The 167,148-nt window shown below is 51.7% G+C and carries 150 protein-coding genes, 1 tRNA gene, 2 other RNA genes and 2 pseudogenes (1 of these 155 cut by a window edge); 68 read left to right on the top strand and 87 right to left on the bottom strand.

Features of this window, described 5'->3' with window-relative positions:
- Position 1: 1 nt before the first annotated feature.
- The 3 genes from BEB42_RS11170 (at position 2) to BEB42_RS11160 (ending at position 389) form a co-directional block, all read left to right on the top strand.
- Positions 2-77: transfer RNA gene (locus BEB42_RS11170), tRNA-Lys, on the top strand.
- A 30-nt stretch (positions 78-107) separates the two neighbouring features.
- Positions 108-233, top strand: a non-coding RNA gene (locus tag BEB42_RS11165) — RtT sRNA.
- A 30-nt stretch (positions 234-263) separates the two neighbouring features.
- Positions 264-389: non-coding RNA, RtT sRNA (locus BEB42_RS11160), on the top strand.
- Between the two features lie 110 nt (positions 390-499).
- Here the strand turns inward: BEB42_RS11160 and xapR are convergent.
- The 4 genes from xapR to xapA are packed head-to-tail and all read right to left on the bottom strand — an operon-like array spanning position 500 to position 3,786.
- Positions 500-1,384: a DNA-binding transcriptional regulator XapR gene (gene xapR, locus BEB42_RS11155; protein WP_000442947.1), complete on the bottom strand. Its 885-nt coding sequence runs from the start codon at positions 1,382-1,384 to the stop codon at positions 500-502.
- 40 nt (positions 1,385-1,424) lie between these two features.
- Entirely contained in the window at positions 1,425-1,583 is a 159-nt protein-coding gene (locus BEB42_RS11150) for a DUF1427 family protein (RefSeq protein ID WP_000651752.1), read from the bottom strand.
- 52 nt (positions 1,584-1,635) lie between these two features.
- Positions 1,636-2,892 (bottom strand): xanthosine/proton symporter XapB, encoded by a 1,257-nt coding sequence (xapB, locus tag BEB42_RS11145; protein WP_000020390.1) that lies wholly within the window; start codon positions 2,890-2,892, stop codon positions 1,636-1,638.
- 60 nt (positions 2,893-2,952) lie between these two features.
- On the bottom strand, positions 2,953-3,786 hold the full coding sequence (gene xapA / locus BEB42_RS11140) for a xanthosine phosphorylase (RefSeq protein ID WP_021555600.1): 834 nt from the start codon (positions 3,784-3,786) through the stop codon (positions 2,953-2,955).
- A gap of 248 nt (positions 3,787-4,034) precedes the next feature.
- Between xapA and BEB42_RS11135 the strand changes: the two genes are divergently transcribed.
- Positions 4,035-4,799 carry a nucleoside-specific channel-forming Tsx family protein gene (locus tag BEB42_RS11135; RefSeq protein ID WP_000716371.1) on the top strand — a complete coding sequence of 255 codons (765 nt, stop codon included), beginning with the start codon at positions 4,035-4,037 and terminating at the stop codon, positions 4,797-4,799.
- Positions 4,800-4,837: 38 nt separating this feature from the next.
- Here the strand turns inward: BEB42_RS11135 and BEB42_RS11130 are convergent, their stop codons facing one another.
- Complete coding sequence (locus BEB42_RS11130) at positions 4,838-5,764, bottom strand: LysR family transcriptional regulator (RefSeq protein ID WP_001109794.1); 927 nt, start codon at positions 5,762-5,764, stop codon at positions 4,838-4,840.
- An 89-nt stretch (positions 5,765-5,853) separates the two neighbouring features.
- Between BEB42_RS11130 and BEB42_RS11125 the strand changes: the two genes are divergently transcribed.
- Complete coding sequence (locus BEB42_RS11125; RefSeq protein ID WP_000765612.1) at positions 5,854-6,852, top strand: bile acid:sodium symporter family protein; 999 nt, start codon at positions 5,854-5,856, stop codon at positions 6,850-6,852.
- Here the strand turns inward: BEB42_RS11125 and BEB42_RS11120 are convergent.
- From BEB42_RS11120 to zipA, 3 genes are all read right to left on the bottom strand, one after another.
- A complete protein-coding gene (locus tag BEB42_RS11120) occupies positions 6,849-7,067 on the bottom strand; it encodes a DUF3820 family protein (RefSeq protein WP_000410201.1) in 219 nt (72 codons plus the stop codon). The two genes, BEB42_RS11125 and BEB42_RS11120, sit on opposite strands and share 4 nt — an antisense overlap.
- 1 nt (position 7,068) lies before the next feature.
- Positions 7,069-9,084 carry an NAD-dependent DNA ligase LigA gene (gene ligA, locus BEB42_RS11115; RefSeq protein WP_000443690.1) on the bottom strand — a complete coding sequence of 672 codons (2,016 nt, stop codon included), beginning with the start codon at positions 9,082-9,084 and terminating at the stop codon, positions 7,069-7,071.
- Positions 9,085-9,154: 70 nt separating this feature from the next.
- Entirely contained in the window at positions 9,155-10,153 is a 999-nt protein-coding gene (gene zipA, locus BEB42_RS11110; protein ID WP_001353054.1) for a cell division protein ZipA, read from the bottom strand.
- Between the two features lie 229 nt (positions 10,154-10,382).
- Between zipA and cysZ the strand changes: the two genes are divergently transcribed.
- The 5 genes from cysZ to crr all read left to right on the top strand — a co-directional run bounded on the left by cysZ (position 10,383) and on the right by crr (position 15,263).
- Positions 10,383-11,144, top strand: a complete 762-nt coding sequence (gene cysZ, locus BEB42_RS11105; RefSeq protein ID WP_000254839.1) for a sulfate transporter CysZ — start codon at positions 10,383-10,385, stop codon at positions 11,142-11,144.
- 184 nt (positions 11,145-11,328) lie between these two features.
- Positions 11,329-12,300 carry a cysteine synthase A gene (gene cysK / locus BEB42_RS11100; protein WP_000034402.1) on the top strand — a complete coding sequence of 324 codons (972 nt, stop codon included), beginning with the start codon at positions 11,329-11,331 and terminating at the stop codon, positions 12,298-12,300.
- A gap of 383 nt (positions 12,301-12,683) precedes the next feature.
- Positions 12,684-12,941, top strand: a complete 258-nt coding sequence (gene ptsH / locus BEB42_RS11095) for a phosphocarrier protein Hpr (protein WP_000487600.1) — start codon at positions 12,684-12,686, stop codon at positions 12,939-12,941.
- Between the two features lie 44 nt (positions 12,942-12,985).
- On the top strand, positions 12,986-14,713 hold the full coding sequence (gene ptsI / locus BEB42_RS11090; RefSeq protein WP_000623136.1) for a phosphoenolpyruvate-protein phosphotransferase PtsI: 1,728 nt from the start codon (positions 12,986-12,988) through the stop codon (positions 14,711-14,713).
- A gap of 40 nt (positions 14,714-14,753) precedes the next feature.
- Positions 14,754-15,263: a PTS glucose transporter subunit IIA gene (crr, locus tag BEB42_RS11085; protein WP_000522247.1), complete on the top strand. Its 510-nt coding sequence runs from the start codon at positions 14,754-14,756 to the stop codon at positions 15,261-15,263.
- A gap of 42 nt (positions 15,264-15,305) precedes the next feature.
- On the opposite strand, the gene pdxK is transcribed toward crr, so the two are convergent.
- A complete protein-coding gene (gene pdxK / locus BEB42_RS11080; RefSeq protein ID WP_000096641.1) occupies positions 15,306-16,157 on the bottom strand; it encodes a pyridoxine/pyridoxal/pyridoxamine kinase in 852 nt (283 codons plus the stop codon).
- Between the two features lie 104 nt (positions 16,158-16,261).
- Here pdxK and BEB42_RS11075 point away from each other — a divergent pair, with 104 nt between their 5' ends.
- Positions 16,262-16,630: a YfeK family protein gene (locus tag BEB42_RS11075; protein ID WP_000719945.1), complete on the top strand. Its 369-nt coding sequence runs from the start codon at positions 16,262-16,264 to the stop codon at positions 16,628-16,630.
- A 2-nt stretch (positions 16,631-16,632) separates the two neighbouring features.
- On the opposite strand, the gene cysM is transcribed toward BEB42_RS11075, so the two are convergent.
- The 7 genes from cysM to murR all read right to left on the bottom strand — a co-directional run bounded on the left by cysM (position 16,633) and on the right by murR (position 23,570).
- A complete protein-coding gene (gene cysM / locus BEB42_RS11070; protein WP_000105475.1) occupies positions 16,633-17,544 on the bottom strand; it encodes a cysteine synthase B in 912 nt (303 codons plus the stop codon).
- Positions 17,545-17,677: 133 nt separating this feature from the next.
- The gene (cysA, locus tag BEB42_RS11065; RefSeq protein WP_000021028.1) at positions 17,678-18,775 is read right to left on the bottom strand and encodes a sulfate/thiosulfate ABC transporter ATP-binding protein CysA; all 1,098 of its coding nucleotides are present in this window, start codon (positions 18,773-18,775) and stop codon (positions 17,678-17,680) included.
- The gene (gene cysW / locus BEB42_RS11060; RefSeq protein WP_000852696.1) at positions 18,765-19,640 is read right to left on the bottom strand and encodes a sulfate/thiosulfate ABC transporter permease CysW; all 876 of its coding nucleotides are present in this window, start codon (positions 19,638-19,640) and stop codon (positions 18,765-18,767) included. Before cysW ends, cysA begins: the two co-directional genes overlap by 11 nt.
- Positions 19,640-20,473, bottom strand: a complete 834-nt coding sequence (gene cysT / locus BEB42_RS11055; protein WP_000458406.1) for a sulfate/thiosulfate ABC transporter permease CysT — start codon at positions 20,471-20,473, stop codon at positions 19,640-19,642. Before cysT ends, cysW begins: the two co-directional genes overlap by 1 nt.
- Complete coding sequence (gene cysP, locus BEB42_RS11050; protein ID WP_000290253.1) at positions 20,473-21,489, bottom strand: thiosulfate/sulfate ABC transporter substrate-binding protein CysP; 1,017 nt, start codon at positions 21,487-21,489, stop codon at positions 20,473-20,475. Before cysP ends, cysT begins: the two co-directional genes overlap by 1 nt.
- Before the next feature lie 303 nt (positions 21,490-21,792).
- Positions 21,793-22,584, bottom strand: a complete 792-nt coding sequence (gene ucpA / locus BEB42_RS11040; protein WP_000517449.1) for an SDR family oxidoreductase UcpA — start codon at positions 22,582-22,584, stop codon at positions 21,793-21,795.
- Positions 22,585-22,712: 128 nt separating this feature from the next.
- Positions 22,713-23,570, bottom strand: a complete 858-nt coding sequence (gene murR, locus BEB42_RS11035) for an HTH-type transcriptional regulator MurR (protein ID WP_000966432.1) — start codon at positions 23,568-23,570, stop codon at positions 22,713-22,715.
- 163 nt (positions 23,571-23,733) lie between these two features.
- Here murR and murQ point away from each other — a divergent pair, with 163 nt between their 5' ends.
- The 3 genes from murQ to pbp4b are packed head-to-tail and all read left to right on the top strand — an operon-like array spanning position 23,734 to position 27,362.
- Positions 23,734-24,630, top strand: a complete 897-nt coding sequence (murQ, locus tag BEB42_RS11030; RefSeq protein ID WP_001175600.1) for an N-acetylmuramic acid 6-phosphate etherase — start codon at positions 23,734-23,736, stop codon at positions 24,628-24,630.
- 3 nt (positions 24,631-24,633) lie between these two features.
- A complete protein-coding gene (gene murP, locus BEB42_RS11025; RefSeq protein WP_001040487.1) occupies positions 24,634-26,058 on the top strand; it encodes a PTS N-acetylmuramic acid transporter subunit IIBC in 1,425 nt (474 codons plus the stop codon).
- 2 nt (positions 26,059-26,060) lie between these two features.
- Positions 26,061-27,362 carry a penicillin binding protein PBP4B gene (gene pbp4b / locus BEB42_RS11020; protein ID WP_001353052.1) on the top strand — a complete coding sequence of 434 codons (1,302 nt, stop codon included), beginning with the start codon at positions 26,061-26,063 and terminating at the stop codon, positions 27,360-27,362.
- A 57-nt stretch (positions 27,363-27,419) separates the two neighbouring features.
- On the opposite strand, the gene yfeX is transcribed toward pbp4b, so the two are convergent.
- The 4 genes from yfeX to BEB42_RS11000 all read right to left on the bottom strand — a co-directional run bounded on the left by yfeX (position 27,420) and on the right by BEB42_RS11000 (position 29,912).
- Entirely contained in the window at positions 27,420-28,319 is a 900-nt protein-coding gene (gene yfeX / locus BEB42_RS11015; protein ID WP_001353051.1) for a porphyrinogen peroxidase, read from the bottom strand.
- 95 nt (positions 28,320-28,414) lie between these two features.
- Positions 28,415-28,990, bottom strand: a complete 576-nt coding sequence (locus tag BEB42_RS11010) for an RpoE-regulated lipoprotein (protein WP_000838954.1) — start codon at positions 28,988-28,990, stop codon at positions 28,415-28,417.
- A gap of 60 nt (positions 28,991-29,050) precedes the next feature.
- Positions 29,051-29,500 (bottom strand): DUF2919 domain-containing protein, encoded by a 450-nt coding sequence (locus tag BEB42_RS11005; protein WP_001353050.1) that lies wholly within the window; start codon positions 29,498-29,500, stop codon positions 29,051-29,053.
- On the bottom strand, positions 29,487-29,912 hold the full coding sequence (locus tag BEB42_RS11000; RefSeq protein ID WP_000406000.1) for a GNAT family acetyltransferase: 426 nt from the start codon (positions 29,910-29,912) through the stop codon (positions 29,487-29,489). The genes BEB42_RS11005 and BEB42_RS11000 overlap by 14 nt, the downstream gene beginning before the upstream one ends.
- Positions 29,913-30,125: 213 nt before the next feature.
- On the opposite strand from BEB42_RS11000, the gene amiA reads away from it, so the two are divergent.
- From amiA to BEB42_RS10980, 4 genes are all read left to right on the top strand, one after another.
- Complete coding sequence (amiA, locus tag BEB42_RS10995; protein WP_105267370.1) at positions 30,126-30,995, top strand: N-acetylmuramoyl-L-alanine amidase AmiA; 870 nt, start codon at positions 30,126-30,128, stop codon at positions 30,993-30,995.
- Between the two features lie 3 nt (positions 30,996-30,998).
- A complete protein-coding gene (gene hemF / locus BEB42_RS10990; protein WP_000803899.1) occupies positions 30,999-31,898 on the top strand; it encodes an oxygen-dependent coproporphyrinogen oxidase in 900 nt (299 codons plus the stop codon).
- Between the two features lie 138 nt (positions 31,899-32,036).
- The gene (locus BEB42_RS10985) at positions 32,037-33,290 is read left to right on the top strand and encodes a DUF1963 domain-containing protein (RefSeq protein ID WP_000149700.1); all 1,254 of its coding nucleotides are present in this window, start codon (positions 32,037-32,039) and stop codon (positions 33,288-33,290) included.
- 59 nt (positions 33,291-33,349) lie between these two features.
- Positions 33,350-34,015, top strand: coding sequence for a hypothetical protein (locus BEB42_RS10980; protein WP_000587629.1), 666 nt, complete (start codon positions 33,350-33,352; stop codon positions 34,013-34,015).
- A gap of 34 nt (positions 34,016-34,049) precedes the next feature.
- Here the strand turns inward: BEB42_RS10980 and BEB42_RS10975 are convergent, their stop codons facing one another.
- The 8 genes from BEB42_RS10975 to eutB form a co-directional block, all read right to left on the bottom strand.
- Positions 34,050-34,850 (bottom strand): T6SS immunity protein Tli3 family protein, encoded by an 801-nt coding sequence (locus tag BEB42_RS10975; RefSeq protein WP_000750241.1) that lies wholly within the window; start codon positions 34,848-34,850, stop codon positions 34,050-34,052.
- Positions 34,847-35,284 carry a tetratricopeptide repeat protein gene (locus BEB42_RS10970; protein ID WP_000647634.1) on the bottom strand — a complete coding sequence of 146 codons (438 nt, stop codon included), beginning with the start codon at positions 35,282-35,284 and terminating at the stop codon, positions 34,847-34,849. Before BEB42_RS10970 ends, BEB42_RS10975 begins: the two co-directional genes overlap by 4 nt.
- 27 nt (positions 35,285-35,311) lie before the next feature.
- The gene (locus BEB42_RS10965; protein ID WP_000354678.1) at positions 35,312-35,644 is read right to left on the bottom strand and encodes a tetratricopeptide repeat protein; all 333 of its coding nucleotides are present in this window, start codon (positions 35,642-35,644) and stop codon (positions 35,312-35,314) included.
- A 107-nt stretch (positions 35,645-35,751) separates the two neighbouring features.
- Positions 35,752-36,804 carry an HTH-type transcriptional regulator EutR gene (gene eutR, locus BEB42_RS10960; RefSeq protein WP_000753719.1) on the bottom strand — a complete coding sequence of 351 codons (1,053 nt, stop codon included), beginning with the start codon at positions 36,802-36,804 and terminating at the stop codon, positions 35,752-35,754.
- A gap of 45 nt (positions 36,805-36,849) precedes the next feature.
- Positions 36,850-37,350 carry an ethanolamine utilization microcompartment protein EutK gene (eutK, locus tag BEB42_RS10955; protein ID WP_001295463.1) on the bottom strand — a complete coding sequence of 167 codons (501 nt, stop codon included), beginning with the start codon at positions 37,348-37,350 and terminating at the stop codon, positions 36,850-36,852.
- A 12-nt stretch (positions 37,351-37,362) separates the two neighbouring features.
- Entirely contained in the window at positions 37,363-38,022 is a 660-nt protein-coding gene (eutL, locus tag BEB42_RS10950; protein WP_001111034.1) for an ethanolamine utilization microcompartment protein EutL, read from the bottom strand.
- A 9-nt stretch (positions 38,023-38,031) separates the two neighbouring features.
- Complete coding sequence (gene eutC / locus BEB42_RS10945) at positions 38,032-38,919, bottom strand: ethanolamine ammonia-lyase subunit beta (protein ID WP_000372324.1); 888 nt, start codon at positions 38,917-38,919, stop codon at positions 38,032-38,034.
- 20 nt (positions 38,920-38,939) lie between these two features.
- Positions 38,940-40,301 (bottom strand): ethanolamine ammonia-lyase subunit alpha, encoded by a 1,362-nt coding sequence (eutB, locus tag BEB42_RS10940; protein WP_000769976.1) that lies wholly within the window; start codon positions 40,299-40,301, stop codon positions 38,940-38,942.
- 188 nt (positions 40,302-40,489) lie between these two features.
- On the opposite strand from eutB, the gene BEB42_RS10935 reads away from it, so the two are divergent.
- On the top strand, positions 40,490-41,695 hold the full coding sequence (locus BEB42_RS10935; RefSeq protein ID WP_105267369.1) for a tyrosine-type recombinase/integrase: 1,206 nt from the start codon (positions 40,490-40,492) through the stop codon (positions 41,693-41,695).
- A 767-nt stretch (positions 41,696-42,462) separates the two neighbouring features.
- Here BEB42_RS10935 and BEB42_RS10930 read toward each other — a convergent pair.
- Positions 42,463-42,942, bottom strand: coding sequence for a type II toxin-antitoxin system YafO family toxin (locus BEB42_RS10930; protein ID WP_000505910.1), 480 nt, complete (start codon positions 42,940-42,942; stop codon positions 42,463-42,465).
- Positions 42,943-43,373: 431 nt separating this feature from the next.
- Here BEB42_RS10930 and BEB42_RS10925 point away from each other — a divergent pair, with 431 nt between their 5' ends.
- The 13 genes and pseudogenes from BEB42_RS10925 to BEB42_RS10860 all read left to right on the top strand — a co-directional run bounded on the left by BEB42_RS10925 (position 43,374) and on the right by BEB42_RS10860 (position 52,111).
- Positions 43,374-43,601, top strand: a complete 228-nt coding sequence (locus BEB42_RS10925) for an HTH domain-containing protein (RefSeq protein ID WP_000167687.1) — start codon at positions 43,374-43,376, stop codon at positions 43,599-43,601.
- Positions 43,602-43,791: 190 nt separating this feature from the next.
- Positions 43,792-44,510 (top strand): annotated as a pseudogene (locus tag BEB42_RS10920) (hypothetical protein); the annotation flags it as partial.
- Between the two features lie 484 nt (positions 44,511-44,994).
- A complete protein-coding gene (locus BEB42_RS10915) occupies positions 44,995-45,186 on the top strand; it encodes a helix-turn-helix domain-containing protein (RefSeq protein WP_000999975.1) in 192 nt (63 codons plus the stop codon).
- 85 nt (positions 45,187-45,271) lie between these two features.
- On the top strand, positions 45,272-45,583 hold the full coding sequence (locus tag BEB42_RS10910) for a hypothetical protein (RefSeq protein ID WP_053265439.1): 312 nt from the start codon (positions 45,272-45,274) through the stop codon (positions 45,581-45,583).
- Between the two features lie 18 nt (positions 45,584-45,601).
- Positions 45,602-46,045, top strand: coding sequence for a hypothetical protein (locus BEB42_RS10905; protein ID WP_105267368.1), 444 nt, complete (start codon positions 45,602-45,604; stop codon positions 46,043-46,045).
- 4 nt (positions 46,046-46,049) lie between these two features.
- Positions 46,050-46,382 carry a hypothetical protein gene (locus BEB42_RS10900; protein ID WP_053265441.1) on the top strand — a complete coding sequence of 111 codons (333 nt, stop codon included), beginning with the start codon at positions 46,050-46,052 and terminating at the stop codon, positions 46,380-46,382.
- 121 nt (positions 46,383-46,503) lie between these two features.
- Positions 46,504-46,785, top strand: a complete 282-nt coding sequence (locus BEB42_RS10895) for a hypothetical protein (RefSeq protein ID WP_236942404.1) — start codon at positions 46,504-46,506, stop codon at positions 46,783-46,785.
- 56 nt (positions 46,786-46,841) lie between these two features.
- The gene (locus BEB42_RS10890; protein WP_053275001.1) at positions 46,842-47,243 is read left to right on the top strand and encodes a hypothetical protein; all 402 of its coding nucleotides are present in this window, start codon (positions 46,842-46,844) and stop codon (positions 47,241-47,243) included.
- Positions 47,243-47,644: a hypothetical protein gene (locus BEB42_RS10885; protein WP_040080076.1), complete on the top strand. Its 402-nt coding sequence runs from the start codon at positions 47,243-47,245 to the stop codon at positions 47,642-47,644. The genes BEB42_RS10890 and BEB42_RS10885 overlap by 1 nt, the downstream gene beginning before the upstream one ends.
- Positions 47,645-47,953: 309 nt before the next feature.
- Positions 47,954-50,158 carry a tape measure protein gene (locus BEB42_RS10880; protein WP_105267366.1) on the top strand — a complete coding sequence of 735 codons (2,205 nt, stop codon included), beginning with the start codon at positions 47,954-47,956 and terminating at the stop codon, positions 50,156-50,158.
- Between the two features lie 736 nt (positions 50,159-50,894).
- On the top strand, positions 50,895-51,083 hold the full coding sequence (locus BEB42_RS10870) for a hypothetical protein (RefSeq protein WP_086258032.1): 189 nt from the start codon (positions 50,895-50,897) through the stop codon (positions 51,081-51,083).
- A gap of 19 nt (positions 51,084-51,102) precedes the next feature.
- The gene (locus tag BEB42_RS10865) at positions 51,103-51,339 is read left to right on the top strand and encodes a hypothetical protein (RefSeq protein WP_000361674.1); all 237 of its coding nucleotides are present in this window, start codon (positions 51,103-51,105) and stop codon (positions 51,337-51,339) included.
- Between the two features lie 151 nt (positions 51,340-51,490).
- Positions 51,491-52,111 (top strand): hypothetical protein, encoded by a 621-nt coding sequence (locus tag BEB42_RS10860; RefSeq protein ID WP_086258033.1) that lies wholly within the window; start codon positions 51,491-51,493, stop codon positions 52,109-52,111.
- A gap of 518 nt (positions 52,112-52,629) precedes the next feature.
- Here the strand turns inward: BEB42_RS10860 and eutA are convergent.
- The 13 genes from eutA to maeB all read right to left on the bottom strand — a co-directional run bounded on the left by eutA (position 52,630) and on the right by maeB (position 65,525).
- Entirely contained in the window at positions 52,630-54,033 is a 1,404-nt protein-coding gene (eutA, locus tag BEB42_RS10855) for an ethanolamine ammonia-lyase reactivating factor EutA (protein ID WP_001097436.1), read from the bottom strand.
- Positions 54,030-55,256, bottom strand: coding sequence for an ethanolamine utilization protein EutH (gene eutH, locus BEB42_RS10850; RefSeq protein ID WP_000512386.1), 1,227 nt, complete (start codon positions 55,254-55,256; stop codon positions 54,030-54,032). The genes eutA and eutH overlap by 4 nt, the downstream gene beginning before the upstream one ends.
- A 216-nt stretch (positions 55,257-55,472) precedes the next feature.
- Positions 55,473-56,660, bottom strand: a complete 1,188-nt coding sequence (gene eutG / locus BEB42_RS10845; RefSeq protein WP_001178773.1) for an ethanolamine utilization ethanol dehydrogenase EutG — start codon at positions 56,658-56,660, stop codon at positions 55,473-55,475.
- A complete protein-coding gene (gene eutJ / locus BEB42_RS10840) occupies positions 56,650-57,486 on the bottom strand; it encodes an ethanolamine utilization protein EutJ (protein ID WP_000929693.1) in 837 nt (278 codons plus the stop codon). The genes eutG and eutJ overlap by 11 nt, the downstream gene beginning before the upstream one ends.
- A 10-nt stretch (positions 57,487-57,496) precedes the next feature.
- Positions 57,497-58,900 carry an aldehyde dehydrogenase family protein gene (locus BEB42_RS10835; protein ID WP_001075727.1) on the bottom strand — a complete coding sequence of 468 codons (1,404 nt, stop codon included), beginning with the start codon at positions 58,898-58,900 and terminating at the stop codon, positions 57,497-57,499.
- Between the two features lie 11 nt (positions 58,901-58,911).
- Positions 58,912-59,199, bottom strand: coding sequence for an ethanolamine utilization microcompartment protein EutN (gene eutN, locus BEB42_RS10830; RefSeq protein ID WP_000762196.1), 288 nt, complete (start codon positions 59,197-59,199; stop codon positions 58,912-58,914).
- A 105-nt stretch (positions 59,200-59,304) separates the two neighbouring features.
- A complete protein-coding gene (gene eutM, locus BEB42_RS10825; RefSeq protein WP_000387713.1) occupies positions 59,305-59,598 on the bottom strand; it encodes an ethanolamine utilization microcompartment protein EutM in 294 nt (97 codons plus the stop codon).
- A 38-nt stretch (positions 59,599-59,636) separates the two neighbouring features.
- Positions 59,637-60,653: a phosphate acetyltransferase gene (gene pta, locus BEB42_RS10820; RefSeq protein ID WP_105267365.1), complete on the bottom strand. Its 1,017-nt coding sequence runs from the start codon at positions 60,651-60,653 to the stop codon at positions 59,637-59,639.
- A complete protein-coding gene (gene eutT / locus BEB42_RS10815; RefSeq protein ID WP_000651275.1) occupies positions 60,650-61,453 on the bottom strand; it encodes an ethanolamine utilization cob(I)yrinic acid a,c-diamide adenosyltransferase EutT in 804 nt (267 codons plus the stop codon). The genes pta and eutT overlap by 4 nt, the downstream gene beginning before the upstream one ends.
- Positions 61,450-62,151 (bottom strand): ethanolamine utilization acetate kinase EutQ, encoded by a 702-nt coding sequence (eutQ, locus tag BEB42_RS10810; protein WP_000733921.1) that lies wholly within the window; start codon positions 62,149-62,151, stop codon positions 61,450-61,452. The genes eutT and eutQ overlap by 4 nt, the downstream gene beginning before the upstream one ends.
- Positions 62,126-62,605, bottom strand: coding sequence for an ethanolamine utilization acetate kinase EutP (gene eutP, locus BEB42_RS10805; RefSeq protein ID WP_074500911.1), 480 nt, complete (start codon positions 62,603-62,605; stop codon positions 62,126-62,128). The genes eutQ and eutP overlap by 26 nt, the downstream gene beginning before the upstream one ends.
- Positions 62,606-62,617: 12 nt before the next feature.
- On the bottom strand, positions 62,618-62,953 hold the full coding sequence (gene eutS, locus BEB42_RS10800) for an ethanolamine utilization microcompartment protein EutS (RefSeq protein WP_000356956.1): 336 nt from the start codon (positions 62,951-62,953) through the stop codon (positions 62,618-62,620).
- Between the two features lie 292 nt (positions 62,954-63,245).
- Positions 63,246-65,525, bottom strand: coding sequence for an NADP-dependent oxaloacetate-decarboxylating malate dehydrogenase (gene maeB / locus BEB42_RS10795; RefSeq protein ID WP_000342640.1), 2,280 nt, complete (start codon positions 65,523-65,525; stop codon positions 63,246-63,248).
- Between the two features lie 287 nt (positions 65,526-65,812).
- Between maeB and tal the strand changes: the two genes are divergently transcribed.
- Positions 65,813-66,763 carry a transaldolase gene (gene tal / locus BEB42_RS10790; RefSeq protein ID WP_001003725.1) on the top strand — a complete coding sequence of 317 codons (951 nt, stop codon included), beginning with the start codon at positions 65,813-65,815 and terminating at the stop codon, positions 66,761-66,763.
- Positions 66,764-66,782: 19 nt separating this feature from the next.
- Positions 66,783-68,786, top strand: coding sequence for a transketolase (gene tkt, locus BEB42_RS10785; RefSeq protein ID WP_000087280.1), 2,004 nt, complete (start codon positions 66,783-66,785; stop codon positions 68,784-68,786).
- A gap of 109 nt (positions 68,787-68,895) precedes the next feature.
- On the opposite strand, the gene BEB42_RS10780 is transcribed toward tkt, so the two are convergent.
- The 3 genes from BEB42_RS10780 to aegA form a co-directional block, all read right to left on the bottom strand.
- Positions 68,896-69,939 (bottom strand): DUF1176 domain-containing protein, encoded by a 1,044-nt coding sequence (locus tag BEB42_RS10780; RefSeq protein WP_001270546.1) that lies wholly within the window; start codon positions 69,937-69,939, stop codon positions 68,896-68,898.
- Between the two features lie 125 nt (positions 69,940-70,064).
- Positions 70,065-70,640 (bottom strand): GDP-mannose pyrophosphatase NudK, encoded by a 576-nt coding sequence (nudK, locus tag BEB42_RS10775; RefSeq protein ID WP_001353047.1) that lies wholly within the window; start codon positions 70,638-70,640, stop codon positions 70,065-70,067.
- Between the two features lie 67 nt (positions 70,641-70,707).
- Positions 70,708-72,687 (bottom strand): formate-dependent uric acid utilization protein AegA, encoded by a 1,980-nt coding sequence (aegA, locus tag BEB42_RS10770; protein WP_001078893.1) that lies wholly within the window; start codon positions 72,685-72,687, stop codon positions 70,708-70,710.
- Between the two features lie 205 nt (positions 72,688-72,892).
- Here aegA and narQ point away from each other — a divergent pair, with 205 nt between their 5' ends.
- Positions 72,893-74,593 (top strand): nitrate/nitrite two-component system sensor histidine kinase NarQ, encoded by a 1,701-nt coding sequence (gene narQ / locus BEB42_RS10765; protein ID WP_001353046.1) that lies wholly within the window; start codon positions 72,893-72,895, stop codon positions 74,591-74,593.
- Positions 74,594-74,756: 163 nt separating this feature from the next.
- Positions 74,757-77,870 carry a multidrug efflux RND transporter permease AcrD gene (gene acrD, locus BEB42_RS10760; protein WP_001273157.1) on the top strand — a complete coding sequence of 1,038 codons (3,114 nt, stop codon included), beginning with the start codon at positions 74,757-74,759 and terminating at the stop codon, positions 77,868-77,870.
- A gap of 98 nt (positions 77,871-77,968) precedes the next feature.
- On the opposite strand, the gene ypfM is transcribed toward acrD, so the two are convergent.
- Complete coding sequence (ypfM, locus tag BEB42_RS10755) at positions 77,969-78,028, bottom strand: protein YpfM (protein ID WP_001386977.1); 60 nt, start codon at positions 78,026-78,028, stop codon at positions 77,969-77,971.
- Positions 78,029-78,408: 380 nt separating this feature from the next.
- Between ypfM and BEB42_RS10750 the strand changes: the two genes are divergently transcribed.
- The 3 genes from BEB42_RS10750 to BEB42_RS10740 are packed head-to-tail and all read left to right on the top strand — an operon-like array spanning position 78,409 to position 80,124.
- Entirely contained in the window at positions 78,409-78,765 is a 357-nt protein-coding gene (locus BEB42_RS10750) for an ArsC family reductase (RefSeq protein ID WP_000258228.1), read from the top strand.
- 3 nt (positions 78,766-78,768) lie between these two features.
- Complete coding sequence (gene dapE / locus BEB42_RS10745) at positions 78,769-79,896, top strand: succinyl-diaminopimelate desuccinylase (protein WP_001277815.1); 1,128 nt, start codon at positions 78,769-78,771, stop codon at positions 79,894-79,896.
- Between the two features lie 27 nt (positions 79,897-79,923).
- Positions 79,924-80,124, top strand: coding sequence for a YpfN family protein (locus tag BEB42_RS10740; RefSeq protein ID WP_000383836.1), 201 nt, complete (start codon positions 79,924-79,926; stop codon positions 80,122-80,124).
- Positions 80,125-80,218: 94 nt separating this feature from the next.
- Here BEB42_RS10740 and ypfH read toward each other — a convergent pair whose 3' ends face one another.
- The 6 genes from ypfH to dapA form a co-directional block, all read right to left on the bottom strand.
- On the bottom strand, positions 80,219-80,920 hold the full coding sequence (gene ypfH / locus BEB42_RS10735; RefSeq protein WP_000679813.1) for an esterase: 702 nt from the start codon (positions 80,918-80,920) through the stop codon (positions 80,219-80,221).
- Positions 80,921-80,993: 73 nt separating this feature from the next.
- Complete coding sequence (gene tmcA, locus BEB42_RS10730; RefSeq protein ID WP_105267364.1) at positions 80,994-83,009, bottom strand: tRNA cytosine(34) acetyltransferase TmcA; 2,016 nt, start codon at positions 83,007-83,009, stop codon at positions 80,994-80,996.
- Between the two features lie 14 nt (positions 83,010-83,023).
- Positions 83,024-83,887 carry a KPN_02809 family neutral zinc metallopeptidase gene (gene ypfJ / locus BEB42_RS10725; protein ID WP_001267498.1) on the bottom strand — a complete coding sequence of 288 codons (864 nt, stop codon included), beginning with the start codon at positions 83,885-83,887 and terminating at the stop codon, positions 83,024-83,026.
- A gap of 167 nt (positions 83,888-84,054) precedes the next feature.
- Positions 84,055-84,768 (bottom strand): phosphoribosylaminoimidazolesuccinocarboxamide synthase, encoded by a 714-nt coding sequence (purC, locus tag BEB42_RS10720; RefSeq protein ID WP_001295467.1) that lies wholly within the window; start codon positions 84,766-84,768, stop codon positions 84,055-84,057.
- 212 nt (positions 84,769-84,980) lie between these two features.
- Positions 84,981-86,015, bottom strand: a complete 1,035-nt coding sequence (gene bamC / locus BEB42_RS10715) for an outer membrane protein assembly factor BamC (RefSeq protein WP_001297320.1) — start codon at positions 86,013-86,015, stop codon at positions 84,981-84,983.
- A gap of 16 nt (positions 86,016-86,031) precedes the next feature.
- Complete coding sequence (gene dapA, locus BEB42_RS10710) at positions 86,032-86,910, bottom strand: 4-hydroxy-tetrahydrodipicolinate synthase (RefSeq protein ID WP_001353045.1); 879 nt, start codon at positions 86,908-86,910, stop codon at positions 86,032-86,034.
- Positions 86,911-87,055: 145 nt separating this feature from the next.
- Here dapA and BEB42_RS10705 point away from each other — a divergent pair, with 145 nt between their 5' ends.
- From BEB42_RS10705 to focB, 14 genes are all read left to right on the top strand, one after another.
- On the top strand, positions 87,056-87,628 hold the full coding sequence (locus BEB42_RS10705; protein ID WP_000176186.1) for a glycine cleavage system transcriptional repressor: 573 nt from the start codon (positions 87,056-87,058) through the stop codon (positions 87,626-87,628).
- Entirely contained in the window at positions 87,628-88,098 is a 471-nt protein-coding gene (bcp, locus tag BEB42_RS10700) for a thioredoxin-dependent thiol peroxidase (RefSeq protein WP_001068682.1), read from the top strand. Before BEB42_RS10705 ends, bcp begins: the two co-directional genes overlap by 1 nt.
- A gap of 252 nt (positions 88,099-88,350) precedes the next feature.
- The gene (gene hyfA / locus BEB42_RS10695; protein WP_001353043.1) at positions 88,351-88,968 is read left to right on the top strand and encodes a hydrogenase 4 subunit HyfA; all 618 of its coding nucleotides are present in this window, start codon (positions 88,351-88,353) and stop codon (positions 88,966-88,968) included.
- Positions 88,968-90,986: a hydrogenase 4 subunit B gene (gene hyfB / locus BEB42_RS10690; protein ID WP_000339439.1), complete on the top strand. Its 2,019-nt coding sequence runs from the start codon at positions 88,968-88,970 to the stop codon at positions 90,984-90,986. Before hyfA ends, hyfB begins: the two co-directional genes overlap by 1 nt.
- Before the next feature lie 10 nt (positions 90,987-90,996).
- Positions 90,997-91,944, top strand: coding sequence for a hydrogenase 4 subunit HyfC (gene hyfC / locus BEB42_RS10685; protein ID WP_001353042.1), 948 nt, complete (start codon positions 90,997-90,999; stop codon positions 91,942-91,944).
- A 16-nt stretch (positions 91,945-91,960) separates the two neighbouring features.
- Positions 91,961-93,400, top strand: coding sequence for a hydrogenase 4 subunit HyfD (hyfD, locus tag BEB42_RS10680; protein ID WP_000429082.1), 1,440 nt, complete (start codon positions 91,961-91,963; stop codon positions 93,398-93,400).
- A gap of 11 nt (positions 93,401-93,411) precedes the next feature.
- Positions 93,412-94,062: a hydrogenase 4 membrane subunit gene (gene hyfE / locus BEB42_RS10675; RefSeq protein ID WP_000147995.1), complete on the top strand. Its 651-nt coding sequence runs from the start codon at positions 93,412-93,414 to the stop codon at positions 94,060-94,062.
- A gap of 4 nt (positions 94,063-94,066) precedes the next feature.
- Positions 94,067-95,647, top strand: coding sequence for a hydrogenase 4 subunit F (hyfF, locus tag BEB42_RS10670; protein WP_000122523.1), 1,581 nt, complete (start codon positions 94,067-94,069; stop codon positions 95,645-95,647).
- Complete coding sequence (hyfG, locus tag BEB42_RS10665) at positions 95,637-97,352, top strand: hydrogenase 4 catalytic subunit HyfG (protein ID WP_105267363.1); 1,716 nt, start codon at positions 95,637-95,639, stop codon at positions 97,350-97,352. The genes hyfF and hyfG overlap by 11 nt, the downstream gene beginning before the upstream one ends.
- Before the next feature lie 9 nt (positions 97,353-97,361).
- Complete coding sequence (gene hyfH / locus BEB42_RS10660; RefSeq protein WP_000916074.1) at positions 97,362-97,907, top strand: hydrogenase 4 subunit H; 546 nt, start codon at positions 97,362-97,364, stop codon at positions 97,905-97,907.
- The gene (hyfI, locus tag BEB42_RS10655) at positions 97,904-98,662 is read left to right on the top strand and encodes a hydrogenase 4 catalytic subunit HyfI (protein WP_000075548.1); all 759 of its coding nucleotides are present in this window, start codon (positions 97,904-97,906) and stop codon (positions 98,660-98,662) included. The genes hyfH and hyfI overlap by 4 nt, the downstream gene beginning before the upstream one ends.
- Positions 98,655-99,068 (top strand): hydrogenase 4 assembly chaperone HyfJ, encoded by a 414-nt coding sequence (gene hyfJ / locus BEB42_RS10650; protein ID WP_000796784.1) that lies wholly within the window; start codon positions 98,655-98,657, stop codon positions 99,066-99,068. The genes hyfI and hyfJ overlap by 8 nt, the downstream gene beginning before the upstream one ends.
- A 29-nt stretch (positions 99,069-99,097) precedes the next feature.
- Positions 99,098-101,110 (top strand): DNA-binding transcriptional regulator HyfR, encoded by a 2,013-nt coding sequence (gene hyfR / locus BEB42_RS10645; RefSeq protein WP_001251517.1) that lies wholly within the window; start codon positions 99,098-99,100, stop codon positions 101,108-101,110.
- A 21-nt stretch (positions 101,111-101,131) separates the two neighbouring features.
- A complete protein-coding gene (gene focB / locus BEB42_RS10640; protein WP_001244752.1) occupies positions 101,132-101,980 on the top strand; it encodes a formate transporter FocB in 849 nt (282 codons plus the stop codon).
- 36 nt (positions 101,981-102,016) lie between these two features.
- Here focB and BEB42_RS10635 read toward each other — a convergent pair whose 3' ends face one another.
- Positions 102,017-103,078: an AI-2E family transporter gene (locus BEB42_RS10635; RefSeq protein WP_000892051.1), complete on the bottom strand. Its 1,062-nt coding sequence runs from the start codon at positions 103,076-103,078 to the stop codon at positions 102,017-102,019.
- A 212-nt stretch (positions 103,079-103,290) separates the two neighbouring features.
- Between BEB42_RS10635 and bepA the strand changes: the two genes are divergently transcribed.
- Positions 103,291-104,754: a beta-barrel assembly-enhancing protease gene (gene bepA / locus BEB42_RS10625; protein WP_000489661.1), complete on the top strand. Its 1,464-nt coding sequence runs from the start codon at positions 103,291-103,293 to the stop codon at positions 104,752-104,754.
- A gap of 20 nt (positions 104,755-104,774) precedes the next feature.
- On the top strand, positions 104,775-105,134 hold the full coding sequence (arsC, locus tag BEB42_RS10620) for an arsenate reductase (glutaredoxin) (RefSeq protein ID WP_000166449.1): 360 nt from the start codon (positions 104,775-104,777) through the stop codon (positions 105,132-105,134).
- 105 nt (positions 105,135-105,239) lie between these two features.
- Here arsC and BEB42_RS10615 read toward each other — a convergent pair whose 3' ends face one another.
- From BEB42_RS10615 to upp, 3 genes and pseudogenes are all read right to left on the bottom strand, one after another.
- Entirely contained in the window at positions 105,240-105,941 is a 702-nt protein-coding gene (locus tag BEB42_RS10615; RefSeq protein WP_001307333.1) for a DnaA inactivator Hda, read from the bottom strand.
- A gap of 94 nt (positions 105,942-106,035) precedes the next feature.
- A pseudogene (uraA, locus tag BEB42_RS10610) lies at positions 106,036-107,325 on the bottom strand (uracil permease).
- Between the two features lie 85 nt (positions 107,326-107,410).
- Positions 107,411-108,037 (bottom strand): uracil phosphoribosyltransferase, encoded by a 627-nt coding sequence (gene upp / locus BEB42_RS10605; protein ID WP_001295473.1) that lies wholly within the window; start codon positions 108,035-108,037, stop codon positions 107,411-107,413.
- Between the two features lie 325 nt (positions 108,038-108,362).
- Here upp and purM point away from each other — a divergent pair, with 325 nt between their 5' ends.
- From purM to ppx, 4 genes are all read left to right on the top strand, one after another.
- On the top strand, positions 108,363-109,400 hold the full coding sequence (gene purM, locus BEB42_RS10595; protein WP_001295474.1) for a phosphoribosylformylglycinamidine cyclo-ligase: 1,038 nt from the start codon (positions 108,363-108,365) through the stop codon (positions 109,398-109,400).
- The gene (gene purN, locus BEB42_RS10590) at positions 109,400-110,038 is read left to right on the top strand and encodes a phosphoribosylglycinamide formyltransferase (RefSeq protein WP_001028599.1); all 639 of its coding nucleotides are present in this window, start codon (positions 109,400-109,402) and stop codon (positions 110,036-110,038) included. Before purM ends, purN begins: the two co-directional genes overlap by 1 nt.
- Positions 110,039-110,209: 171 nt before the next feature.
- Positions 110,210-112,276 carry a polyphosphate kinase 1 gene (ppk1, locus tag BEB42_RS10585; RefSeq protein WP_000529576.1) on the top strand — a complete coding sequence of 689 codons (2,067 nt, stop codon included), beginning with the start codon at positions 110,210-110,212 and terminating at the stop codon, positions 112,274-112,276.
- A gap of 4 nt (positions 112,277-112,280) precedes the next feature.
- A complete protein-coding gene (ppx, locus tag BEB42_RS10580; protein WP_032184874.1) occupies positions 112,281-113,822 on the top strand; it encodes an exopolyphosphatase in 1,542 nt (513 codons plus the stop codon).
- 38 nt (positions 113,823-113,860) lie between these two features.
- Here the strand turns inward: ppx and pdeF are convergent, their stop codons facing one another.
- Both pdeF and BEB42_RS26485 read right to left on the bottom strand, forming a co-directional pair.
- Positions 113,861-116,104, bottom strand: a complete 2,244-nt coding sequence (gene pdeF / locus BEB42_RS10575) for a cyclic-guanylate-specific phosphodiesterase PdeF (RefSeq protein ID WP_105267361.1) — start codon at positions 116,102-116,104, stop codon at positions 113,861-113,863.
- A 181-nt stretch (positions 116,105-116,285) separates the two neighbouring features.
- Positions 116,286-116,438, bottom strand: coding sequence for a hypothetical protein (locus BEB42_RS26485; RefSeq protein WP_000017552.1), 153 nt, complete (start codon positions 116,436-116,438; stop codon positions 116,286-116,288).
- A 17-nt stretch (positions 116,439-116,455) separates the two neighbouring features.
- Between BEB42_RS26485 and BEB42_RS10565 the strand changes: the two genes are divergently transcribed.
- From BEB42_RS10565 to BEB42_RS10550, 3 genes are all read left to right on the top strand, one after another.
- Positions 116,456-116,647 carry a YfgG family protein gene (locus BEB42_RS10565; protein ID WP_000076001.1) on the top strand — a complete coding sequence of 64 codons (192 nt, stop codon included), beginning with the start codon at positions 116,456-116,458 and terminating at the stop codon, positions 116,645-116,647.
- A gap of 310 nt (positions 116,648-116,957) precedes the next feature.
- Positions 116,958-117,476, top strand: a complete 519-nt coding sequence (locus BEB42_RS10555; protein WP_001295476.1) for a glycine zipper 2TM domain-containing protein — start codon at positions 116,958-116,960, stop codon at positions 117,474-117,476.
- A 15-nt stretch (positions 117,477-117,491) separates the two neighbouring features.
- A complete protein-coding gene (locus BEB42_RS10550) occupies positions 117,492-118,031 on the top strand; it encodes a DUF5384 family protein (protein WP_000755178.1) in 540 nt (179 codons plus the stop codon).
- A gap of 93 nt (positions 118,032-118,124) precedes the next feature.
- Here BEB42_RS10550 and guaA read toward each other — a convergent pair whose 3' ends face one another.
- Positions 118,125-119,702, bottom strand: a complete 1,578-nt coding sequence (gene guaA, locus BEB42_RS10545; protein WP_000138270.1) for a glutamine-hydrolyzing GMP synthase — start codon at positions 119,700-119,702, stop codon at positions 118,125-118,127.
- A gap of 68 nt (positions 119,703-119,770) precedes the next feature.
- Positions 119,771-121,237, bottom strand: coding sequence for an IMP dehydrogenase (gene guaB / locus BEB42_RS10540; protein WP_001299507.1), 1,467 nt, complete (start codon positions 121,235-121,237; stop codon positions 119,771-119,773).
- A gap of 161 nt (positions 121,238-121,398) precedes the next feature.
- Between guaB and xseA the strand changes: the two genes are divergently transcribed.
- Positions 121,399-122,766 carry an exodeoxyribonuclease VII large subunit gene (xseA, locus tag BEB42_RS10535; RefSeq protein ID WP_000937869.1) on the top strand — a complete coding sequence of 456 codons (1,368 nt, stop codon included), beginning with the start codon at positions 121,399-121,401 and terminating at the stop codon, positions 122,764-122,766.
- A gap of 55 nt (positions 122,767-122,821) precedes the next feature.
- Here xseA and BEB42_RS10530 read toward each other — a convergent pair whose 3' ends face one another.
- From BEB42_RS10530 to yfhM, 14 genes are all read right to left on the bottom strand, one after another.
- Positions 122,822-130,909 carry an adhesion domain-containing protein gene (locus BEB42_RS10530; protein ID WP_074500908.1) on the bottom strand — a complete coding sequence of 2,696 codons (8,088 nt, stop codon included), beginning with the start codon at positions 130,907-130,909 and terminating at the stop codon, positions 122,822-122,824.
- 109 nt (positions 130,910-131,018) lie between these two features.
- Positions 131,019-132,011, bottom strand: a complete 993-nt coding sequence (locus BEB42_RS10525) for a SinI family autotransporter-associated protein (protein ID WP_000802324.1) — start codon at positions 132,009-132,011, stop codon at positions 131,019-131,021.
- Positions 132,012-132,066: 55 nt separating this feature from the next.
- Positions 132,067-134,241: an intimin-like inverse autotransporter SinH gene (gene sinH / locus BEB42_RS10520; protein WP_010362565.1), complete on the bottom strand. Its 2,175-nt coding sequence runs from the start codon at positions 134,239-134,241 to the stop codon at positions 132,067-132,069.
- Between the two features lie 209 nt (positions 134,242-134,450).
- Positions 134,451-134,666 carry a zinc ribbon domain-containing protein gene (locus tag BEB42_RS10515; protein WP_000422357.1) on the bottom strand — a complete coding sequence of 72 codons (216 nt, stop codon included), beginning with the start codon at positions 134,664-134,666 and terminating at the stop codon, positions 134,451-134,453.
- A gap of 62 nt (positions 134,667-134,728) precedes the next feature.
- Complete coding sequence (gene der / locus BEB42_RS10510; protein ID WP_001353036.1) at positions 134,729-136,201, bottom strand: ribosome biogenesis GTPase Der; 1,473 nt, start codon at positions 136,199-136,201, stop codon at positions 134,729-134,731.
- A 117-nt stretch (positions 136,202-136,318) separates the two neighbouring features.
- Complete coding sequence (gene bamB / locus BEB42_RS10505; RefSeq protein WP_105267360.1) at positions 136,319-137,497, bottom strand: outer membrane protein assembly factor BamB; 1,179 nt, start codon at positions 137,495-137,497, stop codon at positions 136,319-136,321.
- A 10-nt stretch (positions 137,498-137,507) separates the two neighbouring features.
- The gene (gene yfgM, locus BEB42_RS10500) at positions 137,508-138,128 is read right to left on the bottom strand and encodes an ancillary SecYEG translocon subunit YfgM (RefSeq protein WP_000409211.1); all 621 of its coding nucleotides are present in this window, start codon (positions 138,126-138,128) and stop codon (positions 137,508-137,510) included.
- Between the two features lie 17 nt (positions 138,129-138,145).
- Positions 138,146-139,420, bottom strand: coding sequence for a histidine--tRNA ligase (gene hisS / locus BEB42_RS10495; RefSeq protein WP_105267359.1), 1,275 nt, complete (start codon positions 139,418-139,420; stop codon positions 138,146-138,148).
- Between the two features lie 110 nt (positions 139,421-139,530).
- Complete coding sequence (ispG, locus tag BEB42_RS10490; RefSeq protein WP_000551813.1) at positions 139,531-140,649, bottom strand: flavodoxin-dependent (E)-4-hydroxy-3-methylbut-2-enyl-diphosphate synthase; 1,119 nt, start codon at positions 140,647-140,649, stop codon at positions 139,531-139,533.
- A 26-nt stretch (positions 140,650-140,675) separates the two neighbouring features.
- Positions 140,676-141,689, bottom strand: coding sequence for a cytoskeleton protein RodZ (gene rodZ / locus BEB42_RS10485; RefSeq protein WP_001090840.1), 1,014 nt, complete (start codon positions 141,687-141,689; stop codon positions 140,676-140,678).
- A gap of 284 nt (positions 141,690-141,973) precedes the next feature.
- The gene (locus tag BEB42_RS10475; protein ID WP_000003317.1) at positions 141,974-143,128 is read right to left on the bottom strand and encodes a bifunctional tRNA (adenosine(37)-C2)-methyltransferase TrmG/ribosomal RNA large subunit methyltransferase RlmN; all 1,155 of its coding nucleotides are present in this window, start codon (positions 143,126-143,128) and stop codon (positions 141,974-141,976) included.
- A gap of 149 nt (positions 143,129-143,277) precedes the next feature.
- Complete coding sequence (gene ndk / locus BEB42_RS10470; RefSeq protein WP_000963837.1) at positions 143,278-143,709, bottom strand: nucleoside-diphosphate kinase; 432 nt, start codon at positions 143,707-143,709, stop codon at positions 143,278-143,280.
- Positions 143,710-143,857: 148 nt separating this feature from the next.
- Positions 143,858-146,170: a peptidoglycan glycosyltransferase PbpC gene (pbpC, locus tag BEB42_RS10465; protein WP_001137628.1), complete on the bottom strand. Its 2,313-nt coding sequence runs from the start codon at positions 146,168-146,170 to the stop codon at positions 143,858-143,860.
- Complete coding sequence (yfhM, locus tag BEB42_RS10460) at positions 146,171-151,132, bottom strand: alpha2-macroglobulin (RefSeq protein ID WP_105267358.1); 4,962 nt, start codon at positions 151,130-151,132, stop codon at positions 146,171-146,173.
- A 205-nt stretch (positions 151,133-151,337) separates the two neighbouring features.
- On the opposite strand from yfhM, the gene sseA reads away from it, so the two are divergent.
- Together sseA and timP are read left to right on the top strand one after the other, a co-directional pair.
- Entirely contained in the window at positions 151,338-152,183 is an 846-nt protein-coding gene (sseA, locus tag BEB42_RS10455; RefSeq protein ID WP_074500906.1) for a 3-mercaptopyruvate sulfurtransferase, read from the top strand.
- Positions 152,184-152,525: 342 nt separating this feature from the next.
- Positions 152,526-152,651, top strand: coding sequence for a small toxic inner membrane protein TimP (gene timP / locus BEB42_RS27015; RefSeq protein WP_243204021.1), 126 nt, complete (start codon positions 152,526-152,528; stop codon positions 152,649-152,651).
- Between the two features lie 31 nt (positions 152,652-152,682).
- Here timP and sseB read toward each other — a convergent pair whose 3' ends face one another.
- The 11 genes from sseB to trmJ all read right to left on the bottom strand — a co-directional run bounded on the left by sseB (position 152,683) and on the right by trmJ (position 161,672).
- Complete coding sequence (sseB, locus tag BEB42_RS10450) at positions 152,683-153,459, bottom strand: enhanced serine sensitivity protein SseB (RefSeq protein ID WP_001353034.1); 777 nt, start codon at positions 153,457-153,459, stop codon at positions 152,683-152,685.
- A gap of 142 nt (positions 153,460-153,601) precedes the next feature.
- Entirely contained in the window at positions 153,602-154,885 is a 1,284-nt protein-coding gene (gene pepB / locus BEB42_RS10445; RefSeq protein WP_000133573.1) for an aminopeptidase PepB, read from the bottom strand.
- Between the two features lie 177 nt (positions 154,886-155,062).
- Positions 155,063-155,263, bottom strand: a complete 201-nt coding sequence (iscX, locus tag BEB42_RS10440; RefSeq protein ID WP_000523616.1) for a Fe-S cluster assembly protein IscX — start codon at positions 155,261-155,263, stop codon at positions 155,063-155,065.
- Between the two features lie 11 nt (positions 155,264-155,274).
- On the bottom strand, positions 155,275-155,610 hold the full coding sequence (gene fdx / locus BEB42_RS10435; protein ID WP_001124471.1) for an ISC system 2Fe-2S type ferredoxin: 336 nt from the start codon (positions 155,608-155,610) through the stop codon (positions 155,275-155,277).
- A 1-nt stretch (position 155,611) separates the two neighbouring features.
- On the bottom strand, positions 155,612-157,462 hold the full coding sequence (hscA, locus tag BEB42_RS10430; RefSeq protein WP_001196603.1) for a Fe-S protein assembly chaperone HscA: 1,851 nt from the start codon (positions 157,460-157,462) through the stop codon (positions 155,612-155,614).
- A gap of 16 nt (positions 157,463-157,478) precedes the next feature.
- Complete coding sequence (gene hscB, locus BEB42_RS10425) at positions 157,479-157,994, bottom strand: co-chaperone HscB (protein ID WP_000384413.1); 516 nt, start codon at positions 157,992-157,994, stop codon at positions 157,479-157,481.
- Between the two features lie 95 nt (positions 157,995-158,089).
- Positions 158,090-158,413, bottom strand: a complete 324-nt coding sequence (gene iscA / locus BEB42_RS10420) for an iron-sulfur cluster assembly protein IscA (RefSeq protein ID WP_000028953.1) — start codon at positions 158,411-158,413, stop codon at positions 158,090-158,092.
- 16 nt (positions 158,414-158,429) lie between these two features.
- Complete coding sequence (iscU, locus tag BEB42_RS10415) at positions 158,430-158,816, bottom strand: Fe-S cluster assembly scaffold IscU (RefSeq protein WP_000331707.1); 387 nt, start codon at positions 158,814-158,816, stop codon at positions 158,430-158,432.
- A gap of 27 nt (positions 158,817-158,843) precedes the next feature.
- A complete protein-coding gene (gene iscS / locus BEB42_RS10410) occupies positions 158,844-160,058 on the bottom strand; it encodes a cysteine desulfurase (protein ID WP_001295373.1) in 1,215 nt (404 codons plus the stop codon).
- A 115-nt stretch (positions 160,059-160,173) separates the two neighbouring features.
- Positions 160,174-160,662, bottom strand: coding sequence for a Fe-S cluster assembly transcriptional regulator IscR (iscR, locus tag BEB42_RS10405; RefSeq protein ID WP_001241357.1), 489 nt, complete (start codon positions 160,660-160,662; stop codon positions 160,174-160,176).
- A gap of 269 nt (positions 160,663-160,931) precedes the next feature.
- Entirely contained in the window at positions 160,932-161,672 is a 741-nt protein-coding gene (gene trmJ, locus BEB42_RS10400) for a tRNA (cytosine(32)/uridine(32)-2'-O)-methyltransferase TrmJ (RefSeq protein ID WP_000940023.1), read from the bottom strand.
- Positions 161,673-161,790: 118 nt separating this feature from the next.
- On the opposite strand from trmJ, the gene suhB reads away from it, so the two are divergent.
- From suhB to csiE, 3 genes are all read left to right on the top strand, one after another.
- Complete coding sequence (gene suhB / locus BEB42_RS10395; protein WP_000553451.1) at positions 161,791-162,594, top strand: inositol-1-monophosphatase; 804 nt, start codon at positions 161,791-161,793, stop codon at positions 162,592-162,594.
- A gap of 144 nt (positions 162,595-162,738) precedes the next feature.
- Positions 162,739-163,593, top strand: coding sequence for an alpha/beta hydrolase (locus tag BEB42_RS10390; RefSeq protein WP_001353033.1), 855 nt, complete (start codon positions 162,739-162,741; stop codon positions 163,591-163,593).
- 190 nt (positions 163,594-163,783) lie between these two features.
- Positions 163,784-165,064: a stationary phase inducible protein CsiE gene (gene csiE / locus BEB42_RS10385; protein ID WP_000983034.1), complete on the top strand. Its 1,281-nt coding sequence runs from the start codon at positions 163,784-163,786 to the stop codon at positions 165,062-165,064.
- On the opposite strand, the gene BEB42_RS10380 is transcribed toward csiE, so the two are convergent.
- Positions 165,056-166,195 (bottom strand): 3-phenylpropionate MFS transporter, encoded by a 1,140-nt coding sequence (locus BEB42_RS10380; RefSeq protein WP_000244171.1) that lies wholly within the window; start codon positions 166,193-166,195, stop codon positions 165,056-165,058. The two genes, csiE and BEB42_RS10380, sit on opposite strands and share 9 nt — an antisense overlap.
- Before the next feature lie 160 nt (positions 166,196-166,355).
- Positions 166,356-167,148: the 3' portion of a DNA-binding transcriptional regulator HcaR gene (hcaR, locus tag BEB42_RS10370; RefSeq protein ID WP_000423267.1), read on the bottom strand. Its footprint extends 98 nt past the window's final position; only the last 793 of its 891 coding nucleotides appear in the window; its start codon lies off the right edge, out of view; it ends in the stop codon at positions 166,356-166,358.

Here is a 167,148-nt window from a genome sequence, read left to right as displayed (position 1 = left end):
CGGGTCGTTAGCTCAGTTGGTAGAGCAGTTGACTTTTAATCAATTGGTCGCAGGTTCGAATCCTGCACGACCCACCAATGTAAAAAAGCGCCCTAAAGGCGCTTTTTTGCTATCTGCGATACTCAAAGATTCGAACCTGCAGCAGGTTCGAGTTGAGCGCAGCGAAACAACGGAGCCGCTCGCGGCGACGGCCCGAAGGGCGAGCGAAGCGAGTCATCCTGCACGACCCACCAATGTAAAAAAGCGCCCTAAAGGCGCTTTTTTGCTATCTGCGATACTCAAAGATTCGAACCTGCAGCAGGTTCGAGTTGAGCGCAGCGAAACAACGGAGCCGCTCGCGGCGACGGCCCGAAGGGCGAGCGAAGCGAGTCATCCTGCACGACCCACCAATGTAAAAAAGCGCCCTAAAGGCGCTTTTTTGCTATCTGCAATTTGCGAAATTGCCTGATGCGCTTCGCTTATCAGACCAACTATGTCCGGCAGTTCCCGTGCCTCTCATCTACTGCGCCAACGCCGCCAGCAGTTTAACCAGCGCGGGCGTCACCTGCTGCGTTTCATAAACAATATATAAGTCTGCCGGGATGCGTTCTTTGAGCGGACGGAATATGACACCGGGCCAGTTCATCTGCGCGTAGCTGTCCGCTATCAATGTGATACCAATACCCATACTGACCATGGCGAGTACCGTTTGCGGTTCATTAACTTCGCGAATAACAACCGGTGAAAATCCCACCTGCTGGCAAACTCGCTGCAAAAAATCCCAGTCAGTGTACACGGGCGGCATTGTAACGAAATACTCGTCACGTAGCGCTTCCAGCGGGACGGTGGAAAATGATGAGAGATGATGCTCTTCAGGCATCGCCACCAGAAACGCCGATTCATGCAACCGTAAGCTGGTAAAACCAGTCGGTGGTTCTGTCGCCATTCGCCAGATCCCGGCATCAAGTTCGCGGCGTTCCAGCAAGGCCATTTGCATCGCGGGCATCTTTTCGCGAAACAGAACTTCAACGTTAGGATTTTCTCTAAGGAATCGCCGCATAACCGGGCGCATCCGTCCCCACATTGCCGTTCCCACAACCCCGAGTTCAATCCGCCCTGCTTCTCCCCGACCTATTTGTTCAACCCGAGCCAATATATTATTTGCATTCACCAGCAATCGACGCGATTCTTCCATCAAGATTTTGCCCGCGTGTGTCAGTACGACGCTGCGCGAATGGCGAATAAAAAGCTGCGTGCCGAGTTGATTTTCCAGCTCTTTAATATGAATACTGAGCGGAGGCTGAGACATATTTAAACGCGCTGCTGCGCGACCAAAATGCAACTCTTCCGCTACGGCAAGAAAATAACGGAGCAACTTAAGATCTGTTCTATATACGCGTTCCATAATTAAGTGCTCCATATAAAAAATACATCGTATTAAATTATCATGGCATAAAGTATTTCACCACCAGATATCCGACATACATAAACACGATGGATAATATACCCGGCAATACATTTGGAACAGGAATAGGTAATCGCACGATTGTAAACAAAGCACCAATGCCAAAACCAACGCCAGAAGAAAATAAAATATCTTTCACTAATTAACCTTTATCATAAAAGCAGCCCCAAGGAACAGAGCTGCGAATCCTTTTAATGTGTAACTGAACGATGCGTTATCTTTTCAGGGTCATGGTTATATTTAAACCCAAAGAAAAATATCACTGCGAGGAAAAGAGCATACCCTGCAAACATCAGCCAAATGGTATGCCAATCTTTTACGCCATCCACCGAGAAGTAATCCACTGCCATACCGCTCAGAATCGAGCCAACCCATGCGCCGACGCCATTTACCATCGTCATAAAAAGGCCCTGGGCGCTGGCACGAATGCTGGAATCAACTTCCTGTTCGACAAAGACCGAACCAGAAATATTGAAGAAATCGAATGCACAACCGTAAACAATCATCGACAGCAACAGCAAAATAAACCCGGTTGGTGATGGATCGCCATAGGCAAAGAAGCCAAAGCGCAGCGTCCACGCCACCATACTCATCAGCATGACGGTTTTAATACCGAAACGCTTCAAAAAGAACGGTATCGTCAGAATGAAACCGACTTCAGCCATCTGTGAAACTGACAGTAAAATGGACGGATATTTCACCACGAAGCTATCAGCAAACTCAGGATTACGGGCGAAATCATGCAGGAACGGGTTGCCAAAAACGTTGGTAATTTGCAGCACCGCACCCAGCATCATGGCGAAGAGGAAAAAGATAGCCATGCGTGGATTTTTAAACAGCACGAAGGCATCCAGACCCAGCTTGCTGGCAAGCGATGTAGTCGCTTTTTTCTCCGCAACCGGAATCTTCGGCAAAGTCAGCGCATAAGCCGACAGCAGCAATGACGCACCGGACGCGATATACAGTTGCAGACTACTCAATTCCAGATGCAGCAGGCTTACTGCCCACATGGCGACAATGAACCCCACCGTACCAAAAACGCGAATGGGCGGGAAAGCGGTCACCGGGTCAAGCCCTGCCTGGGCAAGACAGGAATAAGAGACGCTGTTCGATAACGCAATAGTCGGCATAAACGCCATCGCATTGACTAACATCACCCAAAACATCATATCCGGATCAGTTACGGATGCCGCATAAAAAAGTACGCCTGCACACACCAGGTGACACAGCATGTATGCACGTTCTGCACGCAGCCATTTGTCTGCGATGATCCCCATTATACCAGGCATAATAATCGCGGCGATCCCTTTGGAACTGTAAACCATGCCAACATTAGCGCCGGTGAAATGAAGGGTATTAATCATGTAAGAACCGAGGGTAACCAGCCAGCTCCCCCAGATAAAATATTGCAAAAAAGACATTACCTTTAAGCGCAAAGCGATGCTCATAATCGTTTCCTTGTCGCATCATATGGCCTCACTCAGTGAGGCCGTTTATTGTTGTTTTACTCAGGCAATTTTGCGCAGAAAGCCGCAAATAATATTAATAAAGTTTTGCTTTGAGAGTTCCGCTGCTGCCAGCGTTTGGGCATGAGAAAGCTTCACGTCACTCAGACCTTCCGCCATGTTGGTAATCGCAGAGACCGCAACGACTTTAAGTTCGCAATGGCGAGCTGAAATAACCTCAGGCACCACAGACATACCAACAACATCCCCACCAATAATTTGCATCATGCGAATTTCCGCCGCAGTCTCGAAATTCGGCCCCGGATACGAGACGAACACGCCCTCCGTCAGAGGGAACCCCTCTTCTTTCGCCACTTTTTGTAACAGTGCGCGGTATTCCGCATCGTAGGCATTCGCCAGCGAGAAGAAGCGCTCACCAAAACGTTCATCATTAAGACCCACCATCGGCGTTCCCGGCATGGTGTTGATGTGATCTTTCAATGCGACCAGACTGCCGGCCCCCACTTCAGGACGCAGTGAGCCAGCCGCATTGGTGCAGAACAGCAACTCGCAGCCCAGCAACTTAAAGGTACGGATTGCATCCGTCATGATGGTCATCCCACGACCTTCGTAGAAATGTCCGCGACCTTTCATGCACGCCACTGGCACCCCCTGGAGATAACCCAGCACCAGCTCACCCGCATGACCGTGTACGGTACTTACCGGGAACCCAGGCAGCTTTTCGTAGGAAATTGCGACCGCGTTCTCAATCTGATCGGCCAGCGCGCCCAGCCCGGAACCTAAAATAAAGGCCACTCGTGGCGTGAAATCAGGTTTATAAGTCTTGATAATATCTACGCAATACAGTGGGTTATGAGAAAACTGAGCCTGATACATATATATCCTTTTTTTGTAGGGTGGAATCTAACGCCTTTTTATAACGAGATTGCCCTACCTCATACCAATACACTTTTTTCATGTATCCGATAGTTATTCGATATCGATATATTTATATTTTTTCACTATTAATAGGCTGAAAAAACTGTATTGGTACTCTCCTTTCCCTTGCATTAACAATATGCCGCTTTTAATCAACCTTTTTATTAAGCAATCAACTAATAACGATCGGCATAGGGAATTATGCTATGAAAAAACATCTTTTTACTCTGACACTCTCTTCTGTATTGGCGATACCAGCAGTATCCCATGCAGAATTTAAAGGCGGTTTTGCTGATATAGGTATTCATTATCTTGACTGGACTAGCAGAACCACTGAGAAATCGTCGACCAAATCACACAAAGATGATTTTGGATATCTGGAACTGGAAGGCGGCGCTAACTTTAGTTGGGGAGAAATGTACGGGTTCTTCGACTGGGAAAACTTTTATAATGATCGTCATGATAAACAGGGTAGCGAGCAGCGTTATACATTTAAAAATACCAACCGTATTTACCTGGGTGACACCGGATTTAATCTCTACTTGCATGCGTATGGCACCTACGGTTCTGCGAATCGTGTGAATTTCCATGACGATATGTTCCTTTACGGGATCGGCTACAATTTCACCGGCAGCGGTTGGTGGTTCAAACCGTTCTTTGCAAAACGCTATACAGACCAAACCTATTATACCGGCGATAACGGTTATGTCGCCGGTTGGGTTGCAGGTTACAGCTTTATGCTGGGCAGTGAGAAATTCACCCTCACCAACTGGAACGAGTACGAGTTTGATCGTGATGCCACCTACGCGGCAGGTAATGGCGGCAAAGAAGGTCTGAATGGTGCCGTCGCACTTTGGTGGAATGCAACTTCACACATCACCACAGGGATTCAGTATCGTTATGCGGATGACAAACTGGGCGAAGATTTTTACCAGGATGCGATAATCTACTCCATCAAATTTAATTTTTGATTGATTACTGCCGGAGCTCCCGGCAGTATGAATTCACTCTATATCTGATACAACGGATCCCCTTCCCGCCCAGCCATTAGCGCATTGCCCTGGTCTCGTACTACGTCCCATAACGCTTCAGCGGCGGTGGAAAGTGAACGGTTCTTCCTGCGCACCAGCATCAACTGGCGTTCAACCACCGGCGTAATGCGCTTTACCACCAGCGGGCTACCTTCAGGCAATGGTAGCGCCAGTGCGGGAAGAATACTGATGCCGATGCCTGCGGCTACCATCGGGAACAGCGTCGCCGGATGACCAATCTCCTGCACAATATTCGCCTGAATACCATTGCGCGCCAGCGCTGCGTCAATCAGCGGTCGGCTGCCTGACGCGTAATCCTGCAACACCAATTTCGCTCCCTGTAATGCTTGCCAGGGTACATAATCTTCCACGGCCAAAGCGCTATCGCGATGGCAAAGCAGAAAGAAAGGCTCGGAAAGAATCGCTTCACATTGCAGATCGCCCACTGGGCCTGGATCGATGACGATGCCAAAATCGACATCTCCCTGGCGAATACTTTCCATCACCCACTGCTGCGGACGATCGTGCAGGACAAACTGAATATCTGGATAGCGGCGATGGCTTTCAGCAATGCATTGCGGAATAAGATGCGCGGAAATGGTCTGGCTGGCAGCGACCCGAACTTTTCCGCTCAGTTGTTGCCCCATACGCCCGGTATCGCGCAACGTGCTGTTAAGTTCATCCAGCAGTCGCTCAAGACGCAAAGCCAACTGCTGCCCTGCATCTGTAAGCACCACTTCACGCGTGGTTCTGTCCAGCAGGCGAACACCAGTATGATTTTCCAGCTCCTTCACACTGTGACTCACTGCCGACTGGCTCAGGCCGATACGCTCTCCTGCACGACTAAAACTTTTCTCCTGCGCTACTGTGACGAAAACCTTTAATTGCTTTAAAGAATAATTCATCTTTTTTCTTCATGAATGGATGCAATAAATCAATTTTATTTCTCAAACTGGAAGAAGCACAATAGAACCATCGATCATCTGGAGTCTTTATGAAACTTTTTCGTATCCTCGATCCTTTCACCTTAACCCTGATCACGGTGGTGTTGCTGGCCTCTTTCTTTCCGGCCAGGGGCGATTTCGTTCCCTTCTTTGAAAATCTGACTACCGCAGCCATTGCTCTGCTGTTCTTTATGCACGGCGCGAAGTTATCGCGAGAGGCGATTATTGCAGGCGGTGGTCATTGGCGACTGCATTTGTGGGTAATGTGCAGCACCTTCGTGCTGTTCCCAATTTTGGGCGTGCTGTTTGCCTGGTGGAAACCGGTAAATGTCGACCCGATGCTCTACTCCGGTTTTCTCTACTTGTGCATTCTCCCCGCGACCGTGCAGTCTGCAATCGCCTTCACGTCAATGGCGGGCGGTAACGTCGCGGCGGCGGTTTGTTCTGCGTCAGCATCCAGCCTGCTGGGGATTTTCCTTTCACCATTGCTGGTTGGTCTGGTGATGAATGTTCACGGTGCAGGGGGCAGCCTTGAGCAGGTCGGTAAAATTATGCTGCAACTGTTGCTGCCATTTGTGCTGGGACATCTTTCTCGCCCTTGGATTGGCAACTGGGTATCACGAAATAAAAAATGGATTGCGAAAACTGACCAGACGTCCATTCTGTTGGTGGTTTATACTGCGTTCAGCGAAGCCGTCGTTAACGGCATCTGGCATAAAGTTGGCTGGGGATCATTGCTATTTATCGTGGTGGTTAGCTGCGTTCTTCTGGCTATCGTGATTGTAGTTAACGTCTTTATGGCACGCCGACTGGGCTTCAATAAGGCAGATGAAATTACTATCGTCTTTTGTGGTTCGAAAAAGAGTCTGGCAAATGGCATCCCGATGGCAAACATTCTGTTCCCCACATCGGTGATCGGTATGATGGTGCTGCCTCTGATGATTTTCCATCAGATCCAATTGATGGTCTGTGCGGTGCTGGCGCGTCGATACAAACGCCAGACCGAACAGTTACAGGCGCAGCAGGAAAGCAGCGCCGATAAAGCTTAAAGTGGGCGTTTCAGGGGCTGGACCAGTTGCGTCAGCCCCTCGGTTTTAATCAGCAGCGTGATTTGCATTAGCTCACCGAGCTTCCCTGCCGGGAACTCATCTTTGCGGGCAAACCACAGAAGATACTCCTCCGGCAGGTCGATTAAGCGACGCCCTTTGTATTTGCCAAACGGCATTATCGTATTGGCTATTTCAATCAGCTGCTCTTTTTCCATCTCAGCTACCCAGCAAACGCAGCATTTCCGTTTCGTCGATGACTTCAATGCCCAGTTCCTGCGCCTTCGCCAGTTTAGATCCTGCAGCTTCACCCGCTATCACCAGATCGGTTTTCTTCGACACGCTGCCCGCGACTTTCGCCCCCAGTTCGACCAATCGAGCTTTAGCGTCATCACGCGACATCTGGCTTAAGCTGCCCGTAAGCACCACGGTTTTACCAGCAAACGGACTGTCAATCTCTTCCGCATTGATAACGATCGGCTCAGGCCAGTGAACACCTTCCGCCAACAGCTCGCTGATGACATTGCGGTTGCTTTCTTCGGCAAAGAAGTTGTGAACGTGGGAGGCAACGACAATACCAACATCAGGTACCTTTTGCAGCTCTTCAATCGACGCGGCTTCCAGCGCTTCCAGCGTGCCGAAATATGCCGCCAGACCTGCTGCGGTAGCCTCGCCAACTTCACGGATGCCAAGTGCATAGAGGAAGCGGGCAAAGGTGGTTTCTTTCGCTTTTTCCAGCGCGTTAACCACGTTTTGTGCCGATTTCGGCCCCATGCGCTCCAGTCCGGTCAGTTTGCCTGCGGTGAGTTTGAACAGATCCGCCGGGGTATGGACATATTCTTTTTCAACCAGTTGATCGATGATTTTGTCGCCCATACCGTCAACGTCCATCGCACGGCGGGAAACAAAGTGTTTCAGCGACTCTTTACGCTGAGCACCGCAAATCAGGCCACCGGTACAGCGGGCAACCGCTTCACCTTCCACACGCTCGACGTCAGAACCACATACCGGACAATGCGTCGGGAATACAACCTCACGGGTATCTTCCGGGCGTTCAGAAAGCACGACGTTAACCACCTGCGGGATCACGTCGCCAGCGCGGCGAATCACCACTTTATCGCCAATGCGTAAACCAAGACGTTCGATTTCGTCAGCATTATGCAGTGTGGCGTTACTCACCAGCACACCAGCAACATGGACTGGTTCAAGACGCGCAACAGGCGTAATCGCGCCAGTACGCCCAACCTGAAACTCGACGTCACGCACAAAGGTCATCTGTTCCTGCGCCGGAAATTTAAACGCTACTGCCCAGCGCGGGGCACGCGCGACAAAGCCAAGCTGTTCCTGCTGTGCCAGTGAGTTGACCTTAATTACCACGCCGTCGATATCAAAGCCCAGCGTCGGGCGGTCTTCTTCCACTTTGTGGTAGAACGCCAGCACCTCTTCCGCCGATTCACAAAGCGTTACCCGATCGCTGACCGGTAATCCCCACTTTTTAAATTGCAGTAAACGGCCAAGATGAGTATCCGGTAGCTCGCCACCTTCCAGAACACCAACGCCGTAGCAGAAGAAAGTGAGCGGTCGCTTCGCTGTAATACGCGGATCAAGCTGACGCAGTGAACCTGCAGCCGCATTACGCGGGTTAGCAAACACTTTCCCGCCTGTGCGTCGCGCATCTTCGTTGATCTTTTCGAAGCCGGCCTGCGGCAGGAACACTTCACCACGCACTTCCAGACGCGCCGGGATATTCTCGCCGTGAAGCTTCAGCGGAATGGCGCGAATAGTACGCACGTTTGATGTAATGTCTTCGCCGGTAGTGCCATCGCCACGGGTCGCTGCACTGACTAAAACGCCATTTTCATACAGAATGCTGACGGCAAGACCATCCAGCTTCAGCTCACAGCACCAGGTGACTTTCTCGTTGCTTTTCAGACGGTCCTGCACACGTTTGTTGAAAGCAAGAAAGCTTTCTTCATCAAAGACGTTATCCAGCGACAACATGGGCACTTCATGGCGGATCTGGCTGAAAGCCGCCAGCGGCGCAGCACCTACACGTTGGGTAGGTGAATCAGGTGTAATCAGCTCTGGATGTTTGGTTTCCAGCTCGCGCAGTTCACGCATCAGCCTGTCATATTCAGCGTCGGGAATTTCCGGCGCATCCATCACATGATAAAGATATTCATGATGGCGAAGCGTCGTTCGCAGTTCTGTCAGTTGTTGTTCGATTGATTCCATATCGCACCATCAATGCTAAAAACCCCCGACAAGCGGGGGTTCGAAGAGGAGTTAATTTGCCTTAAGTGTATCAGGCGTTGGCGTCTTTGACTTCGCGGATGATGTCCTGGTACTCGCGCAATTTCTGCGGAGTCATCATACGGCGCTGATCGTCAAGCACTACACCGCCCACTTCATCGGCAATATGCTGCGCAGATTGCAGCATCAGCTTAAAGTTCTGCAGCTCGTCACCGTAAGACGGTACCTGCATAAAGATAGTGACACCCGGAGTAGTGAAATCCTTCATTTCAGGATCGAAGGTTCCCGGTTTCACCATATTCGCCAGGCTGAATAACGCCGGGCCGCTGCCATCCGGGCTAAGATGACGATGGTAAATATTCATATCGCCAAAAATGAAGCCCGCTTGTTGAATGCTGTTAAGAAGCAGTTCACCGTTTAGCTCGCTACCGTGATGCGCCGCGACGTTCATGATGATCACTGCTTCTTTGCGCTTCGGCTTATCCACAACTGGAGTCGGTTCCGCGACAGGCTCAGGCTGTGGTGCCGCTACGGGTTCTGCAGGCTGGAAAGCCTGTTGTGCCGGTTGCGGCGCTGAATGCACTGGCTGCGGCGCTGACGCGACCTGTGGCGAAACTGGCTGCTGCAACGGCTGTTCAGGCTGAGGCTGATAGGCAGGCTGCTGCACGGGTTGCTGCACCGGCTGCGTTGGACGCGGAGCATGTTGCGGCGGTACCTGCGCTTCAGGCGGCTGCTGGACCGGTTGACGCGGCTGCGCAGACGCATAAGGCGGTTGGTACTGGTGTTGCGGCGACGGACGAGCAGCCTCATGCTCCTGGGCGTTAGCCGGGGCATGATTCACGCGGTGAACACGAACCTCACCAACGCCCTCATCATCTTCGACATCCTCGTCATAAGAATCGTCGTCACGTTTTGACTTCATTCGTTTTAATGGCCGATCGCGGAACATAGAAGATCGTTCTTTACGGCTGGTCCAGAAACCATGTACCAGTAAAGCGATTATGGCGATCGCGCCAACAATGATTAATATCAGACGCAAATCCTGCATCATTATATTCTCTGTTGTTCTAACACCTTGCCACCACGGCAAACATTTACTCACTAAGAGTATTTGCCGATTACCTCAAGTGCAAGTGCACTATTAACTTTCACAGCACAAAGATAGATGAAATCGTGCTTTTTGCTGTTTTTTCGAACATATCCTAACTGTCCATTGCGCAATTACCCGGTAAAATACGCAGAATTTTCCTGGGATTGGTCAAAAGGAGCTCATCCTGATTATGGTTTCATCATTCACATCTGCCCCACGCAGCGGTTTTTACTATTTTGCGCAAGGCTGGAAGCTCGTCTCGCAACCTGGGATTCGGCGTTTCGTTATTTTACCGCTGCTGGTCAATATTTTGTTGATGGGGGGCGCATTCTGGTGGCTCTTTACGCAACTCGATGTCTGGATCCCGACTCTCATGAGTTATGTTCCGGACTGGTTACAATGGCTGAGCTATCTGTTGTGGCCCCTGGCTGTCATCTCTGTGCTGTTAGTGTTTGGCTATTTCTTCTCAACGATTGCTAACTGGATTGCTGCTCCGTTCAACGGTTTATTGGCTGAACAACTGGAAGCAAGACTGACTGGCGCTACACCGCCAGATACCGGAATTTTCGGTATCATGAAAGATGTGCCGCGAATCATGAAACGCGAATGGCAAAAATTTGCCTGGTATCTGCCGCGCGCAATTGTATTGCTAATTCTTTACTTCATCCCTGGCATTGGGCAAACCGTCGCACCGGTACTGTGGTTCCTGTTTAGCGCCTGGATGTTAGCCATCCAGTATTGCGATTACCCCTTCGATAACCACAAAGTGCCGTTTAAAGAGATGCGCACCGCCCTGCGCACACGCAAAATCACCAATATGCAGTTTGGTGCTTTAACCAGCCTGTTTACGATGATCCCGCTGCTTAATCTGTTCATTATGCCCGTTGCCGTTTGTGGCGCGACGGCGATGTGGGTCGATTGCTATCGCGATAAACACGCGATGTGGCGGTAACAATCTACCGGTTATTTTGTAAACCGTTTGTGTGAAACAGGGGTGGCTTATGCCACCCCTTATTCCATCTTGCATGTCATTATTTCCCTTCTGCATATAGATATGCTAAATCCTTACTTCCGCATATTCTCTGAGCGGGTATGCTACCTGTTGTATCCCAATTTCATACAGTTAAGGACAGGCCATGAGTAAGATTTTTGAAGATAACTCGCTGACTATCGGTCACACGCCGCTGGTTCGCCTGAATCGCATCGGTAACGGACGCATTCTGGCGAAGGTGGAATCCCGTAACCCCAGCTTCAGCGTTAAGTGCCGTATCGGTGCCAACATGATTTGGGATGCCGAAAAGCGCGGCGTGCTGAAACCAGGCGTTGAACTGGTTGAACCAACCAGCGGTAATACCGGGATTGCACTGGCCTATGTGGCTGCCGCTCGCGGTTACAAACTCACCCTGACCATGCCAGAAACCATGAGTATTGAACGCCGCAAGCTGCTGAAAGCGTTAGGTGCAAACCTGGTGCTGACCGAAGGTGCTAAAGGCATGAAAGGCGCAATCCAAAAAGCAGAAGAAATTGTCGCCAGCAATCCAGAGAAATACCTACTGCTGCAACAATTCAGCAATCCGGCAAACCCTGAAATTCACGAAAAAACCACCGGTCCGGAGATCTGGGAAGATACCGACGGTCAGGTTGATGTATTTATTGCTGGTGTTGGGACTGGCGGTACGCTGACCGGCGTCAGCCGCTACATTAAAGGCACCAAAGGCAAGACTGATCTCATCTCTGTCGCCGTGGAGCCAACCGATTCTCCGGTTATCGCCCAGGCGCTGGCAGGTGAAGAGATTAAACCTGGCCCGCATAAAATTCAGGGGATTGGCGCTGGTTTTATCCCGGCTAACCTTGATCTCAAACTGGTCGATAAAGTCATTGGCATCACCAATGAAGAAGCTATTTCTACCGCGCGTCGTCTGATGGAAGAGGAAGGTATTCTTGCAGGTATCTCTTCTGGAGCGGCTGTTGCTGCAGCGTTGAAACTACAAGAAGATGAAAGCTTTACCAACAAGAATATTGTGGTTATTCTACCGTCATCGGGTGAGCGTTATTTAAGCACCGCATTGTTTGCCGATCTCTTCACTGAGAAAGAATTGCAACAGTAATGCCAGCTTGTTAAAAATGCGTAAAAAAGCACCTTTTCAGGTGCTTTTTTGTGGCCTGCTTCAAACTTTCGCCCCTCCTGGCATTGATTCAGCCTGTCGGAACTGGTATTTAACCAGACTAATTATTTTGATGCGCGAAATTAATCGTTACAGGAAAAGCCATAGCTGAATCGATTTTATGATTTGGTTCAATTCTTCCTTTAGCGGCATAATGTTTAATGACGTACGAAACGTCAGCGGTCAACACCCGCCAGCAAAGGACTGTATTGCGCTCTTCGTGCGTCGCGTCTGTTAAAAACTGGCGCTAACAATACAGGCTAAAGTCGAACCGCCAGGCTAGACTTTAGTTCCACAACACTAAACCTATAAGTTGGGGAAATACAATGTTCCAGCAAGAAGTTACCATTACCGCTCCGAACGGTCTGCACACCCGCCCTGCTGCCCAGTTTGTAAAAGAAGCTAAGGGCTTCACTTCTGAAATTACTGTGACTTCCAACGGCAAAAGCGCCAGCGCGAAAAGCCTGTTTAAACTGCAGACTCTGGGCCTGACTCAAGGTACCGTTGTGACTATCTCCGCAGAAGGCGAAGACGAACAGAAAGCGGTTGAACATCTGGTTAAACTGATGGCGGAACTCGAGTAATTTCCCGGGTTCTTTTAAAAATCAGTCACAAGTAAGGTAGGGTTATGATTTCAGGCATTTTAGCATCCCCGGGTATCGCTTTCGGTAAAGCTCTGCTTCTGAAAGAAGACGAAATTGTCATTGACCGGAAAAAAATTTCTGCCGACCAGGTTGATCAGGAAGTTGAACGTTTTCTGAGCGGTCGTGCCAAGGCATCAGCCCAGCTGGAAACGATCAAAACGAAAGCTGGTGAAACGTTCGGTGAAGAAAAAGAAGCCATCTTTGAAGGGCATATTATGCTACTCGAAGATGAGGAGCTGGAGCAGGAAATCATAGCCCTGATTAAAGATAAGCACATGACAGCTGACGCAGCTGCTCATGAAGTTATCGAAGGTCAGGCTTCTGCCCTGGAAGAGCTGGATGATGAATACCTGAAAGAACGTGCGGCTGACGTACGTGATATCGGTAAGCGCCTGCTGCGCAACATCCTGGGCCTGAAGATTATCGACCTGAGCGCCATTCAGGATGAAGTCATTCTGGTTGCCGCTGATCTGACGCCGTCCGAAACCGCACAGCTGAACCTGAAGAAGGTGCTGGGTTTCATCACCGACGCGGGTGGCCGTACTTCCCACACCTCTATCATGGCGCGTTCTCTGGAACTGCCTGCTATCGTGGGTACCGGTAGCGTCACCTCTCAGGTGAAAAATGACGACTATCTGATTCTGGATGCCGTAAATAATCAGGTTTACGTCAATCCAACCAACGAAGTTATTGATAAAATGCGCGCTGTTCAGGAGCAAGTGGCTTCTGAAAAAGCAGAGCTTGCTAAACTGAAAGATCTGCCAGCTATTACGCTGGACGGTCACCAGGTAGAAGTGTGCGCTAACATCGGTACGGTTCGTGACGTTGAAGGTGCTGAGCGTAACGGCGCTGAAGGCGTTGGTCTTTATCGTACTGAGTTCCTGTTCATGGACCGCGACGCGCTGCCCACTGAAGAAGAACAGTTTGCTGCTTACAAAGCAGTAGCTGAAGCGTGTGGCTCACAAGCGGTTATCGTTCGTACCATGGACATCGGCGGCGACAAAGAGCTGCCATACATGAACTTCCCGAAAGAAGAGAACCCGTTCCTCGGCTGGCGCGCTATCCGTATCGCGATGGATCGTAAAGAGATCCTGCGCGATCAGCTCCGCGCTATCCTGCGTGCCTCTGCTTTCGGTAAATTGCGCATCATGTTCCCGATGATCATCTCTGTTGAAGAAGTGCGTGCACTGCGCAAAGAGATCGAAATCTACAAACAGGAACTGCGCGACGAAGGTAAAGCGTTTGACGAGTCAATTGAAATCGGCGTAATGGTGGAAACACCGGCTGCCGCAACAATTGCACGTCATTTAGCCAAAGAAGTTGATTTCTTTAGTATCGGCACCAATGATTTAACGCAGTACACTCTGGCAGTTGACCGTGGTAATGATATGATTTCACACCTTTACCAGCCAATGTCACCGTCCGTGCTGAACTTGATCAAGCAAGTTATTGATGCTTCTCATGCTGAAGGCAAATGGACTGGCATGTGTGGTGAGCTTGCTGGCGATGAACGTGCTACACTTCTGTTGCTGGGGATGGGTCTGGACGAATTCTCTATGAGCGCCATTTCTATCCCGCGCATTAAGAAGATTATCCGTAACACGAACTTCGAAGATGCGAAGGTGTTAGCAGAGCAGGCTCTTGCTCAACCGACAACGGACGAGTTAATGACGCTGGTTAACAAGTTCATTGAAGAAAAAACAATCTGCTAATCCACGAGATGCGGCCCAATTTACTGCTTAGGAGAAGATCATGGGTTTGTTCGATAAACTGAAATCTCTGGTTTCCGACGACAAGAAGGATACCGGAACTATTGAGATCATTGCTCCGCTCTCTGGCGAGATCGTCAATATCGAAGACGTGCCGGATGTCGTTTTTGCGGAAAAAATCGTTGGTGATGGTATTGCTATCAAACCAACTGGTAACAAAATGGTCGCGCCTGTAGACGGCACCATTGGTAAAATCTTTGAGACCAACCACGCGTTCTCTATCGAATCTGATAGCGGCGTTGAACTGTTCGTCCACTTCGGTATCGACACCGTTGAACTGAAAGGCGAAGGCTTCAAGCGTATTGCTGAAGAAGGTCAGCGCGTGAAAGTTGGTGATACCGTGATTGAATTCGATCTGCCGCTGCTGGAAGAGAAAGCCAAGTCTACCCTGACTCCGGTTGTTATCTCCAACATGGACGAAATCAAAGAACTGATCAAACTGTCCGGTAGCGTGACTGTGGGTGAAACCCCGGTTATCCGCATCAAGAAGTAATTCTTGCCGCAGTGAAAAATGGCGCCCATCGGCGCCATTTTTTTATGCTTCAGTCAGCGGCGGCAAAATCAATTCATCACTACCATGCTGCTGGGTATAGCGCATCACCTCCAGCACGCGTAATCCCGCGCTATGTACCGCGTCAGTTAATTCCTTACCTTTCAACAAGCCACTGATAAGCTGGGCGCAAAACAGATCGCCTGTTCCTTTAAGATCCGTCTTTACCCGAGAATGGGAAATGACATTCACGCTGTCGGCACTGACCACCACCACCTGCATCTCCTGATTTTCTTCGTTACCGGAGGCACTGGTAATCACCACCCATTTTAATGTGTCTGAAAGCAGACTTTTTGCGGCAGCAATGGCGCTGTCGAGATCGCGGCAATCTTTACCGGTCAGGATTTCCAGCTCAAAGATATTAGGCGTAATACCCTGCGCCAGAGGCAGTAAATATTGTCGGTATGCCTCAGGAAGGTCAGGTTTGACATAAATTCCGCTATCAATATCGCCAATCACCGGATCGACCATAATCAATAAGTCAGGATGGTCTTTGCGTAGCGCAGTCAGCCACTCGGCAAGGATTTTGATTTGCGATGCCGTTCCCATATAGCCCGTGGTGACAGCGCGCAGCTGGCGCAGCGCATCACGCTCCTGAAGCGCACGCAAATAACCGCTAAACCATTCGTCCGGAATCGCACCACCGTAGAAAGTGTCATAATGCGGCGTATTGCTCAGCAATACCGTCGGCACGGCAAAGACATTCAGGCCGTTCTGTTTGATAGCAGGCACGGCAATGCTGTTGCCTACGCTGCCGTACACTACCTGCGACTGCACGGCGACGATATCCGCCTGCAATGCCCTGCTCTTATCGTTAAACAACAACAAACTACTCATTTAATTTTTTCTCCTTGCCGATGATCCTCATCGTATTCCAACCGAAACTTTACCTGATTCTGGCAGTCAAATCGGCTATCACAAAACAAGGATAAGGTAATTCAATGAAGAAAATCATTTGTCTGGTCATTACGCTGCTAATGACACTCCCCGCTTACGCGAAGTTAACCGCCCACGAAGAAGCCCGCATCAACGCCATGCTGGAGGGATTAGCACAGAAAAAGGATTTGATATTTGTGCGCAACGGCGATGAACATACCTGCGATGAAGCGGTTTCCCATTTGCGTCTGAAGCTGGGCAATACCCGTAATCGTATTGATACTGCTGAGCAATTTATTGATAAGGTTGCTTCGTCATCATCGATTACCGGGAAGCCGTATATCGTGAAGATGCCCGGTAAGAGCGATGAAAACGCGCAACCTTTTTTACATGCGTTAATTGCGCAGACGGATAAAACGGTGCCTGCACAATAATCTTAAATCCCCGCCCCCTGACTAAAGTGCTCTTCCCCAAACACCCCGGTAGAAAGGTAGCGATCGCCGCGATCGCAGATGATCGCCACCACTACAGCGCCGGGGTTGGCTTTTGCCACCCGCAGTGCTCCGGCAACCGCGCCGCCGGAACTTACACCGCAGAAAATCCCTTCCCGCACTGCCAGTTCGCGCATGGTGTTTTCCGCATCGCGCTGATGAATATCCAGCACCTCATCCACCAGCGAAGCGTTGAAGATGCCTGGCAGATATTCCTCAGGCCAGCGACGAATGCCGGGAATGCTGCTGCCCTCTTCCGGCTGCAGGCCGACAATGGTCACCGATTTGGATTGCTCGCGCATAAAGCGCGACACACCGGTAATCGTACCGGTCGTCCCCATGCTGGAGACAAAATGGGTAATGCGACCGCCGGTTTGCTGCCAGATTTCCGGCCCGGTGGTGGTGTAATGTGCATAGGGATTATCGGGATTGTTGAACTGATCGAGCAGCTTGCCTTCCCCACGATTTGCCATTTCCAGCGCCAGATCGCGCGCGCCTTCCATGCCCTGCTCTTTGGTGACCAGAATCAGCTCCGCACCGTAGGCACGCATCGCCGCGCGACGCTCCTGGCTCATGTTATCGGGCATCAGCAATTTCATGCGATAGCCTTTTAGCGCGGCAATCATTGCCAGCGCAATCCCGGTGTTACCACTGGTGGCTTCGATTAACACATCACCCGGTTTAATTTCCCCGCGCTTTTCCGCCTCGACGATCATCGAAAGCGCCGCACGATCTTTCACCGAACCGGCTGGATTATTGCCTTCCAGCTTTAACCACACTTCACTGCCGTTATCCGGCCCCATTCGTTGTAATTTCACCAGAGGCGTATTGCCTATTGTTTGTTCTAATGTACTCACGATCTCTGTCCATACGTGGTGTTGCCTGATGCGACGTTTACCGTCTTATCAGGCCTACAGGTTACAAAACCTTGCCATTAAAAAGCCCGGATCGCGGGAAGCGCCTCCGGGCGTTTAACATTCACTCAACCTATCAGGCGCTTTGTGCGAGAGCAAGTTCCTCATCGCGGGTTTCAATACGCTCGTCGCCGTTATACAGCCGCGCATGTTGCAGCCCGACGAACAAACGATCGCCGCGCACTGGCGCATCATCGCCACGCATTACCACGGTGAGCGGATCTTCATACCACCCCAGCGGCTGCACGACTAATTGGGTGTAGTGGCCTTTCGGGCTGGCTTCCAGCACCTGTACCGGCAGCGGCGAATCGAGGCTGGTGCGGCGGCTGATATCCACTTCCCACGGGCGCAGGAAGAGATCCACCGGCCCCTGGTACGCAGGGGTATATCCCAGCGGCCAGCGATGTGCGCCAACGTGGAACTGCCCTCCGCGAATCGTTCCCTGCAAGCGGTTTACTTCGCCCATAAACTCCAGCACAAAACGGGTCGCCGGTTCGCGCCAGACCTGATCGGGTTCATCAGCCTGTTCGATATTGCCCTGGCTCATCACCACTACGCGGTTGGCGACTTCCATCGCCTCTTCCTGGTCATGGGTCACGAACACACTGGTGAATTTCAGCTCTTCATGAAGTTGACGCAGCCAGCGACGCAGCTCTTTACGCACCTGCGCATCCAGCGCGCCAAACGGTTCATCAAGCAGCAGAATTTGCGGTTCGACAGCCAGCGCGCGCGCCAGCGCCACACGCTGTTTCTGACCGCCGGAAAGCTGCGCCGGATAACGATCCGCCAGATGGGCAAGCTGCACCATTTCCAGTAATTTTGTCACTTTCGCTTTGATCGCCGCGGCATTCGGGCGCTCGCGACGCGGCAGCACCGTCAGGCCAAAGGCGATATTGTCGAACACCGTCATATGGCGGAACAGCGCGTAATGCTGAAACACGAAACCGACTTTACGATCGCGTGCATGCAGGCGGCTGACGTCGGTGCCGTGGAAACGAATATGCCCGCTGGTTTGATGCTCCAGCCCGGCGATAATCCGCAGCAGCGTGGTTTTCCCGGAACCGGACGGCCCCAGCAATGCGACCATCTGACCAGAAGGAATATCCAGTGAGATATCGTTCAGCACCTGGGTGCGACCAAACGACTTCTTAATATTGGCAATCTCAATGCTCATGATGTTCCTCCTGTTGCGCGCGTTTTTCCTGATTCTCCAGGCGCCACTGCAACATACTCTTTAAAAACAGGGTGATAATCGCCATCAGCGTCAACAGCGCCGCGGCGGTAAAGGAGCCGACGGTGTTGTAGTCCTGCTCCAGCAATTCAATCTGTAACGGCAGCGAAAGTGTTTCGCCGCGAATCGAGCCGGAAACCACCGACACCGCACCAAACTCGCCAATCGCGCGGGCGTTGGTCAGCACCACGCCATAAAGCAGCGCCCAGCGGATGTTCGGCAGCGTGACGCGCCGGAACATCTGCCAGCCAGACGCGCCAAGCAAAATCGCCGCTTCGTCTTCCTGGCTGCCCTGGCTTAACATCACTGGCACCAGCTCGCGCACCACAAACGGACAGGTCACGAAGATGGTGACCAGCACCATTCCCGGCCAGGAGAACATAATTTGCAGATTATGTTCATCCAGCCAGCCGCCGAGCGGGCCGTTAGAGCCGTAGAAAAGCAGATAGACCAGACCGGCAACCACCGGCGACACAGCAAACGGAATGTCCAGCAGCGTCAGCAGCAACTGGCGTCCGGGGAAGTTAAAGCGCGTCACCAGCCAGGCCAGCAGAATCCCGAACACCAGGTTTACCGGGACGGCAATCAGCGCAATCATCACCGTTAGCCAGATGGCATGTAGCATGTCCGGATCAGCCAGATTCTGTAAAACCGGCATCAGCCCTTTGCTGAATGCCTGCACGAAAATGTAAATCATCGGCACCAGCAGGATGAACGCCGAAACCAGCATTCCGGTGCCAATCAAAAACCATTTGCCCCAGTTAATCGGGCGCGCGTCATAACGCTTCAACTGTGTCACTTCCGCCATTAATGACCTACCACACGCCGACCAAAGCGACTTTGCAGAGTGTTAATTGAGAACAGCAGCAGCAGGGATGCAGCGAGGATCACCGAAGCAATTGCGCTCGCCGCCGGGTAATCAAACTCCTGTAAGCGAACAAAAATCATCAGCGACGTCACTTCCGTCTTCCAGGCGATGTTCCCGGCGATAAAAATCACCGCACCAAACTCACCGAGACTACGGGTAAACGACAGCGCCACGCCCGCCACCAGCGCCGGAGAAAGCTCCGGCAGCACCACTTTGCAGAAACTCTGCCAGCGCGTTGCGCCGAGCGTTTCTGCCGCTTCTTCATATTCCGGGCCCAACTCCTCCAGCACCGGCTGCACGGTGCGCACCACAAACGGAATGCTGGTAAAGGCCATCGCCACCGCGATACCAAGCCAGGTGTAGGTGACTTTGATATCAAACTTCGCCAGCCACTCGCCGTAAAAACCGTTCACGGAAAAGAGCGAAGCCAGCGTTAAACCTGCTACCGCCGTTGGTAGCGCAAACGGTAAATCCATCAGCGCATCAAGCAGCGTGCGGCCCGGAAAGCGATAGCGGGTTAAAATCCACGCCATCAGCAGGCCGAAAACGCCGTTAAAAATCGATGCCACAAACGCCGACAGCAGCGTCACTTTATAGGCCGCGACCACCTGCGGGTTGGTGATCACCTCCCAGTACTGCGCCCAGCTCATCTGAGCCAGTTGCATCACCAGTGCGGAGAGCGGCAGCAGCAAAATCAGGCACACAAACAGCAGACTGGTGCCGAGGCTTAAGGTAAAGCCCGGCAGCACGCGTCTGGAAGAAACTGCAAACATTAGTTACGCCCCGCCGCTAACAGCTTGTCTAACTCGCCGCCGCTGTTGAAGTGGGTTTTCATCACTTCCGGCCAGGAGCCAAATTTATCTTCCACGCGAAACAGCTCGGTCTGCGGGAATTTGTCTTTCAGTTTGTCCATGACTTCCGGGTTATTCACGCGGTAGTAATAATCGGTAATGATCGTTTGCGCCTGTGGGCTGTAGAGCCAGTTCAGGTAAGCTTTTGCCGCTTTTTCCGTACCGTTGGCCTGCACGTTTTTATCGACCCACGCTACCGGGAATTCCGCCAGAATGTTGGTTTTCGGAATCACCACTTCAAAGCCCTGCGCTTCATACTGCTTGCGGATGTTGTTCACTTCCGATTCGAAGCTAATCAGCACATCGCCCAGCCCGCGCTCGGCAAAAGTAGTGGTCGCGCCACGACCGCCGGTATCGAACACTTCCACGTTTTTCAGGAACTGAGTCATAAACTGTTCGGTTTTGGCTTTGTCGCCACCGTCGGCTTTATCCGCTGCACCCCATGCCGCCAGATAGGTATAACGCGCGTTACCGGAGGTTTTTGGGTTCGGGAAAATCAGCTTCACGTCGGAGCGCACCAGATCGTTCCAGTCATGGATATTCTTCGGGTTGCCCTTTCGCACCAGGAAGCCCATGGTGGAGTAAAACGGCGAGCTGTTATTCGGCAGGCGCGACTGCCAGTCAGCCGGGATCAGCTTGCCTTTATCATGCAGGATCTGCACGTCGGTCACCTGGTTATAAGTGACAACGTCTGCTTTTAAGCCCTGCAAAATCGCCAGCGCCTGTTTTGATGACCCGGCATGAGATTGTTTAATCGTTAGCTTGTCGCCACCGTTATCTTTCGCCCATTGTTGCTCAAACGGGGTATTCAGGGCGGCAAAGAGCTCGCGGGAGACGTCATAAGAACTGTTCAGCAGTTCCGTTGCCTGTACATGGCCCGCCAGCAGCAGAGAAGCGACCAGCGCGAGTGAGTTCTTTTTCAGTAAGTTAACGGCCATTGCGCACCCTTATTAATTAAATGACTTTCTATTAGTCATCATATTTATAACGGACGTGAAAGGAGTAACGGTTTTATATACCGTTTGGTGATTTGGAAGTTGAAAAGGGAATAAGAACTTGGTTCAACAGGCGTAATTGTTGCAGTCAGTTTGGACACGAACAGCGCGGAGAAACCGGAGCGTACACATAGTACGTGAGGATTTCGAGCACTGCCCGGGGCCAAAATGACAAATAAAATAGCCTGGTGAACTTAGTTCAAGACGAAATCCTCCCCACACATGCAGGGAGGAAACAGAGGTGAATCAGATGCCGACGCTAACCGTCTCCGGCAGTGTGCTGCCGCCATCAATCACATTCTGTGTACCGGTTAAATAGCTGGATTCATCGGATGCGAGGAAGGCCGCCAGTTCGCCGACTTCCAGCGGATCGGCGAGGCGACGCAGCGGGATTGCTTTCGCCATTTCAGTCAGCACCGATTCTGGATCTTCCGGATTCGACTGGCGGGCAATGCTTTCAGCCATTGGCGTGCGAACGTATCCAGGGCAGATTGCGTTAACGCGAATACCAGACTGCGCGTACTCCACCGCCAGCGATTTAGTCAGGCCAACAATCGCCGCTTTCGTTAAGGCATACGCCGTTTCGCCCGGATCGGCCACCATATCGCCAGTGACCGAAGACATCATCACAATGCGACCATCTTTGCGGGCAATCATCTCCGGCAGCACCGCCTTCGTGACGTTCCATACGCCTTTTATATTGATATCAATATGGAAATCGCGATCTTCATCGCTCATATCGAGGAAACTGCCCAGACGACAAACGCCTGCGTTATTCACCAGGATATCAATGCGCCCTTCTTTTTCCTTTGCGCGCTTGATAGCTGCGGCTACCGACGTCGGGTCACGCACATCGGCGACAACCGCCGTACAGCGATGACCACGACCACACAGTTCGTCCGCCAGCTTTTCGATCTCAGGGGAGATATCCAGCAAGATTAGGTTTGCGCCATGACGCGCAAAAGTTCTGGCAATTCCTTCGCCAATTCCCTGCAATGCGCCCGTAATCAGTGCTGTCTTGCCCGTGAGTTTACCCATTTTAATGCTCTCCTTGTTAATACAGAGCGTTACACTCCATTCCCTCTGAAAATACAGGATAAACAAAATATTGCTGCGGATCAGCTCACTAATTCAGGAAAATCTCAATCCAGTCGCTGCTTTATGCATCATTTCAGGCGTTGCGTTAGCTCACTGCTGCGCTCAATCATTTTCAATGACTCGACATCATTAAGTTGTACCAGCCCAACAAACAGTAAATCGGTAACCGAATTTTGTGCCGTGCGGGTGGACATCGACGAGCTACGCCATTCGGTTTCACCAGAAACGGTATCGAGGGTGAAATGTGCCAACCGCCGCAGCGGAGAGTCAGTCAGTGAAGTAATGGCAATCACCGTTGCCCCCTGCTTTCGCGCTGCCTCGGCGCATAGCAAAATCTCTTTTTTACTGCCGCTGTAAGAGATAGCGATTTGTACATCACCTTTTTTCAACGCCTGGGAAACGGTAGCTTGTACGTGCGTGTCGGCTTCACAGGCCACGCGATAACCAATTTTCATCAGTTTGAATGAAAGATCGCGCCCCACCAGCGCCGACCCGCCCAGGCCTGTTATCTGGATAAACGGCGCTTTACTGATGACCTCAATGATTTTTTGCAGCCGCGCGTAATCGAGTAAGGCGCAGGTTTGCTCCAGTGCCAGCTCTTTTTCGCGATTCAGTTTACGGGCAATCACTTCCAGCGAATCGTCACTGGTAATCGAACTGTGCAAGTGCAGCGCCGTGGCATTCGTTTTCTCCCGGCTGGCACTGTATTCGCCAATTAACGCCATACGCAATTCAGTAAATCCTTGCGCGCCGAGCTTTTGGGCAAACTTCACAATACTCGACTGGCTGATGCCGAGCTGTTTCGCCATCTTGCGCGAAGAGACGGATTTCAGCTCACTCACTTTAGCCTGCAGAAAGTCAGCTATTTTTTGCTCGTTCTCGGTAAATTCACTTTCTGCATTGCGTATTTTCGTCAGGTACAACATCTTCCACTCTCCTGGGCTGGCAGCAAAAATTCCGCTTAAGTTCTTATGACGCTCTTCACACTCTGCGAGTGTAGACTCAATGATTCCTTTAAGTCTGTCAATTCGGGATATATGATTCCATCCATCTGCAATTATTTGATCGTAAATAGTAAGGTCACCACCGATGCAACTTGAAAAGATGATTACCGAAGGCTCGAACGCCGCTTCGGCTGAAATTGACCGCGTATCAACGCTGGAAATGTGCCGGATTATCAACGATGAAGATAAAACCGTACCACTCGCCGTTGAGCGTGTACTGCCGGATATCGCCGCAGCGATCGATGTTATCCACGCCCAGGTAAGCGGCGGCGGTCGACTGATTTACATCGGTGCGGGGACTTCCGGTCGTCTGGGTATTCTTGATGCCAGCGAATGTCCGCCGACCTACGGCGTCAAACCGGGCCTGGTGGTTGGTTTGATTGCTGGCGGTGAATATGCCATTCAGCACGCGGTGGAAGGCGCAGAAGATAGCCGGGAAGGTGGCGTTAACGATCTAAAAAATATCGGCTTAACCGCACAGGATGTGGTGGTTGGTATTGCTGCCAGTGGTCGCACTCCGTATGTGATTGCCGGGCTGGAATACGCACGCCAACTCGGTTGCCGCACAGTGGGCATTTCCTGTAATCCGGGGAGCGCCGTTTCAACCACCGCTGAGTTTGCTATTACTCCGGTGGTTGGTGCCGAAGTGGTTACCGGTTCTTCGCGAATGAAAGCAGGCACAGCGCAGAAACTGGTGCTCAATATGCTCTCTACCGGGCTGATGATTAAATCCGGCAAAGTGTTCGGCAACCTGATGGTCGATGTGGTCGCCACCAACGAAAAATTGCATGTGCGCCAGGTCAATATCGTTAAAAACGCCACCGGATGTAACGCCGAACAAGCGGAAGCGGCGTTAATTGCCTGCGAGCGCAACTGCAAAACGGCCATTGTGATGGTGCTGAAAAATCTCGATGCCGCAGAAGCTAAAAAACGCCTGGATCAACACGGCGGCTTTATTCGTCAGGTTTTAGACAAGGAATAACCCATGGCCAAAGAGATCAGCAGTGAACTTCTGAACACCATCCTTACCCGTGTCGGAGGACCGGGGAATATCGCCAGTTGTGGTAACTGTATGACGCGCCTGCGTCTGGGTGTACATGACAGTTCACTGGTTGATCCCAATATCAAAACGCTGGAAGGCGTGAAGGGCGTCATTTTGACCAGCGATCAGGTACAGGTCGTTTTTGGACCAGGTAAAGCGCATCGTGCCGCCAAAGCGATGAGCGAACTGCTGGGCGAAGCCCCGGTACAGGATGCCGCAGAAATCGCCGCTCAGAATAAACGCCAGTTAAAAGCCAAACAAACCTCCGGAGTGCAACAGTTTCTTGCCAAATTCGCCACTATCTTCACGCCGCTGATCCCCGGTTTTATTGCTGCGGGTCTGTTGCTGGGGATAGCGACGTTAATTGCCACCGTGATGCACGTTCCGGCAGATGCTCAGGGAACGCTACCCGATGCGCTGAATTTTATGAAGGTGTTCAGCAAAGGTTTGTTCACTTTCCTGGTGATTCTGGTGGGCTATAACGCTGCCCAGGCATTTGGCGGCACGGGCGTCAATGGCGCAATTATCGCCGCGCTCTTTTTGCTCGGTTATAACCCTGCTGCCACCACCGGTTACTACGCCGGTTTTCACGATTTCTTTGGTCTGCCTATCGATCCGCGCGGCAATATTATCGGCGTGTTGATTGCCGCGTGGGCCTGCGCCCGCATCGAAGGCATGGTGCGCCGCTTTATGCCAGACGATCTCGACATGCTGTTGACCTCGTTAATCACTCTGCTGATCACCGCCACACTGGCGTATTTGATCATTATGCCGCTGGGTGGCTGGTTATTCGAAGGCATGTCGTGGCTGTTTATGCACCTGAACAGTAATCCGCTCGGTTGTGCAGTTTTAGCAGGGCTATTCCTGATCGCCGTGGTGTTTGGCGTGCATCAGGGCTTTATTCCTGTTTACCTGGCGTTAATGGACAGCCAGGGATTCAACAGCCTGTTCCCCATCCTTTCAATGGCAGGCGCGGGCCAGGTGGGTGCGGCGCTGGCGCTCTACTGGCGGGCGCAACCGCACAGTGCATTACGCAGTCAGGTCCGCGGGGCAATTATTCCCGGTCTGCTGGGCGTTGGCGAACCGTTAATTTACGGCGTCACCCTACCCCGCATGAAACCGTTTGTTACCGCCTGTTTAGGTGGCGCGGCGGGCGGTTTGTTTATCGGCCTGATAGCCTGGTGGGGCCTGCCGATGGGCTTAAACAGCGCCTTTGGGCCGTCTGGCCTGGTGGCGCTGCCGCTGATGACATCCGCGCAAGGCATCCTTCCGGCAATGGCGGTTTACGCTGGCGGGATTCTGGTGGCATGGGTTTGTGGGTTTATTTTCACCACACTCTTTGGCTGCCGTAACGTCAATCTGGACTGATTATGAAACGGACAATGCTCTATTTTTCTCTGCTGGCTGTCAGCTGTAGCGTCAGCGCCGCAAAATACCCTGTTCTGACAGAAAGTTCGCCAGAGAAAGCAGGGTTCAATGTGGAACGGCTTAACCAGATGGATCGCTGGATTAGCCAGCAAGTTGATGCCGGTTATCCCAGCGTTAACCTGCTGATCATTAAAGATAATCAGATTGTGTATCGCAAAGCCTGGGGCGCGGCGAAAAAGTACGATGGCAGCGTGTTAATGAAGCAGCCAGTAAAAGCAACCACCGAGACGCTGTATGACCTGGCCTCAAACACAAAAATGTACGCCACTAACTTCGCCCTACAAAAGCTAATGAGCGAAGGCAAACTACATCCTGACGATCTGATTGCGAAATATATTCCGGGATTTGCCGACAGTCCAAATGACACCATCAAAGGCAAAAACACGCTGCGGATTTCTGATCTGCTGCATCACAGCGGCGGTTTCCCGGCGGACCCGCAATACCCAAATAAAGCCGTCGCGGGCGCGTTATATTCCCAGGATAAAGGCCAGACGCTGGAAATGATCAAGCGCACGCCGCTGGAATATCAGCCCGGCAGCAAACATATCTACAGCGATGTCGATTATATGCTGCTTGGATTTATCGTCGAGTCAGTTACTGGTCAGCCGCTTGACCGCTATGTTGAAGAGTCGATTTATCGCCCGCTCGGCCTGACGCATACGGTGTTTAATCCGCTGCTGAAAGGCTTTAAACCACAGCAAATTGCCGCCACGGAACTGAACGGCAATACCCGCGATGGCGTGATTCACTTCCCGAATATCCGCACCTCCACTCTCTGGGGTCAGGTGCACGATGAAAAAGCCTTTTATTCGATGGGCGGCGTTTCCGGGCACGCAGGTTTGTTTTCCAATACCGGCGATATTGCGGTGTTAATGCAAACGATGCTGAACGGCGGCGGCTATGGTGATGTGACGCTGTTCAGTGCGGAAACGGTGAAGATGTTCACCACCAGCTCTAAGGAAGATGCTACTTTTGGCCTCGGCTGGCGCGTGAATGGTAATGCCACCATGACGCCGACGTTTGGCACGCTGGCAAGCCCGCAAACCTACGGTCACACTGGCTGGACCGGGACGGTGACCGTTATCGATCCGGTGAATCATATGGCGATTGTGATGTTAAGCAACAAGCCACATTCACCAGTTGCCGATCCACAAAAAAATCCCAATATGTTCGAAAGCGGTCAGCTACCGATTGCAACTTATGGTTGGGTGGTGGATCAGGTGTATGCGGCGTTAAAGCAGTAATAAAAAGGCCAGTCAGTTGTGATACTGGCTGGCCTTTAATCATCGAATCAGAAGCGCTTACAGCGCCATCAACTTGTCCAGCGACGGCGCGAAATAATAGCCGCCAGTGACTGGTTTGGTGAAACGCAACATCGCATCACGCTTACCATCGGTATCGCCAAACATACTCAGCAGTTGCTGCTCAATGTTATGTAAACGCGCGCAGTAGGCACAGAAATACAGACCGTGCGTGCCGCTGGCGGTGCCGTATGGCAGGCTCTGGCGAACAATCTTCAGTCCTTTGCCATCTTCTTTCAGATCAACACGGGTCAGGTGAGAAGTTTCCGGACGTTCGTCGCCGTCGATCTCTTCGTTATCTTCTTTGGTGCGCCCGATCATCATCTCCTGATCGTGAACGCTCATCCGGTTGAGTTGCTTCAGGTTGTGCTCCCAACGCTGCACAAATACATAGCTGCCGCCTGCATCCACGCCGTCTTTGATAACCGCCACTTCGCGACGCGTCTCTTCACCCGCCGGGTTTTCAGTACCGTCAACGAAGCCGCTCAGGTCACGCTCTTCAACCCAACGGAAGCCGTGAATCTCTTCTTTCACTTCAATGCAGTCACCAAAGGCTTCCATCGCCGCCTGAGCGACAGAGAAGTTTACGTCGTGACGCAGAGAAAGAATGTGGATCAACACATCGAACTGGGTGGTCGGCGCAAGGCCTTTACCGTAGCCCGGAAAATCTTTCAGCTCTTCGGCCCCAACGCCGCCGCTCAGAGTACGCCAGGTGTTGTTACCAAAGGCAACTACCGCACCAAGATGCGCGTCCGGGAATTTCGCTTCAAAAGTTGCCAGTTTGTCGGCAAATGTTTTACTGGCCGCACGCAGGGCGTCAACTTCCCCTTTAACGTTGGCTTCGATCCAAATCGCCGCGCGGCAATGTTCTGGCAAAATGCCACTCTGAACCTGAGACATTGTTCCTCCTGAAAATAAGAATGCCACGCAATCCGTGGCATTGTTGGGCGCTATTTTACGTGTTTTTTTGCGGCGGCGGTTTGTTCAGACGCAAATTAACGCCGCCAGATAATTTTACTGACTTTCCAGTTTTTCAGGGTATCGTCCGAAGGCATTAACCCTTCCGGACCACTCCATTCCCCGCTGAACTGGTAGCTAATATGTTGACTGCCTTCGGCTTTACATTCGACAGCACGATTATCATCACCGTCGGCTTTTTGGCAATTGCCAAATGCTTTGCTGTAAAGGTCGCTAAACGGTGTACCGATTTTAACACCGGTGTCAGCAGGAATATCGCTATCCAGCACATCTATGCGGCTGATCGTGCCCTGATCGCCGTTAATTACCATCGCCACGTTGTCGCCTTTCATCACTTCCAAAAAGCGCACTACATTGCCGTTCGCGGTTTTCATTCCGCTGCGCAGGCGATAATCACCATCAAGCGCATCGGCAATAGCTTGTTCTTGCAGTGGTGTGGACGCCGTTAATTCACCCACGCCCTGCTCGCTCACTTTGGTGGACGACCCAAACCAGTTCCACGGGTTAGCGGCAGACCAGTTAACTGACGACATCGTTGAACAGCCGGTCAGCATCAACGGCATAGCGCATAACATTAAACGCAGCGATTTCATGTCACTTCCTTTGGTTATTCAATAACGTTGCTTGGAGTGCGAATTTGCAAAAAAGTGCCGTTATTCTTTTTCTTCATTAAAACAAGCGCGTAAACGTCGATTGGTCAAAAGCCAAATTAACGCCACAATATCCGCCACTACCAGCGCCAGACCGATACCGCTAACGGATTCACCGTTCAGCCACAGCCACGGTTGCCAGCAAAGTAAAACCACCTGCGCCAACAGCAACAGAAAATAGAGCACATGCCAGATGCGAGGAAACGTAGCCCGCCGACCGCTCAACAAAAACGCCAGCACCGCAGGAATGCCAGGAATTAACCCCAGCCAGAAATTATCGTGATCGGGATAAAACAGATTCAACAGCGCAGTACCCTGCTCACGCGACGCACCGGCAATGACAAACAGCACCCAGGTTCGCGCCTGAAGCAATAGCACAAGCCAGAAGAGCAAGGGTAAACGCAGGCGACCGTGCGCATCATAATGGACAGGATGAAACTCAGTACTCTTCATCTTCAATCAAACGCTTACCCAGACTCAGCACGTCGGCGTGTTCATATCCCAGGCGTTCATACATTCCGAGCACCATGTCGTTATCTTCCGGCACGTTGATCTGAATTTTCGGGCAGCCGCGAGCAATCAGCTTTTTCTCCAACCGATTAAGCAACGCATTAGCAATCCCACGCCCACGAAACTCTGGATGCACGCCAAGATAATAAGCAGACCCGCGATGCCCGTCATAACCGCCCATCACCGTTCCGACCACTTCACCGTTCACCTCGGCGACCAGGAACAAACTGACGTCATGGTTCATCTTACGCTCGATGTCCATTTCCGGATCGTTCCACGGACGCAGCAAGTCGCAACGCTCCCAAAGGGTGATGACCTCTTCGAAATCTTCCTGGCGAAATACGCGTATCTCCATGGTATTCGTTACCTTTTTGCGGGTTAAAAGGCTGATTATGGCGTGAACGGTCGAATTAGCCAATATCTGACGAAAATCGGTTGAAAAAGTGGCATAATGGGGAGTTGTCAACTATTGAAATGAAAAGTAAAACAATTCTCAACAGCAAACGGTCGTAACGGATTACGCGATACGATATAACATCTGGAACTTTATTATTACAACTCAGGCCGTATGAGCACTTTTAAACCACTAAAAACACTCACTTCGCGCCGCCAGGTGCTGAAAGCCGGATTGGCTGCCCTGACGTTGTCAGGAATGTCGCAAGCCATCGCCAAAGAAGAACCTTTAAAAACCAGTAACGGACACAGTAAGCCGAAAGCCAAAAAAAGTGGCGGCAAACGTGTCGTTGTTCTCGATCCAGGCCACGGCGGAATTGATACCGGAGCGATTGGTCGCAATGGATCGAAAGAAAAACATGTGGTGCTGGCGATTGCCAAAAACATCCGTTCCATATTGCGTAATCATGGCATTGATGCGCGTCTAACGCGTTCTGGCGATACGTTTATCCCGCTGTACGATCGCGTTGAAATCGCCCATAAACATGGCGCTGACCTGTTTATGTCAATTCACGCCGACGGCTTTACTAACCCGAAAGCTGCCGGTGCTTCGGTATTTGCTCTCTCTAACCGCGGCGCAAGTAGCGCAATGGCGAAATACCTGTCTGAACGCGAAAACCGCGCTGATGAAGTTGCCGGTAAAAAAGCGACTGACAAGGATCACCTATTGCAGCAAGTGCTGTTTGATCTGGTGCAAACCGATACCATTAAAAACAGCCTGACGCTTGGCTCGCATATTCTGAAAAAGATTAAGCCGGTGCATAAGCTGCACAGTCGCAATACCGAACAAGCCGCGTTTGTGGTGTTGAAATCGCCGTCGGTTCCTTCGGTGCTGGTGGAAACTTCTTTTATCACCAACCCGGAAGAAGAGCGGCTGTTAGGCACGGCGGCATTTCGCCAGAAAATCGCCACAGCCATTGCCGAAGGCGTGATCAGTTATTTCCACTGGTTTGACAACCAGAAAGCACACTCGAGAAAGCGGTAAGAGATGAAACCCAACGCACACCAGGTTAAACAGTTTCTGCTCAACCTTCAGGATACAATTTGTCAGCAGTTGAGCGCCGTCGATGGCGCAGAATTTGTCGAAGATAGCTGGCAGCGCGAAGCTGGCGGCGGCGGACGTAGCCGGGTGTTGCGTAATGGTGGTGTTTTCGAACAGGCGGGCGTCAACTTTTCACATGTCCACGGTGAGGCGATGCCTGCTTCCGCCACCGCTCATCGCCCGGAACTTGCCGGGCGCAGTTTCGAGGCGATGGGCGTTTCACTGGTAGTGCATCCGCATAACCCGTACGTTCCCACCAGCCACGCGAATGTGCGCTTTTTTATTGCCGAAAAACCGGGTGCCGATCCCGTCTGGTGGTTTGGCGGCGGCTTCGACTTAACCCCTTTCTATGGCTTTGAAGACGATGCTATTCACTGGCACCGCACCGCCCGTGATCTGTGCCTGCCATTTGGCGAAGACGTTTATCCGCGTTACAAAAAGTGGTGCGACGAATACTTCTACCTCAAACATCGTAACGAACAGCGCGGTATTGGCGGGCTTTTCTTTGATGACCTGAACACGCCAGACTTTGACCACTGTTTTGCCTTTATGCAGGCGGTAGGTAAAGGCTACACCGACGCTTATTTACCGATTGTTGAACGACGCAAAGCGATGGAATACGGCGAGCGCGAGCGCAATTTCCAGCTCTACCGTCGCGGTCGCTATGTCGAGTTCAACCTGGTCTGGGATCGCGGAACGCTGTTTGGCCTGCAAACTGGCGGGCGCACCGAGTCTATCCTGATGTCAATGCCGCCACTGGTACGCTGGGAGTATGATTATCAGCCAGAAGCAGGCAGCCCGGAAGCGGCGTTAAGTGAGTTTATTAAGGTCAGGGATTGGGTTTAATATCATGAAAATAAAAGAAAAATAACCCTCGGTTGGTGGCATAAAATTAATGCTGTTTTAATTTGTGTGCCATAGTGACACCCTAATATCTAATAATAATCTCTTTCGACTTAATATCCTCAGGCAAGGAGCGCCTCTATGACTCACCGTATTCCCTGTAAAAGCCCCGCTTGTACATCAACCATTCTTCCGGAAACCGCTGCGCGTACTGACGGATACTGTATGCCCTGCGTTCAGGCACAACAGCAGCGTGAGCACGATGAATATATCAGGAAAAATAAAAAGACCGTGAATGTGTTTGCTGGGCTAAGCGATCCGATTGCCATGCTGAAATTAGTTCACCAGCCACGGAAATTCGATGCGTTAATCGACTGGACTCCCTGCCCCGTTCCCACCGATGCCCTGTATCAACAACTGACTGCCGATCAAGCGCAGCTGATGGCTGATTACGCCACAGAACGCTTTGCGTCTGGTGAATATGAACACGCTCAGGAGATTTGTCTTTGTCTGGCGGCGTTTACCCAGGCAAATCTGGATGCATATTTACGAGAGTGGATCTCTTATGATGATTTAGACGCTTATTCTCCTCTGCCTTTCCACCGCGCCCCAGCGGATGTTCGCGATACGCTGTTAGAACGGGTTGAGGATGATGCAGAAAACAGAAATTGTATTCTGCAATGTCTGGCATGGATTGGGGATGACGTTGTTGTTGAACGTTTTGCCTACTGGCGCAATAACCCGCCGCTGTGGCGCAGTTCACTTTACATCGCGCCAGAAGAATATGCGCATGAGGCCGGTTGGGAGTTAACCGCTGAAGGGCAGAGACGTAATCTCTATTTTCCTCACTGTTTTCATCTGGAGATGAAAAGCACCGGGTGTTGCGAAGCTTTGCGTGTTGTTGATGAACGCAGCGATACCTGTCCAAATTGCGCATTGCCCCTAACAAATCTTTTCGACGTTGACCTGAAGGCAACGGGTCTTAGCGATAAAGGCAGGTTTCGCGTCGTGACGTGTGAATGTTGCACCGCCTATAGCACCATTTTCGGTTACATAGACTCACGGGGTAACGCTCATTTGTCTGCACCGCCTGCCTGGCTGCCGGATGATGTATCGGAATGGCGTCGACTCCCTGTAAACAGCATGAGACAGGGAAACCTTAGGTCACCGTTATTTGCCGCAGACCCATTTTTACCTGTCTCTTTCTCGCAACTTGGCGGGCATCCAACCTGGATTCAGGACGCGGAATATCCTCTCTGTCCGCAATGTTCCCACACAATGATGTTTCTTGCGCAACTGGATTATGCCGATATTGAACAATATGGCGAAGGGATGATTTACGCGTTTATCTGCCCGGAGTGCCGGACAACGGCAACGTCTTATCAGCAGTCTTAACTGCAATAATAGTGAAAGATATGTCTTTTTAAATCTGGAAATGAAGCAAAATAACTAAAATGATAATCACAACCAACACAACAATATGCATTGCAGAACAACAAATCAGAATACTTGAGCTCTTCCGTGAATACTGGGGCATACAGCAAATAAATGAAGTCATTACCAACTCAGAACTTTGTGTAAATAGCAAAAATCACAGGTGTAACATTTCCTGGACAGATAATTACATAAATATCAATTATCAATGCAACCGGGAAATGCATCCACAAGAACGGGATAAATTTTTGACAGCATTCAGTGCAGCTCTTAGTCAACCTGTTCCCGATTATTACACTGACGCATACGAAAAAAGCCATCGTATTTTTCTGCGTAAAAAACATCGCCGTAGTGATGGACGTATTGGTTGTTCTATCTATCCTTACAAGGAGGAACCTAACGGTGGATGGGATTACAATGTTGCTAGTCTTTTTATTTATGAGTGCGATTTTGAAATACTATCCCCGGCTATTAAGTCACTATACCCTTTAGCCAATGGTGAAACATTTTTTGATTACACAAGCTGGAATGAATTTACCTCAGATGAATGCGCAAAGATAATTGAACAATGGTTAGCTAAGGCACAAACAAATACCGAATATGCAGAATTCATTAAGTATGTTATTGAGTGGATGAAACCGCTCTTAAACAAATATCAGAATATCATGATTGAAGGTAATTTATAAGTTCAATCCAGACTAAGCTGATGCATTACTGACATTACTTATAGTTTTTTTCATCACCTTTTCGGCCCCAGGAATCCCAACTTCTTTGGCGATCTTGTTGAAAACGTTCCGCCTCTTCTACAGATAATTCTGCATTTTCTGAACACTGCATGTGATCCCAACCGCGATAGTTTTTAATGACTGGTACATTTTTGGGCAGATTAACATCATTATTCTGACTGTGATAATCATAATAATACATAAAAAAACTATGCATCGGGATTTGACTGAGATAAAACCCATCCTTATCATCAATAAATAGCTGGCCCTCATGAAAAATCAATCGCGTATCACTGGTCGCGGGTTCAACCGATAAGTTGATATCTTTCCAGGTCGCGCCATAATCGGATGACATTTGCACTTCATGGTATTCATAAATCAGTTGTCCATTTTTATCTTTTTTATGTGGATCGCCCCCCAGAGGTACAAAAATATACTTTTCAGAATCATGAATAAACTTTATATTTTCAGGAAGTGGACTGTCATATGAGGGAGTGATTGCAGAACGTGAACCAATGGATTCCGGAACCCATTTGTTGTGACGCGTATCGCCAACACGGGAAAATATATTTTTTTGTGTATCAGTATACCAGTATTGACCTGAACAATAATCAACACCGTCGTAATGCCGCTTTTCACCTGTTAAAATGATATAACGGTGATCGTCAAAACGGTAGACAATCTGGAGAGGTAGTGCATCCGAAGACATATACTTCGCCGGAGGCACTATACTATTACCCCCGTAGACAGCATAGCTAAAAAATAGCATTGAGAACGCCAATACGCTTTTTTTCATTTTGCCCCCTTCACTACAACTTCCGCCGCAGACTCTGCCAATAACTCCGGGAAAGGTATCTGTACAAGATAATGTTTGGCATTAATTCTGTTCGCTTCGATTCTTGCGGGCTTGAGCATTTCCGCTGAGAATTGCTTTTCTATTCCCGATATATACTCTATTGCCTCTGGCAAACCTAATTTTGCTGCAAGATAAAACCAGGCAACGGCAAGGTCGTTGTTTTGCGTAACGCCATGACCACTGAGATATTGTGAACCGATAAAGTAGCAAGCCCTACTTGCTTTCTCTCGACCTGCCCCGTTCAGCGACTTCATAAACCAGGAAAAAGAATGAGTATAATTCTTTTCAACCCCCTGCCCACGATAATACATTACCCCAACCATGTAGCGTGCGGCGGCTATTCCCCAGGAATTTTCCCGCCCGGAAGCTTTCATAAACCAGTTAAAAGCTTCTTTATAATTTTATGTCACCCCATCACCTGAATAATAACGGCGTCCAAGACGATACTGCGCTCCCGCCATACCATTCTCTGCAGCTTTACGAAACCAGTACAGCGCTTTTTTATCATCTTTAGGCGTTACACCATCCCCTTTTAGATATATCCATGCAAGATCGTATTGATCCGATGATTTACCTTGCTGCGCACGCAACTGCAGGCAAACAATATCGGATTTACTGTTACAGGGAGTGAGTCGAGCCCACGAGCAGGAAGAGAAGGCAATGGTCGTGACGATAACGACTAATCGAGGGGAGATATTCCATAACCATAGCGTTGCTAATAGTCGAATGTCCATCCTGGACCTCCTGATTATCTTCACTCTCTTTGAGAGAAATACGAATTATAGTATTTGCATGGCTTTTCTCGTTACACAAATATGGCGAAAAGCGATACCAGTCGTTTTCACTCCAGTTCCTGCATCCGCTGATGCAGCGTCAGTGAAGGCTTTTCTGCAAACAATTGCTGATAATCCGTGGCAAACTGCCCAAGATGCCAGAATCCCCACTGCATGGCGGCGTCTTTTACCGTCATACTTTGCGACCACGGGCTAATCAGTTCACGGCGCACGGCGTTCAGGCGAATGCGTTTCAGCCACGCGTTTGGGCCAATGCCCAAAATAGCGTGAAATGCGTTTTGCAAGGTGCGGCGGCTGACGTGCAGTTGATTACACAAGTCCAGTACCGTCACTGGTTCGGACATGTTTTCCAGCACATATTCACGGGCCCGGGAAAGCAATCGGCGGTAACTCTGATGACTTATACTTTCCGCCGTCATCATTGGCTGCGCTTCTTCCAGCATCGCCCCCATCGCCATTAGCAAATTATCCCCCAGCACTTTTCGCACTGCAGGCTGATGGAGATTTTCCGGGTTCTCGCAAAATGTCGCCAGAGCCTGTTGGACAAAGCCCCACAGCGCGGCTTTATGCTGCTCTTTCACTTCCAGCGCCGACTGGTTACGTAACATATGCAGCACCCTTTCCGGGTTATGCAAAAAGTTAGCCTGACGGGTGATGACATCTTCAGAAAGCACCACGCCAAGGATCGTGTAATCGTCCGGCGTACTTAATTCAAACTCGGTTCCTCCAGGGCGTGTCGCAATTTCTGCGCTTCCCAGACATTGCGAACCGATAAATCCCTGCTCACCGCGCGTCGCCGGAATGCCAAACCAGAACGAGTTCGGCCAGACCAGGCACGACTGACGCAGCGCCAGCCCCGTGTATTCACGGAAAACCTGAATATCATCGAGCAGAATTTCCGTAAATTCACCATGAAATTTGCCCGGATGCAGCTGATCGTAAATCTGCTGCCAGGCGGTAATCGTCAAAGCATGTTCATAGACATCCGTTGTTTGCCGTTGATGAACATTATCCACTTCGACCTTCGGCGTGAGCTTCAGGTTTTCGGGTAAGGGTTCATGATAAAGATGGTGCAAATTGGCTGTACGGGTCTTTTTCATGATGTTAATGCCGGGTGTTGTATGACACCCGGCACCTCCGACAGGTTAATGGGGCTTGAGACGATAACGACTACTGCGTTTACGTAACGTCCCGGCAGAAAAGAGCTGTTCGAGCGCATTTCTGGCTTTTTCCAGCGGCCAGCCAAAGTGGGCAGCCACTTCTCCGGCCGTCATTCCCTGACGTACTGATGTTAACAGCGCCAACAACTCGTCAGCAGATTCCGCGACGATAACTGGCGCGTCGGGTTCCTTTACGGGTTGCTTCGGCTGGCGGTTAAAGCCAGTAACCAGCCACTGGGTGTCATCGTCTGGCCGACCGATCTCCTTACGGCTGATGACACGCCCGGTACGCATCGCGGCAGCACAACCTGCGTCCAGCGCCGCACGACACGCCGCCAGATCGCCTTCCACCACCAGCGTTAGGCGACCAGGGTCAAGCACTTCGTGACTGAGCAGACGAACGTTAGCTGCTTTGAGCATGGCATCAGCTGCATCTATCGCGGCGACCATGCCGTCCACTTCCAGCAATCCCAGTGCATTGATCATCGGCAACCTCCGTTACGCACGCTGGATTGGATTACGCGCGATTTCCAGCACTGCATCGGTAAAGGCGTTACAGGCTGCTTTACACGCGGCCTGGCTACCGGTTAAAAATGCTGCCGAGTAGTTGGTTTCAGACGGTGGCGGTACATAGGTCACCAGTTGCACGTCGGCAGATTTCAACGCTGCATCAATGCCGTAAGTCGCTTCCAGCGGCGGTGCCACCAGATACGCCAGCGGATCGCCAAGCGTGATCCCGGCGGTTGATGAGAGATAAGAGCCGGTACGCGAAACGACATGCGCCAGGAAGGCTGTGTTTTCTGCATCATTAGCCCACTGGAAAGCAGCGCCATTTTCAATATGCGCAACCATCGCATCCAGACCGGCACGCACTTCCGCCGGGTTTGGCCCCCCGAGCATAATCAGCACTTCACCGGCAGTCGGTGACGGCCCGTGTGCAGCTCCCGCATACAGCGAGCGACCATACACGACTTCAACCATCGCCTGCTTGGTCGCTTCGTCAGCCGCAATGTAGGTGACGTCATCGGAATCAGCAGAAATCAGCCCGAGGCTACGAATATGCGGCGGCAATTTCAGTTCACGCGCAAATTCGGCGTTAACAGAGGCAATCACCCGCATGGCGGTTACCGACGGTCGAATCAAATCTAAAGCTGGCATGATGCCTCCTTATCGGGTCATGTTGATGCCGGATGCTTTCTGCTCCAGCATACGTTTCGCCAAATCCACAATGACGGCTGCGGCTTCAACCGGCGGCGTGCCGCCCTGGTGAATGTTAGAGATACAGGTACGGTCGGCCTCAACGGTGGTTGCCATACGCGGCGAGTAAACGGCGTAGCAGGAGAGACTTTCTGACTGCCCCAACCCCGGACGTTCACCCACCAGCAGGATCACCACTTTCGCGCCAAGAAGTTCGCCAATCTGATCTTCAATCTTCACACGACCATAACGAACAAAGAATGGCGTACCGACTTTCAGCCCGGCCTGTTTCAGGCCCGCCATCAGCGGCGGCAGGATCTCTTCGTAGTTGACGGTAATAGCGTCAGTAGACAGACCATCGGAAATAACCACCTGTACGTCCGGATTGGCAACACACTGCGCTTTCAGCGCTTCAACAGCCTCTGCACACAAGCGGCGGCCCATATCCGGGCGAGTCAGATAGAGATTTTTGTCGCTAATTTCAGAGCGGACTTCCAGCAAGCCCTGCGCTTTCACCCACTCTTCCGGCACTTCTTTCAGTACGGTATCTTTCGAACGAGAGTGATCGGCCAGGAAACGCAACAGCGCCTGGGTACGCGGACGCGGACCGGCACGACCGGTACAGACGCGAGCCACGGTGCTGCGGCGCAGTTCTGTTAATACGTCTGCGCGATGCGGGTTTTCAACGCCAATCCACGCTTTTGCTTCTGCGGAACCTAAATCCAGCGCGCAGCTTTCCGAGGTCACCGGTGCTGCACAGGTGGTAGTGGCGCATTTTGCTTCTGACGGCGCGGGGGCCGCTTGTCCCATTGACGCCATCACGCTGCGTACAATTTCTTCAATCTGTTTTTGATCCATGATGTGTTATCTCCGCGTCATCAGAAGAACAGTGACGGATCGCCCGCCCGTTTGGTCAGGCGACCGTTTGCCATAATGCCCATGCTTTCCAGCCAGCGTTCAAACTCCGGTGACGGGCGCAGGTTGAGTAACTGACGCACAGTGGCGGTGTCGTGGAAGGCCGTAGTCTGGTAGTTGAGCATGATGTCATCACCCAGCGGCATCCCCATGATGTAGTTACAGCCTGCGGTGGCGAGCAAGATCATCAGGTTTTCGTTGAGGTTCTGGTCAGCGTCAGCGTGGTTGGTGTAGCAGCAGTCACAGCCCATAGAAATGCCGCTCAGTTTGCCCATAAAGTGATCTTCTAAGCCCGCACGGATAATCTGCCGGTCGTTGTAGAGATACTCTGGCCCAATAAAGCCCACTACGGTGTTGACGATAAACGGATCGTAATGACGTGCCAGCCCGTAGTTACGCGCTTCCATCGTTACCTGATCTGCACCGAAGTTAGCGCCCGCCGATAGCGCAGAACCCTGCCCGGTTTCGAAGTAGAGGCAGTTTTCCCCGGCGATACGGTTAAACTCTGCGCCCACTGCGCGTGCTTCATCGAGCATCGCCAGCTCCACGCCAAATTCTTTCAGCCCTTTTTCGCTGCCGCAGATGCTCTGGAAAATCAGCCCGCCCGGCGCGCCGCGACGGATCGCTTCAATCTGGGTAGTAACGTGCGCCAGCACGCAGCCCTGGGTCGGAATATTGAATTTGTCGATCACGCCGTACACGGTATCCAGCACACGGCTTAAGTTTTCCACGTCGTCAGTCACCGGGTTAACGCCGATCACCGCATCGCCCACCCCGAAAGAAAGCCCTTCGTAGATTTGTGCGGCGATACTTTGCACGTCGTCGCGGGTATCGTTTGGCTGCAAACGGGCGCTGAAGGTGCCCGGGATACCAATAGTTGTATTGGCCTTTTTGATTACCGGCATTTTCTTCGCGCCGTAGATCAGGTCCGCGTTAGAGCAAATCTTCGCTACCGCCGCGACCACTTCCGAGGTCAGCCCTTTGCGGGTAAAAGCAATGTCGTCAACGCTGGTTTCATCACTCAGCACATACTCACGCAGCTCGCTGATGCTCCAGTTTTTAATCTGGTTGTAGGCCGTTTCGTTAACGTCGTCCTGAATCAGCCGCGTCACGCAGTCATCTTCATAGGCAATCACCGGATTATTGCGGATGTCCGCTACGGTCATTTCCGACAACACCTGCTTTGCCGCCACGCGCTCCTGTGAGCTTGCCGCTGCAACGCCCGCCAGCACATCCCCCGAACGCAGTTCGTTGGCTTTAGCCAGCACCTCTTTTACATCCTTAAACTGATATACATTGCCGAACAATGTGGTCTTTAGTTTCATAAGTCGTTCCCTCAGGAAGAAGTGATGAGTGACATTTTTCACAGCCTTCAAACAATTCTATTTCATCGTTAACCATTGTCCTGTAAGGTAATTAGCTTAGTACGCCCGCTATTCATCCTGCCGAACGCAACCGAACGCGCCGGATACATGAGCGGGGTTATCGAGTCGTTAGATCGAGGTATCCGGTTTTGAGCAAGACACCACTGACAGCAAAGGCCATAGAGGCCGCACAACCGCAGGACAAGCCCTATAAACTCACCGATTCACAGACACCTGGCCTGTTTTTGCTGGTCCATCCCAATGGCAGCAAATACTGGCGATTCCGGTACTGGATAGACAAGAAGGAGCGGTTACAGGCTATTGGGGTGTATCCGCTGATTAGCCTCAAGGAAGCCCGTAAGCGAGCCACAGAGAGCCGTTTACTGATAGCCCAGGGAATTGACCCAATGGATTTGGCACGCAAGGAGAAAGCCATTGATGCGCTCAACATGGCGGCAAGTTTTAAGACGGTAGCGGAAGACTGGTTTGCTACCAGAGTTAGCGGTTGGTCAGAGTCCTACACGAAACAAGTTAGATCGGCACTGGAGAAAGATGTTTACCCCGTGCTGGGTAAGCGCTCGATCGTGGATATAACGGCCCGTGACGTGCTGGCATTGCTTCAGAAGAAAGAGCGCACCGCGCCGGAACAAGCCAGGAAGCTACGCCAGCGTATCGGGGAGATCTTCAAATTTGCCGTTATCACCGAACTGGTTAACCGGAATCCGGTTGCAGATCTGGATACGGCATTGAAAGCCAGACGCCCAGGCCATAACGCATGGATACAGATTAGTGAAATTCCGGCATTCTACAAAGCGCTTGAGAGAGCCGGGAGCGTTCAGATTCAGACGGCAATACGTTTGCTTATCCTTACGGCTTTGAGGACCGCAGAACTGCGTTTAATGCGCTGGGAGTGGGTAGATCTGGAGTCGAAAAGCATCACCCTACCCGCTGAAGTCATGAAAGCCCGCCGACCGCATGTAGTCCCGCTATCCCGGCAGGCGGTCGAGCTATTGCAGGACCAGTTTACAAGGAGCGGGTACAGTGCTTTCGTCTTCCCTGGTCGATTCATGGATAAGCCATTGTCAGCCAGTGCCATCCTTAAAGCCCTGGATCGTATCGGGTACAAGTCGATCGCCACTGGTCATGGCTGGCGGACCACCTTTTCAACGGCGCTTAATGAGTCTGGCAGATACTCACCAGACTGGATCGAAATCCAATTGGCCCACGTTCCGAAAGGCGTGCGCGGTGTTTATAACCAGGCGGCCTATCTCAAACAGCGCCGTCAAATGCTTCAGGACTACGCCGCCGCTATTGATTCAATACTGGCTGGTGGTGGTAATCCGCTGGAGCCGTGAGCTATAAGGCCGGATTCGTCCGGCTTTAATGACGCATATTTTTCTCAACGGTGAGAAAAACCTCCACCGCCCGGATTTATACCCAATATCGATGGCTGAAGTGATTAAAATTTAACCGTTAGAACAATCAAAAATGTGACAAGTCAATGATCTAAATCAATAAATTTGTAATTATTCGCCTTCTCTTTCGAATGAAAGCAAAATACAGAAAAATAAATCACAATCAAATCATACAGTTAAAAAATTTGACCAACTGGTCCAAAATATCCTCGGTGAATCCATGCGTGCTACAGCCAGATGATTAATATTTAACCCATGACTTTCGAATGAAAGTAAATTGATAAAAAAGTCAGTGCACACCAACCAAATCGAATATTTTTTGTGCGATACTTGAATAATAATTGAGCAAAACTTTCGCAAGGTGTGACGATGTGAGTAATTAATTTTAACTCTACAATAAACCCATCCCGACAGGGATGGTACCTAGAGCGTAGCGAGAGGGACCATCCCCCTGGTTTTAGTCTTTTGAAGTTAGTTTTTTAAGACATTCCCCATAATTTCGCGAAAAATCGAAAACCAACGCCCACTCTATCCTGCAAAGCCAATGGTTTTTATCAGCAGACCAGACAGAAAACAGCAGCACAGCCAGTGCGATTAGGGCGATTACAGGTGCATAGATTTTTGATGTGTTTTATGGTGTGCAAAACAACGACAGGAAATTATTGTAACAGTACAGATGGTGACAAAAACCCGGCGCGCCACCGGGCTTAACAATTTCTTAGCTTATATCTCTCAGCCTGGTTTGCCCAGTCCAAAACCTGTGACCTATTCGAAATCAAGCCATGTGCGCCATCATTACAATAATCAATAATATAAAAATGATGATCGCCATCACGATCAATAAAGTACGAATACACCACATAGCTATCACTGGTGCACGCCCATTGAACTTTTAGGCTATCGTCGTCTTCATCGTCTTCTTCCCATACACATCCTTCTTGCCAAATATGGGTGTGATGCAATTCTTGCTCTCTGGCTTCGATAGGGCTGGTCATAAACCTATCCCTACCTATAGTTTCTAGGTAGGAAGAATATATATTCTGATCAGTCTCTGAGGGAGCAGGAATGTCTCCCTCTTCTATGCAAATGCGCTTGTAATCTTCAAATTCCGTAATAGGGTATTCAGCGACAGGAGTTTCAGCAATAACTTCATTTATAAGGCTGGACCTAACTATTTTGAAACCCATGAATTACGTTTCTCAGCTAATTTAAGTGCCAGAATTTCAGATGCAGCACTCAGCCTTGCTCTTTGCTCGGCAGAACGTCGAACAACAGGCCGCTCTCTACGAGCCTTACGTCCTTCGTTAACTTTTGGCATACATCACCTCACAATTTATTTATACCGTCAATAAAACAGGCAATCAGATCGCAACACCTTCCTACCTTGTTTGAATAGTAAACTATTCACTCAATCTACACCAGTGATTTTCTTGACGCCAATAGTAAAGGCAGCATTGCCCACCAGCGGCAGACAATGAAACTTCAGAGAGCGCACCTTCTATCGGCCTACGGCCTCATAAAACTAATAAAGAGCTACACTTGCTTAGGTAAAATTCTCATCGCATTACGGAGCGTTTGAGAGCGTTCTAAGGGTATCCAATTTCAATGAGTTTTTGCCATGACGAAAACAGCACGAGCGGTATTCCAGATCCTGACAAGACAGCCGAGTGGATACTCTGTATCGCTCGACAAGCTGGCGCAGCTATCCGGTGTAAGCCGCCAAGGAGTGAAGCGGGCCATTGCCTTGCTGGAGGAAAACGGTGTGATTGTTGTTACCAGAACGGTGATTAACGGGAGATATACCGAGAACATGTACCGAATTATCGACAGGAACGCACCTAAATGAGCTACCAGCGAGCTAAAACCCGCCACCCCTTCCAAGTGCATTACCCGCCACGCAAAACGCGAAAGAAACCGGTTTCACAAAATCGGTGCTATAATCATTCGTGCACATCCCGTACTAAGCCATGTCAAAGCGCCTGCATTGCCCTCGCAGGCGTTTTTATTTGTGCTGCCGCCATCCTGATGACTACCGGATCGCAACATTGCCCCGCCTCGATATTGAGCGCATAATAAATACATACATTAAGCGGAAAAGAGAAAAAGTTAATGGGGAAAATCAAGGGGTTACATCATGAGACTATCAGAACAACAACGACAGATCCTCGACTACCTGGCAGAAAACGAATCAATCACCGCACGACAAGCTGCAGATCTCGTTTATGGTAGCAACGTTACCCGTGTACAGGTCGATGCAGCCAGACGCTCACTAATGACGATGGTCAGTAATGGGCTAATCAGGAAAGAAGGCCGCGTTTTCGTCGCTGTTAAATATATCAATCACGCTTATACATCGGACGTTGAATCATTGCGTGGTCAGATCCTTTGGATATTCAGCAAAGAAGGTCAGGAATATTTTCTTGCCGAACATCCAGGCTACGCCGCGCAAGAGTTAACAGTAAACGGCATATTTGGTGCATTAGATCTTATGCTGGGCGATGGTTGCGTTACTTACAAGCAGTTATGGCACGCCCTGAACACGCTTGTAGAAGATGGCTTGCTTATTGCCACGCGTGAAAATATCGAATATTGGATAATGCCGCAGGCCGGACGCCGCAATCATGCGCGGGATATTCCAGGCAACAGATACAGGACGCCAGAATTTAATCCGACACAGGAAGATCGGGACCGTGCCGAAATGATGTGCCGGGAACAGGAAAAAAGAATTATGGATAAGTTATTTTCGATGCGGTGACACACAAGCGGGCGAAAGCCCGTTTTTTTCTTGCCTTATTCCACGCCAGACGAATCAAAACAGGCTTACCCTTCCAAGTGGATAGGTAAAAATTAAGGGTCAGAATGCGTTATATTGCGTTTAAATGGCATCGAATTTTAATTAGTTTTGATGTGGTGACTGCAGGCAAAAAAAATCCCGCCGGAGAAAGCGGGGAAGTGAAATGAATCGTTGTAGTTATAGATCACATTTTGGAGTTGAGGATGGCTAATCCTCGCTAATATTATCGCGCCGTTATGTGATGGGCGCAATTATTTCTTACTAATTAAAAGTTTTGTAAATATTACAGAATATCCCTTTTCACTATATGGTAAAAGATGTGAAACAGGGACATGAGGAATATAATATTAAGTATCAACAGTAATGTTGGTCTTTAATTTCATTCAGGGCGCGGTGAGGGTTTTCTCCATATTTTTCCTCACCGCTACTTTTTCGAGGTGAGAACATGAATGATAGCGAATTAATGACGGTGAACGAGGTAGCAGCTTTATTCGGCGTTACCCGTCGGACAATATTCCGGTGGATGAACAAGATTAAAGGCTGGCCCGTTCCGGTTACTCCGGTCGGTGCGCGAATTAAGTTTATCCGATCTGAAATTATGGCGTTCTACTACAGCAAAGCGTCACGCAAAAATTAACCTGCAACAGCACACAATAAATTCTATTTTTCGCGTAGCAACGCATAAACAAGTATTTAAAAGCCACATTTAAGAGGAAATTACCATGTATCATCCAAATAACACTTACCTTAATCTGGTTGGCGATAATTACAAGCCTTCTACTGAAGCAATGGATAAAAAAGCGTTCGACAAAGCGATGAATGACGAAGCAGATCGCATCATTAATATGCTCCCGGCTATCTTAACCGAGATTATTGATTCCGGTGCCGCCGTATTATTCGACCAGATTCCGGAATGTATGAAAGGTGAAGATCCGGTCACTCACGACATCATCAACGAAAAACATATTCGCCGGATGCTTGCCGGGAAAATTTCAAATCGCCTGGGCCACGGTATGGGTTTTTTACAGAAATGAGATGAACGGAGATAAGAAATGACACGCAAAGAATATATTCGCCAGTTGGCACAGGAAATTATTCGCACGAATCAACCACTGATTGACCGTATTGTTAATCAGGAAGTGGACAAAATTAAAGCTCAATTATCATCGCTCGCGCCGAACATGGCAGATCGCCGGAAAATGCTTGCGGTAATGGGAACAAACAGCTCACTGGGCGTGTATTTAGCAAACGTCGATAAGTTACAGGGCAATCAATCTGAGATTGCTACAGCGCCAAACAGAGCGCCTGATGCGCGTCAATATTTTGAAGGGGAATTAGACGATTTCACACGTCAATACTTCGATGGGGAATTGGACGATTTCACGCGCCAGTATTTCGACGATGATGATCTGGTCAATAAAAGTATCCGTGAATATTTCGATGGCAGCGACGAGTTTAATCGCCGCTTAGACGACTATTTCCACATGGGAGAATAAACACATGAGTTTCCTTGATATGGCCCGCCAGCGTATTGCTATGGCGGTTAAAGCAAATGAATTAGCGCCGGAACCGGACGACACCGAGCTCAAATTCCGTAAAGGCATGGCCCTTGTATTAGAGAGCCTGGATAAAGCCGACGAGAAAGTCGTACAGGAGCTAATGACCGTCTTGCTAGACAATCTGGAACGCCGTTTCAGTGGTAAAAAGCAAGAAGAACAACAACCCGCCACTAATACACAGCGTGGGCCGAAAACGCCGGATCTGGAATCGTACTTCGAGCCGACCCGGAAAACTGATACCCGGACACCGGATATTGGAAGCTATTTCGAATAGGTAAAGAAAAGCCCGGTGTTCGTGCCGGGCCAACAATGCGAAATTGAGTTAACAGATTAAATGGTTAGCAAAGAGCAACGTTTAAAACCACGTTCATTATACCAGTCGGGGAGTAAATATCATGTCTGCGCTTACGTTAAGAATTTGTCATGGGATGGCCCGTGTTATTTCGAAAGGCGTCGCTGAGATCAAACATAGCAACAGTGATTTGCCAATGAAGCGGCAACAATTAAGGCTGTTCTCCCTTTATGTTTTCGGCACTTTCCACGACCTCACGAAAAACATAGCCCAGGGCGCGCCCGCCACCGCCGAGGAAAGGGATTTTGTGAAAAAGGTAAAAATGATTGAACGCGATCTACACAGCCAGTTAGCAAGCATCGACGCAGACGTAGGCGAGGATTAAATGATGGTGATTCGGGGGTAATTCGGGGGTAATTCGCTATCAATTCGGGGGTAATTATGGAGGGTGATGGTAAAGAAATCAATAAGTTGCCTGTTAATGTCACCAGTTTAAGCAGAAAAAGCGCTAAGTATGGGGTCGCTATCGCTGAAGAAATCTGCTTGCTGGTAGCTGAAGGCCATAGTCTCAGAGAGATTGGCAACATGCCTGACATGCCGAGCTTCAGAACAATCTGCCGCTGGCAATATGAGCATCCAGACTTTCGTGAGCATATCGGCATATTTAAGTGGATTCACGCCCAGGACGCAGCGGAGCAGGCTGTAGAGGCTATCAGGAATGTAGATCTGGACGCAGAAGACGCAGGGCTTAGGCTAAGGAAGGCGGAGGCGCTTGCCCGGACGTTACTGGGTCGCGCTAAGTTATTAGAGAGCAAGAACAATCCGTTCAAAGGAGAAGAATAATGAGCTTTTTAAACAGAAAACCAGAGCAGAGCAAAGAGGCAAAATTATTCTCCCGCCAGGGCAAATCCAGCCTGGGAATTTGGGAGCGTCCTGTTTCAACATGGTCAGAAGCCGAGATTCAGGAATACCGAGAAGCCTGGCTGGACGCACATGCCGAATGTTATCACGTCAGTGAGGTAACGGACTTTCGCGATAATCTGATCTTCTTCGTTGAAGATGGGGAACTGATTATCGAACGCGTGGCAGAGCCTGCCGGGCTATTCCTCGCCTACGACGACGATCCTGTTTTTGGCTTCGATCTGCGTCCATATCGTGAGCAGGGCTTGCCGCTGCCGGAAGAGTACCGGATTGGTTATCGTCGCAATGAAGGTGCCTGGCCGATGGGTGAGCCTCGCAAGTAATTCACCGCTACGTCAGGGCGATGACTGGCGGAATATATCCACAGTGCGTGTAACGTACATTATGTGAAAAACGATATGGGTGTATATCAGTATTGATTTCATTGGGAAAACTGGGTTTTCAGTGGCCCAAACAAAGAGACATAGCTGATACAACTTTATAAGCCATTGATTCTATTAGGCGATGTTTTTTGTGATTGATTGAGGCAAACCGGAACACGAAGCCACTGAAGCGGCAATAAACTGTTTCATGGTGGAATTATTAGAGTAAAGAACAATCGGAGGTGTCCGCACAACGCGGATATATAGGACATGAGCAACACAAATGTAGGCAAAATTTATTATGAGGTCGAAGCCAAGACAGGGAAGCTATTAACCGCAGGAAAAGAAGCCACCGACACATTCGACCGCATTGAACACGGCGCAAAACGCGCTGACAACTCAATCAGTAAGCTGAATACGACAATCAGCAAACTGGCGGCGGCGGTTAACGTTGGCCTGCTAATGATGGCGGCTAAACGCTTTATTGAAATCGCGGACAACGTAAAACTACTACGCGCCCGTGTATCCCGGCTATCCGGTAGCCTGGTTGAGGCTAAAGCCAACTTCAGCGGCATTCTTGAGATTAGCAAGCGAACTGGCATGAAGATTGAGGATACTACGAAGCTATGGGAAAGCCTTACTTCTGCTCTTTCTGATTCAAACGCTACCAGTGGTCAGATCTTACAGTTAACAGAGACACTACAGCAGATCGGGCGTATTGGTGGTAGCTCATCCGAGGAAGCCGCAAACGCCTTGCGACAGTTAGGTCAATCCATCAACGGTGGTATTGTCCGTGCTGAAGAGTTTAACGGCATCCTTGAAAGTATGCCGGAGCTATGGCGACGCGTAGCAGGTCAGATGGGGATCTCAATGGGTGAGCTACGTCGCCGCATGTTGGATGGCAAACTGACGGCTGAGGATGTAGTAAATGCAATCCTGAAAGGATCAGGCGAAATCGAAAAAGAATTTAACAAGCTGCCGACAACCACGGAACAGGCAATGACAGAGCTATCAACAAATTTTAGCCTGTTACTGGAAACCATCGACCAGACGCTGCATGTTACTGAACTGGTCGGTCGCGGTATTAAAACGCTGGCTGATTATTGCCGCGAGCTATCCGGCTGGTTTAAAACGCTGAAATCTGATTCTGCGTCATTGGCTGATAAGTTATGGACACTTGCCGCAGCCTTTGAGCCGTTTGTGCCGGGCCTTGATTTATTCCGCGCTCAAGCCAAACAAACCGACTTCTTAGGCGCAGCGCCAGACAATCAATCGTCGGGTTTTGTGTCAACGCTACCGACACAGCAGGCCACTACTGATATTAAGCTGAAAGACAATGGCGGTGGAGGTGGCAATAAACCGAAACGCACACAGAAAGATCCGGCAGAAGAAGCGCTGAAACGGAAACGCGCAGAACTGGAACGACTTAACCAAGGCTTCAAGGATGGTAGCAAAGAGGCTGAAATGTGGGACGCCGTTCAGGAAATGGGCGCTAACGCAACGGCAAAACAGGTCAGTGAGATGAAAAACCTTGCGCACCTGATTTACGAAACAAACGCCGCGCGTGAGCATCAAATCGAACTGGAAGAAAAAGCAAAACAGCTTAATGAGCAATTTAATCCCGTTGATGCGCTCAAACAACGCCACGCCCTTGAAATGCAACAGGCAGATGAGCTATTCAACAAACAGATGATTAACGAGGAAACGCTAAACGCGCTTAAACAACAGCACGCAGAAGAATTACTCGCCTCGCAGTGGGAACAATTCCGGGCGCAAGGCGGGATTAATGGCCTGATTGGTGATATGGCTGATGGCCTGAGCGGTGGCGCTACAAATGCCGTGGTCGGCCTGCTTAATGGTACGCAGAACCTGGAAAACGCTTTCGCCAATATCGGGACTACCATTCTCGGAAAAGTGGTGGGAAGTATCGCTGAGATGGGTGCTGAATACGTTAAACAAATGATCTTAAGCGAGGCAGCCAGCGCAAGCGCAATGGGCGGACAAGCTGCAACAGCAGCGGCGACAGGCGCATCAATCGCATCATCAATGGCCCCGGCAGCAGCGGCGACAGCTACCGCGACAATGGGGACGGCCCCGATGATCGCAATGTCAGCTATCAGCGCCTTGATGGCTGGCATTACTGGCTTGTTTGGCGGTGGTCGCTACAACGGCGGTGCGGTTAACGGTGGCAATCTTTACAGGGTTGGTGAGCACGGTGTCCCTGAGTTATTTACCTCTACTGGCGGGAAACAGTACATGATCCCCGGCGAGGGTGGACGAGTTACACCGGGCCGCGATCTGGTTGGCAGTGGTGGCGGCATCACACTGAACGTAACAAACAACATCCAGGCGACAAACGGCTGGACTGAAGACGACTCAAAAGCGTTGCAACAGACTATAGAAAACACAGCAATGCGCCTGATGCAGCGCGAGTCGCAAAGACCTGGAGGCATGTTACAACCACGGCGGCGTTAACCAAATCCCACGCCAGGGGGATAGACTGGCGGACCTTCAAAGACGGTCGCACACCGTGTTTAACATAATTTATTGTTTTTTGCTTGCTCTTATTATTGCAGCCGTTAGAGTTGGCGTGGCAGTTTTTCACCTGTTTCGCGTGTTGCTGTGTTTTTGGGGAAGAAAAACAAATGAGAAGGCTTATATACCTGGTATTTATGCTATTTGCTATCGGGCAAGCCATAATTTTTATCACAATGCTGATCTGTCTGATGCTCTTTGGTTAACTCCACCAGGACCCGCGCCGGGTTTTGCTATACAGACCAATCACTCTTAATATAAGCTATTGATTCTTCTTAATTATAACCGCGCGTTAGAATTAACCTTCCCGCCTTAAACGCCCATACGCGAAAAATCCCTCACAACTACCCTGCCAAATTTCTATTTTTCACGTACACGCGCCAAACAAAAGCCCAGGCAGTTAGCAACCTACCCAGGCCTTTCTCACAATCCCCGCTGGCACTATAACTGCAATCAATCCACTTTCGCAAAAACAAGACGTAATTGTATCGATTAACGAAACCGTGACCTATGTCACGTTTTCCCGCCGCACTGCCAGGGTATAAATGAGCCAGAAACAAGGAATGGAATAGTAAATGGACTTAAATTGGGTGCGAAATGAAACGCTGGGAAGTGATTTTACTGATGGTCATGATGTTCGTTATGTGCATTGATTGAATGTTAAAAGGAGGATGTTATGAAACACGATAGAGCGGAGATTATCTTCGATATGGCGCGTGAAAGAGTGTGCGCTATGGATACTAAGATTGCGCTGATAAGAGCGGGCGTGCCAGCCACTGCGCAAGAATTGTTGGCAATCATGGAAAAACGCGAATACGAACTAAGCAAAGCCAAAAGAGCGTTTACCTTAATGTACGCAAAATAAACACACGGGAGATTAAATAATGGATAAGACAGCAACAATACTTATTAATCGTGAGCAAGTGCAAAAAATGTTAGGCGGGCTTAGTAAGTCCTCATTTTTCAAACTGGTCAGGAAGTGGAAAGATGCTGGAACTCCTTTTCCGGATCCGGTTGAGGGAATGCCAGCACTGAAGCACGGAGGTTTCTTGTATCGCTATCAGGATGTGATGAAATTCTTTAAATCAATTGGACTACTTTCTGACAGCGATAACCAGTAATCATCTAACTTGCTAAGACCCGGCCCAGCGCCGGTTTTTTGTGATCTGCGTCAACATTCCCACCTATTACACTTATCCACCACCCGCCGCGCCTGTTATCGTACCAATAGCGAGTAATTACAATGTTTCTGGATTGATTAAGGGGCAAAGGATGAACGATTTAATCAAAATGCTACAACAGCGGGCCGATGACAAATACCGTGATAAACGCGGTCACATCCATAGCAATATGGCTGGGGTGTTAGGTGTCGCCAGCGATGAAATAAAGGCCGTATTCAAGCGCCAGAAAACGCCAAAATGGGAAGTCTTTGTAAAGGTCGTGAATGAGCTTAATTGCGGGCGTGGGGTTATCGGCTTCCTGTACGCTGGGGAAGTTAGCGAGGCAGTGGAAGAACTGGACGCCAGGATCGCAGAACTGAAAGGCATCATTGCAGACAAGGACGCGCAGATCCGGGAACTGGAAGCACACCTGATGGCAATCAGTACAAAAGCCTCGCAGGACGTAGGCAAGGCGAAAAAAGCGGTCGTAGCTGGTACAAACAGGGAGTTTAAAAAGCCTGTACGCTTTAAGGCTGACACTGTACTGGATTATCTGAAGGCAAACGCGCCGCTACATGGCGTTAATCATGCCGGACTGATTAAGGCGATCTGGCCTATTGGTGCACCGGGCCGCAATACTTTCCTGGGCCTGCTAAAACAACTCAAAGAAGATGGCCTGATAACCATCACGCAGCACGGACGCGCCGGGATGGATATTCATGTGAACGGGTAACGAAAACCCGCCATCAAACGAAGCCCGGCCCCGCGACGGGTTTTTATGCCATCATTATTAAATCCATTAATACTCATCAAACCATAATTAGCACAACTTATAATCGAACAAAAATCACACAACCTTGATAATGATTTTTTCTGGTTATACTTATCGAAAAAAGTGGTATAGGATATAACTTGTTATTTTGTAAGGGCAAATTTATTGCGTGGTAAGATGAACAGGCTTGCGCACCTCCCGAAAAACACGCGAAAATCTAAGTGTTCTTTCTTTTTTTGTTTTTTATTTTTTTATTTTCTCTTTTTCTTCTCTTTCCGGTTCTCTTCTTTTTCTGGTTTTGGTTTTTTCCTTTTTTATTTTTATTCTTTCTTCAGGGTTGTGCTAAAACACACCAAAACATTTTCGCCACAAAAGCGTTAATTTCATCCTGCCAGACCATTCACTTTCACCGGATACACAGCCGGATATAATCCCGCTAACACCCCACCACCCAGCGCCACGCCTGATAACTACCGTATTCAGGAAGGAAATGCGAGTGATTTCACCGTCACCGGCACAACCGATCCGCCAAAAAGAGGCGTACCAATGTCGATATAGTCCCCCGCGCGGACAATCACTTCGTCAATGACTGCCAACGGGAGTTGTTGTAGCTGTGGGCGCAACAACATGCCCAGAGCTTTACCAAAGTCCTGCCCGGCCACCACCAGCAGGGGATGCGGATTCGGAAAACGCGTGACGAAATCGACCAGCGCGTTGATGACCGTCAGTACCGCGGCGTAACGCACAGGCAGCGAGGCGGGAAGCGCCAGCACGTACGCGTCAGTTTTGGGGCAAAGATCCAGCTGAATCAGCGCCTGTTGCCAGGCACTCACCAGATCCGTTTCATCAATTGGGATCGCCACCGGCAAATTGCGCAGCGGCAGTTGTACGCCCTCCAGCCAGATTGTGCTGCCAGAGAGCGAAAGGGTATGTGCACCCGCGCCAATCACCGTGGCGCGCACGGTTTGCGCCGGAAACTGCACGTTCATCTCACGCAGACGAGAATGCTCATGCAGCGCCGTTGCCAGAAGCGGGCCGATATCGGCAAAACAGAACGGGTCGGCGGGCTGGTGGCGATAACATTCGCCCACGCCGCCAGAAAGCGTAATGATTTCGGGCGTAACACCTGCGGGCAGCAAACCGGTTTGCATTAATGCCTGCGCGAGCGGCGAGAGCGTTCCGTCAATCACTTCGACAATCAGCTCTGCCATCCGGCGGGTAACCTGCACCAGCTGCGCGCCGGTCAGCGAACGGGCGTCAGTGCCTGCACCGAAGCACTCATCCACTATCATCTGCCCCGGTTTATGAGCGTAAACCACGCGCCCCTGGCTGTCGGTTTCCAGCAGGCGACCGCCGACGTTAAGGCAGGCAGTGCCGCTGATTTTTCCGGCATCGAACAAAGCGTAGTTCGCGGTGCCACCGCCGATATCGATATTCAGTACCCGACATAACCGTTGTTCAGAAAGGGTTTGCGCCCCGGCACCGTGACCGGCGATCACGGATTCGAGATGCGGCCCGGCGCTGGCGACGACAAAATCGCCCAGCGACTGGGAGAGCGTCATCACCGCCGGGCGAGCATTACGGGTTTTCGCGCTTTCACCGGTGATGATGATGGCACCAGAATCAACGCTTTCCGGCGCAATGCCCGCAGCCTGATATTGCTCGAGGATTAAGGTTTTCAGTTCCGCTTCTTTTAAACCGCCCAGTTTATCGACAGGGGTAAAGAACACCGGGCTTTGCCAGCTAATTTCGCGTTTGATGAATTCGTAGCGCGGCACCTGCGACACCGCCGCACGGTTAACCAGCTCCAGGTGGGAGAAGATCACCTGGGTGGTGGTAGTGCCGATATCGATACCGACGCTCAGTAGCTGGCGAGTGTTCACGATTGTGCCTCCGCTTCGGTTTTAGCCGCGGTCGCGTCTTCTTTTGGCACCAGCATCATCGCCACGCCAATCGCCGTTACGCCGCCGATCAACTTGCCGACAATCATCGGGAAGATCATGGCGTTCATGTTGGCAGCGGCGAAGCCTAAGTGGTCACCCAGGGCGAAAGCAGCGGAAACGGCGAAGGCACAGTTGATCACTTTGCCGCGGGTATCCATCTGCTTCATCATGCCGAACATCGGGATGTTGTTAGCAAGCGTTGCCACCATGCCAGCTGCCGCGATATTGTTCATATTCAGCACTTTACCGACGCTCATCAGCGGTTTTTCAAACCAGCGTGTCAGCAGCAGCACCATCGGATACGCCCCTAACAGAACGCAGGAGATAGAACCGATAACTTCAATGGCGCGCATCACTTCACCGGGTTTGTCGCCTGGAGCCATGAAGATCGGATCCAGACCGGGGATCAGTTCCCAACCGAGCAGGAATTTCACTACCGCAGCGGCAAGACCGAGAGTGATCAATGCAACGAGGAATTTGGCGAAGATCTGGAAGCCGTTGATCATTTTTTCCGGGATGAATTTCAGCCCTAGCGCCACCAGTACCGCGACGATAAGTACCGGGATCATGTTCATCAGGATCAGGGCAAACGTGAATTCCACTGGCTGACCGTTGATCTGCACACCTGAATACATAGCCACCAGACCACCGGCAATACAGCCAATTGGAATGGTCACAATGCCCGCCAGCACGCCGAGCGCCAGATAACGACGGTCAGAAGGTTCGATAATGCCGAGCGCCACCGGAATGGAAAACACAATCGTTGGCCCCATCATCGACCCGAGAATTAACCCAGAGTATAGCCACGCTGCTACGTCGCCGCCCGCCAGCTCTTTGGCGAGGAAGAAGCCGCCCATATCGCACGCCAGCAGCGTTCCGGCGAACATTGACGGGTTTGCGCCGAGCATTTCGTAAACCGGGATAATTACCGGCCCGAGTACGTGAGCCAGTACCGGTGCCAGCGCGGTCATACCGACCATCGCCAGGCCCAGTGCGCCCATTGCCATAAAGCCTTCTTCGAACTGGCCGCCGGATCCTTCGATACTTTTACCGAACTTACCGAGGAAACGAGCAGAACCGCCGAACTGCGACAGGATCCTGTCCACGGCAGCTATCAGCATAAAGAACATCATGATGTACATGATGATTTCGTTAATTCCCATCGCCTTTACTCCCTGTTAGTTGTAATTAATTGCCGGATGCGGCGTGAACGCCTTATCCGCCCTACATGTGTAATCCCCCAGGTCGGATAAGACGCGACAAGCGTCGCATCCGGCACTTGCACCGCGCCATTGGCGGATGCGGCGTGAACGCCTTATCCGCCCTACATGTGCAATCCCCCAGGTCGGATAAGACGCGGCAAGCGTCGCATCCGGCATTTATTGCGCCGCTGCGTACAAGCCGACAATCTGCTCCAGGCTGGCGGTACGCGGGTTGCTGCGCAGACAAATATCTTCCAGCGCGGCCTGCGCCCATGCGCCGTAATGCGCAGATGCCGCACCAACATCGCCCAGTCGTTTACCAATCCCGACTTCCGCAATCAGCTCACTTACCGCGTTAATAGCGTCACGATCGTCGGATTTTTTAGTTCGCAGCGCCCGACCAATCTGACTAAACCGTTCGCGACAGACCATCCGGTTAAACTCCATCACCGTGGGCAGCAGCATGGCGTTCGCCAGTCCGTGCGGAATATGCAGCGCCGCCCCCGGCTGATGCGCCATCGCGTGACATACCCCAAGTCCGGCACTGGAAAACGCCATCCCCGCCATACATGAAGCCAGCAACATGCTCTCGCGCGCGGCAAGGTCGTGACCGTAGCCCACCGCTTTCGGCAGTGATTTGCCAATCATCGCAATGGCACCAATCGCCAGGCTGTCTGTAAACGGTGTAGCGTTCAGCGCGCTGTACGCTTCAATGGCATGAGTTAACGCGTCGATACCTGTCATTGCCGTGACATGCGACGGCACACCTTCGGTCAGCGCGGCGTCGAGAATCGCCACATCCGGCATCAACGAGGCATGTGCTAACACCTGCTTGCGCCCGCTCACCGCGTCGATAATCACCGTTACATTGGTGGTTTCAGAGCCGGTTCCGGCGGTAGTTGGAATGGCAATCAGCGGCAGACGCGGTTGCAGAACGCTGGTTTCTGACATTTCTGCCAGCGTGCTGTCGGGGTTCGTCACCAGCAACGCAACGGCTTTTGCCGCATCCAGCACCGAGCCACCGCCAAACGCGATCACCCCGTCACAGCCTGATTCACGCAACTGCGCCACGGCGGCACACACGTCGTTGATGCACGGTTCGCCCACCGGACATGGCCAGAGCGTCATGGCGATGCCTTTAACAGCCAGGCTACGCGTCAGCCCAGCGGTCATCCCCGCCTGATGCAAAAAGCTGTCTGCCATCACGAACAGATGTTTCAGCCCACGCGTTTGTGCTTGCTGTCCGCAACTGCTCACCGCGCCCGGACCGCAAAGCGTCACCGGTGGAACGCTAAATGTTTTTACCCGTTGCAGATTCAGGGTATCGAACGCCTGAAAGAGCGCGGTCTGCAATTCATTTTGCATAGATCCCCTCCGCTTTCTCTCGCCCGCTACTGGCGATCGCCAGCGGGGTCATAAACAAACTGTGCTGCGGTAAATACACCTGTAACGCCGGGAATTGTTTGCGAAACAGCTCCGCCACGCCCGGTTGCATACAGGAACCGCCCGCCAGCCATAAATCAGTAATGCCCTGCCCTTCAATATGCCGGGCAACAATGTCCGCCATTTTTTCGTACACCGGCTTCACCGCAGGCCAAATCTCGTCACCGTGACCGCGCTTGTACTGCTCTGCCTCTTCCAGCGAAATACGGCGATTTCCGGCGAGAGTCAGAGAAATGTGATGTCCGCCGGTCGCTTCATCCGCTGAATAAGTCACCTTGCCCTTTTTCACGATGGCAATTCCGGTAGTGCCGCCGCCAATATCCACTACACCGGCGTTGTCCAGTTGCAGTAGATCCGCGACTGCGGTTGGCTCATCCAGCACATGGCTCACTTCCAGCCCGGCAGACTCCAGCACGTTGATGGAAATACGCGGGTCCGTACCAGGAGGAAATGAGGTCGCCGCATGGCTAAAACGGCGACCAAATTGCTGCTCAAGGGTATCGAGATGGCGACGAACAATGGTGACAGCACCGAAGAAATCCCAGACGATGCCGTCGCGGACCACATCGGCCCAGTCGAGGCATACCGCCACCGGCTGACCGTCGCCGTCGACAACCATCGACACCACATCGCAGGTGCCCAGATCCACCCCCAACCACAGCGGAGATTCCGACGCGGCGGGCGTCTGGTTACACAGCGTTGCCGCCGTTTGCAGCCGCGGGGTAAGCCATTGTTCGTCGTGCGCCATCGGTTACTCCTTAAACAATGCGAAACGCATCGACTAATACACAGCGACGCAGACGGACAAAAGTACGCGCGCTGGTTACCCCTTCACCGGTTGGCGTCGTGATGGTCATCGTGGTCCAGCCTTCCCCGCCCAGCCCCAGCCCGGCAATGCACGGTCCGTTCTTAACGAAAATACTGGTATCAATGGCGTTCGCCATTTGGTTCATGTTCTCGATATTGCGCGAGTGCATTGCCGCCGTGTGGTGGCAACCGCCTTCCAGTTTCACCGCCAGCGCAATGGCATCCGCCACGTTGGCGACGCGCACGACCGGCAGCACTGGCATCATCAGTTCGGTCACGGCAAACGGATGTTCTGCGGGGGTTTCTACAAACAGCAAGCGCGTTTCTTGCGGCACGTTCAGGCCGATTGCCGCCGCGATTTTCGCCGCATCGCGACCCACCCAGTCACGGCTGACGGTGCCTTTTCCGCGCTCATCGATATTTTTCAGCAACACCGGTTGTAACTGCTGTGCCTGTTCTGCGGTCAGTTTCACCGCATGCTGGCCTTCCATCAGACGCATTAGTTCATCGGCTACGCTATCAACAACAATCAGCACCTTTTCATCGGCACAAATGATGTTGTTATCGAAAGAAGCGCCTTTGACGATGGACTGAGCGGCACGGGCGAGGTCGGCGGTTTCATCCACCACCACAGGCGGATTACCGGCACCTGCGGCAATCAGACGTTTATTGGTGTGTTTACGCGCCGCTTCTACTACCGCTTCGCCGCCGGTCACCACCAGCAGGCCGATGCCCGGAAACTTGAACAAGCGTTGCGCGGTTTCGATATCCGGGTTTGCCACGGTAACCAGTAAGTTTTCCGGCCCGCCTGCGGCAACAATCGCCTGGTTGAGCAGCGTAATCGCCCGCTGGGAGACTTTTTTCGCCGCCGGATGCGGGGCAAAAATGACGCTGTTGCCCGCGGCAATCAGGCTGATGGCGTTATTAATTACGGTTGCCGCCGGGTTAGTGGAAGGCGTCACCGAAGCCACCACGCCCCAGGGCGCGTTTTCAATTAAAGTCAGGCCGTTGTCACCGGTCAGCACCTGTGGAGAGAGGCACTCAACGCCTGGCGTACCGCGTGCCTGAGCGACGTTTTTGGCAAATTTATCTTCTACGCGGCCCATACCCGTTTCACTGACGGCAAGTTCTGCTAAATCTCTGGCGTGTTTTTCGCCTGCTTCACGAATAGCAGCAATGGCTAACTGGCGCATTGCCACGCTTTTTAACCCTTGCTGGGCAATTTTGGCCGCCGCAACGGCGTCATCCAGGGAAGCAAAAACGCCCATCTCATGAACGGCGGCGGGCGACGTGTCACTGCTTTGCATTTTCAGCAGTACCGCTTTCACCACCTGTTCAATATCCTGTTGATTCATGATGTTCTGCCTTATTTGTGGAAAATTACCTGACCGCCAGACACCACCTCATCGACGATGCCAATCACGCACAGATCGACCGGTGACGTTTCGCTTTTATGCGCCTGGCGGGCGGAACTGCCACTCACCAGCAACACCCACTCCCCGGTTCCCGCGCCAATATTGTCGATGGCGACAGCACATTGCCCATCAGGATTACCTTGTGGATCAATCATTTCCACCATCAGCAATTTGTCATGCGCCAGTCCGTGATGGCGTACGGTACAAACAATTTGTCCTGTGACGACTGCCAGTTTCATACCCGCCTCCGTGGCGTATTTCAGGTAAACACTCCCCCTACCCTCCGCGGAAGGTAAAAGAAAAAGGAGAGAGCGTGACGCCCGGATCGACGTCACACAGGGTGATTACAGGTTGCTGCTATCGCCTTTCAGGCCGATCGGGAAGACCTCTTCCAGATCGCCGTGCGGACGCGGAATAACATGTACGGATACCAGTTCACCGATACGCTGTGCCGCTGCGGCACCGGCATCGGTCGCGGCTTTACAGGCTGCAACATCACCGCGAACCATGGCAGTACACAGGCCGCCGCCAATCTGCTTCACGCCGACCAGTTTGACGCGCGCAGCTTTCACCATCGCATCAGAAGCCTCAATCAGTGCAACCAGGCCCCGGGTTTCGATCATTCCTAATGCTTCCATTGTGTTTTCCTCTTTATAGGGGTCCAGAACGGGACCGTTCATTCAACCAGTGTTTGTAAACTGCTTTCGCGGTTCACTTTTGTCTGACGCGGCACAGCTGCCACCAGCGCCAGCTCGATAATTTCCTGCACGCTACAACCACGAGAGAGATCGTGCATCGGCGCGGCAAGTCCTTGTATCAATGGCCCGACGGCACGATATCCGCCAAGTCGTTGTGCGATTTTGTAGCCAATATTTCCCGCCTCCAGCGACGGAAAAACCATCACATTGGCTTTGCCCTGTAGCGGGCTGGCTGGCGCTTTTTGCGCCGCCACTTCCGGCACAAAGGCGGCGTCAAACTGCAACTCGCCATCGACGACCAGCTGCGGCGCGCGCTCACGGACGATTTCTGTCGCTTGCTGCACGTTGGCAACGCAGGGGTGACGGGCGCTGCCGTTACTGGAAAACGACAACATCGCCACGCGCGGCTCTTCTCCAGTGATGGCTCGCCAGGTTTCGGCGCTGGCAAGCGCGATATCCGCCAGTTGTGCCGCCGTCGGCTGTGGCACTACGCTGCAATCGGCAAAGCCCATCGCTGGACCGCTGTACTGTGGCAGCATCAGGAAAATGGAGGAGAGCGTTTTACAGCCAGGCTGCACGCCGATAACGCGTAATCCGGCACGTAGTACATTTGCCGTTGAAGAGAGGTTGCCCGCGATACAGACATCCGCTTTACCAGCGCTGACCATTGCGGCAGCGAACATCAGTGGATCGGTAAGTTTTTCCAGCGCATCCGACGGCGTTTTATCTCCCGCACGGGCCTGCCAGCGGTCAGCAAATTCTTCCCGCATTGCGAGGTTGCTATGAGGATCAATCACCAGTAGCCCGTCCATCGCCACGCCGTGACTGAGCGCAAACTGACGAAGTTCAAACGGATTGGCGACCAGAATGGGCGTTGCCAGACCTTGTTGATGTAAATATTGCGCAGCTTTCAGCACACGTTGATCTAACGCATCCGGAAATACCACTCTGGCGGGCGCTCGCAACGCCAGTTCACGACAACGTTCAATAATCATTGCGTTTCCCCCAGTCGTTGTTGGATCTGCTTCACCGTTAGCGGCTGCTTCGTTACGCTCAAAATCATCATCACGTAAACCGTGCTGGAAAGGCGGTTCAGCGCCTGCAAGATGTCCGGGCGTAATACTTCAAAACTACGGGTAATAAACACCTGCGCCGCGACGGTTTCGGTTTCCCGCACTTTGGTGCGTAGCAGATTCAGCAACGCCGCATCACGTCCGTGGCTGGCTTCCGGCACCAGATGATCGTGGTCGAGATAACGTAGTGGCTGGTGAGAAAGTCGATGCAGATCTTCGTCAGAAAACCCGACAATCGCCTGGCAGCCCAGCGGTTCGCCCAACACATCGGCACGCATAATGTTGCCAAGACGCGAACGGATATCCGCCAGCCACGGCTGCCACGGTTCTGTCAGTTCAATTTGCAGCCACACTACCAGCGCAATGGTGCTGTCGAGAACAGCGCGAAAACCCAGGCGCGGATCGCTTTTGGCGACCATTTTTTCCGCCGACAGGTGAGTCAGCGTGTCCGGCTTTTTCGCCACTGGCTGGTGACACAGTTCGCAGCACGCCTGCGGATGTTCATCACTACTGGTCAGCACGTGAACGGGCTGTAGCTGCTGCTGTTCATCGTCAACAAACAGGCGGCCCTGCTCGTCAATAAACTTGATGCGCAGATGGCGGCTTTCCAGTAACTCCCGGGCAGAGGGCGTCAGGCGACTGTCCGCAGGGAGATGGATCTCTGCGCCTTCGCTGAGCGTATGGTTCGCTCTTAGCCATGCTTCGGTGATGAAATCTTTCATAGGGATTGCCAGTTAGCCGGCCAGGCGACATACAGGAATTTCACGCTGGATGTCGTACCAAATTCGATGCTGGAACCTTTCGGGATAAACATCACGTCGCCTGCTTTAGCGATCATGGTTTCGCCTTCATGGCGAACATGAAGCTCCCCTTCCAGTACCATGTCGATTTCGTCGTAGTTCAGGGTCCACGGGAAGAAGGCGTTCTCCCACTGCATAAAACCGGCGGCCATGCTGCTGCCGTCGTCTCCGGTCACGAGATCAGTCAAGCCTACGCAGTGCGGTTCCGCGCCATCGAAACGACCAAACTTCACGCTGCTGCCATCAATAACTTTGATGCCGCCTTTGCCGGTCACCGATTTAAAACTCGGCTGCATTGCCCCCTGCTCCAGCGACTGTTTTTCCTTCATCACTTTTTCCATCAGCTGCGCGACCAGGCTTTCGGTAAACTGGCCTTCCGGTAGCTGGGCGATGATGGTTTCGCGGATGCGCTGGCTTTCGGTTTTATCGGCTGGCACGCTGGCGGGAACGGACGTCGTTACCGCAGTCGATTCATCACATTCGGTGATGGTAAAACCCAACAGATCCGCCACTTCACGGGCTTCCGGGGTAATAATGCTGGCGCGCAGAACCACGGACATTGCCTGTTCGCCGCGCGCATGTGCTTCACGAATATCATTCGCTGTGATGAGTTTTTTCACCTGCTTCCTCCTGTTCGGTGAGAGATGCCAGATAATCCACCAGTTGCTGCACGCTTTGCGGGTCGTGGCTGTTTAGCTCGAAAATCGGCTCTTCAAAACCAGTTTCAAGCAATAACTTTCGCGTTGCTGCGACGTCAGCATCCGGCATGTCCGTTTTACTGATGACGGCGATTTGCCGTTTGCTGGCACCAATATCCAGCAACCCGGCAGGCAATCGGCTTTCCGGGTCATTCGCGCCGTGGACATAAATCAGCATGTCCACATCCTGTAGCGTGGTAATTAAGGCGTGATACCAGCGGGGATGGCTAAAATATTCACCCGGCGTATCAATATCACCCTTATCATTAAATTCCACGGCCTGTGTTTTTCTTGCGAGGGTATAATTCCCCTGTAATGCATTAAATAACGTTGTTTTTCCTGCCCCGACGGCACCCACAAACGCAATTCGTTTCATGAATGCCTCGTATTAACTTTTGGTCATTTCACACAGCGTATAATTTAATAAGCGACCTAAACCGCTGACGGTTTGTGATAACGCTTCTTCTACTGCGCCCACCGAACCATAAATCACCAGTGCGCCGCTAAAACGGTCGAGAAAACCGATATGCACATCGGCGGCTTTCAGCGCTAAATCACCGGCGATCATCGCCGTTTCGCCGGGAGTTAGCGTCATAATGCCAATTGCGCCCGCATCCGGAACGCCGATTTTCTTCGCCAGTTCCTCGCCGGGATGCGCGATGAGATGCGCCAGTGTGACCTGTTTGCCGGGCACAAATTCCTGAATGATGCGTTCTTTATCCATGAGTCGCCGCCTGTGAAAAACTTTCGTGTATCGTGACAATTTTTCGTCAGAGTAAATAACAAAATTCGGCAAGCGCGTTTAAAAGGTGAGGTAGATCACTAAGAATGGAGAGATATTTACTGTGATGCATAAACTTTCATATGCAACGCATGAATATAAATAAAATGATATCGAGATAGTTTATATGCTGCTTTTTTTATTATTCGAAAACTTAGTAATAAGCTTTACTAATATATTACAGTAAAACCGCTTACCCTGAATATTCAGGGTAAGCGTGAGAGTTAAGAATGAATTACAGCGGTTGGGTTTGCGCTTCAACCACGGCCAGCGCCACCATGTTGACGATACGACGTACGGATGCGATTGGTGTTAACACGTGAACCGGTTTCGCCACACCCATCAGCACCGGACCGACAGTCACACCTTCCGAGCTGGAAACACGCAGTAAGTTGTAACTAATACGGGCAGCTTCCATGTTCGGCATCACCAGAATATTGGCAGAACCTTTCAAAGGACTGTCCGGCATTCGATCGCTGCGAATCGCTTCCACCAGCGCTGCATCGCCGTGCATTTCACCATCAATCATCAGTTCTGGCGCACGCTCTCTGATCAGTTCCAGCGCTTGACGCATTTTGCTCGACGACGGGCAGTCAGAAGAACCAAAGTTGGAGTGCGACAACAGAGCCACACGCGGCTCAATACCAAAACGACGAACAGTTTCTGCCGCCATCAAGGTGATCTCCGCCAGCTCTTCTGCGTCTGGCTCGTCATTGACGTAGGTATCGGCAATAAAAGTGTTACCACTCGGCAATAGCAGCGCGTTCATTGCGCCTGCGGTGTGAACGCCATCGCGATAACCAAAGACATTTTTCACCACGCTGAAGTGTTCATGATAATCGCCCACCGTACCGCAAATCATTGCATCGGCTTCGCCACGCTGAACCATGATCGCGCCGATCACTGTCGGGTTACTGATCAGTGCCCGCTGCGCCTGCTCCTGAGTTACACCACGGCGCTTCATGATCTGGAAGTATTCGGTCCAGTATTCTTTAAAACGCGGATCGGATTCGTTATTGACGATCTCAAAATCAACGCCCGCTTTGATCTGCAAGCCCAGTTTTTGAATGCGCATTTCGATCACGTTCGGACGACCGATAAGGATCGGTTTCGCCAGTCCCAGCGTCACCAGTTCCTGAGTAGCATGCAGAACGCGAGCCTCTTCCCCTTCCGGCAAAACAACGCGCTTCGGCGCTTTGCGGGCCTGGGAGAAAATCGGCTTCATAAACAGGTTGGTTTTGTAAACGAACTCAGTCAGCTTGTCGATGTAGACGTCGAAATCAGCAATCGGACGCGTCGCCACGCCCGACTCCATCGCCGCTTTAGCGACCGCAGGAGCGATCTTAACGATCAAACGCGGATCAAACGGTTTTGGAATGATGTATTCCGGGCCGAAGCTCAGATCTTGATCGCCATACGCCGAAGCAACGACTTCGCTCTGTTCCGCATGGGCCAGTTCTGCAATCGCGCGTACCGCCGCCAGTTTCATCTCTTCGTTGATGGCGGTTGCGCCAACGTCCAGCGCGCCACGGAAGATGAACGGGAAGCAAAGCACGTTATTAACCTGGTTCGGGTAGTCGGAACGGCCGGTACAGATGATGGCATCCGGACGCACTTCTTTCGCCAGCGGCGGCAGAATTTCTGGTTCCGGGTTCGCAAGCGCCAGGATCATCGGCGCACGAGCCATTTTCTTAACCATTTCCTGGGTCAGCACTTTCGGGCCGGAACAGCCCAGGAAAATATCCGCGCCTTCAATTACATCATCGAGGGTACGTTTGCCGTCATCCACCACCGCATATGCGGCTTTGGTTTCCGCCATATTTGGCTCACGGCCCTGATAGATAACGCCTTTTGAATCACAAACCACGATGTTATGTTTTTGCAGCCCCAGCGCCACCAGCAGGTTCATACAGGCAATTGCTGCTGCACCCGCGCCGGAAACCACCATTCGCACGTCGGAGATGTTTTTCTCCACCACGCGCAATCCGTTGAGGATGGCTGCAGTGCTGATAATTGCCGTGCCGTGCTGATCGTCGTGGAATACTGGAATATTCATCCGCTCGCGCAGTTTCTGTTCAATATAGAAACATTCTGGCGCTTTAATGTCTTCGAGGTTGATGCCGCCGAAGGTCGGTTCGAGCGCAGCGACGACTTCAATAAATTTGTCCGGGTCAAGTTCATCAACTTCAATGTCAAATACATCAATCCCGGCGAATTTCTTAAACAGAACGCCCTTGCCTTCCATCACCGGTTTGCCTGCCAGCGCGCCAATGTTGCCTAACCCCAGCACCGCCGTACCGTTAGAGATCACCGCCACCAGGTTACCACGAGCGGTATATTTGTAGGCTTTTAACGGGTCTTTTTCGATTTCAAGACAAGGTGCGGCAACGCCTGGTGAGTAGGCCAGCGCCAGATCGCGCTGCGTTGCCAGAGGCTTGGTTGGAGAAACCTGGATTTTCCCTGGAACTGGAAATTCATGGAAATCAAGTGCACTTTGTTTTAACTGGTCATCCATTTGGTTGTTCCTTTCACGTAACGTTCACAAATAAAGTGTGTGAGCAACAGCCTTGCCCACAACGTGGCGCACATTATTACCTTGCCGGAGCCTACAGACTTTGAGCAAGTCCAAACTCTCACCATTAACATAATGTTTTGGTAATAATCCTATAACACTGATGTTACCTGCTTAATCCAGCAATACCATGCCTGTCTGCTATGCTTTTTTGATGCGTTTAGCGAAATTTCTCAGAAGTGTGAATTAACGCACTCATCTAACACTTTACTTTTCAAGGAGTATTTCCTATGAACGAGTTAGACGGCATCAAACAGTTCACCACTGTCGTGGCAGACAGCGGCGATATTGAGTCCATTCGCCATTATCATCCCCAGGATGCCACCACCAATCCTTCGCTGTTACTCAAGGCTGCCGGATTATCACAATATGAGCATTTAATAGACGATGCTATCGCCTGGGGTAAAAAAAATGGCAAGACCCAGGAACAACAGGTGGTCGCTGCATGTGACAAACTGGCGGTCAATTTCGGTACTGAAATTCTCAAAATCGTACCCGGTCGCGTGTCAACAGAAGTTGATGCACGCCTCTCTTTTGATAAAGAAAAAAGTATTGAGAAGGCGCGCCATTTGGTGGACTTGTATCAGCAACAAGGCGTTGAGAAATCACGTATTCTGATCAAGCTGGCTTCAACCTGGGAAGGAATTCGCGCGGCAGAAGAACTGGAAAAAGAAGGTATTAACTGCAACCTGACGCTACTGTTTTCTTTTGCTCAGGCGCGGGCCTGTGCAGAAGCAGGCGTTTTTCTGATTTCGCCGTTTGTCGGGCGTATTTATGACTGGTATCAGGCGCGTAAGCCGATGGACCCGTATGTGGTGGAAGAAGATCCGGGCGTTAAGTCAGTGCGCAATATCTACGACTACTATAAGCAACACCACTACGAAACCATTGTAATGGGCGCGAGCTTCCGTCGCACCGAACAAATCCTCGCCTTAACCGGCTGTGATCGACTGACTATTGCGCCGAATTTGCTGAAGGAGCTGCAGGAAAAAGTTTCTCCAGTAGTGCGTAAATTAATCCCGCCTTCTCAGACGTTCCCACGCCCAGCCCCGATGAGCGAAGCGGAGTTCCGTTGGGAGCACAATCAGGATGCAATGGCGGTAGAAAAACTCTCTGAAGGCATCCGCCTGTTCGCCGTTGATCAACGCAAACTGGAAGATCTTCTTGCCGTCAAACTATAAACCAGCCACGGAGTGTTATATGTCCCGAAAAGACCTTGCCAATGCGATTCGCGCGCTCAGTATGGATGCGGTACAAAAAGCCAATTCTGGTCATCCCGGCGCGCCGATGGGCATGGCTGATATTGCCGAAGTGCTGTGGAACGATTTTCTTAAACATAACCCCACCGATCCAACCTGGTATGATCGCGACCGCTTTATTCTCTCCAACGGTCACGCGTCGATGCTGCTCTACAGTTTGCTTCATCTGACCGGTTACGACCTGCCGCTGGAAGAGCTGAAGAACTTCCGTCAGTTGCATTCGAAAACCCCTGGTCACCCGGAGATTGGCTATACGCCTGGTGTTGAAACCACCACCGGTCCACTTGGACAAGGTTTGGCGAACGCGGTCGGACTGGCGATAGCAGAACGTACACTGGCGGCGCAGTTTAACCAGCCGGATCATGAAATTGTCGATCACTTCACCTATGTGTTTATGGGTGACGGCTGCCTGATGGAAGGTATTTCTCACGAAGTCTGTTCGCTGGCGGGCACGCTGGGGCTGGGCAAGCTGATTGGTTTTTACGATCACAATGGTATTTCCATCGACGGTGAAACCGAAGGCTGGTTTACCGACGATACGGCAAAACGTTTTGAAGCCTATCACTGGCATGTGATCCATGAAATCGACGGTCACGATCCGCAGGCGGTGAAGGAAGCGATTCTTGAAGCGCAAAGCGTAAAAGATAAGCCATCGCTGATTATCTGCCGTACGGTGATTGGCTTTGGTTCACCGAATAAAGCAGGTAAAGAAGAGGCGCACGGCGCACCGCTGGGTGAAGAAGAGGTGGCGCTGGCTCGACAGAAACTGGGCTGGCATCATCCGCCATTTGAGATCCCCAAAGAGATTTATCACGCCTGGGACGCTCGCGAAAAAGGCGAAAAAGCACAGCAGAGCTGGAATGAGAAGTTTGCCGCGTATAAAAAGGCTCATCCGCAACTGGCAGAAGAGTTTACTCGCCGGATGAGCGGTGGTTTACCAAAAGACTGGGAAAAAACGACGCAGAAATATATCAATGAGTTGCAGGCGAATCCGGCGAAAATCGCGACCCGTAAGGCTTCGCAAAATACGCTTAACGCTTACGGGCCCATGCTGCCTGAGTTGCTCGGCGGTTCGGCGGATCTGGCTCCCAGCAACCTCACCATCTGGAAAGGTTCTGTGTCGCTGAAGGAAGATCCGGCGGGCAACTATATTCACTACGGGGTGCGTGAATTTGGTATGACCGCTATCGCCAATGGCATTGCGCACCACGGCGGCTTCGTGCCGTATACCGCGACGTTCCTGATGTTTGTTGAATACGCCCGTAACGCCGCGCGGATGGCGGCACTGATGAAAGCGCGGCAGATTATGGTTTATACCCACGACTCTATTGGCTTAGGGGAAGATGGTCCGACGCACCAGGCCGTTGAGCAACTGGCCAGTCTGCGCCTGACGCCGAATTTTAGCACCTGGCGACCGTGTGATCAGGTGGAAGCTGCGGTGGGCTGGAAGCTGGCGGTCGAGCGTCACAACGGGCCGACGGCGCTTATCCTCTCAAGGCAGAATCTGGCCCAGGTGGAACGTACGCCAGATCAGGTAAAAGAGATTGCCCGCGGTGGTTATGTGTTGAAAGACAGCGGCGGCAAGCCGGATATTATTTTGATTGCCACTGGTTCAGAGATGGAAATCACCCTGCAAGCGGCAGAGAAATTAGCGGGAGAAGGTCGCAATGTACGCGTTGTTTCCCTGCCCTCGACCGATATTTTCGACGCCCAGGATGAGGAATATCGTGAGTCGGTGTTGCCTTCTAACGTTGCGGCTCGCGTGGCGGTGGAAGCAGGCATCGCCGATTACTGGTACAAATATGTTGGTCTGAAAGGGGCAATTGTCGGGATGACGGGTTATGGGGAATCTGCTCCTGCGGATAAGCTGTTCCCGTTCTTTGGCTTTACCGCCGAGAATATTGTGGCAAAAGCGCATAAGGTACTGGGAGTGAAAGGTGCCTGATGGTGATTGCCGGATGCTGATTGCCGGATGCTGATTGCCGGATGCGACGCTGACGCGTCTTATCCGGCCTGACGCGTCTTATCAGGCTGACATGTTCCCGCTATTATGTTTAACGGGTGATCCACAACGTGGGCCAGGCGTCTGGCCCATGCCAGTTATCACAGGTGGGTTCTGCGGCGTAACGCACCAGGCGAAAACGCTGACCGTCAAAGCGCCAGCGCGCCTGAATGCCACAATCGCTTAATCCGCGCCCTTTTGCTAAGGTCACCAGTTCACGCGATTTTTCATCGAATGTTGCGTTCATCAGTTCCAGTTCATTGGTCTCCTGACCGTTGTTGAACGGCAAACGCAACCGTACCGGGCGCGAAGCCAGTGGCTTTTTACGCGACACAATCCACGCAAGATCAATGGTGTTATACGCGCCTGCTTCACAGCTAATCATCATTAATGCTTTATCGTCGGTCAGCGCCGTAACGCTCACTTCACGACGCAACGGATCAAGCGAACAGCGCAGACCATTCATCCGCCAGTTACCGTAATCCAGCAAATCGTTACGTTCTTCACGAGAAAGTGGGGTCGGCGTCGGGTTCACTACCGCGACCTCTTTTAGCGCAGGCGCTGGCGGTACACTGAGCGGCGGTTCGTCCCCTTTCTTGATCCACGCAGTTTCACTGCCGAGGCGCTTTTGCTGGGCATCAATAAACAACAACGCTGCTTTTAAGCCACTCAGTGAAATGGTCTGATCGCCGTCGCGTAAGGTGATCGCTTTCCCTTCCTGAATCATCTGCAAAAACGCGGTGATGGTTGTCGTATCATCGGTTACTAATAACCATGGTGAAATCCGCCACGTGTTACCACTCAACGCCAACGGCTCGCCATCTAACAGCAGCCGTGGCGCTATCTCCCCTTCCGACGCATCCGGCGACTTCAACCCGCCGCGCTCAATACGTAAAACGGCATCGGTATGCGCCCCGGCGCTGCGGCTCAGGGTCATCACCAGTCCATTATGATTGCCCGTATTGCGCGCCACACAGAAATTTTGATTATTACAGGTGACCTGCCAGTCGGAAAATGCCCGTTGCGCTGGTGCCGCCCACACCAAAGACGTCGGCAACAAAGCGAAAAAAAAGAGAAGGAAAATGCGATAGCGCATGGACGGTACGACCCCAGAAGTTCAAACAAACAGCACAAGTCGTATCTTCGTTGCGCAGGTAGCGCGGCTCAATCGGATTTATCGGATTGAGCCAATAATAAACAACGAAATATTATTGTTATTTTTCAGTCCATTAAATGTGATGTTTGCAAATAGTTAAGCAATAACACCGTCTTACCGTCACGTATTTCGCCGCTTTTGATCATCTCCAGCGCCTGGCTGAACGGCAGCTCGAGCACTTCAATATCTTCATCTTCGACACCACCGCCCGCATTAGCGCGCTGGCTGTCACTGTATTCGGCGATAAAAAAGTGGATTAGCTCAGTCACACCGCCTGGCGACATATACAGTTCAAATAATTTGCGCACTTCGCCAACTTCATACCCCGTCTCTTCAATCGCTTCTTTGCGAATACACACTTCCGGTTCGTCGTTATCCAGCAGCCCGGCGCAGGTTTCAATCAGCTGCCCGCTGTCATTGCCATTAACCCAGGTAGCGACGCGGAACTGACGAATCAGAACGACGGTCTTTTTCTTCGCGTTGTACAGGAGGATCGTCGCACCATTACCACGATCATAAACTTCACGTTTATGGCGGATAACTTCGCCATCTTTTCGCGTGAGATCGTAAGTAATGTTGTGCAGGGTGAAATAGTTATCGGAGAGAATTTTGTCTTTAATGAGGGTGATTTGTTGCGTCATACCGACTCCACAGCGCGAAATGAACAATTATCTTACGCTGTGAAGCCGGATTTGTCTGCGCAGGCTATTAGTGAGATTTGACTGATTTTACCCCCAGCCAGTCAATGATCCCCTGTGCCGCATGACGTCCTTCTGCCATTGCGGTAACCACCAGATCCGCACCACGCACGGCATCGCCACCTGCGAAGATTTTCGGATTCGTGGTCTGGTAACGGTACTGGCTTTCAACGTCCGCTACGATGCGGCCCCATTTATCCACCGTTACACCGTGCGACTCCAGCCACGGCATACCATGAGGATTAAAACCAAATGCCATGATCACCGCATCGGCTGGCATCACAAACTCACTGCCTTCCACCGGCACCGGACGCCGACGCCCCTGGGCATCCGGCTCGCCAAGACACGTACGCAGGAAACGAATTCCGCAAACATGACCTTGCTCATTCAGCTCAAGCGCCACCGGCTGGACGTTAAATTCGAAGTTTGCCCCCTCTTCGCGGGCGTTCTTCACCTCCTTCTTCGAGCCAGGCATGTTAGCTTCATCACGACGATAGGCACAGGTGACGTTACTCGCGCCATGGCGCAGCGCGGTACGCACACAGTCCATCGCGGTGTCGCCACCGCCCAGTACCACGACATTGAGTCCGGCGGTATTGATAAACGGCTCTTCAGGTAACTCTTCAAGTCCCATCACCTGTTTAGTGTTGGCGATGAGGAATGGCAGCGCGTCATAAACGCCCGGCGCATCTTCATTAGGTAAACCCGCTTTCATGGAACGGTAAGTGCCTACGCCAACGAAGACCGCGTCGTATTGTTCCAAAAGCGAATCCAAAGAGACATCTTTACCCACTTCACAATTGAGTTCGAAGTGAATCCCCATCGCGCTGAAGATTTCCCGGCGACGCGCCAGCAGGGACTTATCCAGTTTGAAAGAAGGAATGCCGAAGGTGAGCAGGCCACCGATTTCTGGATGGCGATCGTACACCGTCACCTCCACGCCATTGCGGATCAGAACATCCGCACAGGCTAGCCCTGCCGGACCTGCACCGATAATCGCCACCCGCTTATCCACTTTGGTGACATGGCTTAAGTCAGGACGCCAACCTTTCGCCAACGCCTGATCCGAAATGTAGCGTTCGATGTTGCCGATAGTTACCGCTCCGTGCTCATCGCGAATGGTGCAGGCTCCTTCGCACAGACGGTCTTGCGGGCAAACGCGTCCGGTAATTTCTGGCAGGGTGTTGGTCTGGTGAGAAAGCTCGACGGCGGCGTCGATATTTCCGGCTTTCACCAGCTCTATCCACTGCGGAATGTGGTTATGCAGAGGGCAGGTCCATTCACAAACGCTGTGCTCGCCGCACTTCAGGCAACGCGAGGCTTCCCGTTGTGCCTGGTCGGCGCGAAATGGCAGATAAATTTCATCAAAACCAGTTTTGCGCGCTTCAATCGCCAGTTTATCCGGCTCGCCTCGCGCGGGGGTTGCCTGCATTTGCTCGACTTTACTCATCGCCGGCATTTCTGGTGCCCCAGTACTGGCATGCCACGGTTGATGCTCCTGACGTGCGGTGCGCAGGCGGCGAGATTTCGCTATGCCGGAAAGTGCGGCGTCAGTGACCAGTTGCAGAGCGTCCGCCGGACAATTCTCGACACAGGCAGGACCGCTTTCGCGACCTGCACAAAGGTCGCATTTATGCGCCGTGGCTTTAACTTTGCCTGCCGCGACGGGTGTCAGGACGATTTGCATCGTACCAAATGGACAAGCTACCACGCAGGATTTACAGCCAATACACTTTTGCTGATTGACCTGAATGCTGTCATCAACATGGCTGATCGCGCCATTAGGGCAACTACGGGCGCAGGGCGCATCTTCGCAATGGTGACAGGTCACCGCACTACGTTGCTGCTGATGTTTGATAACCGTAATTCGGGGATGAAAATGGTGTTGGCTCAGGACATGTTGCTCATCATTGTGAGCCATGACACAGGCGATTTCACAAGCATGACAACCCAGACATTGCTGACTGTTGGCCATAATAAAACGATTCATAACGACCTTCTTTTTTGGTTGTAAAAACCTTATTCTTTATATGAGTGTTGTTATTACCCGACTTACAGGGGAATCGGCAATGTTCATGTGCCCAGAATAAGTCACTATTTCGCTATAAACTGTGGCAGATCAAATAATCCCATCACTGATTAAATTGCATTTCAGCAAACTGGAACATTAATGATTTTATGTGGAGAAGACGCGTGTGATTGTTAAACGCCCCGTCTCGGCCAGTTTGGCCCGGGCCTTTTTTTACATTGTGCTGCTGTCGATTCTTTCCACGGGTATCGCACTGCTAACTCTGGCGAGCAGTTTGCGCGACGCTGAGGCTATCAATATTGCCGGATCGTTGCGTATGCAGAGTTACCGCCTGGGCTACGACTTGCAAAGCGGCAGTCCACAACTCAATGCGCATCGCCAGCTGTTCCAACAGGCACTGCACTCACCGGTGTTAACCAATCTCAACGTCTGGTATGTGCCAGAGGCAGTAAAAACCCGCTATGCGCATCTGAATGCCAACTGGCTGGAGATGAATAATCGGCTCAGCAAGGGCGATTTGCCGTGGTATCAGGCCAATATTAATAATTATGTTAATCAGATAGACCTGTTCGTGCTGGCTTTACAGCACTACGCCGAACGCAAAATGCTGCTGGTGGTGGCGATCTCCCTGGCTGGCGGCATCGGTATTTTCACGCTGGTCTTTTTTACTCTGCGCCGCATACGCCATCAGGTGGTTGCCCCGCTGAATCAGCTGGTTACCGCCAGTCAGCGTATTGAACACGGCCAGTTCGATTCGCCGCCGCTGGATACCAGTCTGCCCAATGAGCTGGGACTGTTGGCCAAAACCTTTAACCAGATGTCGAGCGAGCTGCATAAATTGTATCGTTCGCTGGAAGCGTCAGTAGAAGAAAAAACCCGTGATCTCCACGAGGCCAAGCGTCGCCTGGAGGTGTTGTATCAGTGTTCGCAGGCGCTGAACACCAGCCAGATAGATGTGCATTGTTTCCGCCATATTTTGCAGATTGTTCGCGACAATGAAGCGGCTGAATATCTGGAGTTGAATGTCGGTGAAAACTGGCGGATTAGTGAAGGGAAACCAAACCCCGAATTGCCGATGCAGATTTTACCGGTAACGATGCAAGAGACGGTTTACGGCGAACTGCACTGGCAAAATAGCCACGTGTCATCATCAGAACCGCTGCTTAACAGCGTTTCGTCGATGCTGGGACGCGGTTTGTACTTTAATCAGGCGCAGAAGCATTTTCAGCAGTTACTGTTGATGGAAGAACGTGCCACCATCGCACGGGAATTACATGATTCGCTGGCCCAGGTGCTTTCTTACTTACGTATCCAGTTGACGTTACTTAAACGTTCGATACCGGAAGATAACGCCACCGCACAAAATATCATGGCCGATTTCTCCCAGGCATTGAATGATGCTTATCGACAGTTACGCGAGCTGTTGACCACGTTCCGCCTGACGCTGCAGCAAGCGGATCTTCCCTCCGCGTTGCGGGAAATGCTGGATACGTTACAAAATCAAACCAGCGCAAAACTGACTCTCGACTGCCGTCTGCCAACACTGGCGCTGGATGCGCAAATGCAGGTGCATTTGTTGCAAATTATTCGCGAAGCGGTACTCAATGCGATGAAGCACGCCAACGCCAGCGAAATAGCCGTCAGCTGCGTCACCGCGCCGGACGGCAATCACACAGTCTATATCCGTGATAACGGGATTGGCATCGGAGAACCGAAAGAACCCGAAGGTCACTATGGTCTGAATATTATGCGCGAACGCGCGGAACGACTGGGTGGAACGCTGACTTTTTCACAACCTTCCGGTGGCGGCACGTTAGTGAGTATTAGCTTTCGCTCTGCGGAGGGTGAGGAAAGCCAGCTAATGTAATGCCACCTACTGACCAAAGAATACTTGCACTTAAGGTTCAGTATAAAAGGGCATGATAATTTACATTAACTCCTTTTTTTCTCCACGATTGGTCCGTACCTTGCCGCTACAGTGAAGCAAGGCATGCCAACAACAATACGCAGAAACACGAGGTCCTCTTTTAATGGCGAATTTCTTTATTGATCGCCCCATTTTTGCTTGGGTGCTGGCAATCCTGTTGTGTCTGACAGGAACCCTGGCGATTTTCTCATTGCCCGTTGAACAATACCCGGATCTTGCACCGCCTAATGTGCGAGTAACCGCTAACTATCCCGGCGCATCGGCTCAGACGCTGGAAAACACCGTGACCCAGGTTATCGAGCAAAATATGACCGGCCTCGATAATCTCATGTATATGTCGTCTCAAAGCAGTGGCACCGGTCAGGCATCTGTCACCTTAAGTTTTAAAGCGGGCACCGATCCGGACGAAGCAGTGCAGCAAGTACAAAACCAGCTGCAATCAGCCATGCGAAAGTTGCCGCAGGCGGTGCAAAATCAGGGCGTGACGGTGCGTAAAACCGGCGATACCAACATTCTTACCATTGCCTTCGTCTCTACCGATGGTTCGATGGATAAGCAGGATATTGCCGATTACGTTGCCAGTAATATTCAGGACCCATTAAGCCGCGTGAATGGCGTCGGGGATATCGATGCCTATGGTTCGCAATATTCAATGCGTATCTGGCTGGACCCGGCGAAACTCAACAGTTTTCAGATGACGGCTAAAGATGTCACTGATGCCATTGAGTCACAGAACGCGCAGATTGCGGTTGGGCAACTTGGTGGTACGCCTTCCGTCGATAAGCAGGCGCTCAACGCCACCATTAACGCCCAGTCACTGCTGCAAACACCAGAACAGTTCCGCGATATCACCTTACGGGTGAATCAGGACGGTTCAGAAGTAAGGCTGGGCGATGTCGCCACCGTCGAAATGGGGGCAGAGAAATACGATTATCTCAGCCGCTTCAACGGTAAGCCAGCCTCCGGGCTGGGGGTAAAACTGGCCTCCGGCGCGAACGAAATGGCAACAGCGGAGCTGGTACTCAATCGTCTCGACGAACTGGCGCAGTACTTCCCACATGGACTGGAATACAAGGTGGCATATGAAACCACCTCATTTGTTAAAGCCTCCATTGAAGACGTGGTGAAAACGCTGCTGGAAGCTATCGCCCTGGTTTTCCTCGTTATGTATCTGTTCTTGCAAAACTTCCGTGCCACGCTGATACCAACTATCGCCGTGCCGGTGGTGTTGATGGGAACCTTCTCCGTACTTTACGCCTTCGGTTACAGCGTCAACACCTTAACCATGTTCGCGATGGTGCTGGCGATCGGTCTGCTGGTGGATGACGCCATCGTGGTGGTGGAAAACGTCGAACGTATTATGAGTGAGGAAGGACTCACTCCTCGCGAAGCCACACGTAAATCGATGGGGCAGATCCAGGGGGCACTGGTCGGGATTGCGATGGTGCTGTCGGCGGTATTTGTGCCAATGGCCTTCTTCGGTGGCACCACCGGAGCTATCTATCGCCAGTTCTCTATTACCATTGTTGCGGCGATGGTGCTGTCAGTACTGGTAGCGATGATCCTCACTCCGGCTCTGTGCGCCACGCTACTTAAGCCGCTGAAAAAAGGTGAGCATCACGGGCAAAAAGGCTTTTTTGCCTGGTTTAACCAGATGTTTAATCGTAACGCCGAACGCTACGAAAAAGGGGTGGCGAAAATTCTTCACCGTAGCCTGCGCTGGATTGTGATTTATGTCCTGCTGCTTGGCGGCATGGTGTTCCTGTTCCTGCGTTTGCCGACGTCGTTCTTGCCGCTGGAAGACCGTGGCATGTTTACTACCTCGGTACAGTTGCCCAGCGGTTCAACCCAACAACAGACCCTGAAAGTCGTTGAGCAAATCGAGAAATATTACTTCACCCATGAAAAAGACAACATCATGTCGGTGTTTGCCACCGTTGGTTCTGGCCCTGGGGGTAACGGGCAAAACGTGGCGCGAATGTTTATCCGCCTGAAAGACTGGAGCGAACGCGACAGTAAGACCGGCACCTCGTTTGCCATTATCGAACGTGCAACGAAGGAATTTAATAAGATTAAAGAAGCTCGCGTTATCGCCAGCAGCCCGCCAGCAATTAGCGGCCTTGGCAGTTCTGCGGGTTTTGATATGGAGTTGCAGGACCACGCTGGTGCGGGTCACGATGCGCTGATGGCAGCACGTAACCAGTTGCTGGCTCTGGCGGCGGAAAATCCGGAGTTAACCCGTGTACGCCATAACGGCCTTGACGACAGTCCGCAGTTGCAGATTGATATCGATCAGCGTAAAGCTCAGGCGCTGGGCGTTGCTATCGACGATATTAACGACACGCTGCAAACCGCGTGGGGTTCAAGCTATGTGAATGACTTTATGGATCGCGGTCGCGTGAAGAAAGTCTATGTGCAGGCCGCTGCGCCATATCGCATGCTGCCAGATGACATCAATCTCTGGTATGTACGAAATAAAGATGGTGGCATGGTCCCCTTCTCTGCTTTCGCGACCTCACGCTGGGAAACAGGCTCGCCGCGTCTGGAACGCTATAACGGTTATTCAGCGGTAGAGATTGTCGGGGAAGCCGCGCCGGGGGTCAGCACCGGTACTGCAATGGATATTATGGAATCGTTAGTGAAGCAGTTGCCAAGCGGCTTTGGTCTGGAATGGACGGCGATGTCGTATCAGGAGCGACTCTCCGGCGCGCAGGCTCCGGCGCTGTATGCCATTTCATTGCTGGTGGTATTCCTGTGTCTGGCGGCGCTGTATGAAAGCTGGTCAGTGCCGTTCTCGGTAATGCTGGTCGTGCCGCTGGGCGTTATCGGCGCGCTGCTGGCAACCTGGCTGCGCGGGCTAGAAAACGACGTTTACTTCCAGGTAGGCCTGTTAACGGTGATTGGTTTATCGGCGAAAAACGCCATCCTGATCGTCGAATTTGCTAACGAGATGAACCAAAAAGGCCACGACCTGTTTGAAGCGACGCTCCACGCCTGCCGTCAGCGTTTACGTCCGATTCTGATGACCTCTCTGGCCTTTATCTTCGGCGTATTGCCAATGGCAACCAGCACTGGGGCCGGTTCCGGTGGCCAGCATGCGGTGGGTACTGGCGTAATGGGCGGGATGATTTCGGCCACGATTCTGGCTATTTACTTCGTGCCGCTGTTCTTTGTGCTGGTGCGCCGCCGCTTCCCGCTGAAGCCACGCCCGGAATAAGCAATTAAAAAGGCGACATACCAATGTGTCGCCTTTTTCAACTTTCCGATAAAGAACCTGTTCAGCAGGTACTTTCTGTTTGTACTTTGTCTCAGGAATTACTTACGAAGCATAACTTCGATAAAGTCTTTCCAGTTCCCCAGTTCACGTTCAATCATAACAACCTCTCTTATAATTATGGGTATTCTACGGAAACAATATACCGTGGTGAAGCTAATTTACTCGATTGCTGCGATGACTACCTCCGGGGGACAAACTTTATGTAAATACTATGGTCCTGCAGTAATGATTTGTATGTGATACACAGCAACATTTCGAGATATTCATACGGAATCTAGTACTGGTTTAATTCTGTTTAAAATACAGGCAGATAACAAGATGAATATTCTTAATGCTTACGTTAAAAATGTTTAATATTATTTAATAGTTGTTAATTTGAATACTTCGATAATGTTATATTTCTTGATAATCATTTGCAGGCAAAATGTTTTCACCCTTAAATGAGTATTTATTCTCATAAATCGAAAAAGGATTCATTATGGTTACACTTTACGGCATCAAAAATTGTGACACCATTAAAAAGGCTCGCCGTTGGCTGGAAGCCAATAACATCGCCTATCGTTTTCATGATTACCGCATTGATGGGCTGGACAGCGGATTATTGAACGGTTTTATCAACGAATTAGGCTGGCAAGCGTTACTCAATACCCGTGGTACAACCTGGCGTAAACTGGATGAAACCACCCGCAATAAAATCACCGATGCGGCCTCTGCGGCGGCATTAATGACTGAAATGCCTGCAATTATCAAACGCCCATTGCTCTGTGCGCCCGGGAAGCCTATGCTGCTGGGTTTCAGTGATTCCAGTTATCAGCAATTTTTCCATGAGGTGTAGTCTATGTCGTGCCCGGTTATTGAGCTGACACAACAGCTTATTCGCCGCCCTTCCCTGAGTCCTGATGACGCAGGATGCCAGGCTTTGTTGATTGAACGTTTGCAGGCGATCGGTTTTACCGTTGAACGCATGGACTTTGCCGATACGCAAAACTTTTGGGCGTGGCGTGGGCAGGGCGAAACGTTAGCCTTTGCCGGACATACCGACGTGGTATCGCCTGGCGACGCAGACCGTTGGATTAATCCGCCGTTTGAACCAACCATTCGTGACGGCATGTTGTTCGGGCGCGGCGCGGCAGATATGAAAGGCTCACTGGCGGCGATGGTGGTAGCAGCAGAACGTTTTGTCGCGCAACATCCCAACCATACAGGTCGACTGGCATTCCTGATCACTTCTGATGAAGAAGCCAGTGCCCACAACGGTACGGTAAAAGTCGTCGAAGCGTTAATGGCGCGTAATGAGCGTCTCGATTACTGCCTGGTCGGCGAACCATCGAGCATCGAAGTGGTTGGTGACGTGGTGAAAAATGGTCGTCGCGGATCGTTAACCTGCAACCTCACCATTCATGGCGTGCAGGGGCATGTAGCCTACCCGCATCTGGCTGACAACCCGGTACATCGCGCAGCACCTTTCCTTAATGAATTAGTGGCTATTGAGTGGGATCAGGGTAATGAATTTTTCCCGGCGACCAGTATGCAGATTGCCAATATTCAGGCGGGAACGGGCAGTAACAACGTTATTCCGGGTGAACTGTTTGTGCAGTTTAACTTCCGCTTTAGCACCGAACTGACGGATGAGATGATCAAAGCGCAGGTGCTTGCCCTGCTTGAAAAACATCAACTGCGTTATACGGTGGATTGGTGGCTTTCCGGGCAGCCATTTTTGACCGCGCGCGGCAAACTGGTGGATGCGGTCGTTAACGCGGTTGAGCACTATAATGAAATTAAACCGCAGCTACTGACCACAGGCGGAACGTCTGACGGGCGCTTTATTGCCCGCATGGGGGCGCAGGTGGTGGAACTCGGGCCGGTCAATGCCACTATTCATAAAATTAATGAATGTGTGAACGCTGCCGACCTGCAGCTACTTGCCCGTATGTATCAACGTATCATGGAACAGCTCGTCGCCTGATGAGTGGTTCTGCAAGAGGAAATAAGCATGGACTGGCTGGCTAAATATTGGTGGATTCTGGTGATTGTCTTTTTGGTAGGCGTCCTGCTGAACGTGATTAAAGATCTCAAGCGCGTCGACCATAAGAAATTTCTCGCCAACAAACCGGAGCTTCCCCCGCATCGTGATTTCAACGATAAGTGGGACGATGACGATGACTGGCCGAAAAAGGATCAACCGAAGAAGTAAGCTAAGTGGCCGGATAAGGCGTTAATGCCGCATCCGGCAATGGTGAACGATGCCTGATGCGACGCTCACGCGTCTTATCAGGCCTACCAGGCTATTATTGCATCATTTCAATTACATCATCATCGCCAGGTTTGCCACCACTTAGCGCTTCGTCGAAATAATGTTTCGGAATGGTATAACGCAAGTGATCCAGGGCAAATTGCATACTGCGATTGTCGATTGCATGGCCTAAATCCTCCACAATATCCAGCGTCACATCACCACCTGCACTGATTAACGCTTCCTGCGCCGCAACCGCATGCGCCAGATCGATAACCGGATCTTCACCGCCATGAATCAAGTGAATTGTCGTGGCTGTAGACGCGGTTTCCGGCAAGCTGGCGTAACGTCCGTTAAAGGCAATGACGCGCGAAGCAAGACCCGGTTCGGCTTTAATGCTCTCCAGTGCCATAATCGCGCCTTGTGAGAAACCGATTAGCGCCGTGGCGTTAGCCCCTACTCCGCTCTGTTTCTGCCAGTAGCGCACCGTCTCAATAAACGTCGGCATGATGGCATCCACACGCGCCTGGCGATTATCTTCCGTAATACCCTGCACCGAAAACCACTGACGCCCCGCCGGATTACCGCTCGGCTCCGCGCCACCGACGCTCACCACCAGTGCATCAGGAAACAGCGGCGCAAACCAGCTGCCGATCTCACCCATCGCTACCGGGTTATCCCCGACACCATGGAAAAGCAGTAACAACTGTTGTGCAGGTTTATCCGGGCTTTGAACAACAAAATGGTCATGTTTCATGGCGAACTCCTTAACTGATGTCATTAATTTTACGCCGCTGACTCACAATGACCATGGGAGAAAATTGAAGGAGTCAGTGAAAAAATTGCCATTGCGTTATGCGATCGCGCAGACGCTCAGTGCGAACATTATCAAGTGCGAACAGCGCCTGCGCGGCCTCTTCTCGCTGACGGGCCAGTAACATCTTGCGGCCTGAAAGTTTAAGTGTGGTACATAACTGCGCGTCACTGGCGTTTTTCTGTAAACGACCACGCAGCGCCGGTAATGCCAGTTCACTGGTTTGTAGCAGACGCGTTAAGCAACCTAACGACGTTAATAGCGGACGATGAGCGAAAGCAAAACCGGCCAGTTCAAGCCAGTCGTCCTCAGAAAGGACGGCATCATTTCGTGGATCGACGGGGAGCGTTTCGCCATTCCACTGCGTGAGAGCATGCACATCGCGACGTAAACGGTAATGCTCACGTTCAGCCAGCTGTTTACCCGCATCACTCATCGGTAACAGTGCCATCGCCGTATAGCAACCGCTGCTGGCTTCACGATGATTACCCATTCGCACCAGCACAAAACCGCAGCGTTGCCAGAAACGCCATAACTCCGCGGTGTAGCCAAAACTCACCGAAAGATAGTCGAGGTCATGCGTATAGTTTAAAGCACGGGCAATAAGCTGTTGCCCAATGCCTTCACGCTGACGAGCTGGATGAACTGCTATCCTGCTGACCCGCCGTCCGCGCAATGTCGCTGCTAGTGGATTGCTGCCGTGCGCCGCCAGCGACTGGGCTACCAGATTACCCCGCGGGCGACGAAAACCTGCCCATACCGCCTGGCTGAGTTCTTGAGATAATCCGCCCTCCTCCACCAGCCACAGCGCCCCGGCGATCTCGTTTTCACAAGCCGCCTGGAAAAAATGTTGCTCAGGTACATCCATCATCCGGCGTAAATCCAGCGGCGAGGTCCGGTAGTGCGCGCCAGACAATAGCTGATATACCTTTAATGGTGTATCCGGATCGCTTCGCCATAAGGCCTGTTCAAAAGCGGAAATGACGATGTCACCTTGTGGTTCGTGAGTGAAGTTTTCATCGTCAAAAACCAGTGCCTCACTGACCATTTTTTCCAGCGGGCATCCCTGCGCCCAGCGGATCGGCTGTTGCAGTTCGAAACGGTGTAAATGCGGAAAGCGAGCGCAAAATTTCAGCAAAAAACCACGTCCCGTGCCTTCGTAGCCCTGCACCGTAGTGGTTAACAACGTTCGAGGAAAACGCGATACCAGTTGATGCAACAACGGCGCAGGTATGGCCGCGGCTTCGTCAACCACCAGCCAGTCGGCTTGCTCATTGCTGGCTAACAAGGCATCCGGCGCAATAAAGCGAAACTTTTCGCCCGCAAATTGTGCCAGTACATCCGTTGCCGCTTTTGCAGGCGCGGTGACAATCGCACTACCCGCAATACGAGAAATGAGTTGCCCTGCCAGCGCCGACTTACCGCGCCCACGCGCAGCAGTTACCGCTGACACACCCGGCGGCATGGTGAGTAGCTGCTGTATGAGTTGCTGTTGTTCTGGTTGTGGTGCGCCAGTCGCGGGTTGCCAGTCAGTACGGGGAATAAAATGCGTCAACGTGAACGGCTGGTTTTGCCGCCAGAGGATAGCGTCGTGATCCGCCGTAAGTACGCGTTTGAGGTGTCGGACAAAATGCGGCGTGGCAATAGGGTCAAGGCAATCACTCCAGCGCAGCGAGTCGGCATCCGGTTGGTTTTCCCACTCTTCCCATACAGGGAGTAACAACACCAGCCAGCTTCCCGCTTTCAACGTTCCGCTAAGTGCCGCAAAGGCAGCGGCATCAAAGCCCTGGCGGGCGTCGAATATCGCATGCCGGAACTCGCGTCCAAGTAAAGTTTGTAGCGCCGAGGGAGTACAGTGGTTTTCAGCGACTGGCTGCGGTGAAACCCACAACCAGTCGCCAGGTAAAGCATCACGCAACTTAAGCGCACAGTTAAAGCACCAACGTTCTTCCCCGCTCAATACCAGCAAGCGGCGGATCCCTTCACGTTTCATTTGCGCTGTTAATGGGTGAAGCGCAGTCAGTTCAGCCATCCCTGCCCCGAAAGTTAAATGCTTTTACCAAAAGTATTGCATTGTGCCGGATCGCCGCTGTCGAAACCACGTTTAAACCAGCTGTAGCGTTGCTGAGAAGTGCCATGAGTGAAACTGTCTGGTACGACTCGCCCCTGACTTTGCTGCTGTAAACGGTCATCGCCGATGGCCTGCGCCGCGTTCAGCGCTTCTTCCAGATCGCCGGTTTCCAGAACGCCTTGCTGCTGCATACTATGCCCCCAGACACCGGCAAAACAGTCGGCCTGGAGTTCCATACGCACAGATAAGCGGTTCACTTCCGCCTGCGTCGCGTTTTGTTGCAGTTGACGGACTTTCGGCTCGATGCCTAACAGTTTCTGCACATGATGACCGACTTCATGGGCGATAACGTACCCCTGGGCAAAATCGCCATCCGCGCCAAGTTTGTCTTTCATGTCATCATAGAAGGAGAGATCGATATAAACCGTGCCATCCGCCGGGCAATAGAACGGTCCCATAATGGACTGGCCCGCCCCGCAGCCGGTGCGCGTCATTCCACGGTACATGACCAGCTTCGGTTGCTGATAGGTTTTACCCATCTTCTCGAATTGCTGTCCCCAGGTGTCTTCCGTGGTTGCCAGAATCACCGAGGTGAATTTTGCGGCTTCGTCTTCATTAGGGCTAATTGACCGCGTTGATTGTTGTTGGGAAACCGGCTGTCCGGTCATCAATCCGGTTAAATCAACGCCATAGTAGCCTGCAACCAGCACAACTATCAGTAAAATCAGCCCGCCTTTACCGCTTGGCAGACGGAAACCGGGACCGCCCATTGACGGACCACCGGAGCTATTGCGCCTGTCTTCAACATTGTCACTTTCACGTCGCCCTTGCCAACGCATAGATACCTCAACAATATATTCATTATAGAAATGATCGTAGGTGGTTCAGAGGAAGATTACCACAGGAAAGCGGGATGAAATGGCGGAGGAATGAGCGTTCAATGCACATCTTATGAGAGCGGTTGTCTTGCCGTGCCAGCAGCACGGCAAGATGATGAATAGAAAAATCAGTCCAGCTGTACACCCAGGCGGCGGGCAACGGCTTCATAGGCTTCGATCAGGCCACCGAGGCTCTGGCGGAAACGGTCTTTGTCCATTTTCTCCAGCGTTTCTTTGTCCCACAGGCGGCTGCCGTCCGGGGAGAACTCATCGCCCAGTACCACTTCACCTTTGTACAGACCAAACTCCAGCTTGAAGTCGACCAGAATGAGACCAGCATCATCGAACAGTTTTTTCAGCACGTCGTTCGCTTTGTAGGTTAGCTCTTTCATACGCGCCAGGTTCTCTTTACTTACCCAGCCAAAGGTTTCGCAGTAAGATTCGTTGACCATCGGATCGTGCATGGCGTCGTTTTTCAGGAACAGATCGAACAGCGGCGGGTTCAGCTCAATACCTTCTTCGATTCCAAGACGTTTCACCAGAGAGCCAGCAGCACGGTTACGCACGACACACTCAACCGGCACCATATCCAGCTTTTTCACCAGACATTCGGTATCGGAGAGCAGACGCTCCATTTGAGTCGGGATACCCGCTTCAGCCAGTTTGCTCATAATGAAGTAGTTGAACTTGTTGTTCACCATACCTTTGCGATCAAACTGCTCAATGCGCGCGCCATCCCCTGCTGACGTATCATTGCGGAATTCGAGCACCAACAGGTCCGGGTTTTCCGTGCTGTATACGGTTTTCGCTTTACCACGATACAACTCAGCTTGCTTTTGCATCTTTATCACTCCTGGGTGTGAATTAACGTTTTAAAATCTTTTGCTGTCTGATGTGCCAGATGTTTTGTCGGATGCGGCAAGAACGCCTTATCCGACCTACGTCCGACAAACAAATTTCGTGCGAATTACCGCTAAAATCGCATTTTTCTGCCGACGCACACGTTTGCGTATCATATCAGAAAAAAGGGCCGGATGACTCCAGCCCTGTATTTTTACTTGCTAAACGCAGCCTGGAAGACAGCTACCAGCGCGTCGTTCTGACTCTGAGTCAGAGTATGACCTTTCGGATCGATGAACTGTAGGCTGCTGCGGTTATCTAAATCGCCAACCTGCAGTTTATAGTCACCGGATGCCAGGCCTGGATCGCTCGCGCCCAGTTCCTGCCAGTCGCTGTCAGACAGCGGCTTGTAAGTTACGGCCATGTTGCCCTGCGAACGGGTGCTGTCGGTCACTTTCATGCCCACTTTTTCCAGCGCCGCTGGCAGACGTTGCCAAACCACATTGAACGGCCCGCGTACGACCAGCATCGGTAAACCGGTGTCATCAGCTGCACTTTGTACGTCCATAGTGGTGGAGGCACGATTTTGCGCAGCGTTCGCGGCGTCAGTGGCAGATTTATCCAGACCGGCGGAAATAACGTTCATCATCTCCGTGCTGTAACGCTGCATGGAAGCCGCGTCTGCAACCGGTTTGCCCGCCTGTTCCAGGTTCAGCAGTTTAACCGTAACCGCCTGCTGATAACCCTGCGGCTTAACAGAGATTTGATAACGACCACGATACTGCTCGTCTTCGTCCAGACGGTTCCATTGTACCCAATCGGTGGTCAGCGTCTGACCCGCATCATCACGTTGGGTGATGGTGTAGTTTTTCGCCTGCAGCACGCTAACCACCTGCGGCCACAGAGTATTGCCACGACCATTTTCCACCAGCAATGAAGCGGTATCGCCCGTGAACTGGGTACGCGCGCCAGAAACCAGTGCCAGCGGCTGGGCTGGTGGACGAATGTCCAGCGCCTTACCGACAGCACCACTACCGTTGGTCACCGGGATTGCATAATCACCGGAGGTCACCGGCAAAATCATTCCAGCCGGGGCATGAAGCTCCGCAAGCGGTGCTGCTTCCAGGTAGGCTTCATCACCACTGACCTGACGCTTATAGCGTGAGTCAGAACTACAGGCTGCGAGTAATAAAACAAGCGAAACACCCGCAACCTTTGCCAGGCGCGACTTTTGAACAGAGTAAGCCATCAAATCTCCCTAAACTTTACAGCAAACCGGCATGCTTAAGCGCCGCTCTGACCGTCTCACGACCACTGTCGGTGATTGGAGTCATTGGCAGGCGCAGCGTATCGGTCGCCACAAGACCCAATTCCTTACATGCCCATTTCACCGGGATTGGATTGGGTTCGACAAATAGTTTGTTGTGTAATGGCATCAGACGCTGATTAATAACGCGTGCCTCGGCAAAATGCCCTTCTGCCGCCAGTTTGCACATCTGGGCCATATCACGCGCTGCGACGTTAGCCGTAACGGAAATAACCCCATGACCGCCTAATTGCATGAAGTCCAGCGCGCTCGCATCATCGCCGCTCAGCAGAACAAAATCATCTGAAACCAGCTCTTTGATCTGGTTTACACGCGTTAAGTTCCCTGTAGCCTCTTTGATTCCGATAATATTTTTTACTTTCGCCAGACGGCCCACCGTTTCCGGGAGCAGATCGCAACCAGTACGGGACGGCACATTATACAGAATTTGCGGCAGGTCAGTATGTTCAGCGATGGCTTTGAAATGCTGATACAAACCTTCTTGCGACGGACGATTATAGTAAGGGGTTACCGTCAGACAGCCGACGATACCACTGTCATTGAAGCGCTGCGTCAGGCTAATGGCTTCCGCAGTAGCGTTAGCGCCGGTCCCGGCAATCACCGGAATGCGCCCGTCAGCCAGCTCCAGCGTCATCATCACCACTTCAGCATGTTCGTCATGATTTAAGGTAGCGGACTCGCCAGTGGTGCCAACAGAAACGATCGCCGAAGTACCGCTGGCGACATGATAATCAATCAGTTTTTTCAAGCTAGCCCGACAGACATTACCTTTTTCATCCATCGGAGTAACAATCGCGACAATACTTCCCGTGAACATGGGCCATCCTCTGTGCAAACAAGTGTCTCAATGGTACGTTTGGTAAGGCATTAAAAGCAAGCAGACAGAACCGTTCTGATTGTTGTATGCATGTTTTTTTTATGCTTTCCTTAAGAACAACTCACCCCTTAAAGGAATAACCAGTTTGACACTGTCATCGCAACATTATCTGGTGATCACTGCGTTGGGTGCCGATCGCCCTGGAATTGTGAACACCATCACCCGTCATGTCAGTAGTTGCGGCTGTAATATCGAAGACAGTCGCCTGGCAATGCTGGGAGAAGAGTTCACGTTTATCATGCTGCTTTCCGGTTCATGGAATGCCATCACTCTGATTGAATCAACGTTACCGTTGAAAGGTGCCGAACTGGATCTTTTAATCGTGATGAAGCGCACGACGGCGCGTCCGCGTCCGCCAATGCCAGCATCGGTCTGGGTTCAGGTCGATGTGGCAGACTCCCCGCATTTAATTGAACGCTTCACGGCACTTTTCGACGCGCACCACATGAACATTGCGGAGCTGGTGTCGCGCACGCAACCTGCTGAAAATGAACGGGCTGCACAGTTGCATATTCAGATCACCGCCCACAGTCCCGCCTCTGCGGATGCAGCAAATATTGAGCAAGCGTTTAAAGCCCTATGTACAGAACTCAATGCACAAGGCAGTATAAACGTCGTCAATTATTCCCCACATGATGAACAGGATGGAGTTAAGTAATGAATCCACTGAAAGCCGGTGATATCGCACCGAAATTTAGCTTGCCGGATCAAGACGGAGAACAAGTTAATTTGACCGACTTCCAGGGACAGCGTGTTCTGGTTTATTTTTACCCAAAAGCCATGACTCCCGGCTGTACCGTACAGGCCTGCGGCTTACGCGATAACATGGATGAATTGAAAAAAGCGGGCGTTGATGTGCTGGGTATCAGCACCGATAAACCCGAAAAACTCTCTCGTTTTGCGGAAAAAGAGCTGCTTAACTTTACGCTCCTGTCTGATGAGGACCACCAGGTGTGCGAACAATTCGGCGTCTGGGGTGAAAAGTCCTTCATGGGCAAAACCTACGATGGTATTCATCGCATCAGCTTCCTGATTGACGCTGATGGCAAAATCGAACATGTCTTTGACGATTTCAAAACCAGCAATCACCACGACGTTGTGCTGAACTGGCTGAAAGAACACGCCTGATTACTTTGCTCCATTCAGTGCTGGCTGCGCTTGCGGCCAGCACACCTCACTTCTCGTGATCAAGATCACATTCTCGCTTTCCCCTGCGACACGGGTGTCGAATCCATTTATTGCTGAACGTTAATGACCATCATTTTTGTACCGTTCAGAATCCAGTTAACACATAACTTATTGAATATATTAAATTAATCAGACTGGCATCCTTTATGCAATATGAAATGCAATGTTTCATATCATTTTCAAGGAGCCGACATGAACCGCTTTGTGGTGGCCGAACCACTGTGGTGTACAGGATGTAATACCTGTCTCGCTGCCTGTTCGGACGTGCATAAAACGCAAGGTTTACAGCAACACCCGCGCCTGGCCCTGGCGAAGACGTCAACACTCACTGCCCCTGTCGTGTGTCATCACTGTGAGGAAGCCCCTTGCCTGCAGGTCTGCCCGGTCAATGCCATCTCCCAGAGAGATGATGCGATCCAACTCAACGAAAGCCTCTGTATTGGCTGCAAGCTTTGCGCCGTGGTCTGCCCATTTGGCGCAATCAGCGCTTCAGGAAGCCGTCCGGTGAATGCCCCTGCGCAATATGTTTTTCAGGCTGACGGCTCACTCAAAGACGGCGAAGAAAACGCGCCGACCCAACATGCTTTGCTGCGCTGGGAACCGGGTGTCCAGACCGTCGCGGTGAAATGCGACCTGTGTGATTTCTTGCCAGAAGGTCCGGCCTGCGTTCGCGCTTGCCCGAATCATGCGTTACGGCTGATCACCGACGATAGCCTGCAACGTCAGATGAAAGAAAAACAGCGCCTTGCCGCAAGCTGGTTTGCCAATGGCGGGGAGGATCCCCTTTCCCTCACTCAGGAGCAACGCTAATGGATGCCCTGCAATTATTAACCTGGTCGCTGATCCTCTATCTGTTTGCCAGTCTGGCTTCGCTGTTTTTACTCGGTCTGGACAGACTGGCTATTAAGCTTTCCGGCATCACATCGCTGGTGGGCGGCGCGATTGGCATCATCAGCGGAATTACGCAATTACATGCAGGCGTAACTTTAGTCGCCCGTTTTGCCACGCCTTTTGACTTTGCCGATTTAACCCTGCGAATAGATAGCCTCTCGGCATTTATGGTGCTGGTTATCTCCTTGCTGGTGGTGGTTTGTTCGCTCTATTCATTGACTTATATGCGCGAATACGAGGGCAAAGGCGCGGCGGCGATGGGCTTCTTTATGAATCTTTTCATCGCATCGATGGTTGCCCTGCTGGTGATGGACAACGCTTTTTGGTTCATCGTGCTGTTTGAAATGATGTCGCTGTCTTCCTGGTTTCTGGTCATTGCCAGGCAGGATAAAACGTCAATCAACGCTGGCATGCTCTACTTTTTTATCGCTCACGCCGGATCGGTGCTGATTATGATCGCCTTCTTGCTGATGTGGCGCGAAAGCGGCAACCTCGATTTTGCCAGTTTCCGCACGCTTTCACTTTCTCCGGGGCTGGCGTCGGCGGTGTTCCTGCTGGCCTTCTTCGGTTTTGGCGCGAAAGCCGGGATGATGCCGTTGCACAGCTGGTTGCCGCGCGCTCACCCTGCCGCACCATCGCACGCTTCGGCGTTGATGTCTGGCGTAATGGTCAAAATCGGTATTTTCGGCATCCTGAAAGTGGCGATGGATCTGCTGGCGCAAACGGGTTTGCCGCTGTGGTGGGGCATTCTGGTGATGGCGATCGGCGCAATCTCCGCGCTCCTGGGCGTGCTGTATGCGCTGGCGGAACAGGATATCAAACGGCTGCTGGCCTGGAGTACCGTCGAAAACGTCGGCATTATTTTGCTGGCGGTCGGTGTGTCCATGGTCGGTCTGTCACTGCACGACCCGCTGCTCACCGTGGTTGGACTGCTCGGCGCACTGTTTCATCTGCTCAACCATGCGCTGTTCAAAGGGCTGCTATTTCTCGGCGCGGGTGCGATTATTTCGCGTTTGCATACCCACGACATGGAAAAAATGGGGGCACTGGCAAAACGGATGCCGTGGACAGCCGCAGCATGCCTGATTGGTTGCCTCGCGATATCAGCCATTCCTCCGCTGAATGGTTTTATCAGCGAATGGTACACCTGGCAGTCGCTGTTCTCACTAAGTCGTGTGGAAGCCGTAGCGCTACAACTTGCGGGTCCTATTGCTATGGTGATGCTGGCTGTCACTGGTGGGCTGGCAGTAATGTGCTTCGTCAAAATGTACGGTATTACTTTCTGTGGTGCGCCGCGCAGTACACACGCTGAAGAGGCACAGGAAGTGCCAAATACGATGATCGTCGCCATGTTACTGCTCGCGGCTTTCTGCGTATTAATTGCGCTTAGTGCCAGTTGGCTGGCACCGAAAATAATGCACATTGCCCATGCGTTTACCAATACCCCTCCCGTCACTGTCGCCAGCGGAATGGCACTTGTCCCCGGCACGTTTCATACACGGGTCACTCCCTCATTACTGTTGCTGTTACTACTGGCGATGCCTTTGCTGCCTGGCCTTTACTGGCTGTGGTGTCGTTCGCGCCGTGCAGCGTTTCGTCGCACAGGGGATGCGTGGGCATGCGGCTACGGCTGGGAAAATGAGATGGCCCCGTCAGGCAATGGCGTGATGCAGCCGCTGCGTGTGGTCTTTTCTGCGCTATTTCGTCTACGACAACAGCTCGACCCTACGCTGAGGCTGAACAAAGGTCTCGCGCACATCACCGCCAGGGCTCAGAGCACAGAACCCTTTTGGGATGAGCGGGTGATCCGCCCCATCGTGAGCGCCACCCAACGGCTGGCCAAAGAAATACAGCATCTGCAAAGCGGCGACTTTCGTCTCTATTGCCTGTATGTGGTCGCCGCACTGGTTGTGCTGCTAATCGCTATTGCCGTCTAAGGAAATCACCATGAGACAAACTCTTTGCGACGGATATCTGATCATTTTTGCGTTAGCACAGGCCGTGATTCTGCTGGCGCTAACCCCGCTTTTTACGGGGATTTCCCGGCAGATACGCGCGCGTATGCACTCCCGTCGCGGACCGGGGATCTGGCAGGATTATCGCGATATCCACAAACTGTTTAAACGCCAGGAAGTTGCGCCGACATCTTCAGGTCTGATGTTCCGCCTGATGCCGTGGGTATTAATCAGCAGCATGCTGGTGCTGGCGATGGCCCTACCACTATTTATTACTGTTTCCCCTTTTGCGGGCGGCGGCGATCTGATCACCCTTATCTATCTTCTTGCCCTGTTTCGTTTTTTCTTTGCTCTTTCCGGGCTGGATACCGGAAGCCCGTTTGCGGGAGTCGGTGCCAGTCGCGAGTTGACGCTCGGCATTCTGGTCGAACCCATGCTCATTCTCTCACTGCTGGTATTGGCGCTGATAGCGGATTCCACGCATATCGAGATGATCAGCAAGACGCTGGCGACGGGCTGGAACTCGCCACTAACCACCGTACTGGCGTTACTGGCCTGTGGTTTTGCCTGCTTCATTGAGATGGGAAAAATTCCCTTTGATGTTGCTGAAGCAGAACAGGAATTACAGGAAGGCCCGCTGACCGAATATTCCGGTGCCGGGCTGGCGCTGGCGAAGTTGGGGCTGGGGCTGAAACAGGTCGTGATGGCATCACTGTTTGTGGCCCTGTTTCTGCCCTTTGGGCGCGCGCAAGAGCTTTCTCTCACCTGCCTGCTGACTTCACTTGTCGTTACGCTGCTCAAGGTTTTGCTGATTTTTGTTCTGGCCTCTATCGCAGAAAACACGCTGGCACGCGGGCGTTTTTTACTCATTCACCATGTGACCTGGCTTGGCTTCAGCCTTGCTGCGCTTGCCTGGGTCTTCTGGTTAACCGGTCTGTAAGGAGCACTGACGGAATATGGAAAATCTTGCTCTGACGACGTTATTGCTGCCTTTTATCGGCGCACTGGTCGTTTCGTTTTCGCCACAACGTCGGGCCGCCGAATGGGGGATTTTGTTCGCCGCGCTGACCACGCTGTGCATGTTGTCGCTGATCTCCGCGTTTTATCAGGCCGATAAAGTTGCCGTCACGTTGACGTTGGTCAACGTGGGGGATGTGGCGTTGTTTGGCCTGGTCATTGATCGCGTGAGTACGCTGATTCTGTTTGTGGTGGTGTTCCTCGGTTTGCTGGTCACGATCTACTCCACGGGTTATCTGACGGATAAAAATCGCGAACACCCGCATAACGGCACGAATCGTTATTACGCATTTTTGCTGGTTTTTATCGGCGCGATGGCGGGACTGGTACTCTCCTCGACGCTGCTCGGTCAGTTGTTGTTTTTTGAAATTACGGGCGGCTGCTCCTGGGCATTGATCAGTTATTACCAGAGCGATAAAGCGCAACGTTCAGCACTAAAAGCGTTACTTATCACTCATATCGGTTCGCTGGGGTTGTATCTTGCCGCCGCCACGCTGTTTTTGCAGACCGGAACGTTTGCGCTTAGCGCGATGAGCGAGTTACACGGCGACGCACGTTATCTGGTTTATGGCGGCATCCTGTTTGCCGCGTGGGGAAAATCGGCCCAGCTACCGATGCAAGCGTGGCTACCGGATGCAATGGAAGCGCCAACACCGATCAGCGCCTATCTCCACGCCGCATCGATGGTGAAAGTGGGCGTTTACATTTTTGCCCGCGCCATTATCGACGGCGGCAATATCCCGCATGTGATTGGCGGCGTTGGCATGGTCATGGCACTGGTCACCATTCTTTACGGCTTTCTGATGTATTTGCCGCAGCAGGATATGAAGCGGTTGCTGGCCTGGTCGACCATCACTCAACTTGGCTGGATGTTCTTCGGCTTGTCGCTCTCCATCTTCGGCTCGCGGCTGGCACTGGAGGGCAGCATCGCCTACATCGTCAACCACGCGTTCGCTAAAAGCCTGTTTTTCCTTGTAGCAGGTGCGCTGAGTTACAGCTGCGGCACGCGCTTGTTGCCGCGTCTGCGTGGCGTATTGCACACCCTGCCGTTGCCAGGCGTGGGTTTCTGCGTGGCCGCGCTGGCGATTACTGGCGTGCCGCCGTTCAACGGCTTCTTCAGTAAATTCCCACTGTTTGCTGCCGGTTTTTCGTTGTCAGTGGAGTACTGGATCCTGCTGCCCGCCATGATTCTGCTGATGATTGAATCGGTCGCCAGTTTCGCCTGGTTTATTCGCTGGTTTGGTCGCGTCGTGCCTGGCAAACCGAGCGAAGCCGTCGCCGATGCCGCACCGCTGCCAGGATCAATGCGCCTGGTGTTGATTGTACTGATTGTGATGTCGCTGATTTCCAGCGTATTCGCCGCGACCTGGTTGCAGTAAGGAGATGATGAATGACCGGTTCTATGATCGTAAATAATCTGGCGGGACTGATGATGCTGACATCGCTGTTTGTGATTAGTGTCAAAAGCTATCGCCTGTCATGCGGATTTTACGCCTGCCAGTCGCTGGTGCTGGTGTCTATTTTCGCCACCCTCTCGTGCCTGTTCGCCGCAGAGCAACTGCTGATCTGGTCCGCCAGCGCCTTTATCACCAAAGTACTGATGGTACCGTTAATCATGATTTACGCTGCACGAAATATTCCCCAGAACCTCCCGGAAAAAGCGTTATTCGGTCCGGCAATGATGGCATTGCTCGCGGCATTAATTGTCCTGCTTTGCGCATTTGTCGTTCAGCCCGTGAAGCTACCGATGGCTACCGGGCTGAAACCGGCGCTGGCGGTGGCGTTAGGTCATTTTCTGCTTGGCCTGCTGTGCATTGTCAGCCAGCGCAATATCCTGCGGCAAATTTTTGGTTACTGCCTGATGGAAAACGGCTCCCATCTGGTGCTGGCGCTTCTTGCCTGGCGTGCACCGGAACTGGTGGAAATTGGTATCGCTACCGACGCCATCTTCGCCGTCATTGTGATGGTGTTACTGGCAAGAAAAATATGGCGTACCCACGGCACGCTGGACGTGAACAACTTGACCGCGCTGAAGGGATAATGAGATGAGTTATTCTGTGATGTTCGCTTTACTCCTGCTCACGCCGCTGCTTTTTTCGCTGCTCTGTTTTGCCTGCCGGAAACGGGGACACTCTGCGACTCGCACGGTGACAGTACTACATAGCTTAGGGATCACACTGCTGCTGATTCTGGCACTGTGGGTGGTCCAAACTGCCGCTGATGCGGGAGAAATATTCGCTGCGGGACTGTGGCTTCATATTGATGGTCTGGGCGGTTTGTTCCTCGCCATTCTTGGTGTGATTGGCTTTCTCACCGGTGTTTACTCGATTGGCTACATGCGTCATGAAGTGGCTCACGGCGAGCTTTCACCCGTTACGCTGTGCGATTACTACGGTTTCTTCCATCTGTTTTTGTTCACCATGCTGCTGGTTGTTACCAGCAATAACCTGATTGTGATGTGGGCGGCGATCGAAGCCACCACCTTAAGCTCGGCGTTTCTGGTAGGCATTTACGGTCAGCGTTCATCTCTGGAAGCTGCATGGAAGTACATCATTATTTGTACTGTTGGTGTCGCTTTTGGTCTGTTCGGTACCGTGCTGGTATACGCCAACGCCGCCAGCGTTATGCCGCAGGCAGAAATGGCGATATTCTGGAGCGAGGTTCTTAAGCAATCGTCCTTGCTTGACCCAACATTAATGCTGTTGGCCTTTGTGTTTGTGCTAATTGGCTTTGGCACCAAAACCGGGCTATTTCCCATGCACGCCTGGCTGCCGGATGCTCACAGTGAAGCGCCGAGTCCGGTCAGCGCCCTGCTCTCCGCCGTATTGCTGAACTGCGCGCTATTGGTGCTGATTCGCTATTACATCATTATTTGCCAGGCCATCGGCAGCGATTTCCCCAACCGGTTGTTGCTCATCTTCGGCATGTTGTCGGTTGCCGTGGCGGCATTTTTCATTCTGGTACAGCGGGACATTAAGCGTCTGCTGGCGTACTCCAGCGTGGAGAACATGGGACTGGTCGCGGTGGCGCTAGGCATTGGCGGGCCGCTGGGAATTTTTGCTGCGCTGCTGCACACCTTAAACCACAGTCTGGCAAAAACGCTGCTGTTCTGCGGTTCCGGCAATGTACTGCTCAAGTACGGCACACGCGATCTCAACGTCGTCTGCGGAATGCTCAAAATCATGCCATTTACCGCCGTGCTGTTTGGCGGCGGTGCGCTGGCGCTGGCCGGGATGCCGCCCTTCAATATTTTTCTTAGCGAATTTATGACCGTTACCGCCGGACTGGCTCGTAATCACCTGTTGATTATCGTCCTGCTGTTATTGCTGTTAACGCTGGTGCTGGCGGGCCTGGTACGGATGGCTGCGCGGGTATTAATGGCGAAACCGCCGCAGGCCGTTAACCGGGGTGAACTTGGCTGGTTGACCACCTCGCCAATGGTGATTCTGCTGGTCATGATGCTGGCGATGGGAACGCATATTCCACAACCTGTCATCAGGATCCTAGCGGGCGCTTCCACTATAGTCCTCTCAGGGACGCACGACCTGCCTGCACAACGTAGCACCTGGCATGATTTTTTGCCTTCAGGCACCGCATCTGTTTCGGAGAAACACAGTGAACGTTAATTCATCGTCAAATCGTGGCGAAGCGATTCTCGCCGCCCTGAAAACGCAGTTCCCCGGCGCGGTGCTGGATGAAGAGCGACAAACGCCTGAACAGGTCACCATTACGGTGAAAATAAATCTGCTGCCTGACGTTGTACATTATCTTTATTATCAACATGATGGCTGGCTTCCGGTCCTGTTTGGCAACGACGAGCGGACACTTAACGGTCATTACGCGGTTTATTATGCCCTTTCAATGGAAGGGGCCGAAAAATGCTGGATCGTGGTGAAGGCACTGGTCGATGCCGACAGTCGGGAGTTTCCGTCAGTCACACCGCGCGTCCCTGCCGCGGTCTGGGGCGAGCGAGAAATTCGCGATATGTACGGGCTGATTCCGGTTGGCCTGCCGGATCAGCGTCGCCTGGTGTTGCCCGATGACTGGCCGGAAGATATGCATCCGCTGCGCAAAGACGCGATGGATTATCGACTGCGCCCTGAACCGACGACTAATACCGAAACGTATCCGTTTATCAACGAGGGCAACAGCGATGCGCGGGTGATCCCTGTTGGCCCGCTGCATATCACCTCCGATGAACCAGGTCACTTCCGCTTGTTTGTGGATGGCGAGCAAATTGTCGATGCTGATTACCGCCTGTTTTATGTCCATCGCGGCATGGAGAAACTGGCGGAAACGCGGATGGGCTACAACGAAGTGACCTTCTTGTCGGACCGCGTGTGTGGGATTTGCGGTTTTGCCCACAGTGTGGCCTATACCAACTCGGTTGAAAATGCACTGGGGATTGAGGTGCCGCAACGAGCGCATACTATTCGCTCGATTCTGCTGGAAGTCGAACGGCTGCATAGTCATTTGCTCAACCTTGGCCTCTCCTGCCATTTTGTTGGTTTTGATACCGGTTTTATGCAATTTTTCCGCGTGCGGGAAAAGTCGATGACGATGGCGGAATTGCTGACCGGGTCGCGTAAAACCTACGGTCTGAATCTGATTGGTGGTGTTCGCCGCGATATTCTCAAAGAGCAACGTCTGCAAACGATGAAACTGGTGCGCGAGATGCGCGCCGACGTGTCGGAGCTGGTAGAGATGCTGCTTGCCACGCCGAATATGGAACAACGCACTCAGGGCATTGGCATTCTCGACCGACAAATCGCCCGTGATTATAGCCCCGTAGGGCCGCTGATCCGTGGCAGTGGTTTTGCCCGTGATTTGCGCTTTGATCACCCCTACGCCGACTACGGCAATATTCCCAAAACGCTGTTTACCTTTACCGGCGGCGATGTCTTCTCCCGCGTGATGGTCCGTGTCAAAGAGACGTTTGATTCGCTGGCAATGCTGGAATTTGCCCTCGACAACATGCCGGATACCCCACTGCTGACCGAAGGCTTTAGCTATAAACCTCACGCATTCGCGCTGGGCTTTGTTGAAGCGCCACGCGGTGAAGACGTGCACTGGAGCATGCTCGGTGATAACCAAAAATTGTTCCGCTGGCGCTGTCGTGCCGCCACCTACGCCAACTGGCCAGTGCTGCGTTACATGCTGCGCGGCAATACCGTTTCTGACGCACCGCTGATTATCGGTAGCCTTGATCCCTGCTACTCCTGTACCGACCGTGTGACGCTGGTTGATGTGCGCAAGCGCCAGTCAAAAACCGTGCCGTATAAAGAGATCGAACGCTACGGCATTGATCGTAACCGTTCGCCGCTGAAGTAAGGACAGAAAATGCTGAAGTTACTGAAAACTATTATGCGCGCCGGAACCGCGACGGTGAAATATCCCTTCGCGCCACTGGAGGTCAGCCCAGGCTTTCGCGGGAAACCGGACCTGATGCCCAGCCAATGTATTGCCTGCGGTGCCTGCGCCTGTGCTTGTCCGGCAAATGCGCTGACTATCCAGACCGACGACCAGCAAAATACGCGCACCTGGCAGCTCTATCTGGGGCGTTGTATTTACTGCGGACGTTGTGAAGAAGTGTGCCCGACCAGAGCCATTCAGCTTACCAATAACTTTGAACTGACCGTCACCAATAAAGCCGATCTCTATACCCGCGCGACGTTCCATCTACAACGTTGCAGCCGTTGCGAACGCCCGTTTGCCCCGCAAAAAACCGTCGCACTGGCTGCAGAACTGTTGGCACAGCAACAAAATGCACCACAAAACCGCGAAATGTTGTGGGCACAAGCGAGCGTCTGCCCGGAATGCAAACAACGCGCGACGCTGATCAACGACGACACAGATGAACCGCTGGTGGCTAAGGAGCAGCTATGAGTCCAGTGCTTACGCAACATGTCAGCCAGCCCATCACGCTGGACGAACAAACGCAAAAGATGAAGCAGCATTTGCTACAGGATATCCGTCGCTCGGCCTACGTTTATCGCGTCGATTGCGGCGGCTGCAACGCCTGCGAAATCGAAATTTTTGCCGCCATCACACCAGTATTCGACGCAGAACGTTTTGGCATTAAGGTTGTTTCATCACCGCGTCACGCCGATATTTTGTTATTTACTGGCGCAGTCACCCGGGCGATGCGTATGCCTGCACTTCGGGCATATGAGTCTGCCCCCGATCATAAAATCTGTGTTTCCTACGGCGCGTGCGGTGTCGGCGGCGGTATTTTCCACGATCTTTACAGCGTCTGGGGCGGCAGCGACACCATTGTCCCCATTGATGTTTGGATCCCCGGCTGCCCGCCAACACCGGCCGCCACCATTCACGGTTTCGCCGTGGCGCTCGGTTTGCTACAACAGAAGATTCACGCGGTGGATTATCGCGATCCCACCGGGGTGACCATGCAACCGCTGTGGCCGCAGAGCCCGCCATCACAGCGTATCGCCATTGAGCGAGAAGCGAGGCGGCTGGCGGGCTATCGTCAGGGGCGAGAAATTTGCGATCGGCTCCTGCGCCATTTAAGCGACGATCCTACAGGAAATCGGGTTAACACCTGGTTGCGCGAAGCCGACGATCCGCGTCTCAATAGTATCGTTCAGCAACTCTTTCGCGTTCTCCGGGGGTTACATGGCTGAGGAGTGCGGGGAAATTGTTTTCTGGACGCTGCGAAAAAAATTTATCGCCAGTAGCGACGAGATGCCGGAACACAGCTCCCAGGTAATGTATTACTCGTTGGCTATCGGTCATCACGTTGGCGTGATTGATTGTCTGAATGTCGCCTTCCGCTGCCCACAGACGGAATACGAAGATTGGCTTGCACAGGTCGAAGAGGAGCAAGCCCGACGTAAGATGCTGGGGGTGATGACCTTTGGTGAGATTGTTATTGACGCCAGCCACACCGCCCTGTTGACCCGGGCATTCGCGCCACTGGCAGATGACGCGACGTCTGTGTGGCAGGCGCGTAGCATTCAATTCATTCATCTGTTGGATGAAATTGTGCAGGAACCGTCCATCTATCTGATGGCCAGAAAAATTGCGTGAGAAGGATTTCTCATTAATAAGGACTGTTGATGGCTATGTCAGACGAGGCGATGTTTGCCCCGCCACAAGGAATAACAATTGAAGCGGTAAACGGAATGCTCGCGGAGCGGTTAGCGCAGAAACACGGCAAGGCGTCTTTATTACGCGCCTTCATCCCGCTGCCGCCGCCGTTCAGCCCGGTACAACTTATTGAACTGCATGTTCTCAAAAGCAACTTCTATTACCGCTACCATGATGATGGCAGCGATGTGACGGCAACAACAGAGTATCAGGGCGAGATGGTCGATTATTCGCGCCACGCCGTCCTTCTCGGCAGTAGTGGAATGGCGGAGCTACGCTTTATTCGCACCCACGGCAGTCGTTTTACTCCCCAGGATTGCACACTGTTTAACTGGCTGGCACACATAATCACTCCGGTTCTGCAATCATGGCTCAATGATGAAGAACAGCAGGTGGCGCTGCGTTTGCTGGAGAAAGATCGCGATCATCATCGGGTACTGGTGGATATCACTAATGCAGTGTTGTCACATCTTGATCTCGACGATCTGATCGCTGACGTCGCTCGTGAGATCCATCATTTTTTCGGTCTGGCTTCAGTCAGTATGGTACTGGGCGATCATCGAAAGAACGAGAAGTTCAGCCTGTGGTGCAGCGATCTTTCTGCCTCACATTGTGCGTGTCTGCCACGCTGTATGCCTGGCGAAAGTGTATTGCTGACACAAACGCTACAAACCCGACAACCGACCTTGACGCACCGTGCAGACGATCTGTTTCTCTGGCAACGCGACCCGTTATTACACTTACTTGCATCTAACGGCTGCGAATCTGCGCTCCTTATACCGCTTACCTTTGGCAACCATACACCGGGTGCATTGTTGCTGGCGCATACCTCTCCCACTCTCTTTAGTGAGGAAAACTGCCAGCTACTACAACATATTGCCGATCGCATCGCTATTGCCGTTGGTAATGCTGATGCCTGGCGCAGCATGACCGATTTGCAGGAAAGTTTACAGCAAGAAAATCACCAGCTTAGCGAGCAGCTCCTTTCGAATCTGGGCGTTGGTGACATTATCTATCAAAGCCAGGCAATGGAAGATTTACTCCAGCAGGTAGATATTGTGGCGAAGAGCGACAGTACGGTGTTGATTTGTGGTGAAACCGGAACCGGCAAAGAGGTGATCGCCAGGGCGATCCATCAACTGAGCCCGCGACGCGACAAGCCGCTGGTCAAAATCAACTGCGCCGCTATCCCCGCCAGTCTTCTGGAAAGTGAGTTATTCGGTCACGACAAAGGGGCATTTACTGGCGCGATTAACACTCATCGTGGTCGTTTTGAAATTGCCGATGGCGGCACGTTATTTCTCGATGAAATTGGCGATCTGCCGTTAGAACTTCAGCCCAAACTGCTACGCGTATTACAGGAGCGGGAAATTGAGCGTCTCGGTGGGAGTAGAACGATCCCGGTGAATGTCAGAGTCATTGCCGCCACCAACCGTGATTTGTGGCAAATGGTTGAAGATCGCCAGTTTCGCAGCGATCTCTTTTATCGACTTAACGTCTTTCCACTGGAATTGCCGCCGCTACGCGACCGTCCGGAAGATATCCCTCTTTTAGCAAAACATTTTACACAAAAAATGGCTCGCCATATGAATCGCACAATTGATGCCATTCCAACAGAAGCGCTACGCCAGTTGATGTCGTGGGACTGGCCGGGCAACGTGCGCGAGCTGGAAAACGTGATTGAGCGAGCGGTATTACTGACTCGCGGTAACAGTCTGAATTTACATCTTAATGTCCGCCAAAGCCGTTTACTGCCAACGTTAAATGAAAATTCGGCGCTTCGCCGTTCAATGGCGCAGTTGCTGAACCCGACGACGCCAGAAAACGACGAAGAAGAACGTCAGCGCATTGTTCAGGTATTGCGAGAAACCAATGGCATTGTTGCCGGGCCCCGTGGCGCGGCGACGCGATTAGGGATGAAGCGCACCACGCTGCTGTCACGAATGCAGCGGCTGGGGATCTCGGTTCGCGAGGTGTTGTAATCTGTTTTTGCAGGAGTATGCATGAGAAACAAACTCTCTTTCGACTTGCAGTTGAGCGCCAGAAAAGCGGCAATCGCTGAACGGATTGCCGCCCATAAAATTGCCCGCAGCAAAGTGTCGGTCTTTTTAATGGCGATGTCCGCAGGCGTGTTTATGGCGATCGGATTTACTTTTTACCTTACCGTTATCGCCGATGCCCCGTCTTCACAGGCATTAACCCATCTGGTGGGTGGCCTTTGCTTTACACTCGGCTTTATTTTGCTGGCGGTTTGCGGCACCAGCCTGTTCACCTCGTCGGTAATAACGGTGATGGCAAAAAGTCGGGGCGTTATTAGCTTGCGAACATGGCTGATTAATGCACTTCTGGTGGCCTGCGGTAATCTGGCAGGTATTGCCTGTTTCAGTTTGTTAATCTGGTTTTCCGGGCTGGTGATGAGTGAAAACGCGATGTGGGGAGTCGCGGTTTTACACTGCGCCGAGGGCAAAATGCATCATACATTTACTGAATCAGTCAGCCTCGGCATTATGTGCAATCTGATGGTTTGTCTGGCGCTGTGGATGAGTTATTGCGGACGTTCATTATGCGACAAAATCGTCGCCATGATTTTGCCCATCACCCTGTTTGTCGCCAGTGGCTTTGAGCACTGTATCGCCAATTTGTTTGTGATTCCGTTCGCCATTGCCATTCGCCATTTCGCCCCTACCTCCTTCTGGCAACTGGCGCACAGTAGCGCAGACAATTTTCCGGCACTGACGGTCAGCCATTTTATTACCGCCAATCTGCTCCCGGTGATGCTGGGTAATATTATCGGCGGTGCAGTGCTGGTGAGTATTTGTTATCGGGCTATTTATTTACGTCAGGAACCCTAAAAATCAGCCCGGCGAAACAGTTCGTCGGGCTGAAGATTATTCTTGCGCGATTTGCCCATCGGGCCAGGCGTGAATCACGGCTTTGATCAGCGTCGCCAATGGAATGGCGAAGAATACGCCCCAGAATCCCCACAAACCACCGAAGATCACTACTGATAAAATAATGACCAGCGGATGCAGGTTAACCGCTTCGGAGAACAACACAGGTACTAACAGGTTGCCGTCCAGCGCCTGAATGATCAGATACACCGCGAAGCAGCTCCAGAATTCCGTGCCAGCACCAAACTGGAATAGCGCCACGCCAACCACCGGAATGGTCACCACAAATGCACCAATGTACGGAATAAGTACCGAGAAGCCGACCAGCACCGCCAGCAGCAGCGAATAGTTCAGCCCGAAGAGTAAGAATCCCAGCCAGGTGGCAATCCCCACCACGATCATCTCCAGCACTTTGCCGCGGATATAGTTGGTGATTTGTTGATTCATCTCCTTCCACACCTGTCCTGCCAGACCACGGTTACGCGGCAGCACCCGGCGAACGGCGTTCAACATTTGCTCTTTGTCTTTCAGCAGGAAGAAGACCATCAATGGCACCAGCACCAGATAGACGGCAATGGTCAGCAAACCGACCAGCGAGGCGAGGGAAATTTTCACCACCGAATCGCCCATGGTGAGCATTCGGCTGCGCATATTTTCGGCCATTGCATCAATAATCCCCGCATCCATCAACGCCGGATAGCGGCGCGGCAACGTGGCGGCAAAATCAGAGAGCTTATTGAGCATCCCCGGCATATCGCGAATTAAGTAGATGCCCTGTTGCCAGGCGATAGGCATTACCACGAACGCCATCAATAGCAATATACCGACGAAAACCACCAATACAATCGACGTCGCCCAGCGGCGGGAGCAGCCAATAGATTGCAGGCGCACGGTTGGCCATTCCAGCAAATAGGCCAGCACAATAGCCACCAACAGCGGAGCAAGCAGGCCACTAAAGAAAAAAATAATGCCAAATCCGGCAACTAAAATAACCAGCAAGGCAATCGCTTCCGGGTCGCTAAAACGGCGGCGATACCATTGCATCAACATTTCGAGCATAAAGACCTTCCCTGAACCTCAAGAGCGGGATTGCGATCCGCAATTGTATCGAAATGTCACAAAAAAGACTTCGCTTTTTATGACGAATTCAGGAAACTGAAAAGTCATTTGAGTGGACTAATCTTCGCCGTTACACTCAAAGGCGGCGCGGTGGGAACGATATTTCACAGTATCGGTCAAATGACTATCTCCAGAAACACAGGACAGAGGTTATGTTCAGGCAGTTGAAAAAAAACCTGGTTGCTACCCTCATTGCTGCCATGACCATTGGTCAGGTAGCCCCGGCGTTTGCCGATAGTGCAGACACCTTGCCGGATATGGGAACCTCCGCAGGAAGCACGCTTTCCATTGGTCAGGAAATGCAGATGGGCGACTATTATGTCCGCCAGCTACGCGGCAGCGCGCCGTTAATTAATGATCCACTATTAACGCAGTACATTAATTCACTAGGAATGCGTCTGGTTTCGCATGCCAATTCGGTTAAGACACCGTTTCATTTTTTTCTGATCAACAACGACGAAATTAACGCCTTTGCTTTCTTTGGCGGCAACGTGGTGCTGCACTCTGCCCTGTTCCGTTATTCCGATAACGAAAGCCAACTGGCTTCAGTTATGGCGCACGAAATCTCCCACGTCACCCAACGTCACCTGGCGCGAGCGATGGAAGATCAACAGCGCAGCGCGCCGCTGACCTGGGTCGGCGCGTTAGGTTCTATTTTACTGGCGATGGCCAGTCCGCAGGCGGGGATGGCAGCGCTGACCGGTACACTGGCGGGAACGCGCCAGGGGATGATCAGCTTCACCCAGCAAAATGAACAGGAAGCGGATCGCATTGGTATTCAGGTGCTGCAACGCTCAGGATTCGATCCGCAGGCGATGCCAACCTTCCTCGAAAAATTGCTCGATCAGGCGCGTTACTCCTCGCGTCCGCCGGAAATTTTATTGACTCACCCGTTGCCGGAAAGCCGTCTGGCGGATGCCCGTAACCGTGCCAATCAAATGCGTCCGATGGTGGTGCAATCGTCAGAAGATTTCTATCTGGCAAAAGCGCGTACGCTGGGGATGTACAATTCTGGACATAATCAGCTCACCAGTGATTTGCTGGATGAATGGGCAAAAGGAAACGTTCGTCAGCAACGGGCCGCGCAATATGGTCGCGCTTTGCAGGCAATGGAAGCCAATAAATACGATGAGGCGCGAAAAACGCTGCAACCGTTACTGGCGGCTGAACCAGGCAACGCGTGGTATCTCGATCTGGCTACCGATATCGATCTTGGGCAAAACAAAGCCAATGACGCTATCAATCGCCTGAAAAATGCCCGCGATTTGCGCACCAATCCGGTGTTGCAGCTCAACCTGGCGAACGCTTATCTGCAAGGGGGGCAACCACAGGAAGCGGCCAATATTCTGAATCGCTACACTTTTAACAATAAAGATGACAGCAACGGCTGGGATTTACTGGCACAGGCGGAAGCCGCACTAAATAACCGCGATCAGGAACTGGCTGCGCGAGCAGAAGGTTATGCGCTCGCCGGGCGACTCGATCAGGCCATTTCCTTGTTGAGTAGCGCCAGTTCTCAGGTGAAATTAGGCAGCCTGCAACAAGCGCGTTACGATGCGCGCATCGACCAGTTGCGCCAGCTGCAGGAACGCTTTAAGCCTTATACCAAGATGTAATTCGCATTAAAGGAAGAACCATGACCAAACAGGTAAAAATCTACCATAACCCACGCTGTTCAAAGAGCCGGGAAACGCTGAACCTGCTGAAAGAAAACGGCGTGGAGCCAGAAGTGGTGCTCTACCTTGAGACACCCGCCGATGCGGCAACGCTGCGCGATTTGCTGAAAATGCTGGGAATGAATAGCGCTCGTGAATTGATGCGCCAGAAAGAGGATCTTTATAAAGAACTGAACCTGGCTGACAGTTCGCTTAGCGAAGAGGCGCTGATTCAGGCAATGGTGGATAATCCGAAGCTAATGGAGCGCCCGATTGTGGTCGCGAATGGCAAAGCGCGAATTGGTCGTCCACCGGAGCAGGTGCTGGAAATCGTGGGTTAAGAAGTGCTCCATCGCTAGTTGAAGCACATTGCCGGATGCGACGCTTGCCGCGTCTTATCCGGCCGACGAATACTATGGGTGCGCATCCGACAATAAACGTCTTGTCTACAGTTTCAGAATCTCTTTCACAAACGGAATGGTCAGCTTACGTTGCGCGGTAATCGACGCACGATCCAGCTGATCCAACGTCATAAATAACGTGCGCATCTCTCTGTCGAGCCGCTTCAGCAAGAAACGCCCCACATCTTCCGGCAGTTCAAAACCACGCAAACGCGCGCGTAACTGTAGCGCCTGCAACTTATCTTCATCAGAAAGAGGCTGCAATTTGTAGATCTGCCCCCAGTCGAGTCGCGACGCGAGATCCGGTAATCCCAGATTCAACTGCCGCGGTGGACGATCGCCGGTGATTAACAACCGTGTTTTACCCGATTCCAGAATTCGATTGTAGAGATCGAAAATCGCCATCTCCCACAACTCATCGCCTGCAATACACTCAATGTTGTCGATACAGACCAGCGACAAATGCTCCATACCGTCGAGCACTTCCGGAACAAACCAGGTGCGTTTATCCAGCGGGACATAGCCCACCGCATCGCCACGCTGCGACAATTCTGCGCAAGCCGCGTGCAGCAGATGGCTGCGCCCCGCGCCTTCGCGTGCCCAGAGATAGATGTAACCGCTATGTTCCTGACGCAGCACGTTTTGCAGCGCGGCCAGTAAAGAGGAGTTATCCCCCGGCCAGAAACTTGCAAAGGTTTCGTCGTCAGGAAGATAAAGTGGCAAAGAGAGCTGTGCCGGTGTGTTCAGAGATACCTCAACCAGGATTTCACAAAATCGCGAGAAGTTTACCACAGAATCCCATGATGTTTGAACCGGGCAGCAACACTGCCCGGTCGGTACATTATTTGTCTGTTATATCCGCGTCTTCTGCGTCCAGCACCACTTCTTCAGGGCGCAGCACACTAATCAGTTTGAAGATCAAACTTAAGCCGATACCGACGATGGTCGCCAGCGCCATACCTTTCAGCTCCGCCGCGCCGATGTTTACCTTCGCGCCACTGACACCGATGATCAAAATGACAGAAGTCAGGATCAGGTTCTGTGCTTTGTTGTAATCCACTTTCGATTCGATCAAAACACGAATACCGGAAGCACCGATAACACCATAAAGCAGCAGCGAAACGCCGCCCATCACCGGCAATGGGATCATCTGGATAGCAGCAGCCAGTTTACCGACGCAAGAAAGCAGGATAGCGAAAATCGCCGCCCCGCCGATAACCCAGGTACTGTAAACACGGGTGATCGCCATCACGCCAATGTTTTCCCCGTAGGTAGTATTTGGCGTGGAGCCAAAGAAGCCGGAGATCACGGTCGACAAGCCGTTAGCAAACATCGAACGGTGCAGACCTGGATCGCGCAGCAGATCTTTTTTGACGATATTAGCCGTTACCACCAGGTGCCCTACGTGTTCGGCAATAACCACTAACGCCGCTGGCAGAATAGTCAGAATGGCAAACCACTCGAAGCGCGGCGTATAGAGAGTTGGCAGCGCAAATCAGTGAGCATTAATAATCGGCGTGGTATCGACAATTCCCATTGCGAAAGAGAGCGCGTAGCCCACCAGCACGCCAATTAAAATCGGGATAATTGCCAGGAAACCACGAAACAGCACGGAACCTAAAACCGTGACTGCCAGCGTGGTAATGGAGATGATGATGGTTTTGGAGTCTGGCGTTTGCCCTTCAGCCGGGAGTAAACCTGCCATACCGGCAGCTACGCCCGCCAACTCCAGACCGATGACGGCAACGATTGCGCCCATTGCCGCAGGTGGAAACAGCACGTCCAGCCAGCCGGTCCCCGCTTTCTTCACGATAAAAGAAACCAGGCAGAACAGCACGCCGCACATAATAAAGCCGCCCAGCGCGACTTCATACCCTAACGGCAACAGTAACAATACCGGTGAAATAAAGGCAAAGCTGGAACCAAGATAAGCCGGGATTTTCCCTTTACAGATGAAGAGATACAGCAGCGTTCCTATACCGTTAAATAACAGTACTGTCGCCGGGTTAATATGAAATAAGACGGGCACCAGGACGGTTGCACCAAACATGGCGAACAAATGTTGCAAACTAAGCGGGATTGTCTGTAAAAGTGGCGGTCTTTCACTCACCCCGATAGCACGGCGCGTCATAGTATTATCCTCTGTATTATGTGTTATAGGCGCTTTACTCAAAAAAAAGCCGACTCTTAAAGTCGGCTTTAATTATTTTTATTCTTTATTTCGTACCAAAGATTTTGTCACCGGCATCGCCGAGGCCCGGAATAATGTATCCGTGCTCGTTCAGTCCCTGGTCAATCGATGCAGTATACAGTTCGACGTCCGGGTGCGCTTTTTCCAGCGCTGCGATACCTTCTGGCGCAGCTACCAGTACCAGAACTTTGATGCTGCTGCAGCCCGCTTTTTTCAGCAGGTCGATGGTCGCGATAACGGAACCACCGGTTGCCAGCATTGGGTCAACGATCAGCGCCATACGCTCATCGATGTTAGAAACCAGTTTCTGGAAGTACGGTACCGGCTCCAGCGTTTCTTCATTACGGTACATACCGACTACGCTGATGCGCGCGCTCGGAACGTTTTCCAGCACACCGTCCATCATCCCCAGACCGGCACGCAGAATTGGCACAACGGTAATTTTCTTACCTTTGATCTGATCGATTTCTACCGGGCCGTTCCAGCCTTCGATAGTTACTTTTTCCGTTTCGAGGTCGGCGGTCGCTTCGTAAGTCAGCAGGCTACCCACTTCGGAAGCGAGTTCGCGAAAGCGCTTGGTGCTGATATCTTGCTCACGCATCAGTCCCAGCTTGTGTTTGACGAGTGGGTGTTTGACTTCCACGATCTTCATACTCTTTCTCCTTTGAGGGGCAGCCACAAAAAAAATCGACGGATTATACCTCCTTTCTTCAAGGCGGCAATATTATTTTCGTTGACTTTAGTCAAAGTGATAACGGTTTTAGATAAAGTTACTTTAAATTCATGTCGTTATGAAAGAATATTATCCCATCCAAAAACTCTCCTTTGCCACGGTGCAGCTATTCTTTCGCCGCGCGCTTGGGAAAATGAAGTGCAAAAAGGTTGTGTAAAGCAGTCTCGCAAACGTTTGCTTTCCCTGTTAGAATTGCGCCGAATTTTTATTTTTCTACCGCAAGTAACGCGTGGGGACCCAAGCAGTGACCGATAAAACCTCTCTTAGCTACAAAGATGCCGGTGTTGATATTGACGCGGGTAATGCTCTGGTTGGAAGAATCAAAGGCGTAGTGAAGAAAACGCGTCGTCCGGAAGTGATGGGCGGTCTGGGCGGCTTCGGTGCGCTGTGTGCATTGCCGCAAAAATATCGTGAACCCGTGCTGGTTTCCGGCACTGATGGCGTTGGTACCAAGCTGCGTCTGGCGATGGACTTAAAACGTCACGATACCATTGGTATCGATCTGGTCGCCATGTGTGTTAACGATCTGGTAGTACAAGGCGCGGAACCCCTCTTTTTCCTCGACTATTACGCAACCGGAAAACTGGATGTTGATACCGCTTCAGCGGTGATCAGCGGCATCGCTGAAGGTTGTCTGCAATCGGGCTGTTCACTGGTGGGTGGCGAAACGGCAGAAATGCCGGGGATGTATCATGGTGAAGATTACGATGTCGCCGGATTCTGCGTTGGCGTGGTAGAAAAATCAGAAATCATTGACGGTTCTAAAGTCAGCGACGGCGATGTACTGATTGCACTCGGCTCCAGCGGCCCGCATTCAAATGGTTACTCGCTGGTGCGCAAAATTCTCGAAGTCAGCGGTTGTGATCCGCAAACCACCGAACTTGATGGTAAGCCATTAGCCGATCATCTGCTGGCACCAACCCGCATTTACGTGAAGTCCGTGCTGGAGTTGATTGAAAAGGTCGATGTGCATGCTATTGCGCACCTGACCGGCGGCGGCTTCTGGGAAAACATTCCGCGCGTATTGCCAGATAATACCCAGGCAGTGATTGATGAATCTTCCTGGCAGTGGCCGGAAGTGTTCAACTGGCTGCAAACGGCAGGTAACGTTGAGCGCCATGAAATGTATCGCACCTTCAACTGCGGCGTCGGGATGATTATTGCCCTGCCTGCTCCGGAAGTGGACAAAGCCCTCGCCCTGCTCAATGCCAACGGTGAAAACGCGTGGAAAATCGGTATCATCAAAGCTTCTGATTCCGAACAACGCGTGGTTATCGAATAATGAATATTGTGGTGCTTATTTCCGGCAACGGAAGTAATTTGCAGGCAATAATTGACGCCTGCAAAGCCAACAAAATTAAAGGCACCCTACGGGCAGTTTTCAGCAATAAGGCCGACGCGTTCGGCCTTGAACGCGCCCGCCAGGCGGGTATTGCAACGCATACGCTCATCGCCAGCGCGTTTGACAGTCGTGAAGCCTATGACCGGGAGTTGATTCATGAAATCGACATGTACGCACCCGATGTGGTCGTGCTGGCGGGTTTTATGCGCATTCTCAGCCCGGCGTTTGTCTCCCACTATGCCGGGCGTTTGCTGAATATTCACCCTTCTCTGCTGCCGAAATATCCCGGATTACACACCCATCGTCAGGCGCTGGAAAATGGCGATGAAGAGCACGGTACATCGGTGCATTTCGTCACCGATGAACTGGACGGTGGCCCGGTTATTTTACAGGCGAAAGTCCCGGTATTTGCTGGTGATACGGAGGATGACATCACCGCCCGCGTGCAAACCCAGGAACACGCTATTTATCCACTGGTGATTAGCTGGTTTGCCGATGGTCGTCTGAAAATGCACGAAAACGCCGCGTGGCTGGATGGTCAACGTCTGCCGCCGCAGGGCTACGCTGCCGACGAGTAATGCCCCCGTAGTTAAAGCGCCAGCTCTGCCGCTGGCGTTTTTCAATTCACCTGTAAATCGCAAGCTCCAGCAGTTTTTTTCCCCCTTTTCTGGCATAGTTGGACATCTGCCAATATTGCTCGCCATAATATCCAGGCAGTGTCCCGTGAATAAAACGGAGTAAAAGTGGTAATGGGTCAGGAAAAGCTATACATCGAAAAAGAGCTCAGTTGGTTATCGTTCAATGAACGCGTGCTTCAGGAAGCGGCGGACAAATCTAACCCGCTGATTGAAAGGATGCGTTTCCTGGGGATCTATTCCAATAACCTTGATGAGTTCTATAAAGTCCGCTTCGCTGAACTGAAGCGACGCATCATTATTAGCGAAGAACAAGGTTCCAACTCTCATTCCCGCCATTTACTGGGCAAAATTCAGTCCCGGGTGCTGAAAGCCGATCAGGAATTCGACGGCCTCTACAACGAGCTGTTGCTGGAGATGGCGCGCAACCAGATCTTCCTGATAAATGAACGCCAACTCTCCGTCAATCAACAAAACTGGCTGCGTCATTATTTTAAGCAGTATCTGCGTCAGCACATTACGCCGATTTTAATCAATCCTGACACTGACTTAGTGCAGTTCCTGAAAGATGATTACACCTATCTGGCGGTGGAAATTATCCGTGGCGATACCATCCGTTACGCGCTGCTGGAGATCCCATCAGATAAAGTGCCGCGATTTGTGAATTTACCGCCAGAAGCGCCGCGTCGACGCAAGCCGATGATTCTTCTGGATAACATTCTGCGTTACTGCCTTGATGATATTTTCAAAGGCTTCTTTGATTATGACGCGCTGAATGCCTATTCAATGAAGATGACCCGCGATGCCGAATACGATTTAGTGCATGAGATGGAAGCCAGCCTGATGGAGTTGATGTCTTCCAGTCTCAAGCAGCGTTTAACTGCTGAGCCGGTGCGTTTTGTTTATCAGCGCGATATGCCCAATGCGCTGGTTGAAGTGTTACGCGAAAAACTGACTATTTCCCGCTACGACTCCATCGTCCCCGGCGGTCGTTATCATAATTTTAAAGACTTTATTAATTTCCCCAATGTCGGCAAAGCCAATCTGGTGAACAAACCACTGCCGCGTTTACGCCACATTTGGTTTGATAAAGCCCAGTTCCGCAATGGTTTTGATGCTATTCGCGAACGCGATGTGTTGCTCTATTATCCTTATCATACCTTTGAGCATGTACTGGAACTGCTGCGTCAGGCTTCGTTCGACCCGAGCGTACTGGCGATTAAAATTAACATTTACCGCGTGGCGAAAGATTCACGCATCATCGACTCGATGATCCACGCCGCACACAACGGTAAGAAAGTCACCGTGGTGGTTGAGTTACAGGCGCGTTTCGACGAAGAAGCCAATATTCACTGGGCGAAGCGCCTGACCGAAGCAGGCGTGCACGTTATCTTCTCTGCGCCGGGGCTCAAAATTCACGCCAAGCTGTTCCTGATTTCACGTAAAGAAAACGGTGAAGTGGTGCGTTACGCGCACATCGGGACCGGGAACTTTAACGAAAAAACCGCGCGGCTTTATACTGACTATTCGTTGCTGACCGCTGATGCGCGCATTACCAACGAAGTACGGCGTGTGTTCAACTTTATTGAAAACCCATACCGTCCGGTGACATTTGATTATTTAATGGTGTCACCACAAAACTCCCGCCGCCTGTTGTATGAAATGGTTGACCGCGAAATCGCCAACGCGCAGCAGGGGCTGCCCAGCGGTATCACTCTAAAGCTAAATAACCTTGTCGATAAAGGTCTGGTCGACCGTCTGTATGCGGCTTCCAGCTCCGGCGTGCCGGTGAATCTGCTGGTTCGTGGAATGTGTTCGCTGATCCCTAATCTGGAAGGCATTAGTGATAACATCCGTGCTATCAGTATTGTTGACCGTTACCTTGAACATGACCGGGTTTATATTTTTGAAAATGGCGGCGATAAAAAGGTTTATCTTTCTTCCGCCGACTGGATGACGCGCAATATTGATTATCGTATTGAAGTGGCGACGCCGCTGCTCGATCCGCGCCTGAAGCAGCGGGTGCTGGACATCATCGACATTTTATTCAGCGATACGGTCAAAGCACGTTATATCGATAAAGAACTTAGTAATCGCTACGTTCCCCGCGGTAACCGCCGCAAAGTGCGGGCGCAGTTGGCGATTTACGATTACATCAAATCCCTCGAACAACCTGAATAACCCTATGCCAATACACGACAAATCCCCTCGTCCGCAGGAGTTTGCTGCGGTCGATCTTGGTTCAAACAGTTTCCACATGGTTATTGCCCGTGTGGTGGATGGCGCTATGCAGATTATTGGTCGCCTGAAACAGCGGGTCCATCTGGCAGACGGTCTGGGGCCAGATAATATGTTGAGTGAAGAGGCAATCACACGCGGATTGAACTGCCTATCGTTGTTTGCTGAACGCTTGCAGGGATTTTCGCCTGCCAGCGTTTGTATTGTTGGCACCCATACGCTGCGTCAGGCGTTGAATGCTACTGACTTTTTGAAACGCGCGGAAAAGGTCATTCCCTACCCGATTGAAATTATTTCCGGTAATGAAGAAGCCCGTCTGATTTTCATGGGCGTGGAACATACCCAGCCGGAAAAAGGTCGCAAACTGGTTATTGATATTGGCGGCGGATCTACGGAACTGGTGATTGGTGAAAATTTCGAACCGATTCTCGTTGAAAGCCGCCGGATGGGTTGTGTCAGCTTTGCCCAACTCTATTTCCCGGGCGGGGTCATCAATAAAGAGAATTTTCAGCGCGCTCGCATGGCGGCAGCACAAAAACTGGAAACTTTAACCTGGCAATTCCGTATTCAGGGCTGGAACGTGGCAATGGGCGCTTCCGGTACCATAAAAGCCGCCCATGAAGTGTTAATGGAAATGGGCGAGAAAGACGGGATAATTACCCCGGAACGTCTGGAAAAACTGGTGAAAGAAGTTTTACGGCACCGTAATTTCGCATCGCTGAGTTTACCGGGTCTTTCCGAAGAACGGAAAACAGTCTTCGTTCCTGGACTGGCGATTTTATGCGGTGTGTTTGATGCTTTAGCCATCCGTGAACTGCGCCTTTCTGATGGGGCGTTACGCGAAGGCGTATTGTATGAAATGGAAGGACGTTTCCGTCATCAGGATGTGCGTAGTCGCACCGCCAGTAGTCTCGCTAACCAGTATCACATCGACAGTGAACAGGCCCGACGGGTGCTGGATACCACTATGCAAATGTACGAACAGTGGCGGGAGCAGCAACCGAAGCTGGCGCATCCGCAACTGGAAGCGCTACTGCGATGGGCCGCCATGCTGCATGAGGTCGGGTTGAATATCAACCACAGCGGTTTGCATCGCCACTCCGCTTATATTCTGCAAAACAGCGACTTGCCGGGTTTTAATCAGGAACAGCAGTTGATGATGGCGACGCTGGTGCGCTATCACCGTAAAGCGATTAAGCTCGACGATCTGCCGCGCTTTACCTTGTTTAAGAAGAAACAGTTCCTGCCACTGATTCAGCTATTGCGCCTTGGCGTATTACTCAATAATCAACGTCAGGCAACCACCACACCGCCAACATTGACGCTGATTACCGATGACAGTCACTGGACACTGCGTTTTCCGCATGACTGGTTTAGTCAGAATGCACTGGTACTGCTTGATCTGGAAAAGGAGCAAGAATACTGGGAAGGCGTGGCTGGCTGGCGATTGAAAATTGAAGAAGAAAGTTCACCTGAAATAGCTGCTTAATGCTTTGCGGGCCGACGAGAAATGTCGGCCCTCGCTGTTCAGGCACTTTCGCGAATGGGTTCGATTTCATTCAGCGTATCAATTAACGGTTGCGGCTTACCAATAAGATAACCCTGCATATAATCTATCCCTAAAGAAAGCACCGCCTCGCGGATCTCTTCGTTTTCAACGTACTCTGCCACTACCAGCATTTTCTTCATTCGCGCCAGGTGACAAATCGACGCCACTATCTGGTAATCCAGACTATTTGACACAATATTGCGGATAAAACTGCCGTCAATTTTAAGGAGATCGGCATTCACATTTTTAAGCCGCGCATAACTGGCGTAGCCGGTGCCGAAATCATCAATCGCAATCTGACAGCCTAATTCCTGAAGATGCTGCAAGGTGATTTGCGCCTGCTTAACATTGGTCAGCGCATTACTTTCGGTGACTTCAAAAATAAGTTGCCACGCTTCAATCTGGTATTTAGCCAGCAACTGACTGACTTCAAATGGAAAACGAGCCTGACATACCGAGGTTGGCGACAGATTAATCGCAAAACGGTGAGCGGGCATCTTCGCTCTGTTTTCAGCCATAAATTGCAGCGTATGCTCAATGACCCACATGTCGATACTGGACGATAAACCAAATTCATGCGCGACCGGCAAGAAGCTGTCGGGGCTGATCAGTTCATCATTATCACCTTTCATGCGCAGAAGAATTTCATGGTAGACATCACCACGCATACCGGTAATCGGCTGGGCCATCAGGAAAAAATGGTTGTGTTCCAGCGCCTGCTGTAGCCGATTCATCATCGCGACTTTATCTTTCAATTCGCGTTGCAAATACATTGCCCCGCGACGCTGCATATTTTCCGGGGCGTTGGTCACGATGGAAAGTTCGGCGACCGTATTTAGCTCTCCCAGCAGTAAGTAGATATGATTCACTGGCGAGCGCACATAGCAGTAACTGACGCCAATCTGCGGTTGCATCGGCATTCCATCCCAAAAGAAACGAAATTGCTTGAGATGGCTATCCAGTGCGGTAATGCGCTCCTGGTGCGATTCTGTATTCAGTCGCAGCGCGAGATCGTTACCCGAAAGCTGATAAACATCTTCACCCGGTTCCAGCAATGGTGACAGCCAGTGAGAAAGTTTTTGCTTGTATTGAATCCGTAGCATGATGCCATAGTTCTTAACCAGCATTTCCATGCCGGGGATGCGTAAATAACAAAGCGCAGACCAGGGGGCATCACGCAACGCGCGATTCAGGGCGCGAACATTTGGCAGATGAACCACCGGGTCCACATACGCAAGCCGCTGAATGCGTCTGACTACCGCTCGCTGACGGGTTGCCAGTACAGCCATATAATTGACAATAAAAGAGAATACCAGATAACTGGAGGAGGTTATGGTCAGTTGCGTGGTATAGCCAGGATAAATGGGAATGTAATTTTGATAGCTGTGGATGCTGATCATCAGCACGACCGCCCAGAGCAGCGAAATCAACTTATAACCATAGCGCATGGCTCCCCACATCATCAGGGGTAGCAATAATGACAAGGTATAATTGGTGCTGAAAATCGTGCTTTTTTCATTTAACGGCATGCATAACAGCAACAACAACGCACCTAATGCCAGTAGCCAGAGCGCGAACTCTTTTTTGGTGACTTTCACATCAACTTGCTGTTTTAATTGCGAATAATAGCTGCGTAAATAAAACGGATTTCGCACCACCCGAATGATGAAGTAGCACAGCGGAACACCAATCAGATTGCCCACCAGTAAGGCCTGATAATTGATTAAGGTCCCGAGGTTAAAAGGCATGACGCCGACCAGATTTTCTCTACTCGCCAGTAACCCTACAAATGCGGCAAACTGGAAAAGTATCAGAAACAGCGTTGCAGGAAACACAATCTGCCAGAATATACGCTGGGAAATTAAACGGGTATCACCATGTGAAACGTTGTTACGCCGGGGAGTAAAGACCCTGTAACCGCCCCAACAGAGAATGATAATGATAATAAAATTAGCTGTTAATGAGAGCGTTTCGTAAAAACCCAGCTCTGAATATTTGCGGACAAAAATCCCTAAGGCGATCCCTGGCAATGCCGCCCAGCTGAAAAACATCATCATGCTGATCATCAGTGCCAAAGGCAGGTAAAAGAGAAAAACCTCACCGGAAGAAATATGCGCGAAAGTATTAATATGGGCGAAAATGGGCAAGATTAAAGAAGGCAGGAACAGCGGAAGCCCCCACCATTTATCACGTATTTTTATATAGGTTGCATTCAGTTTCATAGATGCTCAGCAGAATCCCCCACATCCTGAAGGAGGTGTATTCAGACAGGCATCCCACCTGACTTCGAATGATGATTATTCATCACTATAGAGAGCATTGATTCTAAGTGTCATATGAAAGTTCCAATTGATATATATCAAACAAAATAACCCTGATTAATGAATTATTACGTTTATCATGTTAATTCATCATTATTACATCATCATTGTAAATAATTAAATTAACTTCCATAACATTAAAATATGTATCCACTGACGCTTTTTTACATAACGAAGAATTGACCATTTTGTCCTGTTGTGCCTTAATGTAAGTACCGTCCACGGCGTGGGACATACTTCAAGGAACCTTTTGTGAGTCAGGCAACCAGTATGCGAAAACGACACCGATTTAACAGTCGCATGACCCGTATCGTACTGCTCATCAGCTTTATCTTCTTCTTTGGCCGTTTTATCTACTCGTCCGTCGGTGCCTGGCAGCACCATCAGAGCAAAAAAGAAGCTCAGCAATCCACACTCTCCGTCGAATCACCGGTACAACGTTAGCGGTTACCTTCCCCACTTTCACAGAACATAACGGCACCTCGCTGTCGGATGCTTTTGCTCTTTGGGATTATCAAAGCGGCAGATATTCTTTCATCTTAAATTTTACGTCTTTGTCCTGACTGATGTTTATCCTGTTTGGCTGCGAAATAAATATAAAATTAATACATATGTTTTAATGATGTATTTTTATAAATTATTTTCCACATGAATTTTAATAAATTTAATCTATTCCTTTATACGCAATACATTTACTTTCCTCTTTTGATGATCTTAAATGTCTTATTTTTCGTAATGTGTATAACAAGGAATAGTGATGAAATTTAAAAAATGTCTTCTGCCTGTGGCAATGTTAGCGTCATTCACTCTGGCAGGATGCCAGTCAAATGCTGATGATCATGCCGCCGATGTTTATCAAACCGATCAACTGAATACTAAACAAGAAACTAAAACCGTTAATATTATTTCCATTCTTCCCGCAAAAGTTGCCGTAGACAACTCCCAAAATAAACGAAACGCACAAGCCTTCGGCGCGCTTATTGGTGCAGTCGCTGGCGGTGTTATCGGCCACAACGTGGGGTCTGGCAGCAATTCCGGAACGACGGCAGGTGCAGTTGGCGGCGGAGCTGTTGGCGCGGCAGCAGGTTCTATGGTGAATGATAAAACCTTAGTGGAAGGTGTTTCTCTAACGTATAAGGAAGGCACCAAAGTGTATACCTCCACCCAGGTGGGTAAAGAGTGCCAGTTTACGACAGGTTTAGCCGTTGTTATTACCACGACGTATAACGAAACGCGTATTCAGCCAAATACCAAATGTCCTGAAAAGAGCTAATAATCAGGAGGAGTCATGAAGAAAGTTTTTCTTTGCGCCATCTTAGCCTCCTTAAGCTATCCGGCTATCGCCTCATCATTGCAGGATCAACTCTCTGCTGTCGCAGAAGCGGAACAGCAAGGTAAAAATGAAGAGCAAAGGCAGCATGACGAATGGGTCGCGGAGCGCAACAGGGAAATCCAGCAAGAGAAGCAACGTCGCGCAAACGCCCAGGCCGCGGCTAATAAAAGAGCGGCAACGGCAGCGGCGAATAAGAAAGCTCGTCAGGATAAACTGGACGCCGAAGCCACTGCGGACAAGAAACGCGATCAAAGTTATGAAGATGAGCTACGCAGCTTAGAGATTCAGAAACAAAAACTGGCGCTGGCGAAAGAAGAAGCCCGCGTTAAGCGAGAAAACGAATTTATCGATCAGGAACTGAAGCACAAAGCTGCGCAAACCGATGTGGTGCAATCTGAAGCTGACGCAAACAGGAATATGACTGAAGGCGGTCGCGATCTGATGAAAAGCGTGGGCAAAGCAGAAGAGAACAAATCGGACAGCTGGTTTAACTAAGCGATGTCAGTAACTTCAATCCTATGATTCGTGAGTATAAAAAACCCTCTGTAGTAACAGAGGGTTTTGCTAATTCATAGTGCAGGGATCAAATCATTCCCACTCAATAGTCGCCGGTGGCTTGCCGCTGATGTCATACACCACGCGGGAAATACCGTTCACTTCATTGATAATGCGGTTGGAAACGCGACCAAGGAAATCGTACGGCAGATGCGCCCAGTGTGCGGTCATAAAGTCGATGGTTTCGACGGCACGCAGAGACACAACCCAGTCGTATTTACGACCATCGCCCATTACGCCAACAGAACGTACCGGCAGGAACACGGTAAACGCCTGGCTAACTTTGTCGTACAGGTCCGCTTTACGCAGTTCTTCAATGAAGATGGCATCAGCACGGCGCAGCAGGTCGCAGTACTCTTTCTTCACTTCGCCCAGCACACGAACGCCAAGCCCTGGTCCCGGGAACGGGTGACGGTACAGCATGTCGTACGGCAGGCCCAGCTCCAGACCAATTTTACGCACTTCGTCTTTGAACAGCTCTTTCAGCGGTTCAACCAGGCCCATCTTCATCTCTTTCGGTAGGCCGCCCACGTTGTGGTGAGATTTGATGACGTGAGCTTTACCGGTTGCAGACGCGGCAGATTCGATAACATCAGGGTAGATAGTACCCTGCGCCAGCCACTTCACATCTTCCAGTTTCAGCGCTTCTTCATCGAATACTTCAACGAAAACGCGACCGATGATTTTACGTTTTGCTTCCGGATCGTTTTCACCAGCCAGCGCTGACAAGAAGCGATCTTCTGCCGGAACGTGAACAATGTTCAGACCAAAGTGATCGCCAAACATATCCAGAACCTGCTCTGCTTCGTTGAGACGCAGCAGGCCGTTGTCAACGAATACGCAAGTCAGGTTTTTGCCGATTGCGCGGTGCAGCAGCATTGCAGTCACGGAGGAATCCACGCCACCAGAGAGGCCGAGGATCACTTTATCGTCGCCTACCTGCTCACGGATACGGGCTACTGCATCGTCGATAATTTTCGCTGGCGTCCACAGGGCTTCACACTGGCAGATATCACGCACAAAACGCTCCAGCATGCGCATCCCCTGGCGGGTGTGAGTCACTTCCGGGTGGAACTGTACGCCATAGAAGCGTTTTTCTTCATTTGCCATGATGGCGAACGGGCAGCTTTCGGTGCTGGCTACGGTGATGAAGTCGGACGGGATAGCGGTAACTTTATCGCCGTGGCTCATCCAGACATCGAGCAGAGGTTTACCGTCTGCTGTCAGAGCATCTTCGATACCGCGAACCAGTGCGCTGTCGTTTACGACTTCAACCTGCGCATAGCCAAATTCACGTTCGTTAGAGGCTTCAACATGACCACCCAGCTGCATTGCCATGGTCTGCATACCATAGCAAACGCCGAATACCGGTACGCCTGCTTCAAAGACATACTGCGGCGCACGCGGGCTGTTTTCTTCGGTGGTGCTTTCCGGGCCGCCGGAAAGAATAATGCCGCTTGGATTGAAGTCACGAATTTGTGCTTCTGTCACATCCCACGCCCACAGTTCGCAGTAAACACCCAGTTCACGCACGCGGCGCGCAACCAGTTGGGTGTACTGAGAACCGAAGTCCAGAATGAGGATGCGATGCTTATGAATGTTTTCCGTCATTGACGCTTATTCCGAGGCAAGTGAAACAGATAATATAAATCGCCCGACATGAAGTCGGGCGAAGAGAATCAGGAGCCCAGACGGTAGTTCGGGGACTCTTTAGTAATGGTCACGTCGTGAACGTGGCTTTCCTGAATGCCCGCACCGCTGATACGTACAAACTCCGCTTTAGTACGCAGTTCGTCGATAGTACCACAGCCGGTCAGGCCCATACAGGAGCGCAGGCCGCCCATCTGCTGGTGAATGATCTCTTTCAGGCGACCTTTATAGGCTACGCGACCTTCGATACCTTCCGGCACCAGTTTGTCGGCAGCGTTGTCGCTCTGGAAGTAACGGTCAGAAGAACCTTTGGACATCGCGCCCAGAGAGCCCATCCCACGGTAAGACTTGTAAGAACGGCCCTGGTAGAGCTCGATTTCACCTGGGGATTCTTCAGTACCCGCCAGCATGGAACCTACCATCACCGCGCTTGCACCAGCAGCGATAGCTTTGGCGATATCGCCAGAGAAACGAATACCACCGTCAGCGATAACCGGAATCCCGGTGCCTTCCAGGGCTTCTACTGCGTCAGCAACGGCAGTGATCTGCGGTACACCGACGCCAGTAACAATGCGGGTAGTACAAATAGAACCAGGGCCGATACCCACTTTAACGGCACTGCAACCGGCTTCTGCCAGCGCGCGGGCACCTGCAGCTGTTGCCACGTTGCCGCCGATGATTTGCAGATCAGGATATTTAGCGCGAGTTTCACGGATACGCTGCAGAACACCTTCAGAGTGACCGTGAGAGGAGTCAATCAGCAGAACGTCAACGCCTGCGGCAACCAGCGCATCAACACGCTCTTCGTTACCCGCACCTGCGCCAACCGCTGCACCTACACGCAGACGGCCTTGTTCGTCTTTACACGCGTTCGGTTTACGCTCCGCTTTCTGGAAGTCCTTCACAGTGATCATGCCGATCAGGTGGAATTCATCATCAACCACCAGCGCTTTTTCAACGCGTTTTTCGTGCATTTTTGCCAGCACCACTTCACGGGCTTCGCCTTCACGCACGGTTACCAGACGCTCTTTCGGCGTCATGTAAACGCTAACCGGCTGGTTCAGATCGGTAACAAAACGCACGTCACGACCGGTGATGATGCCGACCAGTTCGTTTTCTTCGGTAACTACCGGATAGCCTGCAAAACCGTTACGCTCGGTCAGTTCTTTCACTTCGCGCAGCGTCGTGGTTGGCAGAACAGTCTGCGGATCAGTCACCACGCCAGATTCGTGTTTTTTCACGCGGCGAACTTCTTCAGCCTGGCGTTCAATGGACATGTTTTTGTGGATAAAGCCGATACCGCCTTCCTGAGCCAGAGCGATAGCCAGGCGAGCTTCCGTTACGGTATCCATTGCTGCGGAAAGCATAGGAATATTCAGACGAATAGTTTTCGTCAGCTGGGTGCTGAGGTCAGCAGTATTCGGCAGAACGGTAGAATGTGCAGGAACGAGGAGAACATCGTCAAACGTCAGAGCTTCTTTAGCGATACGTAGCATGGGCAATATCTCGACCAGAGTGGTTAATAAATATTGCCGCGGCATTATACAGAGCGTAACCGATTGCATCTACCCCTTTTTGCAAAAAATGCTTGCTATCCCCGGAGGGCGGGTTACTATCGACTGAATAACCTGCTGATTTAGAATTTGATCTCGCTCACATGTTACCTTCTCAATCCCCTGCAATTTTTACCGTTAGCCGCCTGAATCAAACGGTTCGTCTGCTGCTTGAGCATGAGATGGGGCAGGTGTGGATCAGTGGCGAAATCTCTAATTTCACACAACCGGCTTCCGGTCACTGGTACTTTACGCTTAAAGACGATAACGCCCAGGTGCGCTGCGCGATGTTCCGCAACAGCAATCGCCGGGTGACCTTCCGCCCGCAGCATGGGCAACAGGTTTTAGTTCGCGCCAACATTACGCTGTATGAACCGCGCGGCGATTATCAAATTATTGTCGAAAGTATGCAGCCCGCCGGTGAAGGTTTACTGCAACAGAAGTACGAACAGCTTAAAGCGAAGTTGCAGGCTGAAGGGTTATTCGACCAGCAATTCAAGAATCCGCTACCGTCACCTGCGCACTGCGTGGGCGTTATCACCTCAAAGACCGGTGCTGCACTGCACGATATTTTGCATGTGTTGAAACGCCGCGATCCGTCTCTGCCGGTGATAATCTACCCGACCGCCGTTCAGGGCGATGATGCGCCGGGGCAAATCGTTCGTGCCATTGAGCTGGCGAATCTTCGCAACGAATGTGACGTACTGATCGTCGGGCGTGGCGGTGGTTCGCTGGAAGATTTATGGAGTTTTAACGATGAACGCGTGGCACGGGCGATTTTTGCCAGCCGCATTCCGGTGGTCAGCGCCGTTGGGCATGAAACCGATGTGACGATTGCCGACTTTGTTGCTGATCTACGTGCGCCAACGCCGTCAGCCGCCGCCGAAGTGGTGAGCCGCAATCAGCAAGAGTTACTGCGTCAGGTGCAGTCTGCGCAGCAACGGCTGGAAATGGCGATGGATTACTACCTCGCCAACCGCACACGACGTTTTACGCAGATTCATCACCGTTTACAGCAGCAGCATCCACAGCTCCGGCTGGCGCGTCAGCAAACCACGCTTGAGCGTCTGCAAAAGCGGATGAGCTTTGCGTTGGAGAATCAGCTTAAACGTGCCGGTCAGCAACAGCAGCGATTAACACAGCGGCTGAATCAGCAAAATCCGCAGCCGAAGATTCACCGTGCGCAAACGCGGATCCAACAGCTGGAATATCGTCTCGCTGAAACACTTCGCGCACAGCTTAGCGCCACGCGCGAACGCTTTGGTAATACAGTGACGCACCTCGAAGCGGTGAGTCCACTCTCTACGCTCGCACGCGGTTATAGCGTTACCAGCGCCGCTGATGGCGCGGTGCTAAAACAGGTTAAGCAGGTGAAAGTGGGTGAGACACTGACCACTCGCCTGGGCGATGGCGTAGTGATCAGTGAAGTGAGTGCTGTGACGAAAAGCCGCAAGCCGCGCAAGAGAATCTAATGACGCATTGCGAATCTTATTTACATCTTGGCCCCCATTTACAGACCCGTTAAGACTACTGGAAGCAGGTTGCAAACCCCGCAGTACTGGATGCCTGAATACCGCAGTTTTGTGTCCCCGCCCCTTCATCCATGCCACAATAGAACGAACCGGCCCGATCGGTAGAGAAATAGGGGAAGCTTATCGATGATGGCCATCCCAGCGCGCTAAAGCTGCTATGTAACGACTGTAAATCGGTATAGCTCGGTGCTCTACTAAAGTCACCGCACTGCTTTGCAATATCCCATTTTTGAGCATCGATCACATGTGCCAGCGCCCAGATTTCATTATTCACCGTTGGCGCTACTGCCGCTGTAGCCCCTGACGGCAACTCTGATTTCAATAGTGGGCGATGTAACGTCTTGCCACTTACGGTGGCGGTATCCGCCATATGCCCCCAGAAATACGCCGTGGCGACATTCGGGCTGGTCGGCACGGTGAAAATGGTATCCAGCGTTGCGGTTATCGCGGCGTTATTGGTCAGCGTCACCGTCAACGGCGTTTTATATCCTGGCGTATTATCCTGACGAACGGTAAAACTTGCCGTACCGTCCGCCCCTGTCACGCCGTCGATCGTATTCCCACTGTCAGCCAGCGTGGCTGCTGCACCGGATGAGGGTTGCACAGTCAAATCGTCCATCGCGTCCACATCACCATACAATGTCGCCCCGCTGTTACGCGGCACGGCATCACCACGTTTTAAGGTGAAAGCGACATTCGGTACCGGCTTCCCGGCGCTGTCTTTTACGGTAACAACGACGGGCGCGGCTTCACCTTTTTTTACCTTCGCCGCCTGCGTAGTGGCATCTATCGCCGTCGATGTCAGCGTGACGCTGGAGACGGTCGCGCGGGGATTGACCAGACATCCCTGATACGCCGTACTCGCCGTCGACGACTCAAAACCATTATTCAGACTGACAACCAGGGCATTCCCCTGCTTGTTATCCAGTGCCCACCATGCATACTTCGTAGACCAGCCGATTTGAGTCGTCAGCGTGTTCCCCGGATAGCGCGCGTAGAGCGATAATAAATCATCGCTCAATGGCCGACGTGCCGCTTCACAAGGACTGAGGTTGCTATCTTCCCTTTGCGTTGCCTTAAACAACGGCCACACTTCATTGTTATCCGTCACCTGACTGACTCCGGCGCTCGACGGCAGCTCTTTCAACAACTTAGGCCGTTCAAAGACCACGCCGTTTTCCGCCGTTACCGTATCCGGCATATGGCCCCAGTAGGTCGCCATTGCGGAATCCGGGCTGGTGACGACGGTAAAGATCGTATCAAGGACGCTGGTAGTTGCGACATCTCGCGCCAGTATAGCGGTGAACGGAATGGCCAGGCCGATGGTCTCAGGCTGTTCAACATTGAAAGTGGCCGTACCATCACTGCCGGTGAAACCTTGCCATTGCGTATCATGTGCGGCCAGAGAAAACTCCGCCGACACAGGTGTCAATTCTGTCAACGTCATTGCATTTGCCGGCGTGCCCACTCCTGCTCCTGAACGGCTCATCGCTGAACCACGCCTGAGCGTCACGGCCTCTCCCGCAAGCGGGTTGCCATCACGATCTTTGACCGTCACCACAATTGGCAGTGGGTTACCTTTTTTCACTGACGCGCTGGGTCGCCCGCCATTGCTGAGGGTTCTGGCGTTATCCATTGCGGATGACGTCAACATTACGCTGACGCCTGCCGGATGCGGCTTCGTCAGGCAAAGCATCAGCGCGTTGTTTGACGAGCTCTTCGCGATATCTCCTGCGCTCAGGCTGACAGTCTGATACTGCCACGTATATAAATCCGGCATGACCATATCATAAGCCCACCACTTGCCTGCATATATCGGCAGCCCCAGGTCAGTCTTTATCGCGCCGTTGGGATGATCATTATACAAATCCAACAATTCATTACTGCGCGGTTGATTCTCCAGCGGACAATCTGTCGATGTTAAATTTTGAAAGTTGCTCATATACGACCACACTTCACCATTGCCGTTAGTGCTAATCGATGACCCTGAAGTCGCTTCGGCTTTCAGCAGCGGTCGTCTGAAGGTGACGCCTGCCGAACTGGTAAAGGTGTCCGGCATGTGCCCCCAGAATTTCGCGCTCGGTGAGTCCGGGCTGGTTATCACCGTGTAGATAACATCCAGCGTGGCGGTTTTGGTTGTATCGCGCGCCAGCGTGACGGTTATCGGTGTCGCCAGACCGGTCGTGGCATTCTGGCTCACTTCAAAGGTGGCTGTGCCATCACTGCCCGTTGTTTTGAGCACTTTTGCCCCATTTGCCGTCAGCACAGCGTCACTGTTCGCGGGTATCAATGACTTCACGGTAAGATCGTCCGCACTCGAGCTAACGGTTGCTTTCGAGCGATCCAGCGTCGTTCCATGCGTGAGGGTAAAGTCGGCGTAGGGCACCGGGTTCCCGGCGCTATCACGTACGGTCACCGTCAGCGGAATCGTCTCACCTTTCTTCGCTACGGCGCTCGGTCGACCACCATTGCTGACCGTTTTTGCCGCATCCTGTGCTGTTGAGGCGATCTCTATCATCGCCGGAACGGTATGCGGTTTCACCAGGCACATCACTACCGCCGTATAACTGGACGATGCCTGAACTGTCTGACCATTAACGAGCGAAAATGCCTGGTTGCTCCAGCTACTGCCAGAAACCGTCATCATATCGTAGGCCCACATATACCCAGCGAAGGTCGGCAAGCCGAGCACCGTGCCCAACTGGTTGTTAGGGTAATCCGCATACAACCCCTGCATGTCAGTCGTCAGCGGTTGATAACTCTCATCACATCCAGCCTTGCTGGCATCCATTTTCTCCGTTGCTGTCAGACGCGACCAGACTTCATTATTAGTCGTAACCGCCGTACCACCAGAAAGTTCAGCCTTGAGGAAAGGCCGTTTGAAGGTGACGCCTTCGCTGCTGGTAAAGGTTTCCGCCATATGCCCCCAGTAGGCCGCCAGCGGTGTATCCGGGCTGGTGATAACGGTGAAGATCACTGACAAGGTGTTCGACGACACCCCGGTATCGTTCAACAGGGCATAAAAGTCGGTTTTGAGTCCGGTGGACGCATCCTGTCGGAGTGTTATCGTGGTGGTTCCGTCTGGCCCGGTCACGCCATACACGGTGGCCGATGCATTGGTATCAACTGTACTGGCCGCTGCGGGTGTCACCGAAACAGTCTGCATCGTCACTAATGCATTCTGGCGATTGAAAGAACTGCTGCGCTTCAGTGTAAACGGCGTATTACCCACCGGTTTTCCTTGCGCATCTTTGGTTGTGACGCGGATAACAACCTCATCGCCTTTTTTCACCTTAATGGCGCTCAGGGTATCGTCTACCTTAACAAATTGCGTGGCGTCCGCAGGCTCCAGAGAAACCTGGCTGGCAACAACCGCAGGCGTTGTGCGACAGGTTTGTAATACCAGCACGGTGGTCACGATTTGAGAAACCGCGCCGGAATTCAGCTGCACCACATTGTAATAACGGTTACTTGATTGCGTATCACTCGGTGTATTGGTGAGATAACTGGTTGCTACCGGCCATCCCTGCACTGTACCCATCGCATTACCACTATTGGCACTGTACAAGGACTTCAGGCCATCCAGTGTCGGCATATACTCTGCACCACATCCATCCATATCGGTGTTATTTGACTGAACCACACTGAATCTTGCCCAATCTTCACCATTCTCAAAAGTGCTATAGCGTGCATAGTTATTGGTAAGTTCTTTAAACAGTAATGGTCGCTTATACGTCATACCATCAGAGGCCGTTACCGTTTCAGGCATGTGCCCCCAAAAATTCGCTTTAGGAGAATCTGGGCTGGTTACCACGGTAAAGACCACCGGGAGGGTCGCCTGAACGCCGCTGACGCCATCCAGTGATGCCGTGAGATCAGTTCTTAACCCGGTACTGTTATCCTGTTTCAGCGTAAAGGTTGTCGACCCGTCAGCCCCCGTCACGCCATAAATCATTTCAGTTGTTGCCTGAAAATTACTCCGCGTGTTTCCCCAGGCATCGGTTACGGTCAGCGCACCTGCACTCGCTGTCGCTGATGTATACCTCCGGTTTATGCTGGTGGCACGTTTCAGAATAAACGCCGCATTGCCAACCGGGTTACCTTGCGCATCTTTCGTGGTGACGCGCACTACCGACTCTTCGCCTTTTTTGGCCTTAACCACACTCAGTGTATCGTCAACATAAACCAGGGCCGCAGGATCTGCCGCTTCCAGCAGAATCTGGCTCACCGTGGTGGCCGGCGTGGTTTGACAGGTCAGTAGATCCAGTGTCGACGTTGACACCATGGCACTGGTGCCATTGCCGAGATCCACCGCTTTGTAGTTACGCTGTTCCATGCCAGTGTTGTCGGGCGTGCTGGATAAATAACGCGTTACTACCGGCCAGCCCTGGACGGTTTTGATGGTATTGCCAGCGTGATTATCAAACAACGACAACAACCCTGCCTGAGTGGGAACATAGCTAGTGCCGCAGCCGTTACTGGTTGAGTTCGCCTGGGTTTGAGTAAACAGCGCCCAGTTTTCATTGTCTTCGAATATTGCTGTTCGCCCGGTCTGACTCGACAGTTCCTTTATCAGCAATGGGCGTTTAAAAACGGTACCATCTGCCGCCGTTAAGGTTTCCGGCATATGGCCCCACATTTTCGCTTTGCTACTATCCGGGCTGGTGACCACAGTAAAGATTGTATCCAGGCTGTCTTTTTTTGTTGGATCGGAATACAACGTCGCCGTCAGCGCCGTTTTGGTGCCGTGAGTATCCGGGCGGGTAATATTGAGGATTTTGCTGCCGTCGCTACCGGTCATGGCAGTATAAAATCCCGCGGTGTCGTTCAACGTCGTTTCATCCGCCAGCCCACTGTTAATCACCACCGGTGCCACCAGCGCATCGCCACTACCGGCAATATGTTTTTCGCCCGTGCGGGTATAACCGTCTCCGCGACTGAGTTTAAATGGCATATCCGTGAGCGGATTACCCTGCGCATCTTTTACCGTTACCTTAACCCGTAGCGTTTCGCCTTTTTTCAGCTTCGCCGCGTTATTTCCGGCAGCCCACTGTGCGTTATCAACCACATCCAGCGTAATGCTGCTGGCAGGTTTGTTCGCCGTCGTCAGGCAACTGACGTAAACCGGCGTATCGCCGCCGATGGCCTGTGCGCCGTTATCCAGGGCAATGGTGTAATTGTGCGGCGTTAAATCCGCGGGGGAACTGCTCCAGTAGGGCTGACGCTGCGTCGGCCAGCCGTGTGTGGCTTGCACCGCATTACCGTTATTAGCGTCATAGAGCGCACTGAGCTGTGAGCGACGCGGCAGCATATTGGCTCCGCAACCGCCTTTACTGGTAATGGCCGTACTGGCCTGGCTAACGCGCGCCCAGACTTCGTTTTTTTCCGTTAGTGTGCCATCCGGACTGGCGATTTCTGCTGCCAGCTTAGGCCGGGTAAAGGTTAATGAATCAACAGTAATCGTTTCATCCATATGGCCCCACATCTGCGCGCCACTAACGTTCGGGCTGGTTGGGGTGGTAAAAATAACATTGTAATTAATGGCATTTGATAAATGGGAATTTACCGGCGTAACGCTCAGCGCCGTTCTTAGCCCGACGCCTTGTGGTTGCTCTATTTCGACCGTTGCCACGCCTTGTGCATCTGTCGTACCCGTATAAACCATCGACGGCTGCGATGTGCCGTATTGCGTGCCATTCATCGTGATTGCGCCGCTACTCGGGTCATCAAACCCGCTCACCTGCCCCGCTCGGTTATACCCCATGCCTTTAGTGATGGTGAAGGCTGTAAAGGGAACCGGAGTATTATTGAGGGCGTTAATCGTACGCACGGTCATCACGATGGTGTCTCCCACTTTGGCCTGCGCTTTGCTGCCAGGGGTGATATCGTGATCGGTGCTCACTTCAACCTTCGCTACCATCTCATTGCCCGAACAGGTGAGATAATTCTGCTTAAAGCCGGAGTAGCTGTCGACGCTCCCGTTCCCCAGATTCACCGATGAATGCGTTGTTTGCTCCACCGCGCTTAAGTAGCTCTGTTGGGCGGTGGGCCAGCCATACTCAGTGCCAATCGCGTTACCGGGATGGGCTGAAAACAGGCTTTCCAGCCCACTCTGACGTGGCGTATGGCCGACGCCGCATTCAGCCTGCATACTGGTGTCTTGATCGAACAGCGCCCAGTCTTCGTTATTTTCCCGCACCGATCCCAGTTCATGCTCGGTTTCATCCGCCAGCAATGGACGTTTGAACAAGCTGCCAGATTCAACAATGCCGCGCATATGGCCCCACATCCGCGCCTTATCGCTATCAGGGCTGGTGATCACGGTAAAAATCACGTCTTTGGCATCTGCGGCCGTAAAATCGCTGCGCATTTTCGCCGTGATGTGGGTTTTCACGCCTGCACCGTCGGGCTGGCTCAGGGTTAGCGAAGCCTGACCATTGACATCGGTTATGCCTTCATAGGTGTGAGCATCAACCTGTTGTAAATTCGAACCACCAGTAATCTGTACCGGATGGGCTTCCCAGGTAGGGTCGGTTTGATTCTTGCGGTTAACACCGTCATCCAGGTGCAGCGAGAAGTAGTAGTACGCCAGCGGTTGATCGTTGTTTTTGGTGTCAGTGATCGTCAGACGCATCGAGGCGTCTTCGCCCACCTGCGCTTTCATCGCCTGTGCCGCATCATCATAGTTTTCGGGCGTAAGGACGATTTTCGGTTCGACATCAGGCGCTGGCTTATCCACACAGCTCACAAGAAACGGGGTGCTATCCGGCTTTTGCGTTTCACCACGGTTAGAGACATCCGCCGCATGGTGCTGCCCGGTGGTGCCCGCCAGCGATGACCAGTAATAATCCCCCTGCATCGGCCAGCCAAGGACTGTCTGCACCGATGTGGGGATAACGGTCGCCAGCGCGCCGAAGTGGCGCATGCCGGGCAGCACGGTGCAGTGGCTATCTGCGCCGCTCCAGGTGAAGGTGGACCAGGTTTCGTTGTGATCGACGACCGTGGCGCTTTCATTGCTGACTTCTGCCGCCAGCTTTGGTCGACTGAAGGTGTAACCGTGGGCTTCTACCGTCTCCGCCATATGGCCCCACATCGTAGCCTGCGCCACGTCCGGGCTGGTGAGTACCGTAAAAATCACCGCGGTTTCGCTGGTTTGCGCAAAACCGGAGATGCTGACCACCAGTGGCGTTTTGACGCCAGGGCCATTCGGTTGGCTCACCGTGATGGTGGCCGTGCCGTTGGCATCAGAGGTGCCATGGTATTCGGTAGCCGTCGTCGTTAACTCGGTGCTATCCAGTACCACTGGCGCACTATTATTCACTGCCCCCTGGCGATTTTCAGCATCTTTACGTTTGATAATAAACGGAATATTACCCGCGACGTTGCCCTGACAATCTTTAGTGGTGACGGTGAGCGTGATGGTGTCGCCAACGGTGGTTTTTGCCGCCGCGATCGTTTCGTTAAAACCACTGGCGCTCACCGAGATTAAATCGCCCTGCGCGGGCGCGATGTTCAGGGTCACTTTCTGGTCCACCAGCGCCACCGTCCCCGCATAGGGATACCCGGTCGAGGTCAGCAGGTAGAGCAGTGGGAGGGTTTGCTGCGCATCAATCTGCGGCCAGGCCACCAGCGAGCGTCCGGCCAGCCCCTGAGCGCAAAAGCTACGGTTAGCAATGGGTTGTGGGTTAAGGGGCACATCGGGCGTGGCGGCATCGGCCCACATCAGGCTGACGGTAGGGGGTGTTTGATTTTCCCAGCGCAGCGCAGGTGGTGTGGAAAACTGGTCGCCTTCATTGTCCTGAGGATTAGCAACAATCAGGTTAGCGGCGTCATCGTCAACGCTAAATTCATTCGGTTTAGCAGTAAACCCGACATCATGAGATTCAGCAGGATTAAGCTGAACACTGCCCTGATAGACGGGTACGCTGGCGCTGTCGGCAAAAGGAACGGTTCCGTTAAACTCGCCTGTAGAATCAGGATATGTCTGCCATTCCGCCCCTGCCCGTGCAAAGTCAGACAGCATAAAAGCTGCCAACATGCCCAGAAGCATAATGATTTTCCCTGGTTTCAGACATACCGACATGTAAAAAACTCCAGCATGATAAACAAAACATCAACCTGTTTTGCTTAACGCGTCGCTAAGCAAAACAGGCGGAAAACAGCATCCCCGTATGGGAATGCTGTTGTGCGCATTAGTGGTGTTTGTAAATGATAGACAGCGTATAGCCCTGAACGCCGTCGCCGTTTGCCGGGATCGCAAGACCACTCTTACCATTACGATCACTACCGTTAAGGCTGGTTCTTGCTTCTTCGTTAGTTTGCGGGATAACAATGTCATTGTTATCAAAGCTGGCATTAGCAATACCGCCCGCCGCACCGAGTTGTTTACTATTACCGTTAAAGACCCATGCAAAGTCATAGTTAGCGGTAACGTCCATATCCGTACCTGCGTCGTATTTACCGTTCTGGTTTTCATCCGAGTACAGTTTGGCCACATATGTTTTATTAAGCGCAATGGCCGTATTACCACCGATAAGGTTGGTAGTGGTGCCTTTCTCGAAGATGGCAACTTTCAGATTCTGGTTCACAACCGGGCCGGGATCGACATTGTCCGTATCGCTGCCGCCACCGCTGGCCGTTGAAATATCCAGCAGAGTCAGCGACGTACCCTCGAAGGGATTACCGGTCTGGGTGATGGGCTGGATTTCAACACCGATATAACGCCCACGATCGTCATCAGTGAGTTTATAACTCGTCTTGCCTGCCGCTGCGGTCAGCTCCGTTTTATCGCCACCCGCATTATTGCTGTAGCTGTACCATTTGATAGTGGCTGTCGTTTTCGCATCAATGCCTGCGGGACCATCATCAATATCCCCTTCGGTATCGCCGATATCCCAACCCAGCGTGATGGTATCCCCTGAGTAAAGGCGTTTATCCGTCTCGCTACCTGGAGGACGGGTCCCTTTACCATCAGACGTCACTTTAATGTGATCCGCATCTTCCGAGTTAATCGTGGCATTCCCCCCTTCGCGATAGAGCCAGGGTATGGTCCCCTCGAATTCAGCGGTCGCTCCACTGGCGACCCAGGCGGCATCTTCCGCCATAGCGGCTGGTACGGCACAGTATCCAGCCAGCATCAACGCGAGCGCGACTTTTGTCAGGCCACGTTTCATATGAGGTTTCATAAACACTCTCCTTGATTAATATTCAGCGGTGGCCCGATCAGCCATGGCGCCGACCCTATTTCTTGCTGTAATTGACCTGCAAACCGTATCCCTGCACACCATCGGTTACCTGGGCACTAAACTTTGCTGCCGCGTCCTTGTTGGTTGCCGGGATCTCTATATCGACGTTCGTGGTATTGGTTTGCGCACCGGTATTGCCATTTACGCTATGCCCCGTGAATTCCCACTGATAGTCATACTGTTTCATCTCGTCGTCAGTGAGCTTCTCAGAAAGCTGGAACACGCCGTCTTTGTTAGCGTCGCGCCACAGCACAAAGCGATAGCGGCTATTGAGAGGCAACGGTTCTTTGTTGCCGATAAGATTGACGGGCTTAGCTGCACCAACGCGGTAGATAAAAGCATTCAGCCCGCCGATGTCAGAACCCAGGAACGTTACGTCAACATAGTTACTGTCATCATAAGGGGCGGCTTTCGCCTTCCAGCGGAAAGTGCCGGGCAACGTACTGGAGAGCGTAACGGTCCCCTTTTCTTTATCTTGTTTGGCGATAAAAACGCACGGCACCTCGGTGGTGCAGGGTTTATTCGCCAGCGTCACTTTTTTATCGTTGGCATCAAACAGCTGCGGGCTGAGATTATCCTGCGGCAAGACATTACCGTTACGGTCAGTGTTGTCGCCAAAGCTATCGGTAATGTCGAGATCCATGACGACACCATCTACACCATCCGCTTGCGCGCTGGCTTCGTGGCTGTGATTGTTCTCATCCGGTACATTGGCGATGTTGTTAACGATGAGCTCAATTTTACGATCCTGCTGAACGGTGATTTCCACCACGCCGGAGTTCTGCCGATTGCCTTTTTCATCTTCCAGCGCCAGCCGTACCCGCCAGGTATTGAGTTTTTCCTGGTCGGCTTTATCAGAGCTGTACTGCCAGGCAGGCAGCACCAGATTCCAGTGATTGTTGTTACCTTCAGTAAGCGTATTTTCTTTGATAACCGGCATCACCAGCGTACGTGCAGCATTGTTTTTCGCCTGCCAGGAGGCAGCAACGATTTTGTAGTGATGATTAATGAGCGCGTTAATGGTCCACTTACATTTTTCCAGCCCGATGGCTGCTTCTGGCGTATCTTTAATCACGCACTCGGGATGTTCATTCGTCGCATCGGCTTTCAGCCACAAAGTGACATCGAGGGGATCTTTCTCTTTGTATTCCAGAACAATAAAGTTGTTACGTTCAACAAAGTCGTGACGGCTGCCCATGAGCGAGTGGGCCGCGCTCACTTTGTCAGGATCAAGCTGGTCTTTGAGCGGGACACCAAACTGGTAGTTCAGCGTTGCGTTAACAGAAAGATCGGTATTATCGCCAGTGCCGGCTTTGAAATCCGTTCCTACGGCAATGAGTGGTACGGGCTGGTATTTCACACCCAGCGTGACGGCGAAGGGATCTTTCTCCAGATTATCGGTGCCAAAAAGCGCGACTTCATCACCGTAATACTGTTCGAAAACGATTTTACCGCCAAGCTGCGGGTAAGCAGGTAGCCAGGCTTCGGCGCGAATATCCCAGCCGCGCGCCGGGCGCTCCTCATAAAAATCGAAATCTTCGGAATCTTTCCAGCTGGATAGCGGATGGTAATAGTTGCCCGAGAATTTTAAATAATCAGTCCAGGCTTCGGCGCCTAAACCTAAACGGCGATGTCCACGGGTAAAATCATAATCATAAAATATATTTCCACCCAATAACCATTTATCAAAATTATGTCTTACACCAAGCCCAATATTCCCGATCGTACGATCTTCTTTTCGTTGTGCAGAAAATTGGCTGAAATAAACAGTAGTTTGATTATCATACCAGGGAACAAAATAGTCGATGGAACTGCCATCCAGATCGCCGCCCTGACCAAGAGAAAGATTCGTTCGGACCTTACCGTAGGGGGAGAGTGTATCCTCAATATAAGATTGTGTCGTAGAGGTAATTTGACTTTGCAGATAGCTTCTGGCCTGGGACTCCAGCGCCTCGGGTGTCAGGTTTTCAAACCCTTGCGTGGCAGAGTTAATGACGTAATCGGCACCACGCTCTTTTAGCGATTTACCCTTGTTAGTTTGTTCTTCCTGTTGTGCGGCCTGACTACCTAAATCAGGTAACGATTCTTTATGCTCAACATTTATCTCTGGAGCCGCAAAAGCAGCTCCAGAGATAAATGTTAGCATAATACAGCGTTTCCATCGCAGCATGCACATCCCCTGTGACATTAATAATGCTTAAAATAAGCTTTAATATTCTATTCCAGATTGTTCAGAAAGGCACGCCAGGAAAACTAAATATAATCTTAAATTTATAACACAGTGATTTCATTCACTTGTATTTGCGCTTCAACAAATAAAATAGGATGAAATCATTTATATTATGAATACAAATGATTACATCATATATTTAAATAATATTAAGCAACAATAAATTCAACGCGTTTTTTAGATATTAAACCGTGCCCATGCTGGCAGAAATAATCTACAGCACCACAAGCTTTTAACACCTGTAATGGCTGATGGCAGTCAGGACAAAGCGCCTGAATGGTGAAATCTTTGGCACAAGTTGCACAGTGGGCAGTTTCACCGTTGCGTTCGAGAGGGTTATGGCAGGTTGGGCAGTTGAGTTCCATAAATACTCCTCGCCTGTTGTTCAGTTTCCCTCTCCGTTTGGAAAGGGAAACCAGATAAGTGATTACTTACTTTTCTTAATATGCTTCATCAAACGCTTACGCTTGCGCATCTGGGTCGGCGTCAGGGTGTTACGCTTGTTCGCATATGGGTTTTCCCCTTCTTTGAACTGAATACGAATCGGCGTACCCATCACGTCCAGAGACTTGCGGAAGTAATTCATCAAGTAGCGTTTGTACGAATCAGGCAGGTCTTTCACCTGGTTGCCGTGAATCACCACAATCGGCGGATTGTAACCACCGGCGTGGGCATATTTCAGCTTCACACGACGCCCGCGAACCAGTGGCGGCTGGTGATCTTCAACCGCCATGGTCATGATACGCGTCAACATAGATGTCCCCACACGACGAGTGGAACTGTCATACGCTTCACGTACTGACTCAAACAGGTTACCAACGCCGCTGCCGTGTAATGCAGAAATAAAATGCACGCGAGCAAAGTCGATAAAGCCCAGACGGAAGTCCAGCGTCTCTTTTACTTGCTCTTTCACTTCCTGGCTCAGGCCGTCCCACTTGTTCACTACAATGACAAGTGAGCGCCCACTATTGAGAATAAAGCCCAGCAGGGAGAGATCCTGATCGGAAATACCCTCGCGAGCATCAATCACCAACATCACCACGTTGGCATCTTCAATCGCCTGCAATGTTTTGATTACGGAGAATTTCTCTACCGCATCGGTGATTTTGCCGCGTTTACGTACGCCCGCAGTATCGATGAGTACATACTCACGTCCATCGCGTTCCATTGGAATGTAAATACTGTCACGCGTGGTGCCCGGCATGTCGTAAACTACGACGCGTTCTTCGCCAAGGATACGGTTAGTGAGTGTAGACTTACCGACGTTAGGACGACCCACTATCGCCAGTTTGATTGGCAGACTTTGCGGGTCAAAGTCGTCTTCCTCTTCTTCTTCGCCGTTCTCTTCCGCTTCAAATTGCGCCCAGTACTCAGCGTCTTCATCCACTTCTTCTTGTGGTGCGATATCTTCCATCCACGGCAACAGCACGTGCTCCAGCAGACTTAATACGCCACGACCGTGAGACGCGGCGATAGGATAGATTTCACCTAAACCGAGCGAATAGAAATCAACAACGGCCTGATCCGGATCCAGACCATCGGTTTTGTTTGCCACCAGGAAGGTCGGTTTTTCGCGGGAGCGCAGATGTTTAGCAATCGCTTCATCCGCAGGCATCAGGCCCGCGCGCGCATCCACCATAAACAGTACGACGTCCGCTTCTTCAATCGCCAGCAGCGACTGTTCCGCCATGCGGGTTTCTACACCGTCTTCTGTTCCGTCAATCCCGCCGGTATCAATACAGATAAACTCGCGGCCTTCAATTTCCGCACGACCGTACTTACGGTCACGAGTCAGACCCGGGAAATCCGCAACCAGCGCATCTCGGGTGCGAGTTAGACGGTTAAATAACGTGGATTTTCCTACGTTAGGGCGCCCGACAAGCGCGACCACAGGTACCATGTTTAAAGCCTCATTTTTATAAATCATCAGACAACGCACGCTATATTCGTGTCGTTGTTAAAAACAGGAAAACGGCCCCTGTCCAGGAGCCGTTTTCAAAGTGAACGACAGAGACGATTAACGTGTAATAGAGTACACAGTCCCGTCTTTTGCCTGGATCAGCAGTTTGCCGTCAGCGGCAACCGGTTCAGTCTGGAAACCGGAGCTATCAACTTTTTGCTGGGCAACGAAACGACCATCTTCGACGTTGATCCAGTGCAGATAACCTTCACTGTCACCTACCACCAGGTTGCCATTATACAGCACCGGAGAAGTCAACAGACGATGCAGCAGATCGCTTTGTGTCCACAGCGTAACGCCGCCATCAATGGTCAACGCCATCACCCGGTCATTTTGATCGACCAGATAGATGCGGTTGCCGTCGACGATGAAATCATTCACCGAACCCAGTTCGCGCTTCCACATAATCTGACCGCTGCGCAGATCAAGCGCCGTCAGGTTACCATTATAGGCCAGCGCGAAAACAACGCCGTTAACAATGACGGGAGTCGTGTCAACATCGCTCAGGCGGTCAATTTCGGTAGAACCGGTCGCCTGAGAAATACGCTGCTGCCAAATCATCTGGCCCTGTTCCATTAGCACTGCGCTGACGCGACCATTATCGCCACCCACGACGGCCGCACCAAAAGCCGTTGCTGGCGCAGACTCGCCACGCAAAGAGAGTGAAGGCATATCGAGGTTAACTGTCCATTTGACAGCGCCGTCAGCTTCGTTCAGGGCTTGCAACTGACCGTTACTGGTGTGGATTAACACCAGACCGTCGCTGACCACCGGGCGAGAAAGCGCTTCACCCGCGACTTTAGTCTGCCATACCACAGTACCATCACTGGTATTCAGCGCGTAAACCTGCGCCTTTTCGCTACCAATGTAGACATGTCCGCCAGACACGGTCACGCCGCCAGAAAGTAATGCAGGCTCTTTAGAGAACCAGCCATCTTTCTCGGCCAGACTGACAGACCAGATTTCTTTGCCATCATCCGCATTCAGCGCTTTTACTAAGCCAGCGCGGTCTGCTGCATAGACAACGTTGTCCGCCAGTGCCGGATGAAGATTGGAATAGAAGTTGCCAATGCCGCTACCCACGGAAGTGCTCCACGCCGTGGTCGGCGTAAACTGGTTTTCAACGGTCGGCAATGGGGACATCTTTACCACATCTTCTTCGCTGTTAAACAGCGAACAGCCGCTTAAAAGGGTAACGGAAAGCAGTCCTGGCAGCAGTAATTTACGCAATTGCATCGGGTCCCTCTCAGATGGACAAATTATTAATTTTCATCTGCATCATTTCGCTCAGTGCCGGAGTAACATCGCTTTTCACGCCTGCTTCCCATGCACTACGCGCACCTTGCTTATCACCTTTGCTCAGCAATGCTTCGCCACGCAGGTCGGCAACAATGGCAGCCCACCCTTCACCTTTGATGGTATCGAGGGTTTTCAGCGCGGCATCAGCCTGCTTGAGCTGTACCTGAACGCGGGCAAGACGCAGATTTATCACGGCTTTGAGATTTTCATCGCTCGTGTCCGCCAATCCCTGTTGTAACTGGGTGGCAGCTTTCTCTAGTTCATTTTTGTCAACAAATTGCTGCGCAAGTTCCAAAGAAGCCAGCGCACCATAGGTATTTTTATTTTCAGCAGCAAATTTTTCCGCCGCCGGGATGCTATCCGGTTTGCCTTCGCTCACTGCGGTAACCGCATTTTGATAGGCAAGAGAAGCGGAGCGTGTAGAATCAACCTGATGGCTGTTCCAGTAGCGCCAGCCAATCAATGCGCCAACGCCCAAAATCACCCCAACAGCCAGTGCTTTGCCATTTTCAGCAAAAAAGCGTTTAACCGCTTCAACCTGGTCGTTTTCGTTCTCGTAAATTTCCACGCTGTCCTTCTCCTTCCTTAACCCAGTAACGTGCGCAAATGCGCGGCTACGCTATCCTGCGCAACTGCCGTTTGCTCACCAGAGCGCAAATCCTTCACTACTGCTGTGCCGTTAGCCACTTCAGACTCACCCAGCACCACAGCAACGCGGGCGCCCCATTTATCAGCACGGGCAAACTGCTTCTTAAAGTTGCCGCCGCCGTGGTTGGTCATCAGTTTCACGCCCGGTAATTCATCACGCAGACGCTCTGCTAATGCCATAGCCGCAGATTGTGTGTCAGCACCTGAAGCCACCAGATATATATCGACAACAGGATCGGCTTTAAATTCCGGATTAACGGCCTGAACTAACAATACAAGACGTTCGAGGCCCATCGCGAAACCGACTGCCGGTGTTGCACGACCACCCAGTTGTTCCACCAGACCGTCATAACGACCGCCTGCGCACACGGTGCCCTGGGAACCGAGGCTGTTAGTCACCCACTCAAAAACAGTACGGTTATAGTAGTCCAGACCACGCACCAGACGCTGGTTTACGGTGTAAGCGATACCCGCGCTCTCCAGCAGTTTGCACAGACCAGCAAAGTGCTCACGAGATTCCTCGTCAAGATAGTCACCTAATGCTGGGGCGTCGTTGAGAAGGGCCTGCACTTCCGGATTTTTGGAATCCAGCACGCGCAGCGGGTTAGTGTACATGCGGCGTTTGCAGTCTTCGTCCAGCTTTTCTTTATGCTGCTCAAGGAATGCAACCAGCGCATCGCGATAATTGGCGCGTGCTTCCAGCGAACCGATAGAGTTCAGCTCAAGAGTTACGTGTTCAGAGATACCCAGCGCACGCCACCAGCGGGCGGTGAGCATAATCAGTTCAGCGTCGATATCAGGACCTTGTAGACCGAAAACTTCGCAACCCAACTGGTGGAACTGACGATAACGCCCTTTCTGCGGACGCTCGTGACGGAACATCGGCCCGATATACCACAGACGCTGTTCCTGATTGTACAGAAGACCATGCTCGATGCCGGCGCGTACACAGCCCGCCGTCCCTTCAGGGCGCAGAGTCAGGCTGTCGCCATTGCGATCCTCAAAGGTGTACATCTCTTTTTCAACCACGTCGGTGACTTCACCAATCGCACGTTTGAATAGCGGGGTCTGCTCTACAATCGGCAAGCGGATTTCACTGTAACCGTAGCTGCCGAGCACGTTTTTCAGTGTGCCTTCAATGAGCTGCCAGATGGCCGTTTCGCCAGGCAGGTAATCGTTCATGCCGCGAATGGCTTGAATGTTTTTTGCCACGTTTATTCTCTTTCTGAATATAAAAATGAACCCTCAACGCGCCCCTCAATATTTCGGGAGCCATGCGGGTTCAATCATACACGGGAAGCGAGGCGCTTCCCATCACGTTATTATTTTTCAACCTGCTGAACGTCAATTCGACGCGCTTCATCCAGTTGGCTGGCTTTCGCACGAATGCGCGCTTCCAACTGGTCGATCATATCGTTGTTGTCCAGACGGTCTTTGCGCACGCCATCTTCATAGAGGCCGCTTTTCTTGTTGCCGCCGGTGACGCCGAGTGTAGAAACCAGCGCCTCACCTGGTCCATTCACCACGCAGCCGATAATCGAAACGTCCATCGGGGTGATGATATCTTCCAGGCGTTGCTCCAGGGCGTTAACCGTACCGATAACGTCAAACTCCTGACGCGAACAGGTCGGGCAGGCGATGAAGTTGATCCCGCGCGAACGGATACGCAGCGATTTCAAAATATCGAAACCGACTTTGATCTCTTCGACCGGATCGGCCGCCAGCGATACGCGCAGCGTGTCGCCGATGCCTTCAGACAGCAGCAGGCCTAAACCAATGGCAGATTTTACTGCCCCACTACGTGCGCCGCCCGCTTCGGTGATCCCAAGATGCAGCGGTTGATCGATCTGTTTTGCCAGCAGACGATAAGACTCTACAGCGAGGAAGACATCAGACGCTTTGACGCTGACTTTGAACTGTTCGAAGTTCAGACGATCAAGATGATCAACATGGCGCATGGCAGATTCCAGCAATGCCTGCGGCGTCGGTTCGCCATACTTTTCTTGCAGATCTTTTTCCAGCGATCCAGCGTTAACGCCAATACGGATCGGAATGTTTTTATCGCGCGCGCAGTCAACCACCATGCGAATACGCTCTTCATTACCGATATTGCCAGGGTTAATACGCAAACAATCGACCCCGTATTCCGCTACTTTCAGCGCAATGCGATAGTCAAAGTGGATATCAGCCACCAGCGGTACGTTAACCTGCTGTTTGATGAGTTTGAACGCTTCTGCCGCGTCCATCGTCGGTACGGAGACACGGACGATATCAGCGCCAACACGTTCCAGCGCCTTAATTTGATTGACCGTAGCTTCGACGTCTGTCGTACGCGTATTGGTCATGGACTGTACGGCGATGGGGGCACCATCGCCAATCGGCACATTCCCAACGTAAATACGTGTTGATTTTCTACGTTGAATTGGAGCCTGGTTATGCATGAAAAATCTCCCGCGTTACCCGTCTGTTACTGCGCCGCTGATTGTTCGGCATTGAGGGTCAGACGCGCAACCTGGTTAGTTCTGATAAAACGACTCAGATCGACAGGTTTCCCTTGATACTGGATCTGTACTGCGGCTGGCGCACCAATTTTCAGTTTGTACGGAGCCTGGCCGGTTAAGTTCAAATTACCGTCTTTACGCTGCATACCGCTAAACAGTTTTTTACCGGTAGCGTCAGTGACTTCCAGCCAGCAATCGGCAGTAAAGTTCATCACCAACGCATTCGGATCAGCCGCTGGCGTGGTCACGCCAGCCTGATCGGTTGGCAACGGCGCAGCACCATCTGGCGTTGTTGTTGCCGTTGGTGCCGGGGTCGCAGCGGTATCAACATTTGCCTGCGAAGGTGAAACAACTGCATTCTGTTGTGAATCAACAGCTGGTGCTGGCGAAGTTATGGCAGGTGTTTGCGTGTTAGTTGCGGTAGTATCCACAGACGCTGGCGGCGTGGACGTCGTAGTCGGGTCTGTGGTTGTCGACGTATCTAACGGAACACTCTGCCCCTGTTCGTTATTACTGCTCAGTTCCGCAGAAGATTGATCGGCCATAGTAGTGATCTCTTCCTGCTGAGCTTTGTGGTCTTGCCACCACCAGGCACCGCTCAGGCCAATAACCACAAACAACACCAGCCAGGTGAAGGTCATCAGCCAGCCGTCACGTTTTTTGCGGCGTTTACCGAGGGAAAAACTCTGCATCGGCGCAACTTTTGCAGCTCGTAGTGGAGCCTGTTTTTCCAGCCCCGGTAGCAGTTCTTCTTCTGGAATATGTACCAGACGCGCATAAGAGCGGATATATCCGCGCAGGAATGTTGAAGCAAGATCGGCAGGTGCCTTATCTTCTTCAATGTCGCGTACCGTGGAAACCTTCAGGCAAAGTCGCTCAGCAACGGCCTGCTGACTAAGTCCTAGTTGTTCGCGAGCATTACGCAGGCGAGCGCCGGTAGTAAGTGCTTCATTTTGGTCGTGCGTGGCTTCAGTATTCATTCGCTGCAGGTACGTTTAAATGAGAATTGAGATGCCGGTGAACCATCATGCTCACCCACACCGCGAAACATCCGTTAAGTTAACCGTTATCATACAGTATAAGACCGTCTGTGTGCTCGTGACAAAGCCCACATTCACTAAGGCTAACTTACTGTTGCATCGTTACATACTGCCTTAAAGTCAGCAAAAACGCACCGTTAATATTGACCTGACAATTGCAACTTAATACTTCATTCATAAAAGATTACGCCACGGTACATAAAGTAACCGTGGCGTAATGGCTATCAGACCGCTTTAATGTCGATGGCCTCACCCTGCATTCGTTTACGCAGGGTACGTTTAGTACGGTCGATAACATCGCCCGCCAACTGACCACAGGCAGCATCGATATCATCACCACGAGTTTTACGCACAATAGTGGTGAAACCGTAGCTCATCAGCACTTTTGAGAAACGGTCGATACGACTGTTTGAGCTGCGTCCATACGGCGCGCCAGGGAACGGGTTCCACGGGATCAGGTTGATCTTACACGGCGTATCTTTCAGCAGCTCCGCCAGTTGGTGCGCGTGTTCAGTGCCGTCGTTAACGTGATCAAGCATCACGTATTCAATAGTGACTCGGCCCTGATTGGCGTTAGATTTCTCCAGATAGCGGCGCACCGCAGCAAGAAACGTTTCGATATTGTACTTTTTGTTGATCGGCACAATTTCGTCACGAATTTCGTCGTTCGGCGCATGCAGGGAAATTGCCAGCGCTACGTCGATCATATCGCCTAGTTTATCCAGCGCCGGAACAACGCCTGATGTAGAGAGCGTAACGCGACGTTTAGACAGACCAAAACCGAAATCATCGAGCATGATTTCCATCGCCGGAACGACGTTGTTCAGGTTGAGCAGCGGCTCGCCCATACCCATCATCACTACGTTAGTGATTGGGCGCTGACCGGTGACTTTTGCTGCGCCAACGATTTTCGCTGCACGCCACACCTGGCCGATAATTTCCGACACCCGCAGATTGCGGTTAAAGCCCTGCTGGGCGGTGGAACAGAATTTACACTCCAGCGCACACCCCACCTGCGAGGAAACGCAAAGCGTGGCACGGTCGTCTTCCGGGATATACACCGTTTCGACGCGCTGATCGCCAACGGCAATCGCCCATTTAATGGTGCCGTCAGATGAACGCTGTTCTTCAACCACTTCCGGTGCGCGGATTTCCGCCACCTCTTTTAGCTTGCCGCGCAACACTTTGTTGATGTCGGTCATCTCATCAAAGTTGTCGCAGCAATAGTGATACATCCACTTCATCACCTGATCGGCGCGGAAGGGTTTTTCACCTAAATCTTTAAAAAACTCCCGCATCTGCTGACGGTTGAGATCCAGCAGGTTGATTTTTCCATCTTTCGTGGTGACGTTTTCAGGTGTGACTAATTGTTCAGACATATGCTATTCCGGCCTCGTTATTACACGTTATGGCCCCTGGAGGGTTGAAAAAAGAAACGCCCCGGTGAGCGGCTGCTCGTCCGGGGGCGCTGCATTGTACAAATTCTGGCGCACGGATGCCACGTTTGCACGCGGCATTTACGAAATTATTAACGGGTGCGCGGGCACACTTCGCCTTCGCCGAAGAAATAAGCGATTTCGCGAGCGGCAGATTCGACGGAATCAGAACCGTGGGTACCATTTTCGGTCAGGCTGTCAGCGTAATCAGCACGCAGAGTACCGGCCAGTGCGTTTGCCGGATTGGTCGCGCCCAGCAGATCGCGGTGACGCTGAACGGCGTTTTCACCTTCCAGCACGGAAACCACGATCGGACCAGAGGTCATGAATTCAACCAGACCATCAAAGAACGGTTTTCCATCGTGTTCAGCATAAAAGCCACGAGCCTGTTCAACGGTCAGGTGCAGCATTTTGGTGCCGACAATTTTGAACCCTGCAGCTTCAAAGCGCGCAAAGATATTACCAATGACGTTTTTTGCTACCGCGTTCGGTTTGATGATGGAAAAAGTACGTTCAATAGCCATTTTTACCTCTGTAAATTGTTCTGTTGTTGTCTGTACCAGCGTACGAGATGGCGCGGATTATAATGAGCAACAGGGCCGTTGACTATTGATGAAGGTAACATTTTTTTAAAATAAAACGAGTTTAAGCAACAAATATGAGCAAAACAGACTACTGCATGACAAATCTCACTGTCGCCACCTGCCCCATTTCGTCCATTACCAGCAATTGATAATCGCCTTTCTCTGTCAAATGCAGAGTCACGTTACGCCCGCGTTCAGCTAACGGTTCACCATTAAGAAACCACCAGCGTTCGCCTGTTCCTCCGCTTAATTGTACTGGTAATGACGCATCAGTAGCTCCTGGCAGACGTTTGATAATTACGCCATTACGCACACCAATCAACTGTAAAGGTACCTGAGCATCACGACCATACGGCGAGCAATTTGTTGATGCCCCAGGTAAGCGCGCTGCTCGTCGTTCAGCAGCAGGTAGCCAGGGTTCCAGCGGTAACGGCCAGACATTAATCATTTCTTGTCGAGCCTGAGGACAATCAGCAGCAACACGTTTACCTTGCTCATCAAGCCAGATGGGGAAACGAATCCCACTTATTCCTTCTTGCTCCGGTAAAAGTAATGTTGGTGGCTGGCTATCTTCGAGCAGCCAGGTGGCAAGACGACGGCGGCAATTGCTATCGCCTTCTGGCAATGATTGCCCACCCGGCCAGCAGATAACGCCACGGCTTACAGAATCAGGACGCGGGTCTTCCGGCAGATTCGCACTGCGCGACAGTAAGATATTATTGACCTGATTCAACAGCGGTACGGCGCTGGCAAAGCCAAACTGACCGACAACGGGCGTACCGTCCGGTCTGCCAGTCCAGATCCCAATTACGTAACGAGCGTTAACGCCAATAGCCCATGCATCGCGATAGCCATAACTGGTTCCTGTTTTCCACGCCAGTGGTACGACGCGTGGCAAAGCGCCATCCGGAAGCGGCTGCGCTTCATCTGCCATAATACGGCGGATAATCCACGCGGCCCCCGGCGACATTAACGGTCGCTCAAGTAATGGGTCCCCCGGCTGTAAGCGCAACTTACCCGCCTTACCGTGGCGAGCAAATGCGGTATACGCTGCAGCCATATCCTCCAGTTTTGCACCTGCGCCGCCGAGAATGAGCGAAAGATTCGGTGCAGCACCGTTGGGCAAATATAACGGCAATCCAACATTGCGTAACTTTGCCGCAAACCGTTTCGGTCCATAGGCTTCCAGCACCTGCACAGCAGGTAAATTCAGAGAGCGCACCAGCGCCTCGCTCATGCTGATCGGGCCATGAAAACCGCTGTCAAAGTTGCCTGGTCGATAATCACCAGTGCGCCGGGGAACGTCTTGCAACAGCGATGCAGGGTGGATCAAGCCTTCATCCAGCGCCAGACCATAAACAAACGGTTTGAGTACCGATCCCGGCGATCGGATCGCATTGACCATATCGACATGCCCAAAGCGGGAATCATCATTAAGATCAACAGATCCTACCCAACCGCGCACACTCATATCAGTATGATCAACAACGATCATTGCCAACGAACTGCGCGGTGGCAATCGTCCTTTCCAGTTTTGCGCCAGTTCTTCCAGACGACGCTGTAAACCAGCATCCAGCGTAGTAACGATTTTGTCGCTTTTGCTTTTACCGAGCATCATGCGCGAAAACAGCGGTGCCAGTTGCGGCATTTGTCTGGGTGCCAACCAGATGGGCTCTTCACTAGATTCTTTTACCTGCTCACGGGACCACACACCTTGCGCAGCCATCCGATTGAGCACTTTATTACGTGCGGCCTCGGCACGTTCCGGCCAGCGATCCGGACGCAGTCGGCTGGGCGCTTGTGGTAACACCGCCAGCATTGCCGCCTCGGAATAGCTTAAATTCGCAGGCGATTTTCCGAGATATGCCCAACTTGCCGCACCGATCCCCTGCAACGTACCACCAAACGGAGCGCGATTAAGATACAAGGTCAGAATGTCACGTTTAGACAAGTGCCATTCCAGTTGAAACGCGCGCCAGAGCTGGCGAATTTTGCCGCCAAAAGTTTTGGGGTGAGGATCAAGCAGACGAGCAACCTGCATGGTGAGTGTGCTGCCGCCGGAAATAATCCGTCCCGAAGTGAGATCTTGCCATGCTGCGCGCGCCACCGAGAATGGATTCACCCCCGGATGCTTCCAGAACCAGCGATCTTCATAATTGATCAGTGCTTCAAGGTAACGCGGAGAGACATCTTCGATGGTTACCGGATAGCGCCAGATGCCCTCAGCATCGGCGAAACGCCAGAGTGGCGTACCATCCTGCGCCACGACTACGCGTGCGGGATTGACTTCATGCAATGGCAGGGGCCAGAGTTTATCTGCTCCCCACGCGGCAAAAAAAAGGAGAAAAGGCGCAGCTGCCAGCGCTATCCAGCAGCCGCGTTTGGTTAACAGGCGAGGCATTTACGGTCTGACAATCAGCAGATCTTCAGCCGCGCCAGTCGCCCGCCAGTGGGGAACATACATCGATTCCACCATTGGTTGCGGAACATTGTATGTTCCCGGCGTTACCGCCCGCGCCAGATACACCAGCGTGACTGGTTGATATTCATCAACGGCAACCGCCGCCACAAAGCGATCGTCACGGAACTCAATGTGCTTAATGTTCGCTTGTTGCATTTGACTGAGTAGGTTTTGCACTTCGCTACCACTTTGCTCCAGGCTGGCGCTGCCGTTAGCCAGGTTCTGGTTTTCCAGTTCCAGGCCAGCAGGCAGTAAATCAACGACCAAAGCATCCGGCACGCTGTTACTGGCTTTGACCTGCAACCAGACCAGTACCAGATCGCCGCTACGTAACGAATCCAGCGATTTGCTCTTACCGTCAGTGCCAAGAATATGGCGCTCGATTTGCAGCACATTGCTCGCCGGTAAAGGGGCGGATTGCGGATAACCGCTGGCATCCACACGCAGCCATAACGGCTGATCGCCACTGTTGGTCACCTGTAAGGTGGCAAGTTGATCGCTATTCAGATTGCTGGTTTGCGCTTTCTCACCTGTCAGCAGCTCAGCAGAGAAAGACGTTTGCGCCTGCCATTTGCCCGGTAAATCCTGAATCGTACGGGCAGCCAGGAACAGCGCGTTGCTTTCCTGAGTTGATAACCAGCGTTCACCGAACGCCTGCTGCGAAAGTGTGTTCAGCAGAGGGTACTGCTCATTGGGTAGCAATTTGTTCTCTTCCAGCAAGGAGAGCATCAATGCGTTGTCGCGCAGTGGACTACCGTAATCACTCAGCCATATCCGCTCATCACTATTGCGCGGCGTTTTCAGTGCCAGCACAATCGCTTCTTCACCACGCGTTGCATCGCCCATGGTTTTCAGCGCAACGCCAAGTTGCAGCAGCGGTAATCCAGACGCAGCATCGGCACGATGCTCCCAGATTTCACGCAGCGCACCCAGCGGTGCCTTTTGCTGACGGGCCAGCACCAGCGCAGCGTAAGACTGTACGGCGAATTTACTGGCTTTGAGATTATCCGCATACGGAATCGACATCATGCCCGGATCTTGTAAATAGCGCAGTAGACGCTCATTCCCCCGGTTAATGGCTTCTGTCGGCACGCTGTAACCCTGCTCACCTGCGCGGACCAGGAAATCCATCACGTAAGCCGTCAGCCAGTACTCTTCGTCACCGTTTTTATCCCACAGGGCAAAGCCACCGTTATCACGTTGCATTTGCAGTAAACGAGAAATGCCGATATCGACTGCCGCACGGCGCTTCTCATCACTGTCGCCTTTGATTCCCAACGCCTGCAGTTGGGCTGCGTTGGTGTAAAGTGACGGGAACAGGCCGCTGGCGGTTTGCTCCAGACAACCGTACGGATACGCTTTTAACTCTTTGATATAACGTGCAATATTCAACGGTGCTTTGCCGCTCAACAACAATTGCCCTTCCAGCGTAACAGGCGAGAAGTTTTGCAATCCATCAGCTGGAATCGCCCATGTCTCACCAGGCTGCAACGCCGTACCGTAATTGACGGTTTGTGCCGGAAATGCCGGACGGACACCCATTTTCCACTGCTTATGCTGATCGGCAACGGTTTCGCCCGGTAACGCTAACCCGCTAATAGTGGCCTGAATTTCACCATCACCATAACCCGGCAATGCTCGCACCGGGATAAACAGCGTGGTTCGCACGCCCGGCGCTAATTCAACGGCTGCGGGTGAATCGCTAACCAGTTCAAGCAAGCCACTGGCGGTCAGAGCAACGTTCAGTTTTTGCGGTTTATCGGTAAGATTAGTGATATCCAGCGTCAGACGTGAGGTGTCACCGCTGGCCATAAAGCGCGGCATATTCAGTTCTGCTATCACCGGTGCGGCAACAACCACTTTGCTTTCGTTGCTACCGAAATCATCTGCCGTCCATGCTTGTGCCATGACGCGCAATTCACCGTTAAAATCACCAATCGGCAATGTAACCGTGCCTTCGCCCTGTTCGTTGAGTGTTACCGGTAGCGCCTGTTGCGCAACAATATTGACGTGATTTACTGGCGGTTTACCACCGCGTTTCAGTTCATCACCATCGCCACCAAAACGCAGAGCTGCCAGACGCCCCTGACCTTCAATGACCTGACCGTAAATATCGTAAATATCTGCGCCATAGCGTTTCTGACCAAAGAATGCCTGCCACGGATCTGGCGTGACATAATCAGTAATATTCAACACACCGCTATCAACCGCAGACACCAGCACATTCACCTGTTTTGGCATCTCACCATTTTTATTGCTGGCTTTAATTTTCACGGTTAATGGCTGATTGGGGCGTATTTTCGCTGGAGTTTCCAGCGCCAGATCGAGACGACGGTTTTCATCGCCAAGCGGCAAATGCAACACGCCAACTGCGCGTTTTGGCGTCGCGGAGCGAGATTTATCGCCAGGACGTACCACCAGCGTACTTAAATAAAGATCATGACGATTCCAGGTTTTATCGACCGGAATCGTCAGATCCAGCCCTTGTGCCGGAACATCAATCTCCTGCCACCACAGCGGCCCTTCACTGGACTCGACCATCGCATAGCCTTTACCCGCCGTTGGCGCGGCAATGTGCAACTTAATGGTATCACCAGGGCGATAACTGGCTTTATCCAGTTTCAGCGTGACACGGTCTGGTCGCACAGCACCGCTACCGTCGCTATTGTCCTGCCAGCTATAGCCAGCCCAGAAACGCACACTACTGACCGCTTCATTCGGCGCTTTGACTTCCAGACGATAAGCGCCCCACTCTACCGGGAAACTGACTTTACCGGTTTCATCAGCCTGAAGATCCAGTGTTTGTTCATTTTCGATCAGATCTTTTTGATCAAACTGTGACTGCCAGCCTTCATCTTCTGACCAGTTCCAGTAGTAATCGCGGCGTTCGCGAATCAGGCGCACTTGTAAGCCAGACACAGCTTTTTTGACGCCCTGTGCATCGCTATAAACGATGTCAAAAGCGGCGTTACTGCCTTCATCAACAATGGGCTGTTTTACCGTACTGTCAGTGCGATAATCGTAAACCGATTTCGAGGCGAATTGCGGACGGATCCCCGGCAATGCATCGGCAGGCCAGATAGCCTGCTCAGCACGGCGCGTCACCGGGCGACCGCCAGACTCCAGCAAACTGCCCTGGAAAATAACCTGTAATGGGGAATGCGTTTCCTTCCACTGGCTTTCTGTAGAAACTTCGCCGCGCCCTTTATCATCCAGCGTCAACTGAACTTCATCCAGCGTGCGCGAAAGGTTTTCAGCAGCTATATCGCCGAATTCGAAACCAGGTAAGGCTGACACAGCTTCACGCAGTGGGCGCAGGAAAAGTTGCCCTTGCAAAGTATTACCATTAGCAGGCGCCCCGTACAGGTAGTAACCCACCACGGAGAATTTCACTTCATCTTTCGGCGTTAGCGGGGTTTTCTCACCGGTCAGATTCAGCGCCATGCGCTCTGGCATAAAATCTTCGACGTGGAAATCCCACATCCGATACTGGTTATCGCCCGTGTTGGCTCGGATATGCCACATGCCGGTGGCCGCATTACTATTGAGTGGCCACGTAAAGTGATAGAGGCCATTCTCCGGCTGACTAACGACGCTCCTGAGTACCTGCCCGTCGGGTTTAATTACGTCCAGCTTGATGGGTTGATCGGGCAACGCTTTACCGTCTGCATCACGCAATAAACCATTAAGGATGACTGTTTCACCCGGGCGATAAAGATCGCGCGGGCCAAACATGAAAAACTGTTTGTTATAGCCTGGCGCGCCAGCAATGTTAAATTCTGCTAAGTCCAGCGCCGGAAGTTTTAAATCGAGTAGCGTTGTCTGACCGTCTTTACGCGCCAACAGTAATGCCGCGTTTTTATCATTTTCCAGCTGCACATGCCCCTGGGCATCACTGGTTGCCTGAGTCAGAGTCTGCCCTTTCTCATTTAATAATGAGACTTCAACTCCTTGCTGGGCCGCGCCGTTTTCCAGGCTTTGGGTAAAGATATCCAGACGATTGTGATAACGGTGGGCCGATACGCCGATATCACTTAATGTAAACAGCGTCGCGGGATTACTGTAATCGTAACGTCCAGCCTGATTCATCACAGCCAGATACACACCCGCCTGCTGAAGCGGTTTGATATCACCCAGCGGCAGCAATAATTTTTCACGGGTGTTACGCGCAGGATTGAGATCAAAACGTCCGGTATAAACCAGATCCGCCATTTGCAGCAGTTTGTCTGACTGCCAGTTCGCCAGCGAATTTCGGTATTCCCATTGGCTAATAAATGCTGGCAGAGATTCTGGCTTAACACGGAAGAAGTTAACATCGACATTGTTAACATTGAGCGCCATTACCGGCAGTCCTTCAATAACTTTTCCAGGCAGCAGCGAACCACGGCTGGCAAAACCGACGCTGGGCTGGATATCGCGGGTAGTTATAGTTTTTTCGTAATCTTTACTGAAGGTTGCGTTGTTGAGTGCCTTGACCTCCTTGCCAATAGTAACGATCAAATCACGTTTCGGCTCGAGGTGGCGTAAACGCAGCTCTTTAAGATTATCTGACAGCTCCCAGGCCCCATCCACTTTGCCGCTTTTTTTATCAACGACGTGAATAACGCGCGAGAAATCCTGATCCGGGTCGAGAGGGATAGAGAAGGTCAGCACCAGCGTGGCTGCGCCATCGAGTTGGACTTCAGAGAGATCCAGCAATGTCAGCGCCTTACCGGCACTCTGTTGTGCCAGTTTTTGTCGCTCCGGTGCAGAGAGTTTTGCTGAACTCGCGTTTTCTGAAGATGCCGCTTTAGTAACTTCAGAAGGTGCATCTTTTTTCACCGCTGTTGGCGCGTTATCGTTGTTGTCGCACCCTGCCAGCGCCAGCATTAGCATGCAGGCGGCTACGCGTAACTTTTTCATTTTTCATCCCTGCCACAATGGCCCGTTAGCAACGTCTAATAATTATTATGCGTGAGAATTTACGTTATGTAATTCAGTATCGCGCCCATGGAATCCGAATTTTAGTGAGAATTGTGGCTCAGACAGCCAAATCAGCCTCTTTTGCTTGTCGCTTTTCACTAAACATCCGACAATTTAGCCTAACCCGGCAAAAATGGAGATGCCTATGTCCACGACATGGTTTGTAGGAGCCGACTGGCTCGCCGAACATATTGATGACCCGGAAATTCAGATTATCGATGCCCGCATGGCACCGCCTGGACAGGAAGATCGTAACGTTGCCCAGGAGTATCTGAATGGACATATTCCCGGCGCAGTGTTTTTCGATATCGAAGCGCTTTCTGATCACAATTCCCCGCTTCCGCACATGCTGCCGCGCCCGGAAACGTTCGCCGTTGCAATGCGTGAGTTAGGCGTTAACCAGGATAAGCACCTGATTGTCTATGACGAAGGTAATCTTTTCTCAGCCCCACGTGCATGGTGGATGCTGCGCACCTTTGGTGTAGAGAAAGTGTCGATTCTGGGTGGTGGACTTGCAGGTTGGCAGCGTGATGATCTGCTATTAGAAGAAGGTGCAGTAGCGCTGCCAGAAGGTGAGTTTAACGCTGCGTTTAATCCTGAGGCTGTGGTGAAAGTAACCGATGTGTTATTGGCAAGCCATGAAAATACGGCGCAAATTATTGATGCCCGCCCGGCTGCACGTTTTAATGCAGAAGTTGATGAACCTCGCCCAGGTTTACGTCGCGGGCACATTCCCGGCGCGTTGAACGTTCCGTGGACAGAACTAGTACGAGAAGGCGAACTAAAAACGACCGATGAACTGGATGCGATATTTTTTGGTCGCGGTGTCAGCTACGACAAACCAATTATCGTCAGTTGCGGTTCTGGTGTAACGGCAGCCGTGGTTTTGTTAGCACTCGCGACGCTGGATGTGCCAAACGTGAAACTGTACGACGGCGCATGGAGTGAATGGGGCGCACGGGCCGATTTACCGGTTGAGCCCGTAAAATAAGCTTTTTACAGGCAATAAAAAACCGCCGAATTTGGCGGTTTTTTATTGCTGGTCTGGTTCGCGGCCTTTCCAGCAGGTTGACTTGTGTTGCCGGAGCAACGCAGGCACCCCACAGTATTGAAATACTGTCTTTTATGCCTGGCTAAGTCAAGATAATAAATAGAGTAATTATTCAAATATGAGAGTATTATTCGTGACGGCCCTTTTCGCCGTCTCGCAAACGGGCGCTGGCTTTAGGAAAGGATGTTCCATGACCGTAAATGCAGGCACCCCACAGCGCTTGCTATCGCGGCAATATCGCCAGTGGTGCTGTCGTGATGCGGTCTTCGCATGGACCGCACAATGAAGATACGGTACTTCTGTATCGTACTTATTGTTTCTGGTGCGCTGTTTTCCGAAGTAAATAATAACCGGAGTCCCTCCGGCAACAATTTACTGATGGTTAACAACCTTCAGAACAGCAAGTAAGCCCGAATGCCGCCCTTTGGGGCGGCATATTTTAAATTATTCGATTCTGTTTAAAATCACGCAGGAATCCACCCCAGCGACGTTCATAGAATGGCGCAATATGTTCGGTAATAAAGTGGCTAATTCCTTTTTCCCCTTTTTTCACCTGGCAAATATCTATTGGTTCATCACCAGGTAATGTATCGGTCGCTACACTTCCCGCCGCCTGAATAATTTCTTCGATATCGCCATCGGCTTCAATACCAATAAGTAAATTAGGCTGTGCCTCTTCGTTCTCTTTAATTGAACAAATAAAAGCACGCTTCACCGGCTTAATGGTTTTAAATAAGGTGGTGAGTGAATCAATCATTTGCGCTGGCGGCTCTGCGACTTCCGATAATATCAGCGATTCACCGCCTTCCAGTACTTCCTGACTACTCAGCGGATTTCCTTCTTCACCAATCAACAAACTGATTTCACGCGGCATAAACTCTTTACCGGTTGGCAATTTGGCATTAAGGAAGAGCGTTTCGCCAAGGGTCATCTCAAACAGTGTGCGAACGGGCATTACGACAAACGCCTGTTCGTCTTCAACCGCCTGTTTCAGTGCTTCTAACGAGGTGAAAAAAGGAATGACGCTGGTACCGTCTTCTTTTTCCCAGTGCTGTAAATCAAGCGCGCTATCTTCAGCCACTGCCTCGCCCTGCGCCGCCGTACCTGGTACCCAGACAGTGGATTCCAGTAGAGTACGGAAAAAGGCCGGGCGGTGCGCCGGTTCGGTTGCTGCTTTTTCCAGCAGGTCTTCAAGTTCGTTTTTTGTTTCGGACATAAGAACCACAATTCATTCAATGTTCGGGGCACAAGTGCCTGATGCGCTACGCTTATCAGGCCAACAAGGGAATCGCAATTTTTTGAATTCACAATACTTTGTAGGTCGGATAAGGCGTTTACGCCGCATCCGGCATATTAGTTTACGCCGTTAACAGATTAGCAATCGTGCGCACACCCAGCCCGGTCGCACCCGCAGACCACTGTTCAACTGGTGCTTTACGGTAAGTCGCCGAACAGTCGATATGCAGCCAACCTTGTTTATAGTTCTCAACAAAGTGCGACAGGAAGCCCGCCGCCGTACTTGCACCCGCCGGATACGCCGCGCTTCCGGTATTGTTCAGTTCCGCAAAGTTAGATGGCAGCTGGCTACGGTGGAACTCCGCCAGCGGCAGACGCCAGAACGGTTCGTTCTCCTGGGCGGCACTCTCCAGTAGGCGACTGGCCAACGCATCGTCAAAACTGAACAGCGCGTGATAATCATTACCCAGCGCGGTTTTCGCCGCACCGGTGAGTGTCGCGGCATCGATAATCAGTTCCGGTTTCTGCGCACTGGCGTCAATCAGGCCATCTGCCAGAACCAGACGCCCTTCCGCATCGGTGTTCATGACTTCGACTTTTTTACCGTTGCGATAGGTAATGATATCGCCCAGTTTGAACGCGTTGCCGCTAATCAGGTTATCCGCACAGCAGAGGAACAGCTTCACGCGCTTGTTCAGACCGCGCGTAATGGCAAATGCCAGCGCCCCGGTAACCGTTGCCGCACCGCCCATGTCAGACTTCATTGAGTCCATAAACGCGGTCTGTTTGATGCTGTAGCCGCCGGAATCAAAGGTGATGCCTTTACCTACCAGGCACGCGTACACCGGCGCTTCTTTATCGCCAGTTGGGTTGTAATCCAGCGCCAGCAATACCGGGGAACGTTCTGAACCACGCCCGACAGTGTGCAGCCCCATATAACCTTGATCACGAAGATCTTCACCTTTGGTGATCCGGTAAGTCACACGATCGCCTGCGACGTTGCTGATCAGATCAACAGCACGCTGTGCCAGTTGCGATGGCCCCAGTTCTTCTGCTGGTGCGTTGATGGTGTCACGCACCCAGTCGATGATCATCAGGCGGTTATCCAGTTCCTGGCGCTGGGCATCGTCCAGATCCGGCCACTCCACTTTACGCGTGCCTTTCGGGGCTTTGTAACCTTGCCAGAATGCCCAGCAACGATCCGCATCCCAGCCTTCACCGCTTAGCTGAACATGCTTGATGCCCAGACCGTCAATCTTGCGCGCCGCACGCTGGATCAGCCCCAGATCGTCTGCCCCGTTCAAATGCAGGGTAATACCATCATTATTAATGCTGTAAGTCGCTTTTTCTCCCCAGCGCGCGTCGGCAGGTTGGGTCGAGAGGGTAATCTTCATCGCTTCTGTCATTTTAGTTATCCTTATTTGTAAAAGGGCCGCCAGTTGGCAGCCCCAGGATTTTTCCGCTAAATGATTCGCGTTGCAGGAAGGCGGCAAGTGAGTGAAGCCCCAGGAGCATAGATAACTATGTGACTGGGGTGAACGAGCGCAGCCAACGCATCTGCGGCGTGAAGCATGACGCGGAAATCACTCGGCTTCGTCCAGCCAGACTAATAAAATCGCTTCGAGGATTTTCTCGTTGGACGCCTGCGGGTCGTCGTCGAAATCTTCCAGATCGCAAATCCACTGATGCATATCGGTGAATCGAACCGTTTTCGGATCAAGATCGGGATATGCATCGTACAGTGCTTCGCCAATTTCGCGGCTATCGGTCCACTTAAGTCCCATACTAACCTCTGTTAATGCTCACGCGCATGGTTGATAGTGTAACGCGGAATTTCGACCACTAAATCTTCGTCGGTAACGCGCGCCTGGCAGCTTAAACGGCTTTCCGGCTCCAGCCCCCAGGCTTTGTCCAGCATGTCGTCTTCCTGCTCTGAGCTTTCCGGCAGCGAATCAAAACCTTCACGAACGATGCAGTGGCAGGTGGTGCAAGCACAGGATTTTTCACAGGCGTGTTCAATCTCGATGCCGTTACGCAGCGCAACGTCGAGAATGGTTTCACCGCTATTCGCTTCCAGAACAGCGCCATCAGGACAGAGATCCTGATGAGGCAAAATAACAATCTTTGGCATATTAAACCTCGTCCACGGAATGGCCCTTCAGCGCACGACGAACCGACTGGTCCATGCGGCGAGCGGCGAAATCCTGGGTTTGTTTGTCTACGTTTTTAATCGCTTGTTCGATGGCGTCAACATCATCGCCCTGCGCCACTTCACTCAGGTGAGCGGCAGCATCGTCAATGACCTGACGTTCTGCGGCGCTTAACAGCGCGGCATCAGCAGCCAGCGCGCCGTGCAAACTTTCCAGCACACGCGCCGCTTCTACTTTTTGTTCAGCCAGCATACGGGCTTTTACGTCCTGCTCGGCATAGCTCATTGAGTCTTTGATCATCGAGGCGATTTCACTGTCGGTCAGACCATAAGACGGTTTAACCTGAATAGACGCCTCAACGCCGGTGGATTTCTCCATCGCCGTCACGCTCAAAAGACCATCAGCATCGACCTGAAACGTTACGCGAATATGCGCGCCGCCAGCCGGTAGCGCCGGAATACCACGCAGCGCAAAACGCGCCAGCGAGCGGCAGTCCTGCACCAGCTCACGCTCACCCTGCATTACATGGATAGACATCGCCGTCTGACCATCTTTAAAGGTGGTGAAATCCTGGGCGCGGGCCACCGGAATTGTGGTGTTACGCGGGATCACTTTCTCCACCAGGCCGCCCATGGTTTCCAGGCCCAGCGACAGCGGGATCACATCAAGCAACAGCATTTCGCTGTCCGGCTTGTTACCCACCAGAATATCCGCCTGAATCGCCGCGCCAATAGCGACGACTTTATCCGGGTCGATGGAAGTCAGCGGTGGACGACCGAAAAATTCACCCACCCGTTCACGCACCAGCGGCACACGAGTAGAACCACCAACCATCACCACTTCCAGTACGTCGTCAGCCTCAACGCCCGCGTCTTTCAGCGCACGACGACAAGCCAGTAAGGTTCGTTTTACCAGTGGCGCGATCAGTTCGTTGAATTGTTCACGGCTGATTTCACCCTGCCAGCACGCAACATTCACGGTCACAGAGTCCGCATCGCTCAGCGCGATTTTGGCCGCAATGGCGGCATCCAGCAGTTCACGCTGAACGCGGTTATCGCTACGGTCAGGAATGCCCGCCTGTTCGCGAATATAATCCGCCAGCAGATGGTCGAAATCATCGCCGCCGAGCGCGGAATCACCGCCGGTTGCCAGCACTTCAAACACGCCGCGACTTAAGCGCAGAATGGAAATATCAAACGTCCCGCCACCGAGGTCATAAACGGCGATCACGCCTTCCTGACCGGAATCCAGCCCGTAGGCGATAGCCGCAGCGGTCGGTTCGTTAAGCAAGCGCAGAACATGTAGCCCCGCCAGACGCGCCGCGTCTTTGGTGCCCTGACGCTGGGCATCGTCAAAGTACGCCGGAACGGTGATAACGACACCATCCAGCTCGCCTGCCAGGGCTTCAGTTGCCCGCGCCGCCAGTGCTTTGAGGATGTCCGCAGAAACGCGCACCGGGTTCAGCAGCCCCGCCGCCGTTTCAATCATCGGCAGGCCGTTTTCGCTGGCCTGGAATTGATAAGGCAGATGCGGATAGCGTTGCTGGATATCAGCCAGCGAGCGCCCCATCAGGCGTTTAACAGAACTAATGGTGTTGGCGGTGTCAAGCGCTGCGTTAGTACGCGCGTCATAACCCACCGAATGCCCTTGCTGTTGATAATGAACAACAGAGGGCAGCAGGTGACGGCCTTCATGGTCGGCTAACGTTTCGGCCTGACCGCTGCGCACTGTCGCCACCAGCGAGTTGGTTGTGCCCAGGTCAATACCGGCCGCCAGACGACGCTGATGCGGCGCAGCACTCAAACCAGGTTCACTAATTTGTAATAAGGCCATGTTTAGCTTCCAGAAATTAAAAATCGAGCAGTTTTTCTTCGAGTTGTTCGGCACTGCTTCGCAGTTTATCGAGAAAACGCAGCTTACGCACGGTATCCGCCGCCGCGTCCCACGTCTCGTTGTCTAACTGTTCAACCATCAACTGATGGCGGGTATCAAACATCTTTTTCACACGTTTGATAAAGCTTTCCAGCCGTGCTTCATCTTTCGCCTGTTCGATCTCGTCCAGTTCTTCGCGAAGCTCCAGCTGTTCCATCAGGAACGCGGTGTCGCGCACAGTATGCTGCTCGCTGGCGAGATCAAAACCGTGCAAAGAAAGTAAATATTCCGCGCGCATTAACGGATGACGCAGCGTTTGCCAGGCCTGGTTAATGGTTGCAGATTGCTGTACGGCGGCGAGTTGTTCCGCCTGGCTTCCGCTGGCGAATTTATCAGGATGATACTGACGTTGTAGATCCTGAAAACGCAGGCTCAGTGCCTGGGTATCGAGTTGATAACGGGCAGGCAAGCCAAAGAGGGTGAAGTAATCCATAACATTCTCAGGGCTGCGATCCGCCGCAATAACGACGAATCAGGTAAAACAAACCCCACGCGCAGCTGACCACGGTGGGGTTATCGGTATGCGCATCAAACGTGAAAGCTTTCGCCGCAACCACACTCATCTTTGACGTTCGGGTTGGTAAATTTAAACCCTTCGTTCAGGCCTTCTTTTACGAAATCCAGTTGCGTACCGTCCAGAAATTGCAGGCTTTTGCCATCGACCACGACTTTCACGCCTTTGTCTTCAAACACGATGTCTTCCGGCGTCGGTTCGTCAACAAATTCCAGTACATAAGCCATACCTGAACATCCGGAGGTTCTCACACCCAGACGCAGGCCAAACCCTTTGCCGCGGTTAGCCAGAAAGGTATTTACTCGCGCTGCTGCACTGTCGCTCAGTGTAATCGACATAACCAAACCTCAACTCTTATTTTGCTTCACGTTTGCTTTTATAGTCCGCAATGGCGGCTTTGATCGCGTCTTCTGCCAGAATAGAACAGTGAATTTTCACCGGCGGCAGTTCAAGTTCTTCAGCAATATCGGTGTTTTTGATCGCCTGTGCTTCGTCGAGAGACTTCCCTTTCACCCATTCGGTGACCAGGGAGCTGGAAGCGATAGCGGAACCGCAGCCGTAAGTTTTAAAACGCGCGTCTTCAATGATACCTTCATCATTGACTTTAATCTGCAACTTCATCACGTCGCCACAGGCCGGTGCACCCACCATGCCGCTGCCGACGTTCTCGTCGTTGTTGTCAAAGGAACCCACGTTACGCGGATTCTCGTAATGGTCGATAACTTTTTCACTGTAAGCCATTATAAATTCTCCTGATTCCGATACCGATTAATGATGAGCCCATTCGATGCTGTTCAGATCCACGCCCTGCTTGTACATTTCCCACAGCGGAGAAAGGTCACGCAGACGACCGATGGATTTACGAACTAACTCGATGGTGTAGTCGATCTCTTCTTCAGTAGTAAAACGACCTAAAGAGAAACGGATAGAGCTATGTGCCAGCTCGTCGTTCAGCCCCAGCGCGCGCAGCACGTAGGACGGTTCGAGGCTTGCTGACGTACAGGCGGAACCGGAAGAAACCGCGAGGTCTTTCAGTGCCATAATCAGCGACTCACCTTCAACGTAATTGAAGCTGACGTTGAGAATGTTCGGCGCACCGTGTTCCAGGTCACCGTTCAGGTAAACTTCTTCGATATCTTTGATGCCGTTCCACAGACGGTTACGCAGGCCGCGCAAACGTTCCATCTCGGTCGCCATCTCTTCTTTTGCGATGCGATAGGCTTCGCCCATCCCGACGATCTGGTGAACAGGCAGAGTACCGGAACGCATACCGCGCTCGTGACCGCCGCCGTGCATTTGTGCTTCGATACGTACACGCGGTTTACGACGCACATACAGCGCACCGATACCTTTCGGGCCGTAGATTTTGTGACCGGAGAAAGACATCAGGTCAACTTTCAACTGGCTCAGGTCGATAGGCAGTTTGCCCACGCTCTGGGTTGCATCAACGTGATAGATAATGCCACGAGCACGGCACATTTCGCCGATAGCCGCGATATCCTGCACCACGCCGATTTCGTTATTTACGTGCATGATGGAAACAAGGATGGTGTCATCACGCATCGCTGCTTCGAGTTCTTTCAGGTCGATAATACCGTTACGCTGCGGTGCCAGGTAAGTGACTTCAAAACCTTCGCGCTCCAGCTGACGGCAGGTATCCAGTACCGCTTTGTGTTCGGTTTTGCTGGTGATGATGTGCTTGCCTTTTTTCTGATAAAAGTTAGCAGCACCTTTGATCGCCAGGTTGTCAGATTCGGTAGCACCAGAGGTAAAGACAATTTCACGCGGATCAGCGCCAACCAGATCGGCAATCTGATTACGAGCGATATCTACCGCTTCTTCAGCCTGCCAGCCGAAACGGTGAGAACGGGAGGCCGGGTTACCAAAGGTTCCGTCCATCGTCATAAACTGCATCATTTTCTCGGCAACACGCGGGTCCACCGGCGTGGTTGCGGAGTAGTCGAGATAAATCGGTAATTTCATTGCTCTATAAACTCCGTACATCACTCAATGCAAGGAACCAGGCTACCGGCTGGATGTACGACCGTGTTTACGGAGCGCGAGACGCCCCGGCCTGATTCTGAATACTTTTTATCTTTTATGCGCGTAACTTAACGTCGATCGCGTCTTGTGTGCGGGTGCGTGGCGCGTCGTGAGTATGCTGACGACCAGATACATCCAGCACTTCCTGGTTATTAACCAGTTCGCCTAAAGTAATGTTGTTGAGAAAACCGGTAAGGCGGTCGCTCAAATCACGCCACAGCGCGTGGGTCAGGCATTTATCGCCCCCCTGGCAGCCGCCTTTACCCTGACAACGGGTGGCATCTACAGATTCGTCAACGGCGCTAATCACTTCGCCAACGGCGATGCTGCTGGCATCTTTGCCTAACAGATAACCACCGCCTGGTCCGCGTACGCTGGAAACCAGACCATTTTTACGCAGACGGGAAAACAGTTGTTCCAGATAAGAAAGGGAAATTCCCTGACGTTCGGAAATATCAGCCAACGGTACCGGGCCCGCTTCAGAGTTGAGCGCAACGTCAAGCATTGCGGTCACGGCATAGCGCCCTTTAGATGTCAGTCTCATGTCTTACTTCACCTCAAACTCGCCCCTGCCCGGGGTTTTTTATTGTAAAAGTGGGGGTATTGCATAGCAGGGTCAAGTCTGACATTCCCGAGTAAATTGGTCAACTATTTACTTGACTGATTTAGTCGGGTATTTAACCTTCAGTGCCATTTTTTTATCGTGGCGTTTGTACCTGTTGTCGGGTGCGGCGTAAACACTTTATCCGACCAGGGGTTCAGTACAATGTAGGCCTGACAAGACGCGTTAAGCGCCGCATCAGGCAACCTCGGTTATTCGGCCTTGTTACCTTTATTCTGCTGCTCAATAGAAGCCAGAATCCCGCGCAGGATATTCAACTCCTGGCTTTCCGGGCGCGCACGGGTAAACAGACGACGCAGCTTATTCATCACCTGCCCCGGATGGTTTTCACGGATAAAGCCGGTTGCCAGCAGCGTTTGTTCAAGATGACCGTAAAAACGTTCCAGATCATCGACCAGCGGATACGGCGTCTCGTCATGTTCAACCTGCTCGCTGTTCTCCTGAGTCGCCAGCCAGGCCATGCGCACTTCATAGGCAATAACCTGAACAGCCATCGCCAGGTTCAGCGAACTGTATTCCGGGTTAGCGGCAATGGCGACATGATAATGGCACTTTTGCAACTCTTCATTGGTCAAGCCAACGCGCTCACGACCAAAAACCAGTGCCACCGGCGTATTTGCCGCTTCAGCGACGCTTTTCAAACCGCATTCGCGCGGGTCGAGCATCGGCCATGGCAGCGTGCGGGAACGTGCGCTGGTGCCAACCACCAGGCTACAACCGGCTAACGCTTCGTCGAGCGTATCGACAATGTGAGCATTACCAATCACGTCGCTGGCCCCTGCTGCCAGAGCAATCGCCTGGGAGTCAGGTTTCACTAGTGGATTAACCAGCCACAGATTGGTTAATCCCATTGTTTTCATGGCACGGGCAACAGAACCCATATTGCCGGTGTGTGACGTCTCCACCAGCACAATTCGAATATTTTGCAGCATTGTCTTTCTTCATCTAAAGATTATTCACGCATCTTATCATAAAACGAAGACAGATGCCGATCTCGCTGCTATACTCTGCGCCGTTTTCCCGTTCTTTAACATCCAGTGAGAGAGACCGATGCATCCGATGCTGAACATCGCCGTGCGCGCAGCGCGCAAGGCGGGTAATTTAATTGCCAAAAACTATGAAACCCCGGACGCTGTAGAAGCGAGCCAGAAAGGCAGTAACGATTTCGTGACCAACGTAGATAAAGCTGCCGAAGCGGTGATTATCGACACGATTCGTAAATCTTACCCACAGCACACCATCATCACCGAAGAAAGCGGTGAACTTGAAGGTACCGATCAGGATGTTCAATGGGTTATCGATCCACTGGATGGCACTACCAACTTTATCAAACGCCTGCCGCACTTCGCGGTATCTATTGCCGTTCGTATCAAAGGCCGCACTGAAGTTGCTGTGGTTTATGATCCTATGCGTAACGAACTGTTCACCGCGACTCGCGGTCAGGGCGCACAGCTGAACGGCTACCGTCTGCGCGGCAGCACCGCTCGCGATCTCGACGGTACTATTCTGGCGACCGGCTTCCCGTTCAAAGCAAAACAGTACGCTACCACTTACATCAACATCGTCGGCAAACTGTTCAACGAATGTGCAGACTTCCGTCGTACTGGTTCTGCGGCGCTGGATCTGGCTTACGTTGCCGCAGGTCGTGTTGACGGTTTCTTTGAAATCGGTCTGCGTCCGTGGGATTTCGCCGCAGGTGAGCTACTGGTTCGTGAAGCGGGCGGCATCGTCAGCGACTTCACCGGTGGTCATAACTACATGCTGACCGGTAACATCGTTGCCGGTAACCCGCGCGTTGTTAAAGCCATGCTGGCGAACATGCGTGACGAGTTAAGCGACGCCCTGAAGCGTTAATTTCTCTGGCGGGTGATTTCTCTCACCCGCCCTCGCCTTTCAGGCGCTATTCCGAAATGCTTCCTCACTGCTTTACTTTCTTTCGTCACTCTCCCACCATCTTTCCCCGATTAATGGATGATAAAGAAGTCGCAAGGAAAGGTTATGGCACTGCCAGTGAACACACGCGTTCTCAAAATTCTGCTTATTCTCTTTGTTGTTGCCTTCTGCGTTTATTTAGTGCCGCGCGTTGCCATCAACTTCTTCTATTATCCCGACGACAAAATTTACGGTCCCGACCCCTGGTCGGCGGAATCCGTCGAATTTACAGCTAAGGACGGTACTCGTCTGCAAGGCTGGTTTATCCCTTCTTCGACAGGCCCCGCTGACAACGCCATCGCAACCATCATTCATGCTCACGGCAATGCCGGAAATATGTCCGCCCACTGGCCGCTGGTCAGTTGGTTACCTGAGCGTAATTTCAACGTTTTTATGTTTGATTATCGCGGGTTTGGTAAATCAAAAGGCACGCCGTCTCAGGCCGGATTGCTGGACGATACGCTAAGTGCCATCAATGTGGTGCGCCATCGCAGTGATGTAAACCCACAACGACTGGTACTGTTCGGGCAGAGTATTGGCGGGGCGAATATTCTTGATGTTGTTGGTCAGGGTGATCGTGAGGGCATACGTGCAGTGATCCTCGACTCCACATTTGCCTCTTATGCAACCATTGCCAACCAGATGATCCCCGGCAGTGGCTACTTACTTGATGAGAGTTACAGCGGCGAAAATTACATCGCCAGCGTCAGCCCGATCCCAGTTTTACTCATTCACGGTAAGGCCGATCACGTTATCCCATGGCAGCACAGCCAAAAGTTGTATGATCTGGCAAAAGAGCCAAAACGTTTAATCTTAATCCCTGACGGCGAACACATTGATGCTTTTTCCGATCGTCACGGTGATGTTTATCGCGAACAAATAGTGGATTTTATCCTTAGCACGTTGAATCCGCACAACTAACCCATGATCGCTAGCACGATAATCATTCACAAATCCACCTTTAGACGAGCTAATACACTGGTAAGAACGGTTTAAGATGAGAAAAATTCTGTGACGCTTGCCAACATTTCTGATGATTAGCATTCCCTTCGCCATTTCCCTGGGCAAACTTTAGCTATTCTTATCAATTATGCTTATGGGAGATCTACAGATGATGCCTACGCTTGCTTCACCATCTGTCCTTTCGGCTCCCCAGCGCCGCTGCCAGATCTTGCTGACACTCTTTCAGCCGGGGTTGACCGCCACCACGGCAACTTTCAGCGAGCTTAATGGTGTGGATGATGATATTGCCAGTCTTGATATCAGCGAAACAGGACGGGAGATCCTGCGCTATCATCAACTCACACTGACTACTGGTTATGACGGTAGCTACCGGGTTGAAGGCACAGTGCTTAACCAACGTTTGTGTTTATTTCACTGGCTACGACGTGGTTTCCGTCTGTGTCCGTCATTTATTACCAGCCATTTCACCCCCGCCCTGAAGAGTGAACTGAAGCGGCGCGGAATTGCGCGTAACTTTTACGACGATACCAATCTACAAGCGTTAGTGAATCTCTGCTCCCGACGGCTGCAAAAACGCTTTGAAACGCGCGATATTCATTTCCTGTGTCTGTATCTGCAATATTGCTTGCTGCAACACCACGCTGGCATTACGCCTCAGTTTAATCCGCTCCAACGTCGCTGGGCAGAATCCTGCCTGGAATTTCAGGTAGCGCAGGAAATTGGACGCCACTGGCAGCGTCGGGCGCTTCAGCCTGTACCGCCTGATGAGCCACTATTTATGGCATTACTTTTTTCCATGTTGCGAGTTCCCGATCCAATTCGGGATGCGCATCAGCGGGACAGACAATTGCGTCAGTCTATCAAACGTCTGGTAAACCATTTTCGTGAGCTGGGAAATGTTCGTTTTTATGATGAACAGGGGTTATGCGATCAGCTTTATACTCACCTCGCCCAGGCGTTAAATCGCAGTTTGTTTGCCATCGGTATTGATAACACCCTGCCAGAAGAGTTCTCCAGACTGTACCCACGCCTGGTGCGCACCACCCGCGCGGCGCTGACCGGATTTGAAAGTGAATACAGCGTCCATCTTTCTGATGAGGAAAGCGGTCTGGTCGCGGTGATTTTCGGTGCCTGGCTAATGCAGGAAAACGACCTGCATGAAAAACAGATTATTCTACTGACCGGGAATGATAGCGAGCGTGAAGCGCAGATTGAGCAGCAGTTACGTGAACTAACGTTACTGCCGCTCAACATTAAGCATATGTCGGTAAAAGCATTTTTGCAGAGAGGTGCTCCACGCGGCGCGGCACTGATTATTGCGCCTTACACCACGCCGTTACCGCTCTTTTCACCACCGCTGATCTACACAGATCTGACGCTGACAACACACCAACAGGATCAGATCCGCAAAATGCTCGAATCAGCATGAGGGAACAACTTTCGGGCGCAAGAACATTGCCGGAAGCGCCACCAGCGCCATCACCCAGAACACGCCGTGGCCCAGATATTGATACAGGAAACCGGCGAAGACGGTCATGATGGCGATACTACCGCCCATTGCAACGGCAGAGTAAACCGCCTGCAAACGAATGACTTCGCTACCCTGGCGGGCGGCAATATAACGCATGGCCGCCAGGTGGCAGACCGTGAAGGTGCCGCAATGCAGAATTTGCACTACTATCAACCACGGCAACGCCGTCGTTGCTCCCATAATTCCCCAGCGCATTACGCCGCTAATCGCCGAGATCAGCAGCATATCGCGTGCACTACAACGGCGGAAAAGTTTATTACTCAGCGCAAAAATAATGACTTCCGCCACCACGCCCAGCGACCACAAATAGCCCACCGCTGAAGCAGAATACCCAGCTGCCTGCCAGTAAATAGCGCTAAAACCGTAATAAGCTGCATGCGCTCCCTGTAATAAACAAACGCAGGCCAGAAAGCGCCAGTTCTGGCGGACCAGTGTCAGCCAGGCTGGCCCTCCCGTGCTCTCCTGCTGACGGCTAGCCCCTTGTGGCTGAATCGTTGGACGAATGAGAAATCCGAGCAGCATGGACGCCACGCCCAACGTCAACAGCGCGAGGATCACCCGATAATCCAACATACTGACCAGTTTACCTGTCAGCGCCGAGCCAATGACAAACGCCACCGAGCCCCACAGTCGCACTTTGCCGTAATCAAGCGGGAACTGTTTTTGCCATGTATTCGCCAGTGCATCGGTCAACGGTACCAGCGGTGAGAAAAAGAGGTTAAAGCCAATCATCACCACCATCAACCACGCTACATGCGCCCCCGCCCAGAAGGCGACAGCAAAGAGAAGTGTCAGCAGTGCCAGTACGCGCAAGGCGGAAATCAGGCGGGAAGGATCGCTAACGCGGGGCGCGATGATCAAACTCCCGAGAAAACGGGCAACCAGACCAGCCCCCAATAACAGGCCGATAGTTTCTGGCGTTAAGCCAATCCCCTTAAGCCAGACGCTCCAGAAAGGTAGAAAAATGCCGTAACTAAAAAAGTATGTGAAATAACCGAGCGCCAACCAGCGCGTGGATTGCAAAACCATGAGTCCCTCCCGTCAGGAGGCGTTAGTCTGGGGTTAATCGAATGTTGGTGCAAGTTGAAAAATAAGAATATTCGAGCCTGCTTCCCGATGTCTGTAACGCCTGTTCGCAAGCACTAAAAAAGCTGCGCCCCACAACGCACCTTGCAAAATTATTGCGTATTTATGCCGTTACGCTTGCCAAACGTTCCTGCACAATGGCGATGAAATCGCGTAATGCCGGTTTCATTTCGCCTTTCTTCCACGCCATTAGTAGGGCAATGGAAGGCACATTTCCGGCAATTGGCCGAAATACCACCTGCCCGGTATTAAAATTATTCATATAACCGGGTATCAAAGTTACGCCAAGCCCCATCCCCACCAAATTCATCGTTACCAGAATATTGGTTGCCACCTGGACGATATTCGGCTGGCTGTTTTCTTGCGCAAACCACTCCTTAACGATCGGCGCAAGCGAACCGGAATACGCCGGATCGGTACTAACGAAATTCACGCCATCCAGCTGCGCGGCGGTGATCTCTTTTTCTTGTGCTAAAGGATGATCAACCGGCAACACCACCACTAATGGTTCGTCAAAAAGTTCCAGATAATCAATCTCCGGGCTATAAACAGGATGGCGCATTAAGCCGACATCCAGTTCACCACGGCGAATTTTTTCTTCCTGTTCCGTGGTAATTAAACTCACCAATTCGATCAAAGTTTCTGGCTGTTTCAGTCGGAACATGGGCAATACTTTTGGCAGTAAATTCACTTCCGCCGATGGCACAAAACCGATGATTAAATGCTTATCTTCCTGAACAATTTTCCGCGCCCGTTGTTTGGCCTTTTCCGCTTGTTCCAGGATTGCCTGCGCGTCCTGGAGAAAACATTCTCCCGCCGCCGTCAACGCGACTTTACGTTTATCACGTACCAGTAGCGGAACACCAACACAGTTTTCGAGATCGCGGATCTGGCTG

Source organism: Escherichia sp. MOD1-EC5990 (genome assembly GCF_002965285.1).
GTDB classification, from domain to species: Bacteria; Pseudomonadota; Gammaproteobacteria; order Enterobacterales; family Enterobacteriaceae; genus Escherichia; species Escherichia coli_F.
The sequence above is the reverse complement of the archived record's forward strand: the minus strand, read 5'-3'. Positions and strand labels throughout refer to the sequence as shown.

What these genes read in the sequence shown, in the direction of transcription:
- tal (WP_001003725.1), top strand. Translation starts at nt 65,813, where the DNA reads ATGAACGAGTTAGACGGCATCAAACAGTTCACCACTGTCGTGGCAGAC.
- bamC (WP_001297320.1), bottom strand. Translation starts at nt 86,015, where the DNA reads ATGGCTTACTCTGTTCAAAAGTCGCGCCTGGCAAAGGTTGCGGGTGTT.
- yfhM (WP_105267358.1), bottom strand. Translation starts at nt 151,132, where the DNA reads ATGAAAAAGTTACGCGTAGCCGCCTGCATGCTAATGCTGGCGCTGGCA.
- BEB42_RS10915 (WP_000999975.1), top strand. Translation starts at nt 44,995, where the DNA reads ATGAATGATAGCGAATTAATGACGGTGAACGAGGTAGCAGCTTTATTC.
- nudK (WP_001353047.1), bottom strand. Translation starts at nt 70,640, where the DNA reads ATGACGCAACAAATCACCCTCATTAAAGACAAAATTCTCTCCGATAAC.
- ispG (WP_000551813.1), bottom strand. Translation starts at nt 140,649, where the DNA reads ATGCATAACCAGGCTCCAATTCAACGTAGAAAATCAACACGTATTTAC.
- hemF (WP_000803899.1), top strand. Translation starts at nt 30,999, where the DNA reads ATGAAACCCAACGCACACCAGGTTAAACAGTTTCTGCTCAACCTTCAG.
- BEB42_RS10515 (WP_000422357.1), bottom strand. Translation starts at nt 134,666, where the DNA reads ATGGAACTCAACTGCCCAACCTGCCATAACCCTCTCGAACGCAACGGT.
- bcp (WP_001068682.1), top strand. Translation starts at nt 87,628, where the DNA reads ATGAATCCACTGAAAGCCGGTGATATCGCACCGAAATTTAGCTTGCCG.
- sinH (WP_010362565.1), bottom strand. Translation starts at nt 134,241, where the DNA reads ATGCTGCGATGGAAACGCTGTATTATGCTAACATTTATCTCTGGAGCT.
- BEB42_RS10635 (WP_000892051.1), bottom strand. Translation starts at nt 103,078, where the DNA reads ATGCTCGAAATGTTGATGCAATGGTATCGCCGCCGTTTTAGCGACCCG.
- crr (WP_000522247.1), top strand. Translation starts at nt 14,754, where the DNA reads ATGGGTTTGTTCGATAAACTGAAATCTCTGGTTTCCGACGACAAGAAG.
- timP (WP_243204021.1), top strand. Translation starts at nt 152,526, where the DNA reads ATGAAGATACGGTACTTCTGTATCGTACTTATTGTTTCTGGTGCGCTG.
- BEB42_RS11075 (WP_000719945.1), top strand. Translation starts at nt 16,262, where the DNA reads ATGAAGAAAATCATTTGTCTGGTCATTACGCTGCTAATGACACTCCCC.
- BEB42_RS10885 (WP_040080076.1), top strand. Translation starts at nt 47,243, where the DNA reads ATGAGCTTTTTAAACAGAAAACCAGAGCAGAGCAAAGAGGCAAAATTA.
- hyfE (WP_000147995.1), top strand. Translation starts at nt 93,412, where the DNA reads ATGACCGGTTCTATGATCGTAAATAATCTGGCGGGACTGATGATGCTG.
- BEB42_RS10905 (WP_105267368.1), top strand. Translation starts at nt 45,602, where the DNA reads ATGACACGCAAAGAATATATTCGCCAGTTGGCACAGGAAATTATTCGC.
- iscS (WP_001295373.1), bottom strand. Translation starts at nt 160,058, where the DNA reads ATGAAATTACCGATTTATCTCGACTACTCCGCAACCACGCCGGTGGAC.
- fdx (WP_001124471.1), bottom strand. Translation starts at nt 155,610, where the DNA reads ATGCCAAAGATTGTTATTTTGCCTCATCAGGATCTCTGTCCTGATGGC.
- ypfH (WP_000679813.1), bottom strand. Translation starts at nt 80,920, where the DNA reads ATGAAACATGACCATTTTGTTGTTCAAAGCCCGGATAAACCTGCACAA.
- yfeX (WP_001353051.1), bottom strand. Translation starts at nt 28,319, where the DNA reads ATGTCTCAGGTTCAGAGTGGCATTTTGCCAGAACATTGCCGCGCGGCG.
- ptsH (WP_000487600.1), top strand. Translation starts at nt 12,684, where the DNA reads ATGTTCCAGCAAGAAGTTACCATTACCGCTCCGAACGGTCTGCACACC.
- sseA (WP_074500906.1), top strand. Translation starts at nt 151,338, where the DNA reads ATGTCCACGACATGGTTTGTAGGAGCCGACTGGCTCGCCGAACATATT.
- BEB42_RS10740 (WP_000383836.1), top strand. Translation starts at nt 79,924, where the DNA reads ATGGACTGGCTGGCTAAATATTGGTGGATTCTGGTGATTGTCTTTTTG.
- upp (WP_001295473.1), bottom strand. Translation starts at nt 108,037, where the DNA reads ATGAAGATCGTGGAAGTCAAACACCCACTCGTCAAACACAAGCTGGGA.
- eutP (WP_074500911.1), bottom strand. Translation starts at nt 62,605, where the DNA reads ATGAAACGAATTGCGTTTGTGGGTGCCGTCGGGGCAGGAAAAACAACG.
- bepA (WP_000489661.1), top strand. Translation starts at nt 103,291, where the DNA reads ATGTTCAGGCAGTTGAAAAAAAACCTGGTTGCTACCCTCATTGCTGCC.
- hyfC (WP_001353042.1), top strand. Translation starts at nt 90,997, where the DNA reads ATGAGACAAACTCTTTGCGACGGATATCTGATCATTTTTGCGTTAGCA.
- dapE (WP_001277815.1), top strand. Translation starts at nt 78,769, where the DNA reads ATGTCGTGCCCGGTTATTGAGCTGACACAACAGCTTATTCGCCGCCCT.
- hyfA (WP_001353043.1), top strand. Translation starts at nt 88,351, where the DNA reads ATGAACCGCTTTGTGGTGGCCGAACCACTGTGGTGTACAGGATGTAAT.
- csiE (WP_000983034.1), top strand. Translation starts at nt 163,784, where the DNA reads ATGATGCCTACGCTTGCTTCACCATCTGTCCTTTCGGCTCCCCAGCGC.
- pbpC (WP_001137628.1), bottom strand. Translation starts at nt 146,170, where the DNA reads ATGCCTCGCCTGTTAACCAAACGCGGCTGCTGGATAGCGCTGGCAGCT.
- hyfD (WP_000429082.1), top strand. Translation starts at nt 91,961, where the DNA reads ATGGAAAATCTTGCTCTGACGACGTTATTGCTGCCTTTTATCGGCGCA.
- BEB42_RS10390 (WP_001353033.1), top strand. Translation starts at nt 162,739, where the DNA reads ATGGCACTGCCAGTGAACACACGCGTTCTCAAAATTCTGCTTATTCTC.
- xapA (WP_021555600.1), bottom strand. Translation starts at nt 3,786, where the DNA reads ATGTATCAGGCTCAGTTTTCTCATAACCCACTGTATTGCGTAGATATT.
- aegA (WP_001078893.1), bottom strand. Translation starts at nt 72,687, where the DNA reads ATGAATCGTTTTATTATGGCCAACAGTCAGCAATGTCTGGGTTGTCAT.
- tkt (WP_000087280.1), top strand. Translation starts at nt 66,783, where the DNA reads ATGTCCCGAAAAGACCTTGCCAATGCGATTCGCGCGCTCAGTATGGAT.
- guaA (WP_000138270.1), bottom strand. Translation starts at nt 119,702, where the DNA reads ATGACGGAAAACATTCATAAGCATCGCATCCTCATTCTGGACTTCGGT.
- BEB42_RS11125 (WP_000765612.1), top strand. Translation starts at nt 5,854, where the DNA reads ATGAAACTTTTTCGTATCCTCGATCCTTTCACCTTAACCCTGATCACG.
- eutB (WP_000769976.1), bottom strand. Translation starts at nt 40,301, where the DNA reads ATGAAACTAAAGACCACATTGTTCGGCAATGTATATCAGTTTAAGGAT.
- zipA (WP_001353054.1), bottom strand. Translation starts at nt 10,153, where the DNA reads ATGATGCAGGATTTGCGTCTGATATTAATCATTGTTGGCGCGATCGCC.
- iscR (WP_001241357.1), bottom strand. Translation starts at nt 160,662, where the DNA reads ATGAGACTGACATCTAAAGGGCGCTATGCCGTGACCGCAATGCTTGAC.
- xapB (WP_000020390.1), bottom strand. Translation starts at nt 2,892, where the DNA reads ATGAGCATCGCTTTGCGCTTAAAGGTAATGTCTTTTTTGCAATATTTT.
- suhB (WP_000553451.1), top strand. Translation starts at nt 161,791, where the DNA reads ATGCATCCGATGCTGAACATCGCCGTGCGCGCAGCGCGCAAGGCGGGT.
- eutH (WP_000512386.1), bottom strand. Translation starts at nt 55,256, where the DNA reads ATGGGAATTAACGAAATCATCATGTACATCATGATGTTCTTTATGCTG.
- eutM (WP_000387713.1), bottom strand. Translation starts at nt 59,598, where the DNA reads ATGGAAGCATTAGGAATGATCGAAACCCGGGGCCTGGTTGCACTGATT.
- ptsI (WP_000623136.1), top strand. Translation starts at nt 12,986, where the DNA reads ATGATTTCAGGCATTTTAGCATCCCCGGGTATCGCTTTCGGTAAAGCT.
- focB (WP_001244752.1), top strand. Translation starts at nt 101,132, where the DNA reads ATGAGAAACAAACTCTCTTTCGACTTGCAGTTGAGCGCCAGAAAAGCG.
- pdxK (WP_000096641.1), bottom strand. Translation starts at nt 16,157, where the DNA reads ATGAGTAGTTTGTTGTTGTTTAACGATAAGAGCAGGGCATTGCAGGCG.
- BEB42_RS10475 (WP_000003317.1), bottom strand. Translation starts at nt 143,128, where the DNA reads ATGTCTGAACAATTAGTCACACCTGAAAACGTCACCACGAAAGATGGA.
- BEB42_RS10860 (WP_086258033.1), top strand. Translation starts at nt 51,491, where the DNA reads ATGAACGATTTAATCAAAATGCTACAACAGCGGGCCGATGACAAATAC.
- eutK (WP_001295463.1), bottom strand. Translation starts at nt 37,350, where the DNA reads ATGATCAATGCACTGGGATTGCTGGAAGTGGACGGCATGGTCGCCGCG.
- BEB42_RS10525 (WP_000802324.1), bottom strand. Translation starts at nt 132,011, where the DNA reads ATGAAACCTCATATGAAACGTGGCCTGACAAAAGTCGCGCTCGCGTTG.
- pdeF (WP_105267361.1), bottom strand. Translation starts at nt 116,104, where the DNA reads ATGAAACTGAATGCAACCTATATAAAAATACGTGATAAATGGTGGGGG.
- purN (WP_001028599.1), top strand. Translation starts at nt 109,400, where the DNA reads ATGAATATTGTGGTGCTTATTTCCGGCAACGGAAGTAATTTGCAGGCA.
- eutN (WP_000762196.1), bottom strand. Translation starts at nt 59,199, where the DNA reads ATGAAACTGGCAGTCGTCACAGGACAAATTGTTTGTACCGTACGCCAT.
- iscX (WP_000523616.1), bottom strand. Translation starts at nt 155,263, where the DNA reads ATGGGACTTAAGTGGACCGATAGCCGCGAAATTGGCGAAGCACTGTAC.
- purC (WP_001295467.1), bottom strand. Translation starts at nt 84,768, where the DNA reads ATGCAAAAGCAAGCTGAGTTGTATCGTGGTAAAGCGAAAACCGTATAC.
- murR (WP_000966432.1), bottom strand. Translation starts at nt 23,570, where the DNA reads ATGTTGTACCTGACGAAAATACGCAATGCAGAAAGTGAATTTACCGAG.
- BEB42_RS10380 (WP_000244171.1), bottom strand. Translation starts at nt 166,195, where the DNA reads ATGGTTTTGCAATCCACGCGCTGGTTGGCGCTCGGTTATTTCACATAC.
- ypfJ (WP_001267498.1), bottom strand. Translation starts at nt 83,887, where the DNA reads ATGCGTTGGCAAGGGCGACGTGAAAGTGACAATGTTGAAGACAGGCGC.
- BEB42_RS10880 (WP_105267366.1), top strand. Translation starts at nt 47,954, where the DNA reads ATGAGCAACACAAATGTAGGCAAAATTTATTATGAGGTCGAAGCCAAG.
- pepB (WP_000133573.1), bottom strand. Translation starts at nt 154,885, where the DNA reads ATGACAGAAGCGATGAAGATTACCCTCTCGACCCAACCTGCCGACGCG.
- ucpA (WP_000517449.1), bottom strand. Translation starts at nt 22,584, where the DNA reads ATGGGTAAACTCACGGGCAAGACAGCACTGATTACGGGCGCATTGCAG.
- iscA (WP_000028953.1), bottom strand. Translation starts at nt 158,413, where the DNA reads ATGTCGATTACACTGAGCGACAGTGCAGCAGCGCGAGTAAATACCTTT.
- BEB42_RS26485 (WP_000017552.1), bottom strand. Translation starts at nt 116,438, where the DNA reads ATGTCCCACGCCGTGGACGGTACTTACATTAAGGCACAACAGGACAAA.
- arsC (WP_000166449.1), top strand. Translation starts at nt 104,775, where the DNA reads ATGACCAAACAGGTAAAAATCTACCATAACCCACGCTGTTCAAAGAGC.
- BEB42_RS10530 (WP_074500908.1), bottom strand. Translation starts at nt 130,909, where the DNA reads ATGTCGGTATGTCTGAAACCAGGGAAAATCATTATGCTTCTGGGCATG.
- eutC (WP_000372324.1), bottom strand. Translation starts at nt 38,919, where the DNA reads ATGGATCAAAAACAGATTGAAGAAATTGTACGCAGCGTGATGGCGTCA.
- eutG (WP_001178773.1), bottom strand. Translation starts at nt 56,660, where the DNA reads ATGCAAAATGAATTGCAGACCGCGCTCTTTCAGGCGTTCGATACCCTG.
- BEB42_RS11135 (WP_000716371.1), top strand. Translation starts at nt 4,035, where the DNA reads ATGAAAAAACATCTTTTTACTCTGACACTCTCTTCTGTATTGGCGATA.
- BEB42_RS10910 (WP_053265439.1), top strand. Translation starts at nt 45,272, where the DNA reads ATGTATCATCCAAATAACACTTACCTTAATCTGGTTGGCGATAATTAC.
- maeB (WP_000342640.1), bottom strand. Translation starts at nt 65,525, where the DNA reads ATGGATGACCAGTTAAAACAAAGTGCACTTGATTTCCATGAATTTCCA.
- der (WP_001353036.1), bottom strand. Translation starts at nt 136,201, where the DNA reads ATGGTACCTGTGGTCGCGCTTGTCGGGCGCCCTAACGTAGGAAAATCC.
- cysA (WP_000021028.1), bottom strand. Translation starts at nt 18,775, where the DNA reads ATGAGCATTGAGATTGCCAATATTAAGAAGTCGTTTGGTCGCACCCAG.
- BEB42_RS10865 (WP_000361674.1), top strand. Translation starts at nt 51,103, where the DNA reads ATGGATAAGACAGCAACAATACTTATTAATCGTGAGCAAGTGCAAAAA.
- eutL (WP_001111034.1), bottom strand. Translation starts at nt 38,022, where the DNA reads ATGCCAGCTTTAGATTTGATTCGACCGTCGGTAACCGCCATGCGGGTG.
- hyfH (WP_000916074.1), top strand. Translation starts at nt 97,362, where the DNA reads ATGCTGAAGTTACTGAAAACTATTATGCGCGCCGGAACCGCGACGGTG.
- eutJ (WP_000929693.1), bottom strand. Translation starts at nt 57,486, where the DNA reads ATGGCGCACGACGAACAATGGCTTACCCCGCGGCTGCAAACGGCGGCA.
- cysK (WP_000034402.1), top strand. Translation starts at nt 11,329, where the DNA reads ATGAGTAAGATTTTTGAAGATAACTCGCTGACTATCGGTCACACGCCG.
- BEB42_RS11130 (WP_001109794.1), bottom strand. Translation starts at nt 5,764, where the DNA reads ATGAATTATTCTTTAAAGCAATTAAAGGTTTTCGTCACAGTAGCGCAG.
- dapA (WP_001353045.1), bottom strand. Translation starts at nt 86,910, where the DNA reads ATGTTCACGGGAAGTATTGTCGCGATTGTTACTCCGATGGATGAAAAA.
- BEB42_RS10750 (WP_000258228.1), top strand. Translation starts at nt 78,409, where the DNA reads ATGGTTACACTTTACGGCATCAAAAATTGTGACACCATTAAAAAGGCT.
- BEB42_RS10965 (WP_000354678.1), bottom strand. Translation starts at nt 35,644, where the DNA reads ATGGACATTCGACTATTAGCAACGCTATGGTTATGGAATATCTCCCCT.
- acrD (WP_001273157.1), top strand. Translation starts at nt 74,757, where the DNA reads ATGGCGAATTTCTTTATTGATCGCCCCATTTTTGCTTGGGTGCTGGCA.
- pbp4b (WP_001353052.1), top strand. Translation starts at nt 26,061, where the DNA reads ATGAAACGGACAATGCTCTATTTTTCTCTGCTGGCTGTCAGCTGTAGC.
- hyfR (WP_001251517.1), top strand. Translation starts at nt 99,098, where the DNA reads ATGGCTATGTCAGACGAGGCGATGTTTGCCCCGCCACAAGGAATAACA.
- murP (WP_001040487.1), top strand. Translation starts at nt 24,634, where the DNA reads ATGGCCAAAGAGATCAGCAGTGAACTTCTGAACACCATCCTTACCCGT.
- hyfF (WP_000122523.1), top strand. Translation starts at nt 94,067, where the DNA reads ATGAGTTATTCTGTGATGTTCGCTTTACTCCTGCTCACGCCGCTGCTT.
- hyfI (WP_000075548.1), top strand. Translation starts at nt 97,904, where the DNA reads ATGAGTCCAGTGCTTACGCAACATGTCAGCCAGCCCATCACGCTGGAC.
- tmcA (WP_105267364.1), bottom strand. Translation starts at nt 83,009, where the DNA reads ATGGCTGAACTGACTGCGCTTCACCCATTAACAGCGCAAATGAAACGT.
- BEB42_RS10780 (WP_001270546.1), bottom strand. Translation starts at nt 69,939, where the DNA reads ATGCGCTATCGCATTTTCCTTCTCTTTTTTTTCGCTTTGTTGCCGACG.
- murQ (WP_001175600.1), top strand. Translation starts at nt 23,734, where the DNA reads ATGCAACTTGAAAAGATGATTACCGAAGGCTCGAACGCCGCTTCGGCT.
- ppk1 (WP_000529576.1), top strand. Translation starts at nt 110,210, where the DNA reads ATGGGTCAGGAAAAGCTATACATCGAAAAAGAGCTCAGTTGGTTATCG.
- cysP (WP_000290253.1), bottom strand. Translation starts at nt 21,489, where the DNA reads ATGGCCGTTAACTTACTGAAAAAGAACTCACTCGCGCTGGTCGCTTCT.
- hscA (WP_001196603.1), bottom strand. Translation starts at nt 157,462, where the DNA reads ATGGCCTTATTACAAATTAGTGAACCTGGTTTGAGTGCTGCGCCGCAT.
- BEB42_RS10835 (WP_001075727.1), bottom strand. Translation starts at nt 58,900, where the DNA reads ATGAATCAACAGGATATTGAACAGGTGGTGAAAGCGGTACTGCTGAAA.
- eutR (WP_000753719.1), bottom strand. Translation starts at nt 36,804, where the DNA reads ATGAAAAAGACCCGTACAGCCAATTTGCACCATCTTTATCATGAACCC.
- cysW (WP_000852696.1), bottom strand. Translation starts at nt 19,640, where the DNA reads ATGGCGGAAGTGACACAGTTGAAGCGTTATGACGCGCGCCCGATTAAC.
- BEB42_RS10925 (WP_000167687.1), top strand. Translation starts at nt 43,374, where the DNA reads ATGACGAAAACAGCACGAGCGGTATTCCAGATCCTGACAAGACAGCCG.
- hyfB (WP_000339439.1), top strand. Translation starts at nt 88,968, where the DNA reads ATGGATGCCCTGCAATTATTAACCTGGTCGCTGATCCTCTATCTGTTT.
- BEB42_RS11120 (WP_000410201.1), bottom strand. Translation starts at nt 7,067, where the DNA reads ATGGAAAAAGAGCAGCTGATTGAAATAGCCAATACGATAATGCCGTTT.
- BEB42_RS10970 (WP_000647634.1), bottom strand. Translation starts at nt 35,284, where the DNA reads ATGAAAGCTTCCGGGCGGGAAAATTCCTGGGGAATAGCCGCCGCACGC.
- hscB (WP_000384413.1), bottom strand. Translation starts at nt 157,994, where the DNA reads ATGGATTACTTCACCCTCTTTGGCTTGCCTGCCCGTTATCAACTCGAT.
- amiA (WP_105267370.1), top strand. Translation starts at nt 30,126, where the DNA reads ATGAGCACTTTTAAACCACTAAAAACACTCACTTCGCGCCGCCAGGTG.
- guaB (WP_001299507.1), bottom strand. Translation starts at nt 121,237, where the DNA reads ATGCTACGTATCGCTAAAGAAGCTCTGACGTTTGACGATGTTCTCCTC.
- ppx (WP_032184874.1), top strand. Translation starts at nt 112,281, where the DNA reads ATGCCAATACACGACAAATCCCCTCGTCCGCAGGAGTTTGCTGCGGTC.
- BEB42_RS11000 (WP_000406000.1), bottom strand. Translation starts at nt 29,912, where the DNA reads ATGGAGATACGCGTATTTCGCCAGGAAGATTTCGAAGAGGTCATCACC.
- ligA (WP_000443690.1), bottom strand. Translation starts at nt 9,084, where the DNA reads ATGGAATCAATCGAACAACAACTGACAGAACTGCGAACGACGCTTCGC.
- BEB42_RS10930 (WP_000505910.1), bottom strand. Translation starts at nt 42,942, where the DNA reads ATGGGTTTCAAAATAGTTAGGTCCAGCCTTATAAATGAAGTTATTGCT.
- BEB42_RS10980 (WP_000587629.1), top strand. Translation starts at nt 33,350, where the DNA reads ATGATAATCACAACCAACACAACAATATGCATTGCAGAACAACAAATC.
- BEB42_RS10975 (WP_000750241.1), bottom strand. Translation starts at nt 34,850, where the DNA reads ATGAAAAAAAGCGTATTGGCGTTCTCAATGCTATTTTTTAGCTATGCT.
- trmJ (WP_000940023.1), bottom strand. Translation starts at nt 161,672, where the DNA reads ATGCTGCAAAATATTCGAATTGTGCTGGTGGAGACGTCACACACCGGC.
- rodZ (WP_001090840.1), bottom strand. Translation starts at nt 141,689, where the DNA reads ATGAATACTGAAGCCACGCACGACCAAAATGAAGCACTTACTACCGGC.
- BEB42_RS10890 (WP_053275001.1), top strand. Translation starts at nt 46,842, where the DNA reads ATGGAGGGTGATGGTAAAGAAATCAATAAGTTGCCTGTTAATGTCACC.
- bamB (WP_105267360.1), bottom strand. Translation starts at nt 137,497, where the DNA reads ATGCAATTGCGTAAATTACTGCTGCCAGGACTGCTTTCCGTTACCCTT.
- iscU (WP_000331707.1), bottom strand. Translation starts at nt 158,816, where the DNA reads ATGGCTTACAGTGAAAAAGTTATCGACCATTACGAGAATCCGCGTAAC.
- BEB42_RS11005 (WP_001353050.1), bottom strand. Translation starts at nt 29,500, where the DNA reads ATGAAGAGTACTGAGTTTCATCCTGTCCATTATGATGCGCACGGTCGC.
- BEB42_RS10985 (WP_000149700.1), top strand. Translation starts at nt 32,037, where the DNA reads ATGACTCACCGTATTCCCTGTAAAAGCCCCGCTTGTACATCAACCATT.
- BEB42_RS10870 (WP_086258032.1), top strand. Translation starts at nt 50,895, where the DNA reads ATGAAACACGATAGAGCGGAGATTATCTTCGATATGGCGCGTGAAAGA.
- BEB42_RS10900 (WP_053265441.1), top strand. Translation starts at nt 46,050, where the DNA reads ATGAGTTTCCTTGATATGGCCCGCCAGCGTATTGCTATGGCGGTTAAA.
- xseA (WP_000937869.1), top strand. Translation starts at nt 121,399, where the DNA reads ATGTTACCTTCTCAATCCCCTGCAATTTTTACCGTTAGCCGCCTGAAT.
- cysT (WP_000458406.1), bottom strand. Translation starts at nt 20,473, where the DNA reads ATGTTTGCAGTTTCTTCCAGACGCGTGCTGCCGGGCTTTACCTTAAGC.
- sseB (WP_001353034.1), bottom strand. Translation starts at nt 153,459, where the DNA reads ATGTCCGAAACAAAAAACGAACTTGAAGACCTGCTGGAAAAAGCAGCA.
- eutT (WP_000651275.1), bottom strand. Translation starts at nt 61,453, where the DNA reads ATGAAAGATTTCATCACCGAAGCATGGCTAAGAGCGAACCATACGCTC.
- eutS (WP_000356956.1), bottom strand. Translation starts at nt 62,953, where the DNA reads ATGGATAAAGAACGCATCATTCAGGAATTTGTGCCCGGCAAACAGGTC.
- xapR (WP_000442947.1), bottom strand. Translation starts at nt 1,384, where the DNA reads ATGGAACGCGTATATAGAACAGATCTTAAGTTGCTCCGTTATTTTCTT.
- BEB42_RS10895 (WP_236942404.1), top strand. Translation starts at nt 46,504, where the DNA reads ATGTCTGCGCTTACGTTAAGAATTTGTCATGGGATGGCCCGTGTTATT.
- pta (WP_105267365.1), bottom strand. Translation starts at nt 60,653, where the DNA reads ATGATTATTGAACGTTGTCGTGAACTGGCGTTGCGAGCGCCCGCCAGA.
- BEB42_RS11010 (WP_000838954.1), bottom strand. Translation starts at nt 28,990, where the DNA reads ATGAAATCGCTGCGTTTAATGTTATGCGCTATGCCGTTGATGCTGACC.
- BEB42_RS10550 (WP_000755178.1), top strand. Translation starts at nt 117,492, where the DNA reads ATGAAGAAAGTTTTTCTTTGCGCCATCTTAGCCTCCTTAAGCTATCCG.
- ndk (WP_000963837.1), bottom strand. Translation starts at nt 143,709, where the DNA reads ATGGCTATTGAACGTACTTTTTCCATCATCAAACCGAACGCGGTAGCA.
- hyfJ (WP_000796784.1), top strand. Translation starts at nt 98,655, where the DNA reads ATGGCTGAGGAGTGCGGGGAAATTGTTTTCTGGACGCTGCGAAAAAAA.
- cysZ (WP_000254839.1), top strand. Translation starts at nt 10,383, where the DNA reads ATGGTTTCATCATTCACATCTGCCCCACGCAGCGGTTTTTACTATTTT.